Source organism: Streptomyces sp. NPDC049541, assembly GCF_044465725.1.
In the GTDB taxonomy this organism is placed as follows: Bacteria; Actinomycetota; Actinomycetes; order Streptomycetales; family Streptomycetaceae; genus Streptomyces.
The window spans coordinates 1-228,096 of the sequence record NZ_JBITLY010000011.1; the positions used below are offsets into that span (position 1 = coordinate 1).

General features: G+C 69.7%; 193 protein-coding genes and 16 pseudogenes (1 of these 209 only partly in view). 98 read left to right on the forward strand and 111 right to left on the reverse strand.

Annotation, left to right across the window (positions count from 1 at the left end; genetic code table 11):
* Positions 1-92 precede the first annotated feature (92 nt).
* Both ACIBW9_RS33435 and ACIBW9_RS33440 read right to left on the reverse strand, forming a co-directional pair.
* On the reverse strand, positions 93-428 hold the full coding sequence (locus ACIBW9_RS33435; protein WP_398960773.1) for a hypothetical protein: 336 nt from the start codon (positions 426-428) through the stop codon (positions 93-95).
* Positions 429-494: 66 nt separating this feature from the next.
* Positions 495-2,798 carry a beta-L-arabinofuranosidase domain-containing protein gene (locus ACIBW9_RS33440; protein ID WP_398960774.1) on the reverse strand — a complete coding sequence of 768 codons (2,304 nt, stop codon included), beginning with the start codon at positions 2,796-2,798 and terminating at the stop codon, positions 495-497.
* A 791-nt stretch (positions 2,799-3,589) separates the two neighbouring features.
* Here ACIBW9_RS33440 and ACIBW9_RS33445 point away from each other — a divergent pair.
* The 3 genes from ACIBW9_RS33445 to ACIBW9_RS33455 all read left to right on the forward strand — a co-directional run bounded on the left by ACIBW9_RS33445 (position 3,590) and on the right by ACIBW9_RS33455 (position 8,247).
* The gene (locus ACIBW9_RS33445; RefSeq protein WP_398960775.1) at positions 3,590-5,017 is read left to right on the forward strand and encodes a glycoside hydrolase family 43 protein; all 1,428 of its coding nucleotides are present in this window, start codon (positions 3,590-3,592) and stop codon (positions 5,015-5,017) included.
* Between the two features lie 197 nt (positions 5,018-5,214).
* Positions 5,215-6,783: an alpha-L-arabinofuranosidase B gene (locus ACIBW9_RS33450; protein ID WP_398960776.1), complete on the forward strand. Its 1,569-nt coding sequence runs from the start codon at positions 5,215-5,217 to the stop codon at positions 6,781-6,783.
* A gap of 87 nt (positions 6,784-6,870) precedes the next feature.
* Positions 6,871-8,247, forward strand: coding sequence for a glycoside hydrolase family 43 protein (locus ACIBW9_RS33455; protein WP_398960777.1), 1,377 nt, complete (start codon positions 6,871-6,873; stop codon positions 8,245-8,247).
* Positions 8,248-8,256: 9 nt separating this feature from the next.
* On the opposite strand, the gene ACIBW9_RS33460 is transcribed toward ACIBW9_RS33455, so the two are convergent.
* Complete coding sequence (locus tag ACIBW9_RS33460; protein WP_398961000.1) at positions 8,257-8,436, reverse strand: transposase; 180 nt, start codon at positions 8,434-8,436, stop codon at positions 8,257-8,259.
* 615 nt (positions 8,437-9,051) lie between these two features.
* The gene (locus tag ACIBW9_RS33465; protein ID WP_398960778.1) at positions 9,052-9,306 is read right to left on the reverse strand and encodes a hypothetical protein; all 255 of its coding nucleotides are present in this window, start codon (positions 9,304-9,306) and stop codon (positions 9,052-9,054) included.
* Between ACIBW9_RS33465 and ACIBW9_RS33470 the strand changes: the two genes are divergently transcribed.
* Entirely contained in the window at positions 9,305-9,718 is a 414-nt protein-coding gene (locus ACIBW9_RS33470; protein ID WP_398960779.1) for a hypothetical protein, read from the forward strand. The two genes, ACIBW9_RS33465 and ACIBW9_RS33470, sit on opposite strands and share 2 nt — an antisense overlap.
* Here the strand turns inward: ACIBW9_RS33470 and ACIBW9_RS33475 are convergent, their stop codons facing one another.
* From ACIBW9_RS33475 to ACIBW9_RS33485, 3 genes are all read right to left on the reverse strand, one after another.
* Positions 9,719-10,741 carry an ISL3 family transposase gene (locus ACIBW9_RS33475; RefSeq protein ID WP_398960780.1) on the reverse strand — a complete coding sequence of 341 codons (1,023 nt, stop codon included), beginning with the start codon at positions 10,739-10,741 and terminating at the stop codon, positions 9,719-9,721. It abuts the gene before it with no gap.
* Between the two features lie 543 nt (positions 10,742-11,284).
* A complete protein-coding gene (locus tag ACIBW9_RS33480) occupies positions 11,285-12,130 on the reverse strand; it encodes an SDR family oxidoreductase (protein ID WP_398960781.1) in 846 nt (281 codons plus the stop codon).
* A 95-nt stretch (positions 12,131-12,225) separates the two neighbouring features.
* Complete coding sequence (locus ACIBW9_RS33485) at positions 12,226-12,990, reverse strand: SDR family NAD(P)-dependent oxidoreductase (RefSeq protein ID WP_398960782.1); 765 nt, start codon at positions 12,988-12,990, stop codon at positions 12,226-12,228.
* 4 nt (positions 12,991-12,994) lie between these two features.
* Between ACIBW9_RS33485 and ACIBW9_RS33490 the strand changes: the two genes are divergently transcribed.
* The 3 genes from ACIBW9_RS33490 (at position 12,995) to ACIBW9_RS33500 (ending at position 17,443) form a co-directional block, all read left to right on the forward strand.
* On the forward strand, positions 12,995-14,122 hold the full coding sequence (locus tag ACIBW9_RS33490; protein ID WP_398960783.1) for a helix-turn-helix transcriptional regulator: 1,128 nt from the start codon (positions 12,995-12,997) through the stop codon (positions 14,120-14,122).
* Positions 14,123-14,767: 645 nt separating this feature from the next.
* On the forward strand, positions 14,768-15,310 hold the full coding sequence (locus tag ACIBW9_RS33495) for a DUF6262 family protein (RefSeq protein WP_398960784.1): 543 nt from the start codon (positions 14,768-14,770) through the stop codon (positions 15,308-15,310).
* 570 nt (positions 15,311-15,880) lie between these two features.
* Positions 15,881-17,443: a beta-N-acetylhexosaminidase gene (locus tag ACIBW9_RS33500; RefSeq protein WP_398960785.1), complete on the forward strand. Its 1,563-nt coding sequence runs from the start codon at positions 15,881-15,883 to the stop codon at positions 17,441-17,443.
* Between the two features lie 282 nt (positions 17,444-17,725).
* Here the strand turns inward: ACIBW9_RS33500 and ACIBW9_RS33505 are convergent, their stop codons facing one another.
* Positions 17,726-18,646, reverse strand: coding sequence for a helix-turn-helix domain-containing protein (locus ACIBW9_RS33505; protein WP_398960786.1), 921 nt, complete (start codon positions 18,644-18,646; stop codon positions 17,726-17,728).
* Between the two features lie 174 nt (positions 18,647-18,820).
* Between ACIBW9_RS33505 and ACIBW9_RS33510 the strand changes: the two genes are divergently transcribed.
* Together ACIBW9_RS33510 and ACIBW9_RS33515 are read left to right on the forward strand one after the other, a co-directional pair.
* Positions 18,821-20,167 carry an aldehyde dehydrogenase family protein gene (locus ACIBW9_RS33510; RefSeq protein ID WP_398960787.1) on the forward strand — a complete coding sequence of 449 codons (1,347 nt, stop codon included), beginning with the start codon at positions 18,821-18,823 and terminating at the stop codon, positions 20,165-20,167.
* 70 nt (positions 20,168-20,237) lie between these two features.
* On the forward strand, positions 20,238-21,350 hold the full coding sequence (locus tag ACIBW9_RS33515) for an alkene reductase (protein WP_398960788.1): 1,113 nt from the start codon (positions 20,238-20,240) through the stop codon (positions 21,348-21,350).
* Between the two features lie 270 nt (positions 21,351-21,620).
* On the opposite strand, the gene ACIBW9_RS33520 is transcribed toward ACIBW9_RS33515, so the two are convergent.
* Positions 21,621-22,205: an asparagine synthase-related protein gene (locus ACIBW9_RS33520; RefSeq protein WP_398960789.1), complete on the reverse strand. Its 585-nt coding sequence runs from the start codon at positions 22,203-22,205 to the stop codon at positions 21,621-21,623.
* Positions 22,206-22,541: 336 nt separating this feature from the next.
* Between ACIBW9_RS33520 and ACIBW9_RS33525 the strand changes: the two genes are divergently transcribed.
* Complete coding sequence (locus ACIBW9_RS33525; RefSeq protein WP_398960790.1) at positions 22,542-22,946, forward strand: STAS domain-containing protein; 405 nt, start codon at positions 22,542-22,544, stop codon at positions 22,944-22,946.
* A 174-nt stretch (positions 22,947-23,120) separates the two neighbouring features.
* On the opposite strand, the pseudogene ACIBW9_RS33530 reads toward ACIBW9_RS33525, so the two are convergent.
* Positions 23,121-23,432 (reverse strand): annotated as a pseudogene (locus ACIBW9_RS33530) (SOS response-associated peptidase family protein); the annotation flags it as partial.
* A gap of 263 nt (positions 23,433-23,695) precedes the next feature.
* Between ACIBW9_RS33530 and ACIBW9_RS33535 the strand changes: the two are divergent.
* The 4 genes and pseudogenes from ACIBW9_RS33535 to ACIBW9_RS33550 form a co-directional block, all read left to right on the forward strand.
* Positions 23,696-23,827, forward strand: coding sequence for a hypothetical protein (locus ACIBW9_RS33535; RefSeq protein ID WP_398961013.1), 132 nt, complete (start codon positions 23,696-23,698; stop codon positions 23,825-23,827).
* Positions 23,828-24,265: 438 nt separating this feature from the next.
* Positions 24,266-24,406: a hypothetical protein gene (locus tag ACIBW9_RS33540; protein WP_398960791.1), complete on the forward strand. Its 141-nt coding sequence runs from the start codon at positions 24,266-24,268 to the stop codon at positions 24,404-24,406.
* Positions 24,403-25,173, forward strand: coding sequence for a hypothetical protein (locus ACIBW9_RS33545; protein ID WP_398960792.1), 771 nt, complete (start codon positions 24,403-24,405; stop codon positions 25,171-25,173). Before ACIBW9_RS33540 ends, ACIBW9_RS33545 begins: the two co-directional genes overlap by 4 nt.
* Positions 25,174-25,564: 391 nt before the next feature.
* Positions 25,565-25,852 (forward strand): annotated as a pseudogene (locus ACIBW9_RS33550) (ISAzo13 family transposase); the annotation flags it as partial.
* 171 nt (positions 25,853-26,023) lie between these two features.
* Here ACIBW9_RS33550 and ACIBW9_RS33555 read toward each other — a convergent pair.
* Together ACIBW9_RS33555 and ACIBW9_RS33560 are read right to left on the reverse strand one after the other, a co-directional pair.
* The gene (locus tag ACIBW9_RS33555; RefSeq protein WP_398960793.1) at positions 26,024-27,244 is read right to left on the reverse strand and encodes an MFS transporter; all 1,221 of its coding nucleotides are present in this window, start codon (positions 27,242-27,244) and stop codon (positions 26,024-26,026) included.
* A gap of 5 nt (positions 27,245-27,249) precedes the next feature.
* On the reverse strand, positions 27,250-28,593 hold the full coding sequence (locus ACIBW9_RS33560; protein WP_398960794.1) for a peptide ligase PGM1-related protein: 1,344 nt from the start codon (positions 28,591-28,593) through the stop codon (positions 27,250-27,252).
* Between the two features lie 182 nt (positions 28,594-28,775).
* Here ACIBW9_RS33560 and ACIBW9_RS33565 point away from each other — a divergent pair, with 182 nt between their 5' ends.
* The 7 genes from ACIBW9_RS33565 to ACIBW9_RS33595 all read left to right on the forward strand — a co-directional run bounded on the left by ACIBW9_RS33565 (position 28,776) and on the right by ACIBW9_RS33595 (position 39,180).
* Complete coding sequence (locus ACIBW9_RS33565; RefSeq protein ID WP_398960795.1) at positions 28,776-29,981, forward strand: NADP-dependent malic enzyme; 1,206 nt, start codon at positions 28,776-28,778, stop codon at positions 29,979-29,981.
* A 57-nt stretch (positions 29,982-30,038) separates the two neighbouring features.
* Entirely contained in the window at positions 30,039-31,211 is a 1,173-nt protein-coding gene (locus ACIBW9_RS33570; RefSeq protein WP_398960796.1) for a 3-deoxy-7-phosphoheptulonate synthase, read from the forward strand.
* A 38-nt stretch (positions 31,212-31,249) separates the two neighbouring features.
* Positions 31,250-31,918: an isochorismatase family protein gene (locus ACIBW9_RS33575; RefSeq protein WP_398960797.1), complete on the forward strand. Its 669-nt coding sequence runs from the start codon at positions 31,250-31,252 to the stop codon at positions 31,916-31,918.
* Positions 31,915-33,789: an anthranilate synthase family protein gene (locus ACIBW9_RS33580; RefSeq protein WP_398960798.1), complete on the forward strand. Its 1,875-nt coding sequence runs from the start codon at positions 31,915-31,917 to the stop codon at positions 33,787-33,789. Before ACIBW9_RS33575 ends, ACIBW9_RS33580 begins: the two co-directional genes overlap by 4 nt.
* 176 nt (positions 33,790-33,965) lie before the next feature.
* Positions 33,966-36,473 carry a LuxR C-terminal-related transcriptional regulator gene (locus ACIBW9_RS33585; protein ID WP_398960799.1) on the forward strand — a complete coding sequence of 836 codons (2,508 nt, stop codon included), beginning with the start codon at positions 33,966-33,968 and terminating at the stop codon, positions 36,471-36,473.
* A 501-nt stretch (positions 36,474-36,974) separates the two neighbouring features.
* On the forward strand, positions 36,975-37,655 hold the full coding sequence (locus tag ACIBW9_RS33590) for an alpha/beta fold hydrolase (protein WP_398960800.1): 681 nt from the start codon (positions 36,975-36,977) through the stop codon (positions 37,653-37,655).
* Between the two features lie 547 nt (positions 37,656-38,202).
* Positions 38,203-39,180 carry a hypothetical protein gene (locus tag ACIBW9_RS33595; protein ID WP_398960801.1) on the forward strand — a complete coding sequence of 326 codons (978 nt, stop codon included), beginning with the start codon at positions 38,203-38,205 and terminating at the stop codon, positions 39,178-39,180.
* On the opposite strand, the gene ACIBW9_RS33600 is transcribed toward ACIBW9_RS33595, so the two are convergent.
* Positions 39,168-39,698, reverse strand: a complete 531-nt coding sequence (locus tag ACIBW9_RS33600; protein ID WP_398961001.1) for a hypothetical protein — start codon at positions 39,696-39,698, stop codon at positions 39,168-39,170. The two genes, ACIBW9_RS33595 and ACIBW9_RS33600, sit on opposite strands and share 13 nt — an antisense overlap.
* Complete coding sequence (locus ACIBW9_RS33605; RefSeq protein ID WP_398961002.1) at positions 39,596-40,156, reverse strand: molybdenum cofactor biosynthesis protein MoaE; 561 nt, start codon at positions 40,154-40,156, stop codon at positions 39,596-39,598. The genes ACIBW9_RS33600 and ACIBW9_RS33605 overlap by 103 nt, the downstream gene beginning before the upstream one ends.
* Before the next feature lie 440 nt (positions 40,157-40,596).
* Between ACIBW9_RS33605 and ACIBW9_RS33610 the strand changes: the two are divergent.
* A pseudogene (locus ACIBW9_RS33610) lies at positions 40,597-40,758 on the forward strand (LexA family protein); the annotation flags it as partial.
* A 283-nt stretch (positions 40,759-41,041) separates the two neighbouring features.
* Here the strand turns inward: ACIBW9_RS33610 and ACIBW9_RS33615 are convergent.
* From ACIBW9_RS33615 to ACIBW9_RS33625, 3 genes are all read right to left on the reverse strand, one after another.
* A complete protein-coding gene (locus ACIBW9_RS33615; RefSeq protein WP_398961003.1) occupies positions 41,042-42,802 on the reverse strand; it encodes a S8 family peptidase in 1,761 nt (586 codons plus the stop codon).
* A gap of 35 nt (positions 42,803-42,837) precedes the next feature.
* Positions 42,838-43,251 carry a group II intron reverse transcriptase/maturase gene (locus tag ACIBW9_RS33620; protein WP_398961004.1) on the reverse strand — a complete coding sequence of 138 codons (414 nt, stop codon included), beginning with the start codon at positions 43,249-43,251 and terminating at the stop codon, positions 42,838-42,840.
* 95 nt (positions 43,252-43,346) lie between these two features.
* Positions 43,347-45,758 carry an Orn/Lys/Arg decarboxylase N-terminal domain-containing protein gene (locus ACIBW9_RS33625; RefSeq protein ID WP_398960802.1) on the reverse strand — a complete coding sequence of 804 codons (2,412 nt, stop codon included), beginning with the start codon at positions 45,756-45,758 and terminating at the stop codon, positions 43,347-43,349.
* 243 nt (positions 45,759-46,001) lie between these two features.
* On the opposite strand from ACIBW9_RS33625, the gene ACIBW9_RS33630 reads away from it, so the two are divergent.
* The gene (locus ACIBW9_RS33630; protein WP_398960803.1) at positions 46,002-46,331 is read left to right on the forward strand and encodes a transposase; all 330 of its coding nucleotides are present in this window, start codon (positions 46,002-46,004) and stop codon (positions 46,329-46,331) included.
* A gap of 359 nt (positions 46,332-46,690) precedes the next feature.
* Complete coding sequence (locus ACIBW9_RS33635) at positions 46,691-47,095, forward strand: hypothetical protein (RefSeq protein WP_398960804.1); 405 nt, start codon at positions 46,691-46,693, stop codon at positions 47,093-47,095.
* Here the strand turns inward: ACIBW9_RS33635 and ACIBW9_RS33640 are convergent.
* Both ACIBW9_RS33640 and ACIBW9_RS33645 read right to left on the reverse strand, forming a co-directional pair.
* A pseudogene (locus ACIBW9_RS33640) lies at positions 46,980-47,630 on the reverse strand (ISAs1 family transposase); the annotation flags it as partial. The gene ACIBW9_RS33635 and the pseudogene ACIBW9_RS33640 overlap by 116 nt on opposite strands.
* An 18-nt stretch (positions 47,631-47,648) precedes the next feature.
* Positions 47,649-47,762: pseudogene (locus ACIBW9_RS33645) on the reverse strand (hypothetical protein); the annotation flags it as partial.
* Between the two features lie 183 nt (positions 47,763-47,945).
* Between ACIBW9_RS33645 and ACIBW9_RS33650 the strand changes: the two are divergent.
* The 7 genes from ACIBW9_RS33650 (at position 47,946) to ACIBW9_RS33680 (ending at position 54,126) form a co-directional block, all read left to right on the forward strand.
* Complete coding sequence (locus ACIBW9_RS33650) at positions 47,946-49,391, forward strand: M1 family metallopeptidase (protein ID WP_398960805.1); 1,446 nt, start codon at positions 47,946-47,948, stop codon at positions 49,389-49,391.
* Positions 49,392-49,574: 183 nt separating this feature from the next.
* Positions 49,575-50,129, forward strand: a complete 555-nt coding sequence (locus ACIBW9_RS33655) for a transposase family protein (RefSeq protein ID WP_398960806.1) — start codon at positions 49,575-49,577, stop codon at positions 50,127-50,129.
* The gene (locus ACIBW9_RS33660; RefSeq protein ID WP_398960807.1) at positions 50,123-50,350 is read left to right on the forward strand and encodes a hypothetical protein; all 228 of its coding nucleotides are present in this window, start codon (positions 50,123-50,125) and stop codon (positions 50,348-50,350) included. The genes ACIBW9_RS33655 and ACIBW9_RS33660 overlap by 7 nt, the downstream gene beginning before the upstream one ends.
* A gap of 25 nt (positions 50,351-50,375) precedes the next feature.
* Positions 50,376-51,242 (forward strand): class I SAM-dependent methyltransferase, encoded by an 867-nt coding sequence (locus ACIBW9_RS33665; protein WP_398960808.1) that lies wholly within the window; start codon positions 50,376-50,378, stop codon positions 51,240-51,242.
* A 305-nt stretch (positions 51,243-51,547) separates the two neighbouring features.
* Positions 51,548-51,826 carry a polyprenyl synthetase gene (locus tag ACIBW9_RS33670; protein ID WP_398960809.1) on the forward strand — a complete coding sequence of 93 codons (279 nt, stop codon included), beginning with the start codon at positions 51,548-51,550 and terminating at the stop codon, positions 51,824-51,826.
* On the forward strand, positions 51,819-52,871 hold the full coding sequence (locus tag ACIBW9_RS33675) for a polyprenyl synthetase family protein (RefSeq protein ID WP_398960810.1): 1,053 nt from the start codon (positions 51,819-51,821) through the stop codon (positions 52,869-52,871). Before ACIBW9_RS33670 ends, ACIBW9_RS33675 begins: the two co-directional genes overlap by 8 nt.
* 94 nt (positions 52,872-52,965) lie before the next feature.
* Positions 52,966-54,126: an oxygenase MpaB family protein gene (locus ACIBW9_RS33680; RefSeq protein ID WP_398960811.1), complete on the forward strand. Its 1,161-nt coding sequence runs from the start codon at positions 52,966-52,968 to the stop codon at positions 54,124-54,126.
* A gap of 444 nt (positions 54,127-54,570) precedes the next feature.
* Here the strand turns inward: ACIBW9_RS33680 and ACIBW9_RS33685 are convergent, their stop codons facing one another.
* Complete coding sequence (locus ACIBW9_RS33685) at positions 54,571-54,978, reverse strand: helix-turn-helix domain-containing protein (protein ID WP_398960812.1); 408 nt, start codon at positions 54,976-54,978, stop codon at positions 54,571-54,573.
* Between the two features lie 419 nt (positions 54,979-55,397).
* Here ACIBW9_RS33685 and ACIBW9_RS33690 point away from each other — a divergent pair, with 419 nt between their 5' ends.
* Positions 55,398-55,550, forward strand: coding sequence for a hypothetical protein (locus tag ACIBW9_RS33690; protein WP_398960813.1), 153 nt, complete (start codon positions 55,398-55,400; stop codon positions 55,548-55,550).
* A 30-nt stretch (positions 55,551-55,580) separates the two neighbouring features.
* Here ACIBW9_RS33690 and ACIBW9_RS33695 read toward each other — a convergent pair whose 3' ends face one another.
* A complete protein-coding gene (locus ACIBW9_RS33695; RefSeq protein ID WP_398960814.1) occupies positions 55,581-56,057 on the reverse strand; it encodes a hypothetical protein in 477 nt (158 codons plus the stop codon).
* Positions 56,058-56,360: 303 nt separating this feature from the next.
* Entirely contained in the window at positions 56,361-56,939 is a 579-nt protein-coding gene (locus ACIBW9_RS33700; protein ID WP_398960815.1) for a TetR/AcrR family transcriptional regulator, read from the reverse strand.
* An 86-nt stretch (positions 56,940-57,025) separates the two neighbouring features.
* Between ACIBW9_RS33700 and ACIBW9_RS33705 the strand changes: the two genes are divergently transcribed.
* Positions 57,026-57,907, forward strand: coding sequence for an SDR family oxidoreductase (locus tag ACIBW9_RS33705; RefSeq protein ID WP_398960816.1), 882 nt, complete (start codon positions 57,026-57,028; stop codon positions 57,905-57,907).
* Between the two features lie 280 nt (positions 57,908-58,187).
* Here ACIBW9_RS33705 and ACIBW9_RS33710 read toward each other — a convergent pair whose 3' ends face one another.
* Together ACIBW9_RS33710 and ACIBW9_RS33715 are read right to left on the reverse strand one after the other, a co-directional pair.
* Positions 58,188-59,819 (reverse strand): amidohydrolase, encoded by a 1,632-nt coding sequence (locus tag ACIBW9_RS33710; RefSeq protein WP_398960817.1) that lies wholly within the window; start codon positions 59,817-59,819, stop codon positions 58,188-58,190.
* A gap of 46 nt (positions 59,820-59,865) precedes the next feature.
* On the reverse strand, positions 59,866-61,392 hold the full coding sequence (locus ACIBW9_RS33715) for an APC family permease (protein ID WP_398960818.1): 1,527 nt from the start codon (positions 61,390-61,392) through the stop codon (positions 59,866-59,868).
* A gap of 131 nt (positions 61,393-61,523) precedes the next feature.
* Here ACIBW9_RS33715 and ACIBW9_RS33720 point away from each other — a divergent pair, with 131 nt between their 5' ends.
* From ACIBW9_RS33720 to ACIBW9_RS33730, 3 genes are all read left to right on the forward strand, one after another.
* Positions 61,524-62,249 carry a TetR/AcrR family transcriptional regulator gene (locus tag ACIBW9_RS33720; RefSeq protein ID WP_398960819.1) on the forward strand — a complete coding sequence of 242 codons (726 nt, stop codon included), beginning with the start codon at positions 61,524-61,526 and terminating at the stop codon, positions 62,247-62,249.
* A 344-nt stretch (positions 62,250-62,593) separates the two neighbouring features.
* Positions 62,594-63,820, forward strand: coding sequence for an acyl-CoA dehydrogenase family protein (locus ACIBW9_RS33725; RefSeq protein WP_398960820.1), 1,227 nt, complete (start codon positions 62,594-62,596; stop codon positions 63,818-63,820).
* 77 nt (positions 63,821-63,897) lie between these two features.
* Positions 63,898-64,311 carry a hypothetical protein gene (locus tag ACIBW9_RS33730; protein WP_398961014.1) on the forward strand — a complete coding sequence of 138 codons (414 nt, stop codon included), beginning with the start codon at positions 63,898-63,900 and terminating at the stop codon, positions 64,309-64,311.
* On the opposite strand, the pseudogene ACIBW9_RS33735 reads toward ACIBW9_RS33730, so the two are convergent.
* The 6 genes and pseudogenes from ACIBW9_RS33735 to ACIBW9_RS33760 form a co-directional block, all read right to left on the reverse strand.
* Positions 64,278-64,510 (reverse strand): annotated as a pseudogene (locus tag ACIBW9_RS33735) (alpha-L-arabinofuranosidase); the annotation flags it as partial. The gene ACIBW9_RS33730 and the pseudogene ACIBW9_RS33735 sit on opposite strands and share 34 nt — an antisense overlap.
* A gap of 47 nt (positions 64,511-64,557) precedes the next feature.
* Complete coding sequence (locus tag ACIBW9_RS33740) at positions 64,558-65,436, reverse strand: carbohydrate ABC transporter permease (protein ID WP_398960821.1); 879 nt, start codon at positions 65,434-65,436, stop codon at positions 64,558-64,560.
* The gene (locus tag ACIBW9_RS33745; protein ID WP_398960822.1) at positions 65,433-66,413 is read right to left on the reverse strand and encodes a carbohydrate ABC transporter permease; all 981 of its coding nucleotides are present in this window, start codon (positions 66,411-66,413) and stop codon (positions 65,433-65,435) included. Before ACIBW9_RS33745 ends, ACIBW9_RS33740 begins: the two co-directional genes overlap by 4 nt.
* A 100-nt stretch (positions 66,414-66,513) precedes the next feature.
* Positions 66,514-67,821 (reverse strand): ABC transporter substrate-binding protein, encoded by a 1,308-nt coding sequence (locus ACIBW9_RS33750; protein ID WP_398960823.1) that lies wholly within the window; start codon positions 67,819-67,821, stop codon positions 66,514-66,516.
* Between the two features lie 67 nt (positions 67,822-67,888).
* Positions 67,889-70,855, reverse strand: coding sequence for a glycoside hydrolase family 2 TIM barrel-domain containing protein (locus ACIBW9_RS33755; protein ID WP_398960824.1), 2,967 nt, complete (start codon positions 70,853-70,855; stop codon positions 67,889-67,891).
* Between the two features lie 111 nt (positions 70,856-70,966).
* Positions 70,967-71,959, reverse strand: coding sequence for a LacI family DNA-binding transcriptional regulator (locus ACIBW9_RS33760; RefSeq protein WP_398961005.1), 993 nt, complete (start codon positions 71,957-71,959; stop codon positions 70,967-70,969).
* 449 nt (positions 71,960-72,408) lie between these two features.
* On the opposite strand from ACIBW9_RS33760, the gene ACIBW9_RS33765 reads away from it, so the two are divergent.
* The 5 genes and pseudogenes from ACIBW9_RS33765 (at position 72,409) to ACIBW9_RS33785 (ending at position 82,296) form a co-directional block, all read left to right on the forward strand.
* Positions 72,409-75,216 (forward strand): DNRLRE domain-containing protein, encoded by a 2,808-nt coding sequence (locus tag ACIBW9_RS33765; protein ID WP_398960825.1) that lies wholly within the window; start codon positions 72,409-72,411, stop codon positions 75,214-75,216.
* Between the two features lie 176 nt (positions 75,217-75,392).
* Positions 75,393-76,724, forward strand: a complete 1,332-nt coding sequence (locus ACIBW9_RS33770; RefSeq protein ID WP_398960826.1) for a glycoside hydrolase N-terminal domain-containing protein — start codon at positions 75,393-75,395, stop codon at positions 76,722-76,724.
* Between the two features lie 413 nt (positions 76,725-77,137).
* Positions 77,138-80,221, forward strand: coding sequence for an RICIN domain-containing protein (locus ACIBW9_RS33775; RefSeq protein WP_398960827.1), 3,084 nt, complete (start codon positions 77,138-77,140; stop codon positions 80,219-80,221).
* A gap of 21 nt (positions 80,222-80,242) precedes the next feature.
* Positions 80,243-81,126, forward strand: a pseudogene (locus ACIBW9_RS33780) (glycoside hydrolase 43 family protein); the annotation flags it as partial.
* 96 nt (positions 81,127-81,222) lie between these two features.
* Positions 81,223-82,296 (forward strand): RICIN domain-containing protein, encoded by a 1,074-nt coding sequence (locus ACIBW9_RS33785; RefSeq protein ID WP_398961006.1) that lies wholly within the window; start codon positions 81,223-81,225, stop codon positions 82,294-82,296.
* A 126-nt stretch (positions 82,297-82,422) separates the two neighbouring features.
* Here ACIBW9_RS33785 and ACIBW9_RS33790 read toward each other — a convergent pair whose 3' ends face one another.
* Complete coding sequence (locus ACIBW9_RS33790; RefSeq protein WP_398960828.1) at positions 82,423-82,686, reverse strand: hypothetical protein; 264 nt, start codon at positions 82,684-82,686, stop codon at positions 82,423-82,425.
* 359 nt (positions 82,687-83,045) lie between these two features.
* Between ACIBW9_RS33790 and ACIBW9_RS33795 the strand changes: the two genes are divergently transcribed.
* The 4 genes from ACIBW9_RS33795 to ACIBW9_RS33810 all read left to right on the forward strand — a co-directional run bounded on the left by ACIBW9_RS33795 (position 83,046) and on the right by ACIBW9_RS33810 (position 85,960).
* Positions 83,046-83,474, forward strand: a complete 429-nt coding sequence (locus tag ACIBW9_RS33795) for a GntR family transcriptional regulator (protein WP_398960829.1) — start codon at positions 83,046-83,048, stop codon at positions 83,472-83,474.
* Between the two features lie 4 nt (positions 83,475-83,478).
* The gene (locus ACIBW9_RS33800; RefSeq protein WP_398961007.1) at positions 83,479-84,411 is read left to right on the forward strand and encodes an ABC transporter ATP-binding protein; all 933 of its coding nucleotides are present in this window, start codon (positions 83,479-83,481) and stop codon (positions 84,409-84,411) included.
* A complete protein-coding gene (locus ACIBW9_RS33805; RefSeq protein ID WP_398960830.1) occupies positions 84,411-85,493 on the forward strand; it encodes an ABC transporter in 1,083 nt (360 codons plus the stop codon). The genes ACIBW9_RS33800 and ACIBW9_RS33805 overlap by 1 nt, the downstream gene beginning before the upstream one ends.
* A gap of 236 nt (positions 85,494-85,729) precedes the next feature.
* Positions 85,730-85,960, forward strand: coding sequence for a hypothetical protein (locus tag ACIBW9_RS33810; RefSeq protein ID WP_398960831.1), 231 nt, complete (start codon positions 85,730-85,732; stop codon positions 85,958-85,960).
* Between the two features lie 56 nt (positions 85,961-86,016).
* Here ACIBW9_RS33810 and ACIBW9_RS33815 read toward each other — a convergent pair whose 3' ends face one another.
* Together ACIBW9_RS33815 and ACIBW9_RS33820 are read right to left on the reverse strand one after the other, a co-directional pair.
* Positions 86,017-86,283: a PAS domain-containing protein gene (locus ACIBW9_RS33815; protein ID WP_398960832.1), complete on the reverse strand. Its 267-nt coding sequence runs from the start codon at positions 86,281-86,283 to the stop codon at positions 86,017-86,019.
* Positions 86,284-86,311: 28 nt separating this feature from the next.
* Positions 86,312-86,935: a TetR/AcrR family transcriptional regulator gene (locus ACIBW9_RS33820; RefSeq protein ID WP_398960833.1), complete on the reverse strand. Its 624-nt coding sequence runs from the start codon at positions 86,933-86,935 to the stop codon at positions 86,312-86,314.
* A 120-nt stretch (positions 86,936-87,055) separates the two neighbouring features.
* Here ACIBW9_RS33820 and ACIBW9_RS33825 point away from each other — a divergent pair, with 120 nt between their 5' ends.
* From ACIBW9_RS33825 to ACIBW9_RS33835, 3 genes are read left to right on the forward strand one after another with little or no spacing between them, the layout of a single operon-like run.
* Positions 87,056-88,177 (forward strand): aminomethyltransferase family protein, encoded by a 1,122-nt coding sequence (locus tag ACIBW9_RS33825; RefSeq protein WP_398960834.1) that lies wholly within the window; start codon positions 87,056-87,058, stop codon positions 88,175-88,177.
* 19 nt (positions 88,178-88,196) lie between these two features.
* A complete protein-coding gene (gene purU / locus ACIBW9_RS33830) occupies positions 88,197-89,042 on the forward strand; it encodes a formyltetrahydrofolate deformylase (RefSeq protein ID WP_398960835.1) in 846 nt (281 codons plus the stop codon).
* Positions 89,043-89,062: 20 nt separating this feature from the next.
* Positions 89,063-89,917 (forward strand): bifunctional methylenetetrahydrofolate dehydrogenase/methenyltetrahydrofolate cyclohydrolase, encoded by an 855-nt coding sequence (locus ACIBW9_RS33835; protein WP_398960836.1) that lies wholly within the window; start codon positions 89,063-89,065, stop codon positions 89,915-89,917.
* Between the two features lie 1,085 nt (positions 89,918-91,002).
* Here ACIBW9_RS33835 and ACIBW9_RS33840 read toward each other — a convergent pair.
* From ACIBW9_RS33840 to ACIBW9_RS33900, 13 genes are all read right to left on the reverse strand, one after another.
* Positions 91,003-91,704, reverse strand: a complete 702-nt coding sequence (locus ACIBW9_RS33840; protein WP_398960837.1) for a gamma-glutamyl-gamma-aminobutyrate hydrolase family protein — start codon at positions 91,702-91,704, stop codon at positions 91,003-91,005.
* Positions 91,701-93,191 carry an aldehyde dehydrogenase gene (locus ACIBW9_RS33845; protein ID WP_398960838.1) on the reverse strand — a complete coding sequence of 497 codons (1,491 nt, stop codon included), beginning with the start codon at positions 93,189-93,191 and terminating at the stop codon, positions 91,701-91,703. Before ACIBW9_RS33845 ends, ACIBW9_RS33840 begins: the two co-directional genes overlap by 4 nt.
* Before the next feature lie 249 nt (positions 93,192-93,440).
* Positions 93,441-93,662 (reverse strand): hypothetical protein, encoded by a 222-nt coding sequence (locus tag ACIBW9_RS33850; RefSeq protein ID WP_398960839.1) that lies wholly within the window; start codon positions 93,660-93,662, stop codon positions 93,441-93,443.
* Positions 93,663-93,772: 110 nt separating this feature from the next.
* A complete protein-coding gene (locus ACIBW9_RS33855; RefSeq protein ID WP_398960840.1) occupies positions 93,773-95,230 on the reverse strand; it encodes an APC family permease in 1,458 nt (485 codons plus the stop codon).
* Between the two features lie 148 nt (positions 95,231-95,378).
* Positions 95,379-95,591 carry a ferredoxin gene (locus tag ACIBW9_RS33860; protein ID WP_398960841.1) on the reverse strand — a complete coding sequence of 71 codons (213 nt, stop codon included), beginning with the start codon at positions 95,589-95,591 and terminating at the stop codon, positions 95,379-95,381.
* A gap of 56 nt (positions 95,592-95,647) precedes the next feature.
* On the reverse strand, positions 95,648-96,829 hold the full coding sequence (locus tag ACIBW9_RS33865; RefSeq protein ID WP_398960842.1) for a cytochrome P450: 1,182 nt from the start codon (positions 96,827-96,829) through the stop codon (positions 95,648-95,650).
* A gap of 208 nt (positions 96,830-97,037) precedes the next feature.
* Positions 97,038-97,673, reverse strand: a complete 636-nt coding sequence (locus tag ACIBW9_RS33870; RefSeq protein WP_398960843.1) for a TetR/AcrR family transcriptional regulator — start codon at positions 97,671-97,673, stop codon at positions 97,038-97,040.
* 82 nt (positions 97,674-97,755) lie between these two features.
* Complete coding sequence (locus tag ACIBW9_RS33875) at positions 97,756-98,601, reverse strand: fumarylacetoacetate hydrolase family protein (protein WP_398960844.1); 846 nt, start codon at positions 98,599-98,601, stop codon at positions 97,756-97,758.
* A gap of 11 nt (positions 98,602-98,612) precedes the next feature.
* Positions 98,613-99,539 (reverse strand): 3,4-dihydroxyphenylacetate 2,3-dioxygenase, encoded by a 927-nt coding sequence (locus ACIBW9_RS33880; protein WP_398960845.1) that lies wholly within the window; start codon positions 99,537-99,539, stop codon positions 98,613-98,615.
* A complete protein-coding gene (locus tag ACIBW9_RS33885) occupies positions 99,532-100,995 on the reverse strand; it encodes an aldehyde dehydrogenase (protein WP_398960846.1) in 1,464 nt (487 codons plus the stop codon). The genes ACIBW9_RS33880 and ACIBW9_RS33885 overlap by 8 nt, the downstream gene beginning before the upstream one ends.
* Positions 100,996-101,029: 34 nt before the next feature.
* A complete protein-coding gene (locus tag ACIBW9_RS33890) occupies positions 101,030-101,836 on the reverse strand; it encodes an acetoacetate decarboxylase family protein (protein ID WP_398960847.1) in 807 nt (268 codons plus the stop codon).
* An 11-nt stretch (positions 101,837-101,847) separates the two neighbouring features.
* A complete protein-coding gene (locus tag ACIBW9_RS33895) occupies positions 101,848-103,068 on the reverse strand; it encodes an NAD(P)/FAD-dependent oxidoreductase (protein ID WP_398960848.1) in 1,221 nt (406 codons plus the stop codon).
* A gap of 5 nt (positions 103,069-103,073) precedes the next feature.
* A complete protein-coding gene (locus ACIBW9_RS33900) occupies positions 103,074-103,262 on the reverse strand; it encodes a ferredoxin (protein ID WP_398960849.1) in 189 nt (62 codons plus the stop codon).
* Positions 103,263-103,615: 353 nt separating this feature from the next.
* Here ACIBW9_RS33900 and ACIBW9_RS33905 point away from each other — a divergent pair, with 353 nt between their 5' ends.
* The 3 genes from ACIBW9_RS33905 (at position 103,616) to ACIBW9_RS33915 (ending at position 107,344) form a co-directional block, all read left to right on the forward strand.
* On the forward strand, positions 103,616-104,971 hold the full coding sequence (locus ACIBW9_RS33905; protein WP_398960850.1) for a glutamine synthetase family protein: 1,356 nt from the start codon (positions 103,616-103,618) through the stop codon (positions 104,969-104,971).
* A gap of 37 nt (positions 104,972-105,008) precedes the next feature.
* The gene (locus ACIBW9_RS33910) at positions 105,009-106,325 is read left to right on the forward strand and encodes a cytochrome P450 (protein WP_398960851.1); all 1,317 of its coding nucleotides are present in this window, start codon (positions 105,009-105,011) and stop codon (positions 106,323-106,325) included.
* Positions 106,326-106,405: 80 nt separating this feature from the next.
* Entirely contained in the window at positions 106,406-107,344 is a 939-nt protein-coding gene (locus ACIBW9_RS33915) for a TIGR03619 family F420-dependent LLM class oxidoreductase (protein WP_398960852.1), read from the forward strand.
* 234 nt (positions 107,345-107,578) lie between these two features.
* On the opposite strand, the gene ACIBW9_RS33920 is transcribed toward ACIBW9_RS33915, so the two are convergent.
* Positions 107,579-108,394, reverse strand: coding sequence for an NAD(P)H-binding protein (locus tag ACIBW9_RS33920; protein WP_398960853.1), 816 nt, complete (start codon positions 108,392-108,394; stop codon positions 107,579-107,581).
* Between the two features lie 87 nt (positions 108,395-108,481).
* On the opposite strand from ACIBW9_RS33920, the gene ACIBW9_RS33925 reads away from it, so the two are divergent.
* A complete protein-coding gene (locus ACIBW9_RS33925; RefSeq protein WP_398960854.1) occupies positions 108,482-108,904 on the forward strand; it encodes a winged helix-turn-helix transcriptional regulator in 423 nt (140 codons plus the stop codon).
* Between the two features lie 368 nt (positions 108,905-109,272).
* Here the strand turns inward: ACIBW9_RS33925 and ACIBW9_RS33930 are convergent, their stop codons facing one another.
* From ACIBW9_RS33930 to kdpF, 5 genes are all read right to left on the reverse strand, one after another.
* A complete protein-coding gene (locus ACIBW9_RS33930) occupies positions 109,273-109,956 on the reverse strand; it encodes a response regulator (RefSeq protein WP_398960855.1) in 684 nt (227 codons plus the stop codon).
* Positions 109,957-110,094: 138 nt separating this feature from the next.
* Positions 110,095-110,763 (reverse strand): potassium-transporting ATPase subunit C, encoded by a 669-nt coding sequence (locus ACIBW9_RS33935; RefSeq protein ID WP_398960856.1) that lies wholly within the window; start codon positions 110,761-110,763, stop codon positions 110,095-110,097.
* Positions 110,764-110,768: 5 nt separating this feature from the next.
* Positions 110,769-112,904 carry a potassium-transporting ATPase subunit KdpB gene (gene kdpB, locus ACIBW9_RS33940; protein ID WP_398960857.1) on the reverse strand — a complete coding sequence of 712 codons (2,136 nt, stop codon included), beginning with the start codon at positions 112,902-112,904 and terminating at the stop codon, positions 110,769-110,771.
* Complete coding sequence (kdpA, locus tag ACIBW9_RS33945) at positions 112,901-114,580, reverse strand: potassium-transporting ATPase subunit KdpA (protein WP_398960858.1); 1,680 nt, start codon at positions 114,578-114,580, stop codon at positions 112,901-112,903. The genes kdpB and kdpA overlap by 4 nt, the downstream gene beginning before the upstream one ends.
* A gap of 8 nt (positions 114,581-114,588) precedes the next feature.
* Positions 114,589-114,678 (reverse strand): K(+)-transporting ATPase subunit F, encoded by a 90-nt coding sequence (kdpF, locus tag ACIBW9_RS33950; RefSeq protein WP_016434100.1) that lies wholly within the window; start codon positions 114,676-114,678, stop codon positions 114,589-114,591.
* Between the two features lie 426 nt (positions 114,679-115,104).
* Here kdpF and ACIBW9_RS33955 point away from each other — a divergent pair, with 426 nt between their 5' ends.
* Positions 115,105-115,263 (forward strand): hypothetical protein, encoded by a 159-nt coding sequence (locus tag ACIBW9_RS33955; protein WP_398960859.1) that lies wholly within the window; start codon positions 115,105-115,107, stop codon positions 115,261-115,263.
* A 504-nt stretch (positions 115,264-115,767) separates the two neighbouring features.
* Here ACIBW9_RS33955 and ACIBW9_RS33960 read toward each other — a convergent pair.
* A pseudogene (locus tag ACIBW9_RS33960) lies at positions 115,768-116,163 on the reverse strand (histidine kinase); the annotation flags it as partial.
* Positions 116,164-116,384: 221 nt separating this feature from the next.
* Here ACIBW9_RS33960 and ACIBW9_RS33965 point away from each other — a divergent pair.
* Entirely contained in the window at positions 116,385-116,810 is a 426-nt protein-coding gene (locus ACIBW9_RS33965; RefSeq protein WP_398960860.1) for a hypothetical protein, read from the forward strand.
* 418 nt (positions 116,811-117,228) lie between these two features.
* Here the strand turns inward: ACIBW9_RS33965 and ACIBW9_RS33970 are convergent, their stop codons facing one another.
* From ACIBW9_RS33970 to nadC, 9 genes and pseudogenes are all read right to left on the reverse strand, one after another.
* Positions 117,229-118,299 (reverse strand): histidinol-phosphate transaminase, encoded by a 1,071-nt coding sequence (locus ACIBW9_RS33970; RefSeq protein WP_398960861.1) that lies wholly within the window; start codon positions 118,297-118,299, stop codon positions 117,229-117,231.
* 3 nt (positions 118,300-118,302) lie between these two features.
* On the reverse strand, positions 118,303-119,322 hold the full coding sequence (locus ACIBW9_RS33975; protein WP_398960862.1) for a 3-oxoacyl-ACP synthase III family protein: 1,020 nt from the start codon (positions 119,320-119,322) through the stop codon (positions 118,303-118,305).
* Entirely contained in the window at positions 119,319-119,756 is a 438-nt protein-coding gene (locus ACIBW9_RS33980; RefSeq protein WP_398960863.1) for a hypothetical protein, read from the reverse strand. The genes ACIBW9_RS33975 and ACIBW9_RS33980 overlap by 4 nt, the downstream gene beginning before the upstream one ends.
* 186 nt (positions 119,757-119,942) lie before the next feature.
* Positions 119,943-121,721, reverse strand: a complete 1,779-nt coding sequence (locus ACIBW9_RS33985) for a thiamine pyrophosphate-binding protein (protein WP_398960864.1) — start codon at positions 121,719-121,721, stop codon at positions 119,943-119,945.
* A complete protein-coding gene (locus tag ACIBW9_RS33990) occupies positions 121,718-122,797 on the reverse strand; it encodes a GlxA family transcriptional regulator (RefSeq protein ID WP_398960865.1) in 1,080 nt (359 codons plus the stop codon). The genes ACIBW9_RS33985 and ACIBW9_RS33990 overlap by 4 nt, the downstream gene beginning before the upstream one ends.
* A pseudogene (locus ACIBW9_RS33995) lies at positions 122,778-123,433 on the reverse strand (carbamoyltransferase C-terminal domain-containing protein). Before ACIBW9_RS33995 ends, ACIBW9_RS33990 begins: the two are co-directional and overlap by 20 nt.
* A gap of 185 nt (positions 123,434-123,618) precedes the next feature.
* Entirely contained in the window at positions 123,619-123,912 is a 294-nt protein-coding gene (locus ACIBW9_RS34000; RefSeq protein ID WP_398960866.1) for a DUF1330 domain-containing protein, read from the reverse strand.
* Positions 123,913-124,140: 228 nt separating this feature from the next.
* Positions 124,141-125,001 carry a PhzF family phenazine biosynthesis protein gene (locus tag ACIBW9_RS34005; protein ID WP_398960867.1) on the reverse strand — a complete coding sequence of 287 codons (861 nt, stop codon included), beginning with the start codon at positions 124,999-125,001 and terminating at the stop codon, positions 124,141-124,143.
* Entirely contained in the window at positions 124,986-125,882 is an 897-nt protein-coding gene (nadC, locus tag ACIBW9_RS34010) for a carboxylating nicotinate-nucleotide diphosphorylase (RefSeq protein WP_398960868.1), read from the reverse strand. The genes ACIBW9_RS34005 and nadC overlap by 16 nt, the downstream gene beginning before the upstream one ends.
* Positions 125,883-126,207: 325 nt before the next feature.
* Here nadC and ACIBW9_RS34015 point away from each other — a divergent pair, with 325 nt between their 5' ends.
* Positions 126,208-126,600, forward strand: coding sequence for a winged helix-turn-helix transcriptional regulator (locus ACIBW9_RS34015; RefSeq protein WP_398960869.1), 393 nt, complete (start codon positions 126,208-126,210; stop codon positions 126,598-126,600).
* A gap of 287 nt (positions 126,601-126,887) precedes the next feature.
* On the opposite strand, the gene ACIBW9_RS34020 is transcribed toward ACIBW9_RS34015, so the two are convergent.
* Both ACIBW9_RS34020 and ACIBW9_RS34025 read right to left on the reverse strand, forming a co-directional pair.
* Positions 126,888-129,155: a M4 family metallopeptidase gene (locus tag ACIBW9_RS34020; protein ID WP_398960870.1), complete on the reverse strand. Its 2,268-nt coding sequence runs from the start codon at positions 129,153-129,155 to the stop codon at positions 126,888-126,890.
* Between the two features lie 476 nt (positions 129,156-129,631).
* A pseudogene (locus ACIBW9_RS34025) lies at positions 129,632-129,884 on the reverse strand (IS5/IS1182 family transposase); the annotation flags it as partial.
* On the opposite strand from ACIBW9_RS34025, the pseudogene ACIBW9_RS34030 reads away from it, so the two are divergent.
* Positions 129,858-130,040: pseudogene (locus ACIBW9_RS34030) on the forward strand (TetR/AcrR family transcriptional regulator C-terminal ligand-binding domain-containing protein); the annotation flags it as partial. The pseudogenes ACIBW9_RS34025 and ACIBW9_RS34030 sit on opposite strands and share 27 nt — an antisense overlap.
* A gap of 753 nt (positions 130,041-130,793) precedes the next feature.
* On the opposite strand, the gene ACIBW9_RS34035 reads toward ACIBW9_RS34030, so the two are convergent.
* Together ACIBW9_RS34035 and ACIBW9_RS34040 are read right to left on the reverse strand one after the other, a co-directional pair.
* Positions 130,794-132,326 carry a hypothetical protein gene (locus ACIBW9_RS34035; protein WP_398960871.1) on the reverse strand — a complete coding sequence of 511 codons (1,533 nt, stop codon included), beginning with the start codon at positions 132,324-132,326 and terminating at the stop codon, positions 130,794-130,796.
* A gap of 419 nt (positions 132,327-132,745) precedes the next feature.
* Positions 132,746-133,834, reverse strand: coding sequence for an alcohol dehydrogenase catalytic domain-containing protein (locus tag ACIBW9_RS34040; RefSeq protein ID WP_398960872.1), 1,089 nt, complete (start codon positions 133,832-133,834; stop codon positions 132,746-132,748).
* Positions 133,835-133,935: 101 nt separating this feature from the next.
* On the opposite strand from ACIBW9_RS34040, the gene ACIBW9_RS34045 reads away from it, so the two are divergent.
* Positions 133,936-134,829 (forward strand): LysR family transcriptional regulator, encoded by an 894-nt coding sequence (locus tag ACIBW9_RS34045; RefSeq protein WP_398960873.1) that lies wholly within the window; start codon positions 133,936-133,938, stop codon positions 134,827-134,829.
* Between the two features lie 285 nt (positions 134,830-135,114).
* Here ACIBW9_RS34045 and ACIBW9_RS34050 read toward each other — a convergent pair whose 3' ends face one another.
* A complete protein-coding gene (locus tag ACIBW9_RS34050) occupies positions 135,115-135,987 on the reverse strand; it encodes an aldo/keto reductase family oxidoreductase (RefSeq protein WP_398960874.1) in 873 nt (290 codons plus the stop codon).
* Positions 135,988-136,128: 141 nt separating this feature from the next.
* On the opposite strand from ACIBW9_RS34050, the gene ACIBW9_RS34055 reads away from it, so the two are divergent.
* On the forward strand, positions 136,129-136,566 hold the full coding sequence (locus ACIBW9_RS34055; protein WP_398961008.1) for a winged helix-turn-helix transcriptional regulator: 438 nt from the start codon (positions 136,129-136,131) through the stop codon (positions 136,564-136,566).
* A gap of 95 nt (positions 136,567-136,661) precedes the next feature.
* Here ACIBW9_RS34055 and ACIBW9_RS34060 read toward each other — a convergent pair whose 3' ends face one another.
* Positions 136,662-137,294, reverse strand: coding sequence for a TetR/AcrR family transcriptional regulator (locus tag ACIBW9_RS34060; RefSeq protein ID WP_398960875.1), 633 nt, complete (start codon positions 137,292-137,294; stop codon positions 136,662-136,664).
* 286 nt (positions 137,295-137,580) lie between these two features.
* Here ACIBW9_RS34060 and ACIBW9_RS34065 point away from each other — a divergent pair, with 286 nt between their 5' ends.
* Both ACIBW9_RS34065 and ACIBW9_RS34070 read left to right on the forward strand, forming a co-directional pair.
* Positions 137,581-138,978 carry an MFS transporter gene (locus ACIBW9_RS34065; RefSeq protein WP_398960876.1) on the forward strand — a complete coding sequence of 466 codons (1,398 nt, stop codon included), beginning with the start codon at positions 137,581-137,583 and terminating at the stop codon, positions 138,976-138,978.
* Positions 138,975-140,195 (forward strand): FAD-dependent monooxygenase, encoded by a 1,221-nt coding sequence (locus ACIBW9_RS34070; RefSeq protein WP_398960877.1) that lies wholly within the window; start codon positions 138,975-138,977, stop codon positions 140,193-140,195. The genes ACIBW9_RS34065 and ACIBW9_RS34070 overlap by 4 nt, the downstream gene beginning before the upstream one ends.
* Before the next feature lie 230 nt (positions 140,196-140,425).
* On the opposite strand, the pseudogene ACIBW9_RS34075 reads toward ACIBW9_RS34070, so the two are convergent.
* Together ACIBW9_RS34075 and ACIBW9_RS34080 are read right to left on the reverse strand one after the other, a co-directional pair.
* Positions 140,426-140,720 (reverse strand): annotated as a pseudogene (locus tag ACIBW9_RS34075) (hypothetical protein); the annotation flags it as partial.
* Positions 140,721-140,903: 183 nt separating this feature from the next.
* Positions 140,904-142,406, reverse strand: a complete 1,503-nt coding sequence (locus tag ACIBW9_RS34080) for a hypothetical protein (protein WP_398960878.1) — start codon at positions 142,404-142,406, stop codon at positions 140,904-140,906.
* Between the two features lie 128 nt (positions 142,407-142,534).
* On the opposite strand from ACIBW9_RS34080, the gene ACIBW9_RS34085 reads away from it, so the two are divergent.
* Together ACIBW9_RS34085 and ACIBW9_RS34090 are read left to right on the forward strand one after the other, a co-directional pair.
* On the forward strand, positions 142,535-143,215 hold the full coding sequence (locus ACIBW9_RS34085) for a response regulator transcription factor (protein WP_398960879.1): 681 nt from the start codon (positions 142,535-142,537) through the stop codon (positions 143,213-143,215).
* On the forward strand, positions 143,202-144,662 hold the full coding sequence (locus ACIBW9_RS34090) for a sensor histidine kinase (RefSeq protein ID WP_398960880.1): 1,461 nt from the start codon (positions 143,202-143,204) through the stop codon (positions 144,660-144,662). Before ACIBW9_RS34085 ends, ACIBW9_RS34090 begins: the two co-directional genes overlap by 14 nt.
* A 62-nt stretch (positions 144,663-144,724) precedes the next feature.
* Here the strand turns inward: ACIBW9_RS34090 and ACIBW9_RS34095 are convergent, their stop codons facing one another.
* The gene (locus ACIBW9_RS34095) at positions 144,725-145,288 is read right to left on the reverse strand and encodes a TetR/AcrR family transcriptional regulator (protein WP_398960881.1); all 564 of its coding nucleotides are present in this window, start codon (positions 145,286-145,288) and stop codon (positions 144,725-144,727) included.
* Positions 145,289-145,325: 37 nt separating this feature from the next.
* Here ACIBW9_RS34095 and ACIBW9_RS34100 point away from each other — a divergent pair, with 37 nt between their 5' ends.
* On the forward strand, positions 145,326-146,366 hold the full coding sequence (locus ACIBW9_RS34100; RefSeq protein WP_398960882.1) for an epoxide hydrolase family protein: 1,041 nt from the start codon (positions 145,326-145,328) through the stop codon (positions 146,364-146,366).
* A gap of 164 nt (positions 146,367-146,530) precedes the next feature.
* On the opposite strand, the gene ACIBW9_RS34105 is transcribed toward ACIBW9_RS34100, so the two are convergent.
* Complete coding sequence (locus ACIBW9_RS34105; RefSeq protein WP_398960883.1) at positions 146,531-147,055, reverse strand: hypothetical protein; 525 nt, start codon at positions 147,053-147,055, stop codon at positions 146,531-146,533.
* Between the two features lie 233 nt (positions 147,056-147,288).
* On the opposite strand from ACIBW9_RS34105, the gene ACIBW9_RS34110 reads away from it, so the two are divergent.
* From ACIBW9_RS34110 to ACIBW9_RS34125, 4 genes are all read left to right on the forward strand, one after another.
* A complete protein-coding gene (locus tag ACIBW9_RS34110; RefSeq protein ID WP_398960884.1) occupies positions 147,289-148,497 on the forward strand; it encodes an amidohydrolase in 1,209 nt (402 codons plus the stop codon).
* Between the two features lie 27 nt (positions 148,498-148,524).
* The gene (locus ACIBW9_RS34115; protein ID WP_398960885.1) at positions 148,525-149,571 is read left to right on the forward strand and encodes a DUF5937 family protein; all 1,047 of its coding nucleotides are present in this window, start codon (positions 148,525-148,527) and stop codon (positions 149,569-149,571) included.
* A 124-nt stretch (positions 149,572-149,695) separates the two neighbouring features.
* Positions 149,696-150,313, forward strand: a complete 618-nt coding sequence (locus ACIBW9_RS34120; protein WP_398960886.1) for a hypothetical protein — start codon at positions 149,696-149,698, stop codon at positions 150,311-150,313.
* Between the two features lie 32 nt (positions 150,314-150,345).
* On the forward strand, positions 150,346-151,317 hold the full coding sequence (locus ACIBW9_RS34125; RefSeq protein WP_398960887.1) for an NAD(P)-dependent alcohol dehydrogenase: 972 nt from the start codon (positions 150,346-150,348) through the stop codon (positions 151,315-151,317).
* A 24-nt stretch (positions 151,318-151,341) separates the two neighbouring features.
* Here the strand turns inward: ACIBW9_RS34125 and ACIBW9_RS34130 are convergent, their stop codons facing one another.
* Positions 151,342-151,518: a hypothetical protein gene (locus tag ACIBW9_RS34130; protein ID WP_398960888.1), complete on the reverse strand. Its 177-nt coding sequence runs from the start codon at positions 151,516-151,518 to the stop codon at positions 151,342-151,344.
* Positions 151,515-151,700 carry a hypothetical protein gene (locus ACIBW9_RS34135; protein WP_398960889.1) on the reverse strand — a complete coding sequence of 62 codons (186 nt, stop codon included), beginning with the start codon at positions 151,698-151,700 and terminating at the stop codon, positions 151,515-151,517. Before ACIBW9_RS34135 ends, ACIBW9_RS34130 begins: the two co-directional genes overlap by 4 nt.
* A gap of 371 nt (positions 151,701-152,071) precedes the next feature.
* On the opposite strand from ACIBW9_RS34135, the gene ACIBW9_RS34140 reads away from it, so the two are divergent.
* Complete coding sequence (locus tag ACIBW9_RS34140; protein ID WP_398960890.1) at positions 152,072-152,308, forward strand: hypothetical protein; 237 nt, start codon at positions 152,072-152,074, stop codon at positions 152,306-152,308.
* 440 nt (positions 152,309-152,748) lie between these two features.
* On the opposite strand, the gene ACIBW9_RS34145 is transcribed toward ACIBW9_RS34140, so the two are convergent.
* Positions 152,749-153,498: a hypothetical protein gene (locus tag ACIBW9_RS34145; protein WP_398960891.1), complete on the reverse strand. Its 750-nt coding sequence runs from the start codon at positions 153,496-153,498 to the stop codon at positions 152,749-152,751.
* 320 nt (positions 153,499-153,818) lie between these two features.
* Between ACIBW9_RS34145 and ACIBW9_RS34150 the strand changes: the two genes are divergently transcribed.
* The gene (locus ACIBW9_RS34150; protein WP_398960892.1) at positions 153,819-154,583 is read left to right on the forward strand and encodes an MBL fold metallo-hydrolase; all 765 of its coding nucleotides are present in this window, start codon (positions 153,819-153,821) and stop codon (positions 154,581-154,583) included.
* 153 nt (positions 154,584-154,736) lie between these two features.
* Here the strand turns inward: ACIBW9_RS34150 and ACIBW9_RS34155 are convergent, their stop codons facing one another.
* The 4 genes from ACIBW9_RS34155 to ACIBW9_RS34170 form a co-directional block, all read right to left on the reverse strand.
* Positions 154,737-154,913, reverse strand: coding sequence for a transposase (locus ACIBW9_RS34155; protein WP_398960893.1), 177 nt, complete (start codon positions 154,911-154,913; stop codon positions 154,737-154,739).
* 154 nt (positions 154,914-155,067) lie between these two features.
* Positions 155,068-155,484 (reverse strand): nuclear transport factor 2 family protein, encoded by a 417-nt coding sequence (locus ACIBW9_RS34160; protein WP_398960894.1) that lies wholly within the window; start codon positions 155,482-155,484, stop codon positions 155,068-155,070.
* A 256-nt stretch (positions 155,485-155,740) separates the two neighbouring features.
* On the reverse strand, positions 155,741-156,118 hold the full coding sequence (locus tag ACIBW9_RS34165) for a VOC family protein (protein ID WP_398960895.1): 378 nt from the start codon (positions 156,116-156,118) through the stop codon (positions 155,741-155,743).
* A 111-nt stretch (positions 156,119-156,229) separates the two neighbouring features.
* Positions 156,230-156,697, reverse strand: coding sequence for a hypothetical protein (locus ACIBW9_RS34170; RefSeq protein WP_398960896.1), 468 nt, complete (start codon positions 156,695-156,697; stop codon positions 156,230-156,232).
* Between the two features lie 812 nt (positions 156,698-157,509).
* On the opposite strand from ACIBW9_RS34170, the gene ACIBW9_RS34175 reads away from it, so the two are divergent.
* On the forward strand, positions 157,510-158,085 hold the full coding sequence (locus ACIBW9_RS34175; RefSeq protein WP_398960897.1) for a hypothetical protein: 576 nt from the start codon (positions 157,510-157,512) through the stop codon (positions 158,083-158,085).
* A 376-nt stretch (positions 158,086-158,461) separates the two neighbouring features.
* Here ACIBW9_RS34175 and ACIBW9_RS34180 read toward each other — a convergent pair whose 3' ends face one another.
* Together ACIBW9_RS34180 and ACIBW9_RS34185 are read right to left on the reverse strand one after the other, a co-directional pair.
* A complete protein-coding gene (locus ACIBW9_RS34180; protein WP_398960898.1) occupies positions 158,462-159,223 on the reverse strand; it encodes an SMI1/KNR4 family protein in 762 nt (253 codons plus the stop codon).
* 315 nt (positions 159,224-159,538) lie between these two features.
* On the reverse strand, positions 159,539-159,823 hold the full coding sequence (locus ACIBW9_RS34185; protein ID WP_398960899.1) for a hypothetical protein: 285 nt from the start codon (positions 159,821-159,823) through the stop codon (positions 159,539-159,541).
* A gap of 124 nt (positions 159,824-159,947) precedes the next feature.
* Between ACIBW9_RS34185 and ACIBW9_RS34190 the strand changes: the two genes are divergently transcribed.
* Entirely contained in the window at positions 159,948-160,454 is a 507-nt protein-coding gene (locus ACIBW9_RS34190) for a hypothetical protein (RefSeq protein WP_398960900.1), read from the forward strand.
* 408 nt (positions 160,455-160,862) lie between these two features.
* Positions 160,863-161,957, forward strand: a complete 1,095-nt coding sequence (locus ACIBW9_RS34195; RefSeq protein ID WP_398960901.1) for an alpha/beta hydrolase family protein — start codon at positions 160,863-160,865, stop codon at positions 161,955-161,957.
* A 27-nt stretch (positions 161,958-161,984) separates the two neighbouring features.
* On the opposite strand, the gene ACIBW9_RS34200 is transcribed toward ACIBW9_RS34195, so the two are convergent.
* The 3 genes from ACIBW9_RS34200 to ACIBW9_RS34210 form a co-directional block, all read right to left on the reverse strand.
* Entirely contained in the window at positions 161,985-162,239 is a 255-nt protein-coding gene (locus tag ACIBW9_RS34200; protein WP_398960902.1) for a hypothetical protein, read from the reverse strand.
* A gap of 207 nt (positions 162,240-162,446) precedes the next feature.
* Positions 162,447-162,947 (reverse strand): GNAT family N-acetyltransferase, encoded by a 501-nt coding sequence (locus tag ACIBW9_RS34205; RefSeq protein ID WP_398960903.1) that lies wholly within the window; start codon positions 162,945-162,947, stop codon positions 162,447-162,449.
* Between the two features lie 376 nt (positions 162,948-163,323).
* On the reverse strand, positions 163,324-164,157 hold the full coding sequence (locus ACIBW9_RS34210; protein ID WP_398960904.1) for a PIG-L family deacetylase: 834 nt from the start codon (positions 164,155-164,157) through the stop codon (positions 163,324-163,326).
* Positions 164,158-164,667: 510 nt separating this feature from the next.
* Here ACIBW9_RS34210 and ACIBW9_RS34215 point away from each other — a divergent pair.
* Entirely contained in the window at positions 164,668-165,252 is a 585-nt protein-coding gene (locus ACIBW9_RS34215; RefSeq protein WP_398961009.1) for a dihydrofolate reductase family protein, read from the forward strand.
* A complete protein-coding gene (locus tag ACIBW9_RS34220; RefSeq protein ID WP_398960905.1) occupies positions 165,249-165,662 on the forward strand; it encodes a VOC family protein in 414 nt (137 codons plus the stop codon). Before ACIBW9_RS34215 ends, ACIBW9_RS34220 begins: the two co-directional genes overlap by 4 nt.
* Before the next feature lie 438 nt (positions 165,663-166,100).
* On the opposite strand, the gene ACIBW9_RS34225 is transcribed toward ACIBW9_RS34220, so the two are convergent.
* Positions 166,101-167,084 carry an aldo/keto reductase gene (locus ACIBW9_RS34225; protein WP_398960906.1) on the reverse strand — a complete coding sequence of 328 codons (984 nt, stop codon included), beginning with the start codon at positions 167,082-167,084 and terminating at the stop codon, positions 166,101-166,103.
* A gap of 131 nt (positions 167,085-167,215) precedes the next feature.
* Positions 167,216-168,121: an SDR family oxidoreductase gene (locus tag ACIBW9_RS34230; protein ID WP_398961010.1), complete on the reverse strand. Its 906-nt coding sequence runs from the start codon at positions 168,119-168,121 to the stop codon at positions 167,216-167,218.
* Between the two features lie 71 nt (positions 168,122-168,192).
* Between ACIBW9_RS34230 and ACIBW9_RS34235 the strand changes: the two genes are divergently transcribed.
* Both ACIBW9_RS34235 and ACIBW9_RS34240 read left to right on the forward strand, forming a co-directional pair.
* Positions 168,193-168,783 (forward strand): TetR/AcrR family transcriptional regulator, encoded by a 591-nt coding sequence (locus ACIBW9_RS34235; protein WP_398960907.1) that lies wholly within the window; start codon positions 168,193-168,195, stop codon positions 168,781-168,783.
* A 313-nt stretch (positions 168,784-169,096) separates the two neighbouring features.
* A complete protein-coding gene (locus ACIBW9_RS34240; RefSeq protein WP_398960908.1) occupies positions 169,097-169,834 on the forward strand; it encodes an alpha/beta hydrolase in 738 nt (245 codons plus the stop codon).
* Positions 169,835-170,265: 431 nt separating this feature from the next.
* Here the strand turns inward: ACIBW9_RS34240 and ACIBW9_RS34245 are convergent, their stop codons facing one another.
* Positions 170,266-170,922 carry a metal-dependent transcriptional regulator gene (locus ACIBW9_RS34245; RefSeq protein WP_398960909.1) on the reverse strand — a complete coding sequence of 219 codons (657 nt, stop codon included), beginning with the start codon at positions 170,920-170,922 and terminating at the stop codon, positions 170,266-170,268.
* Between the two features lie 7 nt (positions 170,923-170,929).
* Here ACIBW9_RS34245 and ACIBW9_RS34250 point away from each other — a divergent pair.
* Positions 170,930-171,235: pseudogene (locus ACIBW9_RS34250) on the forward strand (FCD domain-containing protein); the annotation flags it as partial.
* A 269-nt stretch (positions 171,236-171,504) separates the two neighbouring features.
* On the opposite strand, the pseudogene ACIBW9_RS34255 reads toward ACIBW9_RS34250, so the two are convergent.
* A pseudogene (locus tag ACIBW9_RS34255) lies at positions 171,505-171,666 on the reverse strand (response regulator); the annotation flags it as partial.
* Positions 171,667-172,028: 362 nt separating this feature from the next.
* Between ACIBW9_RS34255 and ACIBW9_RS34260 the strand changes: the two are divergent.
* Positions 172,029-172,682: a hypothetical protein gene (locus tag ACIBW9_RS34260; protein WP_398960910.1), complete on the forward strand. Its 654-nt coding sequence runs from the start codon at positions 172,029-172,031 to the stop codon at positions 172,680-172,682.
* Between the two features lie 118 nt (positions 172,683-172,800).
* Here the strand turns inward: ACIBW9_RS34260 and ACIBW9_RS34265 are convergent, their stop codons facing one another.
* Positions 172,801-173,280, reverse strand: coding sequence for a hypothetical protein (locus ACIBW9_RS34265; protein WP_398960911.1), 480 nt, complete (start codon positions 173,278-173,280; stop codon positions 172,801-172,803).
* Positions 173,281-173,643: 363 nt separating this feature from the next.
* Between ACIBW9_RS34265 and ACIBW9_RS34270 the strand changes: the two genes are divergently transcribed.
* The 6 genes from ACIBW9_RS34270 (at position 173,644) to ACIBW9_RS34295 (ending at position 176,510) form a co-directional block, all read left to right on the forward strand.
* Positions 173,644-174,153, forward strand: a complete 510-nt coding sequence (locus tag ACIBW9_RS34270; RefSeq protein WP_398960912.1) for a hypothetical protein — start codon at positions 173,644-173,646, stop codon at positions 174,151-174,153.
* Between the two features lie 93 nt (positions 174,154-174,246).
* The gene (locus ACIBW9_RS34275) at positions 174,247-174,723 is read left to right on the forward strand and encodes a hypothetical protein (RefSeq protein ID WP_398960913.1); all 477 of its coding nucleotides are present in this window, start codon (positions 174,247-174,249) and stop codon (positions 174,721-174,723) included.
* A gap of 243 nt (positions 174,724-174,966) precedes the next feature.
* Positions 174,967-175,401 carry a helix-turn-helix domain-containing protein gene (locus ACIBW9_RS34280; protein WP_398960914.1) on the forward strand — a complete coding sequence of 145 codons (435 nt, stop codon included), beginning with the start codon at positions 174,967-174,969 and terminating at the stop codon, positions 175,399-175,401.
* A gap of 33 nt (positions 175,402-175,434) precedes the next feature.
* On the forward strand, positions 175,435-175,872 hold the full coding sequence (locus ACIBW9_RS34285; RefSeq protein ID WP_398960915.1) for a VOC family protein: 438 nt from the start codon (positions 175,435-175,437) through the stop codon (positions 175,870-175,872).
* Between the two features lie 68 nt (positions 175,873-175,940).
* Positions 175,941-176,297, forward strand: a complete 357-nt coding sequence (locus ACIBW9_RS34290) for a PRC-barrel domain-containing protein (protein WP_398960916.1) — start codon at positions 175,941-175,943, stop codon at positions 176,295-176,297.
* Between the two features lie 39 nt (positions 176,298-176,336).
* Complete coding sequence (locus ACIBW9_RS34295) at positions 176,337-176,510, forward strand: hypothetical protein (protein WP_181922664.1); 174 nt, start codon at positions 176,337-176,339, stop codon at positions 176,508-176,510.
* Between the two features lie 33 nt (positions 176,511-176,543).
* On the opposite strand, the gene ACIBW9_RS34300 is transcribed toward ACIBW9_RS34295, so the two are convergent.
* From ACIBW9_RS34300 to ACIBW9_RS34315, 4 genes are all read right to left on the reverse strand, one after another.
* Positions 176,544-177,614 carry a YihY/virulence factor BrkB family protein gene (locus tag ACIBW9_RS34300; RefSeq protein WP_398960917.1) on the reverse strand — a complete coding sequence of 357 codons (1,071 nt, stop codon included), beginning with the start codon at positions 177,612-177,614 and terminating at the stop codon, positions 176,544-176,546.
* 198 nt (positions 177,615-177,812) lie between these two features.
* A complete protein-coding gene (locus tag ACIBW9_RS34305; RefSeq protein WP_398960918.1) occupies positions 177,813-178,466 on the reverse strand; it encodes a hypothetical protein in 654 nt (217 codons plus the stop codon).
* A 109-nt stretch (positions 178,467-178,575) separates the two neighbouring features.
* Complete coding sequence (locus tag ACIBW9_RS34310; protein ID WP_398960919.1) at positions 178,576-179,817, reverse strand: MFS transporter; 1,242 nt, start codon at positions 179,815-179,817, stop codon at positions 178,576-178,578.
* 261 nt (positions 179,818-180,078) lie between these two features.
* Entirely contained in the window at positions 180,079-181,644 is a 1,566-nt protein-coding gene (locus ACIBW9_RS34315) for a cellulose binding domain-containing protein (protein WP_398960920.1), read from the reverse strand.
* An 86-nt stretch (positions 181,645-181,730) separates the two neighbouring features.
* Here ACIBW9_RS34315 and ACIBW9_RS34320 point away from each other — a divergent pair.
* The 3 genes and pseudogenes from ACIBW9_RS34320 to ACIBW9_RS34330 form a co-directional block, all read left to right on the forward strand.
* Positions 181,731-181,951 (forward strand): annotated as a pseudogene (locus tag ACIBW9_RS34320) (helix-turn-helix domain-containing protein); the annotation flags it as partial.
* 19 nt (positions 181,952-181,970) lie between these two features.
* A pseudogene (locus ACIBW9_RS34325) lies at positions 181,971-182,222 on the forward strand (MFS transporter); the annotation flags it as partial.
* Between the two features lie 175 nt (positions 182,223-182,397).
* Positions 182,398-182,907: a hypothetical protein gene (locus ACIBW9_RS34330; protein ID WP_398960921.1), complete on the forward strand. Its 510-nt coding sequence runs from the start codon at positions 182,398-182,400 to the stop codon at positions 182,905-182,907.
* Between the two features lie 38 nt (positions 182,908-182,945).
* Here ACIBW9_RS34330 and ACIBW9_RS34335 read toward each other — a convergent pair whose 3' ends face one another.
* Entirely contained in the window at positions 182,946-185,093 is a 2,148-nt protein-coding gene (locus tag ACIBW9_RS34335) for an MMPL family transporter (protein WP_398960922.1), read from the reverse strand.
* Between the two features lie 192 nt (positions 185,094-185,285).
* Entirely contained in the window at positions 185,286-186,260 is a 975-nt protein-coding gene (locus ACIBW9_RS34340) for a GNAT family N-acetyltransferase (protein WP_398961011.1), read from the reverse strand.
* Between ACIBW9_RS34340 and ACIBW9_RS34345 the strand changes: the two genes are divergently transcribed.
* Positions 186,156-186,371, forward strand: a complete 216-nt coding sequence (locus ACIBW9_RS34345) for a DUF4177 domain-containing protein (protein WP_398960923.1) — start codon at positions 186,156-186,158, stop codon at positions 186,369-186,371. The genes ACIBW9_RS34340 and ACIBW9_RS34345 overlap by 105 nt on opposite strands.
* A 20-nt stretch (positions 186,372-186,391) precedes the next feature.
* Here ACIBW9_RS34345 and ACIBW9_RS34350 read toward each other — a convergent pair whose 3' ends face one another.
* Positions 186,392-187,318, reverse strand: coding sequence for a LysR family transcriptional regulator (locus ACIBW9_RS34350; RefSeq protein WP_398960924.1), 927 nt, complete (start codon positions 187,316-187,318; stop codon positions 186,392-186,394).
* Between the two features lie 72 nt (positions 187,319-187,390).
* On the opposite strand from ACIBW9_RS34350, the gene ACIBW9_RS34355 reads away from it, so the two are divergent.
* A complete protein-coding gene (locus ACIBW9_RS34355; protein ID WP_398960925.1) occupies positions 187,391-188,278 on the forward strand; it encodes an SDR family NAD(P)-dependent oxidoreductase in 888 nt (295 codons plus the stop codon).
* Positions 188,279-188,535: 257 nt separating this feature from the next.
* Here the strand turns inward: ACIBW9_RS34355 and ACIBW9_RS34360 are convergent, their stop codons facing one another.
* Positions 188,536-189,735, reverse strand: a complete 1,200-nt coding sequence (locus ACIBW9_RS34360; protein ID WP_398960926.1) for an amidohydrolase — start codon at positions 189,733-189,735, stop codon at positions 188,536-188,538.
* Positions 189,736-189,890: 155 nt separating this feature from the next.
* On the opposite strand from ACIBW9_RS34360, the gene ACIBW9_RS34365 reads away from it, so the two are divergent.
* Positions 189,891-190,454, forward strand: coding sequence for a hemerythrin domain-containing protein (locus ACIBW9_RS34365; protein ID WP_398960927.1), 564 nt, complete (start codon positions 189,891-189,893; stop codon positions 190,452-190,454).
* A 30-nt stretch (positions 190,455-190,484) separates the two neighbouring features.
* Here ACIBW9_RS34365 and ACIBW9_RS34370 read toward each other — a convergent pair whose 3' ends face one another.
* Complete coding sequence (locus tag ACIBW9_RS34370; protein WP_398960928.1) at positions 190,485-191,006, reverse strand: hypothetical protein; 522 nt, start codon at positions 191,004-191,006, stop codon at positions 190,485-190,487.
* 165 nt (positions 191,007-191,171) lie between these two features.
* On the opposite strand from ACIBW9_RS34370, the gene ACIBW9_RS34375 reads away from it, so the two are divergent.
* The gene (locus ACIBW9_RS34375; protein ID WP_115912576.1) at positions 191,172-191,705 is read left to right on the forward strand and encodes a DoxX family protein; all 534 of its coding nucleotides are present in this window, start codon (positions 191,172-191,174) and stop codon (positions 191,703-191,705) included.
* Between the two features lie 5 nt (positions 191,706-191,710).
* On the opposite strand, the gene ACIBW9_RS34380 is transcribed toward ACIBW9_RS34375, so the two are convergent.
* From ACIBW9_RS34380 to ACIBW9_RS34430, 11 genes are all read right to left on the reverse strand, one after another.
* A complete protein-coding gene (locus ACIBW9_RS34380; protein WP_398960929.1) occupies positions 191,711-192,487 on the reverse strand; it encodes an alpha/beta fold hydrolase in 777 nt (258 codons plus the stop codon).
* 61 nt (positions 192,488-192,548) lie between these two features.
* Positions 192,549-193,688, reverse strand: a complete 1,140-nt coding sequence (locus ACIBW9_RS34385; RefSeq protein WP_398960930.1) for an alpha/beta hydrolase — start codon at positions 193,686-193,688, stop codon at positions 192,549-192,551.
* The gene (locus ACIBW9_RS34390) at positions 193,685-196,063 is read right to left on the reverse strand and encodes a thioester reductase domain-containing protein (protein WP_398960931.1); all 2,379 of its coding nucleotides are present in this window, start codon (positions 196,061-196,063) and stop codon (positions 193,685-193,687) included. The genes ACIBW9_RS34385 and ACIBW9_RS34390 overlap by 4 nt, the downstream gene beginning before the upstream one ends.
* Before the next feature lie 69 nt (positions 196,064-196,132).
* Positions 196,133-210,274, reverse strand: a complete 14,142-nt coding sequence (locus ACIBW9_RS34395) for an SDR family NAD(P)-dependent oxidoreductase (protein ID WP_398960932.1) — start codon at positions 210,272-210,274, stop codon at positions 196,133-196,135.
* Between the two features lie 144 nt (positions 210,275-210,418).
* Complete coding sequence (locus ACIBW9_RS34400; protein ID WP_398960933.1) at positions 210,419-212,149, reverse strand: fatty acyl-AMP ligase; 1,731 nt, start codon at positions 212,147-212,149, stop codon at positions 210,419-210,421.
* Between the two features lie 317 nt (positions 212,150-212,466).
* On the reverse strand, positions 212,467-212,703 hold the full coding sequence (locus ACIBW9_RS34405) for a hypothetical protein (RefSeq protein WP_099926203.1): 237 nt from the start codon (positions 212,701-212,703) through the stop codon (positions 212,467-212,469).
* A gap of 62 nt (positions 212,704-212,765) precedes the next feature.
* Complete coding sequence (locus tag ACIBW9_RS34410; protein ID WP_398960934.1) at positions 212,766-213,206, reverse strand: Lrp/AsnC family transcriptional regulator; 441 nt, start codon at positions 213,204-213,206, stop codon at positions 212,766-212,768.
* A gap of 51 nt (positions 213,207-213,257) precedes the next feature.
* Positions 213,258-214,607: a transaminase gene (locus ACIBW9_RS34415; protein WP_398960935.1), complete on the reverse strand. Its 1,350-nt coding sequence runs from the start codon at positions 214,605-214,607 to the stop codon at positions 213,258-213,260.
* Positions 214,608-215,188: 581 nt separating this feature from the next.
* Positions 215,189-216,724, reverse strand: a complete 1,536-nt coding sequence (locus ACIBW9_RS34420; RefSeq protein WP_398960936.1) for a helix-turn-helix domain-containing protein — start codon at positions 216,722-216,724, stop codon at positions 215,189-215,191.
* Positions 216,725-216,834: 110 nt separating this feature from the next.
* The gene (locus tag ACIBW9_RS34425) at positions 216,835-218,019 is read right to left on the reverse strand and encodes a GDSL-type esterase/lipase family protein (RefSeq protein WP_398960937.1); all 1,185 of its coding nucleotides are present in this window, start codon (positions 218,017-218,019) and stop codon (positions 216,835-216,837) included.
* A 16-nt stretch (positions 218,020-218,035) separates the two neighbouring features.
* Positions 218,036-218,614: a TetR/AcrR family transcriptional regulator gene (locus ACIBW9_RS34430; RefSeq protein WP_398960938.1), complete on the reverse strand. Its 579-nt coding sequence runs from the start codon at positions 218,612-218,614 to the stop codon at positions 218,036-218,038.
* A gap of 99 nt (positions 218,615-218,713) precedes the next feature.
* Between ACIBW9_RS34430 and ACIBW9_RS34435 the strand changes: the two genes are divergently transcribed.
* From ACIBW9_RS34435 to ACIBW9_RS34450, 4 genes are all read left to right on the forward strand, one after another.
* A complete protein-coding gene (locus ACIBW9_RS34435) occupies positions 218,714-219,211 on the forward strand; it encodes an FBP domain-containing protein (RefSeq protein ID WP_398960939.1) in 498 nt (165 codons plus the stop codon).
* 9 nt (positions 219,212-219,220) lie between these two features.
* Positions 219,221-219,841, forward strand: coding sequence for an L-threonylcarbamoyladenylate synthase (locus ACIBW9_RS34440; RefSeq protein WP_390697832.1), 621 nt, complete (start codon positions 219,221-219,223; stop codon positions 219,839-219,841).
* 126 nt (positions 219,842-219,967) lie between these two features.
* Positions 219,968-220,723 carry a dienelactone hydrolase family protein gene (locus ACIBW9_RS34445; protein WP_398960940.1) on the forward strand — a complete coding sequence of 252 codons (756 nt, stop codon included), beginning with the start codon at positions 219,968-219,970 and terminating at the stop codon, positions 220,721-220,723.
* Between the two features lie 168 nt (positions 220,724-220,891).
* The gene (locus ACIBW9_RS34450) at positions 220,892-222,091 is read left to right on the forward strand and encodes a glycoside hydrolase family 64 protein (RefSeq protein ID WP_398960941.1); all 1,200 of its coding nucleotides are present in this window, start codon (positions 220,892-220,894) and stop codon (positions 222,089-222,091) included.
* Between the two features lie 58 nt (positions 222,092-222,149).
* Here ACIBW9_RS34450 and ACIBW9_RS34455 read toward each other — a convergent pair whose 3' ends face one another.
* Together ACIBW9_RS34455 and ACIBW9_RS34460 are read right to left on the reverse strand one after the other, a co-directional pair.
* Complete coding sequence (locus ACIBW9_RS34455; RefSeq protein ID WP_398960942.1) at positions 222,150-224,543, reverse strand: M4 family metallopeptidase; 2,394 nt, start codon at positions 224,541-224,543, stop codon at positions 222,150-222,152.
* 285 nt (positions 224,544-224,828) lie between these two features.
* Positions 224,829-225,353, reverse strand: coding sequence for a hypothetical protein (locus ACIBW9_RS34460; RefSeq protein ID WP_398960943.1), 525 nt, complete (start codon positions 225,351-225,353; stop codon positions 224,829-224,831).
* 623 nt (positions 225,354-225,976) lie between these two features.
* Between ACIBW9_RS34460 and ACIBW9_RS34465 the strand changes: the two genes are divergently transcribed.
* The 3 genes from ACIBW9_RS34465 to ACIBW9_RS34475 all read left to right on the forward strand — a co-directional run.
* Entirely contained in the window at positions 225,977-226,465 is a 489-nt protein-coding gene (locus tag ACIBW9_RS34465) for a hypothetical protein (protein WP_398960944.1), read from the forward strand.
* Between the two features lie 105 nt (positions 226,466-226,570).
* Positions 226,571-227,494, forward strand: a complete 924-nt coding sequence (locus ACIBW9_RS34470; RefSeq protein ID WP_398960945.1) for an MHYT domain-containing protein — start codon at positions 226,571-226,573, stop codon at positions 227,492-227,494.
* Between the two features lie 295 nt (positions 227,495-227,789).
* Positions 227,790-228,096 carry the start of a metallophosphoesterase family protein gene (locus ACIBW9_RS34475; protein ID WP_398960946.1) on the forward strand. The gene runs 1,199 nt beyond the window's last position, so the window shows 307 of its 1,506 coding nt (coding positions 1-307); the start codon lies at positions 227,790-227,792; its stop codon lies beyond the right edge, outside the window.

The window sequence follows — 228,096 nt, forward strand, 5'->3', positions numbered from 1 at the left end:
GTTACAGGACCTGCTGCGCTGCTGGGACGGAACCTGCACCACCTGCGGCCGCCCCCTCACCACAAGCAGAACCAGAACCTAACGAAGCACTACTATGAGCTTGTAACGTGATCACGATCCGGCTCACTGGTCGCCCTGCAACGCTTCCTCGGCAAGACCACCAGCCGAGAGATCGCCGACCGAGCCCGCGCCCCCTGCCTCGGGGACAGGGCCCAGCGCGGGCGGCGGGGCCGGCCCGCGAGGGCGTCCAGCATCCGCTTGCGCTCAGCGACCGTCTTGCGCACGTGTGCCGAGCCCACCGGCGTGCTCCCGGCCACCCAGGCGAGCATCACGTCCGTCAGAGCCTGGCCGACCTCGGTGTGGTTCACCTGGAAGAGGTCGGCCGTCGGCCAGGATCCCGTGGTCTTGTAGCGGCTCGCCGAACTCACGGAAGTAGTGCACGCAGTTGAAGTTGTGGTCCTCGACGAAGGGGAAGACCGCTTCCGCGATGGACGCTAGTTCAGCACGATGCGCCAGCGGTTGTCGGCGGTGCCGTCGTCCGCGTCCTGGACCGCGAACGCGCCGACGGCGGTGGAGTTGCCCGCGATGGCGAGCAGTTTGCCGCTGTTCACGTTGCGGATCTTGTAGGTCCCGTCGCCCTGGTCGAGCAAGGTCCATTTGTGGTCGGCGGTGCCGTTGTCCGACCACTGCAGAACGGTCGCGCCATCTGCCGTGTCCATGTTCAGTACGCCGAGCACCTTGCCGCTGTTGGCGTTGCGGAAGCGGACCGCGCTTCCGTCAGTGATCATTTCCCAGTTGTGGTCGGCGGTGCCGTTGTCCGTCCATTGCAGAGCGCGGCCGCCGTTGGCCGTGGACATGTTCTGGATGCCCAGCAGGAGACCGCTGCTCGCGTTGGCGAGACGGACGGTGTTGCCGGTGGTGTTCCAGTAGACGGTGTAGTTGAAGCCGTGCGCGTCGTAGAACGGGCCCAGGTTGACGCTGGAGCCGCTGGAGGTGGCGGTGAAGGCGAGTGAACTGCTGCTGGTCCGCTTGATCGAGGACGTGTTCAGCGGGGGGAGGGAACTGAGCGAGGTGTCGCCGTAGTTGCCGGCCAGGACCACCGGACCGTAGGTGATCGCGGCGACGTTCGCGTTGTCGTTGGCCGGTCGGATGCCGATCCGCATGGGCAGGCGGACGGTGACCGTGTCACCGGAGGTCCACGAGCGGTTCAGGGTGGCGTAACTGCCGGGCGTGGTGGAGATGTTCTGCGCGACGCCGTTGACGCTGATGGTGGCCCCGGTGGTCCAACTCGGTATGCGGATGCGCATAGCCCACGTTCCGCTGACGCTGCCGGTGACCTGAAGGGTCGTCGTGTCACTGACGGGGTAGGTCGTCGTCTGGGTGACGGTGATCCCGCGCTCCGTCCAGCTGAGCACCGACGGCACGAACAAGTTCACGGTCAGCGTGGTGTCGTTGTGGAAGTAGATGGAGTCCATCAGCCTGGTGTGCACCTCCAGGCCCGTGCCCTGGCAGCACCAGAAGGTGCCGTAGTCGGTGCTCCAGGTGCCGCCGCCCAACGCCGGGCCCACACCGCGTCGGCCTCCCGGCTTGAGGGGGGTGAAGTAGGTGACGTGGCCATGGTCGTCGGCCGGGTTCTGCTGGCCGATGATCTGGTTCAGCCACGCCCGCTCGTAGTAGTCGAACAGTGCGACGCGGTTCGGGTCGAGCGTGAAAAGCTCCCGGGTGAGGGTGAGCATGTTGATGGTGTTGCAGCTTTCGCACGTGTCGTTGGTCAAGTAGCCGGCGATGGCGTTCGGGGCGCGGAAGTGCTCCGCCTGACTGTTGCCGCCGATGGCGTAGGTGTGCGCGTTGACGGTGATGTTCCAGGCGTTGGTGGCGATGTCCCGGTAGCGGGTGGTGCCCGTGGCCTTGTACTCCCGGGCGGCACCGATCCACTTGGGGACCTGAGTGTTGGCGTGAATTCCGTTGAGCTGGTCCTGGTTGGCCGCCAGTGGGTCGAACACCGCGGCGTGGTCGAACCGCTGGGCGACGGTGAGCCAGCGCGTGTCGCCTGTCTGCTGGTAGAGATCGGTCAGTACGGCGTTCATGCCGCCGAACTCGACGCGCAGCATGGTCTGCATCTGCTGGGTGGTCAGCCGGCCGGTGCGCCAGTCGACCCATCCGGCCAGGGCGAGGAGCACGTCCCGGGCTTGGGTGCTGCCGATGTGGCGCCATACGTCCAGCAGGCCGGTGAGGGTCTTGTGGATGGTGTAGTACAGCACCTCGCCACTGGTTCCCTGCTCGAGAGCAGTGAAGTTGGACTCGGGGTAGCCGGAGAGGTACCCGGGATTGAAGCCCGCGGCGGTGTTGTTGGCCTGGCACTTGGCCAGTTCCGCGACCATGTAGGTGGCCTTGTCCCGGCAGGCGGTGTCCCCGGTCACGGCGTACGACTGTGCCCATGCCGTGAGGAAGTGTCCCTGGATATGGGTGCGGAAGCCGAAGTTCGGCGCGTCCCAGCCGCCGTTGGCGGTGGCACCGTTGGTGGACAGCTTGTGGGTGGCGCGGAAGTTGTACAGCAGCCGGTCGACATCGATGAACCGCAGGTAGTTCTGGGTGCGGTTCTGGTTGTCCAGCCACCGGCTTGCGGTGAGTCGTACCTGGCCGAGTTCGAAGGGGTGCGCCAGGACCCCGATGTCGGTCCTCACGGGGGCGATGGCCGCTTGGGCGCAAGACGCACCGAGGAAGGACCCGGTGGCAGAGGCGGCCACGGTGGCCCCGGCCAGTTGCAGGAGACGACGCCTGCTGACGGAGGGTGACATCTTGAGCCTTTCGATACGGCAGAGCGACTGCTTGGACTTTTGATGTGCCGGCTCACACGTCCGACGGTCGGGCGTGGCGCGTCACGGGCATGTGTGCTGCCGACGCGGCGCCCTACGGCCGACAGGCCGACGACACCTTCCTTACGGTTCGACTTTTCAAACGTCGTCCGAAATATGGAACGCAGATCTTCGCTGACACATGGGATGGATTAACGGATATGGACGTTGCTTGTGTCTAGCCGTGTGAACACAAAAATTCTGACGCGATGGCCTGCGGACGGGCCGTACAGCCGCTCCGAGCATGCGGGTTGGCGGTCGGACGGGGCGCATCTCGTATGAGTCGGGCCAGGGGGCCGGGACAGTGCCGTATCGCTCATCTGTACGTTCGGCCGATCGGATGTGTCGGATGTATTGACGCGCCCTCTTTTCCGGATCTAGCCTCTGCCCGATTTCCCGAACAGTGTTCGATATGTCGTCCAACCTCTGATCGAATAGCGAGGTGGCCATGAAGGCTTCCGTCCGAAGTGCCGCCCACCTGAAGCGCCTTCACGGGCGCTGAGAGGCACAGCCGCGCGGCCCGTGTCGCAACCGCCGCACCCGGGCGGACTCATGTGCTCGCGCGCCCTGACCCACCGTCACCACGGCGAAGCGGCGAAACGCCGTCGTTCGGATCCGTCCTTCCGGCTCGCGCGGCAGCCGGGTCCCATCCCGCCCACTCCGAGACCAAGTTCCCCCCGCCACCCCGCTCCCCCTCCGCCCGGCGGTGGCACCCGCACACGACAGGAGATCCCGTGTCTGCGCTCCGCGCCCGGCTGACGGTGATATTGCTCGCCGCGTGCCTCCTCTTCACAGGGCAAGTCCTGACCACGTCCCAGCGGGCGGCGGCCGCCGACCCCGGCTACCTGATGGTGCACTTCACCGGCGATTCCGCGACCGGTCAGATGCTGTACCTCGCGCACAGCACGGACGGCCTGCACTGGAACGACCTCAACGGTGGAGCGCCGGTCCTGAACTCCACGATCGGCACCAAGGGAGTGCGTGACCCCGCACTGGTGCGCTCACCTGACGGGAGCAAGTACTGGATCATCGCGACCGACCTGTGCATCCGCTGCGGCTCGACGTACACCAACGGCAGCCCCAATTTCGTGGTGTGGGAGTCGACCGACCTGGTGACCTGGTCGAAGCCGTGGCTGCTCGGCGCCGCCGGACTGATCCCCGGCGGAAAGAACGCGTGGGCGCCGGAGGCGATCTGGAATCCCGAGACCAACGACTACGTCCTGTACTGGGCGACGAACGCCACGGTGAACGGCGTCTTCAAGTACCGCATTTATTCCGCCCGCACCAAGGACTTCCGCACCATCACGACCCCGCAGATCTGGATCGACCCCCCGGGCAGCACGCCGGTCGTCGACACCCAGATGACGGAGGTGCCCGCCGGTACCGGCCCCTACCGCTACCTGCGAGTCTCCGGCGACGGCCAGAACAACGTCGAGGGCAGCAACTCGATCCTGGGGACGTGGACCAATCTCGGCAATCTCTCCAGCATCGGCCTCACCGGCAATGTGGTCGAAGGCCCGGTCTGGATGAAGTTCAGGGACCGCAACGAGTGGGCCCTCTACATCGACTACAACAACCCGCAGGGCGTCCGCGAGTACCGGCCGATCCTGACGACCAACCCGTTCGACGTCAGCACCTACCGGCTTCAGGATGCGGCCAGCTACGACATGGGCGGCACCCCGAAGCGCCACGGCGCGATCATGACCCTCACCGCCGCCGAGGAGAGCCGCGTGCTCGCCCGCTGGCCCAACACCCCGGCCCAGCGGCTGCAGTCGTACAACTTCCAGGACCGGTACGTGCGCCAGATCAATTTCGACGTGCGCATCGACCCGAACGTCAGCCCCGTCGAGGACTCCCAGTTCCGCCTCAGGCCCGGCCTGGCGGGCACCGGCACCGTCTCCTTCGAGTCGGTGAACCACCCCGGCTACTTCCTGCGGCACGCCAACTACGACTTCCAGCTCGCCCTCTACGACGGCAGCAGCCAGTTCGCCGCCGACGCCACCTTCCGCAAGGTCGCCGGCCTCGCCGACTCCACCTGGTCGTCGTTCCAGTCGTACAACTACCCCGACCGCTACATCCGCCACTACGCCTACTACCTGAAGCTCGACCCGATCACCACCACGACGGGGCGCAGCGACGCCACCTTCCGCGTGACGAGCTGACCCGACCGCCTCACGGTGAGGCCTCACCGTGAGCGCTCTGCGGAGTCCGCCGCTCCTGCGGCGGACCCGACAAACTCCGGCGACGGCGTCCGCCGTCTTGGCCGGCCCCCGGAACCACCGGCCGGGCCGGGCTGCCGCGGTGATGGCGGCACCGGGAGTTCCACTCACCTCTCGCTCACTCTGCGTAGGAGTTCTTCATGATCAAGCCACCGTGGATACGCAGCGCCAGACGCGCGCTCCTCGCGGCCGGTGCCACCGCCGCCCTCGCAGCCGGTCTGCTCACCGCGACGGCCGCCCCCTCGCAGGCCGCCACCCAGGGGCCGTGCGACATCTACGCCGCAGGCGGCACCCCTTGCGTCGCGGCACACAGCACCACCCGCGCCCTGTACGGGGCGTACAACGGCCCGCTGTACCAGGTCAGGCGCGCCTCCGACAACGCGACCAAGGACATCGGCCTGCTGACCGCCGGAGGTGTCGCCGACGCCGCGCAGCAGGACTCCTTCTGCGCGAACACCAGCTGCGTCATCACCGTCATCTACGACCAGTCGCCCAAGCACAACAACCTCACCCAGGCGCTGAGGGGCCACTGGCCCGGTCCGGCGGAGAACGGGAACGACAACCTGGCCAACGCCGTCGAGGCGCCGGTCACGGTCGGCGGCCACAAGGCGTACGGCGTCTACGTGGCCCCCGGCACCGGCTACCGCAACAACAACACCAACGGCATCGCCACCGGCGACCAGCCCGAGGGCATGTACGCCATCTTCGACGGCACGCACGTCAACGGCGGCTGCTGCTTCGACTACGGCAACGCCGAGACGACCGGCAACGACGACGGCAACGGCACCATGGAGGCCATCTACTTCGGCACCAGCACGGGCTGGGGCTCCGGCAGCGGCACCGGCCCCTGGGTCATGGCCGACCTGGAGAACGGCCTGTTCTCCGGCGTGAACCGCGGCCTCAACGCGGGCGACCCCACCATCAACCACCGCTTCACGACCGCCATCGTCAAGGGCGGCCCGAACCACTGGGCCATCCGCGGCGGCAACGCCCAGTCGGGCGGCCTGTCCACCTTCTACGACGGCGTACGCCCCAACGACACCGGCTACAACCCGATGAAGAAGCAGGGCGCGATCATCCTCGGCATCGGCGGCGACAACAGCAACACCGGCCAAGGCACCTTCTACGAAGGCGTCATGACCCAGGGCTACCCCTCGGACGCCACCGAGAACGCCGTCCAGGCCAACATCACCGCCGCCGGGTACAACAGCGGCTCAACCAGCACCGGCTCGCTGACGCCCGGCTCCCGGATCTCCCTGCAGGCCACCACCTCGCCCTGCTGCACCTCGCACTACCTGCGCCACAACAGCGCCGACACCAAGGTCGTCATCTCCAGCATCAACGCCTCCAGTCCGGCCACCGACAAGGCCAACGCCACCTGGATCGTCCGCGCCGGACTGGCCAACACCTCCTGCCTGTCCTTCGAGTCCGCCGACAAGCCAGGCCAGTTCCTGCGCCACTCCAACTACCAGCTCTACCTGAACACCGACAACGGCGGCACCTCGTTCACACAGGACGCCACCTTCTGCCCCACCGCGGGCAACAGCGGCGTCGGCACCTCGTTCCAGTCCGTCAACTTCCCGACCAAGTACATCCGTCATTACAACTACACGGCCTACATCGCCAGCAACGGCGGCACCAACGCCTGGGACAGCACCAAGTCGTGGGCCCAGGACACCAGCTGGCTCACCGCGGCTCCCTGGAACTGACGGGCCCGAACCCGTGGGTGCCTCCGAGCCGGGGCCGCCCACGGGTTCTCCGTCCGCCATTACCTTCCTACGCCCCGGAGACACCAGATGAGCGCAACCCCCCTCCCGTCGCGCCGGCTGTTCCTCGGCATGGCAACGGCCGTGCCGCTGTCCATGACCGGCGTGCTGACCTTCGGCAGTCAGTCCGCGAGCGCCTCGACGGCCTCCCCGTTCGTCATGGCCTACTTCACCCAGTCACCGAGAAACCTCGGCACGGACTACGGCCTGCACCTCGCCGTCAGCACCGATGCGCTGCAGTGGATGCCGCTGAACCAGAACAACCCCGTCGTGACCCCGACCGCGGGCGACGGCGGTCTGCGCGATCCCGTCATCCTGCCCAAGCAGGACGGCACCTACGTCGTCATGGCGACCAACCTGAAGGGCACCGACTGGACCAAGAAGAGCCCGTACATCCACGTCTGGGACTCCGCCGACCTGCGCTCCTTCGACAACTACCGCCTGCTGAAACTGCACGACATGGCCACCCACACGTGGGCGCCCGACGCCTTCTGGGACGCTTCCCGCGGCCAGTACGCCATCATCTACTCGGCCGTGAACAGCAGCGGCCACAACGTGATCATGGTGAACTACACCACGGACTTCCAGACCGTGACGGCACCGCAGGTCTTCTTCGACCCCGGCTACGACATCATCGACGGCACCCTGGCCAAGGACGTGAACGGCGTCAACTACCTGTACTACAAAGGCCACAACAGCCTCACGGGTGCGAAGTCCACCTCGCTCAATCCCGGCAGCTTCACCCAGTTCACCTCGGGCCTGGCGCCGCAGGGAGGCATCGAGGGCCCGATCCTCGCCCAGGCCGCCGGCACCTGGTACCTGTGGGGCGACGCCAACGCGCTGTTCTACACCTGGCAGACCAGCGCCCTCTCCACCGGCACCTGGACCGCCACCGACCGGCGCGTCTACACCCAGCCGCTGAACTCCAAGCACGCCGACATCAAGCCGATTCCCCAGACGGTGTACGACAACATGGTCGCCAAGTGGGGAAAGCCTGCCTGGAACCGGCTGAAGTCCTACAACTTCCCGGACAGATACTGGCGGCAGGCCGACAGCATCGGCCGCATCGACCCGTATCCCTTCGACCCCTACACCGACTCGCAATGGAAGTTGGTGCCCGGACTGGCGGACTCCTCCGGCGTCTCCTTCCAGTCTGTCACCGACCCGACCCACTACCTGCGGCACGCCTACTTCCAGCTGCGACTGGACGCCAACGACGGCACAGCGAAATTCGCCCAGGACGCCACTTTCCACAAGACGTCCGGGCTCGCCGACCCGTCCTGGTCGTCGTTCCGCTCCCACAACTACCCGGACCGCTACATCCGGCACTACGACTACGTGCTGCGCATCGACCCGATCTCCACCACCACCGGCAAAGCCGACGCCACGTTCTCTGTCTGGTACTGAGCTTGGCGTTTATCCGCGCCTGTCACCCGACCTGCTCGTCTGTGGTTCTTCCAGGTACAGCGGAGGCGGCCGTTCCCCACGCTTCGAGATGTCGAGTTCCTTGACCAAGCCGTTGTCGCGCCAGCGGCGGAAGAACCGGTACACGGCCCGCCACGTGGGGAAGTCGGCTGGCAGGCTCGCCCAGCGCAGCCCTCGGCGACCAGGTGGCGCCCACCGCGTCGAGCATCTGGCGGTGGCAGAAGCCCTCCGGGCGGCCCCCTTGCCCGTTCAGCCAGGCCGGCACCGGCAGCAGCGGACGGACCACGTGCCATTCCGCGTCCGTCAGGTCACTGGCGTATCGGCGGACACGATCCGGCTGGTCAGCGGCGTTCCCGAGCCGGTGTGCGAGGCAATTGCACGACATGCCGGAGCTGGACGCGGGCGCGGCGGACACGCCAAGGTGGGGCACCGGGGCCTCCTGAAGGTTCGTTGACTCGACATCACCGAACTGTGCAGGAGGCCCTTGTCCTATGCGCGGATCGCGGAGCGATCACCCGGACGAGCCCGATGCGCCAGCGGATTCGAGCGGCAGCCATGCCCACGAGAATGGACAGCACTCGCACGATGGAGGGCGCCGAGCGCACCTGCCTCGAAGAGCCCGTCGTTTCCAGCGCCCCGAACCGGAGCACGAGCGACCGCGCCGGCACGCCACACCCTCGCAGACATGGACGACGACCCCGGCCCCAGGGGATCGCTCCCTGGGGCCGGAGCTTTCGTGCTCGGGCTGCCGATGCGGCGCGTTCACCCGTGGGGCGGGCGCCGCGGTCAGGCTCGGCCGGCCGCTACGGCCTGCTTGGTGCCGGTGGCGGCGCGGGCGGTGCTCGCGGCCGGGGCGGTGCGTCGCCGCAGGCTCTTGAGGGCGATGGGGACGGCGGTGGTGGTGAGGACGCCTGCGGCCACGGCGGCGGCGAACAGCCATGGCTGGCCGAGTTGACCGGCGGCGAAGACACCGCCCCTGGGGTAACTGACGGTGCTGCCGAGTTTCATGACCAGGGCGCCGGTGACGGCGCCGCCGGCCATGGAGGCCGGGCAGCGGGTCGGCGAGGGCGAAGGGGGCCGCGCCCTCGGGGAGGAAGACCGCGCCGAACAGCCAGGAGATCTTGCCGTAACGCCGCTCGGCCTCGGTGAACAGGCTGCGGCGCACCACGGTGGCGAGGGTCATGGCCAGCGGGGGCACCATGCCGGCGGCCATGACGGTCATGTTGAGCGCGGTGAACTTCGACGGGTCGGGACCGCTCAGTTCTACCGCGCCGAAGGTGAATGCCGTTTTGGTGATCAGCCCGCCGAGGTCGGAGCAGGCCATCAGGTCGAGGAGCAGGCCGAGAGTGAGGGTGCTCTCGAACTTCAGGCCGGACATTTCGTTGTAACCTCCCACAGCTTCCAGGCGTTGGTGAAGCCCTCGTTCCAGCGGTCGTCCAGATACGGCTTGTAGTCATCGAGTATCGAGGTCCGTTCTGCCACTGGCCGGTGAACAGGTCCTCCGGCTTCGCAGCATCGGCGAACCGTTTGACGGTGTGCCAGGCCATGCCGAGCTGCCGCTGGACCGAGTGCAGGCTGTGTCCTGCCTCCAGGAGTGCGTGAACGGCGGCGTGTCGGGACCTGGTGCGGTCGGCGAACCGGACGGTTCTTCTTCCGGGGCGGGCTCAGGCTCGGGTTCGGGGGTGGCCGGGACAAGGGCTCGCAGGCAGCGGCGATGCTGGGCGACGGTCCGTTCTGCGGCCTCGCTCAGGTTGTGCCAGAGGTGCCACCGGTCCGCGAACTGGACGGCCTGCGGGGCGCCGGCGGAGGCGCTTTCGGCGAAGAAGGGCGCACGGTCACGGCAGACGACTTCAATGCCCGGCCGTTCGGCGAGCCAGGCCGCCAGGCTGGACGCCTCCCGGTCCGGCAGCAGATCGACGGGGCGGCGGGTCTCGATGTCGACGAGGACGGTGCCGTAGTGGCGGCCCTTGCGGGTGGCGTACTCGTCGACGCCGACCACCCGCGGTGCGGGGACATCGGGCTCGGGCAGCGCATCGACCAGCGGGAGCACCGTGCTGCGGCTGACGGACACCCCGAGAACACGGGCGATGCGGGCTCCGGCCCGGCCCGCAAGGGCCAGGCCGACCGCGGCCAGGGTGGCGCGCAACCGCTCGGTCCGCTGACCGTGCCGACGTGTCAAGCCGGGTATCTGCTCGACGAAGGTACGGCGTGCGCAGCCCGAGTTCCGGCAGGTGAACCGACGGACCCTCAGCTGGAGAACAACACTTCGGCCACCGCTCGGCACATCAGCGGGAAACCGCAGGTAGGAGCCATGAACCCGGCTCGACCAGACTCCGCAGACCGGGCACAGGGCACCGTTCGCGATGCATTGCGCGTCAACGCGCACTATCTCGATGTTCACGTCCACCGACAGCACCGCGACGTCCGCGATCGACGGGAACAACAACTCCTTCAGCCAGCGCGCGACCTCTGCCACGGCCCCGAACTGTCGGCCCAACTGCCTTGCCCACGAACCATTTTCGGGCGACTTCGTGCACGGCTCGGAGATGTCCGGATGTCACTCAGAGTGGCCACGTCACAGAACCTGAGCCAGAACCCGACGTTGAGCAGCGATTGTTCACGAGATTGGGAGGCACCTGGAGGCCCTCGAGATTCGAACGAGCCCAGCCCCCCGAGCCGAGCGCGGACGCCGCGTCCATGTCGACGGCGCGATTCTCGGCCGTGCCTTCGGCTCCGGTGATCACTGGTGTATCTGCACAGGGCCAGCCGGAACCCCGATGACATCGATCTGGGCGAGGGCCTACTGAACGAATGGCGCAGCGGAGGGCCGACCCTCTGGACCCCTGAAAGCGGCGGAACACGAGCGCAGCAGTATGGGCCGCCACCCAGGGAGAGGCGACCCGTAACAGCGCGCCGGGGACCACTGGCGACCGCGCCCGGGGACGGGTCAGTTGACTGTGACCGCGTCTTCTTCGCGCACCGGGCGGGTTGGTCGTCCTGCCCGGTGGGCGGGGTGGTGTCAGGCGTTGGTGTCGTCGTGTGCGAGGTTGCCGCCCAGTTCGCGGGAGGCTTCGGCCTGGGCGAGGAGTTCCTGGGCCTTGGCGGTGACGCCCTCGATGGCGTCGGCGCCGGCGACGAAGCGCTGCGGCGGCTGGTCCTGGCCGGCAAGGGTCAACAGGGCGTGGGCGAGCTTGGCGGGGTCACCGGGCTGCTGGCCGTTGATGCTCTTCCAGGCTTCGACCGTGGCGGTGGTGCGCTCGGCGTAGTCGTCGATGGTCGGCTCGGGCCAGGTGGTGGAGGCGTCCAACAGCAGCTCGGTGCGGAAGTAGCCGGGCTCGACGATGGTGGTGCGGATGTTGTACGGGGCGATGTCGTGGTGCAGGGCTTCCATCCAGCCTTCGACGGCGAACTTGGACGCGGCGTAGGCGGAGGTGAACTCCGTGCCGACCTGACCGGCGAGCGAGGAGATCGTGATGACGTGGCCGTCGCGCTGGCTGCGCATGACGGGCAGGACGGCGCGGGTAACGTTCATCGGGCCGAAGAGGTTGGTCTCGATCTGCTGCCGCATGTGCTCCGGGGAGACCTCTTCGAAGTAGCCGGCGAAGAAGTTCCCGGCGTTGTTGATCAGGACGTCGATGCGGCCGAAGCGGTCAACCGCAGCCTGAGCGGCCGCGTGCGCGTCGTCCAGGCTGGTGACGTCCAGCTTGGTGACCAGCAGGTTGTCCCGCGGGCGGCCCAGGGTCTTCTCTACCTCCTCGGGGCGACGGCCGGCAGCGACGACCTGGTGGCCGGCCGCGAGGGCCTGGCGGACGATGTCCGTGCCGAGACCGCGTCCGGCACCGGTGACGAAAATGACCTTGCTCATGAGGGATCCTTCTCAGGTGCCCCGTGCGGCACCCGGCGGGTTGGGGAAGTTGGCGGGTTGTTGGCCAGGCTGTGGCGGGTCGGTGGTGGAGGTGCTCACGCCTGTTCGGTGGGCATGATCCACAGCTCGCCGACGGCGGCGTGGCGGGGACGGGTGACCATGTAGGCGACGCCGTCGGCGATGTCCTCGGCGGCCAGGACCTCGGTCCCCTCGAAGTAGGGGTCGATCAGTTCACCGCGGACTTCGGGCTTGTTGTGCGTGCCCAGTTCGCTCTCCACGGCGCCCGGCTCCAGAACACCGACGCGCACGTGGCGCTCGGTGACTTCCTGGCGCAGGGAGTCGGTGAAGGCGTGCACCCCGAACTTGGTGACGTTGTAGACACCGAAGCCCCGGCTCGCCACCCGGCCCGCGTACGAGCCGATGTTGACGATGTCGGCGACCTGGCGCGGGTCCTGTTCGGCGGCCTTCAACAGGTGCGGCAGGGCGGCGCGGGTGGTGTAGAGCAGACCCTGGACGTTGACGGCGATCATGCGGTCCCACTCCTCGGCATCCGCGTCGACGACGGGCCCCAGAAGCATCAGGCCGGCATTGTTGACCAGTGTGTCCAGCCGTCCGAACCGGTCGACGACCTGCTGTACGGCGTCCTCGGCCTGGAGGCGGTCGGTGATGTCCGCCGCCACCACCGCAGCGGTGCCGCCGGCCAGCTCGATCTCAGCGGCAAGAACTCCCAGGCGGTCCTTGCGGCGGGCAACAAGCGCCACCCAGGCCCCGTGCTCGGCGAGCCGACGGGCGGTGGCAGCACCGATACCGCTGCTCGCGCCGGTGACGAGAGCGACGGTGCCGGTCAGTTTCGAACCCATGGGGGTGTCCTCTTCTCCAGACGTACGGCGTAAGGGCACACGGCGGGCAGCGGCAGCGACGATCTCCGACAGCCGTCACGGCGCGTACTGCTCGAATGATCAGTGCCGTGCACCGGGCCCGCTATCCAGGCAACCACCCACAAACGCTCCGTGGGCCGCCGTAAAGGGCACCGCTCTTCCAGGGGTCTGCCAGTACCCCCTTCAGCACGCTGACCTGCCAGGTACCGCCGTACCGTGGACCCATGGACCGCAGCAGCGAGATCCGCGAGTTCCTGCGCACCCGCCGGGCCCGGATCACCCCCGAACAGGCCGGCCTCGCCCCGCACGGCGGGCCCCGCCGCGTGCCGGGCTGCGCCGCGAGGAAGTCGCCCAGCTCGCCGGAGTCAGCGTCGACTACTACATCCGCCTGGAACGGGGCCGCACCCAGGGCGTCTCCGAAACCGTCCTGGAGGCCGTCGCCCGCGCCCTGCACCTGGACGAGGCCGAACGCGCCCATCTCTTCGACCTCGCCCAGCCCACCGCCGCCACCCGGGCCCGCCGCAAGCGCCCCCTCGCCCCCCAACGGGTCCACCCGGTCCTCTACCGCACCCTGGACTCCCTCAGCGTCCCCGCGGTAATCCAAGGGCGGCGCACGGACGTCCTGGCCGCCAACCGGCTCGCCTATGCCCTCTACACCGACTTCGAAGCCCGGCCCCGCCGCGAACGCAACTTCGCCCGCTACGTCTTCCTCGACGAGGCCGCCCGCACCCTGTACGCCGACTGGGAGCGGGTCGCCGGCGACTGCCTGGCCATGCTGCGCCTGTACGCCGGACGCCACCCCGACGACCCGCAGCTCACCGAGCTGATCGGGGAACTGTCCCTCCACAGCGACACCTTCCGCCGCATGTGGGCCGACCACGACGTCCAAGCCCACACCACCGGCACCAAACGCCTCCACCACCCGCTCGTCGGCGACCTCACCCTCGACTACCTGGTCCTGGCCGTCGAAGGCGACCCCGAACAGACCCTCACCATCTACACCCCCGAACCCGCCTCCCCCTCCGCCGAAGCCCTGGCCCTCCTCGCCGGCTGGACCGGCACCTCCGCCTCCCGGCCGCAGGCTCCCGAAGAGACACACAACCCGGCTGGCTGACCCGAGAGCTCCCGCCACGCAACGGCACCGAACCCCAGCGGGACGTCGGCCCGGCGAGGTTCCGCATGATCGTTCTCATTGATAACCGCCGCTGGACGGATGCTCCCCGAGGCCGTAGTCAGCGAACTCACCTTGACGCTCTGGCCCCAGCAGGAGGATTCGAACAGTCACCAGCCTTCCTGCCTCCCGAAGTAGTGAACATCTGCTGCCCGTCCTCGTGAACAAAGCCACCTGCACCTGTGTCGGGATGACCACGGCCTCGACCTGCCTGCGCTCGGCCGCGTCGACATCACTGCCTTCCTGGGCCGGCTGAGCTTCCTCAACGAACGCGGCGACATCTCCGACTGCACGCAGTACATGACCGTCCGCGACACCAGACGCGTGCTGACCCGGCTGAGCACCCCTGGGCCTGACCAAGCCCGGCCAGCCCCTGCACGGCCTGGCAGACGACTTCGCCCTCCGCAAGGAGGACATCCCCGACGACCCCGAGGACTCCGAAGCCGGCCGTGACCTGCCTGCGGAAGTCATGCGGCAGCTCTGCGCCAACCTCGACTCCCTTGAGACCGTCAGCTCCACAGACGTCCGCACGGCCATCGAGCTGCTCACCGACACCGGCAGGCGCCCCAACGAGATCTGCAAACTGCCATGGTTGTGCCTCGACCGCGAAAGCGACGCCGCGAACGCGTTCTCAAAGCCCTCGATGCCCTGCTGCGCAGCGACCAGGACATCACGGTCTCCGGACTGGCCCGTGCCGCACGAGTGGACCGCACCTACCTCTACCGGCACCGCGACCTCCTCGAACGTGTCCACGCCGCCGCAGCAGCCCCACCAGAAGAAGGCCGGATCGCGGCCGTCAGCCGGGCCTCGCTGCGGGCAGACCTGACCAACGCGCTGGAGCGGAACAGGCGGCTGACAGTCCGGATCCGGCAGTTGGAGAAGCGCCTGTCTGAGAGCCTCGGTGAAACCGCATGGAAGGAATCCGGCCTTGGTGCGTCCCCCGACATCGACGAGCTGCAGCGTCGCATCACGTTGCCCGAACAAGACCTGGCCGACATAAGGGGCCAGATCGAGGAGCGGACCGAGGAACTCGCAGCTGCGCGGGCGGCTCCGGGAACTGACCCGGGCACTGAACCAGCCCCGCTGACGCCATCTGCGCCAGAGCGTCGGATCACTCGGGGCCGTCGATGAATCAGTGGGGCGTTTCGCGCTCGTCGGCTGTGGCTGTCGCGTGCATGACCTAGTTGCCGCGGTCGCTGGGGTCGATCAGTCGGGCGGGGATCGGTTCAGGGCAGTGGCCCAGGTCCTCCAGGAGGGGGCGAACCTGTTTGATCAGGGCTGTCATCTGGTTCTCTCCGGTGCGGAAGAGGTAGGAGGTCAGCGAGCGGGACAGGCCGCGCTGGACGAGGACGGCGGCCCAGATGATGTTCTCCAGGTGAGTTTGCAGTGCCGGGGCCTCTGCTTGGGCGGCAGGGCGTCGAGGCGGTCACGAACGCTGTTGGCTAGTGACGTCGCAATCGTCGCACGGCCGGGCCATCGCCTGATCGTGCGACGATCAGGCAGGCGCCGACAAGGCTGCAGGTCGCGGCCTCAGGGAAGGCCGCGGCCGTGCTGCTGGACGGCGCCCCTGCGGACCAGCCGCTTGCGAACGGACAGGACCTCTGCTGGTCCAAACAAACCGTCTTGCGTTCCCTTTAAGATGCGCGAAGTTGATCTGAATGGCCTGTTATCGCGCAGATTCGAGCAGTAGGCTCCCATGGTGTGATCCTTCCTAAGCCTCAGCGCCTCGACCGTCACGAGCATGACGGTGCCTTCCGCCTGACCGCTACCACATCGATCCGGTCCGACGCCGCTTCGGCCCCCGCAGCCGACGCTCTCCGCCGTGCGTTGCGACCCGCGACCGGGTTTGCCCTGCCGGATGCCGATGGCGGGCAGGCCGCGATCACTCTGTCCGTCGCCCCGAGGGCCCTCGACGCCGAGGCGTACGAACTGACCGTCACGTCCGACCACATCACCATCACCGGCGGCGACCCGGCAGGTGTGTTTTACGGCGTCCAGTCGCTGCGGCAGCTCCTTCCGGCCGAGGTCTTCTCGGCGACGGCCGTCGAACGCGACTGGACGGTGCCGGCCGTCAGCGTCACCGACGGGCCCCAGCTCGGCTGGCGCGGCATGATGCTCGATGCCGCGCGGCACTTCATGCCAAAGGAGTTCATTCTCCGGCTGATCGACCTCCTTGCCCTCCACAAGCTCAACGTCCTCCACCTCCACCTCACGGAGGATCAGGGCTGGCGGCTGGCGATCGAGAAGTACCCACGCCTCACCGAAGTCGGCGCTTGGCGACGCGAGACGCTCATCGGCCATGCCGACCGGCCGGAGGATGAGTACACCTTCGACGGCACGCCGCACGGCGGTTTCTACACCCAGGACGACGTCCGCGAGATCGTGGCGTACGCAGCGGAACGTTTCATCACTGTCATCCCCGAGATCGACATGCCTGGCCACATGCTCGCCGCCATCACGGCCTATCCCGAACTGGGCAACGGCCTGAGACCGCCCCAGGTCTGGACCGTATGGGGGATCAGTGAGCAGGTGCTGAACGTCGACGACCTTGCGCTCGACTTCTGCCGCGACGTTCTCACCGAGGTGATGAGCCTGTTCCCGAGTCGGCTCATCCACTGCGGCGGCGATGAATGTCCCAAGGAGGAGTGGAGGGCCAGCCCAGCCGCACAGGCGCGGATGCGGTCGCTCGGCCTCACCGACGAAGACGCCCTGCAGGCGTGGTTCACCGGCCAGATGGCGACGTTCCTCTCGGACAACGGCCGACGCTTCATCGGTTGGGACGAGGTACTCGAAGGCGGCGGGCCGGCCAACCTCCCCAAGGACATCGTGGTCATGTCATGGCGCGGCGAGGAGCCCGGCGTCGAGGCGGCACGCGGTGGACTCGACGTGGTGATGGCGCCGTGCGAGTACCTCTACTTCGACCGCTACCAGAGTGAGGACCACGACAGGGAACCGCTCGCGATCAGTGGCTTCGTCCCGCTGTCCAAGGTGTACGACTACCGCCCCGTGCCCGCAGCGCTCGCCGACGAGCCCGAAGCGGCGCGGCATGTCCTGGGCGCGCAGTGCCAGCTGTGGACGGAGTACGTTCCGACGCCCAAGCACGCGGAGTACATGCTGTTCCCGCGTCTGTGCGCGTTCGCCGAGGCGGTGTGGCGGAACGACGGCAACGGCTTCGACGACTTCGCGGACTTCGTCACCGACCGGCTGCGTCCGCACCTGGAGCGTCTCGATGCCCTCGGCGTCAGCCATCGCGCCCTCGACTGAGAGCGTGACACCTCCACCGATCCCCGAGCGCTTCAACCGCGGTCCCGCAGCAGATCCGGCGGTGGATCTGACCCTGTCGGTAAATGCGACAAGGCGCCTACCCGGTAGGGAGTTGATGGCAGGCTGGCGCTTTCCGGGATCCACCGGGGTGGTTCGCTGCTTGAGGAGATCGTGCTGACCTCACGTTGGGCAGCTGGCCAAAGCCGTAGTCAGCCCAGTCAGCCTGTCAGCCCGGGATCTGCGCACGTGGCGCGCAGTCGACTACCGATGATCAACTGTTCATCAAGCCGTGCGTGCCGGCGGCATCCCGGCTCCCGCCCTTGTCCCGTCGGTGCCCCAGCTGGCCAGCAGTCGTAGTGCCTCCGCCGACGGAGAACCGGGTTCGGCGTGGTAGGTCGCCAGCGTCTGTTCGTGGTCGTCGGCCAGGTGGAACGACTCGAGGCGCAGATCGAGCTCGCCGACGAGCGGGTGATGCAGGCTCAGGGTGCCGTGGCACTTGTCCTTGACGTCGTGGGCGGCCCACAGCCGCCTGAACTCCTCGCTCTTCACGGAGAGTTCGCCCACCAGCGCGGACAGCCGGGGGTCGTTGGGATGGGAGCCGGCGTCCAGGCGCAGCTGAGCGACGACGTCGTTCGCTTTCTGCTCCCAGTCCACGAACAGGTCGCTGTACTCGGGCCTGAGGAACACCAGCCGTGCCCAGTTCCGCTCGTGCTCGGGCAGCTCGGCCCAGTCGCCGAAGACCGCCGCGGTCATCCGGTTCCAGGCGAGGATGTCCCCCCGCCGCCCCACGAGGATCGCCGGGCCGCCTTCCATGGTGTCCAGCAGCGTCCGCAGGGAGCCCCGCACCCGCTGGGTGCGGCCGGCCGGCTTCTTCTTCTGTTTCGGCTTCGCCAGGTGCGTGAGGTGGGCGCGCTCGGCTTCGCTCAGTCTGAGCGCGCGGGCGATGGCGTCGAGGACCTCCGCCGACACGTGCCGCCCGTTGCCCTGCTCCAGGCGCGTGTAGTACCCCACCGACACCCCGGCCAGCTGCGCCAGCTCCTCGCGGCGCAGCCCCGGTACCCGCCGGTGCCGCCCGAAGTCCGGCAGGCCCACGTCCTCCGGCTTCAGCCGGGCCCGTCGGGTGTGCAGGAACTCACTGAGCTCGGCACGCGGGTCCAGCGCGTCGGCGGCGGGCTCGTGCACCGGCTCGGGGTATTCGTCCATGCCTCCGAGTATCCACGGTCGGACGCACACGAGCCTGCCCAAGCCAGTGGTAGGCACAGCGGATGTACACAAAGCTGTGACCTGGGTGAATACCGGATCGTCCAGCACGCTGGCCACTGTGCCCGGCTGGAAGTCAGCCGGGGCGTGACCTGCATCAGGAACGGAGTACACCCCATGACCGCAACACAGGGGACCGAGTCGAGGACACACCGGAGCGAAACGGCCGCGGAGGTGGTCGGCCGCCTTCGTGCGACGTTCAACACCGGCGTCACCCGCGGACTGGACTGGCGCGTCGACCAGCTGCGGCGGCTGCGGGCGCTGCTGGTCGAGAACGAGCAGGAGCTGATCGACGCGCTCTGGGCGGATCTGAGGAAGAACCCCGCCGAGGCGAAGACGCAGGAGATCGACTTCACCGTCGCCGACATCGACGAGACGCTGGCGAATCTGGAGAGCTGGCTTCAGCCTCGCCCGGTGGAGGTTCCCGCCCACTTCGGCCCCACGACCACGGCCTACACCACGTACGACCCGCTCGGGGTGGTCCTGGTGATCGCTCCGTGGAACTTCCCGCTGCACCTTCTCATCGACCCCATCATCGGCGCCCTGGCCGCCGGGAACACCGTGGTGGCCAAGCCGAGCGAGATCTCGGTGCACACCTCAGCGGTCGCCTCACGCCTCCTGCGCGAGTACTTCGACCCTGCCGTGCTCTCGGTGGTCGAGGGGGGCGCCGAGGAGACCACGGCCCTGCTGGCAGAGCGTTTCGACCACATCTTCTACACGGGCAATGGCGCGGTCGGCCGGATCGTCATGGCCGCAGCCGCCCAGAACCTCACCCCCGTCACGCTCGAGCTCGGAGGCAAGTCGCCGGTCTTCGTGGCGCCCGACGCCGACGTGGAGGAGACCGCGAAGCGGCTGGTCGGCGGCAAGTTCGGCAACGCGGGGCAGCAGTGCATAGCCCCCGACTACGTGCTGGCCGACCCGGCCACCGCCGCCGCGCTGGTCCCCGCCCTTCGTGCGGCCATCGAAGCCCAGTTCGGCACCAGCCCGCAGACCTCGGCCGGCTTCGGCCGGATCATCAACGAGCGGCACTTCGACCGGCTCACGCGTCTGCTGGACTCCGGCCGGGCGGCGGTGGGAGGACAGCACGACCGTGACGACCTGTTCATCGCACCGACCGTGCTCACCGATGTCGACCCCGCATCGCCGGTCATGCAGGAGGAGATCTTCGGTCCGATCATCGCCGTCGTCGAAGTCGAAGACCTCGATGCCGCCATCGCCTTCATCAACGAACGCGACAAGCCCCTCGCGCTCTACGCCTTCACCACCTCCGAGGCCACCAAGTCGCGCCTGTTGAACGAGACGTCCTCCGGCGGCGTCGCCTGGGGCCAGCCGGTGATGCAACTGCTCATGCCCGGCCTGCCGTTCGGTGGCGTCGGCGAAAGCGGCATGGGCCGCTACCACGGCCGGTACTCCCTGGAGACGTTCAGCCACCTCAAGGGTGTCGCGGACGTCCCGCTCAGCTAGCCTCGCGCGTTCTGCCGACGTCGCAGACCTTCATCCCGTTTCCCTCCGTATTGCAGAAAGGAAGAAACCCATGCCTGTCAACACTTCAGAAGCTTCGCCCGCCCCGTCACTTTTCTCCCCTGTCTCTCTCGGGAAGATCGAGCTCGCCAACCGCATCGTCATGGCACCGCTGACCCGGGTCCGGGCCGGTTCCTCCGGCATCCCCGGGGACCTGATGGTCGAGTACTACCGGCAGCGGGCGAGCGTCGGAATGATCATCACCGAGGGCACCTACCCCGACCACGCGTCGCAGGGGTATGTCGGTGAGCCGGGCATCGCCACCGACGAGCAGGCGGCCGGCTGGCAGCGGGTGTTCGAGGCGGTGCACGCCGAGGGCGGCCGCATCGTCCTGCAGATCATGCACGCCGGCCGCGGCACCCACCCCGACATCAACGGCGGCCGCCGCATCCTCGCCCCCAGTGCGATCGCCATCGACAACAAGACGTTCACCGAGAAGGGCGAGCAGCCCTACCCCGTACCGGAAGCGATGACCACCGCAGAGATCCGGGCAGCCCTGGAGGACTTCGTCGCCGCGGCCCGCCGGGCCGTCGACGCGGGAGCGGACGGCGTGGAGATCCACGGCGCCAACGGCTACCTGCTCCAGGAGTTCCTCTCACCGGCGGCCAACCAGCGCACCGACGAATACGGCGGCTCGCCGCACAACCGCGCCCGCTTCGTCGTCGAGGTCGTCACGGCGGTCGCCCAGGCCGTCGGTGCCGATCGGGTCGGGCTGCGGATCTCGCCGGAGGTCGACCTCGGGGACGTCTTCGAGACCGACCGGGACGACGTCCTGGCCACCTACGGCACCCTGCTCGACCAACTGCGCCCGCTGGGCCTGGCCTACCTCTCCGTACTGCACGCCGAGCCCGGCGGCGACCTGGTGCAGGAGCTGCGGCGGCGCTTCGACGGCAAGCTGATCGTCAACAACGGCCCCTTCGGGGGGCAGACCACCCGCGAGCAGGCGCTCCAGCAGATCGAGGCCGGCCACGCCGACGCCGTGGTCGTGGGCCGGGCCCTCATCGCCAACCCCGACCTGGTCGAGCGCTGGCAGGGCGGCCACCCGGAGAACGAGCCGCGACCGGAACTGTTCTACGGGCCGGGCGCCGAGGGGTACACCGACTACCCCGTCCTCGAAGCGGCTTGAGGCCCCAGGGTCACGCCTGTCCATGCGCCAGCCCCACTCAAACATGGACAGGCGCCCGACGGGCGACACTGTGCCCGCCCCTGTGAGCCCGCGCTCACACCGGCGATCACCGGCTCGAGGACCGTCGGTCCGTCAGGGCGTTGACGGGCCGCAGGTTCCTGGTCAGCAGCCTGCGTTCGGTGACCTCGTCGAGCACATCGCTCTCGTGCGCTGCCACCGCGGCGGCCTTCGGCCACACCTGACGCCTATGACAGGGCGGCACCCGCAAGTTCACCGGGCACCCCCGGTCGGGGCCAGGACCATGGTGTGCGACAGCCACCAGGACGTGATGAGGAAGTTCTCCAGCGCGTGCAGCGGCGGTCGGCCGATCCCCGCCGCGGTGGCGTCCAGCGCCGTGTGCACCGCTGTGGCGTCGATCAGCCCGTGCCCCACCAGCGTGCTCGCGTCGATCAGCTCGTGCAGCTCCTGGTGGTGGGCGCGCAGGCCCGCGTACTGCAGCGGCGTGAAGTGGCCTTGCCCTGCCTGCCGGTCAGCCAGCCCGGCAGGTCGGGGGCGGGCCATGGCCAGCAGGGGTTTGTAGACACCTGGACGGCGCCGCTCTCCGGCACCGATCCGCAGGCAGGCTGTGACGACCTCGTTGTCCAGGAATGGGCTCACCTGGTTCACGCCGTGCTCGGCGAACAGCGATGCGCAGTCGCGTATGGCGGCGTCGTTGTAGCGCAGCGCGGCCCGGGGCTTGAGGTCGAACCGCTTCCAGATTCGCCCGATCGTCGACTTCGACAGGCCGGTGCGCTGGGCCATCGAGGCCCGCGAGCAGTGAGTGTCCTGGCCCGGGACCGACTCCAGAGTGGCCACGACGACCTCCTCGACCTGGTCGAGGAGGATCGAGGGCGGCCGGCCCGAGCGCGGCTCTGAGGGCGGCGGCGTGCTCGACGAGGTGCTGGCGGTAGCCCTCTGAATTGAGGTGCTGGCGGTAGCCCTCTGAACTATCGACGACTGGGCCAAAGTATTTTTTGAGCGCCGTCGGGGTGGCCATCAGGGGACTGATCCCATCTGCCGGCCGTCGGCGTGGGGATGACATCGCCGACTCCTTCCTACGGGAGAGGAACCTACCGCGGTGCGTCCATGGATGAAGGTAGCCGGACGGGGTAGCAGGGCTGCTGCCGCGTATACCCCGTTCGAGGAGGGCTTGTGACCGAACCAGCAGGTCTGAGTGTCGAGGTGTCCGTGATCAGCTCCGACGCCGCGATCATCACCATCAGTGGGGAGCTGGACGTCGAGACGGGCCTCGTCCTGCAGCACCAGCTCGCCGGCCAGGTAGTGCATGGACGCCGTCACCTGGTGCTGGACTTGGCGGAAGTACCGTTCATGGACTCCTCTGGGATGGGCGTCATCATACGAGCCATAAACGAGGTTCGGAGCATCGACGGATCCGTGTCCCTGGCCGCCCCCAGTCAAGTGGTGCGACGTCTGCTCGACCTGACCGGGGTCAGCATGAGCTGCCGGATATTCGACAGCGCGGACGCGGCCTGTGAAGCGCTCCTCGGTCAAGGCGGTGAGACCGTGAACACCACGACAGGCAAGGCGGCTCAATAGCAGATCAACCAGACAGAGCTCCCCGGGATGCTGTCAGGCTGGGTCCGTCTCTACGGGGAAAGTGGCGGAGCCAGCCTGGGTTCACGGTGCCATACGTGCCCCCGACGCGCTCGCTCTCCGGGCGAAGTCTCTTTCGGGAGACGCTGCAACGGCGGAGAAGCCCTGGGAGGCGAGTTCGTCCAGCAGCTGGGGGCCGTTGTTGCGGACGTTGTTGACGGCCGTGGAGACGGGGCGGGCATCCAGGTGACCGTCGGCCGGCTGGCCGAGCAGGGCCCGCAGCTCGTCGGGGTCCTGGTGGGTGGGGTCGAGCCAGGCGTCGTAGTGCTCAGGGGCGAGGGCGAGCGGCATGCGGGGGTGGACGCGGCCGGCCGTGTCGGCAGCTTCGGCCGCGTCGGTGGCTTCGGTGGCTTCGGTGGCTTCGGTGGCTTCGGTGGCTCCGGTGGCTTCGGTGGCTTCGGTGGTGATGATGGCACAGGTCATCAGCCACGTCAGCCTGTTCGCCCTGGACGTCGCCGCTCTCCGGGCCCCCGCGCCGCCCGCTGAGGCCGCGGGCCAGGAGACCGGCCGCGGAGCCGAGGCCGCCGCCCGGTCGGACCCCTGCCCCAGACCCCCACCGACGCACTGGGCACCATGCCCCCGTCACCGCGGCTTTCCCCCCTCCTCACCTGAACGGTGCGTCTGCTGTACAGCGGGGCAGTGTCCGTTCACCGGAAAGTGAGGGCGCGGGCACGACGGCGCGCAGTCGCTGCGTGTCCGGCAGACACGGACCGGCGTGGCTCCGGGGCCGCAACCAGTTGCGGGTCGCGATGTTCCCGGCGATCGACCCGGCGGATGTCGAGGCGCTGACGAAGTGCATCGACTGCGTGTTCGAGAAGCTCTGACCTCTCGGTGAGTACGCCGGTGAAGCGCCCGGTGGCTGCCGGGCGCCCTTTGTTCGTTCATGGCCGAATAGCAGTGCCTCCTCTGCTCCTTCACACCCCCCTTCGGGACCTTGGCGTCGCTTTTCGGCCGCGCCAACAATCCCCATGGGAGTGCACGTAGCACACATACGAGCCAGAGGAGCCACAGCATGGGGCGGGATTCGATCAACCGGCAGAAGTACCCGAGCCGTAGAAGATGTGTCGGCCTAGGTGTGGCAGCGCTGGTGGGCGGGTTGCTGCCGCCGATGCTGGGCGCTGACAGTGCCGCGGCTCAGCCACCCCAGCAGTTCAGCTTCACGTCCCCAGGGCAGTTCACCTTCACGGTTCCCGGCAGTCCCACTTCGGGCGCCCTGAAAATCCTGACCATCAGGGTCTGGGCTTCCGGGGCCGGCGGGAGCGGTGGAGCCGGAGCAGGCGGCGGAGGCGGCGGCGGAGGAGGTGGCGGCGCCCTTCTCGCCGCGGGCGGCGGAGGCGGAGGCGGTGGAGGCGGAGGCGGAGGCGGCGCCGCCGGCGGAGGCGGAGGCTCCGGAAGCTTCGTGAAGTGCACCGAGGTGGCACTCGCCGGGGAATCCCTGACCGTCGTGGTGGGAGCCGGGGGTGCCGGCGGCAACGCGGGGACCGGCGGGACCGGTGGCTCCGGCGGCGGCAGTGGCGGTCCCTTCGGCGGCGGTCCCGGCAGCACGGGCACCTCAGCCGCACTCGGCACAGCCGGTGCCGAGAGCAGGGTGACCGTCACCACGGGTGTGGACCTCGCCTTCGCCCCAGGCGGCAACCGCGGCACCAGGGCCGCGACGGGCGGCTCGGGCGGCAGAGGCGGCGCTCCCGGTCTGCTCGGCGGGGCCGGCGGGCTCGGCGGTGGCGGCGGGGGTGGCGGCGCCATCACCGGTTCCGGCGGTACGGGCGGCGGAACACCACACTGCCTGACTGCTCCCGGCATCCCGGAGAACATGGTGAACGGCAACGACGGCAGCCCCGGCACTGTGGGCAGCCCCGGCGGGGCCGGTGCCAGTGGCGCGAGCCGGTCGGGCGGCACAGGTGGCGTCGGCGGAGGTGGCGGCACGGGCGGCAGCGGCGGCGGTGGCGGGGCCGGTGGCACGGCCATCAGCGCCGACGGGTTCACCTTCGGTGCAGGCGGCAGCGGCGGTGGTGGCGGCAAGGGTGGCGCCGGCGGCACCGGCGGCACCGGCGCCACCAGCGGCGGTACCGCCGCCACGAACGGCTCCGCCGGCAGCACCGGGGACAACGGCACGGCCGGAAGCACCGGCGGTGACGGGGCAGTCGTCATCGACGTGGCATCGGTTCCGTAGGCAGCGCCCCAAAGAGGCGCGGGGCTGTGACACATGCGGCTCAGCCGCGGTGGGGTCCCCCCCCCGCTCGAGCGAAGCCGAGAGTGGGGAGCGCCCAGCCCCGCAGCCAACCGACGGCCGATCGCGGCGCCTTCAGCGAGGCGCTTGGCTCCCAGCGCCGGAAGGGCGCCCCGCGAACCACACGGGGCGCCGTCTGGCACCGGTGCAGCAGCCGCAGGAGTCCGACGACGACCGCTGCCGCGACGGCGACGGCTAGCGCGCCGACCTCGACGTTGCCGCTCGCACTACCACCGCGCCGGCCCGCTGCGCCCGAACTCCCGCTGGCCGAGGGCGACTTAGGCTTGTCGGGATACAAGTCGTGGCTTCAGGCTCTGGGACTCGTTGTTCTGGTATGGGGAGACCGGAGGGGATCGAGGCCGTCCCTGCGAAGTTCCAGGTGTTGTTACCGCATCTGGACGAGCGTCAGCGTCGGCTGGCCATAGGAGCGGAAGCGCGGTCGCTGGGGCATGGTGGGATCAGGCTCGTCGCTGCTGCCACCGGGGTTCGGGAGGGCACGGTCTCGCGCGGCGTAGCTGGACTGGAGTCTGGCCAGGCCCCGTTGGGGCGGGTGCGTCGTCCTGGTGGGGGCCGGAAGAAGGCGACCGAGCTGGATCCGGGGCTGCGGCCGGCGCTGCTTGCCTGCTCTCCCGGCGCCTGCAGCCCCCAACCGGCTGAGGTTCCCCCCGCCGGGTTCGCGTCCCGGCCGGACGCCGAGGCCGCCCGGTCGCCCTGTGGCCGAGACCGCGCGGGATGACCGGGTCGTTCGCCCCGGCGGCCCCGACCGCACCTGCCGGGCCCGGCGACGGACAGGTCAGGTGCAGTGGTCCGCGTCGGCGAGGGTGGCGGAATTCGCGGTGGTACGAGGTTTGGAGCCGCGTTCGGCGAAGGCGCTGACGGCGGTGATGAGGAGGGTGATGGCGACACCGCCGAGGATCGCCACCGAGGGCGACGCCAGGTCCAGGGCCACCGCAGACAGGGACGCGGTGGCGCTGTAGCCCACGCCCTGGACGGCGTACATCACCGAGTACGCGGCGGCGTGGGCGTGTTCGGGCAGGCGTTCCCGCAGGCTGAGGTTGCGGGTGACCATGACGCCGGACTGGAAGACACCCGCGAGGAGCAGTGCCGCGGCGATGCCTACCAGGCCCGGCAGCAGGGTGATCAGGCAGACGCAGGCGGCGGTGACGGCGAGGAGGACCAGGCTCTGCACCCGTACCGAGCCGGGCCAGGTCCGCAGGCCGTAGCAGAGCGCACCGGCCGCGCTGGCCAGGGCGAACCCGGCGAGCAGTGGGCCGGACCAGCCGACGGCGATGTCCCGGTCCTCCAGGAGCGCGGGCAGGACGAGTTCGGCGGTGGCCAGCATCGCCATGGCGGCCGCGCTGGTGAGGTACACGGGCCAACCGGTCAGCAGGGTCCGGGTCAACGGCGCGGCGGAGCGCCCGGCGGGCTCGGGGGCCCTCTGCTCCGGGAGGCGGAGCAGCAGCAGGGAGGCGGTGGCCGCGAGCAGCGCGCCCAGCAGCAGCGGGGCGCCGGGGTGCACCTGGAGGGCCAGGAGAACCACCACGCCGGGTGCCGCGGCCCAGACGCACTGGGTGAGGGTGGCCTCGGCGCTCAGTGCGCGGGGCACCAGGCCGTCGTCCACCAGCCTGGTCAGCGAGGCACGCAGGCCGCCGGGGCAGGCGGCCGGTGCCGCGCCGGCCAGGAAGGCGAGGGCCAGCAGGACGGGCGACGGGGCGGAGTGCGCGAACGGCAGGGCACCGAAGGCGAGCGCACCCGTCAGCAGCCCGGCGGACAACTCCCGCCGCATCCGGCCGCGGCCCAGCCGGGTGCCGAGCAGGGGGGCGCCGACGACCTCACCGAGGACGTACGCGGAGGCCAGGCTCGCGCCGAGGGTGTAGCCCCCGGGGCTCTCCCTGCTGAGGAAGACCAGGGCCAGCGGGGCCATGGCCACCGGGACCTTGCTGGCCAGGGAAATCAGCGCCCACAGCAGGAGTTCACGGGTCATCAGCTCCCGGTAGCGGGGTCGTGCGGACAACGCGATCAGCCCTCCGCACACAGAGGGGTCAGCGCGTCGGCGACGGCCTGCTCCAGTTCCCGCGCGTGCCCGGCGTCCCGGGCGATCACGCAGTACTCGCCGAAGCCGCCGGACGGGCTGTCGTCGTCGACGGTGATCAGCACGCCGGTGCGGGTGGCGAGGTCGTAGGCCAGGCCCCGCTCGGTCAGGGCCTGGACGGAGGTGGGGAAGGGCGGGAAGGTGCAGCGGCGCAGTTCGACCAGCACGCGTTCGGCGAAGTAGTCGTCGCCCACGACCCGTTCGCCGATCCGGTGGATGTGGGTGGAGCCGCCGGTACGGCAGTTGAACTCGTTGATGAGGATGTTCCGGTCGGGTGTGACGATCGCGTCGATGCTGACGATGCCCCGGTAGCCCATCGCGTGGATCGGCCGGCACAGCCGTCGTACGGCGTCCAGGAAGCCGGGGAAGGCGGGCAGTTCCGCCGACGGGGCGGGCACGATGAGGCCGTTGAGGACGGGCTTCATCCGCATCTCGCCGTGTCCGGTGAACTCCACGCCGTGTTCCTCGATCCGGACCTCGGCGTAGATCGGAGCGGACTGCGGTACGTACTGCTCGATCACCACGCGGTTGCGTCCGCCGTCGGTGAGCCAGGGCCAGCGTTCGGTCAGATACGAGTCGAGGTCGGCGCGGCTCGCGGTGAACACTGCGCGCTGGGCGCCCAGCGGGTCGACACCGAGGGTGGGGCTGACGATCTCGTTGCCGAACCCGGCGACGTGGAAGTCCTGCTTGAGGATGGCGGGCTGGCCCTGGGACAGCAGCCGGTCCCACAGGTAGTCCGCGGCCTCCTGCTGGGCGGAGAACACCCCGCCGGGCGGGACGGGGGCGCCGGTGCCGCCGGCCAGGGCGCGGAAGGTGGCCTTGCTGTTGAGCAGCCGGCCGCCGCCCTGGTCGAGGAAGCCGAAGCCGGGGGTGGCCTTGTCCAGGCCGAGCGTACGGGTCAGTTCGGCGACGGAGCTGTCGAAGTGGAAGGGCAGGACCCGGTCGACGCCGTGGGTCTGCACGGCCTGCCGCAGCGCGGTGAGGAAACCCTCGTCGGTGAGCCGGTCCTGGGACAGCACGCCCTTCCCGAAGCGGCCGGGCGGCGGCACCAGCACCTCGACCGAGTCCCGAGCGATGCCCAGGGCGGCGGTGACATAGCGCAGGAATTCCTCGCTCACGGCGATGGGCAGGACCAGGACATCGCCGTCCTGGAGGCACCAGGCCATGCGCTGGGCCTGGTTTCCCACGTACAGCCGGTATTCCGGATCCAGGAGTTCGAGGTCACCCACCATTTCCTCGGTGCGCTGATTACTGATGATGAGTGTGGGCATTCTGCGCTCGCTTTCTCTCTGCCGGACAGGTGTTTCGTCATTGTGTTTCCTCTTCTTTCCCGGGGGCCACTACTCAAGTGAGTAGAACGGCCGGCGTGCGCGAATTACCCGGTCGAGTAGTGCGGCCGAACAGCGCGTTCAACTAGCGTCCTGGTGACCTGTCGAAGAGAAGGGCTTTCACCATGACCGCAGTCGGGGTGAACAACCCGGTGACGGACGCTGAGGTGTTCGCTGCTCATGAAGGCGGAAAACTGAGCGTGGGGGTCACCACCGCGTTCCACGATTCCCGGGCGCTGTCCATCGCCTACACCCCGGGCGTGGCGGCGGTCAGCAAGGCCATCGCGCGGGAACCGGAGCTCGCCGACCGTTACACCTGGGCCGGCCGGTTGGTGGCCGTGGTCACCGACGGCACCGCGGTGCTGGGCCTCGGCGACGTCGGACCGGCCGCGGCGCTGCCCGTCATGGAGGGCAAGGCCGCCCTGCTCAAGCAGTTCGGCGGGCTGGACGCGATACCGCTGGTGCTGGACACCACGGACGTGGACGAGATCGTCGACACGCTGGTGCGGCTGCGTCCGTCGTTCGGCGCGGTCAGCCTGGAGGACGTCGCGGCGCCCCGGTGCTTCGAGTTGGAGGACCGGCTGGTCCGGGCGCTGGACTGTCCGGTGATGCACGACGACCAGCACGGCACGGCCATCGCTGTGCTGGCGGCGCTGCGCGGCGCGTGCACGGTGGTCGGCCGCCCGCTGACCCGGCAGCGGGTCGTCGTCTCCGGGGCCGGCGCGGCCGGTGTCGCCTGCGCCCGGATCCTGCTGGCGGCGGGCCTCACCGACGTCACCGTGCTCGACTCGCGGGGCATCCTCGTCCCGGGCCGCGTCGGAATGAACCCGGCGAAGGCTGCGCTGGCCGGACGGACCAACCCGCGCGGGCTGCGCGGCGGACTCGCCCAGGCGCTGCGGGACGCCGACGTCTTCGTCGGGGTGTCCAGCGCGACCGTGCCGGAGGAACTGATCGCCTCCATGGCCCCGGACGCGATCGTCCTCGCGCTCTCCAACCCCGTACCGGAGATCCATCCGAAGACCGCCGCACGGTACGCCGCGGTGGTGGGCACCGGCGGCAGCGACTTCCCCAACCAGGTCATCAACACCCTGGCCTCGCCGGGGATCTACCGCGGTGCGCTGGACGCGGGCGCCCGGCGGATCACCGACGGTATGAAGCTCGCCGCTGCCGAGGCGATCGCGGAGGTCGCAGCCGCCGACCTGGCCACGGACCGGATCGTGCCGCACTCGCTGGACCCGAGGGTGATGCCCGCGGTCGCCTCCGCCGTGGCCCGGGCGGCCCTGGAGGACGGCGCGCTCGACGGCTCCGGGGACTGTCCCGGCCACGCCTGACCGGGCGACCCCGACCACCACCCGAATCCCCCTACACCCGGACGGAGCCGTCACGGCATGGCCGTATCAACGGAATCCCTCGCTGCACTGCCCGCTCTGCAACAGCCCGACTGGGACGATCCCGAAGCCATCGAACGCGTACGCAAGAGACTCCGTTCCGCGCCTCCCCTGGTCACCTACGAGGACGTGACCGACCTGCGGGCCCACCTGGCGGAGGCCGCGGCGGGGACCTTACAGATCGTCCAGGGCGGCGACTGCGCGGAGGACTGGGACGAATGCACCCCGGAGGACGTCGCCCGCAAGGCGGGCCTGCTGGACGTCCTGGCGGGCACCATGGCCATGACCGCGCACCGCCCAGTGCTGCGCGTGGGACGGCTGGCCGGCCAGTTCGCCAAACCGCGCTCCCGGCCCACCGAGACCGTGGGCGGCGTGGAACTGCCCGTGTACCGCGGTCACATGGTCAACTCCCCTGAGCCCGACGCCGAGTTGCGCCGCCCCGATCCCTCGCGTCTGCTGACCGGGTACCTGGCCGCCGGGACCGTCATGGAACTGCTCGGATGGCCCGCCCGGCGCGGTCGGCCGCGGTCCTGCGCGCCGATGTGGACCAGCCACGAGGCCCTGCTCCTGGACTACGAGCTGCCGCTGGTGCGACGGCAGCCGGACGGCCGCTCGCTGCTCACCTCCACCCACTGGCCGTGGATCGGCGAGCGCACCCGGAGGCTCGACGGCGCCCATGTGGCCCTGCTGGCCTCGGTGGTGAACCCGGTGGCCTGCAAGGTCGGCCCCGGCATGACCCCGGACGAACTGCTGGCGCTGTGCGAACGGCTGGACCCCGGACGCGAACCGGGACGGCTCACCCTGATCGCGCGGATGGGCGCCGACGTCGTGGGCGACCGGCTGCCGCCGCTGGTGAGCGCCGTACGCGCCGCGGGACACCCGGTGGTGTGGCTGAGCGACCCGATGCACGGCAACACGGTGACCGGCCCCGGCGGTCTCAAGACCCGGCTTGTCAGGACCGTCGTGAAGGAGGTCGAGGAGTTCCACACCGCGGTGAGCGGCGCGGGCGGCGTCACCGGCGGGCTCCACCTGGAGACCACCCCCGACGAGGTCACCGAATGCGTGGCCGGCCAGGACGACCTCCAGGACACCGCCACCAAGTACACGAGCCTGTGCGACCCCCGCCTCAACCCGAGCCAGGCGATCACCGTCGCCTCGGCCTGGCGCGGCTGACCCAGCGGACCGGAAACGGAAGGAATACGAGAGAACCGATGGCAGGGATTCCCCCCACCGTGCCCTATCCGATGCCCACGCAGGGCGAACTCCCCCCGAACACCGTCGACTGGGCGGTGGACCCCGGGCGGGCCGTCCTGCTCATCCACGACATGCAGCGCTTCTTCCTGCGCTCGTTCAAGGCGGGCCAGGCCCCCGGCGACGACCTGGTGCGCAACGCGACGCTGCTTCGCGACCGCTGTGCCGCCCTTGGCATACCGGTCGCCTACACCGCGCAGCCGGGCGGGATGACCCCCGAACAGCGCGGTCTGCTCAAGGACTTCTGGGGACCGGGCATGACACCTGCCCCGGAGGACCGGGAGGTCGTCCCGGAGCTGGCCTCGGCGGCGGACGACTGGCTGCTGACCAAGTGGCGCTACAGCGCCTTCTTCAAGACCGACCTCCTGGACCGGATGCGCCGGCACCGCCGCGACCAGCTCGTCATCTGCGGGGTGTACGCCCATGTCGGGGTACTGATGACCGCCGTGGAGGCGTTCACCCACGACATCCGGCCGTTCCTGGTGGCCGACGCGGTCGCCGACTTCTCAGAGGCGCACCACCGGATGGCGCTGGAGTACGCGGCCGGGCGCTGCGCCCACGTCACCACCACCAAGTCCCTGCTGACCGGACTGGACGAGGCGGGACGGGACGGAGGCGGACTCCGATGACCGGGGATCTGTTGGCCCGGGTGCTCCGGGAACAGCCGCCCGCGTACGCGCTGCTGCACCGCCCCGAGCGCGCCGGTGACACCCTCGAAGTGCTGCTCGGCGAGATGTCCGAGGTGGACACGCTCGCGGCGATCCCGTTGCCGGAACCGGCGGCCGGGGCGGGCGCTGGGCACGAGGTGCTGGCGATCGTCCCCTACCGGCAGGTCCGCGAGCGCGGGTTCGCCGCCCCCGACGACGGCGCGCCCCTGCTCACCATGGCCGTCACCGCCCAGGAACGCCTGCCGCTGGCCGAGGCACTGCGCCGGCTCCCCGACCGGCCCGTCACCCTCACCGGCGAACGCTTCGAGCCGGACGACGCGCGCTACGCCGGCCTGGTGCGCCGGGTCATCGACGAGGAGATCGGCCAGGGCGAGGGAGCCAACTTCGTCCTCAAACGATCCTTCGTCGCCGACATCAGCGATTACGGCCCGCACAGCGCCTGGTCGTTCTTCCGGCGGCTGCTGGAGCGCGAGTCCGGCGCGTACTGGACGTATCTGGTCCACACCGGCGGCCGTACGTTCGTCGGGGCGAGCCCGGAGCGGCACATCAGCCTCGCGGACGGCACCGCCGTCATGAACCCGATCAGCGGCACCTACCGCTATCCCGCCTCCGGCCCGGCGCTGCCCGAGGTGATGGCCTTCCTCGCCGACCCCAAGGAATCGGACGAGCTGTACATGGTGGTGGACGAGGAACTGAAGATGATGGCCCGGATCTGTGACCCGGGCGTGCGGGTCGTCGGGCCGTACCTGAAGGAGATGGCCCGGCTCGCGCACACCGAGTACTTCATCGAGGGCCGCACCACCCGCGATGCGCGCGAGATCCTGCACGAGACGCTGCTGGCGCCGACGGTGACCGGCAGCCCGCTGGAGAGCGCCACCAAGGTGATCTCCCGCCACGAACCGGAGGGGCGCGGCTACTACAGCGGGGTCCTGGCCCTCATCGGCCGGGACGAGCACGGCGGCCGCACGCTCGACTCCACCATCCTCATCCGCACCGCCGACATCGACGCCGCCGGGCGCGTCCGGATCGGGGTGGGCGCCACCCTGGTGCGCCACTCCGACCCCGAGGCGGAGGTCGCCGAGACCCGGGCGAAGGCGGCGGGACTGCTCGCCGCGCTCAAGTCCCGCGGCCCGCACCGCTTCGCCGACCATCCACAGGTCCGCGAGGCGCTGGCCCGGCGCAACGAGACCATCGCCGGGTTCTGGCTGGGCACCGGCGACCGGCCGGAGCGCACGGTGCCGGTGCTGGCCGGGCGCCGGGTGCTGGTCGTCGACGCCGAGGACACCTTCACCTCGATGATCGACCACCAACTTCGGTCGATGGGCCCGGAGGTGACCGTCCGGCGCTTCGACGAGCCGTACCGCTTCGACGGCTACGACCTGGTCGTCATGGGCCCAGGTCCCGGTGATCCCCGCGCCGCGGACGACCCGAAGATCGCCCATCTGCGGTCGGCGGTCGGCACCCTGCTGCGGGAGCGGCGTCCCTTCCTCGCCATCTGCCTCAGCCATCAGGTGCTGAGCGTCCTGCTCGGCCTGGAGATCGTCCGCCGCTCGGCGCCGAACCAGGGGGTGCAGCGGGAGATCGACCTGTTCGGGCGCCGGGAACGCGTCGGCTTCTACAACACCTTCGCGGCCCGCGCCGACGACGAGATCGACCGTCCTGGGATGGGCCCGCTGCAGGTCAGCCGGGACTCGGAGACCGGCGAAATCCACGCGCTGCACGGCCCGGGCTTCGCCTCCTTGCAATTCCATCCCGAGTCCGTGCTGACCGAGGACGGGCCACGTATCGTCGGCGAACTGCTGGCTGAGGTACTGGGGGTGCCCGTGGGCTGACCGCACGACCGGCCCCCCACCTCGGGGACCGTAGCGAAACAAGACAATCTGGCGTGATTGTGAGGAGCATCACCGCGTCGGGCCGCCGTATGGGGAATGGTTGATTCCCAGAACAGCGGTCCGGGCGACCCCCTGGCCAGCGGTTCCTGGTCCTGGACGTCGTCACGGGGGTACAGATGCCCGAAGTAAGGCTGCACGGACGCGAGGAGGAGCAGCGGCACATCGCGGGCTTCCTCGACCGGGCGGAACCCGACGTGCCCGGGATCCTGGTCGTCAGCGGCCAGACCGGCATCGGCAAGACCAGATTGCTGAGCGAAGCGGCGCCGCTCGCGCGCCGGCGCGGATTGGCCGTCCACCATCCGCGCACGGCGGACCTCAAGTCGGTGCTGGCCCACCGCCCGCACTCCCCCGGCGACCGCACCCTGCTGGTCCTGGACGACGTGGAGGCCCTGACCGCGAGTGAGCTGCAGACGCTGCTGCGGACCGTCGGGCAGGACCCCGCGCCGTCGCCGACGCTGCTGCTCGCCCGCGCCGCCACAGCCCAGACCACGCCCTGCGGGGCCGCCGGCGCCCGGGTGCACACGCTGGAGCTGTCGCCGCTGACCGGCGGGGCGATCCGCGGCCTGGTCCGTGACCTCATCGGTGTACCGCCGAAGGCCGGGCTGCTGGACGTGGTGAACTGCGCCCACGGCAATCCCCGGCTGATCGTGGAACTGGTCGCGGGACTGGCCGAGGAGGGCCGCATCGGGCCCGAGGGCGAGCTGATCCGGCTCACCCCGCGACAGCTTCCGGCGCGTGTGCGGGCCGCGGTCGACGAGCATCTGCGGCAGTTGTCCAAGGAGTCGGTGCAACTGCTGCGGGTCGGCACCATCCTCGGCCGTACCTTCCCGCTGTCGCAGGCGGCGGCCATGCTGGGCACCGGCACCGCCGCGCTGCTGCCCGCCCTCGACGAGACGGTGGCCGCCGGGCTGCTGACCTTCGCCGACGACGGGGTGAGCTTCCAGCAGCCGCTGGTCTGGCGGGCCGTGTACGAGTCGATCCCGGCGACCGTGCGGGCCGCCCTGCACCAGGATGCGCAGCGGTGCGCGGCCCGGCCCGGCGCTCCCGTCCACGCTGCGGCCGACCTCGGCATGGCCGAGCTGGGGCTGGCCGAGATGGGACGCCGAGAGAGCGCGCGGGAGCAGGACGCGCCGGTGGCGCCGGGAGGCGCGGGGACGGCGGGCGCGATCCGGACGCTGCTGCGCACCGGGCACACCGAGCCGGTCGTCCTGCTCGTCCGCAGCGCGCTCAACCGGCGGCTCCCTGCCCCGGAGGAACTGGTCCTGCGGGGCCTGATGACCGACTTCGTGCTGGCGGGCGGGCACGCGGACGCGGCGCTCGCGGCGGACCGGGCCGGGCCGGCGGCCGGTTCCGTACCGCTCGCCGACGCGTGGGCCGACACCGTGATCGACCAGTTGGCGGGGGCAGGACCGGAGGCCGCGCGGACGGCCGCGGTGGTCCTGTCCGGTCTGGAGTGGGCCGAGGGCCGTACGGCGGAAGCCGTCCGCTGGGGCCGCCGGGCCGTCGACCAGCCGCTGCCACCCGTCCCGGCGGCCGACGGCGCGTATCCCCGGCTGGCACTGGCGGCCAAACTCGTCGCGCTGGGCGAGACCGAGGAGGCGGAGGTACTGCTCGGGCGGGCGTCGGCGGAGAGCGACGACACCGTTCACCGACCGGCCGCAGACCTGGTACGGGCGGCGGCGCATCTGCGGGCCGGGGACCTCGATGCCGCCCGGCAGCGGGCGTGGGACGTCCGGTCGGCCGCGTCCGACAGCGGGCTGCCGGGCCTCGCGGCCTGGGCGTCGGCCACGCTGTGCCGCGCCGACCTGCTCGCGGGCGACACCGGGTCGGCGGCCAGGCACCTCGCCCGCTGCCGGGAACACCGGGCAGCCCTGGAGGCGGTTCCGTACCTGACCCTGCGCTGCCACTGGCTGGACGTGCTGCTGCACGCCGCCCGGAACGAGGTCCGCGAGGCGGCCGGTCTGCTCGCCGCCGCCCCCGTGCCGCTGCCGTCCTCGCGCCCTCTGCTGCTGATGGAGCCCAGCGCGGCGGCCTGGTTCGTCCGCTTCTCCCGCCGGGCCGGTGACCCCTCCCTCGCCGACACGGCCCTCAAGGCCGTGGAGAAGCTGGCGGCGGACAACCCGGACGCCCCCGACATCCGGCTGGCCGCCGTGTACGCCCGCAGCCTGTACGAGTGCGACCCAGAGGGGATCGCGCGGGTCGCGGCGGACCACGGCGACGCCTGGACCCGGGCCCGCGCGGCCGAGGACCTGACAGCCCTGCTGGACGAACGGCAGGTGGCCCCCGGGGTCGTACCGCAAGTGTCCTCGCTCCAGCCCGGCCCGTGGACCACGCGCGACCACGTGGGCCGGATGACCCTCGTCGACGCCACGCCCCACCAGCGGCGGCCCGCCCCGGCCGGCGACACGGAGGCGCTGACGCACATGGAGCACACCATCGCCGACTTCGTCGCCCGGGGCTTGACCAACCGTCAGGTCGCCCAGCGCGTGCACCTCTCCCCGCACACGGTCAACTACTACCTCCGGCGCATCTACGGCAAGCTCGGCATACGCTCCCGCGTCGCCCTGGCCCGCTACGTCCACGACCACGGCCTCGAACCGGGAGGAGCACGCAGAAGCCGGTGACAGGGACGGCCGGCCGCGTCGGCCGAGCGATCGAAGCCGGGTAGCGCTGCCTGCCGCCGCGGGCGCGAGACGGCAGGATGCCGTCGGACGACGCCTGAGCCTGTCCTACGGTTTTGGCGCGGGCCCACGCCGGTCATTCGTAGGATCGATGAGCCCGAGGACTCCGGGTATGGCATTGAGCTTGTCGCCGCTCGATGGCTGAAAAGACTTGACCACCCGGAGCCCGTGACGACCACAACCGCTCGTTGGGACATGCGACTTGACCGTTGTGCAGGACATCGTCTGCGGGACCGCAACACGGGCACAGGCCGCGACAAGCAGACCGACCGCACAAGAAGGAGGACCCACCATGTCCGAGACCGCCGGCTCGCTCATCGTCCCCGGCGCCCGCCTGCGCTACCAGGTCCGCGGCACCGGCCCGCCGCTGATGATCTCGCAGAGCGGAGAGGCGATGTCGACCCCACCGTCGACCTCGTCCCTCACCTCACCGACGCCTACACCGTGGTCACCTACGACCGCCGGGGACTGTCCCGCAGCCGGCTCGACGACCCCGGGCGGGGCGCGACCCTGGCCGAGCACGCCGACGACGTCCACCGCCTCCTGGCCCACCTCACCAACGCCCCGGCTCTGATGCTCGGCTGCAGCCTGCAGGCCGTCATCGGCCTGCACAACGCCGTCGCGCACCCCGGGCAGATCGGCACGCTGATCGCCCACGAGCCCGTGGCCCCGCGCCTGCTGCCCGCCGCCCAGTGCGCACGCCACGAGCGTGAACTCGCCGATCTCCAGGCCCTCTACCTCCGCGAGGGCCTGGGCGCCGCTCTCCCCGCCATCGCCAGGACGCTGGGCATCGACCCGGCCGCCACGGACACCGAGCCCGGCCTGACCCCGCAGCCCATCGACGCCCGGCGCGCCGCCAACTTCGACTACTTCATCCAGCACGACTTCACCGCGGTCGTCCAGGACACCCTCGACATCACCGCACTGAAGCAGACCCCGACGCACATCATCCCAGCGGCAGGCCACACCACCCCGCGCACCGTCTTCGACTACGAGTGCGCCGAAGCTCTCGCCGCCCTCCTTGACCGCGAACTGCAGGACCTGCCCGGCGGCCACCACGGCAACACCAGCCACCCCCGAGCCTACGCCACCCGCATCCGCGAGCTCCTGACCACCGCGCGCTGAGCCCGGCAACTCGCCATCCCCATACGGGTCTCCCCCACCGGTCGACCGCCCCCGGCGCGCGAGTGGAACAACCTTCCGTCGCGACCGATTCGACACTTCACCGCTCCGGGGGGACCGATCCGTGCCACGACCTTCGGGTACGGCGCCCACGCTGCACGACCAGTACGCGTCCCGGCGGCCGCTCTCCCCCCACCCTGACAACCCTCTGGGATGGACGAACAGGGCGTGGACCCATGGTCGGCAAGCCCGACCACCAGGAGCCTGAGAGGGAGCCTGCCGGCCGCGGAGGCGCCCGTTTCGACCGTCCTTCTCGCGGGTGGTCGCCGCCCATGCCCGGTCCGGCAGATATGCGATCGGGCCGCTTCTCATTCGACCCGTTATTGCACAGTTGTGACGGCGAGCGCACAGCTCCGTCATGCGCCGTGGGAAGACTCCTTCTGATCGCGAAGAGCAGCAGGCCGAGCGGACCGGTTCGGGTGCCGGGGACGGCGGGCGGCTCCCGCGAGACTCTCGTCGCAGCGTCATTCACATTCCTGGGGGAACCTCGATGTCCGCTCGTAACCGTCGGAGCACCGCAGCCGTCATCACGGCAGGTGTCGCCGCGCTGCTCGCCCTGAGTGGCGCGGCCGCCACCGCGATGGCCGCTCCGTCCTCCGGCCGCGACGCCAGGGGCAGCGCCGCGATGGTCGCCGCGTCCGCGTCCGCCCACACGCTCACCGTGCCCAGGGGTCTCACCATCAGCGACGGCACCCGCCATGTCTGGGTCAACGGCAAGTCGATCGACTTCGGCACCGTCGTACGTGACCTGACCTGGAACCCTCGCGGCACCAAGGCCGCCTTCATCGACGGCCACGGCAACCTGGAGGTCTCCGACCCCGACGGCAGCCACCGCAGGACCGTCGCCGCCAACCCGGGCGGGCAGACCTGGTCCCACCCCACGTGGCAGGTCACCGCGGCCGACCGGGCGAACGGCATCCCGGCGAAGAACAACATCATCTTCTCGGCCAAGGTCCACGGCAGCACCGTCCTGGAGCGCGTCAAGGCCACCGCCGACCACGGCACGCCTGCCAGGATTAGCCTGAACAGCGACGCGGACGGCGGCAGCCTCCCGAAGACCGACAACACCTGGCCCAACGTCGGCGGGACCTACGGCACTTCCGTCTACGAGAACACCCACACCGGCGAGGTGTACATCCGTGACGACTACCTGCGTCAGCAGGGCGGTGCGCTGACCAAGGGCTCCGAGCCCGCGCTCGCCCCCGACGCGGAGGAGGTCGTCTTCGTGCGCTCCGTCGGCGGGCACGACCACCTCTTCGTCGACGACCTGAGCGCCGGCAGCAACGCCGTCAAGGACATCACCCCGCACGCCACCACCGACTACACCGAGCCCACCTGGTCGTCCGACGGCAAGACCCTCGCCTTCCGCGCGCCCTCCGGCACGTACACCGTGACCAGGACCGCCCACGGCTTCGGCAAGCCAGTGAAGGTCACCCAGCACACCGGCCTGCCGGCCTACCGCGGCTGACCGCCGCCTGGCCGGCCGCCGCAGCGGGCGAGTTCGGCCCGCAGCTCCTCCAGATGCTCGTCGGCCGTGTCATGCGGCAGGTACTCGACCACATCGAAAAAGCGGAACAGGACCTGGGCCGAGGTGACGGCGAACTCGTAGTCGCCGAAGCCCACCACAGCACCCAACTCACCACGAACGGCACCCCGGACGACATGCGCGGTCATGTCGTCCGGGTCTTCCGCTGTCAGCCCCCGCCGCGCGTTGGGGCGCGCCAGATACGGGCAGACCATCGAGGCGTAGAGCATGCAGGCGCGGTGCCCCGGGGCTTCCAGCGTCGCCGCCATGTTGCGGTACGGCCGCCCGGCAGTGAGCGCCTCGCGGATCGCCGAGCTCTCCGCGGCGCCGACCACCCGCCACACCGGCCCCTTGGGCATCAGGGTGTTGCACACGGAACACAGCCGCCGTCGCGCGCACTCGGCGCTGCGCCCGTAGTCGGTGAGCGCGAACTGGGGTTCGTCGCCCTTCCACGGGGTGATGGCGGGTACCGGATAGCCACGGCTATCCCGAGGTCGGGCCTCGACGCTCGCCGGCATGGGAACGGAATCGAATCGCACACCTCATGTTCAACCACAGGACCCTCGCACCGCGACGGGCAATCAGGCATGCCCGCACCTGGGAAGTCCCGGGACGGTGTTCCCCGGGCGGGCTTCCGGGCGTTGCTGGAGTGGAGTCCATGCGGCTGTCTCAGCTCGCTCGCCTCGGTGACCGGGACCGGGCCGCTGCGGTGGAACAACGCCACGCGCCCGAGGACGGGCCACCTCCCCCGGGCGGCGCGCGCGATCCGACGAAGACGCGGCTCGACATGCCGGTCGAACGCCTCGTAGTCGATCCCGACGATCCCGGTACGGCGCCCGGTCAGGTCCTCGTTGTCGTCACGCACGATGCCCGTGAAGGTCACGACCGCTCCGCAGTGCGGCACGGACGCCCACTCGATCGCCTCGGCGACCGCGCTCCCGGGTCAGGCCCACTCGGACCTCGTCGTCTGCCACCATGCGTTCATCCTCACCGGCCTCGGCCCACCGCACAGAACGTGGCGCGACAGCCATTTGACCGACGGCGACGGGAACGTACCGCCGTATTCGGGTTTTCCGGTTGTTCACACGGCGAAAACGTCGCACCTCTGAACATGGGCCAAGACTCGGATACGGGAGTAAGCGAGGTAGGGCATGGCGGAAACAGGGCCGAACGAGACGAACACCGGTCAGCGAGACGTCTGGCGGGAGCTCTACGGGACCATTTCGTCAGCCTGGATGGGGGAAGTCGAGCGGGACGGTGGCATGTTCGACGGTGCCGTGCACAGCGACTTCCTCGGCCATCTCCGGGTGTCGGGGGTCATCGTCAGAGTGCGCCAGGAATCCGCGCACGCGTCGGTTTCGGGTCGTCGGCGACTCCATGATCGAGGCCGCGATCTGCGACGGTGACTGGGGCACGGTGCGCCGCCAGCCGGTTGCCGATGTCCTATCAACGCCTCAAGACCTGGAAGGACTCCCGCGATCCTGGATACGAGGCCAAGAAGGCTCTCATCGAGGACTTCTGCGCGATTCCCGACGGCGAGGTCATGGCCGAGGACGGCGAGCCTGAAGTCGTCTTCTTCCTGGACGAGTTCGGCCCCCTGCGAACGCCTACGGCAGAAGGCCCCAGACCACCACTGTCATAGGCGTCCGTCAGCTGTATGCCTCTCCAGGCCGTTCGCGGCCATCCTGGACGTCTCCGGCATGGTGGCCCCGGCGGCGGTGTACACCGCCGCCGGGGCCCATGTTCCGTTCTGCTGCCCAGCAGTTCGCCCCGTAACTGTACGCGGGCCTTGCAGAGCCCTGCGCTAGAAGGTCAGGTTCCAGGCGTCGATCTTGCCTGTGTCGGAGGCGGCGTTGTCGTTGACACGCAGCTTCCAGGTGCCGTTGGCGACCTCCGAGGAGGCGTTCACGGTGTAGTTCTGGGCGATGTTGTCGGCGCTGCCGCCGGTGTGGTTGTGCAGCGTGTAGACGGTGCCGTCCGGCGCCACCAGGTCGACCTTCAGGTCGCCGATGTAGGTGTGCTTGATGTCCACACCCACCTTGAGGGTGGCCGGGGCGTTGCCGGTCACACCGGTGACGACGATCGGGCTCTCCACGGTCGCGTTGTCGTTGATGGCGAAGTCCGTGAGGTTCTCGAAGTACTTACCGGGCGGCGGGGTGGTCCCGACGGCCTTGAGGGCGTCGACCTGTCCCTCGCCGAAGAACGAGTTGTTGGCCGTCGTGCCGGTGCAGCGGCTGTCCGAGGGGCACGCGATGTCGTTGGCCTGCTCGGCCAGCTTGGCGCGGATCTGCGCCGGGGTGATGCCCGGGTTGGCGCTGGCGATGAGTGCCGCGACGCCGACCACGTGCGGGGTGGCCATCGAGGTGCCGCTCTTGCTGCCGTAGCCGCCGCCGGGGACCGTGGAGTACACGTTGCTGCCCGGCGCCGCGACGTCGATGACGCCCTGCCCGTAGTTGGAGAACGAGGCCTTGGTGACGCCTGTGCCGTTGGCCGCGACCGTGACCACGCCCGGCAGCTCGGTCGGGATGTCGAGGCAGGCGTTGGTGATGGTGCGGGTGACCGGCGTGGAGTCGTTCGGGCTCGCGGAGTCGGTCGTCTTGTGGGCGAGGTCGTAGTTCTCGTTGCCCGCGGCGGCGATCTGGAGGGAGCCCTTGCTCTCGGCGTACTCCTGGGCGCGCTTGACGCCTTCGATGATGGCGGCCTGGTCGATGTTGTCCGGGCAGTTGAACTGCCACGGGTCCGTGTAATAGCTGTTGTTGGTGACCTTGAAGCCGTGGTCACCGGCCCAGACGAAGCCGCAGATGGTGTTCTCGGCGAAGAAGAAGGAGTTGCCCGGCTCGGCGACCCGGACCGCCGCGATCTTCACCCCGGGGGCCACGCCGACGACGCCCTTGCCGTTCTTGGCCGCGGCGATGGTGCCCGCCACGTGGGTGCCGTGCGTGTCGACGTCCCGCCAGGCGCCGGTACGGGTGTCGGGCTTGCCGTAGGCGCAGGAGACCGAGTCGGCCGCGTCGAAGTTGGGCGCCAGGTCCTGGTGCTGGTCGTCCACACCGGTGTCCAGGATGCCGACCTTGACGGAGGCGGAGCCCGGGTTCACGGCCCAGGCCTGGTCGGCCTTGATCTGGCTCATGTCGGCGCGGACCGGTTCTCCGGCCGGGGTCGAGGCCTGGCTTGGACTAGGGGGGAGCGCCGGGTCGTAAGCGTCGGCCGGGACGTCCGAGGTGCGCGTGGCGCCGACTTGCTGCACACCGGACACGCCGCGCATGGTGGCGGCGAAGGTGCTGGACGCCGAGTGGGCGACGATCACACCGATGGCGTCGAAGCTCGAGAAGACGGTGCCGCCGTTGGCCGCGATCGCGGAGCGGACCGCCGATGTGTCACCGGGGGCGGTGATCACGAGGTAGGCACGCGTGCCGGCCACCCAGGTCGCACTCTGGGAAGCCGGCTTGGCGGCAGGAGGGTGGGCCTTGGCGGCCGGCACGGTGGAGGGGACGACCGGGAGCGTACCCGCGAGGGCGCCCGGGGCGCCGAACGCGAGGGCGGCGCCGACCGTGGCCGCCAGCACCAACGTGCGTCTCGGTCGGCTGGATCTGTGGGGTATCAATGCGTCCTCCGTAGGCGGCCCGGCTGTGCTGGTGGCACCGACCGGGCCGTACGAAACGAGTGGTGGGAGCAAGATGTCAGGTGCATGCCCGTGTACGGAAGTACCTTTCCGTACAGGGACGTCGTGGAGGCATGGCTGAAAAGCGACGTCCAGTGTGCCGACGCGGCGGCGCGGGCGTAGGGGCCTTTGTGCTTGGCTGCCATCTTCGCCGCCGATGAACGGTGCTTGGCCGCAAGGGTTTTCAGCATGGAGGTCTCCATGACCCATTGCAGCCGGTGCAGCCGGAAGACATCTCGAGCGAGCAGGTAGTACTGAACGATGCCCCGATGGACAGCCCCGAACGTGGCAACGATCGTGTGGTCGCCGCTGTTGATCAGAGCCTTCCGCTTCGCGGGTTTCCCGCGGAACAGGTAGGGGGCTCATTTGGCCTTGATGACACTGCTTGCCGACCGTGTTGGTCGCAGTCTTCGACGGGTGGCTGTGACCAGCACTTTCCCACCAGACCCTAACTGACACGCCCGGGCGAGTGCCCTGGCATCTGCCCCGCGCCCTGGATCAGGCATTCGATCAGGTAGTCGCCCGTGTCCTCGTCGTTGGTCACGCCGTGGGTCTCGCTGCGGAAGCCGGGGAAGCGGCGGTCGAAGGACTCCAGGGCGGTGAGATAGCGCAGCAGCGGGCCATCGGGTGCGCCGATGGACTCGCCCGGCATCAGGACCGGGATGCCAGGCGGGGTGACCGTCACCATGGCGGCCGCCACCCGGCCCGCCGCCTCCGAGATCCGGACCCGCTCGGTGTCACCCCGCACCAGCCGCTGGTAACAGTGCTGAGGTGGCGCCACGGGCTGCGGGAGCTGCTGGAAGGCCGTGTCCAGAAGCTCCACCAGGCGCACCGAGCGCAGTTGCTCGTGCATCTCCTGGCACAGCCCGCGCAGAGTCAGGCCCGCGTACCGCCGGGGATGCGCGGCGACGGCCTCCGGCAGGACCCGCTCCAGTGGGGCGTCGGCGTCGTAGAGAGCCTTGAAATCCGTCAGGGCGTCCAGCAGGGTGCCCCACTTCCCCTTGGTGATGCCCATGGAGAACAGGATCAGCGTGGTGTAACTGTCGGTCTTCTCCACCACGATCTTCCGGGTGGCCAGATAGGCGGTGAGCACCCGGGCCGGGATGCCCTCCTCGGCCATCTCGCCGGTGGCGCTGATCCCCGGACAGGTCAGCGTGACCTTGACGGGGTCCAACATGCAGTAGCCCTCGGTCAGTCCGGGGAAACCGTGCCAGTCGGCGCCGGGCTCCAGCAGCCAGCAGGACTGCTCGGTGCGCAGCAGCTCCGGCGGGGCTTCCTCGAACGGCAGCCGTTCGCCGGTCGCCGGGTCGGTGACCGTGTCCGGCTGCCACACCCCGAAGAACCACGACGGCCGGTCCCCTGCGCTCTCGATCCGCCGTCGCAGGCGCACCATCTCCTGACGGAAGCGGATCGCCTCGGTCACCGCCTCGTCGATCAGCCACTCGCCCTGCGGGCCGTCCATCATCGCCGTCGCCACGTCGAGCGAGGCGATCATCGGGTAGAGGGGCGAGGTGGTGCCGTGCATCATCAGCGCCTCGTTGAACCGGTCATGCTCTACCGGTGCCCGCGGTGCGGATCGCATGTGCACCATCGCGCTCTGCGACAGCGCCGCCAGCAGCTTGTGCGTGGACTGGGTGGCGAACACGGTCGGGCGGTCCGGGCCGGGGAAGACATCCTCGTCCACCGACATGCCGTAACGGCCGGCGTAGAGCGGGTGGAAACGGGCGTACGCGAACCACGCCTCGTCGAAGTGCACCCGGGGCGTACTGGCGGCAAACGCGCGAGCGGTGGCTACGGCGTCGTAACTCAGGCCGTCGTAAGTGGAGTTGGTGAACACCGCGTACTGCGGGTGCGGGGACACCGCGCCCTCGGTGAGCGGATGCACGGCGATCCGGGCCGCCACCGCGTCCGCGGCGATCTCAGCCGGGGGCAGCGGTCCCGCCAGGCCGTAGCCGTTACGGGTGGGGACCAGGTAGACCGGCCGGGCACCCGAGACGACCAGGCCGTGCAGCACGGACTTGTGACAGTTGCGGTCCACCAGCGCGATCTCGTCGCGGATGACGCTGAAATGGCCTACCAGGCGATTACACGTCGAGTCGCCGTGCAGCACGAAGTAGGTGAATTCGGAGCCGAACACACGGGCCGCGTTGCGCTCCGCCTCGCCGATCGGGCCGGTGTGCTCGAACAGCGAGCCCAGTTCCTCGACCGAGATCGACAGGTCGCTGCGCAGCAGCCGCTCTCCGAAGTAGTCGTGGAAGGCGCGTCCCGCCGGCGACTTGAGGAAGGCGACCCCGCCGGAGTGGGCCGGGGTGTGCCAGGAGTATTCGTGGGCGTCGTCGAAGCGGCGCAGGGCCCGGAAGAACGGCGGCAGCACGGATTCCCGGTAGGCGCGGGCGGCGGTGGTGATGCGGCCCGCAATGAAGCCCGCGGTGTCCTCCAGCGGCCAGACATAGCCCACAACCGACTCGGACACCCACAGCGGCAGGTCCCCCAGGCCCTCGCCGGCCATCACCAAGAAGACCGGCAGGTCCCGGAATCGGCGGCCGATCCGGCGCAGCACAGCGCTGCCGCCCGGGGTCCCGTCGAGGGTACTGCCCGGCCGGGCGAGTGTGCCTCCCGGCGCTGCGAGCGCGGCGCCGGGCCCGTCACCGGCTGTCCCGGGAAGGTCCCAGGCCACCAGCGCCGCCGCCAGACCAGCCTCGGTGCGCAGCACTGCGTCCGCGTCCTCCGCCGTTACCGCCCACCGGACTTCGAAGCCGACCGCCTCGATCGCGTCCCGGATCTTCCGTAACTGCTGGGGCCCGGCGCCCTCTCCCCGAGGGTGTTCCGGTACCGCGACCAGGATCCTGCCGTCAGCCATACGCTCTCCCGCCCTCCACGGCGGCGCCCCGGCCGCCCCGGTCAGTGTCCTGGCGGCCCATCGGGCAGAACGGCGGCCAGAACGGCAAACCACCGCTATGGCGGAAACCGCCGTCCCGACGTTGACTTCCACAACACGCCCCAAAGGCAGTGCCGTTGTTCTTCAGGAGGGCAACTGATCTGGCTTGCAGGTGTTTTGGGGCGTTCGCAGTGACTGTGGCGACGGTGGGTCGTTGCGTGACTCGTGAGCTCTCGGCGCCCTGATCGCAGTGACGTCTCGGACGCCCGCTGGACGTTGTTCGAGCCCGTGTCCGTGGCATGGCGGGCCGCTCGCACCGGTCCGGGAACCGCGGCACGGGTGCACGATCTGCGGGAGCTCGTGAACGCCATCCTCTACGTCAACCGCACGGGCATCCCGTGGGAGTACCTGCCGCACGACTTCCCCTCCGTACCAGACCGTCTACGACTACTACTCGAAGCGGGACGTGGACGGCACTACTCAGCGGGTGCACGATCTGCTGCGCGGCAAGGCCCGCCGCGCGCGGGCAGACCTGCGGCCCGTGGGCTGCTGTGATCGATGCGCAGAGCGTGAGAACTTCAGAATGTCGCTGAGTCCAGTCAGGGCATCGACGACGGCAAGAAAGCCTCGGTGCACGACCCACCGGCGGAAGACGCCTGCTCGACGAGCTCGCCGCCTCGCACCCCAGCGTGACGAAGGTCTGAGCCGACGGCGGATACCAGAACAGTGTCTTTCGATTGAGTAGGTGATGTCCTGGTTGGTGACGTCCGTGCCGCAGACGGTGCCCTGCTGCATGAAGAACCGGGCGACGCCGTCTTGGCAGTCCAGAGGGGGCGAAGGGCCAGGGGCAGCGGGAGGGCGAGGGTGAGTAGGTCACGACAGGAAGAGGTACCGATCGACCGGTGGATCCGGCGATGAGTTTCCGTTTCGGCCTGATTCACCTCTTCGACGCCGTCCTGGACGCGGCGGGACGCGCAGGCAAACCGCTCGGCCTGGACAGCCCCGCCGTCAAGGACCAGACCGTCGGCTCCCCGGTGTTCCGGCAGCTCTACGCCAAGGGTGACACCGAACCCGGCGTGACCTACACCAACATCGTCACCAAACTCGACGAGGTCGTCACCCCGTACACGCACCAGTTCCTCACCGCCGGACCCGGCGCCACCGTCAACAACATCCTGCTCCAGAACGTGTGCCCGCTCGAACTCACCGGCCACCTGGGCAGCCCGTACGACCCGAACGTCTACCAACTGGTCCTGAACGCCCTCGACCCCGCCCACGCCACCCCCGTGCGCTGCACGCTCCTGACAGTTCCGTTGTGACCAACCCCGACCGAACCGAGAGGCGGAGTCGGTCGCAGGGTGTGGCGAAGATGACGCCCGCCTGGGCGGTCTGCGAGTGGAGGGCGTCGAAGGTGACCACCGTGCCGTGCAGGTGGAGCGGGGCAAGCAGGGGCTGGAAGACGGTGATCTCGTTGGTCGTGGCGTCCGCCTCGCGCTGGGCGGTGACCAGGCCGGTCCCCGTCATCGCGGCGAGCAGATGGACCGGGGTGCCGTCGGTGCGTCGGGCACCGCGCACGGTCTTGCCGTCCACGGCGAGGGAGGGCAGGGGCCGCCGGTCGCTGTCGTTCTCCTCCTGGCCGGCGGCGCGTTCGCGGCCGGCGAGCCAACTTCCGACGGCTGTATCCAGCGCGTCGCCATCGATGCGTGGGAGGACACGACGCACGGTGGCCTCGGCCGGGGCGACGGGGCCGCGGCCCGGCTCCCGGCATGGGCCACCGAGCCGGGCCAGGACGTTGGGCGGGGCGTCGGCGGCCCACTCCGCGATCGCGGACAGGGACTTCGCTCCGGCCAGGACCGCGCACGCGGCCTACAGAGTGCCGTAGGAGGTGGAGAACGTCTGCGCGTTGTCGCGATGCTTGGGCAGCAGGTAGCCGAGATCGGTCGCGGGGCGTTCGGGGGTGCCGGTGGTGGTGATGGCCAGGAGCACGTGGCCAGGCCTCATGGAAGGGGATGAACTGCGGATGGGTTGAACCGGGATCCTTACTGTGCGCCAACGTACAGCGAACATCCCCTGTGTCCCCTGGCATTTTCGCCGCCCGAGCGGACCGACCTCCCCTCTTCGCGCGGGCCTGTGTCGGCCGTGGGGGACCCTGTGACAAGATCCGCTGGCATGTCAACTGTCATGTCGTCTGCCATGCCTTCGTCGCCGACGGGCCCCTCAAGAACCGGTCGCCGTCTGCTGGTCGCCCTGCTCGCGCTGCTCGCGCTGCTCGCGACAGCAGGCTCCACCGTGGCCGAGGCCGGCACGCCGTCCGGCCCGGCGCCCGGCGCCGCGGTGAGAGCGGCCGAACCCGCGACGCCCGACCGCCCCAGCTACGACGTGAAGCTGCGCGCCGACGCCGACGGCTCCCACTGGGCGGGCCGGCAGACGGTGTCCTTCCGCAACGCCTCCAGCCGGCCTCTGCGTGAGGTGTACATACGCCTGTGGGGCAATGGCGAGGACGGCTGCGGGACATCCGGAAGACCGTCCGCCGTCCGCGTCTCCCACGTGCGCGGCGGCACTCCGGGCCGCCCCGGCGTGAAGTGCACGGCGCTGCGCATCGCTCTGCCGAGGCCGCTCGCACGCGGTGAGCGAACGGCCGTCTCCTTCGACGTGGCCCTCACCGTGCCCGCACGCAACAACCGCTTCGGCCGCGAAGGCGCGTTCCGCTTCCTGGGCAACGCGCTGCCGGTCCTCGCCGTGCACGACGCGAGGGGGTGGCACCTCGATCCGTATGTGTCGTACGGCGAGAGCTTCTACACCCTGGTGAGCGACTTCCGGGTGCGCCTCGACCACCCGTCCGCCCTCAAGGTCCCGGCGACCGGCAGCACATGGACCCGCCCCGGCGGTACCGGGCGTACGGTCACCCACAGCCTCGCCAAGCGGGTGCGGGACTTCGCCTGGGCGGTGGGCCCGTTCCGCACCGCGACCCAGACCTCGCCCGACGGCGTGCGCGTGAAGTCGTACTGGTCGCCGAACACGCCCGCCGCCGGTGTCCGCCTCAACCGCAAGGACGGCGTCGCCGCCGTCGACCGGTTCGGCAGGGAGTTCGGCCGCTATCCGTACGGCGAGATAGACCTCGTGATGACCCCCGGGTTCGCCGGCGGCATGGAGTACCCCGGCCTGGTCATCCTCGGCACCGACGAGGAGGGCGGCGCCACCGTCCATGAGATCGCCCACCAGTGGTGGTACGGCATCGTGGGCAACGACGAGTACAACTCACCCTGGCTGGACGAGAGTTTCGCTCAGTACGCCAACGCGCGCTACTACCGCTGGGATGGGTTCGAGTGCTCGCCGGACGACTCCTGGCCGAGCGCCACCGCCGCGCTCACCAACTCGATGACCTACTGGTCTACACACCGTGGCGAGTACTTCCAGGTCGTGTACGGGATCGGCCCCTGCGTCCTGGCCGACCTGGAGCACGTCCTCGGGGCCGGCACCATGGCGCGCCTCATCAAGAAGTATGCCCACGACCACTGGTACGGCGTCTCCACCACCGTCGACTTCAAGAAGGCCGCACAGTCGATGACGCACAGGGACCTCGGCCCCTTCTGGCAGAAGCACCGCATCCGCTGAAGTCGCACTCCGCTCGCGGGTGACGGGCGTACCCCGTCGGCGCCACGATGACGGTGACCGACGGGGTACGCGGGCAGGGCGTCGTCGTTCCGGCGGTGCATCCGGGTTGATGGGGCTTCAGGAGCTGGGGCAGGACTGCGGGGTGGTCGGCGGGGGCTGACGCGGAGGCAGGCACGACTTCCCGTGCCTGCCTGCTCATCCTCGCTCATCCCGCGCCCTCTGGGCCAACTCGCCGACACCGCGCCGACCGTCCCCGATGATCTCCCCGGCCTGCTGACCTGCCTGGCTCAGGTGCCCGATCCCTGCCGGGACCAGGGCCGACGCCACCCGCTCGCCTTCGTCCTCTCCCTGGCCGCGTGCGCGGTCCTGGCCGGAGAGAAGTCCCTGTCCGCGATCGCGGAGTGGGCCGCCGACGCCCCGCCCAACGTCCTGGCCCGGCTCGGTGGCCCATGCCGGGAGCCGGGCCGCGGCCCCGTCGCCCCGGCCGAGGCCACCGTGCGTCGTGTCCTCCCACGCATCGACGGCGACGCGCTGGATACAGCCGTCGGAAGTTGGCTCGCCGGCCGCGAACGCGCCGCCGGCCAGGAGGAGAACGACAGCGACAGTCCGGCATCCCGGTCAACGTCGGAGGCGAGTGAACCCGGCGGCTCAACCACATCGCCGCAGGTCCGATCAGCAGAGGGATTCCGCTCGCCGACCGCCGCCGTCTGGCGGCCTTCCCCGAGACCGTCGTGCTGACTGAACTCGTCCTCGATCCGCCCGCGCACAGCCTCGAACCGAAAGAGCTCTACCTGGCGACCACAGCCGAGCTGCGCCGCCGTCTCTCACGGGTCTACACCACGATCGGAACCCAAGACCCCTCTACCGGCACCTCTGCCTGCCGCCTGATCCACGTCCTGCACCAAGTGTCTAAATCCGATCAAGCCATGGAATCATCGGGCCGCCGGACAGACACGTGATCTCCGTGAAGGGTGGTGGGTGCACATGGCTGCCGACTGGGAATGGGACGACACATTGTTCTCGGGCACAGCCACCTACTACCGGCGCGGAAGGCTCCCTTACGCCCCTGGGCTGACGGACGTGCTCGCCGAGGTGCTGAAACTTGACGGGCGAGGACGCCTCATCGACGTGGGATGCGGACCGGGCGTCCTCGCCCTGAGCCTGGCGCACTTGTTCAGCGAGATTGTGGGCGTGGACCCGGACCGCGGAATGATCGCCGAAGCCACTCGCGAAGCCGCCACGCGCGGTGTGACCGGGAAAGCGCAGTGGGTCCAGGCCCGGGCCGAGGACCTGCCAGCGGGTCTTGGAAGGTTCACCGTCGCGACCTTCGCCCAGTCTTTCCACTGGATGGATCGCGACCTGGTGGCGGCAACCACCCGGAACATGCTCCAGCCAGGCGGAGCGCTGGTGCACATCTCCGACTTGAAGACGGAGTCCCGAACCGTCGAGGGGCTTCCCCATCCGGCGGTGCCTTATGCGGCGATTGATGAACTGGTCAGGCACTACCTCGGACCGGTCCGACGAGCCGGCCGGGGCGTGCTGCCGCAGGGAACACCCGGAGGTGAGGCCGCGGTACTCGCCCGGGCGGGATTCGCCGGGCCGCAGCGCCATGTCGTTCCCGGCGGACAGGCGCTGGAACGCACGGGTGACGACGTCGTCGCGGGGGTGTTCTCGATGTCGTTCTCGGCTCCGCATCTGTTCGGCACGCGCCGCGAAGAATTCGAGGCAGACCTGAGTCGGTTGCTGCGAGAGGTCTCCCCGGCGGACCGGTTCTCCGAACGCCAGCCGAGCACCGAGGTCTTCGTCTGGTGGAACGACCCCGCCGAACCGGCACCTCCGCCGGCCACGTGACCCTTCTGCGGAGGCCAACTCATTCGAGAATGACACCGCACCGAACTTTCGCACCAGCTGGCAGCCCTCCAGGTCAGGGCCTTGTCTCCTGCCAACTGGAATGCGACGGGACACCGGTCCCACGAAGAACACAGGGGAATGTGCAGGGCAAGGGGCGCGGAACTGCAACAGCAATGGTCCGTACGGCCGATCGATGTGATCACTCGATCGTGAGTTCTTCCGTGTTCGCGCCCAGGCGGACGCGATGCTCGAACGGACGGCCCGTGACCGGCGCCGCCGGGATGTGCTGGGGGTGGGGGAAGAGCATGACGCGAGAAGTGGGACGGCGCGAGGGCTTGGACGAGCAGGCTGTGCTGCTGGTGGCCGGGCTGGCCGATCTGGCGGTGAGCACGCTGGGTTCGGCCATGGGGACGGTGCGGGGGCTGCTGCGCCGCTCGGACGCTGCTGAGCTGGCGGCGCAGGCCGAGCACGACCTCGCGGCGCGGGGGCGCCTGGTGCTGGACCGGTACGCGGCCGTCCCGCCAGCCCACCTGGAGGTCCTGGCTCGGCACGCCCTGGCTCGGAAGTCCGCTGCTGATGACTGACCGGTGGGAGCAGGCCGCGTTCAAGATGCGTGTCGACGAGGTGGTGCGCCGGTTCGTCGCTCAGGAGGCCGACCTGTTCGCCTCGATCGATCCGCTCCTTGCCCCGGTGGCCGAGCAGTTGGAGGCCGCGGCCGCGGACGGCAAACGACTGCGGGCGGCGTTTTGCTACTGGGGCTGGCGCGCGGTGGGACAGCCCGACAGCGCCGCGCTGGTGCGGGCGGCGGCGTCCATGGAGCTGGTGCACGCCGCCGCAGTCGTGCACGACGACCTCATCGACGACAGCCCGCTGCGGCACGGGCGACCCACGGCTCACGTCACCCTGCGCGGCGCCGTGCGACGTCGCCCGCGCACCGATGCCGCCGCCAGGTCGCTGGCGATGCTCGTGGGTGACCTGCTGATGGCACTCGCCGGGGAGCTGTTCGCCACCAGCGGCCTGCCCGCCGCGTACCTCGCCCGCGCCCGCCCTCTGTGGGCGGTGATGGCCCGCGAGCTGATCGCGGGCGAGTGTCTGGAGATCCTCCGTAGCGGAGCCGGTCCGGACACCGAGGCGTCGCTGAAGGTGATCCGCTACAAGACCGCCAAATACACCGTCGAGCAGCCCCTGCTGATCGGTGGTGCTCTGGCCGGGGCCGGCGCGCGGCTGCGTGAGGGCTACTCCGCGTACGGGCTGCCGCTGGGCGAGGCGTTCCAGCTACGGGACGACCTGCTCGGCCTGTTCGGAGACCCGGAACGCACCGGCAAGGCCAACGCCGACGACGTACGCGGCCACCGCCCCACCGCGCTGCTGGCAGAGACCTGGCGCCTCGCCGGCGACGACGACCGCGAGAGGCTGCACGCCCTGCTGGGCCGTCGCCGCCCGGACGCGGCTGCTCTGAACGCGGTCCGTGAGGTGATGCGCCGGCTGAAGGCACCCGACCGCGTCGAGGAAATGATCAGCGCACGGGTCGAGGAGGCGCTCCGCGCGCTTCACGAGCTGGATGCCCCCACGCACGCCGGCGCTGCCCTGACCGCGCTGGCGCAGTCGGCGGCGGACCGCCTCTCTTGACCCTTTGCACCCGATGTGGCGCAACCCCACTGGCATGTCCGGCCGTTGCCCCCGGCCGCTCATGGACGATCCCGCGGAAGACAAGGAGCCCGCCATGACATGCACCGAGGCATCGTTGGACGCCCTGCGGCAGGTCGGTGACGAACTCGCCGACGCCACCGTCGCCGCACTGTTCGAACGCGGCCAGGTGGGCACGTTCAACACCCTGATGCGCTATGTCTCCACCGCCGGCGCTCCCCTTCCAGAGGGTCTGCCGGACGTGGCGCGCGAGTACCTTGAGGCCACCGGCACCCCGCCGTCCTGGGTGGACTGGTCGGAAATGGAGAAGGCCCGGCTGTTCTTCATCGACAACAACGTGCACATCTCCACCGCGCTGTCCTTCGCCTCCATGCCCGCCTGCTACGTCGTACCGCACGTGGCGAAGCTGCTGTCGGCCACCCACGGGCTCAAGTACCCCTCCAAACGCATGGCGGAGACGGGCCAGTTCACCGTCTACCTGATGCAGCCCGACGCCTTCGAAGCCGGCAGCCGCTTCATCCCCGCCGCCCAGAAGGTCCGCCTCCTGCACGCCTCCATCCGCCACCACCTGGCGCGCGAGAACCGCTGGAACGCCGACGCGCTGGGAGTACCGATCTGCCAGGAAGACATGATCGGCGGGCAGATGTTCTTCTCCCTGCTCGTGTTGGACAGCCTCCACCGCCTCCACATCCACATGTCAGAGGAAGGTGCGGAAGCCTACTACTACGCATGGCGGGTGGTCGGAGCCATGCTCGGCGTCGACCAGAGGGCCGTTCCCAAGACGCTCGACGAGGCCCGCCAGTTCCTCGACCAGTACATGATCCGGCACATGGGACCCTCCGAAGAGGGCGCGCAATTGACCCGGCAGCTCATCAACCTTTACGAGGAGATCGTTCCCGGCACCTTCTTCGACCCGATCGTCTCCGCACTCATCCGCTACCTCATCGGCGACACCTGCGCCGACTGGCTCAACGTGCCGCACACCCCGTGGGACACCGCCGTCAAGGCCGTGCCCCACCTCCTCGGCGTCCTGGAGACCATCGAGGACCACTCCCCCCTCGGAGCCTGGGTCCTGGACCGTCTCGGCCACCTCACCACCGTCTTCGAGCTGTCCTCCCTCACCCGCGGACGCGTCATGCACTACGCCATCCCCGAACAGCTCAAGAAGGACTACGGCATCACCAGCATCACGCCCCGCACCCGCCGATGGACCCCACCAGCCGCAACAGTCTCCTGACCGCCGCCTCGCTCAAACTTGGAAGTGCCCGCCAGCGACGACCGGACTGCCGCGCACTGTCAGCTTCTCGCTCAGTGGGGCGGCATCACGCCACGCACCATCGAGCAGGCCCGTAGCCGGGGACGCACCGCCCGCTTTCCAGACCGGGCGGAGCGTCTTGGGCGTCCCAATAACAGCGTCAGCTCTTGGGTACCTCCGGCCTACGAGCTGGCGCTGACACCGACCTGCGGGAAGAGCTCCTGTCTCCAGAGCGCCCAACCGAGCACGAGCGAGAAAACGATGCCGCCCAGTGGTGCCGAATGCCGGCGGCAACCCACCCATTGGATGAAGCATTGCAGGGCACACCGGACAATCTCTGACTAAATTCAGCATCTTCTGACAGGACATCAAAAAGAAGGGCCTCAAGTTCACCTCAAAGCCATTGATCAATTATCCATGAGGGAGCTACGTTCCTGGTCGACCAAGATCTACATACACATACCTGACCAGGGGCACGATCTTTGCTCGCAGCGCGAGGAACTGGGCGGTCTTCGCCTGCCGCGCCCACTGCGTCAACTGCCTGCGCTCAGCATCGTCCAGGACCAGGTCGGCCTTCGGCCGGCCGATCCAGCCGGCGTCCCCGAGCCCGGCCATCCGCTCCGCGGCGAAAGCCCGCCGCCACTTGCCCACCGTCCTGGCCTGGACACCGACGACCCGCGCCACAGCCGCGTTTGACATACCGTCAGCGCACGCCAGGATGATGCGGGCCTTCTCGGCCGAGTGCCGATGCGGCAATTCCGTCCGGCGCACCAACTCGGCACGCTCGGCCACGGACAGCGTGGTCTCCACAGCAGAAGGCCCAGGATGCGACATGTCAACAGAGCAGAACTAACCCTCAGGATTTCTGGCGCATCACACTAGCCGGGGCGGGCGGCGGCGGAAGCGTTCTTCAAGGTGTGCGCATAGTTGCGGCGTGCTGCTGCAAGGGCACCCCTCCGGTCGGTCCTCGCTTCCAGAAGCCGCCTGCTCTTGAGCCGTCCGGAGGGCCTCTCCTCGCCTCCGAGTCGACAGCGCTTCCCTTCAGAGGAGCCGCACCCAGTTCCGTTTTACCTATGCCGCGCACCGGGAGGTCGGCAGCGCGGGCGTCCCGGACTCTTACCGCTCAGGCTCCGGACGGACCAGGGACGCCTCCTCTTCCTCACTCGGCCCGGGCTGCCGTACGCCCAATGACATCTCACCGAGACCACCCTCGGGAAGGAGCGCCCCCGCAGGGGAAGCTCGGTCGGGGCACGGTGAGCGCCATCGACTCGTGGATCGGATTGCAGCAGTACGTCCTCGACATGGATCCCCGCCTGGTGGCAGGCGATCGGCGGAGCGTCGTCTCCGCCGTCATCCGTCTGCACCTGCTGCGCCGGCCTCCGGGTGACAGCGCCGCGTCGGCGTGACTGGAGTGTGGCTGCGGCGCCCGGGGACTACTACGCGCCGGTTCCCTGATCCACGAAAAGCCCGGCCCTGGTGGCCACGAGCGTGCCGTTGGCCGCGGGATCCTGTGGCGCGGCAAGGACCTTCTCACTGTTGCACAGCAGCTGGACCTTTCCCGCCGCCGCCAGGGTGACCGTCCCCGTGGCGCTCAGCGAAGCCTCGTTGTAGCCGCTGCCGCGAGGCGTGGTCATGTTGGGGCCGCCGGTGATCCTGCAATTCCCCTTGTCGGCGTAAATGAGGAAGGCGGAACCGGTCAGGGTGTACGTCCCGGCAGGGAGCGACAGAGCGACGACCTGCGTGTCCGTCGTCCCGATGGAGTGCACTGCCGTCGCCTTGTAGACATCCCCCGGAGCGGCGGACGCAGCGACCCTTTGCGAGGCATTCGCAGCAGCTCCCGCGTAAGTCGCTCCCAGGGCGGCCATGGCGACGGCTGCCATCACCATCGTTCTGACCTTCACGATTCTGCGCATGACCAACTACCCCCTGAAAATGCCAGATTGACGTCCGCTCAAAATACCGTCGTCACAGCTCCATCGGGGCGGAGTGCGGGCCGCTCCCCCGAATGGCCACCAGCCCGTGGAATCCGGTTCCCTTTCTGTTCACGGAACGTCTTCACCATGGCCACTTACCGGGTGACGCTTGCGAGGCTGAAGCAAGGGCTCCAACATACAAACCCCCTGTGCCATTGGGAGAGGTGTCGAAGCCTCAACCCATGATGGGGCTTCATGAAAATGGCTTGGCCGCAGCTCCGTGAACGGCGGTGAGGTTGCCGGTCAGCCCAGCGAGGCGCTCGCTGCACGTAGTTCGTCGAGGGCCGCCAGGGTGTACACGGCGAGCTCGTCCTTGCCGTCACGGTCACCCTCGGACCATTGGGCGTATCCCCGTTTGAAGGCGAGGACGCCCAGCTCGCCCGCCAGAGCCGCGGTGGGATCGGGTATGCCGCGGGCGACCAGAGCGGTCGTCATCGCGGCCGCGAGGCTGACGCTCTTGAGGGCGTCACGCTCTTGAAGTTCGGCGCTGGCGGCCACGGCCGCCTTGAGACGAGGCGCGAGCTCGCGGCTCACGGGGCCCATCGCGCTCGACGCGCGCTCCAGACCGGCAGCGACCGCCTCGAGCGGGCTGGCGCCGGCGGGCGCGTCGGCGATCCCCTCGGCCAGCAGTCGGCTCAGCGTCTCCTGTCCGGCGACCAGCAGCTCGCGCTTGTCGGGGAAGTGCCGGAAGAAGGTGCTCTTGGTGACTCCTGCGCGCTCGGCGATCTGCGCGACCGTCGTGGCGTCGTACCCCTGCTCGGTGAACAGGTCGACGGCAGCCACGACGAGGCGTTCACGTGCGCCTGGTTCCCATCTACCCATGGTCACCATCCTAAGTGATGGGACTCTTGTCCCATCACCGCGTAGAGTGATGGGACAAGAGTCCCATCACTTCTGGGGGGTTTCCCATGCGCGTTTTCGTCACCGGCGGCACCGGTCTGATCGGTTCCGCTGTCGTCGCCGAACTGCTCAACAACGGCCACACCGTCCTCGCACTCGCCCGTTCCGACGCATCCGCGCAGGCCATGGAGGCGGCCGGCGCCGAGCCCCTCCGGGGAGCCCTGGCCGACCTGAACACCCTTCGCGCCGGCGCCGCCCGGGCCGACGGGGTGATCCACCTCGCGTTCGACCACGCCTTCAGCAGCCCCGACACCCTCGCGAAGTCGGTCGCGGAAGAAGGTGCCGCCCTCGCGGCCCTCGGCGAGGAACTCGTCGGCAGCGACCGTCCCTTCGTCACTGTCTCGGGTACGCCCGCCGTGCCGGGCCGCGCCTCCGTCGAAAGCGACCCGGTGCCCACCGACGGGCCGGTCGGCGGTCGCGGCCGTACGGTCACGTCGGTCCTGGGCCTGTCCTCGCGCGGGGTCCGCAGTAGCGCCGTACGCCTGCCGCGCACGGTTCACAACCAGGGTTCCGGCGGATTCGCCGGCCTGCTGACCGACATCGCACGCCGGACCGGAGTGTCCGGTTACCCCGGCGACGGCGCACAGCACTGGCCGGCCGTCCACGCGTTCGACGCGGCCGTCCTCTTCCGGCTCGCCCTGGAACAGGCGGAAGCGGGTACCTCCTGGCACGCCGTGGCCGACGAGGGGGACAAGGTTCGCGATATTGCCACGGTCATCGGCCGACGGCTGGGCCTGCCGGTCGAGTCGGTACCGGTGGAGACCTTCGGTCCCCTCGGCCAGATCTTCGCCAGCGACCAGCCCTCTTCCAGCGCGTACACCCGGCAGGCGCTCAGCTGGGAGCCCAAACACCCCAGCCTTCTGGAGGACCTGGAGAACATCCAGCCCTGACCGACGCTCCGGACGTTCGGGCAGGTCCCCTGCCCGAACGATCCCTGTTCCCGCCCCTGATCCGTGAATCTCAGGGCTGGGTGAGGATGCGGGTCCGGAGGAGTTCCAATGAAGCTCGGCCGTACATCGCCCTCTTGAGCGTCTTCACCCGTTTCACGTGACTCCCAACGACGCCCGAACTCCACGGGAGGGTGAGGCCGGCGGTGACCGTCCGCAAATATTCGTATGAACGCTTATCAAGGTCCGCAGGAGGGCAGATTGTGCGCCCTTGCCTCGGACGTCAGGGTGCCGTGTAAACCGCCGAGCCCTCCACGTATGTGGCGGTGACCTTCGTCGAGGCGATCTCCTCGGGGGGCCCGGCGTAGGGGTCGCGGTCCAGGACGACCAGGTCGGCGAGGTTTCCGACGACGATGGAACCGGTGTCGTCGAGGTGGTTCACCCAGGCGGATCCCGCCGTGTAGGCGGCCAGGGCGGCGTCGAGGGCGATCCGCTGTTCCGGCAGGAACGGCTCGGCCGTCGAGTGGGGCAGGATGCGGTTGACCGCCACATGGATGCCGCTGATCGGATCTGGGCTGGTCACCGGCCAGTCGCTGCCGGCGGCCAGCCTCGCGCCCGCCGCGCGGAGCGCGGCGAAGGGATACTGCCGGCGGGCGCGCTCGGGGCCGATGACCGGAATGGTGAACTCGTCCATCTGGGGTTCGTGCGCGGCCCACAGGGGCTGGATGTTCGCGACGGCGTCCAGTGCCCTGAACCGTGGAATGTCGTCGGGGTGGACGAGCTGCAGATGGGCCAGGTGGTGCCGGTTGCCGGAAGGGCCGTTGGCGGCCCGCGCGGCCTCGACGGCGTCCAGCGCCTCGCGTACGGCGCGGTCGCCCAGCGCGTGGAAGTGCACCTGGAAGCCGAGCCGGTCCAGGGCGGTGACATGGGAGCGCAGGGCGACGGGGTCGACGAAGCTCAGTCCGGCCGTCTCTTGCCCGCAGTGGTGCGCGTAGGGGGCGAGAAGGCCGGCTGTCCGGTTCTCCACGACCCCGTCCTGCATGATCTTGACGGTGCCCGCCGTGAAACGGCCCGCGCTGCCATGCTCACGGCGATCGAGCAACTCGTCGATCTGCTCGGCGCCACGGCCGCGGTCCCACCACAGCGCACCCCGCACCCGTGCGGTGAGTACGCCGGCCGACCCGGCCTCGCGGTAGGTGCCGAGGATGTCGGGGCCGCCGAGGCCGGATCCGACCAGAGCGTCCTGCCATGCCGTGATGCCCAGGGAATGCAGCATGCGCTGCGAGCGGAGGAGGCCGTCGAGGAGTTCGCCGTCGGTGGGCGGGGGCACCAACCGGCCGACGAGGTCGGCGGCGCCCTCCTGGAGCATCCCGGTCGGTGAGCCGTCCGCCGCGCGCTCGATCCGCCCGTCGTGCGGGTCGGGGGTGGCCGCGGTGATCCCGGCCAGGGCCAGTGCGCGGGAGTTGACCCAGGCGCCGTGGTGGTCCCGGTTGGGGAGGAAGACCGGCCGGTCGGGCACGACCTTGTCCAGCAGCGCGGCGGTGGGCAGCCCGCCGGGGAACGCCTCAAGGGACCAGCCGCCGCCGGTGATCCACTCCGCGGAGGGGTGTGCCTCGGCGTAGGCGCCGATGCGTCGCAGATACTCCGGCACGTCGGTCGATCCGGTCAGGTCGCACTTGGCCAGTTCGAGACCTCCGTGCACGGCGTGGATGTGGGCGTCCTGGAATCCCGGGATCAGGGTGCCGCCGTCCAGGTCGACCATCTCGGTGCGGGCGCCTGTGAGTTCGTCGGTGTCGGCGCGCCCGAGGCCGACGATCCGGCCGTTGCGTACGGCGACCGAGTCCGTGTGCGGGAGGGCCGGGTTCATGGTGTGGACGGTCCCGTTGACGAAGACGAGGTCGGCGGAGAGGGGCATCGTGCTCCTGACGTGGAGGGGGTACGGGTGCGGGTGCGGAGGGGGATCAGCCGGCCTGGGCGGGCGCGGCCGTCGGTACCTCGGCCGGGTCGAGGCCGGCAGGGGTTTCGCCGATGGCACCGCGGAAGAAGGCGGCGCGGCGGCCCCATTTCGCCCAAGCCGAGAAGCACAGGCCCGCCACGAGGATCGCGACCGGCACCGAGGCCAGGAACCGGCCGTTGGTGGCGTCGAGGGCGAACGACGGGCTGGTGGTCCAGTTGTGGTAGGTCAGATAGCCGCCGAGGGTGAGCAGTACCACCGCGGACAGCGCCGGGATCACGACGTCCCGGAGTGCCGGGAGCACCCCCGCCCGCAGCTGGTCGGCGAAGCGGACCGCACAGGCGAGCCCGCAGAGGGCGTAGTAGAGCGAGACCAGGGTGCCGATCGAGGTGGCCGCGGCGGCCACCACCTGGTTCAGGGTGCCGATGCCGATGGCCAGGCTCGCAAGGGTGGCCGCGATGCCGGTCACCAGGAGGGTGCCGATGGCCGGAGTGGCGTACGTCGGGTGCAGCCGGGTCCAGATCCGGCCCAGCGTCTGGTCACGGCCCATGGCAAGGGCGTTGCGGGCGACCGGCAGGACGCCCGCCTGGAGTGAGGCCACCGACGAGCACAGCAGCGCGAGCAGCGGCAGCGCGGCCAGCGGTTCGGAGGCGAGCCTTTGGCCGAGGTACGGCAGCAGTTGCGGGGCGTGGGCGGCCATCTCCGGAACGCTGAACATCCGTCCGAAGCTGACCGCGGCGAGCAGGAACATGCCGAGCATCAGGAACAGCGAGGAGTATCCGGCCCGCGCGGCGTCCCGCGGGTCGCGGGTCTCCTCCGTGACCGCGAACACGCTGTCCCAGCCCCAGAAGATGTAGACCGACACGACCAGACCGGCGGCGAGCACACTCACCGAGTCGAACCCGAAGGGGTTGAACCAGCCGAGGCTGAAGGCGTGGTGACCGGCGAACAGGGCGTAGCCGCAGAAGCCGAGCAGCACGGCGTACTCGAAGACGATCAGATAGGTCTGGAACCTCGCGGCGACGTCCGCGCCCCGGATCGCCGCGTAACTGACCAGGAGCAGGACGAGTACGCCGAGCACGGTCGACAGCGAGATGGACAGCGGGTCGAGGGCGAGCCCGAACGCCGAGCGCAGATGGGCCTCGTTGGCGAACCGCAACAGCATCGATCCGCACACCTGGCTGCCGTACGCCAAGTACAGGGTGGAGCCGACGATCTGGATCCAGCCGACCTGGAAACCGAGGAAGGGGCTCAGTGCCCGGCCCACCCACACGTACCCGTTGCCGAGATTGCGCTCGACCCGGTTGAGGCGGGCGTAGGCGGAGGCGATTCCCAGGATCGGAAGGAAGGCCAGCAGGACGATCGCCGGCGTACGGCCGTCGACGATGCCTGCGATGACGCCCATGCCGATGCCGATGCTCATGGTGGGGGCGGTGTTGGACATGGCGATGACCGCCCCGTCCACCGGGCCGAGAACCTGTCGGAGTTTCGTGGTGGAGGCCGACGGCGCTGCGTCGGCGGACATCTCTGGCATGGATGCCTCCAGCTGTGATCCGCGGAGAGAGCCGCCGAGGCGGCGAGGTGCCCCAATGAAAGCGCCGCCGGATTATTGCGTCAACGCCGTTGACGCAACATTCTTGTGAACCGGCGTGATGGAATGGCCCGATGGCGAGCGAAGAGGCGGCAACATCTCCGGATCGGATCATCGGACGGCGAAAGCGCAGCACCACGACCCGTGCCGGCGTCGCGCTCTCCGCGGACGTGATCGTCGACGCCGCACTGCACCTCATCGACGCCCGGGGCCCGCAAGCGCTGACCGTGCGCAACCTCGGAGCCGAACTGAAGGCCGACCCGACGGCGATCTACCGGTACTTCCGCAACGTCGACGACCTGCTCCTCGCCGTCGCCGACCGCCTGATCGGCGACGCCCTGACCGATATCGACCCGGCCGCGGACTGGCTGACCATCCTCCACGACCTGGCGATCCGCGGCCACCGCGCCTATCTCGCCCATCCCAAGGTCGCCCTGCTCGTGGCCACCCGCACCACCGGCCGCGCCCGCGAGCTGAAGATGGTCGACACGATCCTGGCCGCCCTGGAGTCGGCGGGGTTCACCGTCGCCGACGCCGTCCGCCACTACAGGGTCTACGCCGACTTCGTGCTCGCCTTCTCCGCGTTCGACGCGGCGTCAGCGGCCCTGAGCCCGCAGACGCAGGAACTTGACCGGTCGGCGTGGGCGCAGACGTACGCCCGCGTCGACGCCGGCACCTATCCCGCCATCGCCAAGGCGGGTCCCGATCTGGTGGCCCAGGCCGACCTGAACACCTTCGAAGGCGCGCTCGACCTGCTGCTCACCTCGATCGCCGCGCAGGCGCCGTCCGCGAGGAACTGACCGAGGCGGCGGGTTCGCGGGCGCCCTCCCGCGGTCGACGGTTGCCTGTCCAACGGCAGCATCTCGGAGGGAAGATCCTCGTCGAGTCGACGATGCCGCCCGGTTCCCCCTGCTCGGCGAGGAACTGTCTCACCTGCCGACACAACCCACGGCGAAAAATGAGGGTTTCACCCCGGTTTATTCACATCACTTTTGAGACAGGGGCGATCTCACAGACTCCACCAGGCACACCCCACCGTGGGCACATTCCCTATAATTCCTATCGGATTACTAGGAATAGCTGCCGGTCCTCCCGGCGGAGGAATACACCACGCCAACCGACAATCCTGAGGAGACCACCCACCATGGGCGTTGCCACCATGCCGTCCCAACCCGCCCCGGCGTCCGACCAGATGGGGCCCGGCCGCGCCCACTGGCTGCATGTGGCCCGTGAGACGGCGGACGACCTCGCCACCGACGCGGCGGCCAGGGACCATGCGGGCAAGGCCCCCTTCGGCGAGGTCTCCGGACTCCGTGAATCCGGACTGCTGACCCTGCTCATACCGGCCGAACTCGGCGGAGGCGGCGCGGACTGGCCCACCGCGTACGCAGTCGTCCGGGAGATCGCATCCACCGACGCCGCGATCGCCCAACTGCTGGGCACGCACTACTTCCTGTCATGGAGTGCCCGGTCCTTCACCGAACCTGACCTCGCCACTCGGATCGAACGGCTGTCGGCGACGGAGCAGTGGTGCTGGGGAGGAGGTCTCGCCGCTCAAGGTCTCCCGCTTGTCCTGACCAGGAAAGGCAGAGGCTATGTACTCGATGGCCGACAGAGCTACGCCACCGGGGTTCTGGTCGCCGACCGCCTCGTGGTGCGGGCCGAGCGGGCCGGCAATCGCGAACCAGTCGCCGTCGTCGTCACTCCCGCCCATGCCGGCGTGAGAATCGACGCCGCGGAAGGCTTCGGACAGCGGCTGGCGGCCGGAGGGGACGTGGAATTCGACGCCGTGCCCGTCACCGTCCACGACGTGCTCGGCTCCCTTGCCGCCGACGACGACGTACTTTCACCGTCGGCCGCTCTGGCCTCACCGATCGGGCGTCTCCTCTCCGTCCAACTCCTTCTCGGCCTCGCCGAAGGCGCACTCGCCGAAGCGCGCGAGTACAGCAGAGCGGGCCGGTCGACCTGGCACCCGGCCTGGCCGGACGGCTCTCCCCAGGATCCGCACGTACTGACCACCTACGGGGAACTCACGATCCTCACCCGCTCCGCCGCCGCACTCACCGATCAGGCACTGGCAGCCGTCCACGGAGGACTGGCACGCGGCCAAGACCTCACCTACGAGCAGTACGCCGACATCTCGGTTCAGGTCACGATGGCCGAGGCCGCCGCTTCCAAGGCCGCGCAGGAATCCACCAGCCGCGTCCTGGACGTCGTCGGCTCCCGCTCCGCATCCGCGCGGCTGGGCCTCGACCGCTTCTGGCGCAACGCCCGGGCCCACACCTTGCACAGGCCCGTCGCCCACCAGTTCCGCGACGCCGGGGACTATTTCCTCAACGGCACCCACCCCCCGTTCGTACTGCCGGCCTGACCGGCAACCAGCAACACCGGATCGAGCGCACACACGAGTTGCGTTACTGGCGGCGGCCACGAGCCGAGGTCGCCCAGATGACCGTGCCGATCCCGCTGGGCCGCCTGGCTCGCCCTCAGGAGATCGCCGACGCAGTCGAGTTCCTCGCCGGCGAGCGGGCGTCGTTCGTCAAAACCAACCCTGCCCGAATCACCGGAGGCCGTACTGCCCGCGGTAGCAACTGCGCACGCTTGATCCGGTACGTGGGGCGCAGTACTCAGCCCAGCGCAGTTGCGGTCCACGACACCGGCGGCAACTCGATGCTGAGCAGCCCGTCGGACAGGATCGCGCTCGGGTTCGCGTGCGGGGTCACGCGGTTCCGCTCGGTGAGTGTGTTCTTCGCATACGCATCCTTGTCAGCGAGTGTGACCGCCCTCCAGGATCCGCGAGGAGCCAAGGCTGCGCACATCGAGCGTGACCTGAGTGGCCTGACGAAGTTGCCGCCCGGGTAGCGGACGGTCTGGTGCCCAGCTCCCTGACCAGTTCGACGACGTCCATACGGAATCCGTCGCCGTTCGCGCTCGGGTGTTCCGGCTCGTAGAGCCCTGTGTACACGCAGCGGCCGAGGTGTTCGACGAACGAGCCGAAGGTGCGGCGTCGGACGGGAGCGATGACGGCCTGCTTGTCGAGAATGACGTGGGCGCGGGGCAATGCAGTGGTCCTTTGCGGTTCAGGATGGGCGTGCGGCGGCGAACGCGTTACTTGACGGAGCCTGCGGTCAGGCCCTTGCGCCAGAACCGCTGGAGACTGACGAAGGCGACGAGCAGCGGGATCAGTGACAGGAACGCACCGGTGATCGGCAGCAGCAGCGGGACTCCGTTGGCGAACTCCGAGCGCCACTGCACCAGGCCCACCGTGACGGGCTGCAGTGAGGGGGTGTTGAGCATGAGCGAGGGCAGCAGGTAGTTGTTCCAGATGGCGACGAACTGGAACAGGAAGACGGTCACCAGCGCCGGGGACATCAGCGGCAGGGCGATCCGGAAGAAGGTGCGCTGTTCGCCTGCTCCGTCGATCCGTGCGGCCTCCAGGAGTTCGTCCGGGACGGACGACGCGGCGAAGATCCGGCACAGGTAGACGCCGAACGGGCTGACACAGCTGGGCAGCAGCACCGACCAGTAGGAGTCGGTGATGTCCAGCTTGGCCATGAGCAGGAACAACGGCAGGGCGAACATCGGCGCCGGGATGAGCACCGAGGCGAGGATGACGTTGAACACGCTGTCACGTCCGCGGAAGGTGAACTTGGACAGCGCGTAGCCGGCCATTGCCGACAGCAGGGTGCCGACGGTGGCGCCGACGAGGCTGTACAGCGCGCTGTTGGCGAGCCAGGTGGAGAAGATGCCGTCCTGGAAGCTGAACACGTTTTTGATGTTGGTGACCAGGTCGAAGTGGGAGAACCACAGTGGCGTACCGGTGTACATGTAGCCCGAGGCCTTGGTCGAGGAGACGAACAGCCACCACAACGGGATCAGCGTGTACAGGGCCATCAGGCCGAGCACGCCGTTGACGACGCCCTTGCTCGCGATCTCGGGACCGCGGCGGGCCGGTCGGGTCGGCCGGACGGCCGGGATCACGCTCATGCCATCGCTCCCTTGCGCTGGTTGTACGTGAGGAATCCGAACGAGAGCACGAGGGTGATCAGCGCGAGCACGACGGACTCGGCGGCGGCCAGGTTCTGGCCGCCCACGTCGATGCCCAGGGTCGTGTTCATGATCGGGGAGAACTTCGGGTCGACGCCCGGGATGCGAGCGCTGACCAGCACCGCCGGCTCGGTGTACAGCTGCGCTGTCCCGATGATGGAGAAGACCGTGGTCAGCACCAGCGCGGGGCGCACCAGCGGGATCTTCACCGCCCACGCCAGGCGCCATCCGGTGCAGCCGTCGAGCGCGGCGGCCTCCGTCACCTCGGCGGGGATCGTCTGCAGCGCGGAGTAGATGATCAGCATGTTGTAGCCGGTCCAGCCCCACGTGAGCATGTTCCCGATCGAGACCGGAACCCACGACGGCGACAGGAAGTTGGTATCGATCCCGATGTGGGACAGCGGCCCGGTGAACGGCGAGAGGTCTTTCACCAGCAGGAAGGACCACATCACCGCGGCGATCGCACCCGGCAGCGCGTAGGGCAGGAAGAACGTGAGCCGGTAGGTTTTCCGCAGCCGGGCCGAGCGGGAGTCCAGCAGGAGTGCGAGCAGGAGAGCCAGGCCGAGCATGAACGGGACCTGGACGCAGCCCAGCAGCACGACCCGAACGATCGACGCCATGAAGTCGTGGTCGCTGAAGGCGTCGGCGTAGTTGGACAGTCCCGCGAACTCCGTGGTCCGCGCACCGCCGAACAGCCCCGCGCGATGGACGGTGAAGAAGCTCTGGTAGATCGCGTAACAGATCGGCGCGACCATCATGGACAGGAAGAGCACCGCGAACGGCGCCAGGAAACCCGACGCGGTCAAAGCGCTGCGGCGGCCGGTGCGCCGCGGCCGCCCTGAGGGGGAGACGCGGCGGGTGGCCGCGGGCGCCGGTCGCGGCGGTGACGCGGTCCGGGTGCTGCTGGGACTGCTCATGGAAACCTCGCTGGGCGGTTCGTCGTCAGAGGGCAGGTCCCCGCAGCGCCGGACACGGGCGGCCGCGGGAATCCTTCGGGGCGGCTGGAGTTCAACCGCCTCAGCCGTTGGTCACCGACAGTCCGAGCTTCTTGATCGCGGCGACCGTCGAGGCCTGGACCTTGGTGACCGCGTCCGGCAGGGTGCCCTGACCGATGGCACCGGTGAAGTCCGTCTCGACCTGCTGGAAGGTCGGGCCGTTGGTCCAGGTGCTGGGCACCTGCGCGGCGGAGGCCTTGTACACGTCACCGACCTTCTGGCCGCCGAAGTACGGGTCACCCCCCGTGAGTGACGGGTCTTCCTGTCCGGCCTTCGACGCCGGGTACAGCCCGCCTTCGATGCCCGTCTTCACGGCCTGCGGGTCACTGGACAGGAAATCGGCGAACTGCACTGCTTCCTTGGGCGTCTTGCACCCGGTCATCACCGAGGTGGCCGAGCCGCCGCTGCTGGTGCTCTTGCCGTCGCCGGCCTCCCAGGTCGGCATCGGGGCGACCCGCCACTTGCCGGCCAGGTCCTTCAGGTCCGACTTCAGACCGCCGGCGGCCCAGGCCGCGCCGACGAACGTCAGCACCTTGCCGGCTTCGGAGGCCTTGTCGAACTGCGGGTCCCAGGCGCTGCCGGTCTTCGCCACCAGGCCCTGGTCCTTCAGGCCCTGCCAGTAGGAGGCGACCTTGCGGGTGCCGGGGTTGTCGATGCTGACGGTCCAGCTGTCTCCCTTGGTCGAGTACCAGGACTGACCGGTCTGCAAGGTGAAGGACGCCAAACTGCCGGCGTCGCCGAGTACGGTGCCGAACTTCACACTGGGGTCGGCGGCGGTGACCCTCTCGGCGTCGGCCTTGTACTCGGCCCAGGTGGCCGGCGGCTTGCTGATGCCGTACTTGGCGAACAGGTCCTTGCGGTAGAAGAGGACCATCGGGCCGACGTCCACCGGGACGCCGTAGATCTTGCCGCCGACGCTGGAGGCGGAGACCGCCGACGGGACGTACTTGTCCATGCTGTCGCTCGCGTACTGCGTGATGTCCATGACCGAGTTCTTCACGAGCATCGACGGGATGTTCTGGTACTCGATCTGGGCGAGACACGGGCCCTTGCCGGCGGTGATCGCGTTGCTGATCTGGGTGTAGCCGCCCTTGGGACCCGACGGGATCTTCTTGAAGGTGATCTTGGTGTTCGGGTGGGAGGCGTTCCACTGGTCGACGATCTTCTCGTAGCCGGCCCAGCCCCAGAATTCCATGTTCACCGGTCCGGCCTGGCCCGATTCCCCGGCGGAGTCGTTCTTGTCGCTGCTGCACGCGCCGACGCCGAACGCGATGACCGTCGCGGTGGCGAGTGCCAGGAGTCCGCGGGTGCGTAGGGTGGTTCTGTCCATGTGAGAGAAACCCTTCGTGATGGGGACTGACTTGCTGGGCTGTCGGTGGGCGGGCGGCCAGGCCCGCCTACCGACTGGTGCTGAACTCCAGGCTGAACACCGTCGGGACCGCGGCCAGGACGTCCGATGCTGACGGGCCCGGGCCGCAGGCCGCGCTGCCGAGGCCGTGGTGCGCGTGGTCGAGGTGGAGATGGAGTCGGCCGTCGCCGACCAGGTCGTGCTGGTGGGAAGCGGCAGCCAGGGCTGCGGTGCTCCAAGGACGCACGGTCAGGTCGATGACCGGGTCGCCCGTGATGAGCAGGGTGCCGTCAGCGGTGGTGATCCGGCTGCGGCGGACTTGGTGGCGGTTGCCGTTCTCCTGCGGGCGGACATACGGGGTCTGCATCGCCGAGACAGTCGACCGGTAGTGGCCTGTGCGAGCAGCGGTACGGGAGTCGCGGTACGCCTCGCCGGGACCGAGGCCGAACCACTCGACCTCGGCGTCGGAGCCGGGCAGCGACATCGCGATCCCCAGCCGGGGCAGCGGCACCGACCATGCGCCGTCAGGGGTGACCGCACATTCCAGCCGGAGCCGGGCCTGGCCCGCGTCCGGTCCCTCGCAGGCCGTCCACCGGTAGACCACGCCGAGCGCGGAGGAGGATCCGGCGGCGGCCAGCCGGGCGATGACCGTCAGCCCCGACGCGTCGGGCTCGACAACCAGGACATCGTGGCGCATCCGATGCAGTCCGGCGGCGAGCCAAGCGCCGATCTGCGGCTCACCGAACGCGCTGAGCAGGTCGTTGTCGATCGGGGCCCGCCAGACGTCCAGCCTCGGACCGTCGAGCTCCAGGTCGACGAGCTGTATCAGCACTCCGCTCCGGGCGTCGAACCGCGCGGGGCCCAGTGTGACGGCCCCGTCATGCGCGATCGCCGGCGCCGGCGTGAGGGGGACGGGTGCGGCGGCCGGAGCCACGACCAGCCCCTGAGCCCAGGAGACCTCGTGACCGGCCGCCGCCCAGGTGTCGTCAGCGGCGAGCACCGCGGTCACGGTCAGCCACACCTCGTGGCCGGAGTCGTTCTTGCGCGCCGCATCGAGCGCGGCGATGACGTCGGCGGGCCAGTCGACGGTCCTCGTCGCGCCCGGAGGGGTCTCGTGCACGGTCAGACGGCCGGAGCCGGCCAGCTCGCCGCCGTCCTCGACGGTCCACTGGAATTCCAGGTAGCCGGTGTCGCGGACATGGTGCAGGTTGTGCACGCTGATCTGCCGAGTCACCGGGTCGATGTGGATCCGGACCGGTTCGATGACCTTCTTGTACTCGACCAGGCCCGGCGACGGCGTGCGGTCGGGGAAGAGCAGCCCGTCGGCGACGAAATTGCCGTCGTGGATCTCCTCGCCGAAGTCGCCGCCGTAGGCGTAGAACGAGCGGGGGTCCTCCTGGCCGGTGAGCCGGGCGATGCCGTGGTCGATCCACTCCCAGATGAACCCACCGGCCAGGCGCGGATGTGCCTCGATGACCTGCTGGTACTCGGAGAGCCCGCCGGGGCCGGTGCCCATGGCGTGTCCGTACTCGCACAGCACGAACGGCAGGGCGCGGCGGTGCGCGTCGTCGCCCGGATCAGCGGTCGGTGCCTCCTGGCCGCGCCCCACGGCGGACAGCTCGTCCACACCGATGTACATGCGGGAGTACAGGTCGACGTACGCGCAGCTCGCGAAGTCGCCCTCGTAATGGATCAGGCGGCTGTCGTCGCGCTGCCGGATCCACGCCGCCGCGGCGGCCAGGTTCGATCCGGTGCCGGACTCGTTGCCCAGCGACCAGACGATGACCGAGGGGTGGTTCTTGTCGCGTTCCACCAGCCGCGCGGTCCGGTCGAGGTAGGCCTCGCGCCACGCGGGGTCGTCGCTGGGGTTGCGGCGCCAGCCGCCGGGTTCGAAGCCGTGCGTCTCGAGGTCGCCCTCGCAGAACACCAACAGGCCGTGCTCGTCGCACAGGTCCAGGAAGCGGTGGTCGGGCGGGTAGTGGCTGGTGCGCACCGCGTTGATGTTGTGCTGCTTCATGAGCAGCACGTCGGTCAGCATGATGTCCTCGGTCAGGGTCCGCCCCGTCAGCGGATGCCATTCGTGGCGGTTGACGCCCCGCAGCGAGATCGGCCTGCCGTTCACGGTCAGGACGCCGTCCACGACGGCCACGGAGCGGAAGCCGATGCGCAGCGGTATCCGCTCCCCCGCTTCGGAGACCAGTTCCCCCGTGTACAGCCGCGGTTGCTCGTCCGACCAGGGCTCGACGGCGTCGATCACGTGCGGGCCGGCCGGATCGGCGGCGGATAGGCCGAGCTCGGGCACCGACAGGGACACCCGGGTGGGGGCGGTGACGTCGACGGAAAGGGTGCCCTGCCCCGTCGTGTGGTCGTAGGCGGCGTGGACGAAGAAGTCCTCGACACTGCGGGCGGCCACGGTCACCGACCGGAAGATCCCGGACAGCCACCACATGTCCTGGTCTTCCAGGTAGCTGCCGGACGACCACTGGTGCACGCGGACCGCGAGTACGTTCCGGCCGGGCCGCAGACCGGCGGAGACGTCGAACTCGGTGGTCAGGCGGCTGCCCTTGCCGTCGCCGAGCCGGATCCCGTTGAGCCACACCGCGAACGCGGAGTCGACGCCCTCGAACCGGAGCACCGCAGCCGATGCCGGGAACCCCTCCGGAACCACGAACTCGCGGCGGTACTCGCCGGTCGGGTTCTGCCGGGGCACCCGCGGCGGGTCGACCGGGAACGGGTACAGGATGTTGGTGTAGGCCGGAGCACCGTAGCGCGGCTCGCCGGGCAGGCCGGTCATCTGCCAGCAGGACGGCACGGCGAGCAGGTCCCAGGCGGTGTCGTCGAAGTCCGGCGCGGCGAAGTCCCCGGTGAGGTCGTCCAGCCCCGACGCCAGTCGGAATCTCCAGTCGCCGTCGAGCGCGATCGTGGGCAGGTCGGAGGCTAACGCGGCGCGCGGCCCAAGCCGTCCGGTGCCCGGCGACCGGTCTTCGACGTAGGCGTTGGGATCGAGGGCGTTCATCAGCGAAGGTGTTTCCTCTCGAAATGCCCCGTCATGGCGGGTCACGGCGTGGAAGGACTGCGCCGGCGGCTCATGGCCCTGTGCCGTGGCAGGTCAGGCGGTGCCAGGTGCTCAGCGGTCGTGCTGGGCGGGGCCGCTGCTGTCCCGGACGGTCAGGGTCGGGCGCAGCAGCGATACGACATTGGTCGGCGGCCGACCGGAGTCGACGGCTTGCAGCAGCAGTTCGACGGCCTGCTGGGCCATCTCGCGTTTGGGGAAGGTGACCGTGGTCAGTGCCGGTCGGATCCGCCCGACCTGAGCGATGTCGTCGAAGCCGACGACGCTGACGTCGTCGGGGATGCGCCGCCCGGACCGGACCACCGCTTCGATGGCACCGACGGCCAGGACGTCGTGGGTGGCGAAGATCGCCGTCAGCTCCGGATCCGCCTCCAGCGCCGCGCAGGCCGCGGCGAAACCGCCGGCGGCGTCGTCGCTGGTGCAGGCGAACACCTTGCGGTCGTCCAGCCCGTCGGTGGCGAACGCCCGGCGCAGGCCCTCGACGCGCGGTGTGTGCGCGGGGAGGTCGGCGACCACAGCGACGTTCCGGTGGCCGAGATCCCGCAGGTGGGACCCGGCCAGGAACCCGGCGTGCTGGTAGTCGATGGACACCACCGGGAGTGTGGTCGGCGGATCGCCCTCCCAGGCGAACAGGGCGACCGGGAAGTTGGCCTCGGCAAGCATCGGCAGCTGCTGTTCGACGCCGTTGTCCCCGGCGACCAGCAGTGCGTCCACGGAGCGCGCGGTGAGGTTCTCCAGGTGGGCCCGGGTGTAGTCGGGATCGTCGCGCGTCGTGGCGAGCAGCAGGTTGTATCCGTGGCCGACCAGGAGGTTCTCCACCTCCTCGACCAACTCCGCATAGAACGCGTTGGCCACCGACGGCACGAACAGCCCCACCGTCGACGTGCTGCCCGTACGCAGTGAGCGCGCCACCAGGTTCGGCTTGTAGCCGAGTTCTGCGATCGCCTCGTTCACCTTCGCCAGGGTCTCCGGCCGTACCTTCTTGCCGGACACCACGTTGGAGACGGTCTGCTTCGTGACGCCCGCCCTCGCGGCCACATCCGCCATCGTCACCACGTAGTCTCCCCGAAACGTTTATCGATCCACGAAAGTGGCGTCACTGTAGGACGGCAGTCGCGGCAGAGCAAGACTTTGCACCATGGCAGTGCTCCAGCCATTACAGAGCCCTATAAGAGCGCATGCGCACCTCATGATTGTTTTCGCGACTTGACATGCGCGGAGCATTGACGGTCCCAGAAATGCGGCAGTAGCGTCTCCGCCACGCAAGATTTCATGGATCGGTCAACGTTGGGGCTGTCGTCAACTGGCCCACGCGCGCAACAACCGCTCGATGTCACCCCGAGCCCCGCGCTCGGTGCGTCGGGGTGGTCCTCTCGGCCGCGACGGCCCCGACGGCTGCGGTCCGGCCGCAGCATCGCGACTGCTCCGCGCCGTCTCCAGCAGGCGGCGAGCGCCTGAACAGACCTGGAGAGGTCTCGTCCTGAGGAGAGACAGACATGATCAGACCGGCCGACGGCGACGCCGACCCGAACCCCGCCCCGGCGCGACGCGGTTCGCGTGTGAAGCGCTTCATCTCGGCCGCTGCCGGCGCCACCATCACGGTGGCGAGCCTCATGCTCACCGGCATCGTCCCCGCGCACGCCGCCGCCACCGTCCACACCTACGCACCGACCGGAGTGGGGGGCGGTACGACGACCTCCCCGGACGTGGCCTCCACCAAGTACCAGGTGCAGGTCGCCGGCACGCCCGTCCAGGCTGTCCAATACACCGAGAACGGCCACAACTTCGACATCGCGCGCTTCGCGTCGGACTCCCGGACACCGACGATCACGGTCACGCTGCCCAGCACCACGATCGACACGGTGAACATCTACCCGGCGCGCTACTACCCCTCCAGCAGCGTCTCGGTGAGCACGGACAAGCACACCCTGACGTTCCAGATGTCAGCCGCCGCCGGGCTGAACGAAGCGATCGTGATGGTCAACGGCGACTCGACCAACGCCACGGGACAGCCCTACCTGGCGGTCGTCAACGACCCTCTGGAGGACCCGGCGCAGCGTCCGGACACCACGAGCGCACCGGACGGTTCCGGCGTCAACCTGCAGACCGGTGTTCTCAACTTCCAGGAGTTCGCCGCGAAGTACCTGACGGCGCACCCGAACAGCGCGGCCCAGAAGGCTCCCGCCGCGACGACGAGCTCCATGGCCGGCAAGACCGTCGACGGCACCGCCATACCCGCCGGTCAGCAGACCTCGGCCGGGAGCCTGGTGAGCGCGAGCAGCGTCAATGTGCGATACCCGAACGTGCGGACGATGGCCGCCAATGACGTCACGTACGCCCTGCAGGCCGCCCTCGACACCATCAAGGCCCACCCCACGGCGCTCAACACGCTCTACTTCCCGAACGGCACCTACGTATGGTCCGGTCTCCTGGTCAACGGTCTGGACGGCCGCAAGCTCAAGGGCGGCAAGCTGAAGATCTACACCGCCGAAGGGGCCTTGCTGAAGAACCGCGTCCAGGCGTACATGGAGGCGTTCGAGCCGGCGATCGGGATCATCAGCTCGAACGACATCGAGATCGACGGCCGCGGCGTCTTCGACGGCAACGGCGTGGCGAACTACAACGCCCGCAGCAGCGGTGATCTGCACGACGCCTACCGGAGCCAGCACCAGGGCGGCGTCATGGTCATGCACTCGTCGGACATCACGTTCAACGACACCTACGAGCGCAACGCGAAGCAATGGAACTACGAGACCCACAGCGCCAACCGCGTGACGTTCAACAACATCAAGGCCCTCACCCCGTACCGCCAGCCGTGGGTCGACGGGACGGACTTCGCGGGCGGCCAGGACATCACCGCCAACGGCGTCTTCACCCTCGGCAACGACGACGCGTTCGCCTCCGGCCACTACAACCCCAGCGACGGATTCACCCCGCTGGCCTCCGGCGTCTGGAACAACTTCCAGCTCGGCACCTCCAGCGCCGACGTCCAGGGCTATGTCAACGCGGTGGCCGCCCACGACACCGTCGCCGACGATCTCGGGTTCAACAACTACCACTGGGACAACGAGGACTCGAAGAACATCTCGGTCAGCAACACGCTGAACTGGTCCGTCGCCGCCGGCAACGCGATCCGGATCGGATGGAGCCCGTACGGCTACCGGCTCACCAACTACACGTTCGACAACTTCAACTCCGTGTCGCCGTTGGCCGGCGGCATCTTCGTGCACAACGGCCCCAACCCGTACCCGCGCATCCAGAGCATCGTGGTGAAGAACAGCTCGATCGACACCTCCCGGTTCACCCAGGGACCGATCGGGCTCAACGGCGGCAACGGATCCAACCAGACCATCACCGCCGACCAGCAGGCGACCTATGGGTTCGCCCCCAACCCCGACGGATCGGGCGCCACGTACACGTACCCCAAGACCCCGATCGGCACCTTCGAGCTCGACGACGTCTGGTTCTCTCAGCAGAAGACGAACAACAGCACGTTGAACGGCTCCACGAACGTGACGCTGAACAACCTCCGCGTCGCGGGCCAGCTCGTCGAATACACCAGCCAGTTCCCCCTGGCGCCGAGCACGATCGGCACGCTGACGTCCACCTTCACCGACGCGAACGGCCAGACCCAGAACGTCAAGACCGGCGCCCTCACCAACGGTGACACCTGGGTGGGTGCATGGAGCGGCGACCAGACCAAGAACAACTCCTCGGACCTGACCCTCATCACCCGCAACACCGGGACCGGCCTGATGGGCGAGCAGTACACCACGGGATCCGGGGACGGAAAGCTCTCCTACCTCCAGTTCCCCATCAGCAGCCTCACCAAGGCACCGAGCCAGGCGACACTCCATCTCACCTACGTCGGCCACCGCTACGCGACGGTCCCGTCGACCGACACCGACCAACTCCTCGTACAGCCCGTCAGCGACACCACCTGCACCGGCGGCGGCACCTCCTGCCCGATCAGCACGATGACCTGGCAGAACCGGCCGAGCTTCACCGCCACGACCTCCTCCGTCGCCAAGTCGGCCACCTTCACCCTCGGTTCGACCGTCGTCCCCGAGGGGGGCGGGACCCACCAGGGCAACGCCATCGACGGCCGCGACATCACCGTCGACATCACCTCCTTCGTCCAGAACGCCTACGCGGCCAAGCAGTCCACGCTCCTGCTCGCCGTCTGCAACGCGGGAGGCACCAACCACGAGCTGCGCTTCGTCAGCTCCGAAGGCGCCACCGGCTCCGGAAAGCTCATCAACGGGACCGCCGAGATGGCGCCCGGGGTGACCGTGACCCCGTAGCCACTCGATGCCGGTCCGTCCCCCGGGGCGGGCCGGCCTCAGCCGTCCGGCTCCGCCGTCCACGGCTGAGGCAGCCACCGCATGTCTGACAAAGCGCTGTTGGCTCCACCACCGCACCCGCACCGGTGGCACCCCTGCGCCCAGTGGTACTCACCGTCCGACAACGGAGTCGACCCATGCCGCTGCCCGACCTCCCCCTCAACCGTCGGCGTTTCCTCACCACGGCCGTCCTCGCCGCCGGCGCCACGGCCCTGCCCGGCTTAGTCTTCGCCTCCAGGGCCGCCGCGGCCGTACCGCCCCAGGCCACCCTGCCCGACCGCGGCATCTGGGACAACGCCACCGCCGCCGCCTGGACCGACGGATTCCTGAGCGGAAACGGCGAGTACGGGGCCGTCTACTACGGGGCGCCGACGCTCGAGAAGATGATCTTCAATCACCACCGTTTCGTGCTGCCCAACGGCAGCCGGAGCGTCATGCCCCCCGTGATCTCGCCGTATCTCGAGACCGCCCGGGACCAGGCGCTGGCCGGCGACTACTCCGGTGCCTCCGCCACCTTCGACCACGGCTGGAGCCTGCGCTGGACCCAGACCTTCCACCCCGGCTACGAACTCCAGCTCAGCACCCCGGGCATGACCACCGTCAACGACTTCGCCCGCATCACCGACTTCCGCACCGGCGAGATCACCCACACCTGGACCGACCAGTACGGCACCTGGAAGCGCCACGTCTTCGTCTCCCGCGCAGACCAGGTCATCGTCCACGAGCTGCTGCCCGCCACCGGCCGCACCGTGGACACCATCCTCAGCGTCAACACCGCTCTTACGGGCGTGCCGACCAGCGTGTCCTTCTCCACCACCGCCACCGTCACCAATGCCGACGGTTACCTGAACCTGCGCGGCACCTACCCCTCCGGCGGCGCCTACGGCTACGAGGGCGTCACCCGCGTCGTGGTCTCCGGCAGCGGCTCCTCCGTCACCGCTGACGGGCAGACCCTGGTGGTCGCCAAGGCCACCAAGGTGCTGCTGTTGACCAAGCTCGACCGGTACGAGACCTCCACCGGCTGGAACAGCCGGCCCCTGCAGACCGCCCTCGCCGCGCTGGGGGCCGACTACGCCACCCTCCTGGGCCGCCACGCCCCCAAGCACCAGGCGATGTACGACCGCTCCAGCATCGACCTGAACGTCTCCGCCGCCGACCGCCGGCTGGCCACCAGCGAGCTCATAGCCCGCCAGAACAGCAACGCGTCCGCCATCGACGTCGCACTGCTGGAGCGGATGTACGACTCCGGCCGCTATCTCTTCATCAGTTCCAGTGGCGTCCTGCCACCACGCCTGACCGGCAACTGGACCGGCACCTGGAACGGCTCCTGGGCCGACGACTTCACCACCGACGCCAACGTCAACCTGCAGGTCGCCAGCGGCAACATCCTCGACCTCACCGACGCCATGCAGGGCTACTTCGACCTGATCCTCGGGCAGCTGCAGCAAACGCTCGATCGCCAGCGGTGAACCGGCCTACCGGCAACGCCAGTTGCTCCTGTGAGCCGCACACCCGCACGTGGTCTGCACAGTGTCGGAGCTGATCACCGAGGCGGACCATGCGGGGTGGACCACCGCCGACATCCGCCATGGTGGGCGAACTGCTCGACGTTCCCCCCACGGGACCTGGGCGATTCTCGCGGGCACCGCGACCACCTTCGACAGCCTTCCCGCAAGACCGGAGAACTGGAGATGACCGCCCACACCCCGCACACCTGACCCATCTCGTCCACCTCCGCCCGAAGCACCCGCGGCGAACACCCGCGACACCCTGCACCCACGTCAACCTGCTGCTGACCCATCGGCGTCGGCACCGAAGGGACCCTGACCTCGCGATGACACTCGCAGTCCGTCACAAACCCGTCACCTCCATCATCCGCAAGGTGTCAGCAGTGCTTGCGATGGCTTGCTCCGCAGCGCTGCTGACATCCCTCACGACGCCGACCCCGGCCTCGGCCGCGCCCCAGGCGACGTATTACGTCGCCCCCGACGGCGACGACGCCAACCCCGGGACGATCACCGCACCGTTCAAGACCCTGCAGCACGCACGGGACGTCGTACGCACGGTCAACGACAACATGACCGGAGACATCAACGTCTATCTCCGCGGCGGCACCTACCCGGTCAGCAGCACCATCAACTTCACGTCGGCCGACTCCGGAACGAACGGCCACCATGTCGTGTACGCCGCCTACCAGAACGAGAAACCGGTGCTGAACGGAGGCGTTCAGGTGACCGGCTGGAGACAGCACAGCGGGAACATCTGGAAGGCCACGCTCAACCGCGACAACAAGCTCCGCGCGCTGTACGTCAACGGCAAGCGGGCCCAGATGGCGTCGAAGACGATCAACTCGGCCGGCTGCTACGGGACCTACTCCGTCACGGCCGGCCAGGCTCCCTGGGCCTGGGAGTCGGGTTCGCAGTGCGACGGGGCCAAGTACAGCCTCTCCGACCTGCCGGCCGTCGCCGTCAACCAGGACGACGTCGAGATCAAGTCGGCGACGACCTGGACCACGGCCATCGTGGGCGTCCGCCAGATCACCACGAGCTCGGACGGCGCCAACCGGGTGGCCCTGTTCCAGGAGCCGGGCGCGGCCATCGCCCAGGGACCACCCAACGGCAACTTCAAGGCCGGCAGCGGCAGCCACACCTTCATGAACGCGTACGAATTCCTGGACCAGCCGGGCGAGTTCTACTTCGACAAGACGAGCCACACGCTCTACTACGACAAGTCCGGCTCCGAGGACATGACGTCGGCGAAGGTCTTCGCGCCGAACAATGTGTCCACCCTCATCAAGATCGCCGGCACGTCCACGACCGACCACGCGCGGAACATCACGTTCTCCGGGCTCACGGTCGAGCACTCCGACTGGAACCTGGTCAATGTCGCGGGCTCCGTCTTCCGGCAGGGCCAGCAGGGCAACGCCAGCTCGACCGTGTACGCGAGGCAGAACTTCCACGCGTACACCTACCGCAACGTCGACCTGCCGCCCGCGGCCGTCCAGATCGAGAACGCCGACGGGATCGTCCTGCAGCGCAACACGGTGCAGCACACCGGCGCCGACGGAATCACCATGGCCAACGACGTGACGGACTCGCAGTTGACCGGCAACGTCACGAACGACATCGCCGGGTCCGCCATCACCGTGGGGCACCCGCAGCACGTGTACATCGGGGACTACACCTCGTCCAACCACGAGAAGTACCCGGTGAACGTCGAGGGCGTCTGCAAGAACATATCGATCACGGACAACTACCTCTACGACAGCGCCGTGTTGTTCCAGGGGTCCAGCCCCATGTCGGCGTACTTCACCGACTCGCTGTCCGTGCAGCACAACCGGATCGAGAAGTCCCCGTGGGCGGGCATCACCCTCGGCTGGGGATGGTGGAACTTCGACGGCTCGGCGAACTCCATCAATCCCGGGAACCCGACCACCACGGCGAAGAACAACACCATCAGCTTCAACGAGATCGTCGACACGATGCAGGTGCTGGGCGACTCCGCTCCCATCTACGACCTGGGAAGCCAGCCGGGCACCGTGATCAGCAACAACTACATCCAGGGCGTGCCGGCCGGCCACAAGTACGGACTGCACCCCGATGAGGGGTCCGCCTACCTCAACTTCCACGACAACGTGCTCGCCGTCGACCCGAACGTGGCCTACACCATCAACTCCGGTACATGGGGCCGCCAGCACGACCTGAACATCACCAACACCTACGGCACCGTCAACAAGATCTTCAGCAAGAGCGTCCCGAACAGCACCATCCAGGACGTACACGCCTACCCGGACAACGTGTGGCCGTCGCAGGCATACAGCATCGCTGTGAACTCCGGCCTGGAGGACGCCTACAAGGACATCGTCCCCCAGAGCAACCTGGGCCCGCAGGACTACGCCCTGCCCGCGAGCACGTTCACCGACAAGGGCGTGTCGTCCGTCCCCGTCCGCCCCCTGGGTGACGCGACCGAGACTCTGTGGCTGGCCCCCTCCGGTACGACGACGTTCGCCGTCGACCCCACCATGACGAAGGCGACCGGAACCGCGACGACCGTCGCCGTCCCGCCGAAACCCGGCGACTACCGCCTCTACGTCGTGGACGCCCAGGGGAACGCGTCCCCCGCGTCGAAGTCGCTCGTACGGCAGCGATGGGCCTACGTCGACGACAAGGACTCGGGCCTCACCTACTCCTCCGGCTGGTCGAACTGGAACGACTCCCGCGACTTCAACGGGTCCGAGAAGTTCACGAACCGGGTGGGCGACTCCGTCCAGTACTCCTTCACCGGCTCGGGCGTGCGCTATCTCAGCATGAAGCAGCCGAACATGGGCAAGGTCGACGTCTACCTCGACGGCACCCTGGCGCAGTCGGGCATCGACGCCTACGCCTCGACGGTGACGAAGCAGGTGCCGCTGTTCGAGAAGACGGCTCTCGCAGCGGGCCCCCACACGATCAAGGTCGTGTGCGCCGGAACGAAGAACACGGCCTCGTCCAACACCGTCTGCGCCCTGGACGCCTTCGCCTCCATCCCCTTCCCCGCCACGAGCGTGCTCTACAAGATCCTCAACAAGAACAGCGGCAAGGCGATCGACGTCTCGGGCGCATCGACCACCGCAGGGGCGAACGTCCTCCAGTGGAACGACACCGGAGCGCAGAACCAGCGCTGGCTGTCGGCCCCGGTCAGTGATGGCAGCTACGAGATCGTCAACGAGAACAGCGGTCAGCTGCTGGACGTCACCGGCGGGTCCACCACGGACGGCGCGACCGTCGTCCAGCAGACCGACACCAACGCCGCGAGCCAGCACTGGACCCTGGTCGCCGCCGGAAACGGCTACTACAAGATCAAGAACGTGAACAGCGGCAAGCTGCTCGCGGTGTCCGGCTCCTCGACGTCAGCAGGCGGCCAGATCGTACAGACGACGGACACGAACGCCGACAGCCAGCTGTGGCAAGCCGTGAGCGTGGACTGACTCCCTCCAAGGAAGGACATCATGGACATCACCAGAAGACAGCTCGGCCGGCTTGCCGCAGCCGGTACCGGGGCCCTCCTGCTGACGGGCCTGCTGCCCGCAGGCAGGGCCGCGGCAGCCACACCTCCCGCCGGCACGTGGGGCGACCAGGGCGACGGCACCTACGTCAACCCGATCCTCCCGGGCGATTTCAGTGACTGGGACTGCATCCGGGTCGGCGACGACTACTACGGCATCACCAGCACGTTCGGGTATTCGCCCGGCGTGGCCGTGCTGCACTCCAAGGACCTGGTCAACTGGCACACACTCGGCGGCGCGGTAGGTGATCTCACCCAGATCGGCCCCCTGCTGAACTGGGACCGGATGAACCGCTACGGCCGTGGTGTGTGGGCCGGGGCCATCCGCTACCACTCGGGCCGGTACTGGGTGTACTTCAACACCCCCGACGAAGGCTTCTTCATGACGTCGGCCCCGTCGCCGAGCGGTCCGTGGGATCCGCTGACGGCGGTGTGGCGGACCTCCGGCTGGGACGACCCGTGCCCGTTCTGGGACGACGACGGACAGGGCTACCTGGTCACCACGCACTACTCGGACAGCTACAAGATCAACCTGTTCAAGCTGTCCCAGGCGGCAAGTCGCTGGTCGGCTCGCCCACGGTCATCCACCAGTCGACGGGCAGCGAGGCCAACAAGCTCTACAAGATCAACGGCCTCTACTACCACCTGTACAGCGAGGTGAAATCCGAGGGCCGGGTGCTGATGATGAACCGCAGCTCCAGCCTCTACGGCCCGTACGAGACCCGGCAACTGGAGCACGTCAACGCCACGGTGGACCGCGAGCCCAATCAGGGCGGGCTGGTTCAGGCTCCGGACGGCACCTGGTACTTCGTGACCCACCACGGCCACGGCGACTGGGAGGGAAGGCCGTTGTCCCTGCTACCGGTGACCTGGGTGGACGGCTGGCCGATCCTGGGCCAAGTGGGCGCGGACGGCATCGGCACCATGGTGTGGACCGGCCAGGTCCCCGCCGGCGGCACCCCCGGCCTGCCCCTGGACGCCCTGCCCCCCGTGGTGACCAGCGACCTGTTCACCGACATCAGCATCAAGCCGCAGTGGGAGTGGTACTACCAGCCGCGCGCGGACCACTGGTCGCTGACCGAACGCCCCGGCTATCTGCGGCTGAAAGCGTTCGCGCCGCTGGCGGCCGACAACCTGACCAAGGTCGGCAACACCCTCACCCAGCGGGTGCTGCGCACGGCGGGCGGCGCGACGGTGACTGTCCGCCTCGAACTGGCCGGCCTCGCCGACGGCCAGCACGCGGGGCTGTGCCACTACGCGGCCGCCTACGCCGGGCTGGGCGTCCGCCGCTCGGGGACCACCACCACCCTCGCGCACAACGCCGGCGGCACCCTGACCTACGGCCCGGAGATCACCCAGAACGCCATATGGCTGCGCACCACCTGGAACGTCAACGGAGTCAGCCAGTTCTCCTACAGCCTCGACGGAAGCACGTTCACCAATTTCGGCGGCACCTACCAGCTGACCTGGGGCGGATACCGCGGCGACCGGATCGGCCTCTACACCTACAACCCGAACAACACCGGCTACGTCGACTTCGACTCGGTGCAGTACACCATCGCACCCACCAGGGCCTACAAGTGCGTCAGCGTGCGCAGCGGCAAGGTCGCCGACGTCTCCGGCGCCTCGAGGACGGACGGCGCCGCCGTGATCCAGTGGACCGACAAGGGCGTAGCGAACCAGCAGTGGGCCTTCCAGTCCACGGGCGACGGCTACCACACCATCAGGTGCGTCAACAGCGGCAAGGTCCTCGATGTGGCGGGGTCCTCGTTGGCGGACGGCGCGGCGGTCGTGCAGATGACCGCCGACGGCCGGACGAGCCAGCAGTGGCAGCTGCGCCCGCAGAGCGGGGGCGAATTCGTCCTGGTCAACCGCAACAGCGGCAAGGTGATCGACGTCAAAGGAGGCAGCACGGCCGACGGCGCCGCACTGATCCAGTACCGCGACGTCGGCAGCTCCAACCAGCGATGGACCTTCCGCCGCGTCACCGGCTACTGACTTCGGCTCGTCAAGGTGGCTCTGGGGCGTCGAGGGCCAGGCCGGTGCCGGCTATGAAGCCGTCGAGGGTGTCGGGCCGGTACTGCAGGCGCTTGAGCCGGTTGCGTACGAGGGCTTCGAGTCGGTTCAGGGCGACCCGCTGCGGGGCGGCAGCGCCGGGAAACGGTACGGATGCAGGCAGCCGAGCTGTTCGAGCAGAAGGCGAGCCTGAAATCGGCCTACCAGTGGCACCAACTGTGGCGGGACATGGGCGAGCGCGACTTCATCGCGCTGATCGACGGCGTCCACCACGGCGAGGTTGGCCAGGCTGCGCTTGACGTGCGCCCATACCCCCTCGACGGTGATGTGCGGGTCGGTCCGCTGCTCGGCGATGGTGTTGGTGCAGGTCACGCCGGGAGACGCGGGCGCGGCGGCGCGGGCGGTACCCGGCCGAGACGCCGGTGACGGTCGCGGCGGCCGAGTCGGCGATCAAGCCGAGGACGGTGCGGCGGGTGAACTCAGGTCTCACGGAGGACTCCCTGTGGTGCTGGCGGGGCGGAGGTTGCACCCGCTCCACGCAACGTCCCTTTCCGTGGACGGCATGAGAGGACAGAACTCATCGCGTGTTGCCAAGGTCACCCTTCACGACCGTCGGCGGGCGAAGCACCTGGCAGCGCAGGGCGCGGTCCCTGTTGACAACTGCCGTCACTCCCCTCCACCATCATTCCACTAATCGAGTAGTGGAATGATGGTGGAGGGGAGTGGTGGCCGTGGAGTACCGCATCGACAGGCGGAGCGGTGTCCCCGCCTTCCAGCAGATCGTGCAGCAGACCAAGCAGGCCCTGCGGCTGGGCGTATTGGTGCCGGGTGACCGGCTGCCCACCGCCAAGGAGGTCTCCGAGACGAGCGCCGTCAACCCGAACACCACCCTCAAGGCGTACCGCGAGCTGGAGCGCGAGGGCCTGGTCGAACCGCGACCGGGCCAGGGCACCTTCGTACGCCGGACGCTGGGCCGGCCCGAGACGGGCACCGATTCGCCGTTGTACGGGGAGCTGGTGGCGTGGATGTCGAAGGCGGCCGGGGCCGGTCTGGAGCAGGAGGACGTGGCGGCGCTGGTCGCGTCGGCGCTGGAGAAGCAGTACGCCACCGGGACCACGGCGGTCACGGGGGTCAGGACAACGAGGAGCACAGGTGAGTGACGTCATGTACGCGGGGGGGCCGGCGCTCGAGGCGCACGGACTGGGGATGCGCTACCGGCGGGGCTGGGCGCTGCGGGACTGCACCTTCCGGCTTCCGGCGGGCAGGATCTGCGGGCTGGTCGGCCCCAATGGTGCGGGCAAGACCACGCTGCTGAACATCGCGGCCCATGTCCTGAAGCCGACGCAGGGCTCGCTCAGTCTGTTCGGCGGGGCGCCGGGCTCGGTGGAGTCCGGTCGGCGTACGGCCTTCCTCGCGCAGGAGAAGCCGCTGTTCCGTCGCTTTACCGTGGCGGAGACCCTGCGGCTGGGGCGGGAGCTGAACCCCGGCTGGGACCAGCGCGCCGCCGAGGACATCGTCCGCGCCGGCAATGTGCCCTTCGACGCGAAGATCGGCACCCTCTCCGGTGGCCAGCGCACTCGCGTCGCCGTCGCCCTCGCCTTCGGCAAGCGCCCCGATCTGCTGCTGCTAGACGAGCCGATGGCGGACCTCGACCCGGTTGTGCGCCACGAACTCATGGGCACCCTCCTCGCAGAGGCCGGCGAGCGCGGCACCACCGTGGTGATGTCGACCCACGTGCTCGCCGAGCTGGAGAACGTGTGCGACTTCCTCGTCGTCGTCTCCGGCGGCGGAGTGCGCGTCGCCGGTGACGTGGACGAGCTGATGACCATGCACACCGTGGTCACCGGGGCCAAGGAGGGTGAGGGCCTGCCCGACTTCCTCAAGTACCACATCCTCGTCGAGGCCCGGACCAGCGGACGGCAGTTCACCGCGCTGATCCGCCCGGAGGGCCCGGTCACCGGCCCCTGGGAGGCGGCCGCGCCGAGCATGGAGGAACTCCTGCTCGCCTATCTCCGCTCACCCGACGCGCCACCGTTTATCACTCCCACCGCCCAGGTCCAGGGCCAGGCGTTCGGCACAGGGACGGTGGCTGCCTAATGAGCACCTTCACCAACCCCTCGACCGACGGCAGGAACGGTACGGCGAACCGGACGATGAACGGAACCAAGAACGGACCCAGGCACGGGGCCGGGAACGCGAGCACCACGGAGGCCACCCGGCGCCCCCGCCTCAGCGGTATGACGTGGCTGGTCTGGCGCCAGCACCGGGCCGCGTTCTGGACCGTCCTCGCCGCCACCGTGCTCTGCGTGGCCTGGATGATCTACCAGCGCGCCCAGATGATGGACTTCCTCAACGCCTACGGCTTTCCTGCCAAGAAGCTCGACGACGCGGAAAAGCAGTTCGATCCGTACGTCGGCGCGTTCTCTTCCGTCACCACCGGCCTCACGGCGATACCCGTCATACTCGGTGTCCTCCTCGGCGCCCCGCTGCTCGCAGGCGACCTGGAGAACGGCACGGCCAAGCTGATCGCCGCCCAGTCCGTGAGCCGCAACCGCTGGCTCGCCACGAAGCTGGCGCTGACCGGGCTGGTGGTGACGGTGGCCACGGTCACGCTGTCGGCTGTGTTCGCCTGGTGGTGGAACCCCGTCAAGCTCCATTACGCGGACCTCGACTGGACCTCCCGGGAGTTCTTCAACACCACGGGTCCGGTGCCCGTCGCCCTCTCCCTCCTCTGCGTGTTCGGCGGGGTGCTGATCGGTGTGATCCTGCGCCGCACGCTGGCGGCCATGGTCGTGACCCTCGGATTCACCGTCGCCCTCCAGGCCCTCTGGGGCTACTTCAAGCTGTCGCTCGGTGACATCGTCACAGCCACCAGCAAGCCCATCAGCCCCGGCGGCCGGATCACATTTCCGGAGGTGCCCCGCACCGCGCACGTGCTCGACGCCTCGTATGTCAGCGGCAGCGGAAAACTGTTCGACCTGACCACGTGTACGGACACGCTGTCGGAGGAGGCGACCACGTCGTGCATGAAGAAAGCGGACATCGTCGGCGGGTCGATCGACTACATCCCCATCTCACAGATGAGCAGTATGCAGTGGTTCGGAGCATCGATCCTGTTCGCCCTGACCGCCGGCATCGTGGGCTTCCTCTTCATCTGGGGACGTAAGCGGCTCGTCTGAACAGCCGTTCACACCCCCACGGGGCACTCCCTCTCCGCAACCCCGCCGAAGGAGGCGAGCGGGTGAGGTTTCGACGCCCCCGCTCACCTCCGCGGCCCTCACCGCGGCCCCGACACCCCGGTGACGACCCCGTCGAACAGGCCGCGAACGTGCTGTTCACAACTGTCACAGCACCTTCACCAGGCTCCCACCTGCCGCACGATGCCCATCAGTGCCAAACAGTCCCAGGAGGAAATATGCGCACCCGTACAGCCATCACAGCCGTCCTGCTCGCCCTCGCCGCTACGACAGCCGCCTGCAGCAGCAGCGACAAGCCCGACCTCGCCGCCTGTAAGGCCGCTTTGGAGAAGCAGGTCAAGGACTTCAAGGGCACACAAAGCAAGCGCCCCGACGCCTGCGACGGCGTCGACACCAAGACCATGGACCAGTACACCCAGGAGATCTTCGACGACCAGACGACCAAGTAAGTCGAGGACCTGGAGACCTCGACGGAACTCCGCCCCGAACAAGCCGAAAGGGTCCGTCAGCAAGCTGACGGACCCTCATGCAAGATCGGCGGTACCTGACTTGCCAGGATCGCGTCGGCGGAGCGGCCCAGGACCTCGTCCGGCCGGTGTCCGAACAGGGCCTCTGCCTCGGGGCTCCAGCCAATGAACCGCATCCGCTCGTCCAGCACGGCGGTCGCACGCCCAGCCGTCAGCGAGCCGGGGCCGATGCCTTGGCCGGATCGGGACCGTCCCTGTTCCGGTTGTTCCGGCCCCGCTTCGTGCGGGCGGATGAGACCTGTCATGGCGGGCACCAGTCGTATGCATTCCCGATCAGTTCAATGTACCGCCGAACGGCGCCGACGGCGTCTGTGCGCGGTGCGCCGCAAGGAGCCGACGCAGCGCTTCGACACCCTCTTCGGTGTGCCGCGGATCGCCCGAGGTGACCTGGTGGAAGACGAGGCCGTCCAGGGCCGCGAAGACGACCTCCGTCATCTCCTGCGACACGTCGTAGCAGGCGAGTGCCTCGCGGACGGCATCGCGGTAGGCGTCGTAGAGGGCGTCGACATGCCGCTGCAGTTCGGGCCTGCGGCTCGCCTCCAGTTTCAGTTCGTACTGGAAGGCCTGCAGATCCGGATCGGCGGCGATGAACGCGGCGAGCGTCGCGGCGAAGTCCTCCAGGCGGCCGCTGGTGGGCACCAGCGACGACGTCTCGATGCTGCGCCGCACAGCCCAGCCCAAAGCCTCTTCGAGCAGCGTGTCACGTGATCCGAAGTGGTGGACCACGAGGCCGTGGGTCACACCGGCCTCGGCAGCCACGGACCGGTACGTCAGCTTCCGAAGGCCCCCTCGCGCGACGACCTTGACGGCCGCGGCCATCAAGGCTTCCCGCCCCTGACCGTATCCCGGCCGATTGTCCTGACCGCCGGGCCCCTGATCGACCACCGCCTCGGTCATGCACCCCCCTTTTCTCTCCCCCTGCGCTCGCCTTCACGAGCAAAACTATCCTATTGACAAGTTATCCGAATGGATAGATTCTCGGCGGTGCCTCACTTCCTCCCCCTCACTGGAGTTCCTATGGCCCTGCCCGAAGAACTGCGCAGCACCCCGTTCTCCCCGCGGTACGACGACCGCGTCGCGGAGTGGATGGACGTCTACGGCCATGCCGTGCCCCTGTTCATCACGGATCCGGCCGAGGAGTACGAGGCGTTCCGCACCGCCGCCGGTGCGCTGGACTACTCGATGCTCTACAAGTGGCACGTCGAGGGCGAGGACGCGCTCGCCACCGTCGACGCCGTCTTCTCACGGAGCGTCCGCGGGCTCGGCGAGGGCCGCATCGCCTACGGCGTGGTCGCCGACGCGGACGGCTTCATGGTCGACGACGTGACCGTGGCCGTCCTCGCGCCCGGCCATGTGGTCGTCACCGGCGGCAACCCCGCCACCCAGCAATCGCTGACCGCGCACGCCCCCGACGGCACCACGGTCACCGAGCGGCGCGACGAGTTCGCCGTACTGACCCTGCAGGGACCGCGCAGCCGCGAGGTTCTCCAGCGGCTCACGCACGTCGACGTCTCCAACACCGCCCTCCCCTACTACACCTTCATCCGGGACGTCCTGGTCGCGGGTATCGGTGCGCAGGTCAGCCGGATCGGGTTCACCGCCGAACTCGGCTACGAGATCCAGGTGCCGCGCGGGCGGGCGCTGGACCTGTGGGACGCGGTCCTCGACGCGGGGGCCGGCCTCGGGGTGAAGGCCGCCGGCGCGCTCGCCCTCCTGACCTGCCGCACCGAGGCCGGAATGATCATGGGTGAGCTGGAGTACGACCACACCGTCACCCCGTTCGAATGCCGGATGGGCTGGGCGATCGACTTCGACAAGGGCCCCTTCCAGGGCCGCGACGCGCTGCTCGCCAAGAAGGGCACCGCACAGGGGCGTGTGGTCAGCGTCGTCGTGGACGCCGCGCCCGAGGCGGCCGAGGGCGCGCGCCTGGAGCTGGACGGACGGGACGTCGGCTACGTGACGATGGCCGTGCCCTCGCCCGTACTCGACGGCGCCACCCTGGGGCTCGCCCGTGTGCACCGCGACGCGGTGAAGCCGGGGACCGCGCTGACCGCGGTCGCCGCCGACGGTTCCAAGGCCGACGCCACGGTGAAGCCCACCCCCGTGTACGACCCCGAGCGCACCCGCGTACGGGCCTGAGCAGGAAGGCACCGCAGCCATGCAGCGCTACATCCTGACCGTCAGCTGCCCCGACCAGCCGGGCATCGTGCACGCCCTGTCCGGTGGCATCACCGAGGCCAAGGGCAACATCCTGGAGAGCGCCCAGTTCTCCGATCCCGGCACCGGCACTTTCACCATCCGGGTGGTCCTGGAGACCCCGCAGGCCGACGTCGAGAGCCTGCGGGACGAGCTCTCCCTGCGCCTGGCGCGCTTCGACCCCGTGCTGTCCCTGCGTCCGGAGCAGCAGCGACGCCGAGTCCTGCTGATGGTGTCGAAGTTCGACCACTGCCTGGTCGACCTCCTCTACCGCTGGCGTCTCGGCGAACTGCCCGTCGACATCCCGCTCATCGTTTCCAACCACCCCGACCTGGCGCCCGTCGCGCAGAGCTACGGCATCCCCTTCGTCCACCTCCCGGTCACCCGCGACACCAAGCCGGAGGCGGAGGCCGAGCTGGTGCGGCTGGTCGCCGAACACCGGGTCGACTTCGTGGTCCTCGCCCGCTACATGCAGGTCCTCTCCGACGACCTGTGCCGCAAGCTGTCGGGGCGGGTCATCAACATCCACCACTCGTTCCTGCCGGGCTTCAAGGGCGCCAAGCCGTACCACCAGGCTCACGACCGGGGCGTCAAACTCATCGGCGCCACCGCCCACTTCGTCACCGCCGACCTGGACGAGGGCCCGATCATCGAGCAGGACGTCGTGCGCGTCGGACACCGGCACACGGCGCCGGAGCTGGTCGCCATCGGCCGGGACGTCGAACGGGTCGTCCTGGCGCGGGCGGTGCGCCTGCACGCCGAGGACCGGGTCGTGCTGACCGGCTCCCGCACCGTCGTGTTCTCCTGACCCGAGAGGTTCCTACGACCATGACCACCGCGACGCTGCTCGACGGCAAGGCCGCGGCAGCCGAGATCAAGGCCGAACTCGCCGCCCGGGTCCAGGCGTTGAAGGCAGGGGGCGTCACCCCGGGCCTGGGGACCATCCTGGTCGGCGACGACCCGGCCAGCCACTCCTACGTCGGCGGCAAGCACCGCGACTGCGCCCAGGTAGGCATCGCGTCGATCCGGGTGGAGCTGCCCGCCACCGCCTCCCAGGCCGACGTCGAGGCCGCCGTGCTCCGGCTCAACGCGGACCCGGCCTGCACCGGTTTCATCGTGCAGCTGCCGCTGCCGGCCCACATCGACACCCACGCCGTACTGGAGCTCGTCGATCCCACCAAGGACGCCGACGGGCTGCACCCTGGGAACCTCGGGCGCCTGGTGCTCGGCATTCCCGGGCCGCTGCCCTGCACGCCCCGCGGCATCATCGACCTGCTCCGCCGCAACCAGGTGGCCATCACCGGCAGACAGTTCTGCGTGATCGGCTGCGGCATCACGGTGGGCCGTCCGCTGGGCCTGATGCTGACCCGCAGCACTGAACACGCCACGGTCACCCTGTGCCACGAGGCCACCCAGGACATCGCGGCCCATGCCCGGGTCGCCGACGTGGTCGTGGCCGCGGCGGGCGTGGCCCACCTCGTCGGGCCCGACTGGATCAAGCCCGGCGCCACGGTCCTGTCCGTGGGTATCACCCGGACCGTGGAGGGCATCCTCGGGGACGTCCACCCGGACGTCGACCAGGTCGCCGGCTCCCTGGCCCCACCGGTGGGCGGGGTGGGGCCGATGACCCGGGCCATGCTGCTGAGCAACATCGTCGAAGCCGCCGAGCGCGGCCGACCCTGACGGGAAAGCTGCGGGGCCGAGCCTGTTCGGACTCGGCCCCACAGCCGTGTGCGCGCCGACGGGGGAAGGCACCGCCGGCGTCGGGGCCGGGCAGGCAGTACGCGCGCATGCTCGCCGTCTGCCCAGCCCTCAGGCCCGGCGAGCTGTACGCACGACCACAGGCGGCTGGCGTAGCTGGCACAGAAGGTGTGCGCTCCAGTGGCTCTCCCTCGCGGTCCCATGGCCAGGGTGTCACCAAGCTGTCGATCGCAGTGAACACCGGGCATGCGTCACCCGTGCGGCCGGCGCGCACCAGACAGTAGGCAAGCAGCCCGAGGCCGGCGACGGCGGCTGCCTGGCGCAAGGTGGCCGGGGCTCAGCCAGGAGGCCAGCGCCTGATCCACCCATGGTGCGACATGCGGCTGTGTCCGGCATTGGCTCGCCCCGGCCCCCGGCCCCCGGACTCCTCCTCCGTCCACGTCGCGGTGGTCCTGCCGTACGGCGGCCGTCAACGTCAGGCATGCCGCCGGAGCGTCCGGCGGCATGACGGCGACGACGTCGTGAAGGAAGTCTCGCGACGGGCTCTGGCTCCTCTGCTCCTGCGGGGAGAGGTAGCCCAGGATCTGCAGATGCGCGTGCCGGTGCCACGGATCACGCACGCGGATCTTCTCCAAGAGCGGTGCGAGCTCGGCACGGACCGCCCCAGCGACCGCGGCACCGTCAGCGCGCCCACCCAGGGCGTCGGATCGACCGGACGCGCCTCGGCGGCGAGACGGCAGAGCGCCGGGCGCCCCAGGGCTCCGTGGCCAGTTCGGCCCACCCGGCGAGAACCAGCGCGTCCGCATCGCGCGGCCGGCCTTGTGCCACCCGCGGGCCGGCGCGGGAGCAGCCTGCGCGAGCACGGAGATCCCGTGGCAGCGGCGGTCCCAGCCGGGCGCGGTGTCCCGCAGGAGCTGCTCGATCCGGGCGCTGGCGAGGTCCTGAGGGCCCGGGCCCCCGCAAAGAGGCGATACCTCTGAGCACCCGGCCCAGGGCGGCATTGTCGAGTTCCGGCGCCGGCCGGGGCTTCGGCAGCCTGGTGCCGCCGAAGAATGTCACCTGCGGTGTCAGCGTCTGTCGTGGGCGACTCGGACCAGGGCGTCGAACAGCCCCTGCTGGGCGGGGTCCTCGTGGGCGGTGTCCTCCGGGTGCCACTGGACGGCGGTGAACCATCCGTGGACACCGGGGAGTTCGAGCCCCTCCACGGTGCCGTCGGCCGCACGCGCGGTGACCGCGAGTCCCACGCCGGCACGGTGGACGCGCTGGTGGTGATAGCAGGACGCCTCGACCTTCTGCGCGCCGGTCGCCTGCTCCAGCAAGGTGCCGCGCTGGATCGCCACGGGGTGGACGACATGCCGGTGCTCGCGTTCCGGGCCGCCCATGTCCTGCTCCAGGGTGCCGCCGAGGGCGACGTTGACGACCTGGAGTCCGCGGCAGATCGCGAGCAGGGGCAGGCCCGAGTCGATGGCCTGGCGGGCGACCTCGATGTCGAAGTCATCCTGGAGGTCGTCTACGTCGTAGACGCTCTCGTGCGTGTCTGCTGCGCCGTAGCGGTGCGGGGCCAGATCTCCGCCGCCGGGGAGCAGGACGCCGTCGAAGCGAGCGAGACGCTCGGCCACGTCTTGGGAGGCGGGGTGGATGCTCGCCGGTTCGCCGCCCGCCCGCCACACCGCCTCGATCAGCGCGCGGGCGTTGACCTCGGCGGCGTAGCGCAGTGCGGAGGTCGTCGCGGAGAAGCGGGCGGGGATCGCGATCAGGGGTCGGGTCACAGCTGGATCCAGGTGGTCTTCAGTTCGGTGTACTTCTCGATGGCGTGGGCGGACTTGTCGCGGCCGTTGCCGGACTGCTTCATGCCGCCGAAGGGGACGGTCAGGTCGCCCTCCTCGTAGCAGTTGACCCAGACGGTGCCGGCCCTGAGCGCGCGGGAGACCTGGTGGGCGGTGGACAGGTCGGATGTCCACAGGCCCGCGGCGAGGCCGTACTCGGTGTCGTTGGCCAGCCGGACCGCCTCGTCGAGGTCGTCGAAGGTGAGGACGGACAGGACGGGGCCGAAGATCTCCTCGCGGGCCAGTTGCATGCCGGGGCGCACGTGGTCGAAGACGGTGGGGCGCAGGAAGCTGCCGCCGGTCTCGGCCAGGGTGCGGCCGCCGCCGACGCGCAGGCGGGCGCCTTCCTCGAGGCCGGTCTCGATGTGGCCGAGGACCCGTTCGAGGTGGCTCTCACCGGCCATCGCGCCCATCTCGGTCGCCGGTACGAGCGGGTCCCCGACGACCAGTTCCCGGGCTCGTGCCACGATCGCGTCGGTGACCTGTTCGGCGATGGAGGAGTGCACCAGCAGCCGGGAGGGGGCGGTGCACATCTCGCCCTGGTTGAAGAAGATGCCCCACGCGGCGGTGGCAGCGGCCTTCTTCAGGTCGGGCGCATCCGGGAAGATGATGTTGGGGGACTTGCCGCCGAGTTCGAGCCACACCCGCTTGAGGTTGGAGTCGGCCGCGTAGTGCAGGAAGTGACGGCCCACGGCGGTCGAGCCGGTGAAGGCCAGGACGTCGACATCGGGGTGGAGACCGAGGGCTCGCCCGGCGACGGGGCCCTTGCCGCCCACCACGTTGAGCACACCCGGCGGCAGGCCGGCCTCGGTGGCGAGCCGACCGAGCAGCAGGGCGGAGAGCGGGGAGTTCTCCGACGGCTTCAGTACGACGGTGCAGCCCGCCGCGAGTGCAGGGGCAACCTTCCAACCGGCCAGTGTCAGGGGGAAGTTCCACGGCACCACAGCGCCCACGACACCGGCAGGCTCCCGGGTGACCAGCGCCAGGGCATCGGGGGCGGTGTGGGGCGACTCGTCGGTGAGTTTGTCGGCGAGTTGCCCGTACCAGCGGAACGTGTTGATGACGGCGCGCAGCTCGATCTCGTACGCGTCCGTGATCGGCTTGCCCATCTCCAGGCTGACGGTCAACGCCAGTTCCTCGCGGTGCTCTTCGAGCAGGTCGGCGATGCGCAGCAGGATCCGGCCGCGGTCGGCCGGTGCGAGGCGGGGCCAGGGGCCGGAGTCGAAGGCCCGGCGGGCGGCGGCCACGGCCGCGTCCACCTCTTGCGTGCCCCCGTCGGCGACCTGGGTCAGCACCTGGCCGTCGCGGGGGGAGACGGCGGCGAAGGTCGCCCCTCCCCCGCCCTCGTCGACACCGTCGATGTGATGCGCGCCGGCCAGGTCCAGTGCCTTGGCTCGGCGCAGCCATTCCTCGTGGGTGATGTCCAGCATGCGCAACCTCCGGAGACTTTATTTGATTCCAAACGATATGGCGTGGGCTCCACCGTCACAAGAGTTCACGGATCGATCCGACGGGGCCGTGAACCCGGGAGGGAGCCCACCGTGCGCGCACTCGTCATCCAGCACGACCACGTGACCGATCCCGGGTTCGGTCGGGGCCCGGCGCGCCCGGCGCGGATACGACCTGCACGTCGTGACCGTCGTACCCGGACACCTCCACCACGCGCCGGACGTGGCCTTCTACTTCCCGGCCGCCGACGGCTGGGACCTGATCACGTCGCTTGGCGCGCCTTGGTCGGTCCACGACGAGACGGCCGTGGGTTCCTGGATCGGCGGAGAGCCGGCGCTGTGGGTGCCGTTGCCGTGGTGGACGCGTTCCAGATGGCCGATCAGGCCGGACACGGCGACGAGTTCGTGCAGCCGCCGCTGCCGCTGTCGGCCCAGCCGAACAGCTCGTGCCACACGTATCCCGTGCTCAATGGATCGTCCGCGGGCGGGTGGGAGCCTGACGTGACCGGCCCGGTCCCGGGAGAGCGGGAACCGGACCGGTCACACCGCGAGAAGCAGCCTCCTCAGACCTGGTCCGTCGCCCGGTCACGCGTCACGCGGGCGGTGACGACGCCGAGGACCAGGACCGCCGGGACGGCGAGTTCGAGCCAGGTCGCCGTGGTCGAGTCACCGCCGATGAGGGTCGTGAAGTTGGCCAGGATCAGCCAGATCGCACCGGCGATGCCGAGCGCGCCCAGGATGGGGGCGATCAGAGTGTTCCAGGTGCGGGTGTCCAGCCGCTCGCGCCGGAAGAACACGACCACCGACACGGAGGTCAGCAAGTACAGGAGCATGATCGCCAGCACGGCCACCCCGCTGAACCACGAGAAGAGGGTCAGCACCGGGTCCTTGCCCAGCAGCGCGAAGGGCATGACGAGCAGCAGGGAGAGCCCGGTCTGCACGCTGCCCGCCACCCACGGGGAGTGACGCCGGTTGATCGCGGTCAGCCCGTGGGGCAGCAGGCCGTCGCGGCCGAGGGAGAAGAGGTAGCGGTTGGCGGAGTTGTGGAAGGCGAGCAGGCCGGCGAAGAGGGAGGTCGCCAGGAGGACCGGCAGGACGTCGCCCACCCAGGCGCCGAACTGCGCGGTGATCGGTGCGAAGACCCATGCCGTGGCGTCACCGTTCGCCAGCGCCTTGCCGGCTTCGGCGGTGGCGCGGGAGGCGCCGTGGGCGGAGACCAGCATCCACGAGGTGAAGGCGAAGAAGCCGGTGATCACGGCGACGGAGAGGTACGTGGCCCGGGGCACTGTCCTGCGGGGCTCGCGCGCCTCCTCGCCGTAGATGGCGGTGGCCTCGAAGCCGAACATCGACGCGACGGCGAACATCAGGGCCACGCCGGGAGCACCCTGGAGCGCGGCGTGCGGCGAGAAGCTGTCGGCGAGACCCAGCCCCTCGGGGCCGCCGCCCTTGAAAAGGGTGACCAGCGCGAAGACGAGCAGGATGCTGAACTCGGCCAGGACGAACACGGCCAGCACCTTGGCCCCCATCTCGATGCCGGCCGCACCGAGGACCTGGACGATCGCCATGGTGACCAGGGCCCAGACCCACCACGGGGCGTTCAGACCGGCGTACTGCTCCACGAGCCCACTGACGATCGATCCGTACAGCCCGTACATGGCCGCCTGGACCGCACAGTAGGCGAAGAGCGCGACACCGGCGCTGCCGGAGCCGGTCGGGCGGCCGAGCCCCTTGCCGATGTACGTGTAGAAGGCACCGGCGTCCACGACATGGCGCCCCATGGCGACGAAGCCCACGGAGAACAGCAGGATGACGATGCCGGCCCCGGCATAGGCGGCGGGCATGCCCGCGCCGTTGCCGATGGCGACGGCGATGGGCACAGCCCCGGCGATGCCGGTCAGGGGGGCCTGTGCGGAGAGGACGAAGAAGAGGATGCCGAGGACGCCGAGGGAGTTGGGCTTGAGTCGGCCAGCGGTGGGTTCGTCCTGCACGGTCTGGTTTCTCTGGACCGTTTGACTGTCCACGGGGATCACCTGCCAGGGAGCGGAGCGAAGGAGGTTTATTTTGGAGCCAAACGAGTTGCCCCATAGTGGAGGTGGAACTATCCACATGACAAGGGGTTGAACGATGATTTTCCGCCACCGCCCTGCTTCTTACACAGCCGTAACCGGCTCACTCGTGGACGGTGATGGCCTGCAGCGGACAGACGTCCGCGGCTTCCTGCACCTGGTCGACGTTCGCCGCGTCCAGCTCCGCCGTGTACAGCTCGGTGACCTCGTTCCGCAGGGACAGGCGTCCCTGCTCGTCCAGGGCGAAGAGTTCGGGGGCGGCGTACACGCACTGGCCGTGGTCCTGGCACTTCTTGAGGTCGACTTCGACCCGCATGATGACTCCTGGGTGTGTTGCTGTGCTGTGTGCTGGGGGGAGCGGCCGGCGTGCGGTCAGCGCAGCCGGATCGGCAGGTGGGCGATGCTGCGCAGGAACTCGGTGTGGGTGAAGGTGGGTTCACCGGCGAGTTCGATCGCGCTGAAGCGGTTGACCAGCGCGGTGAAGACGACGTCGGCCTGCGCGCGGGCGAGCACCTGTCCCGCGCAGCCGTGCTGGCCCGAGCCGAAGGCCAGGTGCTGGCTCGCGGCGGCCGGCCGGTTGTGGTCGAAACGGTCCGGGTCGGGGAAGGCTTCCGGGTCGCGGTTGGCGGAGCCGATGAGCAGGACGAGGACCTCGTCGGCGGGCACGGTCGTGTCGCCGATGACCGTTTCCTGGGTGGTGAGGCGCGAGACCATCTGCTCGGGGGTCTCGATGCGCAGCACCTCGTTGATGAAGCCGGGACGGATGTCCGGCCGGTCGCGGTAGATCCCGATGTACTCGGGGCGTTCGGCCATGTGCCGGATGCCCTGCACGATGAGGTGCTTGATGTCCAGGTGGCCGACGGCGAAGAAGAGCAGGATCGAGAAGACGACCTCGTTCTCGGTCATGTTCCCCGCGTCCTGCTCGGCGAGGAAGTGGTCGATCAGTCCGCTGCCGGGGTGGGCGCGCTTGTGGGCGATCAGGGCGCGGATGTGCTGCTCGTACCACTCGAAGGCTTCACCGGTGACCCGCCAGTCGTCCTCGTCGGCCCCGGGTCCGAGACTGACGCCGATGTCATAGGTGGCCTTCTGGATCTCCAGCATCTTCGTGGGCTCGACACCGAAGATGTGACAGATGGTTTCGAAGGTGGAGCGCAGGGCGAGGTCGTCCACCGCGTCGAGCGTGCCGCCCGCCTCAACCGCCTTGTCGAGCACGGCGTCCACGGACGCCTGCATCACCTTGGACCACTCCTCGACCGCCTTGGGCGTGAACCAGCGGTTGGTGATGCGGCGCAGCCGGGTGTGGTCGGGGGCGTCCTGGCCGAGCACCGTGTCGTGCAGCGGATCGGCCACGCCGAAGTCGAGCTTGCGGACACTGAGGGTGGGATTGCGGATCAGCTTCGCGACGTCCTCGTAGCGGGACACCACGTACACGCCGATCGGGTGCCGGTAGACGGGCGCCTCCGCACGGAGCCGGGCGTAGTACGGAGCGGGGTTCGCGCGGTAGCCGGGGTCGCGGAACGGAAGCAGCTCGGCTGCGGGAGCCTCGATGGTCATGGGGATCTCTCCTAGGGATGCATGGCGGCCGCGGACGGTCCCTGCCATGCAGGCGAGAATTATCCATCTGGAAAGCTGCGTCAATGCTTCCGCCGGCCGTAACCAAGTCTTTACTCGTACGGAATCAAACGAGATCATGGCGCCGGACAGCGAAAGGCTCCGGACGCGGAACGTCCGGAGCCTTGGAACAAGCAGGTCAGAGGGGTTATCAGCCGTCCTCGGCGGTACGGTCGCCGGCACCGTCACCGCTGGCGTCGAGGAGCCTCAGCAAGGAGCGCAGCTCTTCCAGTGCGGCATCCGTGACCTCGGGCTCACCGAGGACGAGCTGGTGGAGTACGAGGCCGTCGAGCGCGGCGAAGACCAGCCGGGTCAGTGCCTTGTCCGCGCCGGCGGGCAGCATGCGGGTCAGTTCGCGCTGGGTGGCGTCGAAGTACTGGTCGTACAGTGCGCGGATCTGGGGCAGCAGTTCCGGGCGGCGGCGCGATTCCAGCAGCAGCTCGTACTGGAACGCCTGGAGGTCCGGGTCCGCCGTGACCATCTCCGACAGGCCCGCCGAGAAGTCCGCGACCTTGCCGGTGCCCGGTTCGAGCGCACTGGTGCTCAGCGAGGTACGGATGGTGTGGGCGAGGGTCTCCTCGATCAGGGCATCGCGCGAACCGAAGTGGTGCACCACGAGGCCATGGGTGACCCCGGCCTCCTCCGCGACGGCCCGGTAGGTGAGCCGGCGCAGGCCGCCCCGCGCCACCACACGCACGGCGGCGTTCAGCAGGGCCTCCCGGCCCTCGCCGTACTGCAGGCGCTTGCGTGAGGTCCGGCTCTTGGGGGCGTCGGTGGACTCGGTCATGGGGGCGACCCTACCTGGGCAGGCGGCCGCACCGGACGCCTCGGTCGGCAGGCCCGGTGCGGCGCCGTCTCATGGGCGTTTGTCAGCGCCTGGGCGGGCGGATGCCGCGGAACTCCCAGTCGCCGCCGAGCGCCGTGGACAGGACCTCCTCGGACTCGGTGGGCTGGGCGCCGACGTCGGTACGGATGGGGGTCGGGCCGGTCACGATGCGGTTCGTCAGCCGGCCGAGCCCCTCCACCTCCACCTCGACCACATCGCCCGGCTGGACGGGCCGGGAGTTGGCCGGGGTACCGGAGAGCAGCACGTCACCGGGGTAGAGGGTGATGGTGCGGGCGATGTCGGCGACGAGGTAGTGCATGTCCCACTTCATCTCGTCGGTCGAACCGTCCTGCACCACCTCGCCGTTGACGTAGGTGCGCAGGCTCTTGCCGTGGAAGTCCCAGTCGGTGACGAGACCGGGGCCGAGCGGGCAGAGGGTGTCGGAGCCCTTCACACGGAGCATGGACCCGGCGTCGGTGTCGCGGAAGTCGTGCAGACCGTAGTCATTGGCGACGGTGTAGCCCGCGATGTACTCCCCCGCCTCGGCCGGGGAGATGTTCCGCGCGGTCTTCCCGATGACGATGGCGACCTCGCCCTCGTAGTTGAGCCACCTGCAGCCCTCGGGGCGGACGATGGCGCCCTTGTGGGAGTTGAGGGAGGAGGTGGGCTTGTGGAAGTACGTGGGAGTGTCCGGGAGGTCGATCCGGAACTCGTCGACGCGGCTGCGGTGGTTGAGGTGGACGGCGATCACTTTGGACGGCACGACCGGCGGCAGGTGCTGCGCGTCCTCGATCTTGACGCGGCGGCCGTCCCCGGCGACGAGTTCGTCGCCGTCGACGGTGACCTGGACGGCGGCGCCGTCCAGCAGGATGCGGCGGTACTCGGGCATGGCGGGCCTTTCTAGATACGGCTGTGAGGGTTGTGCGGGGAGGGCAGGCCGGCGCCGGTCCAGCCGTCGGCCGGGCGGTCGAACCAGAGGTGTACCTGGCCGGTGCCGATGGAGTTCTCGTACTCGCCGTACTGGCGGGCCTTCGCCACGCACGCCTGCTCGCCGAGGGCGCCGGCCATCATCAGGTAGTGGAAGAACTTCGCCTCCGGCTTGAACCTCCAGAAGGCGTCCATGGTGTCGAGGACCTTGTCGTGGCGGCCCTCCTTGAACCAGGCGATCCGCTCGTGGTCGGCCTCGCGCGCTTCCGGCGTGAAGATGTGCACGGGGTCGCTCGATTCGTGGTCGCGCAACTCGCGCAGCGGCCAGAAGGTGTGTGACAGCGCACCGGAGGCGATGAGCAGGACCCGGCGGCCCGGGGTGGCGGCGATGCCGTCGGCCAGGGCGCGGCCGAGGCGCAGGTGGTCCTCCATGTCGCCGGTCTGGCAGACCCCGATGGTCACCCACCGCTTGTCGGGCAGCCCCTCGCCGAGGAACTTCCAGAGGTTGATGGTGGCGTAGTAGATCGGCAGGTACTCGTCCTCGATCGCGGTGATCCAGGTGCCGTGCTTGTCCGCGAACTTCTCGATGTTGTGGGCGAGTTCGGGGTCGCCCGGGAAGTCGTACGGCATCCGGCACATGCCGCGCGGCAGCTCCTCGGAGGTGAACAGGCCGGCCCTGCGCGCTTGCGCGGTGACGACGAACTCGACCGTCGTGGCCCAGTGGGAGTCCAGGACGACGACGGTGTCGTAGTCGTCGCGCTCGAAGACGTCCTTGCGGAGCTGGTGCAGGCCGGTGACGAGGGTGATCTCCTTGCCCTCGTTGAGCTCCAGCCGATCGACCTCGGGGAGCACGATGGTGGGGACGTGGGCGAGCAGGCCCGCCCCGACGATCTCACCCATGGTCCTGCCATCCCTTCGGCGCGGTGACGGTGTTCTTCACGTCGCAGTAGAAGTCGAAGCTCCAGGTGCCGCCCTCCCGGCCGACCCCGGACTGCCGGGAACCACCGAACGGGGCCTGAAGGTCGCGGACGAAGAAGCAGTTGATCCACACCGTGCCCGCGACCAGTCGGGCGCTGACGCGCTCGGCGCGCTCGGGGTCACCGGTGGCGACGGTGGCGGCCAGCCCGAAACGCGTGCCGTTCGCGAGGCGGACGGCTTCCTCCTCGGTGGTGAAGGTCTGCAGGGTCAGAACCGGTCCGAAGACCTCCTCCTGCACGATCTCCGAGTCCTGGGCGACGTCGGTGAGGAGGGTCGGCGCGTAGTACTGGCCGTCCTTGCGGTGGCCGCCGATGACCGCGCGGGCCCCGGCCGCGATCGCCCGCTGCACGAACCCGTCGATCTTCTCCAACTGGCGCGGGTGGATGTTCGGGCCGATGTCGGTGGCCTCGTCACGCGGGTCGCCCTGGGTGAGCTGCCCGGCCTTCTCTACGAAGCGGCGGGTGAACTCCTGAGCGACCGACTCCTCGACCAGGAAGCGCGTCGCGGCCAGGCACACCTGCCCGGCGTTGTCGTACTGCTCCACCGCCAGGTCGACCGCGAGGTCCAGGTCGGCATCGGCGAACACCAACAGGGGGGACTTGCCGCCGAGTTCGAGGCTGAGCGGGGTCAGGTTCGCGGCAGCCGAGGCCGAGATCCGCTTCGCCGTCGGCACCGAACCGGTGAAGCTGATCCGCCGCACGTCAGGGTGCGAGGTCAGGGCGTCACCGATCTCGGAGCCGTAACCCTGGACGACGTTCAGCACTCCGGCCGGCAGCCCGGCCTCGGCGGTGATGTCGGCCAGCAGGGAGGCGGTCAGCGGGGTCCACTCGGCGGGCTTGAGGACGACCGTGTTGCCGGCCGCGAGAGCGGGGGCGACCTTCCACGTGGCCAGCATCAGGGGGGCGTTCCAGGGGGTGATCAGCACGGAGGGGCCCGCCGGGTCCCAGCTGACGTGGTTGGTGTGCCCGCGCGTCTCGAAGTCCTCGTGCTCCAGCTTCAGCAGCCAGTCCGCGAAGAAGCGGAAGTTGTGGGCGACGCGGGGCATGACGCCCCGGCGGTGGGAGCGGAGCAGGGCGCCGTTGTCGGTGGTCTCGACGATGGCTAGCTCTTCCAGCCGCTTTTCGACGCCGTCGGCGACGGCGTGCAGGATGCGCGCGCGTTCGGCGCGGGGGGTGGCGGCCCAGGCGGGGAAAGCGGCCTTCGCCGCGGCCACCGCGGCCGCGGCCTCCATCGCGGTGCCCCGGGAGATCTCCCCCAGAAGGCTGCCGTCGATCGGCGAGACATCGGGGAACGTTTCGGTGGAGGCGACGCGCTCGCCGCCGATCCAGTGCCGGGTGTCGACGGCGACCCCGGCCACCGTGAGGGTGTGCTCGGTCATGTCCGGTCTCCAAGTCCTGTGGTCTGTACGCGGGTTACTCGGCACCGGACGTGCCGGACTCCAGCAGTCGGCCGCCGTCCCAGACGACACCGACCTGCCGGTAGTAGGCGGCGATCGGCTCGCGTATCTCCAGGCGTGCCAGTTCCTCGGTGGGCGCCTCGAACAGCTCCAGCTCGGCGTCGCCGCGCCACGGCTGCCCGCCCTCGAAGGAGGCGGCGCCGGACTCGATCAGCTCGTCGAGCGCCAGGCCCTTGCCCTTCTCGATGGAGGGCAGCCAGCGGTGGTGGGCCATGGGGTGGGCGTTGACGAAGCCATTGGTCTCGGACGGCTCGCGCAGGGTGACCACGGCCTGGGCCAGGCGCCGGTCAGCGGCGGCGAGGGTGGCGCCGAAGCGGGCGCCGGCCTCGATGCGCGGGGCGGGCCCGTAGGGGTGCGGGCGGGTCTGGTGGATCGAGCCGAGCTTCTTCGGATAGCCCTGGTGCAGTCCGCGCGCGATCGCGAAGTCCTTGTCGACCCAGATGTACACGCAGCGGGTGTAGGTCTGCCCCCGGTACTTGCAGCGCACGACCGCGAACGCCTCCTTGTACTGGGCGAGCACCGGGTCCAGCAGCTCCTGGCCCGATTCCGAGCAGGACTGCCAGTCGGCCCAGATCAGAGCGACCGCGCCAGGGTCCTCGTCGGCCAGCTCCAGTGGCTCGGGCAGCAGTTCACGCACCCGCGCGGGATCCGTGCGGTACTCGACGGTCAGGAGGTCGCCGGAGTAGCGCCACGGCGGGGACGGGATCAGTGAGGAGGTGCCGCTCGCCGTCTTGGGGTGGAAGTAACCACGGACAGTGGACATGAAGGGGTTCCTTACGCGGTGAGGGCGGGCTGCTTGAGCAACTGGGCGCGATAGCGGGCGGCGCCCATCGCGGCGGCCTGGCCGCCGAGCGCGACGACGCCGACGAGCCGACCGTCGGCGTGGTAGCCGACCAGGACGTCACCGTCGGGGTCGCCGTCCAGGATCCGTACGTCGTCCTTGCCCAGGACGGGGGCGCCGAAGGACTGCAGCCGGAAGTCGTGCTGGTCGCTCCAGAACGTCGGGAGCGGGGCGAAGGGCGCCAAGTCCCTGTCTGTGCCGGTGAGATGGGCGACGAGGGCCTTCGCGGCGTGCTTGGCCGTGTCGGTGGGGATGGACCAGTGCTCCACACGCCGGGGTACGCCGTCGTAGCGGGCGTTGGGGAAGCGGGCGACGTCGCCGACCGCGACGACCTCCGGCCGCCCCCCGACCCGCAGCTGCTCGCAGGTGAGGACGCCGTCACTGAGGTCGAGGCCGTTGCCCTCCAGCCACTCGGTGTTGGCCACGGAGCCGACCGACTCCACGACCACGTCGGCGGGCAGCAGGCTGCCGTCGCTCAGCACGACCCCGGTGACCCGGTCCTCGCCCTCGAAAGCGGACACTCCGGTGCCCAGTGCGAAGCGCACCCCGCGCTCCTCGTGCCGCTTCAGCAGCGCACGACCCAGCAGTTCGCCCAGCGGGCCGACCATGGGCAGGGGGAACGGATCGACGACGGTCACCTCACGGACGCCGAGGCCCACGGCGGTGGCGGCCACCTCGCAGCCGATGAAGCCGGCGCCGACCACGACCACGCGGGCACCGGGGCGGGTCAGCTCGTCGCGCAGGCCCTGGGCGTCGGCGAGGGTGCGGACGGTGTGGCGGCCGGTGAGCGGACCGGGGCAGCGCAGGCGCCGGGGTCGCATGCCGGTGGCGACGACCAGTCCGTCGTACGAGATCGCCGAGCCGTCGTCGAGTGCGACGACGCGCCGGTCGAGGTCGGCCGCGACGACCTTCGTGCCCAGCCGCCACTCCACGTCGGCTGCGGCCGCCTTCGGCGTGAAGGCCAGCGACTCGAAGGGTGCTGTGCCGGCCAGCACCTCCTTGGACAGCGGGGGCCGGTTGTAGGGCATGTGGGGCTCGTCACCGATGACGGTGATCGTCCCGGTCCAGCCCGCGGCGCGCAGCTGTTCGGCGGCGCGCAGGCCGCCCATGGAGCCGCCGGCGACGACGACACGTCCGGTCGTGTGCGCGGTCATGGCGGTCATCCCTCGATCCGGATGGCCTGCAGCGGACACACGTCGGCGGCCTCTTCGACCTCGTCGCGCAGCGCGTCGTCGGGGTCGGACACGTACGCCAGGTGTCCGTCGTCGTCCATCGAGAAGACGTCGGGGGCGGCGAAGACGCACTGGCCGTGGTCCTGGCACTTGTTCATGTCGACGACGACCTTCATGGCGGTCCTCCTGAGGGGTGAGGCGTCGGAGCAAGGAAGAGGGGGAAGAGACGGGCCCGGCCCGGGTTGAGCCGGGCCCGTCGGCCAAAGGGGGCGAAAATCCATCGGATGCCCGCGCCCCTCACTCGTTTGGCTTCAAACAAGATAGGAAGCCACCCGACCCTGGTCAATACCTGTCCAGATGGATAACTTTTTTCTACCAGCCCCTTGCGGGCCGGCAACCCTCTCCATATCGTTCGGGATCAAATGACTAGCCCGGGTGCGCTTCTCCGCCGCCTCGGCTTCCCTCCTCCGCACCCCCTCCCCAGTGCCCCCGGCACCGGGAGTCCCTTCCTTCCGCCAAGGAGACACTGGTGAGCGCATCCGACACCTCAGACATCCGCCGGCACATGGAGCGGCTCGCCGCCGCGGGCGTCGACGTGGTCCGCGTGGTCTACCCCGACCTGATCGGCACCGACCGCGCTCGCGAGGTGCTGCTGGACCATCTGCCGTCGGCCTGCGAGCACGGCCTCGCCTTCTGCCGCGCCGTCTACCACACCACCCCGCAGGGCGACGTGGTCCCGGTCGCGGGCGGTCTGGACGCCGGTCTGCCGGACGTGACCGTACGCCCCGACCTGTCCACCCTGGCCGTCCTGCCCTGGGAGCCGGGGGTCGCCACCTGTCTCGGCGAGGTCACCGACCCGGCGACCAATGCCCCGGCGCCCGAGTCCCCCCGCGACCTGCTGCGCACCGTCCTGGCCCGCTGCGCCGAGCAGGGACTGCGCCCCGTGGTCGGCCCCGAGCTGGAGTACTTCCTGCTGGAGGCCGCCCCCGGCACCCCGACCGGCTGGCGCCGCTCACCGGAGACCACCGGCGCCGTCTACACCGCGGGCCTGCGGGCCGACCCCGACAACCACCTGCTGCGCACTCTGCGCGCGCTGCGCGACCTGGGGCTGGGTGTCGTCACCGGCAACCACGAGTTCGACGGCGGCCAGTACGAGATCAACCTGACCCATTCCGCCGCCCTCGACGCCGCCGACCGCGCCTTCCGCTTCAAGGCCGCCGTCAAGGAACTGGCCCGCAAGGAAGGCAACCTCGCCACCTTCATGGCCAAGCCCTTCGGCGACGCGGGCGGCTCCGGCTTCCACCTCCACCTGTCGTGCAACGACGCCGACAACCACAACGCCTTCGACGACCCGGCGGGCTCGTACGGCCTGTCCGCCACGGCCCGGCACGCCATCGCGGGCATCCTCGCCCACGCGCCCGCGCTCGCGGCCCTGGCCAACCCGACCGTGAACTCCTACAAGCGCTTCGGCCCGGACACCCTCGCACCCTGGCTGATCGACTGGGGCCTCGACAACCGCAGCGCCATGGTCCGCATCCCACCGGAGCGCGGGGGCGGGGCGCGGCTGGAGCTCCGGCTGGGCGACGCAAGCGCCAACCCGTACCTGCTGATCGCCGGCACGATCGCCGCCGCGCTGCTCGGCGTCCAGGCCGGCGAGGAACCGCCCACCCCCCTGGAGGGCTACGGCTACGACACCTCCCGTGCCGCCCTGCTGCCCCAGAGTCTGTCGGCCGCGCTCGACGCGCTGGAGTCGGACACCGCCCTGACCGACCTGCTCGGCAAGGACTTCACCACGTCCTTCCTCACCTACAAGCGCGACGAGCTCGAACGCTTCGGGCGCCACGTCACCGACTGGGAGTTCACCGAGTACGCCTACCACCTGTGAGCCCGCCCCCGAAACCCTCGCCCGAAGGAACCACCCCATGACCAGCCCCACCGTTCCCGCCGTCCCCACCACCCGGGCCGAGCTGCGCGCAGCCCTCGACGAGCCCCTGCCGCTCGACCGGGTGGACCTCGCGGACCTCGACAACTTCGCCGACGGCATCACCCCGTGGCGCATGTTCCACACCCTGCGCCACCAGGACCCGGTCCACTGGCAGCCCGAAGAGGCCCCCAACTCCGGCTTCTGGTCGGTGACCCGCCACGCCGACATCGCCACCGTCGACCGCGACCCGGAGACCTTCACCTCCACGCGCTTCGTCAACCTCGAAGAACTGGACGACGACCAGATCAAGAAGCGCGCCTCCATCCTGGAGATGGACGGCGTCCGCCACCGCGCCCTGCGCAGCGTGATCCAGCGGCAGTTCGGCGCGAGCGTCATCAACAGCTACAGCGACTTCCTGCGCGGTCTGACCGCCAAGACGCTGGATGCGGCCCTCGCCAAGGGCACCTTCGACTTCGTCGCCGACGTCTCCGCCGACTTCCCCATCAACGTCCTGGCCCGGCTCCTCGACGTCCCGCCGGAGGACAACCAGCAGCTCATCGACTGGGGCAACCGCATCATCGGCAACACCGACCCCGACTACGCGGACGTCCTGCTGCACAGCGCGGAGAGCGAGAAGTACCGCGACCTGCCGTTCCGTTCCCCCGCGTCGATCGAAGTCTTCGAGTACGGCAGGGAGCTGGCGCGGCAGCGGCGCGGCGGCGACGGTACGGACCTGGTCTCGAAGCTGGTCAACACCACGCCGCGCGACGGCGTCCCGCTCTCGGCCCAGGACTTCGACAACTACTTCCTGCTCCTGGTGGTGGCGGGCAACGAGACCACCCGCCACACCATCTCCCACTCCATGCTGGCCCTCCTCCAGCACCCCGAGCAGCTGGCGAAGCTGAAGGACGACCCGTCGCTGATCCCCACGGCGGTCGAGGAGTTCCTGCGCTGGGCCTCCCCCGTCTACCACTTCCGCCGCACCGCCACCCGCGACGTCGAACTCGGCGGCAAGCACATCAAGGAAGGCGACAAGGTCGTCATGTGGTACGCCTCCGGCAACCGGGACGAGCAGGTCTTCGGCAACCCGTACGACTTCGACGTCACCCGGGAGAACAACGACCACGTCACCTTCGGCAAGGGCAGCCCCCACCTGTGCCTGGGCAACCTTCTCGCCCGCACCGAGATCCGCATCATGTTCGAGGAGCTCATCCCGCGCATCGCCGACATCAGGCTCGCCGGCGATGTCCCCCGGGTCCGCTCCAACTTCGTCAACGGCATCAAGCACCTGCCGGTCGAGGTCACCCTCGCCTGACCGCCGGCCGCAGCCGTCCAGACGGCTGCGGCCACCCCTCACTTCTGCCCTCAGACACGCCCGCCTTGAGGATCGCCACGATGACCACTCCCCGCATGCAGCTCGTCCTGAGCGAGAACTGGACCATGACCGCAGGCCGCGCGGACCTGCCGACCGTGGTCCGCTGGGCCCGCGAGGCCGAGGACGCCGGATTCGACTCCGTGATGATCAGCGAACACATCGTGCTCGGTCCGGACGCAGGCGCGAACGGCGTGATGGGCAATCCCCGCGACTACGCCCTGCCGGGCAACCAGCACCCGCACACCCCATGGCCCAACTCGCTCATGCTGCTCAGCGCGATCGCCGCCGTCACCGAGCGCCTGCGCCTCGCCGCGTCGGCGGTCATCGCTCCCCTCCGGCACCCCCTGCTCCTGGCCCGCGAGCTCGGCACCCTCGACCTTCTGTCCGAGGGCCGTCTGATGGTGCTGCCCAACGTCAGCTGGAGCCGGGACGAGTACGCGGCACTCGGTGTCCCGTTCTCCCGGCGCGGCAAGCTCCTCGATGAACACCTGGAGATCTGGGCGAAGTTGTGGGGCCCCTCCCCCGTGTCCCACGAGAGCGAGTACTACACCTTCCAGGACGTCTACTTCGAGCCCAAGGCATACCGTCCGGACGGCCCCCGACTGTGTTTCGGTGGGGCGGGCATGCACGAGGCGATGGTCCGCAGGATCGTCCAGTACGGCCACGCCTTCAACCCGCTGGGCAAAGTGACGCCCGAGCAGATGCAGACGCTGAAGACCGCGATGGCCGCCGCGGGCCGCGACATCGCCGACCTGGAGATGATCGGCGGCACCCGCGCCGTGTTCCCCGACGACGACTCCTGCGCCGACCTCGCCCAGACCCTCGAGCCCATCCCCGCACAGATGGCCCAAGGATTCACCACCTTCTGCATCAAGCCCTCGCAGTTCACCGACGACCCGAACGCAGTGGGCGCCTTCTGCCGCGAGGTGATGCGCCGCGTGGAGTCGCTGACCGCCTGACGGCGCCGGCCGATGTCCCGCATCGCGGCTCGAGCAGCCCGCCGACGACAAGCGGCACCGGGCCTCGGAGAACGAATCGAACGAGCCATGGACCACTGCATGACGACTCCCGACAAAGCACCCGAGAGATACCCATCTCGGCGGCACCCTGCGCGATCGGTCGGGCGCGGCAGCGGCCGGTCAGACGACGGCGGGCTTCGATGGGCAGCGGCGCATTGCGGTGAACCATCCGTGTCAGCCGGCGTCGGGGCGCATCGCGGCAGCGGTGTTCGTGGCGACGGTGAGCGGGTCGGTGAGCGGTCGGCCGAGTAGTTGGGCGAGGTCGGGGCTGGTGGTGCTGAGAAAGCCGTGGCGGACGCTGGTCGCGATCGAAACGAGCATCGGCGGCTGGAACGGCAGGAGCGCCTCGTCGGCGAGGAGTTGGGCCCGGTACTCCCCGAGCCCGATGGTCCGGTGCGCGACTCCGAGGGATTCGGCGATGCTGACAGCACTGATCGGTTCGCCGACCAGGTCGTAGGTCTTGCCGGCGTGCGGGGAAGGATCGCCGGCCACGACGGCTGCTGCCGCGGCCAGGTCCGCCCGCGCCACAGCAGCGAGCGCGCCGTCGGCGAACGCTGACTCCACGCCGCCGGCAGTCCAGGTCAGAAGCGCCCCGAAGAGTTCGGCGTACAGTCCGTTGCGCAGAACCGTCCACCCAAGTCCACTGGCCTTGATCAGCTGCTCGGTGACCCGATGGGCGAGCGCGAAGCCGAGGTGGTCACCGTCACCGGTCAGGCTGGTATAGATCACGTGACTCACGCCGTCGCGCACCGCAGCGTCCAGAGCTGCCTGGTGCCGGGCGATGACCTGGTCGTCCTCGGCGTACCCCGCCGAGACGAGGACCAGCGTGGAAACGCCGGTGAGGTCGAGGCTCGCGGGGTCGTCGAAGTCGAGCCGCCGCTGCCCTTCTGCGGGCGATCGAGTGCCGCCCAGAGCGGGCACGTGGCGCTCCGCCAACTCCTGGAGCGTGAGAGAGGCGAGCCGTCCGTTCGCACCGGTCACCATGATCATTGTCGTTCTGTCTCCTACCGTGGTTCTCTTCAGTAACTACGGTGAGATCCTCAACCGGCCCAGATCGACCCACAAGGAGGCAGTTTCGTGTCAGTGACGCACACCGAGGTAACCACTGGACCCGCTGAACTCGAACCCTGCGGACAGCAGCACCACCCCGACTGCGGCATCCGCGACGTCCTCGACCGGGTCGGTGACAAGTGGTCGGTCCTCGTCATCGTCGAACTCGCCGGCGGCCCGCGGCGCTTCCGGCACCTTCAGCGCGCCATTGACGGGATCTCTCAGCGCATGCTGACCCTTACGGTGCGTCGGCTGGAGCGAGACGGTCTGGTCCTTCGGACCGTGTATCCGACCGTGCCGGCCCAGGTCGACTACAGGCTCACCGAGACGGGCGCAAGCCTGACCCACCTCGTCAAGGCACTCGCCGACTGGTCACTCGAACACCGAGCCCACATCGCTCGCGCCCGCGAGTCCTACGACAGCGAGCACCCCGACAACGAGATCCGCTGATCAGCGAAACGTCATCAACCTCCTGACCCGCAACAACCAGTCGCTGTCCGTCGATCTCGTCGACGTAGTCGCGCAGCAGGGAGCCGGGCACCTCGATTCCGGGCGCGGGGTTGACGCTGATGGCGACGATCGCCCGGTCCAGGGGGTGCGTTTCGTCCGCGGTGAGCTTCGTGAGCTGGGTGAGCGCGGGTCACATCAGGACGTCGCGGGCGGCCTCCCACGACACGCCGGACTCCGTGAAGCGGTAGCCCCGTTCGGCGATGTCCCGTCAAGCGTTCGATCCTGCGGCGCGCCTCGGAGAGCATGGCGTAGGTCTTGCCGACGCCAGGTGCGCGCCGAGGTGGATCCGGAGCTTTCCGGGTGCCATGTCATCCCTCGAAGCGGTAGCCCATGCCGGGCTCGGTGATCAGATGGCGGGGGTGGGACGGGTCCGTCTCCAGCTTGCGGCGCAGCTGGGCCATGTAGACCCGCAGATAGTTGGTCTTGTTGCTCTGGGACACCCCCCAGACCTCCTGCAGCAGGTGTTTCTGGGTGACCAGTCGGCCGGGGTTGGTGATCAGGATCTCCAGCAGATGCCATTCCGTCGGCGTCAGCCGCACGTCCCGCCCGCTCCGTACGACCCTCTTGGCCAGCAGGTCGACGCTGAACTCCTCGGTCTCCACCACCGTCGCCTCGGGAACGAGCGGGGCGTCCTCCCTGCGGCGGACCGCGGCCCGCAGCCGGGCCAGAAGCTCGTCCATGCTGAAGGGCTTGGTGATGTAGTCGTCGGCGCCCGCGTCGAGTGCCGCGACCTTCTCCCCCGACGCCTGCCGGGCGGACAGAACCAGGATCGGTACGCGGGTCCAGCCGCGCAGGGCCTTGATGACGTCGACACCGTCCATGTCGGGCAGGCCGAGGTCGAGCATCACCACGTCCGGCTGGCGCGCGGCAGCGAGACGGAGGGCGGTGGCACCGTCGGGGGCGGCGTCCACTCCGTACCGGCGCGCCTGCATGTTGATCACGAGGGCCCGTACGAGCTGCGGGTCGTCCTCCACCACCAACACCCTGGTCATGGGTGTACGCCTTTCGTGTCGTACGGGCAGTCGGGAAGTCCGGCAACGGCTCAACCGGCCTCATGGCGGCGGGAGTCGGCGGAGCCGGGGTGTGCCGCCCCGGCTCCGCCGATTCCCACGCGGTTCGCCACAACGCCATCAGCCCTTGGCCAGGAGGTCCTTGAGCGCGATGTTCAACTCCAGGACGTTCACCCGGGGTTCGCCCATGAAGCCGAGTGTGCGGCCCTCGGTGTGGTCCTTGACCAGCTTCTCCACCTGGGTGACGGACAGGCCGTTCTTCTCGGCGATCCGATGGACCTGGATCTCCGCGTACTGCGGGGAGATGTCCGGGTCCAGGCCGGAGCCGGATGAGGTGACCGCGTCGGCGGGGACCTCGGACGCCTTGACCGTGTAGCCGGGCACGGAGTTGTCCTTGATGACAGCCGCCTTGGCGGCCTTCACCTGCTGGATGAGGTCCTTGTTGTCGGCGGAGAGGTTGGTGGCGCCGGACAGCAGCAGCTTGTACTGCGTGTTGACGCTGTTGCTGCCGAGGCCGTTCTGCGGGCGGCCCTGGAACCACTCGAGGTCGGGCTCCGGGGTCTGCTGGCCCTTCTTCAGGGGCAGGTTGTACGACTGCCCGATCAGGGACGAGCCGACGACCTTGCCGTCCGCCTTGATCTCGGAGCCGTTCGCCTTGTCGTGGAACAGCGCCTGTGCGATGCCGGTGACGACCAGCGGGTAGATGACGCCGGTCACCAGGGTCAGCACGAGGAGGGCGCGCAGACCCGCCCCGAGCAACCGGGCTGTGTTCGTAACGGAGTTGTTCATGGCGATCAGCCGCCGATTCCGGGGATGAGGGAGATGAGCAGGTCGATGGCCTTGATGCCGATGAACGGGGCGATCAGTCCGCCGATGCCGTAGATCGTCAGGTTGCGCCGCAGCATCTTGTCGGCGCTGACCGGCCGGTACTGCACGCCCCTCAGGGAGAGCGGCACCAGCGCGATGATGATCAGCGCGTTGAAGACGACCGCGGACAGGATCGCGGAGTCCGGCGAGGACAGCCCCATGATGTTGAGCTTGTCCAGGCCGGGGTACACGGCGGCGAACAGCGCCGGGATGATCGCGAAGTACTTCGCGACGTCGTTGGCGATGGAGAAGGTCGTGAGCGCTCCGCGCGTGATCAGCAGTTGCTTGCCGATCTCGACGATTTCGATGAGCTTGGTCGGGTTGGAGTCGAGGTCGACCATGTTGCCGGCCTCCTTGGCGGCCGACGTACCGGTGTTCATCGCCACGCCGACGTCCGCCTGGGCCAGCGCGGGCGCGTCGTTCGTGCCGTCGCCGGTCATAGCGACGAGCTTGCCGCCCGCCTGCTCCCGCTTGATGAGCGCCATCTTGTCCTCGGGCGTGGCCTCCGCGAGGAAGTCGTCGACGCCCGCCTCCTCGGCGATCGCCTTGGCCGTCAGCGGGTTGTCCCCCGTGATCATGACGGTCTTGATGCCCATGCGCCGCAGCTCGTCGAACCGCTCCCGCATGCCGTCCTTGACGACGTCCTTGAGGTGGATGACACCCAGCACCCGGGCGCCCTGGTCGTCGTTCACGGCGACCAGCAGCGGGGTGCCGCCCGCCTGCGAGATGGCGTTGGCAACGGTGTCCGCGTCCTCGGGGACCGTGCCGCCCTGCTCCTGGACCCAGGCGATGACCGAACCGGCCGCGCCCTTGCGGATCTTCTTCCCGTCCACGTCCACGCCCGACATCCGGGTCTGGGCGGTGAAGGCGATCCACTCGGCGTGCGCCAACTCCCCCTGGTGACGCTCGCGCAGCCCGTACGCCTCCTTCGCCAGTACGACGATGGAACGGCCCTCGGGCGTCTCGTCGGCCAGCGACGACAGCTGGGCGGCGTCGGCGAGTTCGCCCTGCGGCACGCCGCGCACCGGCACGAACTCGGACGCCTGCCGGTTGCCGAGGGTGATCGTGCCGGTCTTGTCGAGCAGCAGCGTCGACACGTCACCGGCCGCCTCCACCGCACGACCCGACATGGCCAGGACGTTGCGCTGGACGAGCCGGTCCATGCCCGCGATGCCGATGGCCGACAGCAGGGCGCCGATCGTCGTCGGGATCAGGCAGACCAACAGGGCGACCAGCACGACCATCGTCAGATGCGTGCCCGCGTAGTCCGCGAACGGCGGCAGGGTCGCCACCGCGAGCAGGAAGACGATGGTCAACGAGGCGAGCAGGATGTTCAGCGCGATCTCGTTGGGCGTCTTCTGCCGCGAGGCGCCCTCCACCAGGTTGATCATCCGGTCGATGAAGGTCTCGCCCGGCTTCGTCGTGATCCTGATGACGATGCGGTCGGACAGCACCTTCGTACCGCCGGTCACGGCGCTGCGGTCACCGCCCGACTCACGGATGACCGGAGCCGACTCACCGGTGATCGCCGACTCGTCGACCGATGCGACGCCCTCGACGACGTCACCATCGCCGGGGATGATGTCGCCGGCCTCGCAGACAACCAGGTCGCCGATGGTCAGGTCGGTCCCGGGCACCTGCTCCTCGCGGTCGTCGAGGAGCCGACGTGCCACCGTGTCGGTCTTGGCCTTGCGCAGGGTGTCGGCCTGCGCCTTGCCGCGGCCCTCTGCGACGGCCTCCGCCAGGTTGGCGAAGACGACGGTCAGCCACAGCCAGGCGCTGATCGCCCAGCCGAACCAGTCCCCCGGGTCCTTGAAGGAGAAGACGGTGGTCAGGACGGAGCCGATCCAGACCACGAACATCACGGGGGACTTGACCATCACCCGCGGGTCGAGCTTGCGGAAGGCGTCCGGCAGCGACCTGACGAGCTGCTTGGGGTCGAAGAGGCCCGCGCCGACACGTCCTTCGGCGGGCTTGTGCCCGGTGGGTACGTCGCTGTGCGGCGCCCGGGCCGGAGTGGCTGTGGACATCGAGTCCTCTTGCTTGGTTACGTCGGTTGTCATGACGCCAGCCCCTCGGCGAGCGGGCCCAGCGCCAGTGCCGGGAAGTAGGTCAGACCGGTGATGATCAGGATCGCGCCCACCAGCAACCCGGTGAACAGCGGCTTCTCGGTGCGCAGGGTGCCCGCGGTCTCCGGGACCGGTTTCTGCTCGGCGAGCGAACCGGCCAGCGCCAGCACGAAGATCATGGGCAGGAAGCGGCCGAGGATCATCGCCAGACCGGTCATCGTGTTGTACCAGTCGGTGTTCGCGTTCAGGCCGGCGAAGGCGGAACCGTTGTTGTTGGAGGCGGACGTGAAGGCGTACAGGACCTCGGAGAACCCGTGCGCGCCGGAGTTGAGCATCGAGTGCGGTGGCGTCGGCAGGGCCATCGAGGCGGCAGTGAAGATCAGCACCAGGGCCGGGGTGATGAGGATGTAGCAGGCGGCCAGCTTGATCTCGCGGGAGCCGATCTTCTTGCCGAGGTACTCAGGCGTACGGCCGACCATCAGACCGGCGATGAACACCGCGATGACCGCCATGATCAGCATGCCGTAGAGGCCGGAGCCGGTGCCGCCGGGCGCGATCTCGCCCAGCTGCATGCCCAGGATGGTGATGCCGCCGCCGAGGCCGGTGTACGAGGAGTGGAAGGAGTCCACCGCGCCGGTTGACGTCAGCGTGGTCGACACCGCGAAGATCGACGAGGAGCCGACGCCGAAGCGGACCTCCTTGCCCTCGTACGCCCCGCCCGCCAGCTGCAGCGCCGGCCCGTGGTGGGCGAACTCGGTCCACATCATCAGCGCGACGAAGCCCAGCCAGATGGTGCACATCGTGGCAAGGATCGCGTAGCCCTGCTTGACCGAACCGACCATGACGCCGAAGGTCCGGGTCAGCGCGAACGGGATGACGAGCAGCAGGAAGATCTCGAAGAGGTTGGTGAACGGGGTGGGGTTCTCGAAGGGGTGAGCACTGTTGGCGTTGAAGTAGCCGCCGCCGTTCGTACCGAACTCCTTGATGGCCTCCTGCGAGGCCACCGCGCCGCCGTTCCACTGCTGGTGGCCCCCCATGCTGTGCCCATTAAAGAATTGGCCGACCTCGTGGATGCCGGAGAAGTTCTGGATCGCACCGCACGCGACCAGCACGATCGCCGCGATGAAGGCTCCCGGAAGCAGGATGCGGATCGTGCCGCGCACCATGTCGGACCAGAAGTTGCCGAGTTCACCGGTGCGCGAGCGCGCGAAGCCTCGCACGAGCGCCACCGCTACGGCGATACCGACGGCCGCGGAGACGAAGTTCTGCACGGCCAGCCCGGCGGTCTGCACAACGTGCCCCATGGCCTGCTCGCCGTAGTACGACTGCCAGTTGGTGTTGGTCACGAAGGACGCGGCGGTGTTGAACGCCTGCGCCGGCTCGATCGACGAGAAGCCCAGCGAGCCGGGCAGGACGCCCTGCAGCCGCTGCAGCAGGTAGAGGAAGAGCACGCTGACCGCGGAGAAGGCGAGCACGCCGCGCAGGTACACCGGCCAGCGCATCTGCGCATCGGGATTGGCGCCGATGCCCTTGTAGATCCACTTCTCGACGCGCCAGTGCTTGTCGGAGGAGTAGACCCTGGCCATGTAGTTGCCGAGGGGGACGTAGGCCAGCGCCAGCGCGCCTATGAGGGCCAGCAACTGGAGGAAGCCGGCGAGTACGGGACCCATGTGGTGGCTCAGAACCTCTCCGGGAAGATCAGGGCGAGGACGAGATATCCCAGCAGGGCGACGGCCACGACCAGGCCGACGATGTTCTCGGCGGTCACAGCTTGGTCACCCCCTTGGCGACGAGGGCCACCAGCGCGAAGCACGCGATCGTGGTGACGACGAAGGCCAGATCGGCCATCGTGAGCTCCTGGAGAGGGCGTGGGAATCCGCGAGCGGATCGGACGACTAGAGGAAACCGCGTCCCTGGCCGGATCCGAGCGCCGTTGACGGGTCCCATACGGCGGCCCGCACACCTTTGACGCGACTCTGACGGCAACCGTGCCGCGGCTAGGTCCGGCGGTTCGCCGCACTGTGCCCCGCCGCGTTTCCGCCGATGAGGGCTGGTTGTCGTCCCGTCGGCTGCTGCGCGAGCGCAGGGTCCGTACGGATGCTCCGCTGTCCGTTCGCTGTCCGGACGGCATTCCCCAACGGCTCCTGCTGCGGGAACGTTCGGCGGGCGCGTCGAGCTCGATCCCGAGATCCTCGTGACAAACCCTCGGCTGTGGAATCGCCTGGACGAGGGCGCCCGGAAGTCGGTGGCCGACGGCATGCTGCTGTGCGGTGGGACGGCGTTGCGGCTGATCTCTCTGCGGGTCGACCGGGAGACGGCACGCGCCGTATTCAACGCTTCCGGAATGGAGTGAGTTCCGGGCACTCAGCCGGCTGGCCCGGCCGTGTCCAGGGCGGCGCCTGGGACGTGCTGCTCGATCTCGCCCTCCGGCCAGCCGCCGGCGTCCACGTCCCAGGAGCGTCTGCCCACCGTCACGCCGCCGTCGCCTCGCAGGCGGGGAGGCTGTCCCAGCAGGGTGCCGGATTCGAAGCGGCAGGCGCGCAGGCCGAGCCGATCGGTCAGTTCCCGGTACCTCGTCGACCACGGTGTCCGAGGTCAGGGGCCGCTACGCGCTGGATCCGTGATACTGATGACCTCCAACCTGCGTGCACGCATGGCCAGTTGGGACACCGCGATGCCGACTACCAGCAGCAGGACCGCCGTCTCGATGTCGGCGGACGCGCTGACGTCGGCCCAAGCACGGCGACCGCGACGACCGCCATGACCAGGACGAGCGCGGCATTGGTGTGGAGCGGTCCGTGCGAAACGGCACGAGGGCCTGGGCCACCAGGAGAGGGACGACCAGACCTGCCGCGACACGCGCGAACTCCACCAGCGCGGTGGCCACGTCGTCGACGACGATCGAGTGGTAGCTGCCGCCGAGGTCCTCCACCAGTCGGCGCTGCCGGGCCAGCGAGGCATGCGAGACGCCGGCCGCGAGGCCGTCGCTACGGGCCACATGCACGGCGAGCAGATCGCCGCCGGCCGACCGGGCAGCGATGCGGGCGGCCCGCCGGATCAGCGTGTCCCCCTCCGAGCCGCCCGTCAGGGCCACCACGATCCGCTCGCGCGTCTCCCACACCCCGCCGATGCCGTGCTGCGAGCGGTACTCCTGGAGCGCCTCGTCGACCCGGTCGGCCACCCACAGCAACGCCAACTGACGCAGGAGGTTGCCGGGCCCGAAGTAGTTGGCGAGGGCCGCGTCGACCTGTTCGCGCGTCCACACCGGCTGACGGCGATTCCGGCGACCGCGTAAGGATCCCGTCAGGATTGGCCCGTACGGCGCTAGGGCACCGTTAGCGACAGTCGCCGACCTGCGCACGGGCGCATAGCGTCAGCGGCATGCGACGGAGCGGCCCGGTCGGCTCGGCCGGCGACCGCCACTGGTGTGGCAGCGTTCGGCTTGCGTTGAGTTGCGCCCTGGTGTTCGGCGCCATGAGCGTCCTGATCGACTGGGATGCCGGAAGCCTGACGCCCCTACGCACCCTGCTCTGGGTCATCCTTTCAGCCGCCGTATGCGCCGTTCTGCTCCCGCCGCGGGTGAGTGCGGGCCCCGGCTGGCTCGCGGCACGCGCTGCATGGCGTCGGCGAGTGATCCACACGGATGCGCTGACCGCCGTACGGCAGTACGACGGCGTCTCCTCCCACCTGGTCCTGCGGGACGTCCACGGCCATCGCCTCGAACTCGACCCCCGGATCCTCGCGGCCAATCCGCTGCTCTGGCACGAGCTCGACACGGGTGTCCGCCGCTCCCTGGAACGCGGAACGCTCTGCCTGGGAGCGGATGTCATGGCGCGGCTGGGGGATCACATCGACCACGAGACGGTGCAGGCGGTGTTTCGGGCGTCGGGACTTTCCTGATCCACACCGGACGCCTTGCCGATTCCCGTCTTTTCTCCGCCTGCTTCCACGCGACCAGGATGCCTGCGCCTTCGCCCGGAGAACACACGCGCCGCGTCGCTCCTCGTACAACGTCCGAGGTTCGGCGGGCACCAAGGGCACATTGCCTCAGGCGGACGCATAGTGGTCGGGGCGATGCCCGCCGCCCCACCCTGCATGATGTGAACCTCCGTTGCCGGGGACCGGAGTGCAGGCGGTGTCCCGCTCCGCCGAGGCGCTGGTGTGCGTCGAATCCCGCCAAGCCGTGCTCGCAAACCGGCGGCACGGGACTGCCCCGCCCTGGTGCCGGCAACTGCCGATTTCCGCCCTGGCATCCGCCTCGGCCATGCTCACCCCCATCCTGCTGCTCATGGGTTTCGGCCTGCCGCCGTCCCACCGTTCACCGGCCGCCGGTGGTACGGGCCCACCGCCTCGTTCTGTGGTGCGTTCGGTGCACGCCTGCCTGACGCTTCGTGCCGGCCGCTCCTGCCAACGCGGCGAGCACGGCGTCGTTGGCCTCCCGGCTGCCCACGGTGATTCGCAGTCCCTCGCCGGGGTAGTGGCGCGCCTGGACTTGGGCAGCGGTGAGTGCCGCGGCACCCTCGTCGACCGGATCGGGGGCGGCGAGCCAGAGGGAGTTGGCGTGGCTCGGCCGTATGTGCCAGCCATACTGGATGAGTTGGTGGTGGAGCCGGTCGCGTTCGGCGACGACGGTGTCCACGCGTCGGCGCAGTTCGTCGGTGGCACCAAGCGATGCCTGCACGGCCGCCGTCGCCACCGCGTTGATCCCGAAGGGCAGTTGTTGCCGGCGGATGCGTGCCACCAGGTCGGGGGCGCCGAGTCCGTAGCCGACCCGCAGGGCGGCCAGGCCGTACGCCTTGGAGAAGGTGCGCAGGACCAGCAGGTTGGGGTGGTGGCCCAAGAGGGTGGGGCCATCCGGCAGATCGGCGTCACGGGCGAACTCCACATACGCCTCGTCGAGGAGGACGGTGACGTGCCGGGGAACGCGACGCAAGAACGCCGCCAGCGCGTCGGCGGTGACCAGGGTCCCGGTGGGGTTGTGCGGATTGCACAGCACCACGACGCGAGTGCGATGGTCGAGCGCCGCCAGCAGGGCATCCAGATCCTGGCATCCGTCGGGCGTCAGGGGTACGGGGACGGTTTGTGCACCGACCATGGCGCCCAGCAGGGGATACGCGTCAAAGCTGCGCCAGGCGTAGGCCATTGTGTCGCCAGGCTCGACCACAGCCTGCAGTGACTGAAGGGCCACTCCCACCGAGCCGCTGCCGACCACGACGCGGTCGGGACTCACCTGGCACCATGCGGCGATCCGCTGGGTGAGGTCGTCGGGATAGAACTGCGGGTACCGGTGGGCCTGTGCAACGGTGTGTTGCATCGCCTTGCGGACCGAGGGCAGAGGGGGGTACGGGCTCTCGTTCAGGGCCAGTCGGTGCAGCACGGGCATGTTCATCTGTCAGCCCCGCCCGCCGCGCCAACGCACGGCACCGGCACCGGCGAAGTCGCCTGCATGGGCGAACCCCCCGAGAACCACCAGGTCACCGTCCGCGACCTGGTGTGACCGGATCGCGCGGTCCAGGGTGATCGGGATCGCCGCTCCGAAGAGATTGCCGTACTCGTCGAAGGTGTTCAGATGCCGTTCGGCGGGTAATTGCAGCGCTTCTCGCCAGTTCCGCAGGAAGGTGCGGTTGGGCTGGTTGGTGATGAGGACGTCGATGTCGGTGGTCGCCACGCCGAGCCGCCGACACAGTTCGGTGACCACCTCCGGGACGAGGCGATTGCCGCGTGCCAGGACCTTGGCGACGCTGGAGTCGGTGAAGCCGATGCGCAGCTGGGACTCGCCCGGCTCCCAGTACTTGCGCCCGTCGTCGACCGCTACGGTCATGTCCCCGGCGTACTCGCCGATGTGCCGGGTCTCCACGTCGAGCACCGGGCTGTCGGCCGACGTCGTCACATAGCCCACGCCGCAGCCGTCACCCGGGATCGCGGCCTGGGCGAGCCGGCGTACCTCGGACTGCGTGAAGCACTGTCCCGCGGCGCTCTGCGCATTGCAGATCAGCGCGGTCTTCGCATCGGTGGTGCTCAGGATCTGCCGCGCCAGCTTCACCATGTACACGAAGGACGCGCAGCCCGCGTTGGCCACGTCGATGAGCCACTCCGGGTTCAGGCCCAGCCGACGTGCCACCTCGGTGCCGGCGCCCACGAAAGGCAGGTCCGGCAGCTGGCTGTGCACCAACAGCACGTCCACACCTCGGATCTCGTCCCTTCCATGCCGTTCGATCAGGGGCTGCACGGCGCGTTCGATCATGTCCGCGTTGGTCTCGTCCGCTGCCACGTGGTGCCGCATCGGCGGGACCTTGAACATGGGGTGGCTGCGCAGCTTGTCCTCGGCTCCGGGGTACTCGGTGTAGAAGTCCGCGGGGACCGGCTCGCCGGGCAGGTAGCTTGCGACGTCGGTGAGGCTGACCGTGGTCACTGCGCCACCGCCCTCACCGGAGCCACGCTGACCGGCAGACCATTGCGGTGGCGGTGTTCCAGGATCGCCTTCAGGTTGTTCATCTCCACGGTGTGCCCCGCGTAGAAGAGGTCCCAGAAGTCGCCCACCCAGGGGCGGTCCGGGCGAGGAGCCAGGTCAGGGCTCGGGTTGTCGTCGTAGTACGGGTGCCGGCAGTTGGTCCAGGTGATCACCGATCCCGGCTTGTCGAGCACCAGGCGAGCCGGCACGACGCGCATCAGGTAGATCATCCACAGCTTTTCGCCCTGGTCCCAGGAGCAGTGGTAGTCCACGGTCATGGCCTCGGGATGGGCGACCACCTTGCAGTAGATCCTGGTGTCGTCCTCAAGCCGGTCGTATCCGACCCACAGCCCCGGTGTATCGGCGGGCGCGAAGTCCCGCAGGCTGCTGTCCACTCCTCCAGGTGGTGACCCTGGCGCAGGTAGTCGTAGACCTGCTCCGGGGGGCAGTCGACGTACTCGTGGATGGTGCAGTACTGCCCGTAGACCTGGTGGTGGGGGTAGACGGCATGGGTGAGCTCCATGCAGTGGGCGGTCAACTCCTCCTTGCCGGGGTTCTCGATCCGCATCAGACCGGGGATGTCAGCCAACGTGGACGACGCCTCGCGCATAGGAGCTCTCCTTGCTGTCGGTGGCTTCGGTGCCTTGGGTGGCTTCGAGGAAGGACTGGAAGGGGCGGAAGGGAGGGATCTCACCTGGGTCGCAGTCCAGCGCGACGAACGCCGGCCCGCTGCCCGCGTTGCTGCGCAGCAGAGCACGGCGCAGGTGCGCAGCGTCGTCGGCTCCTGTGACCTCCAGGGACGGGAAGGCCGCGGCCATGCCGGCGGCGAGGTCGGTCCGGGAGAAGAGGTCGTCGCTGCGGACGCCGCCCTGGAGGTGCTCCTCACGCACCGCGCACATGGCATGGGCGTCGTTGTTGAAGACGACGAAGGTCACGGGTGCGGCGTACTCCACGGCCGTGTGCACTTCCATCCCGTGCATGAAGAAGGCCCCGTCCCCGGCCAGTACATAGGTGCGTCGGCCGGTGGCGAGCGAGGCGCCGATCGCGGCACCGAAGGTGTAGCCCATGCCTCCCATGCCGACCGCCAGCACGAAGCGGCCGTGGCGCGGTGCCGGGAGCAGATGGACCGCACTGGCCCCCGCGTTGCCGGCGTCCACGAAGACGTGCGCATCGTGCGGCAGCGCCGCCTCCACCGCGGCGACCGCCTGGGCGTAGGGGATGGTCCGGCCTCGGGCCTGTGCGTCCGTGCTCGGCACGAGCGTGGGAAGCGGGCCGGCGTGCTGAGGGCAGGCGCGTGAGCGTGGCGGGATCCGGCCGGTCACCGCGCGCAGCGTGTCCGGCAGATGGCCGATCAGTGCGGTGCCCGGCACGAACGGTGGTTCGGGATCCAGGCATACGACTTCGGTGGCGGCCAGGGCCCGTTCAAGGCCCCCGCGTGCCAGGACCGGCAGCCGGGTGCCGACCAACAGGCACACGTCCGCCCGCCGCAGACAGTCTTCGACGTTGGCATGGCCCATCACGCCGGCCACACCTGCGAATCGGGAATCGCTGTTGTCGAAGACGTCCTTGGCGTCGGGGGTGACCGCGACCCACGCGCCCAGGCGCCGGGCCAGTTCGGCCACCTCCGCACGGGCGTCCGTGGCGGCGACGCCTTCACCGGCGATGACGAGGACGCGGTCGGCCCGGTGAAGGGTGTCCGCCACGGCGGTGACGGCCACCGTGTCGAGCCGCACCGTCGATGCCGTCGACTCCGACGTGGGCATGCTCGGCGTCTGTGCCGCGCCGCGGCCGGGCAACTGGATCCTTGTCTGCTGCACGTCCTTGGGCAGCAGCAGGACCGCCGGCCCTCGCGGGTCGGTCTGTGCCGCCGCCACCGCCCGGGGCAGCAACTCCGTGAGCGAGTCCGCGTCATCGACCCGCGCGCAGAACCGGGAGACGGGTGCGAAGACCTCCCGGGCGTCGAAGGAGCCCGCCTTGCCGCTGGTGTCCTGGAACGCCCCGTGGCCCTCCTGGCCGGTCGGCGGCTGACCCACCAGGGCCAGCACGGGTACCCGGGAGGCGTACGCCTCGGCCAGGCCAGGCAGGAGGTTCAAGGCACCACCGCCCGAGGTGGCGGCAACGACGCCGATGCGCCCGGTGGTACGGGCACATCCGTCGGCCATCGTGACGGCGGAGAACTCGTGTTTGGCGACGACGCCGCGGACGGTACCGGCGCGGTGAAGTGCGTCGTACAGGTCCTCGATGTTCGCGCCGCCGACCCCGAACACGTGGGTGGCGCCGGCCCGGGCGAGCTCCCCCGCCAGGTGGTCGACCAGGCGTACCGTTCCTGCCTCGGGCGAGTCCGCGGTCGTCATGGTCATACGGGGCTCCTGTGCGTCTCGTGGTGCGGGTCGATGAAGCCGGAGGGCGAGATGAGCTGAAAGCGGTGCCGGTATTCCGTCGGGGTGAGTCCGAGGGTTCGCCCGAAGGAGCGGAAGAAGGTCTCGGTGGCGCCGAATCCGCAGCGGCGCGCTACCTGGCCGATCGTCAGATCGGTGGTTTCCAGCAGTTCGCGGGCGCGGGCTATACGCGTTCGCTCGATGTACTGGCCGGGGGTCGTGCCCGCCTCACGCCTGAAAACGCGGGCGAAGTTACGCAGGCTCATATTGGCTCGCCGGGCGATCTCGGCGACCGGTAAGGGGTTGTGCAGATTCTCCAGAATCCACTCCTGCGCAGCCCGGATCGGCGGATGGTCGGCCAACTGGGCGTCGAGGACGGCGCTGAACTGCGCCTGTCCCCCGTGCCGCTTGAGGAACAGCACCAGATACCGTGCCGTCTGCAGCGCGAGCGCCGCACCGTGATCGGCCTCCACCAGAGCCAGCGCCATGTCGATCCCCGTCGACACACCCGCGGAGGTCACAAAGGGGCCGTCCCACACGAAGATCGGCTCGGAGTCCACCGTCACGTCCGGATAGCGGTGGGCCAGCGCGTCGCTGTACGCCCAGTGCGTGGTCGCCCGTCTGCCGTCGAGGAGGCCGGCCTCGGCGAGCAGAAAGGAACCGCCGCATACGGAGGCAACTCTGCGGGACCGGGCCGCTGCCTGACGGATCCAAGAGACCAACGCCGTTTCCTGGAGCGCACCGCTGAGGCCCCACCCGCCCGGCACGAGGAGCGTGTCGATCGGGCCCTCCCCCGCCTCCAACGGGGCGGCCATCACCATCATTCCGGAACTCATCCGCACCAGTGGTGCTTCGGCGGAGACGAAGTCGATCCGGTAGGGGGCTCCCGCCGGGGCGAGAAACCGGTTGGCGGTATCGAACACTTCGATGGGTCCGGTGATGTCCAGCGCCATTGCGTTCGCGTACACCACCACCACAACACGTCGCTCAAACACGATCACAGCCTGTATCGGCCCACGGACTGGCTGCAATGACAGATCATTGACGTATCCGGCCATCGCACCGGTCTCGGGTACGGAAAGCCAGCGCTGGCCAGGCAGTTCGGACCGTGGGCAGACAGCAGCGGGTGAGGCAGCTCACAAGGCGCGGGCTGTGCCACCACTGCGTCCGGTCATGTCGCTGCTCTGTTCCCCTGCCTCCGGTAGAACTCGGGGAGCTGCGTGCGCCGTTGCAGTCATGCACGGCTGGCGACGCCGAACGGCCGGGACAGTTCGGCTGCTCCAAGGGCTGCGGTTCATCAGGATCACCGTGTTCGAAAAACCACCGGACGGCATCCAGATCGCAGGCCTGGAATGCGGCGAACGCGTGGGCTGGAGTCTCGACGGTGGGCTCGCGGTCGTTGAAGGACGTGTTCAGGACCAGGGGCACCGCGGTGAGCTGGTGGAAGTGCTCGATCAGTGCCCCGTAGGCGGGCGCGGCTGCCGGGCCGACGGACTCGAGGCGTGTGGTGCCGTCGACGTGTACGACTCCGGCGATCTTGTCGGGGGGCGGAGGGGCGGGGCCAGCAGTGTGAGCGGGCTGGTCACGTTCAGGTCGCACCAGGTGTCGGCGTGATCGGCGAGGATGACGGGTGCGAATGGCCGGAATGGCTCGCGGTGTTTGATCCTCAGACTGAGGGCGTCGGGGAAGGACAGCCCATCGCCGCCGCACGACCGGAGCCGTCAGCAGGTCAGGTCTGCCTTGGAGCTGCGGCCGTGGACGCCTGTGACTCGACCGCAGGAAGCTCGTCGAACGCGCCCGCCCGGCACCGAGGCCGACGCCCGAGCCGGGGTGATCCCCGTAGCCAGGCATCGTGTTCCTCCCTGCGCGGCATCGGTCGTCAGTCGAGGCCTTCGATGATGCGGAAGTCGCGCTCGACGCAGTCAGCAAGTACGGCCAGCGCCTCCTGGTAGGCCGTACTCGCGCGTGCGGCGACCGCCTGTTCGAAGCTGTCGAACTCGATCAGGATGGTGCGCTCGGCTATGCCGCCGTCGTGCGCGACGACCCGGCTGCCGCGGGAGAGCGTCCGCCCGCCCGCGGCCTTGACGGCTGGACCGGCCAGCTTGTCGTAGGCAGCAAGCCTCTCAGGGTCTGCGATGGTGCGGTAGACGCTGACCCAGTAGCCCTTGGCCACGGTACCTCCAGTGTTCGGAATGGATGATCAGAAGCATGCTCGGATCCATGCCCGGCGCGCTGGGTCCCGGAGACGGCGTCGAAGTCGGACGGCTTCGATCAACCGGCCGGGGCTGCGGCCGGGTGGGGCTCGGTGCCCCTGCGACAGATGCCGTCAGAACTGGCCCAGGTCTCACAGGAGCAGTTGGACGTGCTGCGCACCGGCACCCTCGCCTTGAGCGCGCAGGCCTCAGCGCATGACCGTGCGCACGATCGCTGCCTGGCCGCCGACTCGGATCCGGTCTCCCGTGCGGTCGCGGTGGACGGTCGCTGTGATGGTGGACGGTCTGCCGAGGTGGTCACCCATGTCGACAGCGAGGCGGTGGGTGCCGGACCCGGCAGCATGCGCTGCCAGGCAGGCCGTGCTGTTGGCGTTGGCGATGTCCTCGGGGACGCCGATCGACGGGGCGAACATCCGGGCTGCTGCCCGGCCGTGTCGGTCCGGGGGCGAGTAGGCGTAGCAGCCCAGCAGGCCGTAGCGGTCGCAGGCTGCGCGCAACAGGGTTGATTCCGGCGTGAGGTCGGCCACTTCGGCGCGGGATCGGAGGGGCAGCAGAAGTCTCGGCCGCCCGTTCGTCGCCACACAGGCGTCCCCGGCGACCGCGTCCATGGTCAGTCCGAGGCCGTCTGTGACTGCCCTCAGTTCGGGTCCACCGGCGCTACGCAGGCTGACCGGGCCCGTGTCGAACGACGCCGTCAGGCCGTCACCGATTCTGCCGGCCCGACCGTCGAAGCTGCGATGGGCTGTACGCAGGACGGCGCGGTAGTCGTGGTCGCCGCCTTCCGGTTGGGCGAGTACGGCGAGGGCGGCGACGGTGCCGTGGCCGCAGGCGGGCAGTTCGTCCTGGGCGGTGAAGAACCGCAGTGTGTACGCGGGCCGATGACACTCGATTCCGGTCGCACGGAGGAAGACGGCGTGCGATGTTCCCAACTCCGTGGGAATGCGGCACCGCTCCGCGTCGGTGAACGGCCCATCGTCCAGAACGGCGGTCGGGCTGCCACCCGCGCCGTCTCGCTGGCACGCGTCGACGATCGTTATGACCTCGGACATGGCACCGGGCCCGTGGTCAGCAGCATGGTGAGGTCCAGTGCGGGCGCGCTGTGCGTCAACGCCCCGACCGAGATGAGGTCGACGCCCGTCCCGGCGATGGCGCGAACTGTGTCCAGGCGGATGGTGCCCGAGGCCTCCAGCAGGATCCGGGAAGCGTCGGCCCGCCCGGCCCGGACGTTCACGACCTGCTCGATGTCGGCCACCGGCATGTTGTCGAGCATGATCCAGCGGGCTCCGGCGTCGAGGGCCTCGACGGCCTGCGTGACGGTCTGCACCTCGACATCGCTCTCCACGGTCTGCCCGGTGCGCGCCGTCCCGCGCCTGACCGCCTCGATCGCGGCGGTCACCCCGCCCGCCGCGGCGATGTGGTTCTCCTTGAGCAGGACCATCGCCGCGAGATCGAGGCGGTGGTTGTGGCCGCCGCCGGCGGTGACCGCGTACTTGTCCAGGGCGCGCAGGCCCGGCGCCGTCTTGCGCGTGTCCAGGATGCGCGCCCTGGTCCCTGCCACGGCTTGGACGTAGCGGTCGGTCAGCGTCGCGATGCCGCACATGCGCTGCAGGAAGTTCAGTGCCGTACGCTCCCCGGTGATCAGGCTGCGCGCCGAACCCGACAGGTGCACCAGGACCTGGCCGTCGGCCAGTCGGGCGCCGTCGGCGACGGCCGGCTCGACCTTGACCTCGGGGTCGACCTGCGCGAAAACCTCGGTGACGACGGAGAGGCCGGCGGCGATGCCGCTGTGCCGGGTGCGGATCTCGGCCGTGGCCGCCAGGCGCTCGGGAACGCTCAACTCGGTGGTGATGTCCTTCCCTGACGCGTCCTCGGCCAGGGCGGCAGCGACGGCGGCCCGGGCTGCCGCCGAGGGAGACTCGGTGATCGTCATCTGCTCTCCAGCTCTGAGTGGACGTCGGCTTGGTGGCAGCAACCGCTGACGAGGCAGCAGTGAAGTTCCGCCGGGCCGGTTTGCAGGACCTGGTGGGTCCTGCAATCGATCTCCCGCGTACACCGTCCGCGCGACTCGGCGCCGACGTCGAACCCGGGGTACAAGGCAGGTGCCACAACAGCCTCCTGCGCTTCGATTTCCGAAGCGGTTACCGATGCTAGCGTGTCGGTATCCGAAGCATCAACCCTGGAGAGCTGGACATCCCGACATGGCAACACCCAGGCCTGGCAGTCCTGTTCGCGGCTCGACCACCGGCCGCCCCCTCATGGCCGCACTCGATCTGTTCGGGCGGCGGTGGAGTCTGCGCATCCTGTGGGAGCTACGCGAGGGCCCGCTCGGATTCCGCCCCTTGCAGAAGCGGTGCGACGACATGTCCTCCAGCGTGATGCGGCAGCGCCTGACCGAAATGCTGGACGCCCAGGTGATTCACCAACTACCGGACAGCCGCTACGAACTCACCCCGCTGGGACAGGAGGCGCGCCACGCTCTGCACCCCCTCGCCCGCTGGGCGGAACACTGGGCGGCCATGATCGATCCGCAAGAGCCGGACCACACCGACGACCCGTCCGCGGACCACACCGACGACCCGTCCGCGGGCCGCGTCCCACAGCCGGACACCCTGGACGCCGCGACGCCGCAGAGAAACTCCGCGGACTGACACCCCGCCTCGGACCGGAAGCGGGGCGGGACCGCCCGGTCGCCGGGTTGCCGCGGCTCGGCCGAGCGCTGGGGACAGGCGCGAAACCTCCGCCCATCCTCACGGAAGCAACCCCCAGGTCAACGCCGAAGACCGTGCGCACCCCACGCGCTGCGCGCGACTTCGCGAACCGAACAGCCCGGCATGTGGCCGCCTCACCAGACAGGGACGAGAGCCCTCGTAAAGCGGCACAGCCAATAGCCGCTGCCCGGACCGGCGGGTCCGGGCAGCGGGGTGCCGTCTGTGGGTCAGGGCGTCAGCTGCCAGCGCGCGATGTATCCGACGTCGATGTTTGCCCGGTCCTGCACGCGCAGTTTCCAGGTGCCGCTCAGCGGCTGCGCGGAGGCGTCGACGGTGAAGGTCTGGTCGACGTTGTCGGCGGAGCCGCCGCTGCGGTTGAGCAGGGAGTAGACGGTGCCGTTGGGGCCGACCAGGTCGACGGTCAGGTCACCGCGGTAGGTGTGGACGATGTTGACGTAGACGGAGGTGGTCGCGGAGGCGTTGCCGTCGCGGCCGGTGATGGTGACCGGTGACTCCACAGCAGGGCCGTTGTCCGGTATGTCCACGCGGGTGGCGTTGGCGTAGACGTAGGCGATCCGCCAGCTGAAGATCTTCGAGACGGACGCTCCCGTGCTGTCGGTGACCTTGACAGTGACGTCGCCGGTGCCGAGCGTCGTCGGCGTGCCGGTGATCAGACCGCTGGGGCTGATGCTCAGGCCCTCGGGCAACCCGGTGGCCTCGTAGGTCAGCGTGGCTCCCGTGTTGGTGGTGTAGGCGTCGAGTTGGAGGCTGACCGCCTGGCCGATGCCGCTGGTCTGGTCGGCGATCGGGGCGAGGTTGACCCCGAGGGCGATGCGGTTTCCGACGTTGATCGCCGCCCAGGCATCGGCGACGGCGAGGTAGGTCGGACTGTAGACACCGAACAGGTCGGCAGCGGCGGAGAGGGTGGCGGTGCGGGCGCCGGCGTAGTTGGTGGTCGAGGTCATGTACGTCGTCAGGGCGCGGTACCAGATGGCGGCGGCGTTCTGGATGCCGATGCCGGTGACGGGCTGGCCGTCGTAGGTGGGACTGTCGTAGGAGACGCCGTTGACTGTCTTGGCTCCGCTGCCCTCGGAGAGCAGGTAGAAGAAGTGGTTGGCGGGGCCCGAGGAGTAGTGGACGTCGAGGCCGCCGAGGGAAGGGCCCCAGCTGTCGGCGGAGGCACCGTCCTTGGAGGGCTTGTCCATGTACCGCAGCGGGGTGCCGTCGCCGTTGATGTCGATCTTCTCACCGACCAGGTAGTCGCCCGGGTCGGCCGGGAGGTTCTCGTAGAACTCCACGGCGGCGGCGAAGATGTCGGAGGTCGCCTCATTCAGGCCGCCGGACTCGCCCGAGTAGTTCAGGCCGGCCGTGGCCGCGGTGACACCGTGGCTCATCTCGTGGGCCGCGACATCCAGCGCGGTCAGCGGGTGGTTGTTGCCCGAGCCGTCGCCGTAGGTCATGCAGAAGCAGGAGTCCTGCCAGAAGGCGTTGACGTAGTTGCTGCCGTAGTGGGCGCGGCTGTAGGCGGCGACACCGTCATTGCGGATCCCGTTTCGGCCGTACACCTGTTTGTAGTAGTCCCAGGTGGCCGCGGCGCCGAACGCGACGTCCACGCCGGCGGTCTGACGGTTCGACGGAAGGCCGTCGCCCCAGACATCGTTGTCGTCCGTGAAGAGGGTGCCTGTGCCCGACGTGCCCTGGTTGAGGTCGTACGTCTTGTGTCCCGCGCGGTCGGAGTCGGTGAGCTGGTACGTCGATCCCGACTGGGTCGTGCCCAGCGGGACTGTGCCGACGTACTGGCCGGTGCCGGTGCCGGTGTCCACCTTCTCGGCCGCCAGCAGCTGTTTGCCGGTGGTGGCGTCAGTGACGACCTGCAACTCGCTGGGGGTGCCGTCCTGTTGGACGCCTTCGACGACGCTCTCCCAGGCCAGAACGGGCTTTCCGGAGCCGGCCCAGATCACCGGGCGGGGCTTCCGCTCGACCTCTGAACCCTTGACCCGGGCGCGCTTCGAGGCTGCCTCGGCCTTGTCTGCGGCGGCGGCTGAGCGGATCCTCGGACTGAGCGAGGGCACCGCAAGGGCCGCCCGGCTCGCCCTGGTGACGGTGGTGCGCCCGCTCCTGTCGTGGACGACGAGATCGCCGCCGAGGACAGGCAGGCCGGCGTAGGTGCGCTCATAACGGGTGTGTGTGGTGCCGTCAGCGTCCGTGATGACGTCCTTGACGACGAGTTTCTCCTTGGCGCCGAGGCCGATACGGCGTGCCGTGTCGGCGGCTGAGCTCTGGGCGTTCTTCAGCAGAGTGGCGCGGCGGGCGGGCGTCAGGGACGCCGGCAGGGCACCGACCCGGGGCTTGGCGGTGATTTTCGTGGGGCTCGGGTCGGCGGGGGCGGCGGTGGCGTGGCCGGGAAGGGTCAGGGCGAGCAGAGATCCCAGGGAACTGAGAGCGACGGCGGTGGCGCGTCTGCGCCGGGCAAGGGTGCGGTCTCGCAGGGGCAACGGTTTCTCCTTCGATATGACGGCCCATGGGGGCCGCGGGCGGCACAGAGCGGCAGAGGGCGCCGGTCTGGAGGCTGCACGGCATGCGGGTGGAAGGAGGTGGGGGGTGAGGGCGGGGCTGGGGGTGACACTGCGGGTGCACCGCGTGGTGAATCTGTCAAGGAATGGTGAACTTCCTGCAGAAGAGTGACATCACACAGCTGCACTGTCATGAGCGGGTCAAATGATCGGCTGGAAATGGCTATGCAGATCAGGCAAATCGGAACGGACGACGCCGGTTTTCGGCCGCACACGACGCTGGACAGTCGTCATCGTCGCGGATGTCGACAGGCGGAGACACACCGGGGGCGTCGACTACGCATGCCCACGCCGCCGCAATCCGCCAGGACGGGCCTCATAACGCCGAGAGCAGCCAGACTCCAGCGCGGGATCTCATCGGTCCTCGAGTCTGGTTCTCGGGGGCCGACACCGTGGCCGCCCGCAAGTTCGCCGCCGCACGGGGCCTTGGTGCTGCAGCAGTAGACGGATGTCTCGGACAGCTCCAGGCCGATCATGTGGTCGTAAGCCTGGAGCGCGAGCGTGGACGGCCTCAGAAGTACCTTGTTCCGCTCGCTCATTGAGTCTTCGACGGATGGTGCGGTCCGAGCATCCGGGGCTGGAGGGGCACCCGTAGCCTGAGCCGTGGACCAGCGCGAGCACCATCTGGACACGATCTACCACCGTGCCGTCGACCGTGGGGAAGTCAAGGCGGAGAACCTCACCGAACGCATCAAGACCCTGCCCTTCGACCTGCTTCGCCACGAGTTCCTGACGACCTTCGCCGCCGCACCCGACCAGGTTCTCGAAGAGATCGTCGACACGCTCTTCCTCCCCCTGGTGCGTTGACAAGATCCCGTTCTCCCTGGTCAGCCGTGTCGCGCCCCGGCCTGTCCGCCACTCGGCCGGCACACTCGGAGCACTGTGTCGGTTCGGGGGTGCGGCCGGGTTCGTCGGCGTTGCCGAGCTTCCCTTCCTTGACTCGCCGTCATCACCGAACTGTGCACGAGGATCTACGCCCTATGCACCGGCCGCGGAGCGATCACCCGAACAAGCCTGATGCATACGAAAGTTCGAGCGCCAGCCGTGTCTGTCGGTTTGAGAATCGCTTCCGAGCATGGGGAACTGCGTGATCGCTTGGACCCGTGCCCGTTTGAACCGCTACGTGGCGGCCATGCGGAGGGGCGTCACGATCCCTGTCTGGGCAGTAACACCCAGCCCTCGCGACATCGCCTCATGGACCGTGCGGTTCGAGGAGACGCTCAGCCTCATGGACGTCGCCCAACTGGAAACTATCCGGCTCGCCTGCCCGAAGATCGCTTCCCCAACGCCGTGGCGGAACAGCCACGTGGGAAGTCATTGGAAGTCAACCGATCGCCGCGTCGAGCAGCGCCCCCATGGGCGCTGCTCGTTCGCCCCATTCGCGAAAGGAGCGCAGACCACATGCCCATCACCACGAACGCCCCTCGACTTCACGACCGTTACCACCAGGAACTGCGCCTGACACCCAACTTGGGTGCAGCCTTTGGGCGTGGGGCAGCGGTCATGAGCGCCCTGGCCGCAGTTGCAGGAGGTCAGCCCGCATCTGACAGCACCGCGAACCTATCGGCTCCGCAGCCGCGACTTCCGCGCCGCCAGGAACACCAGCGCGCCTCCCGCCACCAGCAGGAGGGCGGTGCCCGCCCGCAGCAGGACTCCGTCCGCGCCCGTGGCGGCGAGCCCGCCGCCAGTCGTCGTCCCGTTCCCCGTTCCCGCCCCGGAGTTGGACGCGCTCGCGGTGGCTGTGGCCGACGGGGACGCGGAGGCGCCGGGCGACGGGCTGGACGTCGCCGAGCCGGTGGCCTTCACCGTGATCGCCGCGGTGTCGTTCGCTGCGTCGTCGTCACGGTTGGGGTACTCGGGGTTCTCCACTGCCTTCACGCTCCCACGCGCGCCCGGGACGATCCGGTCGATCCGCACCGTGAATTCCTGGGTCACGGAGTCGCCCGGCCGGAAGTCCGTGCTACCGATGCTGCAGGTGTAGCTCTTCGCGCCGGCCTTGCGCGGTGTGCAGTTCCACAGCGGCCCGGGGTCGCCCTGCTCGCCGGGGCCGGGAGCGCCGGTGATGGTGGTGCCGGCGGGCGGGGTCACCACGAACGTGCCGGAGTTGTCGGCGTCCATCCACCGGAAGTCCATCCGGCCCGGCCCGTTGTTCCGCACGCCCACGGTGATGCTCACCGTCTCGCCGACCTTGCCCTCGACCGTGTCACCGAGCGCCTGGTAGTCGGCGTGCTGGGTGGTGGCGAAGGTGCCGTACCCGGAGCCGGTGAAGCCGGAGCCGGAGGCGACGGACTTCAGGCCGAGCGGCGTGCCGGTGCCGGTGTGGGGGAAGTCGGACGGGTCGAAGGAGTCGGGCGCGGTGCCACCGACCGGCCACGCGACGTAGGTGTTGTAGCCGTACATGGTGTCCGTGGCTGCGGTGTAGCGCAGCGGGGCGTTGGTCTCATAGACCGAGCCGGGTCCGACCGGGGTGTCGAACCGGCACCAGGCGCCGCCGTCGGGGTGGTCCGCGTAATGGCAGTTGGAGTGGTCACGCGCCAGAGAGACGCCTTCTGAGTCCTGCACCAGCAGCATGACGCCCTTGTCGGCGGAAGCTGTGCCGGTGTTGGCGAAGGCCGGGGTGCGCTCGAAGACGGCGCCGGGCGCGATGCCCTTCAGCGCCGGATAGGGCCGGAGGACGAGTTTCGGCCCGCCGACCAGGACGTCCGTCTTCCCCGTCACGGTAGGCGCGTCGGAGGCGGTGGCGGTGTAGGTGATGGCACCGGTGTCGCCCGCCTTGGCGGCCGCGGTGGGCTTCAGGAAGAACGGGTCGATCGACTCCTTGCCCGACAACGGGCCCACCGCGCACTTGACCTTGAGGGCGCCGGTGCTCACGCAGTCCCCCGTGACCACCATCGTCGCCTTCCCGGCGAGGGACGACGCGTCGACCACGACGGAGACGTCGTGGGCGTCCCCGCCCGAAGCGGTGATGTCGAGGTCCAGGTTCGGGCCCTCGCCCTCGGTGGGGAGGTAGTAGTTCTCCTGGGCGTCCAGGACGAGCGTCGTTCCGGCGGCGTGCGCGGCCGGGGTTGAGACTGTCAGGGCGGCAGTCGTCAAAGCGGCGGCCGCCGCTGTCCGCCATATTCTGGGTATCGTCAGCACACTTCATGGACACGCCAGGCCACTGGATGGTTGCGCCCGAGCAGCTGTCGGCTGAAGAACAGGAGTTCGTAGGTGCCCATCGCGCGAACCACCTCAGGCCTTGGTCGTAGCTACGGTGGGCCGTCCACAAGAGATTCGCGAAGGCCTGTGAGCGGATGAGGTGTATCCAGTCGCTGCGGTACAGCTCCCGGTTGTCGTTCGACTGCCGAGAGTCGGGACGGACTTCGCCCGGTTCGAACCGGGCGAGCCCCTGGTAGGACGCATCGGTGTCGTCCTCGTTCGTTTGACAGACCCTCAAAGAGCAGAACTATGTATGACTGCCTGTGCTCGTGCGGATGGCAGGTCGTGCGGGTGGTGTGGGTCAGTGGGCCGTGTCAGTCAGCTGATGGCATGAGGCTGGTGCGGTCGAACGGGCCACCGTGCGCGGCGGCGTACGCGATGGCGTCGTTGACGGCATCGAGGCCGAACGACCGGACCCGTTCGGGGGCGAGATCCAGAGTGCCCGAGGCGAGGAGCCGGATGATGCCGACATTGGCTGTGCGCGGGTACATCCACTGCCCGCGCACGGTGATCGAGTTGCGCATGATCCATGGATACGGGAGTGCGAGGTCGTCGCCACCGAGCATGCCGACGCCGCCCATGAGAACGACGCGGCCGTACTCCCGCACTGTCATGGCTGCCGCGCGCGAGGCCGAGCTGGGTGCGCTGGGCGGGAGCAGGTCGATCACCATGTCGATCGGGCCGCCGGCCGCCGCGGACATCGCCGCGCGGTCGGTGGCCTCGTCTCCGGTCAGCGGGATCGGGCGCAGACGCGAACCGAAACGGTCGGCGAGGAGGTCGAGCGCGGCCTGGTGGCGGCCTGGGGCGACCACGCGGCCCGCGCCCATCGCGAGCGCGACCGCGACCGCGCTGCTGCCGAGGTTGCCGGTGGCCCCGCTGACGAGCAGCGTCTCTCCGGCCGCGAGGCCGCCTGCCAGCAGCCCGCCGTAGGAGATGGCGTGCACCGTGAGTGCGGCCCAGCGGGCCGGATCCTCCCCTGCCATGGCGGGCAGCGGGTAGACGTTCTCCGTCGGGACCCGCATGAGCTCGGCGAACGAACCGTCGTGCAGGTACCGGGCGAGCCGTGCGCCGCCCTCTCCGCGCGAACTCCAGCCCTGGAGCGTGATGTCGGGCGTCAGGGCATCGTCCCGCGAGCGCACCGTCGCGTCGCACCACACCAGGTCGCCGACCCGCAGCCGGGTGGCGTCAGGGCCGACGTGGACGATCCGCCCCACTCCACCGACACCGGGCACGACAGGAGGGACCAGGGGGTACTTCCGCTGGCCGCCGAAGACTTCGGCCGCGTAGGGCGCCACGCTGGCGGCGAGGACCTCGACCACAACCTCACCGGCCTCCGCCTCGGGGTCGGGCACCTCCCGCACCGTGAGCGGGGCGCCGAACTGCGTCAGAACTGCTGCTCGCACGTGATGACCTCCGTGTACGTCCGTGCTCGTGAGATCGACACTAGGAGCGGGACGAGCATGCGGGAAGCGAGGATCCAGCATCTGTGGTATGCGTATCGCGCATGGACATCTCCAGCACGGGACTGCGGGTTCTACGGCAGATCGCCGAGTCCGGCAGCTTCACCGCGGCAGCTGCCCGACTCGGCTACACCCAGTCGGCCGTCTCACGCCAGGCCGCCGCCCTCGAACGCAGTGTCGGCGCCAGCCTGTTCGAGCGCCGCCCGGACGGGGTGCGCCTCACTCCGTCCGGCCTGACCCTGCTCCGGCACGCCCACACGGTCCTCGCCTCGCTCGCAGCGGCCGAGCGTGAGCTCGCCGACACCGTCCCGCAGACCGAACTGGTGCGGCTCGGGGTGGTCCAGAGCGCGGGCTCGGCGATCCTGCCCGCCGCACTCGCACACCTCGCGGCGGCCGACCCGCAGATCACGGTCACCACCCGCGAGGGCACCACTCCCCTCTTGATCCGGGCGCTGCGCGCGGGCTCGCTCGACCTCGCCATACTGGTGTCCCGCCCACCCCACCGGCCCTTCGACGGCGACGCGCCGCGCTTGCACGTCGAGACCGTCGCGGACACCGACCTCGTCGTGGCCGTGTCTTCGACCGGAGACTTCGCCGGACGCACCACGGTGCACGTCGACGAACTGGTCGACGCCGCATGGATCGCCACCCCGTCATCAAGCTCTGAGCCGCTGCTCGGCGTCTGGCCCGGCCTGCCCGGACGGCCGCGCATCATCCACTCCGCGCGCGACTGGCTGACGAAACTACAGTTGGTCGCCGGCGGCTTCGGCGTGACCACGGTGCCGTCCCGGCTCTCACCGGTGCTGCCGCCCGGGGTGAGCCTGCTGCGCGTCGACGGCGCGCCACCCGAGATCCGCCGGGTGCTCGTGGCACGCCTAGGCGGCCACCCCGTCCCGGCGATCACGGCCGTCACCCACGCGATCGCTTCGACCGCATGAACCGCCGCCAACGCCGCGCACCATCGCGTGTGCCCCTTCCCCCTCACGGATGAGGCACCGCGGTCACCGTCGGCCTGTTCTTCGCGGTACTGGCGATCGGCTTCGCCGTCGTCGCAGCCCTGCACGTACTCCGCGCTCCCGGCGGCCGCGCACAACGCCCGCCGGACAGCCAGCCTTCTGCGGATGGGGGCTTGGAACCCTCTTCCTCGGGAGACCCAGCCACCTACCCGGCCGCCGAGGCGGGTGAGCTGCCACCGCGGTTGCGGGCCGTGTGTCTCGGGGCATTCAGCGGCTGATGTCGTCCAGCTCGGTCAGGTCCTCGTGGGAGAGGGAGAGTCCCGCGCCGGTGATGTTCTCGCGCAGATGTGCCGTCGATGACGTGCCGGGGATGAGCAGGATGTTCGGTGATCGCTGCAGCAGCCAGGCCAGTGCAACGGACATCGCTGTTGCCTCCAGTCGAGCGGCGACCGCCGAGAGCGCCGAGGACTGAAGCGGGGTAAAGCCCCCGAGGGGGAAGAAGGGCACGTACGCGACGCCCTCGGTGGCGAGCCTGTCGATGAGCTTGTCGTCGTGGCGGTGGGCGAGGTTGTACATGTTCTGCACACACACGATCGGCGCGATGCTCTGTGCCTCGGTGACCTGCTCCTCGGTGGCGTTACTGACCCCGAGATGGCGGATCAGGCCCTGCTCCTGGAGCTCGACGAGCGTCTCGAACGCCTCGGCGAGCGGGCCGGGTCGGGGACCTTCGGCGTTGCCGAGTCGGAGGTTGACCAGGTCGAGTACGTCGAGCCGGAGGGACTTGAGGTTGTCGTGGACCTGGTGGCGCAGATCCTCGGGTCGCCGGGCCGGGGGCCAGCCACCCTGTTCGTCTCGTGTCGCGCCCACCTTGGTCGCGATGTGCAGCGATGCGGGATAGGGGTGCAGTGCCTCGCGGATCAACTCGTTGGTGACACGCGGCCCGTAGGCGTCGCTGGTGTCGATGTGGGTGATGCCGAGGTCGACCGCTTCCCACAGAACGGCCAGGGCACCCTCGCGATCGGCCGGTGGCCCCATGACCCACGGGCCGGCCAGTTGCATGGCGCCGTAGCCGAAACGGGTGACGGTCAGGTCGCCCAGCGTCCAGGTGCCGCCGGGAAGAGAGAGGGAGGGTGTGCTCATCTGGTTGCCCTTCGTCGTGCCTTTGGGGGTTGGCGTCTGCTGCCTCCCTGTATCAGCATTGGAGAGAAACTTCCCATGAGGAAGTAGGCACTTTGGAGTGCGTAACCCACCCATCGGTGAGAGGTGCGATCAGTGACGACGATGAAGGCGGCCCAGAAGAGGGCTCAGGCCAAGGTGGAGTACAACGCGTTCCTGGCAGAGTGCCCCAGTCGGCAGCTGCTCGACCGCATCTCGGACAAGTGGGTCGTCCTGATTCTGTGTGCACTGGGCGGCGACAACAGCCCTGGCCGGCCCGTTGCGGCACCCGCAGACGCTCCGAAGGCGATGCGTTACTCCGAGCTCGCTCGTCTTCTGGCCGGGGTCAGCCAGAAGATGCTGACCCAGACGCTACGGTCGCTGGAGCGCGATGGTGTGGTCACCCGTACCGTGACGCCGACCGTCCCTGTCACCGTCTCCTACGAGCTGACCGACCTCGGTCTGTCGCTCCACCACATGACGCGGGGGCTCAGAAGCTGGGCGCAGACGCACATGGCCGAGGTCCTCGCTAACCGCGGGAACTACGACTCACGCACCTCCTGACGACTCACATCCAACGGTCGGGAGCTCTACGGAGGGAGGAGAAGCGGGAGGAAACGTGGGCTGACGACGCGCTGTTCTTCCGTGCCGCCCCAGCCCTACTTGGCTCGGTATGCCCGGAGAAAGGTCCGCACTCCCTCGACGACGAGTGGCCGGACGCGGGTGTCCTCCGCGGCATTCGCGGAACCGAGCCTGTCCAACGCGACGCCGAAGGTCAGCGCAATGAACTGGTCGGCCGCGAGCCGGGGGTCGGGGACGTCGAGCAGCCCGGCCGCGGCGAAGGCGGCGAACCGCTCGGCAATCGCCTCGTCGGGCGTGTCGGCCATGGAGTTGTAGCCCCGGTGCGGCAGGTGGCCGGATTCCGCCCGGACCAGGCGTTGCAGCGTTGCGTACTCCGCCGAGCCGAGCATGTCGGTCGCGATCCGCATCGAGAACGTGACCAGGGCGTCCTCGAGATCGGCGGCCTCGGAGAGGTCGGTGAGGGTGTCGTCGAGGGTGTGCCGGATCGTGGTGATCATCGACTGGCCGATGGCGTCGACGACCGCATGCAGCAGCGTCTGCTTGTCGCCGAAGTAGTCGTAGACCGTCCGCTTGGACACCCCGGCCCGGGCGGCGATCGCGTCGACGCTGGACCGGTCGAAGCCGTCGGCGAGGAACAGTTCCCTGGCTGCCGAGAGGATGGCGGTCCGCTTCCGCTCGGATCCCTCGCGCAGTGTCTTCGTGGTCGGCATGGGCACATCCTAGCCCTTCTACACTGCACGGTGTAGTGTAGTATCGGAGTCGGCGCGGGCCGCACTCGTACTCCTGCTCCGCCCGGCTCAGCCGCGCATGTGTCACCTCGGGGACCACTGTTTCCGGTTCACGCCGCCGGACGACCTCCGACCTGTCCACAAAGCACGCTGCACACCGCACCCCGCGTGCACGGCCGTTGTGTCCGCACCGGGCCCGGCAAGGCGGCAGCAGCGCTACGCATACGGCCGGGCCCTTTCTCGCCCGGTAGTCACGGAAAGGATGTCCATGACCGCAACTCTGGCTCCACCGGTCCGCATCGGGAAGGCCGCTGTCGGTGCCCTCGGCATGCTGGCAGTCGCCACTGGTGCCTTGGAGTCGGTGGTGACGCCGACGCTCCCGCTCCTGCAACGCGAGCTGGACATGAGTCATGCCGAAGGGGCGTTGCTCAGCATCGTGCTGCTCATCACCGGCGCGCTGGTCACACCGGTCGCGGGCAAGTTAGGCGACCGCTACGGCGGAAAACGGGTCCTGATCCGGCTGATGGCGGTGGTCTCGGCCGGTGGCCTGGTGTCCGCCCTGGCACCGAACCTGCCTGTGCTGCTGCTCGGCCAGGTACTGCAGGGGGCGATGGTGGGCGCGCTGCCCCTGTCGTTCATCGTGGTGCGCAAACACCTCCCCGCGGGAGAGTCGAAGGTGGCCATCGGAGTGGTCAGCGGGTTGTTCGTGGGGGGCGGGATGGCGGGAACGCTGTCGGCCGGGCCCGTGGCGGAAGGGCTGTCCCGGCACTGGATGTTCGCGCTGCCGACGATCGCCGTCCTCGGGGCCACGATGCTCGTGAACAGCCTGATGCCGCATGATCCGCCGGGCCGGTCGGACGAAGCCGGGGTCGACTGGCCCGGCCTGATGCTCTTGAGCGGGACGCTGGTCACACTCATGCTCGTGCTCGCGGTGGCACCCGACATCCGCTCGCAGCCACTCGTGCTCGGCGCCCTCATCGTGGCTCTGGCCGTCTTCGTGACCGGCTGGACAGCCGTTGAGCGTCGTGCGGTCTCGCCAATGGTCGATCTGCGCATGCTGGCACGGCCTGCCATGTGGAAGTCGTGTGTGCTGACGTTCGTGATGTGCGTCGGTACCTCGGTGGCGGTCTATCTCGTCCCGCAACTGTTCGCGGTGTCCGCCGACGAGTACGGTTTCGGGGCCGGCGCCACCGAGATCGGCTTCTACCTGCTGCCCGGCGCCCTGGCCGCGTCGCTGGCCGGGCCGATCAGCGGGATCGGGGCGCGGCGTTTCGGCTCGCGTGCCGTGGTCACCACCGGGATCGTCCTCATGACCGCCGCCCTGATCGCTCTGGCAGCCGTGCACACCGAGGTCTGGCACCTCGTCATCGGCAAGGCGATGATCTCGCTCGCCAACGGCCTGTGCGTGACGGCGCTGGTGACCACCACCGCCACTTCCGTCGATCAAAGTGACACCGGCATCGCCACCAGCCTCGTCCTGGTGACTCGCGTGCTCGGGTACGCCGTGGGTGCGCAGATCGGTGGTGCGCTCCTCACCGCCGGGACCCCTTCCGGGTCGGATACCCCGGCCGAATCGGCTTTCGTCACCGGGTTCGTCATAGCCGGCGCCGTCACGGCGCTGTCCCTGCTCGTCGGCCGCACCATGAGCAAAGGAGTCAACGCATGACCCACACCGATCTGTTGAGGGACACCCGCACCAGGCCAGGGCGCAAGGTCCTGATATCCGGGGCGAGCATCGCAGGGCCCGCCCTCGCGTTCTGGCTGAACCGCTACGGATTCGCCGTCACGGTCGTCGAGAAGGCAGGCACACTTCGGGACGGCGGCTACCCCATCGACGTACGCGGCACCGCACTTGAGGTCGTCCGGAGGATGGGAATCCTGCCGCGGCTGCGGGACGCGCACATCGACCTGCGCCGGCTCACCTTCCTCGACAGGGACGGAAGCGAGGTGGCCTCGCTCAACCCGCACACCGTCACCGGCGGCGTCACGGGACGGGACCTGGAGGTGCGGCGCGGGGATCTGACCGACGCTCTCTACACGGCGGTCCGTGACGACGTGGAGTTCTTGTTCAACGACTCCATCGAAACCCTCGACCAGTCCGGCCGCGGGGTCGACGTCACCTTCCGCGGGGGCAGCAGGCGTACGTTCGACATGGTGTTCGGTGCGGATGGTCTGCACTCACGTACCCGCGAGTTCCTCTTCGGTCCCGAAGATCAGTTCCACCGGTACCTCGGCTACTGCTTCGCCGTGTTCACCATGCGCAACACCTTCGGCCTCTTCCGCGAGACCGTGATGTGGAACGCCCCGGGCAGGGCCGCGGCACTCTACGCCGTCGGGGACGACGAGGACGTGCACGCCTTCCTGAACTTCGCCCACCCGGAACCGCCGTTCGACGCGTTCCGGAACCCCGAAGCCCAACGGGACCTGGTCGCCGCGGTCTTCACCGACGCGGGATGGGAGGTCCCGGGCATGCTTGCCGCCATGCGGGACACGGATGACCTGTTCTTCGACACGGTCGGCCAGATCCGCATGCCCCGCTGGTCCAGCGGCAGGGTCGCGCTGGTGGGCGACGCCGCGTACGCACCCTCGTTCCTCACCGGACAGGGCACCAGCCTCGCCCTCGTCGGCGCGTACATGCTCGCCGGTTCCCTGGCCGACCGGGACCACGCCGCGGGCTTCGCCGCCTACGAACACAACACCCGTGAGTTCGTGACCGTGAACCAGGACCAGGTCGGCAAGGGCGACGCCACACTCTTCCCCACCACCGCCCGCGCCCTGGAGCAGCGCAACGCGATGCTGCGCAATCTCAGTACCCTGCCCTCCGCGGAGGGACGACCGGCCCACTCGGCCCTCACCCTGCCCGCATTCATGCCCATGACCTGAGCCCGGGCACGCGCACGGATGACGGGCGTCACCGGCGGTCGGGGCCGTCAGCCTGGACCCGGCACCGGTGACGGTGGACACGCTGATCGCGGAGCGCCACTACTCCACGCCGACCAACTGGGCGCCACGGGACGACAGTTCAGCAGCGATGGGACGGGGCTCGACGGTCCGTCGTCGGCCCGTACACGCCCCAGCAACAATGATCGTCTGTGCTGCGTGCGGAGGCTTGCTCAGTCGGGTTTTGTGCGCAGTGCCGCTTCGGCTTGGCGGATGCGCCATTCCTCCACGGTGTCCTGCTGCCGTCGGGCTCGCTCCAACAGGTCGTCGAGCAGGTCCGGATGGAGGCGCTCGTCCGTCCCGGCGAGCCGGCGCAGGGTCTGCCATCCGGCTGCCTTACCCTCTACCGCCAGCCGCAGCGCCTCCAGTTCCAGCATGGTGCTCAGCGGTGAGCGTCGCACCAGGCGGCCGTTGGCCTTCAGCCGTGCCATTTTCTGCGGCCCAGCCCGCGGAGACCTTGTAGCGGCGAGGAGCCCCACCTGCCTGTCCGCCGAGGCGGAAGTCTGCGTTACCGCCGTCGGGGCCCTCGGCGGGGCGGCCGCCGGATCGCGCACCAGCTGACCGGCCGTGGGCTCGAGTCAGCACCGCACCTGCGCAAGTACGGTCGGCGGCAGCGCGAAGCGCCCATGCACCGGTGGCATAGGGACCTGGTCAGCGGGGCTCCGCCGGCCGACGGCTCGGAGGCGGGACGTCGTCCCGGACATAGACGGTGACCAGCGCCCCGTTCACACGGGTTGTTCCGTACTCACGGAAGTAGCGCCGCAGGGTGCTCGTTTTCGCTTCCTCCCGCGGGTTGAGCGGCGAGTTCACACCCACCGCGCGGACCACGACGATCCGGTCGAATTCCAGCATGCGTGCCGCTATCTCCCGGGCCGGAAGCTCGGTCCCTGCAAGGGTGTTCGACGAAACGGGATCCCGCGCCAGGGCGAGATCTGTCAGGAAACGGGTGTCCTCGGGGTTGGCCGCGGTCAAGGTCCGGTGCCGGCCGGAGAGATAGAGCAGCCCGTCGCCCGGACGGCCTTCCTCGCGCACCGCGGCGCCGATGGCGGTGGCGTCATTGCTCCGGCTCTGCGGGGTCCTCAGCGAGAGACTCGGCTGGACGAGCGCGGCCAGTACGGCGACCGCCGCGATCCACGCGGTGCGTCTGGACCGCTGCCGCCGGTGGAAGCAGTCCATCCAGGCGCCCAGCAGCAAGGCGATTCCGATATTGCCGTAGAGCACATATCGGTCGACGAAAAGGGGCTTCACCAGCGAGGTGCTCAGCAGCAGAAGGCCCGGCAGCACAAGAATCGGCACCGCCAGCGCGGAAAGCCGTACAGGCCCCCTCACTGCCAGGGGCGCTCGGGCACACGCCACGCCCACGACCGCCGCAACCAGGAAATATTGAAGCCGCACCGGTCCGCCGATCCAGGACACCTGCTCGGACTGTGCCGCGCTGCGGATCGCCAGTGGCAACAGCCCGGCCACAATGCCCGCGGCAGCCACACTCCACGCCCTCAGCACCGGTCGTGGAACACGGGAGACGACCAGGGTGACGCCGTGTGCGACCAGGGCGAGGACCGCGAACTCATGCAGCAGACAGGCCAGCAGCATGGTGGAGCCGTAGACGGCCCACCGCCACCGGGCGCGATGCGGGACGCTGACCAGGAGCGCGTAGGTGGCCCAGGTGACCAGGGCGCAGACCATGGCATACGAGCGGCCTTCCTGCGCGTACTTCTGGACCTGGGGAAGGAGTGGAAACACCAGCCCGGCCAGCAGCCCGGCACGGGGTCCCGCCAGGCGTAGCCCCAGAAGCCCGACTCCGCTCGCTGCCACCGACATTGCCAGCACAGACGGCAGCCGCAGTGTCAGCAGTCCGCCGCCGAAGAGACCGAAGATCTCATGCATCACGGCGTAGTAGAGGGCATGGACCAGATCGACATGCTGGGCTGTGTGCCATATCTGCGGAAGATCGCGGTGTGCGAGCTGATAGGTGACGGACTCGTCCCCCCACATGGTGTTCTGCCTGCGGATACCCCACAGCCCCAGCGCGATGGTCAGCGACAAGGGCGCGATGACGACAACGACTCTGGCCGGGCTCGGTGACGGGCGACGGGCGGGTACGGGAGGGGAGACCGCGCGGGCCACGGCGGGACCACGTTCAGCAACGGACATCGGCGACAGGGCCTTTCAGCAGTGGCGAAGACGTTCTGCCAGCGTGCCGGGGCCTCGTTGACCAGTTGCTGACCCAACCTGACCGGCCGATCAGGAAGGTGGGCCGACGCTGTGCGAGGCTGCACCCCATGCGCATCCTGGTGGTCGAAGACGAGGTGGACCTTGCCCAGACCCTGCACACCGGCCTGACCGCCGAGGGCTACAGCGTCGACCTCGCCCATGACGGCCGGCAGGGACTGTGGATGGCCCGGACCGGCGAATACGCCCTTGTCGTACTGGACTTGATGCTGCCCGGACTCAACGGCTACAAGGTCTGCGCCCAACTGCGCCGGGAGGGCAACGCGACTCCCATCCTGGTACTCACCGCCAAGGACGGGGAGTGGGATCAGGCAGAGGCCCTGGACACGGGGGCCGACGACTACCTGGCCAAACCCTTCTCCTACCTGGTGCTCGTCGCACGGCTGCGGGCCCTGGTCAGACGAAGCGCCGCGGTCGCCCCGCCCGTCCTTGCCGTGGGCGACCTCTCGTTGGACGTCGCCGGCCGCGTATGCCGCCGGGCCGGGGTCCGGGTGGAACTCACGCCCAGGGAGTTCGCCGTGCTGGAGTTGCTGGCCCGCCGGGCGGGCCAGGCGGTCTCCAAAGCGGATCTGCTCTATCACGCGTGGCCCGACGAGGCATGGGATCCCAACCTGGTGGAGGCGCGCGTCAGCGCCCTGCGCAAGAAGGTGGACGCCGCGTTCGACCGGCAGTCCCTGCAGACCGTGCGGGGTATCGGCTACCGCCTGGTGGACGACCGTGAACGCGACTGAGCCGCGACGCCGCTGGTGGCCGCGGTCGGTACGAGCCCGCGCGGCCCTGGCCGCCGCCTCGACCGCCGCCTTCATTCTGCTCGGCATCGGCTGGTGGGTACACCACGACGTCTACCGCCAGAGCACGCAGATCGCCGAAGAACAAGCCCTGGAACAGCTCTGGTCGTTGCGCGATCAGCTGACGGAGGGTGTGGTTCCCGTTCGCACGAGCGCCGTGCCGTACGAGGTCGTCGCGACCGGCCGGCGTACCGCTGTCGCCTACGGCGGAGGCATGGTCGCCTTCGCTCCCGGCACCCGCCATGTGCTGCCCGCCCCGACCGGGCAGGGGTCGCCCAATTTCGTCCGCCTTCCTGTGAACCGCGACTACAACCCCGGGATCAGAGGCGACATGGCCGGCGGGACCTATCGTGTCTTCTCCGCCGATATCAGCGCCAAGGAACTGAGCAGCGACGAAGTCGCCGCTCTGGGCGTCACCGCCGACGCCAAGCTGCGGGTCTATGTGGTGGTGCTCCCGCACACAGCCGAGGCAATCTCCAGGACCAGTGACCGCCTGCTGCTGCGGGCCGGGCTCGTCGGCCTCGTACTGATCGCCGCCGTCACCTACTTGGCCGTCCGCATCGCGCTGCGGCCGGTCGAAGCCATCCGTGTCCTCACCGCCTCGGTCACCGCGACCGATCCCCGCGAACGTGTCACCGTCCCCGCCACGGGTCACGAGATCACCGCCCTCGCCACCACCATCAACACCACCCTCCAACGCCTCGACAACGCCGCCGCCCAGCAGCGCCGCTTCGTCGCGGACGCCGCCCACGAGCTGCGCAGCCCCCTCACCACACTGCTGGCCAGCCTGGAAGTGGCGCTCGCCTACCCGGAACGCACCGACTGGCCCGCCGCGGTCACCACCGCCGCACGACAGACCCGGCGCCTCCAGTCGCTCGCCGAAGACCTGCTGCTCCTCGCACGCCTCGACACCCGCACCCCCACAGCCCGCCCTGAAACCGTCGACCTGACAGCCCTCGCCTCCCGGCTGACCGAGCAATACCCCGCCACCGAACGGCCATTGACCCTCAGCTGCGACAGCACCGCCCCCGCATACGTAGACGGAAACCCCGACGAATACGAACGACTGCTGCGCAACCTCGTCGACAACGCGGCCCGCCATGCCGCGCACCGCATCCAGATCACCGTCCGGAACCAGGACGACTGGGTCGTCCTGACGGTGCACGACGACGGACCGGGCGTGCCCGCCGAAGACGCCGAGCGCATCTTCGAACGCTTCGTCCGACTCGACGACGCCCGCTCCCGCGACCACGGCGGCACCGGCCTGGGCCTCGCCATCGCCCGCGACCTGGCCCACCGCCACCAAGGCACCCTCACCCTCACCCCCCGCACCCTCGGAGCATGCTTCCGGCTACGCCTCCCCCAAGCCCCCGCCCCGGCCGGGCAATGACGCGCTTCACCACGGCAGCCCTTCCACCGCCCGACCCGCATGCGGCCTCTGCGGGTGCCTGCTCATCCGTCGGCAAGGCGTTGGATGGTGGTACTCAGCCAGGCTTGGAGGTCAGCGGGGTCGCCGAGTTCGGAACGCAGCACCCGGCGGCGGGTCGAAACGCCGAGCACGAAGGCGTCGATCGCTGCGGCCCGGCTGCGGGCCTCCGCATCGTCCAGGCCGCTGTCGCGCAGGAAGCGGTGCAGCGGCTCCAGCGAGTTCGTGTCGAGGAAGGCGGCCAGCGCCTCCGCCGCCTCAGGGCGTTCGCCGGACGCGCGTTGCAGCACCAGCAGCGGGTCGTCCTCCCCCGGCGCACCGAACCAGCGCTGGACGATGCTCGCCGCGAGGCGCGCACCCAGTGCGGAACGATCGCCGTCCAGGACGGTGGAGACCGGGATCTCCACTCTGGTTGCCGCCACGAACAGGCCGTCCTTGCCACCGAAATAGCGCGTGATGAGGTTGGGCGACACGCCGGCCGCGTCGGCCACGTCCTTGACCGTGACCGCCCCGAACCCCTGCCGGGCGAACAGGCGACGCGCATGCTCAAGGATCCGCCGTCTGGTCGCCTTCGCGTCACGAAAAGTCATGTGTATGAGCATACACATCATGTGTATGCTCATACACATGACTGAGGAACTCCGAGAACGGCTCAGGCGGACGCGGCGCGTAGTGACACCCTGGAGCGACGACGCGACCCGTGGCTTCGGCGGTACTCGCCTCACCGCACTGCTCGACCACTGGGCGACCGGGTACGACTGGGGCGCGCACGCGCGTCGTATCGCCGAGTTCCCCTGGGTGACGGTGCGAGCAGGCGACACCGACCTACGGCTGATCCACCAGCGGTCCGCCAACCCCGGCGCCCCGGTTGTCGTGCTGCTGCATGGCTGGCCGGACTCGGTGTTGCGGTTCGAGCGCGTCCTGCCCTTGCTCACGGATATGCACGTGGTGGTTCCCGCACTGCCGGGTTTCCCGTTCGCGGCCCCGCTCACCATGCCCGGTATGTCCGTCAACCGGATCGCCGGGATCGTCGCGACCGCCCTCGATGAGCTCGGGTACGCCAGGTACACGGTGTCCGGTGGCGACGTGGGTGGCACCGTCGCGGAGATCCTCGCGGCCGAACGACCGGACCGGGTAGCTGCTCTCCACCTCACGAACATCGCTCCTCGGCGCGCGCTCACGGCGGACCCGGCAAAGCTCGCGCCCGACGCGGCGGCCTATCTTGACCAGGCGGCGCAGTGGTTCCGGACCGAAGGCGGGTACATAGCGGAACAGTCGACGCGGCCGAACACGCTCGCCGCCGCCCTCGGCGACTCCCCCGCCGGACTTGCGGCATGGATCGTCGAAAAGCTGGAGTCCTGGTCCGACGAGGCGGCCTTCACCCCGGACGAGCTTCTCACCTGGGTCACCGCCTATTGGGTCACCGGCACGATCGGCACCTCTTTCGCCACCTACGTCGAACCGGTCACCCTCCCTGACCGGATCGACACGCCGACGGTGCTTTCGGTGTTTCCGCGCGACATCAAACCGGAGCCGCGAAGCTACGCCGAGGTGTTCCTGAACGTTTGCGCTTATGTGGAACACCGCGCCGGGGGCCACTTCGCAGCGTGGGAACAACCCCAGGCTTTCGCAGGCGACGTACACACCGCGGTCGAACTGGGCGTCTGAAACACCAGGTCGAGGCCGCTCTGGCCTCCGGTACCGCACCGTGCCCGCCACCGCCGCCCGGGGCAGGCCCACCGCCACGCTCGGCGTCGAGGTTACTCGGGCTCCCACGGCAGCGACGTATGCCCAACGCTCCTGAGGAAGGCCCTCGGCTTCGCCGTCCGCTCTCAGCGGACACCATTCGCTGCCGCCTGCGTCCGCAGGGCCTCCACCAGTCGGGGCTTGATGCCGAGGGCCAGGAACGCCACGCGCCCGGCACCGCGTCGTTCGATCTCGAATCGGTGGAACACCAGAAGGAGCGTCATGTTGGCCGCCATCCACTTCAGCTCGGTCACCTCGCTCCATGCCACCGCATGGCGCACGCGGCCAAAGGTGCCGGTGACCACCAGACCGCGCGTGTAGAGGTAGCACCTGCGCAGCCCGAACCTGGCGCTGAGACCGCGCCAGGCCAGCGTGAGACCGAACACTGAGAGCATCACGGATCCCATCGTGATGACGCCCTTCTGGAATCCCGGCGAGACGACGACCAGACGGACCAGCAAGACGACGAACACCCCTGCGAGCAACCGCCGTGCGAACTGCGAAAGGGCGCTCCACGGCCCTGCGACGGCGTAACTTCCCCGCTCCTCGCCGAGACCGAGTGCCTCCGCGCGATCCCGCACGGAGGTCCGTCGTCCCTGTTCCGAGTCCATGCTGCCCCTCCACGACGTTCGACGTCCCGAGTCACACGGCAGGACCCGGGCCGGCACCCCTGAATTCACTTCGCTACGGAGGCATCCTGTCCGTCCGGAGCGCGCGGTCCGCCTGGGTTACCTGCGCCGCGGTAATCGCGGGCCGACGACACGACGGCTGCCGCAGTCTCGACGCACACCGTGACGGCTCATTCCGTACGTCCCGGTGCCCGACCCGTACCACGGAGGCCCATATGCCCACCACCGCGCCGCCCCCGCTGGGGGCCCTGGCCGCTGAACTCGCCGCGCTGCGCCCCCGCATGGAGGCCGTGAGTCTGGCGATCCACGCGCGTCCGGAGCTGAAGTTCTCCGAGTTCCACGCCCAGGCGACGCTGACCCGCTGGCTCAGGGAAGCCGGCTTCGCCGTGACGGAGGCGGTGGGCGGGACGGACACCGCCTTCGTGGCCGTGCACGAGGACAGTCGGCCCGGCCCGTACGTCGCTGTCCTGGCGGAGTACGACGCGCTGCCCGGCGTCGGGCACGGCTGTGGGCACAACCTCATCGCAGCCGGGTGCGCGGCGGCCGCGATCGCCGTCGTACGGGCCTTGCCGGCGCACCCGGGAACGGTCGCCGTCATCGGCACGCCCGGCGAGGAGATGGGCGGCGCCGGCAAGGTCCGGCTGGCCGAGGCCGGGGTGTTCGAGGGCGTGGACGCGGCGATGATGTTCCACCCGGCCGACCGCTCCGTCACCACCCAGCACGCGCTGGCCGCGGCGCACCTGCGCGTCGCCTTCACCGGCGTGAGCGCGCACGCCGCGAAGTCACCGTGGGAGGGCCGCAGCGCACTGGCCGCCGCCCAGTTGTTCCTCACCGCCCTCGACGCGCTGCGGCAGTTCGTCCCGCCGACAGCACGCCTGCACGGCGTCGTCACGGACGGCGGGCAAGCCCCGAACGTCGTTCCCGCCAACACCGCCGTCGAGTTGTACGTACGGGACCGTACGGCCGCATCGGCTGGAGCCCTGGTCGAGCGGGTGCGCGCGGCCGCCGAGGGAGCGGCGCTGGCCACCGGAACCGCGGCCGAGGTGTCGGAGACCGGACCGCTCTACGCGGAGCGCCGCGACAGTAGCGTGCTCGCCGAACGGTTCGGGCAGGCCGTGCGCGCACTGGGCCTGGACATCGCACCCGCCGGTCCGGACAGCCCCGCAGGTTCCTCCGACATCGGCAACCTCTCGCAGCTTCTGCCGGTGATCCACCCGTACATCCAGATCGCCGAGCCGGGTACGCCCGCCCACTCCGAGGCGATGCGCGAGGCGGCGGCGACCTCGCTCGCCCACGACCGCACCGAGATCGCGGCGACCGGTCTGGCCCGCGTGGTCGCCGAACTGCTCACGGACGAGGAGCTGTTGGCGGCCGTGCGAGCGGAGTTCGCGCAGGTCGCCGCCGATGCCGAGGTGCTGACGTGAGCGGCCCGCGACCCTACACTTCCCGTCATGCCGGTCGTGATCGTCCTGGAAGGGGCCGCCCCCGACCGCTTCACCGTCACCGTGTCGCCGCTCGCGGAACTGGCGGCATGCCTGCACGTCCTGACGGAACACGCCCACCACACCGAACACGCGCCGTGGGCCGAGGAGACCACCCGCGACGCCCCGCTCGCGTTCCGAGCCGGCCTGCGTCGCTTCGCCCCGCTGTGGACGGCGCTGCGTTGGCGGGGCTTCTACCCGGGGCTGAACGCGCCCTTGCCGGAACTGACGACGGACCGGTTCGCCGAACTCACCGCCCACACCTGTGTCAGCGGCTACCGCGGCTTCGACTTCAGCCGCCTGCTCCACGACCCGGCACAGGCCGCCGCACTGCGCCGGGCGGCCTCCGGTCTGGCGGAACCGCACCCGGCCCTCGCCGAGGACCTGCTGCGCGACCCGCAGCAACTGCGCACCGACATCCTCGCCTTCCTCGACCTGTGCCGCCGCGTCTTCTTCGCCGACCTGTGGGCGACGACCGAGCCCGCGCTCGCCCGTGCCGCGCACCTGGTGCGGCAGCGGCTCGCGGACGAGGGACCGGAGGCGGCCCTGCTCTCGCTCAGCCCCTCCAGCGCACGGCCGGCCGGTCCCTCGCGGGTCGTCTTCGACAAGGTGCACCACGCGGTGATCAGCCCGGCCCGTACGCCGATCCTGCTCATCCCCACCCGATACGGCGCCCCGCACCTGCTGGTGAAGGACGAACCGGGACTCCCACCGGTCGTCCACTTCCCGGTGCACGCCCCGGAGACCGGGGTCACCCTGGCCCGCAGCCGCATGCTGGCGCTCACCGATCCTCGCCGGGTCCGGCTGTGCCGGCTCATCGCCCGCCAGGCGATGACCACGGCCGACCTCGCGGACCGGCTGTCGATGACTCGCCCCCAGGTCTCCCGTCACCTGCGCACCCTGCGCGACCTGGGGCTCGTGCGCGTGGAACGCAACGGCCGCTACGTCCACTACGGTCTCGACCTCGCGGCGGTCCAGCGCATCGGCGGGGACGTGGCCACGGCCCTGCAGTACTGAGGGAGGCGGCGGCCTGAGGACCCGGTACCCGATCCTCCGCCACCGCGAACTGCGGCCCCGCCTGCAGTGGAGCGCATGGCGCGAGCGGCGCGCTCCGCTGGTCGCGGAGGCGGGTCAGATCCTCGTGCACGAGATCGACGGGGAACACCGGACGGGGGCCGTCGACGTCGACACGACGCGGGCCACCGCCGTGACCCTGGTCGATGTCCGCTCCCACGTGCAACTGTTCGCCGCATGGCACCTGCGCACGTCCGACTCCGCGGCGCGTTTCCCCGTCCGGGTGACCTACCACTGCACGGTCGTGGACCCCGTGGCGATCGTACGGGGCCGTCGCACCGGTGTCTGGAACCCGAGCTGGGTCCTGGCCCAGGACCTCCGGCCTCACCGCCTGCACGCGAAGCATCCCGAAGGCGACGAGAGAGGCCTCCGCAGGTCCCTCACCGCCCTGCTCTCCCCGAGCCCGGCCCCGCGGGCGCTCCCCGGGATACGCGTGGAGCTCGGCCATGTGGACGTGGCTCCGCGCGGCCGAACGACGTCGATGAGGCGTGATCATCTGGAGATGCACCCAAAGCGCAAGGTCCGAACCGCAGTTCCCGGAACTTCGTCGCCTGGCCGCGGCTCTACCATGAGCGGCCGCCGCGTACCGGAGTCGGCAAAGGCCGCCACCGATCGACGGCCATCGGCTCTCCTCCCCCAGGACTACGGCATGTCCCCGATGTCCGGCCCGGCGGGCTCGCCCTAGCCTGCCAGTACACCACGAGGGGGAGAGGGTTCATGAGGGCAGTCGTTCAGTACCGGTACGGCTCACCGGACGTGCTGGAAGTAGCGGACGTCGACAAACCGGTGCCCTCCGACGGAGAAGTGCTGGTGCGGGTACGGGCGGCCGCGGTGAACGCCTACGACTGGCACCAAATGCGCGGCGACCCGTATCTGGCCCGCCTGGCACTGGGGCTTCGCGCGCCCCGCGCCAGGATCCGGGGCCGGGACTTCGCGGGAGAAGTGGAGGCCGTCGGCCGGAAGGTGCCGCAACTCCGCCCCGGCGACGAGGTGTTCGGTGAGGTCGACGGGACCTTCGCGGAGTATGTGTGCGTACCGGACACCGCGGTGGAGCTCAAGCCCGCCAAACTGACCTTCGAGCAGGCGGCTGCCCTGCCACTGGCGGGGAACACCGCCCTGCGTGCCCTACGTGATGTGGGACGGCTGCGGCGGGGACAGCACGTACTGGTCAACGGTGCCTCGGGCGGGGTCGGGACGTTCGCCGTGCAGATCGCCAAGGCGCTCGGCGCCGAGGTGACCGGCGTGTGCAGCCGGCGCAACGCCGACGCCGTCCGCGCGCTCGGCGCGGGTCACGTCGTCGACTACACCAAGGAGGACTTCACACGCTCCGGGCGACGGTACGACATCGTCCTCGACCTGGTCGCCAACCACTCGGTCTCAGGTCTCAAGCGCGCCCTGAAGCCCGGAGGCACTCTCGTCCTCGCCGGAGGGGGTAGCCCGGGCGGATTCCTCGGCGCGATCGGCCTCATCCTGAAGGGCATGGCTCTCTCCCCGTTGGTCTCCCAGCGGCTGCGTCCGCTGGTCGGCCCGGCGCCGAGCAAGGAGGTCCTGGTGTCGCTGCGGGAACTCGCCGATGCCGGGAAGCTGACTCCGGTGATCGACCGGACGTACGCGCTGGCCGAGGCGGCAGAGGCCATCCGGTATCTGGAAGTGCAGCACGCACGTGGAAAGGTCGTCGTCACGGTGTGACCGTGCGAGTGCCCGCCGAAGCGATCACAGCAACCCATTGGGGGGCTTGCACCGGCCCTCGGCCTCCACACCCGCCTCGCGCGGCGCCCGAGCGGCTCCCGGGGAGTCCATCCACACCACGCGCGGCCTCGCCAGGCCGAGGTGGTCGTACATGACGGCGAGCGCCACCTCGGCGAGAGTCGCGTCCACCGGTGCGTTCATGGCCACCGCGGACCGCCACGGCGCACGTCCGGCAGCCGCGCCTCCTGCTCCGGCTGCAACAGAGCCCTGGCGTCCCAGCTGGGTTGCGCCCAGCGGGAGTGGCTGATCATCAGCGGCAGCCACCGCGGCACGAGCTGGCCGGACTGCCGGGCGGACGACGTCGACTCCAACTGCCCGTACACCTGTGCTCCCCTGCTCGAGCGCGACGCCGGGCATCGACAGCCTTGATCTGTGTTGTCGTCCGCAGGGGCTCTCCGAGGGGCGAGGGCCTGAGTCACATCCCCGGCCGGACAGCCCTCCGCCGCCGCAGCTGCGCCCCCAGGGTTGGACGCCTCCGGCCGTTGGACCCGGCCACGGACTGCCGCGAGTTGCCGAGTCCACTGTTTGGCGGTCTTCCTCGCGCGCGCACACCGCAGACCAGCCATGGTGAAAGAGACCAACCCGGGTTGTGTATCTGTATCTGCCCCCGGAAGAGACCCCCGGTGGAAGGTGAACGGTCACGGCCATGCCTGGGACGCACGCGTGCACATGCTGAATTCAGGAAGGAACCGACTTGTCCAGGAAGTTCGCAGTTATCACGGCAATCGCCCTCAGCGCTTTCTGCGGTAGTGCAGGAGTCGCCTCCGCCGACACGGACACGGTCATCTCCGGTGGAGATGGCTTCTCGTCATCCACGGTCACCGTCAACGCCCCTCAGCAGGCCCTGATCCTCTCGAACGGCACGCCCCTCATCGACCTCCACTGCGTCGGCGCCGGTGCGCCGAACGACCACTACGCAGCCTGCGAATAGACGCCGAGCTGAGGAATGCGTTGCCGATGAGGGGACACCCGAAATCATCGGCCTGCCTTCACTCACCACCGGCGGGCCGTCAGGACCCATTTGACGGCCGATCCAACGGGGCCCCTGGACCAGCCCTCGATATTCATCGCGGACGCAAAGCCCCTGATGATCGGCGGCTCGGCGGGTCCGTGATCAGCCGTCGGCTGGGGTCATGAGCCCACCGGCCGATGCGGCGCCCTTCAGCCGGGGTTTCGAAACCGGCGGGTCCCTCTGCGTGTCAGTCGGGTCCAGGACCGGGACGGAGCGCCGCCGGCCGCGGCAGCCGTCGGCGCATCAGCCTCTCGAAAGTCGAACGAGCAGCACTGTCCTCGCTGTTGGCACGCTCCCTGTCGGATCACTGGAACACCGGAGACTTCGCTCCCCTGGGCGCAGCGGCCAGGCGTGGCACGTTACTCTCCGTCGCTGGTCCGCAGTTCGACGGGACGGTCGGCCACGTCCGTCGTCTGCGGCGTGGCCAGCAGCTTGTTCAGCCCCAGGGTCAACTGCACGACGAACACGCTCAGCAGGACGGCCAGGGCTATGCGGACCAGGCTGTAGCCGGCGTCGACGTCCGCCGCGGTCTCGTAGTCGCCGGGCGTTCGAAGGTCGGAATTGACCACGAAAGAGACGTAGAGCGCAGCGAAAACCGACAGGAACCACGCGCCGTAGGTCCAGACGACTCCGCGGCCGCCGGGCAGGGCCCTGAGCCATCCCAGCCCGATGTCGGTGCGTGACATGGCGTTCGCGTGGCCGGCACGCACCCACCGCTGGTAGGCATACAAAACTGCCATGAAAGCGATGAAGCGCAACATGTTCGTGGTGTTGATCGTCTGAAGTGCGCTGTGCACAGCCTGCTGGTCATATTCACGATGAGCGGCGGCCAAGGCCCATTCATGGGCCCGTGTGCGCTCGGCGGAAAACCGCACGGCCTCACTGAGAATGGCAACCGCGGCCGCAGCCAGCACCACAAGCAGCGGGCCCGACAGGGAGACCCGCCCGGGGCTCACCTTGGACTGGACGAGCAACGCCGCCTTGTCGTTGCGCCCTCGACGCTGAGGCGGCTTCGCCTCGTCGCTCTTCTGCTGACAGACCGGGCACAGCCCTTTGATCCCGTCAAAGGCAACCCCACGCTGCCGACAGATCCGGCACGTCAATAGCATCCCGCGCCCCCTCCATGCTTGATCACGGTTGAATTGAGCGCCGCATCCTATCGGGCTCCTGCACAAAGACGTCGAGACCTCTCACACTGTGAAGATCGAACATGGGCGCAGATTCCCCAGTCGAGATGGCCTCGTGACGACAGGTATGGCAATACGTCACATACCGTCCCCCGAGAGGGAAGTGCGGCCTGGCCACGGCGGCGCCGCGCGAGGCAACGTCTTCCACTTCATCCGAGGCATCGCGCCCGGCGGGCGCAAAATGCGATGAGTTTGGCCGCCGAGCGCAGTCTCAGCACCGAAGCCGGCCGATGGGAGCAGAAATGGGCACACTGCATCAGGTGGCCGACGGCGTATGGGTCCGGCAGAGCGAGTGGGTCTGGGCCAATTCCGTCGTCGTGCGCGCACAGGACGGACTGGTCCTGATCGATCCCGGCATCCACGGCTCGGAGCTGAACCAGCTCGCCGAGGACGTGGAGCGGCTCGGCATCCCGGTGATCGCCGGGTTCTGCACCCATCCCCACTGGGACCACCTGCTGTGGCATCCCCGCTTCGGCGACGTGCCCCGCTACGCCACCCCCGCCGCCGCCCGCGTTGCCGACCAGGCCCGTGAACGGGCCCAGGCCATGGCTTCACAGAGCGCCTCCGGCATCCCCCTCGAACTGGTCGCGCTCGTCGCCCCGCTGCCCGCCGACGGCGCCCCCGTCACGGGCGAGATCATCGAGCATCAGGCGCACGCGATCGGCCACGCCGCCATCCTCCTCGCCGACCGGGGCGTCCTGCTCGCCGGCGACATGCTCTCCGACGTCCTCATCCCGCTTCTCGACGTCCGCCAAGACGGTCAGGTGGCAGCCTACGAGAGGGCGCTCGACCGGCTGGATGAGGCCGCCGCCCACGCCGATGTCATGATCCCCGGCCACGGCACAATTGCCGAAGGACCCGAGGTGGCGGCCCGCCTCGCCGCCGACCACGCCTACATCGACGCGCTCCGGCAAGGAAAGGACCCCGTCGACCCGCGCCTTGGACCACACGTGGACTGGCTGTCCGGCCCTCACCGCACGAACCTCGAACAGGCCCGAAACCGATAAGGGCCTTGTGACGCCCTGGGGCCCTCGCCAGGAGGCCAGGCCGGACCCAACACCCAGGGTTGTCTTGGTGGTCAGGCCATTGCGGGAGCGACGGAGGCCATGGTCGTCCGACGGCTCGGCCACCGGCCATCCGGACGCGTCCGGCCCGGACCGTCAACCCTCTTTGCGAGCGCCGACGGCGTGTTCGGCATCAGCCTTGACCTGCGGCGTCTTCGATATGCTGGGCCAGGTGCCGTCAATCTGCCGGCGCCGGAACACCGGATACACCGTCTCCCAGGGCCCGTACCGCTCGGGCACATCCCGCCACGCGAGCCCGTCCGAGCCCGCCAACAGATCCCGTCGAAGACCTGCCGCCGATCCCGCGGCGGCCGGCCGGTCTTCGGTATCGCGGCAACACGGCTTCCAGCCGCTCCCACTGTGGATCCGTCAGATCGCCCCGAGCCATCTGAAGGATCGTTTCAGGGCCAGGGCGGACAGCAGCCCGTCAGCTCTGATCTGTGGTGGGCCGCCACGAACTGCCGGTCTCACGTTCGAAGGCCGGACGCACGTCAACGGTGTCGTACACGATGCGCAGCGTGGCAATACGGCCGTCCTCAGCGAGCTCAGCCAGGTCCACCACGTCAAACGGCGCGGCAGCTCCGGACGGCAGACGCCAGTCGAAGTGGAACCAGAACGAGATCAGTGCGGCCCCCCGCTGGGTCCGACCCTCCGCCACCCCCAGCAGAGTCAGGTCCGCCCGGCTCGTATCGGCGAAGAGCTCGGGATAGAACTCCGTGGCCGGTCGAGGGCCGTACAGCGGAGAGTGCACCATCGCTCCAGGCGCGAACAACTCCAGCACCGCCTCGGCATCCGCCCGCTCCAGCGCCGACAGGTAAGCCGACACAAGCTCGGCTGCAGTCATGATCACCCACTCAAGATCAGGCCAAATCGACAGCCCATGCTCTCAGCGCACCACTTGCGCTCCGCCCATCAACTGGCACAACACCCCCAACATCTCGAACGCGTCTCAGGCGGAACGAGCGATCAAGACGTGAAAGCAGTTCAGAGCCATGGCTGTTCGTCATGACCAGCGCCGCTACGTCCACCTGGGCACGTAACCGCCGCTGCCCTGATCATCTGGCTCGGGACGTGACAGCCGTAACCAGGCAGACAGGAGATCAACCGTTCGCCCGCTCCGCCGCACTGCGTTCCACACAGAATTCGTTGCCCTCGGGGTCATGCAGCGTCACCCATCCGGTGCCGTCGGGCCGTCGGTGGTCCCCCTGAAGCGTGGCACCCAGCGAGAGCAGGCGCTCGACCTCTTCGTCCCGGGTGCGGTCCTGGGGTTGGAGATCCAGATGCACCCGATTCTTCACCGCCTTGCGGTCATCGACCCTGACGAACAGCAAGGTGGCAGCAGCAGTCGTGACCACGGCTTCCGGATCCCCGGGGAAGTCGTCGTCACCCAACGAGCCGTCCAGCGCCTGTGCCCAAAAGCCCGCAAGGACGAACGGGTCGGCGGCATCGACAGTGACATGGCGTATCAAAGAACTCATGCCCCAAGCCGATCATGAATGCCTCCCACCGTCCAGAGGCGGCCGGCCTCGCCACCGACCACCTCACCAGTCTCTGGGCACGATCGAGGAGACAGCCCTGGTTGTTGCGGGTCAGGATGTTGGTGACGGCGCACAGTGGTGGGCGAGATGGGGCGCGAGGTCGCGGAGGTGAGCCGTGGCTCCGGTGGGCCCGTGCACAGTGATGGTCCCGAACATCCGGGGCCACGGAGATGTCCGGCGACTCGATGCCGCGAAGCCCGTTGAGGAGCTGCGCGTCGAACCGGTCCGGTTCGAGGGGATCTGCACCGAGACGTTGCGGAGGCTGTTCTGCGGATTCCGGCTGATCTGCCGAGCGATGCCGTTCGTGGCCCGGTTCAGGGCGTTCTGGATGGGCTGGCCGAGCAGCCGGGCGTCAGCCACGACGCCTGTGTCATCCAGGTCGATCGTGAAATGGGCTGAGCCGTAGTCCTCGTCGTCGCCGACCACCGGGCAACCCCGCTTCCGCGTGTGGTTGCCCGGCCCTTGGCCAGTCGGCTCGGCAGCCTCAGGGCGGCCGGTGATCTTCGGCTCATCCGCCACGTCGCCTGGGCAGATTCGCGTCCTCGGCCGCTATGGAGGCCATGAACGCCCTCGCCTGCCCCACATCCATGGTGGCAGCTCGCGGACGCCCGGACGGCCCCTTGCGGGCCGGTACGCCCTTCGGTGAGACGCAGATGCGGAAGACGACAGGACCTCCGCGACCGCCCGCGTGGGCAGACGCAGCGCGTCCTGAATCCGCGCACCGGGATGCTGGGCGGCGAACTCCTGCGCCTGGTCCCAGTTCGTGGAAGGAGTCGGAGGACCCGGCCGTCCTTGACGACGTCGAGCCGCGTGAACAGCTGCGCCGACTCCGGCAGCATCTGCCGGGCCAGGAAGACCCGCACCGACCGGAGGCCTTCCGCAAAGCCGACGGGTCCGCGTCGCCGAGGTTTTCCAGGTCGACGCCTTCGCCTTCTGCCCCTCAGCGAGCTCGGCGTACGCGTCCACGAACGAGTCGCCCATCACTTCCGGTTCCAGAAGCAGTTCGGCGTCGCCGACCTCAAGTACGTGGGGCTCGGTGTGAAGCTGAATGGTTTTCCGCACGGGCCATGTCCTTGTCTCCCCGCTCCTTCGCCCGGCCCAAAACCAGCAGCGCACCACTGCGGGCAGCGGCACGCCTGGCCTGGCCTGGTCAGGTAGGTCTCGTGGTCGGAGACATCGCACACCGCACCCCTCGCGGTCGCCTCGGCCATCAAACATGTTTCGACGGTAATCGAAACCTTGGTGCCCTCGATTCGGCGACACCTAAGTTGAGACGCCCAGCAATCCACCGCCGAGCAGCAGCCCATGGCACGCACCATAAGGGGGTACCAGTGCAAAGCAGATTGTCAAGGTTCAGGGCGACGTTCGCAGTTGCCGTAGCCACCCTGGCGCTGACCTTCAGCGCCGGCATCGCATCAGCCGGTGCTGAGGGCGCCACCAGTCCCTACGCCTCGCAGGCCAAGCAGGCGGGACTCACCGTCTCTCAGACTTCGTCACTCCAGAACGAAGTGGACCGGTATCTCGCCCAGACAGGCGGAAAGCAGGTGGCCGCCAACGTGATCGACTTGGGCGGCAAGAGTCTGATGTTCGTGGCTCTCCCTGGCGAAGCTCATCCCCGCGACATGACCAACGGGGCGCTGGTTGACCACTGCGCCTCGTCTGTCGACTACGGATACTTCTGCGCCTACAGCGGCATCAACTTCACGGGCACGTCGATCCCCATGTACAGCTGCGCCCGCTACAGGATCCCGTGGACGGCTGACGGGTCTTGGATCAACAACCAAACCACGGGTACCGTTGCCAACTTCTTGGACGACAGTGGTGTCTCACGGTGGCACGACGAAGGTGCCCTCAGCTGGGACGACGACGCGCCCTGGTACTGGGTCCACTGGGTGAAGAACTGCTGATTGGCGTCAGCGGCTGCCAGTGAGGCAGGCAAAGGAGGTGCGTGACCGGGTTCGTCCGGCTCGACAGCCTGGTTCGGAGTCAAGTCGGACGTCCCGGTTCGGGCAGAGGGGCAGCCCAGCAAGAGATCAACGAGGATGTCTTCACAGGTTCTCAGCGCCCCAGGCGGAGCGGCCGCCTCGCCATGAAGTTGTTCGGCCTCGTGCCGTGATGCCTGGCGTACGCGGAGAACAACAGGCGGCGCACCTTGCCGGTGCTCCTGCACCAATCCAAGCGCCTGGCCGTCCGCTGGGAAAGACGCCTCGACCTGCACGCCCCCTCGTCTCACTTGCCTGCGGCCTCATTTGCTGGAGACATCTCAAGAAGGTCCGCAGCAGATCAGAAAGGCGGCGGCTCGGAGCTGAGTGACTCGGTGTATCCCAGGGACCACCGTCCAGGAACGATCTCGCAGATGGCATCCAAATCGGCGCGCGTTCGGCCCCGGACGTGAAGCCAACTGTGGACGCCCAGGCCGTCTTGGCGCAGCAGCTTGCCGGGGGCAGAGAACCAACGCACGGGATACTCCTCCGGACCGGTCCACATCGGGTAGTCCGGAAGTTGGACCCGCTGAAAGCGTTCCGGCACCGCACCAAGTAGGTCTGCCGGGAGCTCGCAGGCGTTGTACAGCCGGCCCCCGCCGCCGAACAGCGCCTCGCTCAGCACGAGCTCGACGCAGGCCAAGGACACCCGGTCCATGAACGGCACCCAGCCGTGCCGCGCCTGGACGAGCACTGGGGGATCGTCTTGGTCAAGGTCGGTAAGCCGCACGCCCCAGAAGGCGCAGCCCTGGTTCTCGCTGCGAAATACCAGGACACCACCGCACTCGTCATGCGCGAACATTTCGTGAGGCGCCAGCAGGGGGTCCTGGTTGGCGACCAGGTCGGTCCGGGCTCCGGCGAGCGTATAGAACTCATGCAGCGCGGCCGGCAGCGAACGGCCGAGAACCGCCTGCGCCTGCGCCAGTTCCACCTCGGGCGTGCCGTCGCCCTCGGTCAACGGATCACCCCAAGCACCAGCAAAACTGCGGATGAACGCCCAGACCCGCTCCCGATCGGAAATCCCGCCGTCCAGAGCCTCGGCCACGTCGAAGCTGCCACTCACGCCACTCAAGGTATCCGAAGCCTGAACCGCAACACCAACAAGCCATCGGGCTACCCAGGGTGTCAACGGTCATGTAATTCCCCGCGGTCTGCATGAGCAGCGTCAGCCAATTCCCCACTCTCGCGGTCACGGTTCCCCACCGGAACGCTGATCGTTGATGGTGCCGCTGACCATGCTCGAACTGGACGCGGTCCCAGCTGCCGCCCCAACGAGCGGCCCTGGAATCCCAGGGGCAAGCCTCCGGCCAATTAGGCCGAGCACCGGTACGAGACTGGGGCGGGACTGGTTCTCTCACCCCATCCGGTGACATCGGCTTCAGTCCGGAACGCCGGCATAGCTGAGGTCCTGGACCGTGAGCGAGGCGGGTGTCAAACGCAGCCACACCGTGTCTCGTTCGCCCGGATCGTCATACAGATAGCCCACGAACCGGGCATCCCACAGCGCCTCGTCCACTCCCAGACCACCGAGCGGACGTCTCTGCTCGTAGGAGACGGCACCGCGCCCTCGGGTGCCGAGGTCGAAGTCCCGATCATGGACGACCTCGCGGCTTTCACGGGCGATTTCGTCCTGGATGTCGATCAGGCGTGGGATCTGCTGCACGTCTTCACGCGGACGCGGGCGGCCGGCCCTCTGGGTGAGTGGTGTGAGTTGTAGGGCGCTGAACAGCAACTTCGACGAAACCTGCTCGACCGGGACACACCATGAAGGGAATCATGGTCGGGTGATGTCGACCGAAGCAGCAGCACTCGCCCTACAGGACCATGCCGCACTCTGGGGCATGGGCGAGATCCCTGCGACCGATGTCGTCACTGGCGCCTGCAATGCGCTCGTCGCCGGCCTCGACAGTCCCGCCCTGCGGATGCTGGCCGCGTGTACACGCGCGGAGGCGGATTACGACGTCCCCGATCTCCTTCCCCCAGCACTCGACGAACTGGGCCTCACCTTCTACCCAGCGGGCAGCGTTGCCGGACAGGAAGCCGCCGCACGAGCCCTTGCCGCCCGGATGCTGGCCGGCGAGCTGACGCCACGCGAGTTGGTCTTCCGGATCCACCAGCGCTTCGGGCACGAACTGCCCTTGGCCGAACGACTCGCCAACCTGGACGACGAGTACGACATCCTCGAATACGGCGACAGGACACCGGCACAGGTCGACGCCGACGTCTTGGCCGAAGCCCTTCGGCTCACTCAGCATCATCGTGATACCCCCGAACCCACGGATCCACTGACCTGAAGCACACTGGCGGATCCGTGGATTCGCGCTGAAGAGACTTCGGTTTCCGTGAACGGACGGGGCTCACCGGGGTTGAGGAACATCCGTGTCAGATCGTGCGCTGAGTGGTCGGCTCCGGAGGTCCTTCGGGGGGTTGACGGGAGAGTCGTCAGGCGCGCACGCGGGATGGTGGTAGGGATTGCCCCAGGGCGGATGCACCGGCTGACTGGGCTGTAGGCGGGTGCGGTCGTACGTAGCGTCGGCGGCATGAATTCCCCATGCCCAGAACGCAGTTCACCCTCCGCGTTTCGTTGGCTGAGCACCGGGATGGTCCTGGCTGGCCTGGCCGCTACGACGGTGACGGCCGGAGCCGCCTCGGCGGGCGCGGTGCCCCGAAGCGATCGCGGACGGTTGGTGTCCGCTCAGCAGGTGAGCACGCCGACAGACACCGCACCGGCCACGGGCACCGCCCCCAATCGGTCCTTCCAAGGCACGCTCCCTGCGCCGACCGGCCCCTACGCCGCCGGCGAGGACGTCATCCACCTCACCGACGCGAGCCGTCCCGACCCGTGGGTGCCGTCATCCGGCCCCCGCCAACTGACCGTCACAATGGTCTACCCGGCCGTCCCCGGGACCGGGACTCCGGCCCCTTACATGACCCTCGCCGAGGCAGCCGGAATCATCCAGCACCGGAAGTTGCCGGCGAGCTCCGGCGTCACCCCACAGAACCTTTCCAGCGTCACCACTCACGCCTTCGACGGCGCGCGGCCGCAAAGAGGCAAGTATCCGCTGGTGGTCCTCTCACCCGCGTCCGAGGACCCGCGCATGACGCTCACCTCGCTCGCGACCGACCTGGCCAGTCACGGCTACGTCGTCGCGCTCGTCGGCCACACCTACGAGGACAGCGGCGAGACGCTGGCGAACGGCCAGACGCCGCCGTGCGCGATCTGCGATGACCCGGCGCTCGACTTCGACTCCGTCACCGCCAGCCGCGCGCTGGACGTGTCCTTCGTGATCGACCAGTTGACGCATGGCAATACCGCGTGGCGTCTGGCACACCTCATCGACAAGCGCGAGATCGGCATGGCCGGACACTCCCTCGGCGGAGCGGCGGCCGCCGCCACGATGATCGCCGACCCGCGAGTACGGGCCGGAGTGAACATGGACGGCGAGTTCCACCCAACCCCGATGCCCGGCCAGATCAACCGGCCGCTCCTCATGCTGGGCGTGACCGACAGCCACTCGCCCGGCGGCTACGACACCACGTGGGGGCAGACCTGGGCCGCCCTCGGCGGCTACAAGAAGTGGCTGACGGTCGCCGGCGCCGACCACTTCAGCTTCGCCGACCTGGACCTGCTTCAGGAGCAGGCCGGGTTCCCGACGCCGCCCCTCTCTCCGGAACGCGGGGTGGTGATCACCCGCGAGTACGTGACAGCGTTCTTCGACCGGACGCTGAAGGGGATCCACCGTCCGCTGCTGGACGGCCCCTCGCCGAACAATCCGGAAGTGCTCTTCCAGCCCTAGTGCAGCGCCGCGTTGATCCATCCGGCTTCATGCGGCTTTGAGTGGGCTGCCGTCGTAGGTCCAGCGGTAGAGGTAGGCGTCGTGTTCGTCGTGGGCCAGGACGAAGGTGTCGATGGCCGCGGCCAGTTCGTCGCGGGAGGTGAACATTCCCTCGGCCAGTGCCAGGATCACCGAAGCCCGCTGCACCTGTCCGAACCCCGCGGTGCGCGAATCTGCCAGGCGTTCAAGCACCTCACGCTCGACCTGGGTCAGTTCGATCGTGGACGGACTGGTCAGCCGCATCGCCCCCACCCGGGATCAGCTCATTGATCCGCTGATCATTGCGTGGTCAGGGTGGTGCGTGCCGTCACCGGGGGCTGATCAGGCAAGATCGGCGGCATGACCAGTTCGAACACCGTCAAGGCCGCAGCCAGCCTCGCAGCAGCATAGCCTCACGGCCAGCAGAAGGCCTCGTGGCTGGCCGCGGCGGGCCTTTCACACCATCAGAGGTCAGGCGCCCGCAGAAATGCCCGCTCTCACTCCCGGCGGGCGCATCATGAAGACGTCCACCGGATCCTCGGCCTCCACGACGAAACCGTGACGCTCATACAGCCGCCGGGCAGCACTGCCCTGCAGGACGTTCAAGCCCACTGTCAAACCCTGTGCATCCGCTCGCTGCAATACCGTGCGCAAAACAGCCGACCCCAGCCCCCGCCCCTGACAATGCGGCACAAGATAGAAATGCTCCAGCCATAGCCTGCCGTCGGCAGGCCGGACCGTGACACATCCCGCAAATTCACCGCCGAGCATGATGACCGACGTGTACTGCGGGGAAAAAGAGTCCCGCAACCGCTGTCGCACCCGGTACTCGTCATAGCGCCCCAGGCGCTCCAAATCCGCGCGCATCACTGCGGCCCGCAACGCCGCGATCACCTCGAGGTCCGCCGCCACCGCACCACGCAGCACCCAGCCCCCGCGGCCCACCGACGCAGCCCCCACAGATACCGCCATCCCCGAACTGCCGTCCCTCCCCCACACGCCACCATCCACGACCGGATTATCCACACACGCTCGGCCGCCGGCGCGACGCCACCCGTCCACAACCTGCATCACAAGCGGCGCAGGCCTGTACACACACAACGGCCCCACGGCAAGCATGTCGAGTCGGCTCCGAGAGGACAGCTGCAGCAGACGTCGAGCAAACGCCCGCGTCCGACTCGCAGATCACCCCATTCTCATCACTTGACCCCGTCCCCTGGTTCCCCATTGCGTTTCAATCTCTCACTACGTGTGGATGGTTGCTGCGCGGCACCAATGGACGGGGGTGTGACCGGCTCGATCGCGCCAGGACGTTCATTGCGCTGTCCCGGCCGGTGGGACTGGCGGATCAGCGCAGTCCGGCGAAGAGATCGTTCTCCGGTACGGTCGCGCCGGTGGGGTCCTGGACGCGTACGAAGGTCTCCATGCCCATCAACGCGCCGAACCTCTCCTTGCCCATCTTGAGGAAGAAGATGTTCTCGCCCTGACTGGCGTGCGCGGCCAGCGCGTCGAACTTCTGGCCGCTGAACCCGGTCGTGTCCACCCACGTGGTGATCTCATCGTCGGGGAGGCCGATCTCGGCCAGCGCGGCGGCCTCGGCAGGATCCGGCTCCGGCATGCCCTCACCGAACTCGCGCATGATCTCGCCGAACCGCTGCATCATCGAGCGGGGCGCCGTGGTCCAGTACACCTTCGGCGTCAGCTCGGTCATCTCCAGCGCCGCCATGGTGATGCGGTGGGCCTGGATGTGGTCGGGGTGGCCGTAGAAGCCGTTCTCGTCATAGGTGACCACCACATCAGGCCGGTAGTGCCGCATGAGTTCCGCAAGGCGGGCCGCGCCTTCCTGCACGGGGGTGCGCCAGAAGGAGCCGGGCGCGTCGTTGCTCGGCCAGCCCATCATCCCGGAGTCGGCATAGCCCAGCATCTCCAGATCGCTGACCTTCAGCACATCACAGCTCGCCTCGAGCTCTTGGTGACGCATCAAAGCGACCGCCGCCGGATCGTGCCCGGGCTCGCCCGGCTTGACACCTCCCGGTCCGTCACCGCAGCCGCCGTCGGTACACGTCACCAGAACCGTGCGGATGCCTTCCGCCGCATACCGCGCAAGGACCCCGCCGGTTCCGGTGGCCTCGTCGTCGGGGTGGGCGTGTACTGCCATGAGCGTCAAGCGCCGGTCAGTCATGAAACACTCCTTCAGCAGAAATACGTCTTGGTCCCAGCAGCGCGGCAGGCGTGCCGCGATCTTGAGGCCCGGATCCCGGTGGGGCGGACGACCATGCGGCCTCCATGTTCCCCACCCCCGCAGCTCCGGCCCCCCCGGCGATACAACCGTGTCGACCGGACAGACTGTTCCCGCCGCGGCCCCTCGGCAGCCCAGAGTTCGGCGCGGACCAAGGTCACCCGGGGCGCCGACAGCGCGCTGCCGCTCCGGCCATGGTCAAAGGCCGTCGAGTCCGCCCGGCAGCGGTGGCCGACCGTGAACGCACCCCACCTCGTCGCACGCTCCGAGAGCCACCTGGCCTGAACGACCTCAATTGCTCCAAGGGTGATGATGCCTGCCCTACCAGCCTGACTGCAGGCCGGCGGGTCGGGCCGATGATTTTCCCTGTCGCCTGGAGTCTTCCTTATGACATTCCGCCCGTCGGGGCACCGGAAAACGCCGGATCTCGATGGAGGAGAGAGGCAGGCCAGGATGAACAACCCCATTCGGCTGTACATGTCGATGTCGCTCGACGGCTATATCGCCGGCCCGGACGATCGGCCGGGGCAGGAGCTCGGACGCGACGGTGGACGGCTGTTCAACTGGCTCGACGACCGGCACTCCGACGGGCCGAGCGGCCAGGTCTACCGCGAGGCACTGGCGACCGGCGCGGTGATCTCCGGCCGTCGGACCTTCGAACTCGCCGGACGCTGGCAGGGCGATCACCACGACGGCGTGCCGATCTTCGTACTCACCCACCGGGCGGATGACGGGGATGTGCCACCCGGCCACGCGCGTTTCGTCACCGATGTCGAGGACTGTGCCCGTCAGGCTCGCGCGGCCGCAGGGGACCGGCCGGTCATGGTGCATGGCGCGGGTGCGGCACAGGCACTCCTGCGAGCCGGGCAGGTGGACGAGATGGAGATCCACCTGGTTCCGGTCCTCCTCGGGGACGGCCGACGACTGTTCGACCACCTGGGTGGCGATCACATCGAGCTCGACCTCGTCCGACGGCTCGAGGACCGAGACGTGACGCATCTCCGCTACCGGGTGCATCGCCCTGGGGAGGCGGCGTGAAGACGCTCTTCGTGTCCTACCGCGTCACCGACTTGGACCGCTCGCTCGGTTTCTACACCGCCTTGGGCTACGCCGAACTGGGCAGGGTCGAGGTCGGCGACGGGGCTCGCCTCGTGCTCCTCAAGTTCCCTGGCGAACCGGCGGCCTCACTGGAACTGGTCCACCGCCCCGGCGACGGACCGGTCGACGTGGGCAGCGGTTTCGACCACCTCGCGATCCAGGTGGACAGGCTCGCCACCACATTGGAAACGCTGACCGAAGCCGGTCTGAGTCCCGAACCCCTCCAGTTCCCGGGCGGCCCTCACGGCCCGAAGACGTCGTGGATCACGGACCCGGACGGTTACCGGATCGAGCTGGTGGAGTGGCCCTCCGGACATCCCGACGGCATCACCGCCGCAGACTTCGCCTGAGGCAGCCACGGTCCGCGGAGTGGCGAAGCTCCCCCCTCGGCGCGACCGCGACACAACGGGATGCGATATCCCATCCGTACGCAGGTTTTGACGATTACTCATGAGGAGCAGCGCGGGCTGACTGACCGGGGTGGCCTGGCACCACCGAGCACGGTCCCGACCGGCCCGCTGGAGGACAGCGTGGACTCGGCCACCGTCCCGGGAGCACCACGACACCGACGCAAGCTCCGGCCGAAGGCCGCCTTGCTCGGACGCTCCGGGGCGCCCAGACCGGCAAGGTCCGCATCGCCGGTGCCCGGAAGTGCCGCCGGTGTTCATCCTGACGGAGGGTCAGGTTTCCGACCGCCCACAGTTGCTCCCCGTTCTCAGGAAGGTCAAGGCCCGCGGGCCCGTCGGCCACGACGTTGCGCTCTACGAGAAGTGGAGATGACCTGGAGGTCAGCCGTTGAGGTTCTGCATCAGCTCGGGGGCGTAGCGGTCGCCGGAGACGATGCCGCGTGGGGCGACGGCTTCGATGGCGGCCACGTCCTCATCGTTGATCGTCACGGCGGTGGCGGCGACGTTCTCCTCCAGGTAGCGGCGGCGCTTGGTGCCGGGAATGGCAACCGCGCCCTGGTGCAGCACCCAGGCGAGAGCCAGCTGGGACGGCGAGACCTGCTTGGCCGCGGCGATACGGCGGACCTCGTCGACCACAGCCAGGTTGCGGGCGAAGTTCTCGCCCTGGAAGCGCGGGTCGGTGCGGCGGAAGTCGTCGGCGGCGAAGTCGTCCGGGCTGGTGATCTCACCGGAGAGGAACCCGCGTCCGAGCGGTGAGTAGGCGACCAGGCCGATCCCGAGCTCGTTCAGGGTGGCCATGACACCGTCGTCCTCGATGCCGCGCTCGAAGAGCGAGTATTCGGTCTGGACCGCTGTGATCGGGTGGATGGAGTGGGCGCGGCGGATGGTCTGCGGGGCGACCTCGGACAGACCGATGTAGCGGACCTTGCCGGCGGCGACCATGTCGCTCATGGCGCCGACGGTCTCCTCGATCGGCACCTGCGGGTCGACCCGGTGCAGGTAGTAGAGGTCGACGTGGTCGGTGTCCAGGTGGCGCAGGGAGCGGTCCAGGGAGCGCCGGATGTACTCGGGGCGCCCGTTGTGGCCGACGAGTGTGCCGTCGTCGGTGAACTCGATGCCGGTCTTGGTGGCGACGACGGCCTGCTCGCGGCGGCCGGCGAGGGCTTTGCCGAGGAGCTTTTCGTTGATGAACGGGCCGTAGCCCTCGGCTGTGTCCAGCAGGGTCACGCCCAGTTCCAGGGCGCGGTCGATGGTGGCGAGGGACTCGGCCTCGTCGGTGCTGCCGTAGAAGGCGCTCATGCCCATGCAGCCGAGTCCTTCGGCGGAGACGGTCAGGCCCTGGCTACCGAGGGTGCGGAGTTCCATGGTGATCTTCCTTGCTGTTGCGGGTTGTCCCGCCGCGTGCGACTGGGTTGGTGGTATGACCGGTGCGCTCCGGTCTTCGGCCTGGGTCGGGTACGGCCGGGCACCCCCGACCGGGACGTACGGCGGGACCGTCAGCGCACCCAGGTGCCGGTGAGGGCCTGGACGGCTGAGCCGTCGAGGTCGGCGAGGGTGGTGGCGACGAAGTCGCGTGCCCACTGCGAGGTCTGGACACGGAAGGGCGGGTGGGCTGCCGTCAGGGCTTCGACGATCGGGGCGGCTGCCTCGGCCGGGGTCTGGGCGTTGCCGAACGACTGCCGGGTGCGGGTGAGGTAGGCCTCAAGCGCGGGGCTGTAGGGTCCGGCGGCGGCGAGCAGCGTCGGGACGTCCACGCCGAGATTGGCGACGAACTCGCTCGCCACCGCGCCCGGCTCGACCACGGTGACATCGACGCCGACGGTGGCGGCGACCGGCGCGAGGGACTGCATGAAGCCTTCGACGGCGAACTTGGCCGCGCAGTATGCCTCGTTGAAGGGCTGGCCGACGACGCCGCCGACGCTGGTGACGGTGATCAGCCGGCCCTTCGACGCACGCAGGTGCGGCAGGGCGGCCCGGGTCACCGCCACCACGCCGAAGAAGTTGACCTCCATGGCTGCGCGGACGTCGTCGACGCTGCTCTGCTCGATGGTGCCGACCTGGGCGGCGCCGGCGTTGTTGACCAGCGCGTCCAGGCGAGCGTGCTCGGCGACGACCTCGTCCAGGCAGGCGGTGACGCCGGCGGAGTCGGTCACGTCCAGGCGCTTGATCTGGATCCGGTCCGCGACACCCGCCTCGGCGGCGGCCTTGAGCAGGGCATCGGCCTTGCCGGTGTCGCGCATGGTGGCGATCGTCGTCCAGCCCGCCCGGGCGGTGCCGACGGCGGCGGCCAGGCCGATTCCGGAGGACGTGCCGGTGATCAGAACTGTCTTCGGGGAGGTCATGAGGGTCTTCCTTGCCTGGGAGCACGACGGGGCGACACCCGTAACCGGGGAGTTCCCCAGTTATCCGCAACGGTAAACGGGGAACTCCCCGGTTGTCCAGCTAGACTGGTCTCCCGAGGAAGGGAGCAGCCTTGACCAGCAAGCCGAGCGTGTTGCGCGCCGATGCCCGCCGCAACCGGGAGCGCATCCTCGAAGCGGCCGTGCGTGCCTTCTCCGAGAAGGGCCCCGACGTCGCGATCGACACCATCGCCAAGGCCGCGGGCGTCGGCTCGGCCACCCTTTACCGCCACTTCCCCACGCGCGAGGCGCTCGTCGAGGCGACGTACCGCAACGAGCTGGCCCGTGTCTGCGACAGCGCCGCGAAGCTGCTCGCCGACAACCCGCCCGACCGGGCGATGCGGCTGTGGATGGACGACTTCATCGACTACCTGACTGCCAAGCAGGGCATGGCGGACGCCCTGCGGGCCGCGGTCGCATCCGGTGCGGATCCCTTCGCCGAGACCCTCGACAAGCTCGGCGCCGCGCTCGGCACCCTGCTGCGTGCCGGCGCCGACGCCGGTCTGCTGCGCGCGGACATCGACCCCTTCGACGTCGGCTTCAGCCTGGCCGGCGTCGCGTTGATCACCAGCGCTCCCGACCAACGCGAACGGGCCGGCCGCCTCCTCGACCTTCTCCTGGACGGCGTGCGCTACGGGGCGGACGGCCCGGCGCCCAGCTCATGACCCGACTCCGGCCGGGCCGGGCAGCAGCTCTCCGCGACACGGAGCGGAACCAGCGACTCCAGCGTCACGGCTGTTCCCGGAGGAGTCGGGCAACGAGCTGATGGGGCGTCACTTCTGACCGTCAGAAGCATGGTGGTGCGCAGGAAACCGTTTGGCGGACCACGGCGTCCCTGCTACCTTCACGGAGGCCGTGCGAGAGAGCGAGGAGGTGGTACCCGTGAACGAATCGACGTGGGTGCTCTCCTCGGGGGTCACGGTCGGGCGATAGGTCGTCCGGGAGCGCCGTTCAAGCGCACTCCCGAAAGGCACGACCATGGCCCTTCACTTCACTTCCGAACAGCACCTCGACGACGGTGTGCTGGAACACGAATTCACCCTCGGTGACATCCCCGGCATCCTGTGGACGCCCACCTCCGCCTCCGAGCCGACGCCGCTGATCCTGCTCGGCCACCCCGGCGGGCAACGCAGGATGTACCCCCGGCTGGTCGCGCGGGCCCGCCACTGCGCGGCGGACGGCTTCGCCGCGGCCACCATCGAGCTCCCTGGGAGCGGTGACCGGCCCCGTTGGGCCGCCGCCGAGCAGGCCCGCGCCGACCTGCGCCGGGCCGTGGAAGCCGGCGAACCGGTCAGCGACGAGATCATCGACGCCCTCGTCCTCCCGCTCGTCGACAGGGCGGTCCCCGAATGGCAGGCCACCCTGGACGCCCTCCTGTCACTGCCCGAGATCGGTGGTCCGGTCGGATACTCGGGGGGAGTGATCTCCATCGGGGTGCGCCTCGCGGTCGTCGAGCCGCGGGTCGTGGCCGCCGGTTTCTTCGCCGGCAGTTTCGTGCCTCGCGCCATGTTCGAGGAGGCCCGCCGGGTCACCATTCCGCTGCACGTGCTTCTGCAGTGGGACGACGAAGGGAACGACCGGCAGGCGGCCCTCGACCTGTTCGACGCCTTCGGCTCCACAGAGAAGTCCCTGTACGCCAATATGGGCGGGCACACGGGCGTCCCGCAGTTCGCGGGCGAAGCCGCGGCCCAGTTCTTCAACCGTCACCTGAAGTGAGGCCGACCCACCAGGCCGTCATCAGACGGTAGGCCATGTGGGACCGCGGGCCCCTGCCGACTTGGTGGAGGCCCGCGCACGCCCAAGGCCGTAAAGTGCTCGAACGACCCAGCCCGACGGGACGCGACGGGACGCGTCGAGCGCGTTTTGCCGCGAGCGCAGCAGTCCGTCGAGCGCCTGCTGCCAGTCCCGGGGACCGACCGATGGCGAGTGCGGCCAGCACCATGCGAAGCAGCCGCCTCGCTTTGAGCTCCTGCGCTGAGAACACTCACCGAGGCAGCCGATGAGATGGCCGTGGATCACTTCGCTGAGCTGCACCGCATGCACGGGCTCATCGACGACACGCTCAGTCTGGCCCTCGGCCACGGTCGTGGTCGAGGGCCGTCCTCGTGCCCACACGGGCCACGGCAACGGGTCGGTGGCCGGTGGGCTCAACGCTTGGCCACCAGGACGTACGCGGCGGTCTGGGTGGTGAGTTCGGCGGCCTGGCCGCCGCTGCCGACTATCACGCCGCCGGGTGAGGCCGTCACGCTCACGACCGCACCGGGTTGCACTCCGGCGTGCCGCAGGCTGTGCATCAGTTCGGGGTCGGCCTGGATCGGCTCGCCGATGCGCCGCACGCCCGCGCTTGCGCCGTTGGGTCCCGGCTCCAGGGAGTTGAGGCTGACCACGCTCTCGTCGGGGAACGGATCCACGGTGGGCTTCTCGCCGAGCTCCTCCAGGCCCGGGATGGGGTTGCCGTAGGGCGACTGTGTCGGGTGCCGCAGCAGCTTGTGGATGCGGCGTTCGACGGCCTCGCTCATCACGTGCTCCCAGCGGCAGGCCTCGGCGTGGACCTGCTCCCACTCCAGCCCGATGAGCAGGCATTCGGCGAGCCGGTGCTTGCGCATGACGCGGACGGCGATCTGCCGGCCCTCCTTGGTCAGCTCCAGGTGCCGGTCGTCGGCGACGTGCAGCAGACCGTCGCGCTCCATGCGGGCGGCGGGCTGGCTGACGGTGGGGCCGCTGTGGTTCAGGCGCTCGGCGATGCGGGCGCGCAGGGGGGCCACGCCTTCCTCCTCGAGCTCCAGGATGGTGCGGAGATACATCTAGGTGGGGGCCTATTACAGCAGCGCGTGGTCCGAAGCCCACCGGGTCTTCCACCGCACCCTGCTGGAGGGTTGTGGCAACCCTGTGCTCCTGGAGACCTTCGACCGGATGTGGACCGCGAGCGAGCTTGCCCGCCGCTGGGCGACGCTCCGCATCGCCGAACGGGTAGGCATTGACGAGCACCGCCGACTGGAGGAGGCCGCGCTGGCCCGCGACGCCGACACCGCAGCCGATGTCCTGGCCCAGCACCTCACCCAGACGCCGGCCGCACTCACCGGCCGTACCCACCACGAAACTCCGACGGGCGCCTGACGTGCCCTACCCGCTCCGCCGGCGGATCAAGGCGGTGGAACGCCTGCACCACGCGGACTCTGCGTGTGTGGAGGTCGGAGGGCCGTCGTCCAGGTCGTCGAGTCCTGCGCGGTGACGACACGACACTCCGCTATTGGTGGGCTCGTTCGCACTTTCATGCGAACGCCGGCACATGGCACAGCCTGTCCTGTCTGCACCCTGTCACCTGCCGAGCCCCACGTCACGGGTCACGAGTCACGGGTCACGAGAGCGGCCTGGACCCGGTTGGAACCCGTCGGCCCGGCGGAGAGGGCGTTGTAGACGTGTTCGTCGAGATCGATGGTGGTCAGAGTGATCACCTTCGGCGGGTGGGGCACAGCGCGCAGGCGAGCAGTGGCGGCGATGCCGTCCATGCGGGGCAACCGCACATCAACGAGGGCGACGTTGGCGCGCTGCTGTGGCGTCGTGCCGTTGCCGGGACTCGGCGGAACGGGTGCGGTGAGGAGTCTGGCAAGGACGCCGTCGGGCGAGGGACGAAGTGCGCTCCCATCTCCCAGCGCACCGCATGGGACAGGACTGCGGTCACCGGCGTCGTTGAGGTAGCACTCGGGACGCAGCCTTGGTTGGCGCCATCCACGGAAGTGCGGCCGCTGGGCGGAACAATCTGCTCCCCGTGTCCGTACTATCTCTACACGCCACGCCCTGTGCTGCGGTGGCGCCGATGTCGTCCTGCAGCACACAGGGGCCACTCCCCCGGGCTCACAGCGGCCGCCGCGGGCCCGTTTCGGCCGCGACCTCAAGAAAGGTCGGCATCATGCCCGAGAACACGACCACTTCGACGGAACTGACCTCGCAATACGCTGCCCAGGTCACCAGTGACCTCGAGCGCAACCTCAAAGAGCAGGAACGCATCAGCGGGGAAATCGCAACGCTGCAGGAGCAGTTGGCCACCTTGCAGCACGACCACACCGTGCTGACGAACATGCAGCAGGCACTCGGCATCACTCTCCGCCCCGACAAGTCCACCACCGCGCCCGAACAAGCCGCCGTGCCCGCTCCGCGCAAGAAAGCCGCCACCCGGTCGAGTGGCACCGCCCGCGCCAAGAAATCCAGCGCTGCGCCCAGCCGCACGCGAACACGAAAGCCGGCCGGCAAGGCCCCGGCGGCAGCTACGCCAACGACACAGCCCTCGCTGGTCGAGCTGATCCGCCAACACCTCGCCGGGCAGAGCGAACCGCGCTCCACGGCCGAGGTTGCCACTGCCCTCGGCCAGGCCCACCCCGACCGCGGGATCAAGAACACCGTGGTGCGCACAACCCTGGAAAACCTCGTCGCCAGGGGCCAGGCCCAGCGCACCAGGCAGGGCAACTCCGTCTACTACGTCGCCCCCGAGACCGGCGCGCCCACGCCGTCCGCCCCGGCCTCATCACAGCAGCAAGAGGAGGCTCAATCTGAGGAAGCGCAGTAACCGGGCCGAGGTCGGCAGCGCCCAGCCCTCTGAGGGAACGGTTGAGTCGTTGCGAGCCGGATGTGAGGAACCCTCAGGACGGCTTCCGCGCCGGGACGTGAAGGGGCGTTCCCTACCGTCAGTACCAGCGGACGAGGCCAGCCGCGCCCTGCCCGGTGCGGGCAGCGTGGCGGAGAACGCGCAGGGGGCCCTCCAGGAGTTCCTCGGCATCGTGGTCGGGATCGTCTCCCAGACCGGTCATCCACCGGTGGATCCGCTCGACTGCAGCACGCCGCTGGGCTCCGGTCAGGGCAAGGGCCTCCTCGGCCGCGGGGAGCTGGGCGCGAACCTCCTCGGCGTGCAGCAGGAAGTCCCCGAACCAGCCCGGTAGCCGCAGCACCGCATCGGGACCGAGCGCGTAGGCCAAGGCCGAGAAGGGGCTGGCTTTGCGTGCCACGGCGGTGAACAGACCCGCGTCTCCCTTGGGCGGGAACTCGTCCATAACAGCGTCGCCCAGCGCCTCCGCCGCATCGGAGTCGTCATAGCAGTTGTCGAAGAATGCGCTCAGCCGGAAGGCGTCGTCGTGAGCGACCCAACTGCCGGGAGAAGTCTTGGACACGCTGAACAGGGACTCCGCTGCCCTGCTCCGCCACCAAGCCAGTGCGTCGTCCGCATTCGGGACCTGAACCGCCGCTTGCAGCAGCTCTTTTGTCTTTTGATCAGGCAGCGTCCCGATGACCCACACACCCATGACGCTCAACTCAGCCTCCGTTCCAGGCTCGACCCCGACCCCTGATCATGCACGACCCCGGCTCGATCACCGAGACGCTAACGGCACTTCTGGCTCCACCACCGCTGAACGACTTCGGCCTCGCCGCCGTCTCAGCAGCGGGTGGCGCGGGCTCAGATGCCCGACTGCGGCGTGCCGCTGGCCAGCAGGCCGACACACAGTTCGGCACCCTGCGCGTATGAGGTGACGTCCATGTCCCGACCTCCGCACCGCGGACACGTTCCCCGCCTGCCCCGGGCCGGCGGCGCATGGCTCGCCAATGTTCCGGCTCTCCTTGCCGTCCTGGTGGTGGGAGCGACCGGCTGCTCGCAGCCGGACGTCCGCAGCGGCGCGCCCCCGCTGACGCTGTGCGGGGTCACCTTCTGGAGCGGCGCCGAGGGCATTGGCACGACCCAGCTGAACAGGTCCACCCGCGGAATGCCGTCCGCTCCGGCCGGCCACCGGCTCCCCGCCCCGACCGCCCGGGACGCGAGCGGTCCGCCGCCCCGCGTCGTCTCCGTCTCCTCCGACTGCTCCCACGGCCGTACGGTCGTTGTCACTCCCGCTTCCTCGGTGCGCGTCCGCAAGGCGGCGAAGGACAGCGCCGGCCGCATCGTCGCCCTCTCCCTCGTCCCGACGCAGCCCGGCACCCCCGCCAAGGTGCACATCTACGCCTACGACGGCACCCGCCCCACCGGCCAAGTCCTCACAACGGTGGGGTGATACCCGCGGCGGCCGCTGGTCATCAGCTGAACAGCGGCTTCACCATCGAGGGCGAGCATTTCGACCGATCTCAAAGATCGACGGCGTGGGACGATGACCGCCATGTCAGGTCAGGTCTGGGTGTCACTCATATCCTTGGGCGGCGTCGTTCTCGGCGGTTCGTTGTCCTACATGGTCCAGCACAGAACTCAGCTCTCGGCGGAACGTGCGGAACGGCAACGGCAGCAGATCGCCTTGTCGGAGGCCCGGCGGGCGGAACGGCTGGCGCTGCTGGAGCGGTTCGTCGAGGTGGGGGCCGAAGCGGAACGCGCGGCGTTCAGCAGGCCGGCCGAGTGGGACGACTCCCACGACTGGTTCCTGACCACCCGCGAGGTGATGAACAGGCTCTGGGTCGCCGAACGGCTCATCCGTATCCAGTTCCCGCTGCCTGTGCATGACGCGGCACGCGCATACTTCCTCGACCTCAACCGGACCGTATGGGAAGGCCTGCCCGATGGTGAGAGCGTGCGCGACTACCTGGAGGACAATCGGCTGGCGTTCCTCGACGCAGCTCGTGCGGTCATGGGCTAGTGCGCGGCCGGCATCTACCGAGGCCGGGAACCCAGCGCCACCGACCGGCCCTCTCCCGGCGACACAACCCATCCGACCGGTGATGCTCCCGCCGCTCCCGTGAGGTCCCCACGCTGACCGCTTTCGGACCTCGCCCCGGACGCATCGGGCGAGAGCCCCGCCGGCCAGACCGCCGAAGAAGCCATCGGCGCCTCGGTACCTTCTCCCGCCGCAGCGACCTACCGCTGACCCCACAATGGTCGTGTGGTCCACGTCCCGATCGGTCGTCATCTGCTCCGCGCCAAGGATCTCGCGGACGCCCGCTACAGCGAGCCGCTCACCGTCGCAGACATGGCGGCGGCCGCCGCGCTGTCCCCCGCCCACTTCAGCCGCTGCTTCAAGGCCGCGTTCGGCGAGTCGCCGCACCAGTATCTGCTGACCCGCCGCCTCGAACGGGCCGCCGCGCTGCTGCTTGCGACCGACTGGACGGTGGCCGCGGTCGGGGTCGCCGTCGGCGCGCAGAGCATCGGCTCGTTCACGACGAGTTTCCGCCGGATGTACGGGACGACCCCGCAGGCCTACCGGGCGGCTCATCCGCCCGCCGCACGGCATGTGCGGATCCCCCGCTGTGTGGCGATGGCCTATGCACGGCCGCAGCACCGCACGTTTCGAGAAGACACACCATCGGCGACTGCCTAGCGTCGTTCCCAGGCAATCGACCAAGGAGCGGCCATGGCCACGATCAAGATAGCCAATGCTCAGTTCTGGGTGCACGACCAGGACGAGGCGCTTGACTTCTACACCACCAAGCTCGGCTGGGAGGTCAGGGCGGACGTGACCATGGAGGCATGGAGCTTCCGCTGGTTGTGTGTCGCTCCGCCCGGCGCTGACGGCCCGGCGCTGGTGCTGATGCCCGTACCGGGGCAGCCGATGCTGGATGAGGCGAGCAGTGCCCAGCTGTCCGATCTGGTGGCCAAGGGCGCGGGCGGCACACTGTTCCTGGAGACCGACGACTGCAAGGCCGCCTATGACGAGCTGTCCGCCCGAGGGGTCGAGTTCAACGACCCGCCGACCGTGCAGCCGTACGGAATCGACACGTCCTTCCGCGATCCCTCGGGCAACAACATCCGGCTCACACAGGTACTGGAATTCGATCCGGAGCGGCACTGACGACGCCGCGGCTGTCGGCGGGGACATCAGGGACACGATCAGGGGTACACCTCAGATGGAGGTCCGTGATGTTCGAGGCAGGCGACATTCGTGAATGGCGTGGTCACGGCGTGGTCGACCCCAGCGGTCACAAGATCGGCACTCTGGAGGCCGTCTACGTCGACACCGCGACCGACCAGCCCTTCTTCGCCACGGTGACCGTGGGTCTTCCCACCCGTCGGCGCCTGGTCTTCGTGCCGCTGTCCGGTGCGACCGTGGGGCCGGGCTATCTCAAGATCGCTCATCCGAAGGACGTGGTGAGGAAGGCTCCCGCGATCGACACCGACGGTGAGTTGCCTGCCGAGGACGAGCCGGGGATCTTCGCGCACTACGAACTCGACTACGCCCCGGGATCTGGCGGTGAACGCCGCCTGGCCCGTCGCTGACCGCAACGCCGAGAAGGCGATGACGCCACTGGAGCACCGATGAGTCTCTTTCTGTTCCTCGTCCTCGTGGCCCTCGTTCTGGGCATCATCGGATTCGCCGCGCACGGTCTGTTCTATCTGCTGATCATCGGCGCCGTCGTGCTGCTCGCCGACCTCACCTACGGCGCTGTGCGCTTCCGGCGTGGCGGCAGGAAGCACCGCCTGGCGCGCTGACCGCGACAACAACTCCAGGCGCCGGCCGCCCGGTCACATGTCACCCAGGCGGCGGACGTCCTCCTCGTCCCAGGTCCGCGTGTCGCGCGGCTGGGTGTAGGGCTCGGCCTCGGGCGGAAGTCCGCCGGCGATGGCCCGCTGCCGCACGCTCTCGGCGTCGAACTCCAGGCCCAGGAGGATCGCGAGGTTGCTGATCCACAGCCAGACGAGGAAGACGATGACCCCGGCCATGGTGCCGTAGGTCTTGTTGTACGAGGCGAAGTTGGCGACGTAGAAAGCAAACCCGGCGGAGGCGGCCAGCCAGATCAGCAGGGCCAGCAGGCTGCCCGGCGTGATCCACCGGAAGCCCTTGACCTTGGCGTTCGGGGTGGCCCAGTACAGGATCGCGATCATGACGGTGACCAGCAACACCAGAACGGGCCACTTGGCGATCGACCACACTGTCAGCGCGGTGTCCCCGATCCCGAGCGCCTGCCCGGTCTGGCGGGCCAGCCCACCGGTGAAGACCACGATCAGCGCGCTCATCACCGCCAGCACCATGAGCACCACCGTCACACCGACACGCACCGGCAGGATCTTCCACACCGGACGGCCCTCCGGCATGTCGTAGACGGCATTCGCAGCGCGGATGAAGGCGGCCACGTACCCGGACGCCGACCACACCGCCAGCACGATGCCGACCAGGGCCATCACCGAGCCGGTCCCGGCGTTGTTCTGCAGCTGTTCGACGGCCCGCGTGATGATGTCGCGTGCCGAGCCGGGGGTCAGCTGCCTGATGTTGGTCAGCACCTTGTCGGTGGCCGACCTGCCGGTGATTCCCAGCAGGGAGACCAGCACCAGGAGGGCCGGGAACAAGGACAGCACGCCGTAGTAGGTCAGCGCCGCGGCCCGGTCCGCCAGTTCGTCGTCCTTGAACTCCTTGAGGCTGCCTTTGAGTACGGCGGCCCAGGCGCCCTTCGGCAGCTTCGCAGGCGTGTCCGGAGCAGCGCGTTCGACGTCCCCGTCCGGTCCTGCCTCCTCCGGCGACGGCACCGGCGTCCGGGATGCCGGGGCCTCCTCGGGGCTGTGCTGGTGTTTCCGGCCTGGAAGATGCAGCTTGGTCATACCCGCCGGGTATCCCCCCGGCGCCCGCTCAAGCCGACGCGCGTCCGCCGGGGACGGGAGCGGGCGCGGCCGCATCCGCTGTGGCTGGTCGATCAGCTTGCGCGCCCGTCCTTCTCGGCTATTGGCTTGGGTCCATCGGGTGGTCCAGGGTGAATACGGTGATCCACTCGGCGTCCGCGGCGTGGTAGCCGAGGCCGGTCAGGGTCTCGGAGGCGGGGCGCGCATGTGCCCGGCGCCGTAGACGACGGCGATGGTGAACGGTCCGGTCCGTCCCGCGTAACCCCGGTCGAAGTCGGTCAGGGCATCGGCCAGCAACCGGTCGCGGCGCCGGAGGACCAAGTCGTCCAGGCCCGGCCAGAAGTCCGCCACGGCCTGCTCGCTCTCGCTCATCAGGTCCTCCACGGCGAGGTGCCGGGCGAGCCAGCGACGCGTCCCCAGCAGCCGCATGCCGGCCGTCACGGCCGGCACGACCGTGGCCACCATCGCACGTTCCTTCAGGGGCAGCCGGCGGAACCCTTCCTGGAATTGCGCACCGCTCATGTCGGGGCACACCACGGGCAGCCCGAGCGACGCGAAGTCGATGTCCTGCACGACCAGACCCAGGCGTTCATGACCGTCCAGCCGCTCGTACGACGCGATCAGGGCGTCGGCGCCGGGCGAGCCTTCCCCGACTCCCTCGGCGGCCACCAGGTCGCAGTCGCGGCGCAACCGTGCCACCACTTCCCGGTAGAAGGCGGCCTCCCCGAGGTGAACCATGGGAAAGAGCACGAAGGTCAGCCCCGCCCCCGGCCGCGTGAACCTGATGACGGCCGATCGCACCCCGGCCAGGCCGGTCACCTCGATGAACTGCACGTCCGCCCCCTCTGCGCCCGCCTCTCCCCCACAACACGCCGGGACCCGCCTCCGGGGTTGCCGGCTCACGGTTGCGGGCGGCCGGCAAAGGGGACGCCGAGAGGGGCCGCTACCTCCGCTCGCCGGGCGTTCCCGACGCTTGGGCTGCCGTGGCGTGTTCCGTTTCCGTCGAGGTTTCCGCGGAGGAAGTGATCACCTCGGAGTGTCGGCCGCCCCGGTCCATGAGGCCGCCCGTGAAAGCGAGGCCGAAGCCGGCCACCGCGAGGGCGGCGCCGACGAGGTTGGGGGAAGCCCAGCCCCAGCCTGCCGAGATGGCCAGTCCGCCGAGCCAGGCGCCACCCGCGTTGGCCAGGTTGAAGGCGGAGTGGTTGGAGGCCGCGGCCATCGTCGGCGCGTTCTTCGCCTTGGCCATGAGGAGCATCTGGACGGGCGTGGTGACCAAGGCGCCCATCGCACCGATGAAGGGGATCGTCGCCAGGGCGGGGACGGTGCTGTGGACGGTGAAGTAGAAGGTCACCAACGCTGCGGCGAGCAGGGCGAGGCCCCCGTAGAGCGTCGGGCGCAGGGCGCGGTCCGTGAGGGGGCCTGCGATCAGTGTGCCGAGCGTCATGCCGACGCCGTACAGCGCGAGGACCAGAGTGGTCGAGGAGTCGGAGATGCCCGTGAGGTGTGTCAGCATCGGCACCAGGTAGCTGTAGACGGCGAAGAATCCGCCGAATCCCACCACGGCGGTGGCCAGGCCGATCGCGACCTGCCTGTTGCCCATGGCCCGCAGCTCGTGCCGGATGCCGGACTGGCTGCCTCGGGGCTGGTGGGGGACGAAGAGGGCCAGCGCGGCGAGGGCGACGAGGCCGATGACGGCCACAGCACCGTAGGCGGACCGCCAGCCGAAGTGCTGACCGAGAGCGGTGCCGGCGGGCACGCCGACGATGTTCGCGACGGTCAGTCCGAGAAACATCCTGGAGACGGCGCGGGCGGCTCGCTCGGGGGCGACCAGCCGGGAAGCGACGACCGCGCCGACGCCGAACAGGGCGCCGTGCGGCAGCCCGGCCAGGAAACGCGCGGCGAACAGCAGACCGAAGTCGGGTGCGAGTGCGGAGGCGATGTTGCCGACCACGAACAGCCCCGACAGGAGCAGCAGGAGCCGTTTGTGCGGTATGCGTGCCCCGATGCCGGTCAGTACGGGGGCACCGACGACGACACCGAGCGCGTATGCCGACACGAGGTTGCCGGCGTGCGGCACCGACACGCCCACGCCGTCGGCGATCTGGGGCAGCAGCCCCATCGTGGCGAATTCGGTGGTGCCGATGCCGAAGGCGACGACAGCCAGGGCCAGCAGAGCCAGAGGCATGGTGCGGGTGAACCTTTCAACGCAAGCAGTGCAGGGACCAGGGAGCGGAGAACCGCCGAGGTCGTCCAGATCCCACGGCCGGCCGCGTCGAGCACCATTGCCCTGCGCACCCCCAAGCAGGGCGAGCCCATGAACTGTGCAGCAGCGGCAGGACACCGCGCATTCCAAGATCGGGCCGCAACCTGACGTGATCTACGTCATCCCACCGTTGCGTCGATCAGACCGTCCGCGCCCGCCCGAGGGGTGGGCGCGGACGCAGCTTCAGCCGGTGTAGGCGGCGAAGATCTTCGCGAACTCGTAGGGGGACTGGGTGATGTTGGTGCACTGGTACAGCGCGCCCGTGCAGGCGTTGCGGTCCCGGGTGGCCTCCCAGAAGGCGAGCTCTCCCAGGTGCTTGCCCTGGGCGAAGGAGACCAGCTGGCGGGCGTCGGCCTGGTCGTAGATGTGGCCGTCGTCGTTCTGTCCGAGCATCGGTGTCACTCCGACCATCGCCCAGAGCCGGGCATCGGTCCTGCTCGGGTAGAGCGACTTCAGTTGGGTGAAGGTGCTCTGTGCGGCCTGGACGGCGGCGTCGCCGTAGTCGACGCTGCGGTAGTAGTCCATGGCCATGACGTTCACCACGTCCAGGTCGACTCCGGCGTCGCGCGCCGACTGCACCACGTTCAGGCCGTCCGAGGTCAGCCCCTCCGGCAGGACGGGCAGCGTCAGGGAGATCCGCAGCCCCGGGTGGGCCTGCTGCAGGCGCGCCAGGGCCTGGGAGCGGCGGGCGACGGAGGCCGGGTCCGCGGTGGCCGCGCCCTCGATGTCGAAGTCGACGTACTTCAGGCCGTAGGCGGTCACCACCGCGTTGTACTCGGCGTACAGCGCGTCCACCGAGCCACAGGCCTGTGCCAGTTCGATTCCGCCGGCGCCGCCGAAGGAGACCTTGACGTCTCCCCCGGCGGCCCGGATGGCGTCGATCTGGTCCTTGGCCCAGCCGTCGCGCGGGTCGTAGGCGTTGAACCACATCGCCTTGCAGCCGGAGGCGGTGATGAAGGCCATCGTGTAGTTCTTCACGCCGCTCGCCGAGGCCATGTCGGGCATGCTCGGCGTGGGCCACGCCCCCATGTCGATGTACGGGGCGGTGAACAGACCGCCGCTCGGCGGCTGACCGCCGGCGGAGGTCATGCCGCTGACGGCCGCGGAGTAGGCGGACACGTTCCCCGCCGCGTCGCGGGCGCGCACGCGGAAGGTGTAGCTCGTGGCGGCCTGCAGGCCGGTGGCCGTGTAGGAGGTGCCGGTCACGGTGACGGGCGTGCCGCCGTCGCGCGAGATCTCGTAACCGGCGACGGATCCCGAGTCGTCGGTCGCGGCGCTCCAGCGCACGGTCAGGGAGGAGGCGGTCGCGGAGCCGACGGTCACTGCGGCCGGGACACTGGGCGGTGTGGCGTCGGTGCTCGAACCACCCGTGCAGGACGCCCCGTTGAGCTTGCAGCCGGTGGGTGTCCCGGCGCCGTTGGACACCCACCCGAAGGAAGCGGAAGCACCCGGCGCCAGGGTGCCGTTGTACTCACGGTTCTTGAAGACGTAGTGGCTGCCGCTCTGGGTCAGCAGTGCGTCCCAGTACGAGCCGACGGTGGTCCCGGAGGGCAGGTCGAACTCGACGCTCCAGCCGGACAGGGTGGTGCTGCCGGCGTTCGTGATGGAGTACGCGCCCTGGTAACCGCCGTCCCATGTCGACGTCTTGGAGAAGGCGGCGCTGGGTGTGCCCGCGGCGGAGGCGGGAGGCGACAGGACCAGGAGGAGCAGCCCGGTGAACAGGGTGAGAAGTACCGATGGTCTTCGCATGTGCTGCCTCCACTGGGGGCGGGTGGGCGCCGGGTTGACGCATGAAGCCGCAGAGTTGGTCCATACCAATCCTCTGACATGTACATATCGACCGGGGACCCCGCCGTCAAGCAGGGGGTCCGCGTGCCCGGGCCCACCCGGTGCGTGTGCACCTGGTCGGGCTGCTGCGGAAGTACGGGCCGTCGACGGCCACCCGTCTCGCGGAGCGGCTGGGCGTCAACTCCGGACCGCTGGCTACCACCTGCGTCAGCTCGGCGCGGCCGGTTTCGTCGAGGAGGACACGGAACGCGGCAGAGCACGCGAGCGATGATGGCGCTCGGTGCATCAGAATCAACGCGCTCGGTGACTCGCCGGCCTGGGCCGGTATCCCTCTCGGCGGACTGCTCGCCGGGGCGGCGGTGGCCTCCGCCGGACTCGTGCCGGTGCTGCTCGCCTGCGGGACCGTGTACTTCCTCACGAGGAACCTCACGGGACTGCGGCCCGAATGGCGCGAGATGGACCGTCCCGGTGGACGAGGCTTCGTCGCGCCGCATGCCGACGAAACCTCTTCACACGGCAGCGCGAACGTCACGACATGACATGGACAGGAGGGGCGCCCCCTTACGCTTTCTGGCTTCCCACATGCCATGACCAGCCCCTGCCGTCCGCGCGGCGGGCATGAATCCGGCAGTACTGCTGTTCCACCACTGGACGCCTGCCACCACAACCCCGGCCGGCGTCCCCCAGGAACAGGCGAGAACGGGAACGGGCGGCATGAGCGACACACAGACCGGCAACCGCATACGGGCTGCTGTACCGGCTCCGGACAACGATCTGCTCGAGCGGGCCCGCCGGCACCGGCGGCACACCCTGGAACTGCTGACCGTCTGCGCCGTCGCTCTCGTCCCCTGGACCGTGCTGCTGGCAGTGACCCTGCCCTCCGGGTACCAGGTCCATCACTGGCGCGTGACCTGGGTCGGGTTCGACGTCCTGCTCGTGGTCGGGATGGCGTCCACCGTGCTCCTGGGGTGGCTGCGGCACCGCGCCGTCATCGTGGCGGCTGTCGCAACGGCCCTGCTGTTGATCTGCGACGCGTGGTTCGACGTGTCTCTCGCCTTCGGCACCCCGGAGATCTGGCTGTCGTCGGCACTGGCCGTGTTCGCCGAACTCCCTCTGGCCTTCTATCTGATCCGCCGGGTGACGGGGATGATCTCGCTGGCGCAGTGGCCCTCCGCGAAGGCGGAGGCGTGCAATGACGAGCAGGCCACCGACCGGGACGCCTGACGGATCCGCCGCACGGCGGCCACCTGCACCGCCGGGGTTCAGCCCGTGCGCTGATCCGCCGCGGGCGTCACATTCTCCGGATGCGGATACGAGGGCGCCACCCGCAGCAGGCGGGCCGCCCAGGCAGGCAGATGCCAGTTCCACGGGCCGAACAGCGAAACCAGCGAGGGAACCAGCAGCATCCGCACGATGGTCGCATCCAGCAGGATGCCGATGCCAAGGCCCGTCGCCAGCGTCTTCAGATCGGTGCCGGGGCCGGAGGCGAGCGCGGCGAAGGCGAGGAAGAGGATCAGGGCGGCGCTGGTGACCAGCCGGCCGGTGCGGCCGAGGCCCTCGATCACGGCGGCGTCGGTGGAGCGGCCGGTGTCGTACTCCTCCCGGATGCGGGAGAGGATGAACACCTCGTAGTCCATGGACAGTCCGAACAGGAACGCGAAGACCATCAGCGGGATCCAGAACGTGATCGCGCCGGTGGCCGCGATGCCGAAGACCGTGTCGGACCCGTGACCGTCCTGCCAGAAGATCACCATCAGGCCGAGGGTCGCCGCGAGGGAGACCAGGTTCAGCAGGACCGCCTTGAGCGGCAGCAGCAGCGAGCGGAAGGCGCGCACCAGCAGGACGTACGTCAGCAGCGCGATGATGGTGAGCATCAGTGGGAAGTTGCCGTAGACGGCATGCATGAAGTCGATCTGTGCCGCGCCGATGCCGGCGACACCCAGGACGCCGGGCAGTCCGTCCGCGGCGGTCTTGACCCGTTTGACCACGCCCACGCTCTTGGAGTTCACGGTCTCGTGGTCGGGGATGACGACGACGACGCTCTGCCCGGCGCGGTCGCCTGCCGGTCCGGACGGCACGAACACGCTGCTCACACCGTCGATGCCGGCGAACTTCGCGGCGGCCGTGCGGGCCTGGTCGGTGCGGACCAGGACCTCCATGGGGGTCAGGGCGCCGGTCGGCACGCCGCCGCGTTCCAGGGTCTGCAGGCTCTCGTAGGCCGGGCCGCTCCTGGCCAGTGACTCGGAGGAGGCGAGACCGATCTTGATGCCGAGGAAGACTCCGGTCAGTGCGAAGAGTGCGCCCAGCGCCGTGGCGGCGGCGATCCAGCGGCGCCGTACGACAGCAGTGGTCCACCGGCTCCAGAAGCGGCTGGCCCGGTTCTCGTGCCGGATCTTCGGCCAGTCGGCCCTCGGTCCGATGCCGCCCAGGATCGCCGGGGTGAGCGTGAGCGTCGTCAGCACGCTGGCCAGGGGGATGAGTGCTCCGCCGTAGCCCATGCTCCGCATGAACGGGACCGGCAGGACGACCAGTGCCAGCAGTCCGATCGCGACGGTGACGCCGCTGAACAGCACGGCGTGCCCGGCGCGTTCCATCGCGACGACGACCGCGTCGTGGTTGTCCCGACCGTGGTCGCGCTCCTCGCGCCAGCGGGTGACGAACAGCAGTGAGTAGTCGATCGCCACGCCCAGGCCGATGAGGGCGACCAGGAACTGCACGATGAACGACACATCGGTCGCATAGGTGAGCGGCAGCAGCATCACGAAGGTCGCGAGGATCGACACCGCGGCCACCACCAGCGGCAGCAGGGCCAGGAAGGACGCGAACACGAAGGCGAGCACGGCCAGAGCTCCGACGGCACCGAGAAGCGTCTCCCCGAGGACGCCCGGCCCGCCGCCGTTGTCGCCGCCGGAGGCCAGCACGTCCTCCCCCGTCACGCCGACCGCAGATCCCGCCGGCACGGCGTGCTGCGCGGCCGACCGGATGGGATCGGTCAGCAGCTTCTGGCTGGGTGACGGGTTGAACCGGTAGAACACCAGGGCGTAGGCCGTGCGGTCGTCCTTCGTCCGGAACGCCTTGTCCCCGGTGTTCGCCTCGTCGATCACCCGTAGGCCGGGGGCGGCTGTGCCGACGGCCGTGAACGCCCGCCCGACGTCCTTCTCGTGACCGGTGACCGTCTGCCCTGCGGGGAGCGTGACGGAGACCAGATAGGGGTTCGTGTCGCCGCCGCTGCCGAAGGCGCGCTCGATGCGGTGGGCCGTCACCGTGCCGGGCTGTCCGGGCAGGGAGAAGTCGATCGTCAGCCGGTTGGTCGTCCGGCCCGCCAGGAGGATGCCGGCGACGAGCACCAGTCCCCAGAACCCCACAACCGCCTTGCGATGCCGCAGAACGAACTCGGCCCACCGCCGCATGCCCGGGCCCTCCCCACGTTGTAGGTTGCGGGAGTTTAGCGCTATGCACCCTTCCTTCACTATCAGGCGAATCGATGACTTTTGATGCGTTCCAGTGCCGTGTCGCCCGGAGCAGGGGCTGCCCGCGCCGGAGACGACCGCGGCGCAGCCAGTCGCCGCCTCCACCCGCCTCACGTGCGTGGCGGTCCATGGTCAAGGCCCGGGTTGCCGCGCCGTCTCGATGCTGAGCTGTGCGCCCAGTTCTGCGAAGCCCAGTGCCGCCGCAACCCGTCGGGATGCCGTACGCCGTGCGCGCCATCGCGGCAGCAGCCCGGCAGCGAGGGCGTGTGCGACCGTTGCGGAGCCCGTCGCCCGGCCAAATCCGCGCCCTCGCGCCGGTGGTGCGGTCGGTGCGCTGATGTGGACGGTTCTGCCCGGCCAGATTCGGTTCCGGCGGCGGCGACCACCTGACCGCGTTCGCGGACCACGAACACGGGCGACGTGATCTCGCCCAGCCCGGCCGCACCGGCGTCCTCGGGTCCTGCCACCTCTTCCAGTAGCCTCAACTCCCGATCTCCGGCGGGCAGTTGAGCCACATCCGACACGCCGGGTGCACCGGCCGGAAGCGCTCCGGGGGCAGGTACGACAACACCGCCGGGACCGAGCACTCTGCTCACGGGCAGCACCGTACGCACCGAATCCGCGTCCACGACGGCCTGCACCGGAAGTCCCCGCAGTGCCTCGCGCACGGTGGCAGCGGCGCTTTCGCTGGGCGCGGTCACGATCGCAGATCCGCCCAAAGCCACTACGCCGACCCAGCCCGCCGGGCACATCCCGGATTCCAGGGCGGTCGCACGGGATCCCCCAGCCACCGCCGATCCAGACGTCGGCCTCGGCCCGTCGCAGCAGGGTCAGGACCGACAGCACGTCTTCAACAGTCATCCCTTGTCGGAGGTTGGACGGGGTCTCGTGGTGCCGCGAGCGAATTCCCACGACCTGCGGCCGGCGGCGCTTGCATGTGAGAGGGAGCACCATGATTGGCTGGCCCCGGGCAGTGCGACAACACACCGGAGGGTACGCAGCATGAGCAGTGGCTACAGCTACGAGTACAAGGTCGTCAGTTTCCGGGAGTCGCTGATCGGTGACGCGCTGGACAGCGACAAGCTGGAGAAGGTTCTCAACAAGCATGCCGAGGACGGCTGGGGCCTGAAGGCGATCACCTCCGCCGATGTCAAGGGGCGCATCGGCCCCGGCGCGGTCGAGGGCCTGCTCCTCACCTTCGAGCGGCCCCGCGCCTAGCGCCGGCTGCATCACGGCTGTCAGCTCTGCGCGACCGCGGCGTTGAGAGCTGCGGCGCGCAGGGCGGCCGCCACGCGTGCGACCGGTTCGGTGGGTGGGTGCGGGAGGCGGGCGAGGAGCAGCCGCCGTTGCTCTTGGGGGCCGCCGCGGACCGGGAGGATGCGTACGCCTGGCGGCGCGGCGGGGGCGAGTGTCGCGGGCACGGTGGTGAGGCCGCAGCCGGCGGCGACGAGGTGGAGCTTGGCCAGCCAGTCGCGGGCGGTGTGGGCGATCTCGGGTCGCTCGTCGAGGCCGGGCCACACGCCCATCAGCCGGTCCTGACCTGAGCCGGCGCTCCCGATCCAGCGCTGCCCGCGCAGGTCGGCGACGTCGACGAAGTCGCCGCGGGCCAGGGGATGGCCGACGGGCACCGCGAGATGCAGGGCACGTTCGCTGAGCGTCTGCAGGGCGAGCGGGGGCGACTCGGTGTCGGGCGGGCGGAACGGCGGCGTCGAGGCCAGGAGGGCGAGGTCCAGGGTGCCGGCCCGCAGGGCGCGCACCAGCGCCGGTGTGGTGCCTTCCCGGCTGACGACGTCGAGTCCCGGGTCCGTGCGGCGCAGTGTGGCCAGGGCCGTGGGGAGCAGGACGGCTCCCGCGCTGGGGAACCAGCCGAGGCGGACCGTGCCGGACTGCTCGGGCAGGCCGGACAGTTCGCGCGCGGTCGCATCGATCTCGCCGAGCACGGTCGTCGCCCGACGCATCACGATGCGGCCGGCCGCGGTCAGGCGTACTCCGTCGCGCCGCCGTTCCAGCAGCTCCGCGCCTGCTGCCCGTTCGATCGCGGCGATCTGCCGGGACACCGCGGACTGGGTGTAGCCCAGGGTTGCGGCGGCCGCGGTGAAGGTTCCCTCTTCGGCCACCGCGCGCAGGACGCGCAGCGCGGTCAGCGACACATCCGTGAAGTCCATGACGATTGCGCATACTAGCTGTGCCCGACTTTCGTTGGACTCATGGACCGGTCCGTCTCTAGCGTGGCATGCATGAACGCTTCGCGAATCGCTCTCGTCACCGGCGCCAACCAGGGGCTGGGCCGTGCACTGGCCGAGGGGCTGGCAGCTCGGATGAATCCGGACGACCTGGTGCTGCTCACCGGCCGCGACCAGCGGCGCGTGGCGGACGCCGCCGACGCGGTGGCGCAGTTGCCCGGCACCCGCAGCCAAGTTCAGGGCCGGGTCCTGGACGTCAGCGACACCGGCGCCGTCACCGCGCTCGCCGAGGAACTGCGCGCCCGGTACGGCGGTGTCGACGTCGTGATCTCCAATGCGGTCGCGCGTGTGCTGCCGGAGGAGTCGCAGGCCGCGCGGGCCGACGAGTTCATCGACGTCTCCAACACCGCCACCCACGCGATCCTGCGCTCCTTCGGGCCGATCCTGCGGGCGGGCGGCAGACTGCTGGTGGTGGCCAGCAGCCTGGGCACCCTCGGCCACCTCGACCCGCGGCTGCACCACCTGTTCGACGGTGCGAGCCTCGACCAGGTCGAGTCCGCCGTCGAGTCCTGGCGCAGCCGGATCCACGACAAGACCGCCGAGGAGGCGGGCTGGCCCCGCTGGCTGAACGTGCCCTCGAAGGTCGCCCAGATCGCCGCCGTGCGCGCGGTGGCCGCCGAGCGCCGCGAGCGCGACCTCGCCACCGGCACCCTGATCGCTTCCGTGTGCCCCGGCATGGTCGACACCGCCACGTCCCGCCCGTGGTTCAGCGACTACAGCCACGCCCAGTCGCCCGCCCGGGCCGCCCGCGCCGTGCTCGACCTGGTCTTCGCCCAGCACGTCGATCCGGCGCTCTACGGCGAGTTGGTGCGCTTCGGCAAGGCCCTGCCCTGGCACGACGGCACACCTCTGGTCGAACAGGACCGGCTGCTCACGCCCTGAGCGCGTGGGGTGCGCTGCCGTACAGGGAAGGCGTGCGAACTGCTGGACCTGGTCACCGCGTTCGGCGCCGCGACGGGGGACAGGACTGGAGCCGGGCCCGAGCACCAGCGCCGCCGGTCCAGCGGCGCATGCCGGCCCGCCCCGGACAGGCTGACGTCATCCGCGTGCCGTGTCCGGCCTGGTCCCGGGGGCCGAGCAGCGCATGCCCGCCGTTCCCGCACGGGAGGGCCTCCTCGGCGCCCTCGCGGGAGGGCGCGTCAGCGTTGGGCCACGGCCGCGACACTGCCCCCGTGCTCGCGCCAGGCCTGCTCGCGCAGTTCGGCCGACAGCAGCAGTTCCACCGCTGTGCAGGCCAGCGCCTCCGTCGCGGCGAGCAGCACGCGGCGGGCGCGGTCGGAGGCTGCGGCGGTGGCGAACTCGGGGGTGTGGTCGGAACCGTCCGGGTCCATGATCGCGACGAAGGGGTGGATCGCGGGCACTCGTCCGCTGACGTTGCCGATGTCCGAGGAGCCCAGGAAGACGCCGGGTGCCGGCGGTGTGAGGTCGATGCCCGCGCGGGCCAGGTGTTGGGCGAACCGCCGAGACAGGGGCGCGCTGTCGCGGAAGTGCTCGTAGCGCGGTGTGGCCCGTCCGAAGGTGACCGTGGTGCCCATCGCGCGGGCCACGCCCTGTGCGCAGGTCAGCACCTCGCCCGCCAGGTCCTCCAGAGCGGCCGTCGTCGCGGCGCGCAGTCCGAGCAGGCCTTCCGCGTACTCGGGGACGATGTTCGTCGCCAGGCCGCCGTCGGTGATGATGCCCTGGACGTGCGACCCCTGCGGCAGGCGCGGTCCGATGGCGGCGAGGGCGTTGAACAGCTGGATGAGGGCCGCGAGGGCGTCGATGCCCTCGGTGGGGTTCCCGGTGGGATGGGCGGCGCGGCCGTGGAAGCCGATGCGGTACTGCGTCTGGGCGGTCAGGGGCGCCCACTGCCAGTTGTGGACGCCGGGATGGAACATCAGGGCGGCGTCGACGTCGTCGAAGACGCCCGCCTCGGTCTCGGTGACCTTGCCGCCGCCGCCCTCCTCCGCGGGCGTGCCCACGGCCCACACGGCCCCTGCGCCGTCCCCGAGGACGGCCCGTGCCGCGAGCGCGGCGCCGAGGCCGGCCGCGGCGATCAGGTTGTGGCCGCAGGCGTGCCCCAGCCCGGGCAGGGCGTCGTACTCCAGGAGGAGGGCCACTGCCGGCCGGCGCACGGTGCCGGACCGCGCGGCGAAGGCGGTGGGCAGTCCGGCGAGCTCCCGCTGCACCGTGAATCCCTCGCGTTCCAGTTCGCCGCTCAGCAGCCGCACCGCCCGGTGTTCCTCGAATCCGTACTCGGGGTCGGCGTGCAGGGCCAGGGCGACCTCCCACAGCCGCTCCGCGCGGGCGTCCACCTCCCTGATCACGCGTCCGAGCGCCTCGTCCACCGCGTCCGCCACACCGGCCTCCCGAGGTTTTCCAGGTACGTGTGTGTCTCTGTGCGAGTTCCAACAACTCGGCGTCCCACACCGTTAACCCGCTGCGGGACGGGGCACTCGGGGGCTCCGGCGGATCCGGACGGGGAGCCGCCGCTTCTTGGCTGGAGGTGAACAGGATGGGACACGGTGGAAACGTCATCGACGAGCTGATGACCGATCACCGGGAGGTCGAGGAGATCTTCGGCCGGATCGAGGCACTGCCGTCCGGTGACAAGGACCGCAAGGTGTACGCCGACCAGGCCACGATGGAACTGGTCCGGCACTCGGTGGCCGAGGAGGAGTATCTGTACCCGGCGGTGCGGGAACACCTCGTCAACGGCAACACCATGGCGGACCGGGAGATCGAGGACCACTCCGGGGCCGAGCAGATCATGAAGGACCTGGAGAGCTGCGACGCGGACGACCCCGAGTTCGACCGTCTCGTGGGGAGGCTGATGAGCGAGGTACGCGCGCACATCGCCGACGAGGAGGAGAACCTCTTTCCCCAGCTGCGCACGGCATGCTCGGCGGAGGCCCTCGACAAGCTGGGAGACAAGATCCGCCAGGCCAAGAAGCTGGCGCCGACCCGGCCGCATCCCTCCGCACCCGACACACCTCCGGCAAACAAGCTGCTGGCACCGGGGGCCGGACTGGTCGACCGGATGCGCGACGCGCTGAGCGGGCGCGGAAAGCACGACTGACGGGACGGACCGCCACCGGACGGCCTGGTCTCAGACGGGCTGTCCCGCCCTGAGCAGGCTCATCAGCTGCTCCTGATGAAGTGCGGTCACCGGGGCGAGCAGGTCGGGGTGACGCAGCAGGGCCGCTGCCCTGCGGTCGCTCTCGTCGGGGGCCACCAGGCGCCGGAACACGGCAGGAGTTCCGGCGGCGTGGCTGCCCTCGGCGAGAGCGGCCACGGCGCGACCGGCCAGTTCCGGGTCGCTCAGCAGACAGGCCGCCCAGCTGGCCACTACCTCGTCGACCCAGGTGCGCCAGGCGTGGGCGTCCGTGTCGTGGTGGCCCGGGTCGTCCGCGCCGGCGATCCAGTCGAGCCGGGCGGATCCTCCGGGGCCCGCCATGCCGACCAGGGCCGCGTCCACCGGGGTGGGGTAGCGCAGCCAGGCCGCGACCGTCACTGCCTGGCGGGCCTGGACCTCGCACAGGGCCGAGGCCAGTGCGCCGCCGCCCGAGGGGTAGGCGCAGGTCAGCCACTGGGCGGTCGCCGCGATGAGCGGAGAGAGGTCTGCGAGCACTGCGGGGGCCGTCCGTACTGCGTGGGGAGAGCAAGGGCTTGGGAAAAAGGTAGCTCGCCGGCTCGGGCAGGGACATGCCCGCATCCGGTCCGGTGACGTGGCATCGACCACAGCGGCGCGGGAACCCGGTGGGTCTCTGCACGCGCCCACCCCTTGGAGCAGGTCATGAGTCTTCTGCGTCTGGTCGGCCGCCCCATGCTCGCCTCCATGTTCGTCTCCGGTGGTCTGAACACGCTCCGCGCTCCCGAGGAGGTCGCTCCGGTGGCCGAACCCGTCGTCCAGCCGGTCACCGAGCGGGTCGACGCCCTGCCGGACCGTACCGAGCAGGTCGTACGGCTCAACGGGGCCGTACAGGTGGTGGCGGGGCTGCTGCTGGCGAGCGGCCGGCTGCCGCGGCCCGCCGCGCTGGCCATCGCGGCCACGCTGGTGCCGACGACGCTCGCGGGTCACCGCTTCTGGGAGGCGGACGACCCCGAGGAGCGCGCCCAGCAGCGCATCCACTTCTTCAAGAACCTGTCGATGCTCGGCGGTCTGCTGATCGCCGCCGACGACACCGCGGGTGCTCCCTCGCTGGCGTGGCGCGGTCGGCACGCCGCCCATGATCTGCGGCGCGACGCCCATCTGGTACGCCGGTCCGTGCGGGCCACGGCCCGGCCCGCCGCCGCCGTCGGCGGTGTCCGGGCCCGGCTGGCCCGCTGATCACCTCAGCCGCGGGCGAGGAACCGCTCGAGGGTGGTGGTCAGCTCCGCCGGTTTCTCCACCGGCAGTTCGTGACCGGCGTCGATGATGCGGACCTCGGCGTCCGGGTAGGCCTTCGCCATGCGCAGCATCTGCCGCACCGGCAGCTGGATGTCGTGGTAGCCGTGGATCAGCAGGGTGGGGACGCGGATCTCCCCGACCCGGTCCAGGACGTCGAAGGCGCGCATGGCGCCGTAGAGCGTCATGACGACCTCGCGCGGGGTGGCGGCGGACGCCTTGATGTGGGCGCGGACCTCCTCGCGGGGATAGCCGGGGGCGAAGGCGCGCTGGATGTTGGTGGCGACGAACAGCTTGTAGGGGACGAGCGTGGAGGCCGCCATCAGCAGGCCCCGGCCGCGGCTGTAGGTCATGCGGGCGATGGAGCCGACCAGCACGAGGCGTTCGACGCGCTCGGGGTGGTCGAGGGTGATGGTCTGCGCGATCATGCCGCCCATCGAGTGGCCCACCAGGACGGCCCGTTCCACCTCGAGGTGGTCGAGGAGGGCGAGGACGTCGGCGGCCAGTTCCGCGACGGTGGGCACCCCCGCGCCGCTGCTGTCGCCGTGGCCGCGCAGATCGAGCCGGATCACCCGGCGCTTCTCGGCGAAGTGTGTCATCTGGTGGTCCCAGCGATGCCGGTCGGCCGTCCAGCCGTGGATGAACACCAGGGGCACGCCGTCGCCGTCGCGGGGGCCCTCGTCGTCGTACGTCAGCGCTGCGCCGTCGACTTCGAGCTGCGGCATCGTGCCTCCTGGAGAACAGTGCGGTTACTGGCGAGTACGTTAGCGGTCGGCGGGGCCCTCGTCACCGGCGTTCGCCGAGGAAGTCGAGGATGTGCCCGAAGACGTCGAGGGCGGCGCCCCGGCCGAGGAAGGTGTCCAGGTGGCCGTAGCCGGGGATCTCGGTGTAGGTCACGTCCAGGTGCGGGTGGCGGCGGGCGAGGACGTCACGGCACAGCTGCTGGGAGTCCAGCCAGAGGCCGTTGTCGCTGCCCGCCAGGAGCAGCAGCGGGGTGTCGATGCGGCCGGCGGCGTCCAGTGCGTTGGGGGGAAGGGCCGCGTAGCGGTGGTCGGTGTCGTGCCAGCGGACCACCGTGCGGGCCAGTTCGATGCGGCGCAGGTGCGGCAGGATCCACAGGGGGGCGGGGCCGAGGAGTTCGGCCAGCCGGTTGTGGGTGGTCTCGGTCAGGTGCTCGTGGACGAAGAGCGAGGCGCCGGTGCCCCATGCCGAGTGGTGCAGGATCTGGCAGGTGGGGTCGGGGCAGTCGGCCTTGCGGGAGGCCAGCGCGAACAGGGGCGTGTACCTGGACCGCAGGCCTACCGTGCGGAAGTCGACGGGGATGTGGTCGAGGCGGGACTTCAGGAGTTCCGCGGCCAGGGACATGCGCAGCGAGGTGCGGCCGGCGAGTTTCGGCGTGAGGAACACGCCCTGCGCGACCACGCCCGCCAGGCCCGGGACCAGGCCCGCCGTCATGCTCAGGGACAGGGTGAGGGCGCCGATGCAGTGGGCGAGGGCGAACAGCGGGCGGTCCTCTCCGATGCGGGCGCGGATGTGGGAGACGGCGGCGGGGATGTCGTACAGGGCGACGTCGTCGTAGGTGTACTTCCGGCTGGTGGCGTTGTACGGCAGGCGGCAGCTGCCGCGCCAGTCCAGCAGCCAGGGCTCGTAGCCGTCGTCGAGCAGGACGTCGACGAGGTTGCGGATCTCGGGCAGCAGGAACATGTCGGCGGAGGCCGTGTGTCCGTGCAGCAGGAGCACCGCGGGGCGGTCCCGCTCGCCGGTGTCGATGCGGGTCAGGCCAAGGCGGATGCCGTCCCCGGCGTGGAAGGGGATCTCCTCAACTCGCTGCGGGTCGAGACGGTGGTGCAGGGGGCGCAGGGCGGAAGTGGTTCTCACCTTGCGGAGGGCGGGCCTGGTGGCGGGTTTGGTCGCCTTGAAGATCATCGGTTGTGCTCCGTGGGGTGCGGGGTGCGGCGCAGGTCGAGGAGGTCGGCGGCGGCCCGGGTGAAGGGGCCGAGCAGGCCGCGGCCCATCTGGAGGCCGAACCAGGCGAGCCAGGTCAGCTTGGCGGCGCGCTGCTCCCGAGCGGTGAGACGGGGGTCGACCTGGATGCCGTCGATCTGGTCGCGTACGTAGCTGTCCGCGGGCACGACCAACTCGCCGGCCAGGAGGGCGGGTTCACCCTCGCGTCCGATCTCGACGGTCAGGGCTCGGGTCTGGCGCCAGAGGTCGCGGCGGGCGCGGGCGTGCTTGCGGCCCTCCAGCCACCAGCTGCCGCCGTCCGCGTCGCGCAACAGCAGCCGGTAGCGCAGGAGTTGGTGGATCAGGCCGTGGTGTTCGGGGATGCCCTCCTCGGGGCGGATCCACACGTCGCCGCGTTCCACGGTGAGCGGCTCGGGGTGGACGGCCGGGCAGGTGAGGTGTCCGCGAACGTCGATGCGGCGCTCGGTGACGAGTTGGTGCATGCTCGCGATGGAGAGCGTGAGGGCCATCGAGCAGGGCGTGTCGGCGGCGGCCGCGACCGGGCCCAGATGGCCCTCGGTGGTCTCGGTGAACCAGAGGTGGGGCTGGTCGTCCTTGTGCGGCAGCCGGGCCAGTCCGTCGCCTGCCAGCCGCTCGAACGTCTTGAGCTGTGCGCGGGCGTCGTAGCGGGTGGCCGGGGGCAGGCCGAGGGCCTCGACGAGGTGGGCGGTGCGGTCTGCGGTGGCCGCCGGTCCCTTGAGGGTCGCCTCGCACAGCTTCAGTGCGGTGGGGCTCTGCAACACCCGGGACAGGAAGGTCAGTTCGGGTATCGGTTCGGCCTGCAGGCGGGCCAGGGTGTCGGTGCGCCAGTCGTCCCAGTCCTTGACGCGCACGTGCATGCCGCCCAGGGCCATGTCCTGTACGACGTCGTCGAGCGTGTTGGGTACGCCGGTCAGGTTGTAGTCGAAGCCCCAGGCGTCCGGTTCGCAGATGACGCCGACCGCGACTCGGCTGACCCAGTCCACCGGGGCGACGTTGAGGTATCGGAAGGCGGGCACGGTGCGGAAGCGGCCGAAGGCCGACACCAGGCCGCTGGAGAGGTCCTGGGGGTTGTAGGCGCCGGTCTTGGTGTGGCCGCCGATGCCGCCCGGGCGCAGCGCGGTGACGATGAGGCCGTGGTCGCGGGCGCGGCGCAGCGCGACCTCCGCGGCCCACTTGGTCTGGTCGTAGCCCGCGATGAGGCGGTCGGCGTGGGCCAGCGGGTCGTCCTCGCCCATGGAGGTGATGCCGACCTCGTTGAAGACGGCGATGGAGGAGATGTGGTGCAGGGGTTTGGGGCGGCCGGCGGCCGCCAGTTCGGCCAGGGCGAGGGTGCCGAGGACGTTGCTCGCGCGCAGTGACGGGTAGCCGCGCAGGAAGTCCACGGCCGCGGCGACGCCCACGATGCCGTCCAGTTCATGCGCGAGCTCGTTCCACCGCTCCTCGCTCAGGCCCAGCCGCGGGCGGCGGATGTCGCCGGGCAGCACGGTGATGCGGCGGCGGACCTCCTTCGACCAGGGCAGCCGGTAGCTGCGCAGGGCCTCCCCGAGCCGGGTCTGGGACGCTGCCTCGTCGGCGGCGCGGACCAGGCAGTACACATGGGCGTCGCTGTGGCGCAGCAGGTCCAGGAGCATATGGCTGCCGAGGAAGCCGGTCGCGCCGGTGAGCAGGATCCGGCGGGGCGGCAGCGGCTCGGGAGCGGCGATGAACGGGAGGCGGTCGGCGAGGGCGAGGTCGGCCAGGATCTGGTCGAGGTCTTCACGGCGGGCGGTGGTGTGCGGCGCGCGGACAGGCTCGGCCGACCCTGCGGCCGGAGGCGGTGACGTGCGGGGAGAAGGGACGGGCAGCGCAGTCGTCGTCCCGGCCGTCGGCAGTACAGCGGTGCTGACCGTGGGGGCAACGGCTCTGATTCCGGGGATCCGTGCCCAGCGGCGGGCGAGGCTGCTGGGGCGGGCGTCGGCGAACACCTCGTCCAGATCGACCTCGATGCCCAGTTCCTCCTCCAGCTCCGCCACGAGTTCCACCGCGTTCACGGAACTGCCGCCGGCGTCGAAGAAGTCGGCGTCGGGCGCGAGCCGGCCGTCGGGCAGATGGCGGCCGGCCGCCGCGGCGATGACGGCGGCCAGCACATCGACGTCCGGGGCCGGATCCATGGCGGGCGGCCCGTCCGCGGCGGTGGCGGAGTGCGCGGGCACGGCAGCCGGCACGACCCTCGCCAGCAGGTCGGCCACACTCAGACCGCCTCCGCCGCGCTCGATCGACTCCGCCGTCGCCCGCTGACCGGCGTACGCCGACGCGTCCTCGTTCGTCTCACGCATGAGCGCCCCTCACCATGTCGGCAACCACGTCCGCGGTTCCTCTCCTCGTGCTGTCTGCTTCGTCACCGGTCACTGCTGCCAGGAACGGAACGCCCGCAGGTGTTCGGGCGTGACCACGCACTCCAGGTGCTCGTCGTCCTGCGCTCCCCCACCCAGGGCGGCCAGCAGCCGACGGGCCGGTGCGTTGCGTCCGGTGCGCCGCGCGGTCAGCCTGACCTTGGTGCAGCCGAGGTCCTCGGCGCGGTCGGCCAGCCACTGCAGCAGGCGTTCCTCGACGCCCCGGCCCAGGGCGCGGCAGCTCATCAGCCAGGCCGGTACGTCGAGTCGGTCGCCGTCCGCACGCAGGGCGAGGAGGGCGATCTGACCGTAGTCACCGAACCGGTCCCGGGCCGCCGCCGTCCACACCTCGCCGTGCTCGCGCCAGCGAGCGACGTCGAGACCGTCGTCGGAGCGCGGGTGGAGGGTGAACTGGTTGGTGCGGCGCACCAGTTGCTCGGCCCGCGGTACGTCGGTTGCGGTCAGGGGCCGGATGTCGACCTCCAGTTGCAACCCCGCCAGGAACGCCTCGAAGCCGGCCTGCTCGCGCTCGGTGTCCCGCTCCCGTTCCTGTTCGTAGAAGCGGGCGCGCAGCGCGTCCTCGGACGTGGCGGCGAACGGCACCAGCGGCCACAACCGCCCCAGAAACGCCTCGAGTTCGGGGGTCGGCGGGCAGGTGACCGAGAGCACCTGCGGAAGCGCCGAGCGGACCTTGGCGATCTCGACGGGGTTGTCGTCGAGGAACAGGAAGCTGTCCAGGCCGAGGTTGAGCGTGCGCGCCGCCTCGGCGAGGCGGTCCGGCTTGGGGCCCCAGGCTGCGGACAGCGCGCTGAAGTGTTCCGGCTTCAGCATGCTGTCCGGGCGGTCCAGGACCGCGCGTACCATCTCTTCGTCGTTGTTGCTGACCAGCACCAGCAGCGCGCCGGCCGCCCGCCACTCGAGCAGCCTGCGTGCCAGCAGGGCCCGGGGACCGGTCAGGTCCACCGCGCCGGGACCGATCTCTCCGGCCACCCCGCCCCACAGGGTCTCGTCGCCGTCCACCGCGATCACCTTCGGCGCGGGGCGGCGCACGGCCCGCACGACCTCGGCCAGGCGCAGGGCGACGACCGCCTGGAACCGGGGCGTGAAAGGAAGGTGGGCCAGGCGCTCGGTGCGTTCGTCGAAGCGCTCCTCGGCGGAGTGCAGGCTGGACCACTCGCCGGGGCCGAGTACGGCTGTCGCGGGCAACTCGGCGAGCTCGGCGGCGAGTTCACGCTCCCAGCGCCGCAGGCGCTCCGGGGTGTGCGCGGCGGGCAGGAAGCCGACGATCACCGGCTTACGGGTACGCTCGGCCAAGGCCCGCAGGGCTGCGGGGTAGGCGGTGCGCAGCTCGGTGAGCAGCGCGTCGTCCACCGGCCCGAACCGCTCCAGGTCCGCCGCCCGCAGCAGCACCACGCCCACTGCCGTCGCCGGGTCGGCGAAGACACCGGACGGATCCCGCAGGCCGGCCAGCACCTGGTGGTACGGGGCTTCCGCGACGGTCGTCGCCGTCCCGTCCCGTGCCCCGTCGTTGAAGGCCGCCTCGCACATCAGGGGCAGATGGCCGAGGGCGAAGGTGGCGGCGAGGGCGACGGAGGGTCGCGGGGCGGCAGGAGTCGTACCCACCGGCCCCGAGGCGTCCTCGGCCGTCTGTGCGAGCAGCCGCACCAGTTCCTCCCCCAGCCCGGCGGCCGTGGCCGTGTCGAGGATGTCGAGGTTGTGGTCGAGCCGGATGCGGCCGGCCTCCGGTGTCACGGTGATCATGAGGTCGAGGTCGGAGTAGCCGGTTCCCACTGGCAGCACGTCCAGGCCGGTGAGCCTGCCCGCGGCCCGGACGTAGTTGAAGTACACCTCCACCAGCGGCGCGTCGGGCCGGTACAGGCCCTGCTTGGCCAGCACCGGCAGGACGTCCGAGAACATCGCCCCCTTGGTGAGGATCTTCTCCAGGCGGCTGTCGGTGCGGCGCAGCACGTCCTCGATCCGCTCCTGCGTCCTCGCCTCGGCGGGGAAGGGCACCGGTACGCCGAAGAAGCCCACCGCGTCGAACGCGTCGGCGTGGATCCGGGTGTCGACCGGCACGGCGAGGACGAAGCGTTCCCGTTCCCGCAGTCTGGCCAGCAGCACGGTCAGGGTGCCCAGGCAGAAGGCGGCGGGTGTCACGGCGAGGCTGCTCGCGGCCGCCGACACCTGTTCCATGAGGCCGTCGGGGATCGCCACGCTCACGCTGCCGGCCCGGTAGGAGCGTGCGGCCGGACGCGGGCGAGTGAGCGTCAGGTCGAGGCGCTCGCTGCCGTGGAAGGCCTCGCGCCACTCCGCCGCACCGGTTCCGGGACCCTCCGCCGGTTGCTGCGCCTCGATCAGCAGGTCCAGGTCACGGTTGGTGACCGTGCCCGTGAGGGCGGTGCCGGACAGTTCGGTGTCGATCTCGGCGGCCACCAGCAGCAGGGACTGCAGGTCGCTGACCGCGTGATGGGCGCCGTACAGCAGGATCTGGCCGCGCTCACCGCCGTCGAGGAGTTCGAACCGCCACAGCGGGGGCTGCCCGAGGTCGAACGGCGGCTCCAGCAGCTCGCGCAGCCGGTCGGCGGCGTCGAGTTCGTCGGCGGCGGGTACGGCCGTCCAACGCAGCAGCGGCCCTGCGGGTTCCCGCTCCACCCGCAGTTGCCTGCCTGCCTCGCTTCCGGTGACGATCGCGGTGCGCAGGGCCGCGTGCCGGGCGGCCAGGCGGGTGAGGATGCCGGTGAGCGTGGCACGGGTGGTCGCGTGGGTGAGCCGTACGGCGAGGCCGACGGCATGGGCCGCAGCCGGCATGTCCGGCCGGGCGCTGCGCAGCAGACGCACGACGTCGCGGGTGGCCGGGCGCTGTTCGCTGTCCGGCACTTCGCCGGCCGCTTCGGGCCGGGGCGCCACCGTGCTGCGTTCGGGCAGGGCGGTGGCCAGGGCCTGGGCGAGGCCCCGGATGTCGGTGGCCGAGAAGACCGCGGCGGAAGGGAGTTCGACGCCCAGCTCGCGGGCGAAGGCGTTGCGCAGCCGCACCAGCATGAGCGAGTCCAGGCCCAGTTCTTTCAGGGCCGTGGTGGCCGAGGCGTCGACGGCGCCGCCGGAGACCTGGCCGACCCTGGTACGCACATATGCCTCGAGCCGTTCCGTGCGCTGTTCGTGCGTGGCCGCCGTGAACACCTGCTGGACCAGGTCGTCGGAGCCTTGCGGGCCCGTGGAGACCGTTGCCAGGTCGGCGAGGAGGGGGCGGGTGCGTGCCGCGTCGGGGTCGAGGGCGAGCAGTTCCCAGTCCAGGGCGAGGGGGGCGAGTTGGCGGCGTTCGGTGGCCAGGACCCGGTCGAACAGTTCGCCGCCCTCGGCGGGAGTGAAGGCGACGAGGCCCGAGCGGCCGGTTTCGGTGGCCCGGGTGGCGTCGGCGGCGACCATGCCGACGCCGGTCCAGGCGCCCCAGTCCAGGCTGAGGGCGCGCCGCCCGGCGAGGGAGAGGTGATGGGCCCAGGCGTCGAGGAAGGCGTTGGCCGCCGAGTAGGGGCTCTGGCCGGCCGAGCCGAGCAGGCCGGCCGCGGAGGCGAACAGCACGAGGTTCTCCGCCTCCGGGACCAGTTCGGTGAGCAGGCTGGTCCCCAGCACCTTCGGGGCCAGGACCTTCAGGACGCGTTCGTCGCTCAGGTTCGCCACCGTGGCGTCGTCCAGGACGCCGGCCGTGTGCACGACAGTGGTGATCGGTCCGGCTTCCCGTCGTACGGCGTCCAGGGCTTCCGCAAGGCCTGCGCGGTCGGCCACGTCGGCACGGATGACGTGCACGGTGACGCCGCGCTCCTCCAGGCCCTGGATCCAGTCCGCCGCCTCGGAGGTCGGCGCGCTGCGGCCCAGCAGGGCCAGCTTGCTGGCACCGCGCCGTGCCAGGCGCTCGGCGACGACGCGGCCGAGGCCGCCCAGACCGCCGGTGATCAGGTGGACGCCGTCCGGGGTGGCGCCGTCGCGGGCTCCGTCGTCCGGACGGGTGCGGGCCAGGCGCGGCACCATGCGGTCCGCGCCACGCAGCGCCACGAGGCGTTCGTCGTCGGCGTACCGCAGTTGCGTCCACAGGGCGTCCACGCCGTCGGTGGGCGGCAGGTCGATCAGGGTGGTCCTCAGCTCCGGGTGCTCCTGGGCGAGGGCGAGCCCGAAGCCCCAGGCCAGGGCCTGCTCGGGACGCGTCACCTGGCTGCTGTCGCCGGCTGCTTGGCTGCCGCGGACGACCGTGTACAGGCGGGGCGCCCGGCCCCGCGCCCGGTCGGTGAGCGTCCGTACCAGGTGCAGGGTGCTCAGGCAGCACAGCCGCGCCGCCTCCTGCGCGGTGCGCGCATCGCCGATCGCGGGGGCGTCGAGCGCGGACAGCTGCACGATGCGCTCGGGTGCCGTGTCCGCGAAGGCGTCGTCGAACAGACGGGTCAGATGCTGCGGATCAACCGGGTCGAGCACGTACCGGCCGGATCCCTGGACCTCGTATGCCTCGCCCCTGTGGGCGATCACATGGGGCACCGAAGCCGCGCCGAGTCGTTCGGCGAGTGCGGTGGCGACGCCCGTGTCGTCCGCCAGGATCAGCCAACTGCCCTGGGTGGGTGCCTGTTTGGCGGGCGGGCGCGGCTGCCAGCGGGTCTCGAACAGTGCGCCGTCCAGTGGGGAGAGCGCGGCGAGCTCGAAGTCCTCGACGGTGAGGAGCAGTTGCTCGTCCTCGTCGTACAGGCGCAGGTCGAGGGTTGCCCGGTCGCCGTCCACGGAGCGCAGTCGGCATGTCGTCCATACGGGAGTCGTCCTGCGCCCGGTGAAGTGCAGCCGTCCGGCTGCGACGGGTACGAAGGCCCTGCCTGCGGGTGTGTCGTGCGGCAGGGCGGCCGTGTGGAAGGCGGCGTCGAGGACGGCCGGGTGCAGCAGATGGCCGGCGGCGGGCCGCGGGGCAAGCCTTCCCCACGCGGCCGAGTCCCCGGAACGGCCCTGCTCCAGACCTCGGAAGGCCGGGCCGTACGCGATGCCGAGGGTGGCGAGTTGGGCGTACACAGTGGACGGGTCGACCTCCTGGCCGCACTGCTCGCGAACGGCAGCCGGTGCTTCGCGCTCGTCCAGGGCTCGATCGCCGCTCACCGGCGTGACACGCCCGGTGACATGCCGCTCCCAGCGCGCGGAGGCCGCGGCCGAGGCGATGGTGAAGTGACGCGAGCCCTCCTCGGCGGGCCGCAGGACCAGTTGCAGCCGCACCGGCCGCTGCGCGTCCAGACGCAGCGGAAGGTCGAAGCTGACGTCGGCCAGCGCCACTTCGCCGCCGCCCTGCACGGCCGATGCGGCCTCCAGCGCCATGTCCAGGAAGGCCGCGGCGGGCAGCCAGACCTCGCCGGTGACGCGGTGGTCGGTGAGATAGGCGAAGCGGCCGTCGCGCAGGTCGATCTCGGTCTGGAAGATGTGGCGGTCGGCCTCGTCGCTGGCCTCGATGTGCGTGCCCAGCAGCGGTGACAGGCCGCCCGCCGAGGAGGCCGGCGTGCGCCAGTGGCGTGCGCGGGCGAAGGCGTAGGTGGGCAGGTCGACGCGGCGGCCGGCCGGGAAGAGCGCCTGCCAGTCGGGGGTGTGTCCGGCCGTGTACAACTCCCCCAGCCTGCGCAGCAGGTCGTCGAGCGTGCCCTCCTCGCGGCGGAGGGAGCCGACGCTCACGGCGTCGATGTCGGCTTCGGCGGCGACGGCTTCGATGGCGGAGCCGAGCGAGGGGTGCGGGCTGAGCTCGACGAAGTACCGGTATCCGTCGTCCAGCATCCGCCGGATCGTGTCACCGAAGCGGACCGGCTCACTGAGGTTGCGGTACCAGTACCCGGCGTCCAGCCGGTCTCCCGGCACGGGCTGTGCCGTCACGGTCGAGTACAGCGGTGTCGCGGTCGGCGTACCCCGGACGGTGCGGAGGCGGTCGAGCAGTTCGTCGCGCAGCGCTGCCATCAGGGGGGTGTGCGAGGCGAAGGGGGTGGACAGCCGCCGCGCCGGGATCTGCAGCTCCTGGCACTGGCCGAGCAGCTCGCTCAGCGCGTCCGCGTCGCCGGACACGGCCGTGGACTGCGCGCTGTTGACCGCCGCGAGGAACAGCCGCCCCGTGTATGGCTCCAGCAGCTCCTCCACGCGGGTGCGCGGGAGCTCCAGGGCGAGCATGCCGCCCTTGCCGACCAGCGGTACGGCCGCCCGGGCGCGTCCGCACACCACCGCCACGGCGTCTTCGAGGGTCAGGGCGCCCGCGCTGTATGCGGCGGCGATCTCGCCCAGGCTGTGCCCGACCACGGCGTCCGGTGCGACACCCAGTGCGCGCCAGGCGGCGGCCAGCGCCGCGTTCACGGCGAACAGGGTCGGCTGCAGGTACTCGGTCCGGCCGAGCGGGGCAAGCTCTTCCGGCGCGCGCAGGACGTCCAGGACCGACCAGCCCGCCTCTCGGCGGACCGCCTCGTCCACTCGGTGCAGCTCCTCGCGGAAGGCATCCGAGTCCGTCATCAACTGCGCGCCCATACCGGGCCATTGGCCGCCGTGCCCGGCGAAGACGAAGGCCACCTTGCCGGATGGCTCCTCGCGGCGCGCCACCACGGGCCGACGGCCACCGGCCAACTCCTCCAGCTCCGCCAGCAGTTCGTCCCGGTCACCTGCCACCAGCGCCGTGCGCCGCTCGAAGTGGCTGCGGTGCCAGGCCAGGGTGTGAGCCACATCCGACAACGCCACGTCACCGGTCAGGTGCCCGGCGAGCCGTGCGGCCTGCCCGCGCACCGCGTCCTCGGTGCGCGCCGACAGCACGAAGAACCGCCTGGACGGCGCGGGTCGCCCCTCGGTGGCGGGCGGTTCGACCGGCGGCACCTCCTCCACGATCACGTGTGCGTTGGTGCCGCTGATGCCGAAGGCGCTCACTCCCGCACGCCGCGTCCGTTCGCCGCCCGGCCAGGCCACCGCCTCCCGCAACACGTGCAGGCCGCTGTCGGCCCAGTCCACATGCCGGCTGGGGGTCTCCGCATGCAGCGTGCGGGGCAGCAGCCCGCGCCGCAGCGACTCGACCACCTTGATCAGCCCGGCCACGCCCGAAGCCGCCTGCGCATGGCCGATGTTGGACTTGAGCGAGCCCAGGTACAGCGGCCGCCCGGCGGGGCGCGAGGCGCCGAAGACCTCCGCGAGGGCGTTCGCCTCGATCGGGTCGCCGAGTGTGGTGCCGGTCCCGTGGGCCTCCACGTAGTCGATGTCGGCCGGGGTGAGCCCGGACAGCTCCAGGGCCCGCCGGATCACCTGTTCCTGCGCCGGACCGTTCGGTGCGGACAGCCCCTGGCTGCGGCCGTCCTGATTCACTGCCGTCCCGCGCAGTACGGCCAGCACCTCGTCCCCGTCACGGCGGGCGTCGCTCAGCCGCTTCAGTACGACCATGCCGGCGCCCTCGGCCCAGACGGCGCCGTCGGCGGCGTCCGAGAAGGACCGGCAGCGGCCGGTCGGGGACAGGCCGCGCAGGCGGCTGAACTCCACGAAGGTCTGCGGGGTGACCATGAGCGTCACCCCGCCCGCCAGGGCCAGGTCGCACTCGCCGGAGCGCAGCGCCTGCGCCGCCAGGTGCACCGCCACCAGGGAGGACGAGCAGGCCGTGTCCACGGTCAGGGCCGGTCCGTTCAGCCCGAGCGTGTAGGCGAGCCGGCCCGAGGCCACGCTCAGTGCCGAGCCGGTGCCGACGTAGCCGTCCAGCTGGTCGAGCCCCGCCCCGGCCAGATAGTCACCGGAGAACATGCCGACGTACACACCGGTGGCGCTGCCCGCCAGCTCGCCGGGCACGATCCCGGCGCGTTCCACGGACTCCCAGGCCGTCTCCAGCAACAGCCGCTGCTGCGGGTCCATGGCCGCAGCCTCCTTCGGTGTGATGCCGAAGAACGCCGCGTCGAAGGAGTCGATGTCGTCGAGGAAGCCGCCTTCGCGGGCGTACGACTTGCCCAGGACCTCCGGGTCGGGGTCGTAGAGCGCCTCCACGTCCCAGCGCCCGGCCGGGAAGGGGCCCACCGCGTCACGGCCCTCCTCGACCAGCCGCCACAGTTCCTGCGGGGAGCCGACGGCGCCCGGCAGGCGGCAGGCTGTCGCGATGACGGCCACGGGCTCGTCGGCCGCGGCCGCCGTCGTGCGGGCCTGCTGCCCGTCCGGCACGGTGGGGCGGCGCTTCCCGTCGACCGGTGCGAGCGCGGAGGCCAGCAGGTGATCGGCGAGGCGGGTGGGAGTGGGGTGGTCGAAGAGCAGGGTGGCGGGCAGCCTGACGCCAATGCGGGTGCCGAGGCGGTTGCGCAGGTCGACGGCGGTCACGGAGTCCATGCCCAGGTCCCGCAGCGGCTGTTCGGGGCGGACAGACCGGGGCGAGGGCAGGCCCAGGGCGTGGGCTGCCTCCTCGCACACCAACTCCAGGACCCGGGTGGCGCGTTCGGTGTCGGTCAGCCGGGCGAGGCGGTCCGCCAGTCCGCGGCCGGTCTGCCGATCAGGGCGCGGCGAGGGCAGCAGGGAGGTCCACAGGGCGCCGGTGGCCGCCGCGTTGTCGCGCAGCCGGGGCAGGTCCAGGTGCCAGGCGAGCAGGTGCGGGGTGCCGCGGCGCAGGGAGAGCTCCACGAGGGCGCGGCCCTGCTCGGGGGTGAGGGCGCGGTGGCCCAGGCGGGCCATCCGCTCCAGATCGGCGTGTTCGGCGGCAAGGCCCTCGCCGGCCCAGGCTCCGAAGGAGATCGAGGCGGCGGGCAGGCCCAGCGCCCTGCGGTGGTGGGCCAGTTGGTCGAGGAAGACGTTGGCGGCCGCGTAGTTGGCCTGCCCGGCGTTGCCGACGACCCCCGCGGCCGACGAGACCAGCAGGAACAGCTCCAGCGGTAGGTCGGCCGTCAGCCGGTGCAGATGGGCTGCGCCGTCGACCTTGGGGCGCAGCACCTGGGCGAGTCGTTCGGGAGTCAGCTCGGCGATCACGCCGTCGGCGAGGACTCCGGCACAGTGCACCACACCGCGCAACGGCAAGGTGTCGCCGACGCCGGCGAGCACACCGGCCAGGGCGGTCGCGTCCGCGACATCGCAGACGGCCACCTCGACGTCGGCACCGAGTGCGGCCAGCTCCTCGATGACCTCGGCGGCCCGCGGGTCGGCTTGCCCCTGACGGGACGTCAGCAGCAGTCGGGGAACCCCGTGTTCGGCCAGCAGACGGGCTATGTGCCGGCCGACCGCGCCCAGACCGCCGGTGATCAGCACCGTGCCGTCGGTGCGCACGAGAGCGGGGCGGCCGACGAGGTCGAAAACGACGGAGCGGCCGGACACCTCCCGGCGGCGCAGCGCCTCGCGCGCTGCGGTGACCGGGAAGACCTGGGGATGTACGGGCGCGTGGACGGCGGCGCGCAGGGCCTCCGCCAGTCTCTCAGCCCCGGCCGCGAGGGACACGGCGGCCGCGGCCGTGAACGGCAGCTCGTCCGGGACCACGGCGACCAGCCGCGCGTCCGCAACCAGCTCGGATCCGGGCGTGGCCCCGCTGGGGACGACGACCCGTGTACCGCGGGCCAGGCCCTCGACCTCGGGGCCGACCTCGGCGAGCACACCGGCGCTGGAGATGTGCGTGGAACGCAGGCCGACGGCGTGCACCTCGATCCGCACCTGGGCGGGCCCGAGCGCCTGACGCGCCGCCGGGCGCAGGGTGACCTCGGCGGGGATGCCGGTCAGCTGGTAGCAGTCCCCGGCCGGGATCCGCAGGGCGTCGGCCGGGCGGGCGCGCACCAGTCGCGGGACCAGCAACTCACCGTTGCGCAGGGCGAGTTCGGTCTCATCGGCATACGTGATGGCAGCAACCATCGCGGTCGCCGCACGAGCGCCGTCAATGTCACCGTGGAGGTCAAGGAGGGTCAGTCCGAGGTCCGGGTGCTCGCTGCGGGTGCTACGGGCCAGGCCCCACAGCACCGACTGCGCCAGGCCCGGCACGGTGTCGGCGTCGCCGGTCGCGACCGCACCGCGGGTCACCCAGAGGGTCCGCGCGGGCGCCCGGCCGGGCGGGAGGGCGATGAGTTCCTGCACCTCCGTGAGAGCTTGGGCCGCCAACTCGCCTGCTGCCGCTGCCTGTTCGGTGTCCGCCGACGGGCGCGGCCACAGCCGTACGACGGTGTCGGCACCCGACTCGCGCAGTTCGACTCCCGCCGCCGTGAGGCCCCGTACGATCCCCTCGACATCCGGGTCCGTGCGGTCACCGATCACCCTCCAGGCCGCCCGCTCCCCTGCGGCGGTCGCTGCGGGCCGGGCCGTCCACTGCACTTCGTACAGGTGCCGGGCGTGTTCCGAGCCCGCGCGCAGGTCCGACGGGTCGGCGGCCCGTAGCCGTACGCCCTCCAGACGGCCTGCCGGGAGGCCGTCCGCGTCCCACAGCGTCACGTCCAGGACGAGGTCCGTCCCCGAGCCACCGGTCCGCCGCACCACCGCGGTCAGTTCGCCGGCCCCGCCCGGCGGGAGGACGCAGCGGCCCACCGCCACGGGCAGCAGCGCCCGGCCGGCAGACGTGTCGAAGGCGGCTGCCGCCTGCAATGCGGCATCCAGGAGCGCCGGGTGAACCGGGTACGCCTCGGTCGCATCCCCGGTCACGGGTGGCAGCGCGAGCCGCGCCAGCAGCTCGTCCTCGCCGGTCGCGGCCACCGACCGTACGCCCCGGAAGGCCGGGCCGTAGGCAAGCCCGAGCGTGGCGAGCCGCTCGTACGTGTCCTCGCCCCAGACCTCATCGGCCGTCTGCGGCCACACGGGCGCAGGCGTGCTCGGTTCGGGGCCCGGTCCGGCCGCCGAAGCGGTCGCGTGCAGGGTCCAGCCCGCCGTTTCCTGACCGCGCGGGCGGCTGTGCACGGTGATCTCCGGCACGGGGGTGGAGGTGTCCACCTCGACCGACACCTCGACCGTGCCGGCATCGGACAGGGTCAGGGGCGTGAGCAGCAGCAGATCGGCGAGGTCGTCGGGAGCATCAGGGCGAGCGACGGCGAGCGCGGCGCGGCACAACTCCATCAGGGTGGTGCCGGACACCACCGTCTGTCCGAACACGGTGTGGTCCGGCAGCCAGGCGGCGGTGGCCGGGGACCACTCGTTGCGGAAGGTCCAGCGGGTGGCGTCGGCCGACTGCAGTTGGATGCCGAGGACCGGGTGGGCGGTGCGCTCGAAGAGGGCGGGCCCGTTCGCGGTGGTGTCGGGTTCGGTCCAGTGGCGCTGCGCGTCCCAGGCGTACGTCGGCAGGTCGGCGGCCCCCGTGGCGGGGACGAGGCGCCGCCAGTCGATCGGAGAGCCCTGGACGTGGAGTTCGGCGGCCGCACGGTCCAGGCAGGCGGGTCCGGGTTGGTCGCGGCGCAGCGATCCGACGGCGACCAGGTCGTGGCCGTGTTCCTCGCCCACAGTGGTGACGGCGGTCAGCAGGGAGGGGTGGGGGCTCAGTTCGACGAAACAGCGGTAGCCGTCGTCCGCCATCCGCTGCACGGTCGGCCCGAAGCGGACCGGTTCGCGCAGGTTGGTGTACCAGTAGCCGGCCTCCAGCTCGTCGGTGACCGGTGCGCCGGTGACCGTCGAGTACCAGGCGACGGACGGCGGACAGGTGATGACGCCGTCGAGTTCGTCGAGGATCGATGCGCGGACCGGGTCCACATGGGCGGTGTGGGAGGCGTAGTCGACGTCGAGGCGGCGCGCGAACACCTGCCGCCGGTCGAGGTCGCCGAGGAGGGTCTCGAGTGGTTCGACGTCGCCGGCGATCACCGTGGAGCGGCCGCTGTTCACGGCGGCGACCGACACCCGCCCTTCCAGTGCGGCGAGGAGTGGCTCCACCTCGGTGTGCGGGAGGGCGACGACGGCCATCGTTCCGGTGCCGGACAGTTCGGTCAGGGCCTGGCTGCGCAGCGCGACCACCGCCGCGGCGTCGTTGAGGCTGAGCGCCCCGGCGACGCAGGCCGCGGCGACCTCGCCCTGGCTGTGCCCGATCACCGCGTCCGGCCGTATGCCGCGCGCCCGCCACACGGCGGCCAGGGAGACCATCACGGCGAACAGGACCGGCTGGACGACGTCCACGCGCTCAAGTGAGGGGGCGGCGGCATCGCCCCGCAGGACCGCCGTGACCGACCAGGTGGTGAACGGGCGCAGGGCCGCGTCGCAGCGGTCGAGCTCGTCGGCGAACACCGGGTCTCTGTCGAGCAGATCGCGGGCCATGCCCGCCCACTGGGCGCCCTGGCCGGGGAAGACGAAGGCCAATTTGCCGGTCCGGAGCGCTTGTTGGGGCCCGATTGTCAGTTCTGGGTCCGGTTCTGCTGCCGCAAGTGCGCGCAGGGCTTCGAGCAGTTCGTCGCGGCCGGCGGTCTGGAGGACGGCGCGGTGCTCGAAGTGCGTGCGGTGGTGGGCGAGTGTCGATGCGATGGCGGACAGCGGCAGCTGCGGTTGCCGGGCGAGCGCCTGCCGGAGGCGTTCCGCCTGTCCACGCAGGGCCCCGGGGCTGCGGGCGGAGAGCGGGAAGAGGGTCTGCCCCGTCGGTTCGTCGCCGCCGGGCCGGCCGGCCTCCTGCGGCGCCTCCTCCAGGACCACGTGCGCGTTCGTCCCGCTGATCCCGAACGCGCTCACACCGGCCCGCCGCACCCGGTCCTCGTCGCGGGGCCACGCACGGGGGCTGGTGACGAGGCTCAGGCCACTGTCCGGCCAGTCGACGTGCTCGGTCGGGGTGGCGGCGTGCAGCGTCGCGGGCAGCACGCCGTGCTGGAGGGCCAGCACGGTCTTGATGACACCGCCGATGCCCGCCGCGGCCTGCGTGTGCCCGAGGTTGGACTTGAGCGAGCCGATGCCCAGGGGCCGGTCCGCGGGGCGGTCGGGCCCGAAGACGGCGGCCAGCGCCCGGAGTTCGATGGGATCACCCAGGGGTGTGCCGGTGCCGTGGGTCTCGACGTGGTCCAGGTCCCCGGGGTGCAGTCCGGCCGCCTCCAGGGCGGCGCACAGCACGCGCTCCTGCGCCGGACCGTTCGGGGCGCTCAGGCCCTGGCTGCGCCCGTCCTGGTTGATCGCGGAACCCTTGATCACGGCGAGGATGCGGTCGCCGTCCCGGCGTGCGTCCGTAAGCCGCTTGAGCAGCACCAGACCGCAGCCCTCGGCCCACACCACCCCGTCGGCATCCGCGGAGAACGGACTGCACCGCCCGGACGGCGACAGTCCGCGCAGCCTGCTGAACTCGACGTGCGCGCGGGGCGTCACCAGCAGCGAGGCACCGCCGGCCAGCGCCAGGTCGCACTCGCCTCCCGCCAGCGCCCGCGCCGCCAGATGCAGGGCGACGAGCGAGGACGAGCAGGCGGTGTCGACGGTGACCGCCGGCCCCTGCAGACCGAGGGAGTAGGCGATGCGTCCGGAGGCCACACTGGACGCCGAGCCCGTGCCGACGTGGCCGTCGAGCTGCCCCAGTGAGGCGGAGGCGAGGTAGCCGCTGTCGTACAGGCCGACGTAGACCCCGGTCGAGCTGCCGTTCAGCGTGCCGGGCACGATTCCGGCGCGCTCGATGGTCTCCCAGGCGGTCTGCAGCAGCAGCCGCTGCTGAGGGTCCATGGCCTCGGCCTCACGCGGGGAGATGCCGAAGAAGGCCGCGTCGAAACGGTCGATGCCGGTCAGATAGCCGCCGCGCAGCGAATAGGCCGTGCCGGCGGCCTCCGGGTCGGGGTCGTACAGCCCTTGGGTGTGCCAACGACCGGGCGGTGCTTCGGTGATGGCGTCTTCACCCGAGGCCAGCAGCCGCCACAGCGCCTCGGGGTCGTCCGCGCCACCCGGGAAGCGGCACGCCATGGAGATGATCGCGATGTCGTCGTCCGTCCGCGCGGACAGGTCGGAGCGCATCGGGCCGGCCGTCCCCGTAACGTCGGGCGCGTCGCCGAGCACCGCCTCGGCCAGCGCTGCGACGGTCGGGTGGTCGAAGACCAGCGACGGGCTCAGCGTACGGCCGATCCGTTCGGACAGCTGCGCCGCCAGCGTCACCAACTGGCGCGATCCCAGGCCGAATTCCGCGAGCGGCCGGTGCGGGTCGACGGTCAGCGGGTCGAGCCCGGCCGCCTCGGCGACCGAGGAGACCAGCCAGGCCCGCACGCTCTGCGGTGTGGTGAGGGACGGCTCGGCGGGCTGCTTCACGGACTCGTTCGCAGGCATCGGGGCAGGTGTCCTCGTGAACTCGGGCTCGGTGTGTTTTTCCGTACGAGCGATACGGCCGTCGGGGCGTGACGGTGCCACGGGCGGCCGAACGGACAAGCGGGGTACGGGAGTTGTGCCGCAGGGCGGCGCGGGCGGGTGGGGTCAGCGCGCGGCGGGTGCGGTGACCGACGAGAGGGAGCCGGACAGGTGGGCCGTCCGGGTCGCGTGGCGCTGGATCTTCCCGCTGGAGGTCTTGGGGATCGTGCCGGGGTGCACCAGGACGACCTCGCGTACGGAGAGACCGTGGGCCTCGCCGAGCGCGCTGCGGACCAGGTCGGTGATCTTCTCCGAGTCGCCCGCGTCGTCCGGGGCCACCTCGGCGACGAGGACGACCTGCTCCCCTTCGACTCCTGCGTCGGTGGGGACGGAGAAGGCTGCGGTGCAGCCGGGGCGCAGGGCCGGGTGGCACATCTCGGCGGACAGCTCCAGGTCCTGCGGGTAGTGGTTGCGTCCGTCGATGACGATCAGGTCCTTGAGGCGGCCGGTGACGAAGAGTTCGCCCTCGCGCAGGAATCCGAGGTCGCCGGTGCGCAGGAAGCGGCCTTCGCGGCCGGGCAGGGTGGCGCGGAAGGTCTCGCGGGTGGCCAGGGCGTTGCGCCAGTAGCCCTTGGCGACGCTGGCTCCGCTCACCCAGATCTCGCCGACCTGCCCCTCGGGGAGTTCCGTGCCCCGTTCCGGGTCCGCGACCGTCACCGTGAGGCCGGGGCCGGGACGGCCGCAGCCGACCGCGGCCGCGTCCGCCTCACCGGCGTGCGGAGCGAGGTCCTGGGCGGCGAGGAGAGTGGGCGGGGCGTCCACGGCGGCGCCGGTGACCATCACGGTCGCCTCGGCGAGGCCGTAGCAGGGGTAGAAGGCCTCGCGGCGGAACCCCGCGGGGGCGAAGGTGTCGGTGAAGCGGCGCAGGGTGGCGGCGCGTATCGGTTCGGCGCCGTTGAAGGCGACCTTCCACGAGCTCAGGTCGAGGCCGTCGACGAGTTCGTCGGTGGCGTGTTTCAGGCTCAGTTCGTAGGCGAAGTTGGGGCCGCCGCTGGTGTGCGGTCGGTAGCGGCTGATGGCCCTCAGCCAGCGGTCGGGCCGCTGCAGGAAGTGCAGCGGGGAGAAGAGGGTGGTGGTCAGGCCGAGGTAGACGGTGTTCAGGACCGGCCCGATGAGACCCATGTCGTGGTAGACGGGCAGCCAGCTGACGACCAGTTCGCGGCCGTACTCCTCGATGACCTCCGGGGTGTGCCCCATCCGTTCGGTGATGATCCGCTCGTTGTCGAGCAGGTTGCCGTGGGTGACGGCCACGCCCTTGGGGGCGGAGGTGGAGCCGGAGGTGTACTGGAGGAAGGCGACCGAGTCGGGGGTGAGGTCGGGGGCGCGCCAGGCGTCGGCGGCCTCGTCGGGGATGTCCTCGGTGGTGAGGCAGGTGATGCCGGCCAGCTCGGGCAGGTGCTCCGCCATGCCGGCCAGGGCGGTGACCACGTCCCGGCCGCCGAGGATCACCTTGACGTCCGCGTCGGCCAGCAGACGCCTCGTACGGGTCAGGGCGCGATGGTTGTGCGCCCGGCCCTGTGGGGGCACGCCGGGCACGGCGACGACACCGGCCGCGAGACAGCCCAGGTAGTCGCTGATGAACCCCAGGCCCGGCGGGTGCAGCAGCATGGCGCGGGAACCCGTCAGCCCACGCTCCTGCAGCCAGGTCGCGACGGCCCGGGAACGGCGGGCGAGCCGCGCGTAGGTGATCTCCTGGATCTCTCCGTCGCAGTCGCCTGAGACGAGGTAGCGGTATGCGGTCCGGTCGGGCTGTTGCGTGGCGTGCTCGGTCAGTAAGTCGACCAGGGAACGGGCCATGGGAAGAGTCTCACCTGTCTGAATCGGCGGGCGGGGAACTGGAGTTCGAGGGCCGCGCGACACCTGTGCACAGCAGCCGCCGGCAGTCCGGCCCCCTTGCCGGACTGTGTGCGACTCGACCATCCGTCCGGGGAGTGGCGACATGCCGGCCCCCCGTGCCCCGTACAACTTGCTACCGGCGAGTAGCACTGTAGCAACTCTGTTCGGCCCGTCGACCCGAACTCTGTAAACGCTGGGTGTCGAACGGGAGTTGGGCATGAAGAAGGCCCGGCCCCGCGGCGTGCACGGGGGCCGGGCCTGAGGGCGGGAAGCCGGTGTCAGCCGCCGTTCAGGCGTCCGCGCAGCAGTCCCTTGCCGATTTCCGCGCCCTTGCGGCTGTCCGCCTGGGCCTTGCGGAACAGGTCGGCCACCTCGGTGTCCTTCTCGCGTTCCGCGTCCTGGATGTAGGTCTCCAGGCGCAGGGCGTTGCTCAGGCACGCCTCCACGTACCAGATGAGGTTGTAGTCCTTGTCCGGCGTACCGGTCACGCCGCCGGTCTCCGTGCTGCTGGTCATGCGGACCTCCTCCAGCGGTTGTCCTTCCGGGGCTGTCCGAGTACCCGTCCCGCACCAGGCAATCAGCCGACGTCCCACAGGAAACGGTGCGTGTGGATGCCGAAGTACGGGAACGACTGGATCTGCCGGATCCCTTCGATCGGCCGTACGACGTCGTTGACGAAGTCCAGCAGTTCGCGCGGGCCCGCCGCGACCACCTCGGCGAACAGGTCGAAGCCGCCGGAGGTCAGCACCGCGTAGACGACCTCCGAGCGAGCGGCCAGCGCGTCGGCGACCGCGCGCGGGTCGCCGTCCACGCCGATGCCGAGCAGGGCCATGGCCTGCCCGCCCATGGACATCGGGTCGGTGACGCCCACGACCTGCACGGCCTTGGTGTCCAGCAGCCGCTGCAGGCGCTGGCGGGCCGCGGAGGCCGAGAGACCCACCTTGGGGCCGAGGTCGGCGTAGGCGATGCGCCCGTCGGTCTGCAGTTCGCGCAGGATGGCCCGGTCGATGTCGTCCACGTGAGTCGCTCTCCTTGTTCCGGCCGGCTTGCCCGGTTCCCTCGGTGCCGCTCAGCCGGCCAGGTCGGCCAGGGCGGCGGCGAAGACCTCGGTGTGGAGGTCGACGTCCTGGTCGGTGGTGTCCGGACACATGAGCGCCATGTTGTGGAAGGGGGTCAGCAGGATGCCCCGGTTGGCCAGGTAGAGGTGGAGGAAGTCCTCCAGTTCGGGGTCGCCGGCGGCTGCGGACTCCGTGCCGGTGCGGGGCGCGGGCGAGGCGAAGCGGTATTCGGTGCGGGCGCCGAGCCGGCTGACCGACCAGGGCAGCGCGTGGGCGTCGATGCCCGCGCGTACGCCCGCTTCGAAGCGCTCGGACAGTTTGGTCATGCGGGCAAACGCCTCCTCGGTCAGGACGTGTTCCAGCGTGGCGCGCATGGCGGCGACCGACAGGGCGTTGCCGGCCAGGGTGCCTCCGACCCCGCCCATGTCGACCAGGTCGAGGTCGGCGCGGTCGAGGAGGCGGTCCGCGAGCTCGGCGGACAGGCCGTACGCGCCGGCCGGGATGCCGCCGCCGATCGCCTTGCCGATGGTGAGCAGGTCGGGCTCCAGGTCCCAGGCGGCGGTACAGCCACCCGGCCCGGCGGAGAAGGTGTGGGTCTCGTCGTTGATGAGCAGGGTGCCGTGGCGGCGGGTCAGCGCCCGGACACCCTCGAGGTAGCCGGGTTCGGGCAGCACGATGCCGATGTTGGTGAGGGCGGGTTCCATCAGGACGGCGGCGACATCGCCGTGGGCGAGTTCGCGCTCCAGTTGTTCCAGGTCGTTGAATTCCGCGACGCGGCTGGTCAGCGTCACGTCGCAGGGAGCGCCGACGTTTCCGGGGCGGGCCGCGCCCCTGCCGTCGGGGTCGACGACGATGAGGGACTCGTCGACGCTGCCGTGGTAGCTGTAGCTGTTCACCAGGATCTTGGGGCGGCCGGTGACGGCCCGGGCGAGCCGGATCGCCCACCGGTTGGCGTCGGTCGCCGTCAGCGAGAAGCTCCAGCGGGCGAGGCCGAACCGGCGGGTCAGCTCGGCACCGACCCATTCGGCGTCCTCGGTGGGCAGCATCGCGGTGGCCCCGCCCAGATCGGCGAACCGGCGCTGGACGGCATCGGCCACGACGTCCGGGGAGTGACCGGCCATCGCTCCGGTGTCACCGAGGCAGAAGTCGACGTACTCGTGCCCGTCGATGTCCGTGACGCGGGCGCCGCGGGCGGTGGCCAGGTAGCGGGGGAAGGCGCCCGCCGTCTTGTTCATCCACGTCATCGGCACGCGCCCGAAGAGATGGTCGGCCCGCCCATAGGCGTCCCTCGAACGCGGGCAGCGATGGGCGGCCTGCTCCTTCTCACGGGCGAGCAGGTCCTGCAAACGGGCGCGGTCCATGGAATCCCCGAACTCTGAGAACGACGGAACCCGCGGAGCGTATGAAGGGAATCCTTGATTCATCAAGGGTATAACGCGGAATCTGTTGCCATGGCGATCGAATCACGCGTTCGGGAGCGGGAAACCTCGCCCGCTCGACCGGGGCCCTCGGCCCGGTCGTACCCGTCGCGCCGGCGGGCGGCATCCCCGCCGGGGGCGGCGTACCGACGAGATGCGGGCACGGGTGGAGGCCGTCACCGCGGGGCTACCGGGACGCATGCGCTCAGCAGCAGGTCTCAAGGGTGTGCCGGCTCTGATCGCCCACCGCGACCAGCGACCGGCTCAGCGATCAGGAGCTGTGACGAGACGCTGCGGGTGCACCGGTCAATCGACTCGCTGACAGTGCAGTTCGCCGCGCGTTCGGGATCGGTGTGCACGGGGGCGTCCGGCGGGCCGGAAGTGCCGGTGCGGCTGCGCGTGTGGAAACGCAAGGGGGCCCGACCGGTCCCCCGTTCCGGTCGTGCCCCCGCGGTCCGTCGAACTTACGTGCCGGATGGATCCGTTGTGAACCGCGCCGGTGCCCGCTGCGGTGTCCGCGCGGCTCACCCGTGCACAGGTGAGTCCGGATGGTCCCGGTTCGTCCGGCGCAGGTCGGGGTGGTCGAGGTCGCCGAGGGCCAGATGGGCGAGGACGACCTCGTAGAGGTCGCTGCCGGCGGCGAGCAGTTGGCGTTCGAGGACGGGTTCCGCGCCGCGCACATGTTCCCGTACGGTCTGCGCGTGAACGCCCAGGATCTGCGCGGCGCGTTCGGCGTTGCCCCCGGCGGCGATCCAGGTGCGCAGGGTACGGCGCAGATCGCGGGCGTCTGCATCGAGACGGGCGAGCAGGTCGCTCGCCCACGTGCGCAGGGCGGGGCCGGCCAGCAGCTTGCCGAGCCGGGGGTGACCCGTTGCGGCGGGGCCGCTCTCGTACGGTTCCGTCGCGAGGCCGATCCAGGTGTTGAGCGCGAGGTGCACCACCGCGCGGGCGGCGAGATCGGAGAAGTCCGTCTGCAGCAGGGCCTCGACGCGTTCCATGCGGGCGCGGACGGTGTTGCGGCTGACGCCGAGCACCTTGGCGGCGTTGACCGCGGTGAACTCCAGGCCCAGCCGGGTGGTGGCGAGGAGTTCGGCGCGGGTGTGGTGGGGCAGGGTGTCCAGCGGCCGCAGTACGTGGGTCGTCCAGCCGTGCAGCTCGGCGGGGTCCATCAGGCGCTCGGGGTGGGTGCGTTCGGCGTACACGGCCTGCCTGTCGGGGCGGAAGCGGGCGACGGCGAGCGCGCTGACGGCCTGTCCGTAGGCGGTGGCGGTACGGGCGAGGCTCTGCGGGGCGCTGCCGCCGAGGAAGGTGCCCGGCCGCCGGCCGATCAGGCAGCGCAGTTCCGCGGCGGCCGTGTCGTCGGGAGCGACGACGATGACGTGCGCATCGACGGCGGGACAGCGCACGACCAGTACCTGCTCCTCCGTCGCGGTCAGGCACTCCTCGGCGAGCCGGTCGCGCTCCTCGGCGCAGCCTTCGAGGACGTAGACGCAGGCGGTGTCGGTGTCGAGCAGGCCGGGCCACAGACCCGCGGCGACACGGCGGGCGGCGACGGTGTCCTCGACCATCAGCAGTTGCAGGATCGCAAGGCGCAGATCGGAGGTGGCGCGCTGGAGACGGCGTCCGGCGGTGGTCGACTCACGTGCCCTGAGCAGGAGTTCGGCCACCTGGGCGGTGTGGGTCACGATCTCGGAGGTCCGGCGGTCGAAGGGGGCCGGGCGGGACACGGCCAGTACGCCGACGGGGGCGGGCGGCGGCTGCTCCACCCGGACGAGCCGCAGATGACGTCCCGTGTCGTCCCAGGCCGCGGAGGCGATCCGGCCGGAGACGAGGTCCGCGAGGAGGTTCTCGTCCACCGGTGTCGGCGTTCCGGCGAGGAGCCGGCCGGTGCCGTCCTGCAGCCAGGCCGTCCCCTGCACGGCTTCCGCGAGCCAGGCGACGACCCTGCGGACGTCCCGGCCCGTGGGGCGCAGGTGGTCGAGCAGTTCCTGCGCCCATGTCGGGCCGCCGTCGGCGCCCGTCACCTCGTCAGGGCGGGCCCCGTCCTTTCGGCCTGCCATCTCGGCCTTCTCCTAGTCCATCGCATCGACCTCGGCGTTTCGGTCGGGGACGTTACCTCACGGGTGCGCGGTGGCCGCATACCCACGGGGTGCGACAGGGAGCGGGCCTTTCAGGCGGTGGGGTCGGCGAAGGCGCCGCCCGGGGCGAAGGCCAGTGAGGCGAAGCGTTCGCCGATGCGGAGGTGGGTGTCGGCGTCCGGGTGGAGCTGGTCGGGCAGGGGCAGTTCGTCGTGGTCGGACTCGCCGTAGAGTTCGCGGCCGTCAAGGTAGTTGAGGTTCGGGTCCTCGGCCGATCGCTGGGTGACGATACGGGCCAGCTCGTCCCGGATGACACCGAGGGCCAGTTTCCCGCTCGCTCGTTCCTCGGGATCGCCCATGGCCTGGAAGTGCAGTTGACCGTCGCTCAGGGTGGTGAAGTCCAGGACGGTGGGGCCGGGCGTGTCCTCGTGAATCGGGCAGAGGATGGGCGAGACGACGAGCAGCGGTGTCGTGGGGTGTCCTTCGCGGATGGTGTCGAGGAAGCCGTGGACGGCGGGGGTGAAGGCGCGCAGGCGCATCAGGTCGGTGTTGACCAGGTTGATGCCGATCTTGACGCTGATCAGGTCGGCCGGGGTGTCGCGCAGGGTGCGCGCGGTGAACGGGTCGAGCAGCGCGCTGCCGCCCAGGCCCAGGTTGATCAGGTCGACGCCGCCCAGGGAGGCGGCGAACGCGGGCCAGGTGGTGGTGGGGCTCGCCGCGTCGGAGCCGTGGCTGATCGAACTGCCGTGGTGCAGCCACACCTTGCGGCCGCTGGGCGGGCTGGGCTCCACGGGGGCGTCGGTGCGCAGGGCGACCAGTTCGGTGGTCTCGTTGTGCGGGAGCCAGATCTCGACGTCCTTCTCCCCGTCGGGCAGGTCGGGGAAGCGGAGCGTGCCCACGGAGCCGGGCCGCAGTTCGGCCGTGCCGGCGACCATGTCGATGGTCACGGTGTTGCCGCCCGCGACAGTGCCCCGGCCGGCCGGGCGGCCGTCCACGAGGAGGTCGTAGACGCCGTCGGGACGGGGCGGGGCGCCGACGTAGTCGCGTTTGGTGGGCAGGGCGTCGAGTTCGACGGCCTTCGCGCGGGTGCGGAACGCCAGGCGTACGCCCGAGGGCTGGGACTCGGCGCTGGCCAGCTGCGGATCGGTGCACTGAGCGCGGGCCCGGGCGGGCAGCCGGTGCGGCAGCACGCCGTGCTCGGTGTGCTCGATGTCGAGGGCGCCGCGCAGCAGTTCGGCGGTGACGGGCGTGGTGATCCAGTCGTGCTCGGTGGGCATGTCCTCAGCCTGTCGGTCAAAGGGTCGGGGCGGTGGGCCAGTTACGCAGGAGGGCGTCGAGGGCGTCGAGGATCCGCGTCCAGCTCTCCTGCGAGTCGGGGGCGCTGTGGCTGAAGCCGCCCGCCGTCTCGAGACTCGAGTAGCCGTGGAAGACGCTGCCAAGCAGCCTTACGGCGTGCGTCTGGTCCGGTTCCGTCAGGTCGTAGCCGCGCAGGATGGCGCGTGTCATCCGGGCGTGCCGGACGCCTGCACTGGCGGCCGCGGTCTCGGGGTCCAGCCGCAGCCGGGCCGCGGCCGCGCGGCCGGGGTGTTCCCGGCCGTAGTCGCGGTAGGCGTTGGCGAAGGCGATCAGGGCGTCCTTTCCGGCACGGCCGGCGAGGGCGTCGGCTGCCCGGTCGGCGAGCTCCTCGAGGGCGAACAGGGCCATCCGCGTCTTGAGGTCCTGGGAGCTGGTCACATGCGAGTACAGGCTCGCCACCTTGACGTCGAAGCGGCGGGCCAGCTCGGAGACGGTCACCTGGTCGAAGCCGACCTCGTCCGCCAGCTCCGCTCCTGCCCGCACCACACGTTCCGTGGTCAGCCCGACGCGCGCCATGGCCGCCCTCCTCTCTCACCGGAGTTGCTCGGCCAGAGCCGAATCTCCAGAGTCGATTATGCATTTGCCTAAAGCTTTTAGGCAATTTAGCGTGAGATTATGGAACCGCTGACCGAGCAAGAGATCCGCGCCGCCTTCGTGAACTGCACCAAGGGCGAGGCAAAGCGCCTGTCGGTCCCCCGTGACCTGGCCGAGCGGCCCTGGGAGGACCTGGACTTCCTCGGCTGGCGCGACCCCCAGGCCCCCGACCGCGCCTACCTCGTCACCGAGTGGGGAGACGGCCTGCCGAGAGCCGTCGCACTGCGCGGCTCCGGCACCACCGTGGGGCAGACGCGGCGCAGCATGTGCTCGATGTGCCTGACCACCCACTCCGGTGGCGTTTCCCTGATGGTCGCGCCGAAGGCGGGCAAGGCCGGACAGCAGGGCAACTCGGTGGGCGCCTACATCTGCAGCGACCTGGCGTGCTCGCTGTATGTGCGGGGCAAGCGGGACGCGGGCGTCGGGGCGCGGCTGCACGAGACGATCAGCCTGGAGGAGAAGATCAGGCGCACCGTGGCGAACGTCGCCGCGTTCGTCGCCAAGGTCGGCACGGCATAAGCTCGGCGAATGGCGAAGTACTTCGACGTGCACCCCGAAAACCCCCAACCGCGCACCATCGCCCAGGTCGCCGACAGCATCCGCGCGGATGCGCTCATCGCGTATCCGACGGACTCCTGCTACGCCCTGGGCTGCCGGCTGGGCAGCCGTGACGGCATCGAGCGGATCCGGACCATCCGCCATCTGGACGACCGGCACCACTTCACCCTCGTGTGCCAGGACTTCTCGCAGCTCGGCCAGTTCGTGCGGGTCGACAACGACGTGTTCCGCGCCATCAAGGCGTCGACGCCCGGCAGTTACACCTTCATCCTGCCGGCGACGAAGGAGGTGCCGCGGATGTTGCAGCACCCGAAGAAGAAGACGGTCGGTGTGCGCATCCCCGACCACGTCGTCACCCAGGCCCTGCTCACCGAGCTCGGCGAGCCGCTGCTGTCCAGCACGCTGCTCCTGCCCGACGAGGAGGAGCCGATGACCCAGGGCTGGGAGATCAAGGACCGCCTCGACCACGTCCTTGACGGGGTGGTCGACTCCGGGGACTGCGGCACCGAGCCGACGACGGTCATCGACTTCTCGGGCGGCGAGGCGGAGATCGTACGGCGGGGAGCCGGGGACACCTCGCGGTTCGAGTGAACTCCAGCATCTCCCCAGGCCGGGGGCCCCTTTCACCGGGTCGGGTGGCACGTGCAACGATGACCGCGACCGGCCCGTCGGGCCACATGAGTTGGTCGGCGCCGAGCGCGCAGAGAGGCAGCCCCCATGACCTCCGTACGAGGAACCACCGTTGACATCCCCACCGCGGACGGCGTCGCCGACGCCTATGTGGCGCACGCGGCCGACGGCAGTGCCAGGCCCGGCGTCCTGCTCTACATGGACGCGTTCGGGATCCGCCCCCATCTGAAGTCGATGGCCGACCGGCTCGCCGAGGCCGGGTACACGGTGTTGGTGCCCAATGTGTTCTACCGGCACGGGCGCACGCCCGTCGTCGAGTTGCCCGAGTTCATCGACCCGGCCGCCCGCCCGGAGATCTGGGGCAAGGTCGGTCCGCTGGTCATGTCCGTCACCCCCGACCTCGCCAAGCGCGATGCGGCCGCGTATCTGCAGTGGCTCGCCGAATCGCCCCTCGTCACCGACGGCCCGGTCGCACTGACCGGCTACTGCATGGGGGCGCGGCTGTCCCTGATCACCGCCGGCACCTACCCGGACCGGGTCGCCGCCGCGGCCGGGTTCCACGGCGGCCAGCTGGCGACCGAGGAGCCGGACAGCCCGCACTCCGTGGTCGCGAACATCACCGCCGAGGTGTACTTCGGGCACGCCGACAACGATCCGTCGCTGCCCCCGGAGCAGATCGAGCGCCTGGAGGACGCGCTCACCGTGGCAGGTGTCCGGCACCGCTGCGAGGTCTACCCCGGCGCGCACCACGGGTACACGCAGGCCGACACGTCCTCGTACAACAAGGAGGCCGCCGAGCGCCACTGGGAAGCGCTCCTCGACCTTCTCCAGCGGACCTTCTGACAAGTCGCCGCAGGCGCCCGCGGGTTCGTCCCGCGGGCGCCTTTCGTTTCCCCGACGTCACCCTTATTGACATGCACGCAACTCCGGTGCCACTTTGAGAGCGCTCTCAAACAGGTACGGACCAATTCGGCCCATCCCCTCGAGTGACCCCACACACGGAGGTGGAGCGTGCACCACAAGCTCAGGCGCCGTCTGACGGCCCCCACAGCCGCAGCCGCCCTCGTCGCCGCAGTGATCGCGATCCAGGCACCCTCGTCCGCCAGGGCGGCGGTGCCCGACACGATCCCGCTGCAGGTGACCAACAACTCCGGCCGCGGCGACGCGGTCTACGTCTACACGATCGGCACCCTGCTCTCGACGGGCCAGCAGGGCTGGGCGGACGCGAACGGCACGTTCCACGCCTGGCCGGCCGGCGGCAACCCGCCGACCCCCGCGCCGGACGCGTCGATCACGGGACCGGCCTCCGGCCAGTCGAGGACGATCCGGATCCCCAAGTTCTCCGGACGCATCTACTTCTCCTACGGACAGAAGCTCGTGTTCAAGCTGACCACCGGCGGTCTTGTGCAGCCCGCCGTGCAGAACCCGAGCGACCCCAACCACGACATCCTGTTCAACTGGTCCGAGTACACACTCAACGACTCCGGTCTGTGGCTCAACAGCACACAGGTCGACATGTTCTCCGCGCCCTACGCGGTGAGCGTCCAGGGGGCGGGCGGGAGCACGGCCACCACCGGTCACCTCAAGCGGGGCGGCTACAACGGCGTGTTGAACAATCTGCGCGGGAAGTCCGGCGGCTGGGCCGGGCTGGTCCAGACCCGCTCCGACGGGACGGTGCTGCGGGCGCTGGCACCAGGGCACGGACTGGAGTCCGGCGCGCTCCCGGCGTCCGTGATGGACGACTACATCAACCGCGTCTGGCAGAAGTACACATCGGCGCCCCTCACCGTGACACCGTTCGGCAACCAGCCGAACACCAAGTACTACGGCAGGGTCTCCGGCGGCGTCATGAACTTCACCGACGGCTCCGGAAACGTGGTCACCACCTTCCAGAAACCGGACGCGGACAGCGTCTTCGGCTGCCACAAACTGCTCGACGCGCCCAACGACCAGGTACGCGGCCCCATTTCACGCACCCTGTGCGCCGGCTTCAACCGCTCCACTCTGCTGGTCAACACCAACCAGCCGGACACGTCCTCGGCGAACTTCTACCAGGACGCGGTGACCAACCAGTACGCCCGCGCGATCCACGCGCAGATGGCCGACGGCAAGGCCTACGCGTTCGCCTTCGACGACGTCGGCAACCACGAGTCGCTCGTCCATGACGGCACCCCGCAGCAGGCGAACCTGACCCTCGACCCGTTCAACTGACGACGAAGGGCCTCACACCGCGGCGGACGAGGGTGAGGCCCGGTTCCGTGCGGCTGGATCAGCCGGTCGTCAGCGCGGTGTCGTCGACGACGAAGCTGGTCTGCAGCGAGGAGTCCTCGACACCGCTGAACTTCAGGGTGACGGTCGAGCCTGCCAGCGAGGACAGGTCGAAGGACTTCTGCGCGTACCCGGAGGCGGCGTTGAGGTTCGAGTACGTCGCGAGGGTCTTCGATCCGGCGGTGACCGTCAGCTTGTCGTAGGCGACGCTGCTGGTGGTCTCCGAGGTGTCGATGTGCAGATAGAAGGTGAGCGTGGCCTTGCAGCCGCTCGGGATGGTCACCGACTGGGACAGCGTGTCGGTGTGAGTGGTGCCGTAACCGTCCAGCCAGGCGTAGTAGGAGCCGCCGTGCGCCGACTCACCGCTGTCGTTGGTGATGACGCCGCTGGTCGCGGTCCAGATGGTGTTGCCCGACTCGAAGCCCTGGTTGCGAAGGAGTTGGGCCGAGGTGCAGCCGCCGCCTCCGTTCGAGCTGACGGTCCAGGTGAAGGAGGCGGTGCCGGTGGCGCCGGTCGAGTCGGTCACCGTGACGGTGGTGCTGTAGGTGCCGGCCGCCGTCGGGGTCCCGGAGATCACGCCGGTGGAGCTGTTGATCGACAGACCGGTGGGCAGTCCGGTCGCGGCGTAGGTCAGCGCGCCGCTGTTGGTGCTGCTCGCAGAGATCTGCAGGCTCACCGCCGTGCCGACGGTCGAGGACTGGCTGCCCGGGTTGGTCACCGTGACGCCCGAGGAGGGCGGGGTGATGTGGCTGCCGACGTTGATGCCGGCGAAGGCGTTGCCGACACCGGCGTACTGGGTGGAGCCGGTGCCGTACAGCGCGGCGGCGGCATTGAGGGCGGCGGTGCGGGCTCCGGCGTAGTCGGTGCTGGACGTCATGTACGTCGTCAGCGCCTTGTACCAGATCTGCAGGGCCGCGGCCCGTCCGATGCCGGTGACGGCGACGCCGTCGGAGGTCGGGCTGTCGTAGGTGACACCGTTGATGGTCTTGGTGCCGCTGCCCTCGGACAGCAGGTAGAACATGTGATTCGCGGGGCCGGAGGAGTAGTGCACGTCGAGGTTGCCGACGCCGGAGTACCAACTGTCCGCGGAGCCGCCGTCCTTGCTCGGCTTGTCCATGTAACGCAGCGGGGTACCGTCGCCGTTGATGTCGATCTTCTCGCCGATGAGGTAGTCGCCGACGTCATTGCTGTTGTTGGCGTAGAACTCCACTCCGGTGCCGAAGACGTCGGAGGTGGCCTCGTTGAGGCCGCCGGACTCGTCGGTGTACTCGAGCCCCGCCGTGTTGGACGTGACGCCGTGGCTCATCTCGTGTCCGGCAACGTCCAGCGAGGTCAGCGCGTGGGTGCCGCCGGAGCCGTCGCCGTAGGTCATGCAGAAGCAGTCGTCGTCCCAGAAGGCGTTGACGTACGCCGTGCTGTAGTGGACCCGGGAGTAGGCGGCGACGCCGTCGTTCTTGATGCCGCTGCGGCCGAAGGTGTTCTTGTAGAAGTCCCAGGTCTCCTGGGCGCCGTAGGCCGCGTCCGCGCCCGCGGTCTGCGTGTTGGACCCCGACCCGGTCCCCCAGACGTCGTCGGAGTCGGTCATCAGGGTGCCGGTGCCCGAGGTGCCGTTGTTGAGGCTGTACGTCTTGTGGCCGCCGCGGGTGGTGTCGTACAGCTGGTACGTCGAACCCGACAGCGTGGTGTTCAGCGTGACCGTGCCGCTGTACTGGGTGTTTCCGGTGCCCGTCTTGATGCCCTGGTAGCGGTAGAGCTCCTTGCCGGTGGTGGCGTCGGTGATGACGTGCAGCTGGCTGGGCGTGCCGTCGTCCTGGAAGCCGCCGACCACGGTCTCCCAGGCCAGCTTCGGGGTGCCGGTGCCCGCCCAGATGACCTTGCGGGCGCTGTCGGTGGTGGGCCGCTCCGCGTGCAGGGACCTGGCCGCCTTGAGGGCCTTGGTCTGCGCGGCCGCCTTGGTGAAGGTCGCGGTGGTGGACGCGACCTTGATGGTGTGCTTGTTGTTGAAGGTCGTGCTCACCGTGCCGGCGGCCAGGGAGGTCGGCGGGGTGTGCACGACGAGGTCGCCGCCGAGGACGGGGAGGCCGGCGTAGGTCCGCTCGTAGCGGGTGTGCAGCGTGCCGTCGTTGTCCTTGACGACGTCCCTGACGACCAGTTTCTCCTTGGCCCCGAGACCTATCGTGCGGGCGGTCGCGGTCGCCTTCTGCCTGGCGCTGTTGATGAGTGCGCCGTGCTGCGCCGGGGTCAGCTTCGCCTCCAGTCCCCCGGCGCGCAGGGGGCTGGGATGGGGGGCGGCGGGTTTCGCGTCCGCCGGGACCGACTGGATACCGACGGCGAGGAAGGCCGCGGTGGAGACCAGGGCTCCGACCGCTGTCCGCTTGCGGGGGATGCGTCTCACTCGTTCTCCTACTGCTGCGACCGCGTGGGGCGGCCGGTGACAGACCGGGCAGACGGGTGTACCGCCCGGGACGAGCCGAGCTGTGCGGGATCGTCACTGCGTGGTGAGAACGTGGGGGGTGGGCGCGGCGGTTGGGGAGGAGGATGACAGTCTTGACCGGTCCATGTCAGTAGAGTTCCGGTCATTCGAGGGTTACCCCTCTGTGGGGACGTGTACGACGCTGTACGGCGAAGCGGCCCGCCCGCTGGGGATGCGGGCAGACCGCCAGGTGGTGCCGCCGAAGAGTCAGCTGAGACCGAGGGAGGACAGGGCGGTGGTCCAGTCGCTGGCGATGGCGCTGCGCGCGTCGTCGAGGGTGACCGTGCCATTGCAGACGGCCTTCTTGAGCTTGGTCTCCACCGAGTCCTTGCTGGCGGCGGTCTCGTCGCCGTAGCGCGGCTCCGGCCACAGGTTCTGCGCATCCTTGGGCGCGCCGCCGAGTTCGAGCGGGACGAGGTGGTCCTCCTCGTAGTCCGCCGTGCTGGTGTCCGAGTAGCCGTACTCCGCTATCTGCTTGACCTTCAGGGCGTTGGTGTACGAGGTGGAGGGGCGCACGGTGGCGGTCCAGCCGGACACACAGATCGTCGAGTCGATCGTGGACTGGGTGACGTCCGGGTTGTAGGCGCCGGGCTGGCAGGTCGGGTCCGGCAGCGGCAGATAGGACTGCGAGCAGCTGGCCGCGTGTGCGGCCGAGCCTGTGCCGATGATGAGGCCGGCGACGGAAAGGGTGAGGGATGCCGTGGTGGCGGTGAGGCGGCGCATGGCACGCATGGGGGTTCTCCCGCGATGGGCCCGGGATTCCGGGCGGGTGTGTGCATGACAGCACCGCGGGGTCTATGCGGGTAGAAATACGAAGTGAAGAATCAGTGACCTCACTGAATCCTTGCCACCCCTTGGCTTTCAGCCGCCCAACGCCTGGGGTGCGCTTGGGTGTTCGATAACTTGGGGGTAACTCGGGGCTCGGGCTGCGCGCTTCGGGTTCGCGCCGAGCCTCGGCGGTCGGCCCGCCGCCCGCACGGGGCCGGGGGGAAGTGCAGCCCGCGCGACGCCGATCTGCTCGGCGGCCGATCCGAACTCGGCTTGGCCCCTGCCGCGTCGTCGCCGTCAAGGGTCCGTCTACGGGCCGGGCCGAGGCGCCCTGTGCTCCTACGACCCCAGCCTCCCGCCAAGGAGGGCGGCCCGCGGCATGCCACCGACGGTCGGACGGGAGCCAAGCACGATGGGGGAACTGGCGGAACTCGAAGAACGGGTCGAAGTGATCGATGCCCGCCTCGAGCCCATCGCGAGCAGGCCGGTGGATCTCACCGACCCCGACTGGATGCGAAAAACAGCAAGGCCCGAGCCCGCTGGACGAGGCAGGCACCCGACCGGAGGCCGAGGAGGCGTTACGGGACGTGCTCTCGCTCGACGAGGAGGGCCCCGACGACGTCCGGGCCGCACTGCGTGCCCTCCTGGAGCGCTGCCACTCGTTCTGTTGGGCGACGACACTGCCCTTCGCGCCCACGCCCCAGGGGTTCCGGCAGCGACTGCTGGAGATGTCCGTGGCGGATCAGGGCCGCGACGCACGGGACATGATGGTCGCCCTGAACGATCTGTGCGGGCCGGCACACGACGCCCGCATCGACATCCGGCCGCTTCTGCTCAACGTGGCCGCGCTCTCCAGTGACGTCGACAAGTACGGGATGGGTTCGACGCCCACCGCGTCGTCCAGCGTCGTGCCCGCGTGCCGCACGACCGGCGACTTCCGCACGTACGGCAGCACCGGTCTCATCCGCGGCGTCTGTCGTGAGGACTACGTCGAAGGCACCTCAGGTCGGCACATGCCCCGAAGTCGTCGATGTTTGGCCGGAACTCGCCCCTTTGCGACCGGAGCCAACCCCTGATAGTTGAGAGTTATTCAGTTACCACTGGTAAGCCCTTGCCTTTACGCGGCTCTTACCCGTAGACCTGGCTCCACAAATTGCCAGGCCTCTGGGGGGAGTTGGCAGATGCAAGGCACGATTGACGGGTTCCGCTATGGTGCGGTGACCCCGGTGGCGGCCTATCTGATGGCCTGCCTGGGAGGGGCGCTGGGACTGCGGTGCATCGTGCGGTCCCTGCTGAACGAGCAGTCCTGGAAGCCGGGTTGGCTGGCGCTCGGTGCCGCCTCGATCGGCTGTGGGATCTGGACGATGCACTTCATCGCCATGCTCGGGTTCAAGGTCGAGGAGACCGGGATCCGATACGACACCGGGCTCACCCTGCTCAGCCTGGGCGTGTCGATCGTCGTGGTCGGCATCGGCGTGTTCATCGTCGGCTACCGGGGTGCCGACAAGGTCACGCTGGGTGTCGCGGGCGTGGTGACCGGTCTCGGCGTGGCCGCGATGCACTACCTCGGCATGGCGGCAGTGGAGGTGAACGGTGACTTCCGGTACGACCCGCTCACCGTCGCCCTGTCCGTCGCCGTCGCGATCGTCGCCGCGACGGCCGCACTGTGGGCGGCTGTCACCGTCCGGGGCTTCATGACGAGTCTCGGGGCCAGTCTGGTCATGGGGGTCGCCGTCTCCGGCATGCACTACACGGCCATGGCCGCCGTCAGCGTCCATGTGCACGGCGACGGCAATCGGGCCTGGACGGGCGATTCGCCCACCTCGTTACTGCTGCCCATGCTCCTGGGCCCGACCGTCTTCCTGCTGCTGGCCGGTGTGGTGGTCATGTTCGACCCGCTTCTGGTGCTGGGCGACGGCGAGTGGAACAGGTCGGCCCCAGCGCGCCGAACCTCCGTCGCCGATCAGTCGACAGAGCCCGCACCTCAGCACACCATCGCCCCGTTCGGCGGGCAGGTCGCTCCTGCACGGCCCCGGCAGGGGCAGTACGGGACCACCACCCCGCCCGCGCCGCAGTGGGCACCGCCGCCCAGCCACGAGTGGTGAACTGCAGCGGGCGTCGCGGGCGGAGGGGACGTCCGCCCCAGGCCGGGTGCGTCGGGCGGCACTTGCAACGGCGGTCCGAGGCGCATCCGGCAATCGGGCTCGGAAGACAAGTCGCTGGGCAGGTCGGCCCCTTGGCAGCTCGGGCGACCCGACTGCCGTAGTGCCACGGCGAGTTGCGGCAGAGCACCTCCCGTGCCACGTGCGGCCCCGTATGTGCGCAGGCACGCCCGGTTCGGCGCGCCAAGTGCCCGCACCCTCTTCCCGTCCGCCACGTGATCGTTGTTACGGTTCACCGGTGTCTGACTCTTCACGCGATACCGCCCAGGGCGCCGGCTGGGGCACCACAGAACGCGGTGACTACAAGCGGCTGATGCCGCAGCACGTCGAGAAGCTCTCCTGGCTCAATCCCAGGACGCTGTGGGCCGCCCGCAACGGCGTACTGGCCTCCTGGTTCGGGGACCCCACGGGCCGTACCCGCAGCAGATGGGTGGCACAGCGCGAGGCGGCCGGTGCGCCCGCCGACAAGGTGATCCGACGCATGGACGCGGACCGCTTCTCCTTCATGGTCATCGGTGACACCGGCGAGGGCGACGATCCCCAGT

What these genes read in the sequence shown, in the direction of transcription:
- ACIBW9_RS34435 (WP_398960939.1), top strand. Translation starts at nt 218,714, where the DNA reads ATGGAACCGCTGACCGAGCAAGAGATCCGCGCCGCCTTCGTGAACTGC.
- ACIBW9_RS33505 (WP_398960786.1), bottom strand. Translation starts at nt 18,646, where the DNA reads ATGGACGAATACCCCGAGCCGGTGCACGAGCCCGCCGCCGACGCGCTG.
- ACIBW9_RS33625 (WP_398960802.1), bottom strand. Translation starts at nt 45,758, where the DNA reads ATGGCTGACGGCAGGATCCTGGTCGCGGTACCGGAACACCCTCGGGGA.
- ACIBW9_RS34260 (WP_398960910.1), top strand. Translation starts at nt 172,029, where the DNA reads ATGCCCGAGAACACGACCACTTCGACGGAACTGACCTCGCAATACGCT.
- ACIBW9_RS33860 (WP_398960841.1), bottom strand. Translation starts at nt 95,591, where the DNA reads ATGCGGGTCGAAGTCGACCTCAAGAAGTGCCAGGACCACGGCCAGTGC.
- ACIBW9_RS33880 (WP_398960845.1), bottom strand. Translation starts at nt 99,539, where the DNA reads ATGGGTGAGATCGTCGGGGCGGGCCTGCTCGCCCACGTCCCCACCATC.
- ACIBW9_RS34205 (WP_398960903.1), bottom strand. Translation starts at nt 162,947, where the DNA reads ATGGCGGTATCTGTGGGGGCTGCGTCGGTGGGCCGCGGGGGCTGGGTG.
- ACIBW9_RS34060 (WP_398960875.1), bottom strand. Translation starts at nt 137,294, where the DNA reads ATGCCGACCACGAAGACACTGCGCGAGGGATCCGAGCGGAAGCGGACC.
- purU (WP_398960835.1), top strand. Translation starts at nt 88,197, where the DNA reads ATGCAGCGCTACATCCTGACCGTCAGCTGCCCCGACCAGCCGGGCATC.
- ACIBW9_RS34380 (WP_398960929.1), bottom strand. Translation starts at nt 192,487, where the DNA reads ATGCCGCAGCTCGAAGTCGACGGCGCAGCGCTGACGTACGACGACGAG.
- ACIBW9_RS34440 (WP_390697832.1), top strand. Translation starts at nt 219,221, where the DNA reads ATGGCGAAGTACTTCGACGTGCACCCCGAAAACCCCCAACCGCGCACC.
- ACIBW9_RS34125 (WP_398960887.1), top strand. Translation starts at nt 150,346, where the DNA reads ATGAGGGCAGTCGTTCAGTACCGGTACGGCTCACCGGACGTGCTGGAA.
- ACIBW9_RS34225 (WP_398960906.1), bottom strand. Translation starts at nt 167,084, where the DNA reads ATGGAACTCCGCACCCTCGGTAGCCAGGGCCTGACCGTCTCCGCCGAA.
- ACIBW9_RS34470 (WP_398960945.1), top strand. Translation starts at nt 226,571, where the DNA reads ATGCAAGGCACGATTGACGGGTTCCGCTATGGTGCGGTGACCCCGGTG.
- ACIBW9_RS34425 (WP_398960937.1), bottom strand. Translation starts at nt 218,019, where the DNA reads ATGCCCACCGAGCACGACTGGATCACCACGCCCGTCACCGCCGAACTG.
- ACIBW9_RS34310 (WP_398960919.1), bottom strand. Translation starts at nt 179,817, where the DNA reads ATGCCTCTGGCTCTGCTGGCCCTGGCTGTCGTCGCCTTCGGCATCGGC.
- ACIBW9_RS34350 (WP_398960924.1), bottom strand. Translation starts at nt 187,318, where the DNA reads ATGGACTTCACGGATGTGTCGCTGACCGCGCTGCGCGTCCTGCGCGCG.
- kdpA (WP_398960858.1), bottom strand. Translation starts at nt 114,580, where the DNA reads ATGGGTCCCGTACTCGCCGGCTTCCTCCAGTTGCTGGCCCTCATAGGC.
- ACIBW9_RS33900 (WP_398960849.1), bottom strand. Translation starts at nt 103,262, where the DNA reads ATGAAGGTCGTCGTCGACATGAACAAGTGCCAGGACCACGGCCAGTGC.
- ACIBW9_RS33665 (WP_398960808.1), top strand. Translation starts at nt 50,376, where the DNA reads ATGGCTGCCGACTGGGAATGGGACGACACATTGTTCTCGGGCACAGCC.
- ACIBW9_RS34315 (WP_398960920.1), bottom strand. Translation starts at nt 181,644, where the DNA reads ATGCGAAGACCATCGGTACTTCTCACCCTGTTCACCGGGCTGCTCCTC.
- ACIBW9_RS34420 (WP_398960936.1), bottom strand. Translation starts at nt 216,724, where the DNA reads ATGGCAGGCCGAAAGGACGGGGCCCGCCCTGACGAGGTGACGGGCGCC.
- ACIBW9_RS33820 (WP_398960833.1), bottom strand. Translation starts at nt 86,935, where the DNA reads ATGACCGAGGCGGTGGTCGATCAGGGGCCCGGCGGTCAGGACAATCGG.
- ACIBW9_RS33455 (WP_398960777.1), top strand. Translation starts at nt 6,871, where the DNA reads ATGAGCGCAACCCCCCTCCCGTCGCGCCGGCTGTTCCTCGGCATGGCA.
- ACIBW9_RS33755 (WP_398960824.1), bottom strand. Translation starts at nt 70,855, where the DNA reads ATGAACGCCCTCGATCCCAACGCCTACGTCGAAGACCGGTCGCCGGGC.
- ACIBW9_RS33715 (WP_398960818.1), bottom strand. Translation starts at nt 61,392, where the DNA reads ATGCCAGAGATGTCCGCCGACGCAGCGCCGTCGGCCTCCACCACGAAA.
- ACIBW9_RS34290 (WP_398960916.1), top strand. Translation starts at nt 175,941, where the DNA reads ATGTTCGAGGCAGGCGACATTCGTGAATGGCGTGGTCACGGCGTGGTC.
- nadC (WP_398960868.1), bottom strand. Translation starts at nt 125,882, where the DNA reads ATGACGATCACCGAGTCTCCCTCGGCGGCAGCCCGGGCCGCCGTCGCT.
- ACIBW9_RS33695 (WP_398960814.1), bottom strand. Translation starts at nt 56,057, where the DNA reads ATGCGCAGAATCGTGAAGGTCAGAACGATGGTGATGGCAGCCGTCGCC.
- ACIBW9_RS34070 (WP_398960877.1), top strand. Translation starts at nt 138,975, where the DNA reads ATGACCCACACCGATCTGTTGAGGGACACCCGCACCAGGCCAGGGCGC.
- ACIBW9_RS34390 (WP_398960931.1), bottom strand. Translation starts at nt 196,063, where the DNA reads ATGCGTGAGACGAACGAGGACGCGTCGGCGTACGCCGGTCAGCGGGCG.
- ACIBW9_RS34005 (WP_398960867.1), bottom strand. Translation starts at nt 125,001, where the DNA reads ATGTCCGAGGTCATAACGATCGTCGACGCGTGCCAGCGAGACGGCGCG.
- ACIBW9_RS33585 (WP_398960799.1), top strand. Translation starts at nt 33,966, where the DNA reads ATGCCCGAAGTAAGGCTGCACGGACGCGAGGAGGAGCAGCGGCACATC.
- ACIBW9_RS34300 (WP_398960917.1), bottom strand. Translation starts at nt 177,614, where the DNA reads ATGACCAAGCTGCATCTTCCAGGCCGGAAACACCAGCACAGCCCCGAG.
- ACIBW9_RS33985 (WP_398960864.1), bottom strand. Translation starts at nt 121,721, where the DNA reads ATGACCATGACGACCGCGGACTCGCCCGAGGCAGGAACGGTACGCCTG.
- ACIBW9_RS33805 (WP_398960830.1), top strand. Translation starts at nt 84,411, where the DNA reads ATGAGCACCTTCACCAACCCCTCGACCGACGGCAGGAACGGTACGGCG.
- ACIBW9_RS33965 (WP_398960860.1), top strand. Translation starts at nt 116,385, where the DNA reads ATGAGCGTCCTGATCGACTGGGATGCCGGAAGCCTGACGCCCCTACGC.
- ACIBW9_RS34240 (WP_398960908.1), top strand. Translation starts at nt 169,097, where the DNA reads ATGGCCCTTCACTTCACTTCCGAACAGCACCTCGACGACGGTGTGCTG.
- ACIBW9_RS33785 (WP_398961006.1), top strand. Translation starts at nt 81,223, where the DNA reads ATGGTGTGGACCGGCCAGGTCCCCGCCGGCGGCACCCCCGGCCTGCCC.
- ACIBW9_RS33750 (WP_398960823.1), bottom strand. Translation starts at nt 67,821, where the DNA reads ATGGACAGAACCACCCTACGCACCCGCGGACTCCTGGCACTCGCCACC.
- ACIBW9_RS34095 (WP_398960881.1), bottom strand. Translation starts at nt 145,288, where the DNA reads ATGACTTTTCGTGACGCGAAGGCGACCAGACGGCGGATCCTTGAGCAT.
- ACIBW9_RS33770 (WP_398960826.1), top strand. Translation starts at nt 75,393, where the DNA reads ATGCCGCTGCCCGACCTCCCCCTCAACCGTCGGCGTTTCCTCACCACG.
- ACIBW9_RS33480 (WP_398960781.1), bottom strand. Translation starts at nt 12,130, where the DNA reads ATGAGCAAGGTCATTTTCGTCACCGGTGCCGGACGCGGTCTCGGCACG.
- ACIBW9_RS34200 (WP_398960902.1), bottom strand. Translation starts at nt 162,239, where the DNA reads ATGCGGCTGACCAGTCCGTCCACGATCGAACTGACCCAGGTCGAGCGT.
- ACIBW9_RS33810 (WP_398960831.1), top strand. Translation starts at nt 85,730, where the DNA reads ATGCGCACCCGTACAGCCATCACAGCCGTCCTGCTCGCCCTCGCCGCT.
- ACIBW9_RS33865 (WP_398960842.1), bottom strand. Translation starts at nt 96,829, where the DNA reads ATGACCATCGAGGCTCCCGCAGCCGAGCTGCTTCCGTTCCGCGACCCC.
- ACIBW9_RS33970 (WP_398960861.1), bottom strand. Translation starts at nt 118,299, where the DNA reads ATGAACATGCCCGTGCTGCACCGACTGGCCCTGAACGAGAGCCCGTAC.
- ACIBW9_RS33920 (WP_398960853.1), bottom strand. Translation starts at nt 108,394, where the DNA reads ATGATCATGGTGACCGGTGCGAACGGACGGCTCGCCTCTCTCACGCTC.
- ACIBW9_RS33515 (WP_398960788.1), top strand. Translation starts at nt 20,238, where the DNA reads ATGCCTGTCAACACTTCAGAAGCTTCGCCCGCCCCGTCACTTTTCTCC.
- ACIBW9_RS34415 (WP_398960935.1), bottom strand. Translation starts at nt 214,607, where the DNA reads ATGGACCGCGCCCGTTTGCAGGACCTGCTCGCCCGTGAGAAGGAGCAG.
- ACIBW9_RS34150 (WP_398960892.1), top strand. Translation starts at nt 153,819, where the DNA reads ATGGGCACACTGCATCAGGTGGCCGACGGCGTATGGGTCCGGCAGAGC.
- ACIBW9_RS33570 (WP_398960796.1), top strand. Translation starts at nt 30,039, where the DNA reads ATGGCCGTATCAACGGAATCCCTCGCTGCACTGCCCGCTCTGCAACAG.
- ACIBW9_RS33595 (WP_398960801.1), top strand. Translation starts at nt 38,203, where the DNA reads ATGTCCGCTCGTAACCGTCGGAGCACCGCAGCCGTCATCACGGCAGGT.
- ACIBW9_RS34055 (WP_398961008.1), top strand. Translation starts at nt 136,129, where the DNA reads ATGAAGGCGGCCCAGAAGAGGGCTCAGGCCAAGGTGGAGTACAACGCG.
- ACIBW9_RS34085 (WP_398960879.1), top strand. Translation starts at nt 142,535, where the DNA reads ATGCGCATCCTGGTGGTCGAAGACGAGGTGGACCTTGCCCAGACCCTG.
- ACIBW9_RS34385 (WP_398960930.1), bottom strand. Translation starts at nt 193,688, where the DNA reads ATGATCTTCAAGGCGACCAAACCCGCCACCAGGCCCGCCCTCCGCAAG.
- ACIBW9_RS34065 (WP_398960876.1), top strand. Translation starts at nt 137,581, where the DNA reads ATGACCGCAACTCTGGCTCCACCGGTCCGCATCGGGAAGGCCGCTGTC.
- ACIBW9_RS33710 (WP_398960817.1), bottom strand. Translation starts at nt 59,819, where the DNA reads ATGCCCCTCTCCGCCGACCTCGTCTTCGTCAACGGGACCGTCCACACC.
- ACIBW9_RS33470 (WP_398960779.1), top strand. Translation starts at nt 9,305, where the DNA reads ATGGAGGCCGGGCAGCGGGTCGGCGAGGGCGAAGGGGGCCGCGCCCTC.
- ACIBW9_RS33815 (WP_398960832.1), bottom strand. Translation starts at nt 86,283, where the DNA reads ATGACAGGTCTCATCCGCCCGCACGAAGCGGGGCCGGAACAACCGGAA.
- ACIBW9_RS34400 (WP_398960933.1), bottom strand. Translation starts at nt 212,149, where the DNA reads ATGGCCCGTTCCCTGGTCGACTTACTGACCGAGCACGCCACGCAACAG.
- ACIBW9_RS33885 (WP_398960846.1), bottom strand. Translation starts at nt 100,995, where the DNA reads ATGACCGAGCACACCCTCACGGTGGCCGGGGTCGCCGTCGACACCCGG.
- ACIBW9_RS34460 (WP_398960943.1), bottom strand. Translation starts at nt 225,353, where the DNA reads ATGCGTGCCATGCGCCGCCTCACCGCCACCACGGCATCCCTCACCCTT.
- ACIBW9_RS34115 (WP_398960885.1), top strand. Translation starts at nt 148,525, where the DNA reads ATGCCGGTCGTGATCGTCCTGGAAGGGGCCGCCCCCGACCGCTTCACC.
- ACIBW9_RS34345 (WP_398960923.1), top strand. Translation starts at nt 186,156, where the DNA reads ATGAGCAGTGGCTACAGCTACGAGTACAAGGTCGTCAGTTTCCGGGAG.
- ACIBW9_RS33990 (WP_398960865.1), bottom strand. Translation starts at nt 122,797, where the DNA reads ATGGCCGGATACGTCAATGATCTGTCATTGCAGCCAGTCCGTGGGCCG.
- ACIBW9_RS34160 (WP_398960894.1), bottom strand. Translation starts at nt 155,484, where the DNA reads ATGACTGCAGCCGAGCTTGTGTCGGCTTACCTGTCGGCGCTGGAGCGG.
- ACIBW9_RS33485 (WP_398960782.1), bottom strand. Translation starts at nt 12,990, where the DNA reads ATGGGTTCGAAACTGACCGGCACCGTCGCTCTCGTCACCGGCGCGAGC.
- ACIBW9_RS33915 (WP_398960852.1), top strand. Translation starts at nt 106,406, where the DNA reads ATGACCACTCCCCGCATGCAGCTCGTCCTGAGCGAGAACTGGACCATG.
- ACIBW9_RS34340 (WP_398961011.1), bottom strand. Translation starts at nt 186,260, where the DNA reads ATGCTTGTTGAGAACCTTCTCCAGCTTGTCGCTGTCCAGCGCGTCACC.
- ACIBW9_RS33800 (WP_398961007.1), top strand. Translation starts at nt 83,479, where the DNA reads ATGTACGCGGGGGGGCCGGCGCTCGAGGCGCACGGACTGGGGATGCGC.
- ACIBW9_RS34145 (WP_398960891.1), bottom strand. Translation starts at nt 153,498, where the DNA reads ATGCTATTGACGTGCCGGATCTGTCGGCAGCGTGGGGTTGCCTTTGAC.
- ACIBW9_RS33580 (WP_398960798.1), top strand. Translation starts at nt 31,915, where the DNA reads ATGACCGGGGATCTGTTGGCCCGGGTGCTCCGGGAACAGCCGCCCGCG.
- ACIBW9_RS33745 (WP_398960822.1), bottom strand. Translation starts at nt 66,413, where the DNA reads ATGAGCAGTCCCAGCAGCACCCGGACCGCGTCACCGCCGCGACCGGCG.
- ACIBW9_RS33875 (WP_398960844.1), bottom strand. Translation starts at nt 98,601, where the DNA reads ATGCCCGAGTACCGCCGCATCCTGCTGGACGGCGCCGCCGTCCAGGTC.
- ACIBW9_RS34270 (WP_398960912.1), top strand. Translation starts at nt 173,644, where the DNA reads ATGTCCCGACCTCCGCACCGCGGACACGTTCCCCGCCTGCCCCGGGCC.
- ACIBW9_RS33705 (WP_398960816.1), top strand. Translation starts at nt 57,026, where the DNA reads ATGCGCGTTTTCGTCACCGGCGGCACCGGTCTGATCGGTTCCGCTGTC.
- ACIBW9_RS33825 (WP_398960834.1), top strand. Translation starts at nt 87,056, where the DNA reads ATGGCCCTGCCCGAAGAACTGCGCAGCACCCCGTTCTCCCCGCGGTAC.
- ACIBW9_RS33835 (WP_398960836.1), top strand. Translation starts at nt 89,063, where the DNA reads ATGACCACCGCGACGCTGCTCGACGGCAAGGCCGCGGCAGCCGAGATC.
- ACIBW9_RS33870 (WP_398960843.1), bottom strand. Translation starts at nt 97,673, where the DNA reads ATGACCGAGTCCACCGACGCCCCCAAGAGCCGGACCTCACGCAAGCGC.
- ACIBW9_RS33565 (WP_398960795.1), top strand. Translation starts at nt 28,776, where the DNA reads ATGACCGCAGTCGGGGTGAACAACCCGGTGACGGACGCTGAGGTGTTC.
- ACIBW9_RS33675 (WP_398960810.1), top strand. Translation starts at nt 51,819, where the DNA reads ATGACTGACCGGTGGGAGCAGGCCGCGTTCAAGATGCGTGTCGACGAG.
- ACIBW9_RS34210 (WP_398960904.1), bottom strand. Translation starts at nt 164,157, where the DNA reads ATGACTGACCGGCGCTTGACGCTCATGGCAGTACACGCCCACCCCGAC.
- ACIBW9_RS33510 (WP_398960787.1), top strand. Translation starts at nt 18,821, where the DNA reads ATGACCGCAACACAGGGGACCGAGTCGAGGACACACCGGAGCGAAACG.
- ACIBW9_RS34375 (WP_115912576.1), top strand. Translation starts at nt 191,172, where the DNA reads ATGAGTCTTCTGCGTCTGGTCGGCCGCCCCATGCTCGCCTCCATGTTC.
- ACIBW9_RS34355 (WP_398960925.1), top strand. Translation starts at nt 187,391, where the DNA reads ATGAACGCTTCGCGAATCGCTCTCGTCACCGGCGCCAACCAGGGGCTG.
- ACIBW9_RS34105 (WP_398960883.1), bottom strand. Translation starts at nt 147,055, where the DNA reads ATGGACTCGGAACAGGGACGACGGACCTCCGTGCGGGATCGCGCGGAG.
- ACIBW9_RS34295 (WP_181922664.1), top strand. Translation starts at nt 176,337, where the DNA reads ATGAGTCTCTTTCTGTTCCTCGTCCTCGTGGCCCTCGTTCTGGGCATC.
- ACIBW9_RS33700 (WP_398960815.1), bottom strand. Translation starts at nt 56,939, where the DNA reads ATGGGTAGATGGGAACCAGGCGCACGTGAACGCCTCGTCGTGGCTGCC.
- ACIBW9_RS33635 (WP_398960804.1), top strand. Translation starts at nt 46,691, where the DNA reads ATGAGTTTCCGTTTCGGCCTGATTCACCTCTTCGACGCCGTCCTGGAC.
- ACIBW9_RS34275 (WP_398960913.1), top strand. Translation starts at nt 174,247, where the DNA reads ATGACCGCCATGTCAGGTCAGGTCTGGGTGTCACTCATATCCTTGGGC.
- ACIBW9_RS34190 (WP_398960900.1), top strand. Translation starts at nt 159,948, where the DNA reads ATGTCGACCGAAGCAGCAGCACTCGCCCTACAGGACCATGCCGCACTC.
- ACIBW9_RS33560 (WP_398960794.1), bottom strand. Translation starts at nt 28,593, where the DNA reads ATGCCCACACTCATCATCAGTAATCAGCGCACCGAGGAAATGGTGGGT.
- ACIBW9_RS33740 (WP_398960821.1), bottom strand. Translation starts at nt 65,436, where the DNA reads ATGAGCGTGATCCCGGCCGTCCGGCCGACCCGACCGGCCCGCCGCGGT.
- ACIBW9_RS33685 (WP_398960812.1), bottom strand. Translation starts at nt 54,978, where the DNA reads ATGTCGCATCCTGGGCCTTCTGCTGTGGAGACCACGCTGTCCGTGGCC.
- ACIBW9_RS34405 (WP_099926203.1), bottom strand. Translation starts at nt 212,703, where the DNA reads ATGACCAGCAGCACGGAGACCGGCGGCGTGACCGGTACGCCGGACAAG.
- ACIBW9_RS33930 (WP_398960855.1), bottom strand. Translation starts at nt 109,956, where the DNA reads ATGACCAGGGTGTTGGTGGTGGAGGACGACCCGCAGCTCGTACGGGCC.
- ACIBW9_RS33730 (WP_398961014.1), top strand. Translation starts at nt 63,898, where the DNA reads ATGACCGTGCCGATCCCGCTGGGCCGCCTGGCTCGCCCTCAGGAGATC.
- ACIBW9_RS34395 (WP_398960932.1), bottom strand. Translation starts at nt 210,274, where the DNA reads ATGCCTGCGAACGAGTCCGTGAAGCAGCCCGCCGAGCCGTCCCTCACC.
- kdpB (WP_398960857.1), bottom strand. Translation starts at nt 112,904, where the DNA reads ATGACAACCGACGTAACCAAGCAAGAGGACTCGATGTCCACAGCCACT.
- ACIBW9_RS34365 (WP_398960927.1), top strand. Translation starts at nt 189,891, where the DNA reads ATGGGACACGGTGGAAACGTCATCGACGAGCTGATGACCGATCACCGG.
- ACIBW9_RS34015 (WP_398960869.1), top strand. Translation starts at nt 126,208, where the DNA reads ATGGCCGCACTCGATCTGTTCGGGCGGCGGTGGAGTCTGCGCATCCTG.
- ACIBW9_RS34245 (WP_398960909.1), bottom strand. Translation starts at nt 170,922, where the DNA reads ATGTATCTCCGCACCATCCTGGAGCTCGAGGAGGAAGGCGTGGCCCCC.
- ACIBW9_RS34445 (WP_398960940.1), top strand. Translation starts at nt 219,968, where the DNA reads ATGACCTCCGTACGAGGAACCACCGTTGACATCCCCACCGCGGACGGC.
- ACIBW9_RS33440 (WP_398960774.1), bottom strand. Translation starts at nt 2,798, where the DNA reads ATGTCACCCTCCGTCAGCAGGCGTCGTCTCCTGCAACTGGCCGGGGCC.
- ACIBW9_RS33725 (WP_398960820.1), top strand. Translation starts at nt 62,594, where the DNA reads ATGGGCGTTGCCACCATGCCGTCCCAACCCGCCCCGGCGTCCGACCAG.
- ACIBW9_RS33890 (WP_398960847.1), bottom strand. Translation starts at nt 101,836, where the DNA reads ATGTCCACTGTCCGTGGTTACTTCCACCCCAAGACGGCGAGCGGCACC.
- ACIBW9_RS34050 (WP_398960874.1), bottom strand. Translation starts at nt 135,987, where the DNA reads ATGAGCACACCCTCCCTCTCTCTTCCCGGCGGCACCTGGACGCTGGGC.
- ACIBW9_RS34430 (WP_398960938.1), bottom strand. Translation starts at nt 218,614, where the DNA reads ATGGCGCGCGTCGGGCTGACCACGGAACGTGTGGTGCGGGCAGGAGCG.
- ACIBW9_RS33845 (WP_398960838.1), bottom strand. Translation starts at nt 93,191, where the DNA reads ATGCTGGACATCACCCACGAGGAATGGCTGCGCCGAGCCAAGGCACTG.
- ACIBW9_RS34330 (WP_398960921.1), top strand. Translation starts at nt 182,398, where the DNA reads ATGAGCGACACACAGACCGGCAACCGCATACGGGCTGCTGTACCGGCT.
- ACIBW9_RS33720 (WP_398960819.1), top strand. Translation starts at nt 61,524, where the DNA reads ATGGCGAGCGAAGAGGCGGCAACATCTCCGGATCGGATCATCGGACGG.
- ACIBW9_RS33495 (WP_398960784.1), top strand. Translation starts at nt 14,768, where the DNA reads ATGGTTGTGCCTCGACCGCGAAAGCGACGCCGCGAACGCGTTCTCAAA.
- ACIBW9_RS33910 (WP_398960851.1), top strand. Translation starts at nt 105,009, where the DNA reads ATGACCAGCCCCACCGTTCCCGCCGTCCCCACCACCCGGGCCGAGCTG.
- ACIBW9_RS34100 (WP_398960882.1), top strand. Translation starts at nt 145,326, where the DNA reads ATGACTGAGGAACTCCGAGAACGGCTCAGGCGGACGCGGCGCGTAGTG.
- ACIBW9_RS33895 (WP_398960848.1), bottom strand. Translation starts at nt 103,068, where the DNA reads ATGACCGCGCACACGACCGGACGTGTCGTCGTCGCCGGCGGCTCCATG.
- ACIBW9_RS34215 (WP_398961009.1), top strand. Translation starts at nt 164,668, where the DNA reads ATGAACAACCCCATTCGGCTGTACATGTCGATGTCGCTCGACGGCTAT.
- ACIBW9_RS34335 (WP_398960922.1), bottom strand. Translation starts at nt 185,093, where the DNA reads ATGCGGCGGTGGGCCGAGTTCGTTCTGCGGCATCGCAAGGCGGTTGTG.
- ACIBW9_RS33575 (WP_398960797.1), top strand. Translation starts at nt 31,250, where the DNA reads ATGGCAGGGATTCCCCCCACCGTGCCCTATCCGATGCCCACGCAGGGC.
- ACIBW9_RS33680 (WP_398960811.1), top strand. Translation starts at nt 52,966, where the DNA reads ATGACATGCACCGAGGCATCGTTGGACGCCCTGCGGCAGGTCGGTGAC.
- ACIBW9_RS34045 (WP_398960873.1), top strand. Translation starts at nt 133,936, where the DNA reads ATGGACATCTCCAGCACGGGACTGCGGGTTCTACGGCAGATCGCCGAG.
- ACIBW9_RS34165 (WP_398960895.1), bottom strand. Translation starts at nt 156,118, where the DNA reads ATGAGTTCTTTGATACGCCATGTCACTGTCGATGCCGCCGACCCGTTC.
- ACIBW9_RS33760 (WP_398961005.1), bottom strand. Translation starts at nt 71,959, where the DNA reads ATGGCGGATGTGGCCGCGAGGGCGGGCGTCACGAAGCAGACCGTCTCC.
- ACIBW9_RS33465 (WP_398960778.1), bottom strand. Translation starts at nt 9,306, where the DNA reads ATGGCCGGCGGCGCCGTCACCGGCGCCCTGGTCATGAAACTCGGCAGC.
- ACIBW9_RS33670 (WP_398960809.1), top strand. Translation starts at nt 51,548, where the DNA reads ATGACGCGAGAAGTGGGACGGCGCGAGGGCTTGGACGAGCAGGCTGTG.
- ACIBW9_RS34110 (WP_398960884.1), top strand. Translation starts at nt 147,289, where the DNA reads ATGCCCACCACCGCGCCGCCCCCGCTGGGGGCCCTGGCCGCTGAACTC.
- ACIBW9_RS33935 (WP_398960856.1), bottom strand. Translation starts at nt 110,763, where the DNA reads ATGAACAACTCCGTTACGAACACAGCCCGGTTGCTCGGGGCGGGTCTG.
- ACIBW9_RS33650 (WP_398960805.1), top strand. Translation starts at nt 47,946, where the DNA reads ATGTCAACTGTCATGTCGTCTGCCATGCCTTCGTCGCCGACGGGCCCC.
- ACIBW9_RS34080 (WP_398960878.1), bottom strand. Translation starts at nt 142,406, where the DNA reads ATGTCCGTTGCTGAACGTGGTCCCGCCGTGGCCCGCGCGGTCTCCCCT.
- ACIBW9_RS34285 (WP_398960915.1), top strand. Translation starts at nt 175,435, where the DNA reads ATGGCCACGATCAAGATAGCCAATGCTCAGTTCTGGGTGCACGACCAG.
- ACIBW9_RS33765 (WP_398960825.1), top strand. Translation starts at nt 72,409, where the DNA reads ATGATCAGACCGGCCGACGGCGACGCCGACCCGAACCCCGCCCCGGCG.
- ACIBW9_RS34130 (WP_398960888.1), bottom strand. Translation starts at nt 151,518, where the DNA reads ATGAACGCACCGGTGGACGCGACTCTCGCCGAGGTGGCGCTCGCCGTC.
- ACIBW9_RS33450 (WP_398960776.1), top strand. Translation starts at nt 5,215, where the DNA reads ATGATCAAGCCACCGTGGATACGCAGCGCCAGACGCGCGCTCCTCGCG.